The sequence below is a fragment of the Streptomyces narbonensis genome (assembly GCF_014649015.1).
GTDB classification, from domain to species: domain Bacteria; phylum Actinomycetota; class Actinomycetes; order Streptomycetales; family Streptomycetaceae; genus Streptomyces; species Streptomyces narbonensis.
This window is the reverse complement of sequence record NZ_BMSF01000005.1, coordinates 1-228,231: the sequence shown is the minus strand read 5'-3', so window position 1 is coordinate 228,231 and position 228,231 is coordinate 1. Positions and strand designations below refer to the sequence as shown.

General features: G+C 72.6%; 203 protein-coding genes and 4 pseudogenes (1 of these 207 only partly in view). 99 read left to right on the top strand and 108 right to left on the bottom strand.

Translation table 11 applies throughout. The annotated features are described in order from the left end of the window. Positions 1–1,792, bottom strand: the 5' portion of a protein-coding gene (locus tag IE124_RS11715; RefSeq protein ID WP_189507574.1) for a hypothetical protein. 419 nt of this gene lie to the left of the window's left edge; 1,792 of the gene's 2,211 nt are visible here — the first part of the coding sequence; its start codon is at positions 1,790–1,792; its stop codon lies off the left edge, out of view. A gap of 139 nt (positions 1,793–1,931) precedes the next feature. Between IE124_RS11715 and IE124_RS11710 the strand changes: the two genes are divergently transcribed. Further along, entirely contained in the window at positions 1,932–2,948 is a 1,017-nt protein-coding gene (locus IE124_RS11710; protein ID WP_189507572.1) for a MerR family transcriptional regulator, read from the top strand. Between the two features lie 123 nt (positions 2,949–3,071). Here the strand turns inward: IE124_RS11710 and IE124_RS11705 are convergent, their stop codons facing one another. The 3 genes from IE124_RS11705 to IE124_RS11695 all read right to left on the bottom strand — a co-directional run bounded on the left by IE124_RS11705 (position 3,072) and on the right by IE124_RS11695 (position 7,100). Beyond that, a complete protein-coding gene (locus IE124_RS11705; RefSeq protein ID WP_189507570.1) occupies positions 3,072–3,731 on the bottom strand; it encodes a sigma-70 family RNA polymerase sigma factor in 660 nt (219 codons plus the stop codon). A gap of 270 nt (positions 3,732–4,001) precedes the next feature. Beyond that, positions 4,002–5,375, bottom strand: a complete 1,374-nt coding sequence (locus IE124_RS11700; protein ID WP_189507816.1) for a cryptochrome/photolyase family protein — start codon at positions 5,373–5,375, stop codon at positions 4,002–4,004. A 153-nt stretch (positions 5,376–5,528) separates the two neighbouring features. Continuing rightward, positions 5,529–7,100, bottom strand: coding sequence for an SDR family oxidoreductase (locus tag IE124_RS11695; RefSeq protein ID WP_189507568.1), 1,572 nt, complete (start codon positions 7,098–7,100; stop codon positions 5,529–5,531). Positions 7,101–7,410: 310 nt separating this feature from the next. Between IE124_RS11695 and IE124_RS11690 the strand changes: the two genes are divergently transcribed. The 4 genes from IE124_RS11690 (at position 7,411) to IE124_RS11675 (ending at position 10,633) form a co-directional block, all read left to right on the top strand. Then, positions 7,411–8,100: a hypothetical protein gene (locus IE124_RS11690; RefSeq protein ID WP_189507566.1), complete on the top strand. Its 690-nt coding sequence runs from the start codon at positions 7,411–7,413 to the stop codon at positions 8,098–8,100. Between the two features lie 185 nt (positions 8,101–8,285). Then, positions 8,286–9,521, top strand: coding sequence for a hypothetical protein (locus IE124_RS11685; RefSeq protein WP_189507564.1), 1,236 nt, complete (start codon positions 8,286–8,288; stop codon positions 9,519–9,521). Beyond that, positions 9,505–10,293 carry a hypothetical protein gene (locus IE124_RS11680; RefSeq protein ID WP_189507562.1) on the top strand — a complete coding sequence of 263 codons (789 nt, stop codon included), beginning with the start codon at positions 9,505–9,507 and terminating at the stop codon, positions 10,291–10,293. The genes IE124_RS11685 and IE124_RS11680 overlap by 17 nt, the downstream gene beginning before the upstream one ends. A 175-nt stretch (positions 10,294–10,468) precedes the next feature. Beyond that, positions 10,469–10,633 (top strand): hypothetical protein, encoded by a 165-nt coding sequence (locus tag IE124_RS11675; RefSeq protein ID WP_229832380.1) that lies wholly within the window; start codon positions 10,469–10,471, stop codon positions 10,631–10,633. Between the two features lie 36 nt (positions 10,634–10,669). Here the strand turns inward: IE124_RS11675 and IE124_RS11670 are convergent, their stop codons facing one another. The 3 genes from IE124_RS11670 to IE124_RS11660 form a co-directional block, all read right to left on the bottom strand. After that, positions 10,670–11,926: a hypothetical protein gene (locus tag IE124_RS11670; RefSeq protein ID WP_189507558.1), complete on the bottom strand. Its 1,257-nt coding sequence runs from the start codon at positions 11,924–11,926 to the stop codon at positions 10,670–10,672. Positions 11,927–12,621: 695 nt separating this feature from the next. Continuing rightward, positions 12,622–13,146: a VOC family protein gene (locus tag IE124_RS11665; protein WP_189507555.1), complete on the bottom strand. Its 525-nt coding sequence runs from the start codon at positions 13,144–13,146 to the stop codon at positions 12,622–12,624. A 131-nt stretch (positions 13,147–13,277) separates the two neighbouring features. Next, complete coding sequence (locus IE124_RS11660) at positions 13,278–13,754, bottom strand: hypothetical protein (RefSeq protein WP_229832379.1); 477 nt, start codon at positions 13,752–13,754, stop codon at positions 13,278–13,280. A gap of 251 nt (positions 13,755–14,005) precedes the next feature. Between IE124_RS11660 and IE124_RS11655 the strand changes: the two are divergent. From IE124_RS11655 to IE124_RS11645, 3 genes and pseudogenes are all read left to right on the top strand, one after another. Continuing rightward, a pseudogene (locus IE124_RS11655) lies at positions 14,006–14,233 on the top strand (IS5/IS1182 family transposase); the annotation flags it as partial. 386 nt (positions 14,234–14,619) lie between these two features. Further along, positions 14,620–15,432 carry a hypothetical protein gene (locus IE124_RS11650; RefSeq protein ID WP_189507553.1) on the top strand — a complete coding sequence of 271 codons (813 nt, stop codon included), beginning with the start codon at positions 14,620–14,622 and terminating at the stop codon, positions 15,430–15,432. A gap of 347 nt (positions 15,433–15,779) precedes the next feature. Continuing rightward, positions 15,780–15,900: pseudogene (locus tag IE124_RS11645) on the top strand (IS5/IS1182 family transposase); the annotation flags it as partial. A 67-nt stretch (positions 15,901–15,967) separates the two neighbouring features. Here the strand turns inward: IE124_RS11645 and IE124_RS11640 are convergent. The 5 genes and pseudogenes from IE124_RS11640 to IE124_RS11620 form a co-directional block, all read right to left on the bottom strand. Continuing rightward, on the bottom strand, positions 15,968–16,732 hold the full coding sequence (locus IE124_RS11640) for a maleylpyruvate isomerase family mycothiol-dependent enzyme (RefSeq protein ID WP_189507551.1): 765 nt from the start codon (positions 16,730–16,732) through the stop codon (positions 15,968–15,970). Between the two features lie 122 nt (positions 16,733–16,854). Further along, positions 16,855–17,127 (bottom strand): annotated as a pseudogene (locus tag IE124_RS11635) (SAM-dependent methyltransferase); the annotation flags it as partial. Positions 17,128–17,134: 7 nt separating this feature from the next. Further along, the gene (locus IE124_RS11630) at positions 17,135–19,918 is read right to left on the bottom strand and encodes a helix-turn-helix transcriptional regulator (protein WP_189507548.1); all 2,784 of its coding nucleotides are present in this window, start codon (positions 19,916–19,918) and stop codon (positions 17,135–17,137) included. Between the two features lie 99 nt (positions 19,919–20,017). Next, a complete protein-coding gene (gene bdeA, locus IE124_RS11625; RefSeq protein WP_370468759.1) occupies positions 20,018–20,887 on the bottom strand; it encodes a bis(hydroxyethyl) terephthalate hydrolase in 870 nt (289 codons plus the stop codon). 250 nt (positions 20,888–21,137) lie between these two features. Then, the gene (locus tag IE124_RS11620; RefSeq protein WP_189507544.1) at positions 21,138–22,409 is read right to left on the bottom strand and encodes a hypothetical protein; all 1,272 of its coding nucleotides are present in this window, start codon (positions 22,407–22,409) and stop codon (positions 21,138–21,140) included. A 127-nt stretch (positions 22,410–22,536) separates the two neighbouring features. On the opposite strand from IE124_RS11620, the gene IE124_RS11615 reads away from it, so the two are divergent. The 3 genes from IE124_RS11615 (at position 22,537) to IE124_RS11605 (ending at position 27,574) form a co-directional block, all read left to right on the top strand. After that, the gene (locus tag IE124_RS11615; protein WP_189507542.1) at positions 22,537–24,426 is read left to right on the top strand and encodes an SMI1/KNR4 family protein; all 1,890 of its coding nucleotides are present in this window, start codon (positions 22,537–22,539) and stop codon (positions 24,424–24,426) included. A 128-nt stretch (positions 24,427–24,554) separates the two neighbouring features. Continuing rightward, positions 24,555–26,384: a CAP domain-containing protein gene (locus IE124_RS11610; RefSeq protein ID WP_229832378.1), complete on the top strand. Its 1,830-nt coding sequence runs from the start codon at positions 24,555–24,557 to the stop codon at positions 26,382–26,384. 221 nt (positions 26,385–26,605) lie between these two features. Beyond that, the gene (locus tag IE124_RS11605) at positions 26,606–27,574 is read left to right on the top strand and encodes an SDR family NAD(P)-dependent oxidoreductase (RefSeq protein ID WP_189507540.1); all 969 of its coding nucleotides are present in this window, start codon (positions 26,606–26,608) and stop codon (positions 27,572–27,574) included. Between the two features lie 55 nt (positions 27,575–27,629). Here the strand turns inward: IE124_RS11605 and IE124_RS11600 are convergent, their stop codons facing one another. Continuing rightward, on the bottom strand, positions 27,630–28,346 hold the full coding sequence (locus tag IE124_RS11600) for an SDR family oxidoreductase (RefSeq protein ID WP_189507538.1): 717 nt from the start codon (positions 28,344–28,346) through the stop codon (positions 27,630–27,632). Positions 28,347–28,490: 144 nt separating this feature from the next. On the opposite strand from IE124_RS11600, the gene IE124_RS11595 reads away from it, so the two are divergent. Further along, positions 28,491–29,438 carry an AraC family transcriptional regulator gene (locus IE124_RS11595; protein WP_189507535.1) on the top strand — a complete coding sequence of 316 codons (948 nt, stop codon included), beginning with the start codon at positions 28,491–28,493 and terminating at the stop codon, positions 29,436–29,438. Positions 29,439–29,720: 282 nt separating this feature from the next. After that, positions 29,721–31,622: an FHA domain-containing protein gene (locus IE124_RS11590; RefSeq protein WP_189507533.1), complete on the top strand. Its 1,902-nt coding sequence runs from the start codon at positions 29,721–29,723 to the stop codon at positions 31,620–31,622. A 71-nt stretch (positions 31,623–31,693) separates the two neighbouring features. On the opposite strand, the gene IE124_RS11585 is transcribed toward IE124_RS11590, so the two are convergent. Next, positions 31,694–31,876 (bottom strand): hypothetical protein, encoded by a 183-nt coding sequence (locus IE124_RS11585; protein ID WP_189507531.1) that lies wholly within the window; start codon positions 31,874–31,876, stop codon positions 31,694–31,696. 645 nt (positions 31,877–32,521) lie between these two features. Here IE124_RS11585 and IE124_RS11580 point away from each other — a divergent pair. Further along, positions 32,522–35,146: an NPCBM/NEW2 domain-containing protein gene (locus IE124_RS11580; RefSeq protein WP_189507529.1), complete on the top strand. Its 2,625-nt coding sequence runs from the start codon at positions 32,522–32,524 to the stop codon at positions 35,144–35,146. A 244-nt stretch (positions 35,147–35,390) separates the two neighbouring features. Here the strand turns inward: IE124_RS11580 and IE124_RS11575 are convergent, their stop codons facing one another. Further along, on the bottom strand, positions 35,391–35,963 hold the full coding sequence (locus IE124_RS11575; protein ID WP_189507526.1) for a GNAT family N-acetyltransferase: 573 nt from the start codon (positions 35,961–35,963) through the stop codon (positions 35,391–35,393). Positions 35,964–36,063: 100 nt separating this feature from the next. Here IE124_RS11575 and IE124_RS11570 point away from each other — a divergent pair, with 100 nt between their 5' ends. Both IE124_RS11570 and IE124_RS11565 read left to right on the top strand, forming a co-directional pair. Beyond that, positions 36,064–36,501: a hypothetical protein gene (locus tag IE124_RS11570; protein WP_189507525.1), complete on the top strand. Its 438-nt coding sequence runs from the start codon at positions 36,064–36,066 to the stop codon at positions 36,499–36,501. 56 nt (positions 36,502–36,557) lie between these two features. Beyond that, positions 36,558–37,079 carry a hypothetical protein gene (locus IE124_RS11565; protein WP_189507523.1) on the top strand — a complete coding sequence of 174 codons (522 nt, stop codon included), beginning with the start codon at positions 36,558–36,560 and terminating at the stop codon, positions 37,077–37,079. Between the two features lie 253 nt (positions 37,080–37,332). On the opposite strand, the gene IE124_RS11560 is transcribed toward IE124_RS11565, so the two are convergent. Then, positions 37,333–37,962: a hypothetical protein gene (locus IE124_RS11560; protein WP_306432397.1), complete on the bottom strand. Its 630-nt coding sequence runs from the start codon at positions 37,960–37,962 to the stop codon at positions 37,333–37,335. Between the two features lie 254 nt (positions 37,963–38,216). On the opposite strand from IE124_RS11560, the gene IE124_RS11555 reads away from it, so the two are divergent. Beyond that, the gene (locus IE124_RS11555; protein WP_189507519.1) at positions 38,217–38,822 is read left to right on the top strand and encodes a GOLPH3/VPS74 family protein; all 606 of its coding nucleotides are present in this window, start codon (positions 38,217–38,219) and stop codon (positions 38,820–38,822) included. 702 nt (positions 38,823–39,524) lie between these two features. After that, entirely contained in the window at positions 39,525–41,858 is a 2,334-nt protein-coding gene (locus IE124_RS11550) for a M9 family metallopeptidase (RefSeq protein WP_189507517.1), read from the top strand. 171 nt (positions 41,859–42,029) lie between these two features. Here IE124_RS11550 and IE124_RS11545 read toward each other — a convergent pair whose 3' ends face one another. The 3 genes from IE124_RS11545 to IE124_RS11535 all read right to left on the bottom strand — a co-directional run bounded on the left by IE124_RS11545 (position 42,030) and on the right by IE124_RS11535 (position 46,056). Beyond that, the gene (locus IE124_RS11545; RefSeq protein ID WP_229832377.1) at positions 42,030–43,256 is read right to left on the bottom strand and encodes a glycosyltransferase; all 1,227 of its coding nucleotides are present in this window, start codon (positions 43,254–43,256) and stop codon (positions 42,030–42,032) included. A 236-nt stretch (positions 43,257–43,492) separates the two neighbouring features. Next, the gene (locus IE124_RS11540) at positions 43,493–45,568 is read right to left on the bottom strand and encodes an ATP-binding SpoIIE family protein phosphatase (RefSeq protein ID WP_189507514.1); all 2,076 of its coding nucleotides are present in this window, start codon (positions 45,566–45,568) and stop codon (positions 43,493–43,495) included. A 296-nt stretch (positions 45,569–45,864) separates the two neighbouring features. Continuing rightward, entirely contained in the window at positions 45,865–46,056 is a 192-nt protein-coding gene (locus IE124_RS11535; protein WP_189507512.1) for a hypothetical protein, read from the bottom strand. Between the two features lie 309 nt (positions 46,057–46,365). On the opposite strand from IE124_RS11535, the gene IE124_RS11530 reads away from it, so the two are divergent. After that, positions 46,366–46,746 (top strand): FKBP-type peptidyl-prolyl cis-trans isomerase, encoded by a 381-nt coding sequence (locus IE124_RS11530; protein WP_189507511.1) that lies wholly within the window; start codon positions 46,366–46,368, stop codon positions 46,744–46,746. A 47-nt stretch (positions 46,747–46,793) separates the two neighbouring features. Further along, positions 46,794–47,423, top strand: a complete 630-nt coding sequence (locus IE124_RS11525; protein ID WP_229832376.1) for a TIGR03086 family metal-binding protein — start codon at positions 46,794–46,796, stop codon at positions 47,421–47,423. A gap of 60 nt (positions 47,424–47,483) precedes the next feature. Here the strand turns inward: IE124_RS11525 and IE124_RS11520 are convergent, their stop codons facing one another. Then, on the bottom strand, positions 47,484–47,852 hold the full coding sequence (locus tag IE124_RS11520; RefSeq protein WP_189507509.1) for a PRC-barrel domain-containing protein: 369 nt from the start codon (positions 47,850–47,852) through the stop codon (positions 47,484–47,486). 301 nt (positions 47,853–48,153) lie between these two features. On the opposite strand from IE124_RS11520, the gene IE124_RS11515 reads away from it, so the two are divergent. Continuing rightward, complete coding sequence (locus IE124_RS11515; RefSeq protein ID WP_189507507.1) at positions 48,154–49,296, top strand: mechanosensitive ion channel family protein; 1,143 nt, start codon at positions 48,154–48,156, stop codon at positions 49,294–49,296. A 42-nt stretch (positions 49,297–49,338) separates the two neighbouring features. Here the strand turns inward: IE124_RS11515 and IE124_RS11510 are convergent, their stop codons facing one another. Both IE124_RS11510 and IE124_RS11505 read right to left on the bottom strand, forming a co-directional pair. After that, the gene (locus tag IE124_RS11510; protein WP_189507504.1) at positions 49,339–50,859 is read right to left on the bottom strand and encodes a catalase; all 1,521 of its coding nucleotides are present in this window, start codon (positions 50,857–50,859) and stop codon (positions 49,339–49,341) included. 218 nt (positions 50,860–51,077) lie between these two features. Beyond that, positions 51,078–52,001, bottom strand: a complete 924-nt coding sequence (locus IE124_RS11505; RefSeq protein WP_189507502.1) for an NADP-dependent oxidoreductase — start codon at positions 51,999–52,001, stop codon at positions 51,078–51,080. Between the two features lie 128 nt (positions 52,002–52,129). Here IE124_RS11505 and IE124_RS11500 point away from each other — a divergent pair, with 128 nt between their 5' ends. Together IE124_RS11500 and IE124_RS11495 are read left to right on the top strand one after the other, a co-directional pair. Further along, positions 52,130–53,224: a GlxA family transcriptional regulator gene (locus tag IE124_RS11500; RefSeq protein WP_229832375.1), complete on the top strand. Its 1,095-nt coding sequence runs from the start codon at positions 52,130–52,132 to the stop codon at positions 53,222–53,224. A gap of 130 nt (positions 53,225–53,354) precedes the next feature. Further along, positions 53,355–54,581: a cation:proton antiporter domain-containing protein gene (locus tag IE124_RS11495; RefSeq protein ID WP_189507499.1), complete on the top strand. Its 1,227-nt coding sequence runs from the start codon at positions 53,355–53,357 to the stop codon at positions 54,579–54,581. Positions 54,582–54,654: 73 nt separating this feature from the next. On the opposite strand, the gene IE124_RS11490 is transcribed toward IE124_RS11495, so the two are convergent. The 6 genes from IE124_RS11490 to IE124_RS11465 all read right to left on the bottom strand — a co-directional run bounded on the left by IE124_RS11490 (position 54,655) and on the right by IE124_RS11465 (position 63,017). Next, entirely contained in the window at positions 54,655–55,617 is a 963-nt protein-coding gene (locus IE124_RS11490) for an ABC transporter substrate-binding protein (RefSeq protein ID WP_189507497.1), read from the bottom strand. Between the two features lies 1 nt (position 55,618). After that, positions 55,619–57,592 (bottom strand): ABC transporter permease subunit, encoded by a 1,974-nt coding sequence (locus tag IE124_RS11485; RefSeq protein ID WP_189507495.1) that lies wholly within the window; start codon positions 57,590–57,592, stop codon positions 55,619–55,621. A 151-nt stretch (positions 57,593–57,743) separates the two neighbouring features. Continuing rightward, positions 57,744–58,814, bottom strand: a complete 1,071-nt coding sequence (locus IE124_RS11480; RefSeq protein ID WP_229832374.1) for a quaternary amine ABC transporter ATP-binding protein — start codon at positions 58,812–58,814, stop codon at positions 57,744–57,746. Beyond that, on the bottom strand, positions 58,811–60,367 hold the full coding sequence (locus IE124_RS11475; protein WP_189507490.1) for a GMC family oxidoreductase: 1,557 nt from the start codon (positions 60,365–60,367) through the stop codon (positions 58,811–58,813). Before IE124_RS11475 ends, IE124_RS11480 begins: the two co-directional genes overlap by 4 nt. Continuing rightward, positions 60,364–61,872 carry an aldehyde dehydrogenase family protein gene (locus tag IE124_RS11470; protein WP_189507488.1) on the bottom strand — a complete coding sequence of 503 codons (1,509 nt, stop codon included), beginning with the start codon at positions 61,870–61,872 and terminating at the stop codon, positions 60,364–60,366. The genes IE124_RS11475 and IE124_RS11470 overlap by 4 nt, the downstream gene beginning before the upstream one ends. Before the next feature lie 290 nt (positions 61,873–62,162). Continuing rightward, a complete protein-coding gene (locus IE124_RS11465) occupies positions 62,163–63,017 on the bottom strand; it encodes a LysR family transcriptional regulator (protein ID WP_189507486.1) in 855 nt (284 codons plus the stop codon). Positions 63,018–63,086: 69 nt separating this feature from the next. On the opposite strand from IE124_RS11465, the gene IE124_RS11460 reads away from it, so the two are divergent. After that, positions 63,087–63,971: an EamA family transporter gene (locus IE124_RS11460; protein ID WP_189507485.1), complete on the top strand. Its 885-nt coding sequence runs from the start codon at positions 63,087–63,089 to the stop codon at positions 63,969–63,971. 128 nt (positions 63,972–64,099) lie between these two features. Here the strand turns inward: IE124_RS11460 and IE124_RS11455 are convergent, their stop codons facing one another. From IE124_RS11455 to IE124_RS11445, 3 genes are all read right to left on the bottom strand, one after another. After that, positions 64,100–64,387 (bottom strand): SHOCT domain-containing protein, encoded by a 288-nt coding sequence (locus IE124_RS11455; RefSeq protein ID WP_189507484.1) that lies wholly within the window; start codon positions 64,385–64,387, stop codon positions 64,100–64,102. A 57-nt stretch (positions 64,388–64,444) separates the two neighbouring features. Then, a complete protein-coding gene (locus IE124_RS11450; RefSeq protein ID WP_189507483.1) occupies positions 64,445–64,903 on the bottom strand; it encodes a DUF6325 family protein in 459 nt (152 codons plus the stop codon). A gap of 142 nt (positions 64,904–65,045) precedes the next feature. Beyond that, positions 65,046–67,115 carry a SpoIIE family protein phosphatase gene (locus IE124_RS11445; protein WP_189507811.1) on the bottom strand — a complete coding sequence of 690 codons (2,070 nt, stop codon included), beginning with the start codon at positions 67,113–67,115 and terminating at the stop codon, positions 65,046–65,048. Between the two features lie 325 nt (positions 67,116–67,440). Here IE124_RS11445 and IE124_RS11440 point away from each other — a divergent pair, with 325 nt between their 5' ends. After that, positions 67,441–68,682, top strand: coding sequence for an NAD(P)/FAD-dependent oxidoreductase (locus tag IE124_RS11440; RefSeq protein ID WP_189507482.1), 1,242 nt, complete (start codon positions 67,441–67,443; stop codon positions 68,680–68,682). Between the two features lie 79 nt (positions 68,683–68,761). Here the strand turns inward: IE124_RS11440 and IE124_RS11435 are convergent, their stop codons facing one another. From IE124_RS11435 to IE124_RS11415, 5 genes are all read right to left on the bottom strand, one after another. Continuing rightward, a complete protein-coding gene (locus IE124_RS11435; protein WP_189507481.1) occupies positions 68,762–70,402 on the bottom strand; it encodes an alpha/beta fold hydrolase in 1,641 nt (546 codons plus the stop codon). Between the two features lie 15 nt (positions 70,403–70,417). Continuing rightward, positions 70,418–72,058 (bottom strand): alpha/beta fold hydrolase, encoded by a 1,641-nt coding sequence (locus tag IE124_RS11430; protein WP_229832373.1) that lies wholly within the window; start codon positions 72,056–72,058, stop codon positions 70,418–70,420. Positions 72,059–72,362: 304 nt separating this feature from the next. After that, a complete protein-coding gene (locus IE124_RS11425) occupies positions 72,363–73,031 on the bottom strand; it encodes a hypothetical protein (protein WP_189507480.1) in 669 nt (222 codons plus the stop codon). Between the two features lie 55 nt (positions 73,032–73,086). Then, the gene (locus IE124_RS11420) at positions 73,087–73,251 is read right to left on the bottom strand and encodes a hypothetical protein (RefSeq protein WP_189507478.1); all 165 of its coding nucleotides are present in this window, start codon (positions 73,249–73,251) and stop codon (positions 73,087–73,089) included. Beyond that, positions 73,227–73,670, bottom strand: coding sequence for a VOC family protein (locus IE124_RS11415; protein WP_306432392.1), 444 nt, complete (start codon positions 73,668–73,670; stop codon positions 73,227–73,229). Before IE124_RS11415 ends, IE124_RS11420 begins: the two co-directional genes overlap by 25 nt. Before the next feature lie 176 nt (positions 73,671–73,846). Here IE124_RS11415 and IE124_RS11410 point away from each other — a divergent pair, with 176 nt between their 5' ends. Then, positions 73,847–74,383: an NUDIX hydrolase family protein gene (locus IE124_RS11410; protein WP_189507476.1), complete on the top strand. Its 537-nt coding sequence runs from the start codon at positions 73,847–73,849 to the stop codon at positions 74,381–74,383. A 14-nt stretch (positions 74,384–74,397) separates the two neighbouring features. Here IE124_RS11410 and IE124_RS11405 read toward each other — a convergent pair whose 3' ends face one another. Both IE124_RS11405 and IE124_RS11400 read right to left on the bottom strand, forming a co-directional pair. Next, positions 74,398–75,063 (bottom strand): class I SAM-dependent methyltransferase, encoded by a 666-nt coding sequence (locus tag IE124_RS11405; protein WP_189507474.1) that lies wholly within the window; start codon positions 75,061–75,063, stop codon positions 74,398–74,400. Positions 75,064–75,145: 82 nt separating this feature from the next. After that, complete coding sequence (locus tag IE124_RS11400) at positions 75,146–76,237, bottom strand: hypothetical protein (RefSeq protein ID WP_189507472.1); 1,092 nt, start codon at positions 76,235–76,237, stop codon at positions 75,146–75,148. Positions 76,238–76,530: 293 nt separating this feature from the next. On the opposite strand from IE124_RS11400, the gene IE124_RS11395 reads away from it, so the two are divergent. Beyond that, on the top strand, positions 76,531–77,238 hold the full coding sequence (locus IE124_RS11395; RefSeq protein WP_189507470.1) for a response regulator transcription factor: 708 nt from the start codon (positions 76,531–76,533) through the stop codon (positions 77,236–77,238). An 8-nt stretch (positions 77,239–77,246) separates the two neighbouring features. On the opposite strand, the gene IE124_RS34770 is transcribed toward IE124_RS11395, so the two are convergent. Together IE124_RS34770 and IE124_RS11385 are read right to left on the bottom strand one after the other, a co-directional pair. Further along, on the bottom strand, positions 77,247–78,092 hold the full coding sequence (locus IE124_RS34770; RefSeq protein WP_229832372.1) for a CAP domain-containing protein: 846 nt from the start codon (positions 78,090–78,092) through the stop codon (positions 77,247–77,249). A gap of 413 nt (positions 78,093–78,505) precedes the next feature. Continuing rightward, positions 78,506–78,832 carry a hypothetical protein gene (locus IE124_RS11385; protein WP_229832371.1) on the bottom strand — a complete coding sequence of 109 codons (327 nt, stop codon included), beginning with the start codon at positions 78,830–78,832 and terminating at the stop codon, positions 78,506–78,508. Between IE124_RS11385 and IE124_RS11380 the strand changes: the two genes are divergently transcribed. The 6 genes and pseudogenes from IE124_RS11380 to IE124_RS11355 all read left to right on the top strand — a co-directional run bounded on the left by IE124_RS11380 (position 78,825) and on the right by IE124_RS11355 (position 83,905). After that, the gene (locus IE124_RS11380) at positions 78,825–79,046 is read left to right on the top strand and encodes a hypothetical protein (RefSeq protein WP_189507466.1); all 222 of its coding nucleotides are present in this window, start codon (positions 78,825–78,827) and stop codon (positions 79,044–79,046) included. The genes IE124_RS11385 and IE124_RS11380 overlap by 8 nt on opposite strands. A gap of 258 nt (positions 79,047–79,304) precedes the next feature. Further along, entirely contained in the window at positions 79,305–80,141 is an 837-nt protein-coding gene (locus IE124_RS11375; RefSeq protein ID WP_189507464.1) for a thioredoxin family protein, read from the top strand. Continuing rightward, positions 80,141–80,530, top strand: a pseudogene (locus IE124_RS35625) (TlpA disulfide reductase family protein); the annotation flags it as partial. The gene IE124_RS11375 and the pseudogene IE124_RS35625, both read left to right, overlap by 1 nt. A gap of 199 nt (positions 80,531–80,729) precedes the next feature. Continuing rightward, positions 80,730–81,512, top strand: a complete 783-nt coding sequence (locus IE124_RS11365) for a cytochrome c biogenesis CcdA family protein (protein WP_189507462.1) — start codon at positions 80,730–80,732, stop codon at positions 81,510–81,512. A 197-nt stretch (positions 81,513–81,709) separates the two neighbouring features. Next, positions 81,710–82,288 (top strand): protein-disulfide reductase DsbD domain-containing protein, encoded by a 579-nt coding sequence (locus IE124_RS11360; RefSeq protein ID WP_189507829.1) that lies wholly within the window; start codon positions 81,710–81,712, stop codon positions 82,286–82,288. A 204-nt stretch (positions 82,289–82,492) separates the two neighbouring features. After that, positions 82,493–83,905: a HAMP domain-containing sensor histidine kinase gene (locus IE124_RS11355; RefSeq protein WP_189507460.1), complete on the top strand. Its 1,413-nt coding sequence runs from the start codon at positions 82,493–82,495 to the stop codon at positions 83,903–83,905. A 55-nt stretch (positions 83,906–83,960) separates the two neighbouring features. On the opposite strand, the gene IE124_RS11350 is transcribed toward IE124_RS11355, so the two are convergent. Beyond that, a complete protein-coding gene (locus tag IE124_RS11350; RefSeq protein ID WP_189507808.1) occupies positions 83,961–85,658 on the bottom strand; it encodes an FAD-dependent monooxygenase in 1,698 nt (565 codons plus the stop codon). A gap of 183 nt (positions 85,659–85,841) precedes the next feature. On the opposite strand from IE124_RS11350, the gene IE124_RS11345 reads away from it, so the two are divergent. Next, entirely contained in the window at positions 85,842–86,663 is an 822-nt protein-coding gene (locus IE124_RS11345) for an isocitrate lyase/PEP mutase family protein (protein ID WP_189507458.1), read from the top strand. Between the two features lie 76 nt (positions 86,664–86,739). On the opposite strand, the gene IE124_RS11340 is transcribed toward IE124_RS11345, so the two are convergent. Beyond that, positions 86,740–87,144, bottom strand: a complete 405-nt coding sequence (locus IE124_RS11340; RefSeq protein ID WP_189507456.1) for a hypothetical protein — start codon at positions 87,142–87,144, stop codon at positions 86,740–86,742. Between the two features lie 148 nt (positions 87,145–87,292). On the opposite strand from IE124_RS11340, the gene IE124_RS11335 reads away from it, so the two are divergent. Together IE124_RS11335 and IE124_RS34765 are read left to right on the top strand one after the other, a co-directional pair. After that, positions 87,293–87,823: a hypothetical protein gene (locus tag IE124_RS11335; protein ID WP_189507454.1), complete on the top strand. Its 531-nt coding sequence runs from the start codon at positions 87,293–87,295 to the stop codon at positions 87,821–87,823. A 47-nt stretch (positions 87,824–87,870) separates the two neighbouring features. Beyond that, positions 87,871–88,665, top strand: coding sequence for an SMI1/KNR4 family protein (locus tag IE124_RS34765; protein WP_229832370.1), 795 nt, complete (start codon positions 87,871–87,873; stop codon positions 88,663–88,665). An 18-nt stretch (positions 88,666–88,683) separates the two neighbouring features. On the opposite strand, the gene IE124_RS11325 is transcribed toward IE124_RS34765, so the two are convergent. After that, positions 88,684–89,271 (bottom strand): hypothetical protein, encoded by a 588-nt coding sequence (locus IE124_RS11325; RefSeq protein WP_189507452.1) that lies wholly within the window; start codon positions 89,269–89,271, stop codon positions 88,684–88,686. A 57-nt stretch (positions 89,272–89,328) separates the two neighbouring features. Here IE124_RS11325 and IE124_RS11320 point away from each other — a divergent pair, with 57 nt between their 5' ends. Further along, positions 89,329–89,886, top strand: coding sequence for a hypothetical protein (locus tag IE124_RS11320; RefSeq protein ID WP_189507450.1), 558 nt, complete (start codon positions 89,329–89,331; stop codon positions 89,884–89,886). Between the two features lie 72 nt (positions 89,887–89,958). Then, the gene (locus IE124_RS35340; RefSeq protein WP_268246714.1) at positions 89,959–90,090 is read left to right on the top strand and encodes a hypothetical protein; all 132 of its coding nucleotides are present in this window, start codon (positions 89,959–89,961) and stop codon (positions 90,088–90,090) included. 115 nt (positions 90,091–90,205) lie between these two features. Here IE124_RS35340 and IE124_RS11315 read toward each other — a convergent pair whose 3' ends face one another. The 3 genes from IE124_RS11315 to IE124_RS11305 form a co-directional block, all read right to left on the bottom strand. After that, complete coding sequence (locus IE124_RS11315; RefSeq protein WP_189507448.1) at positions 90,206–92,146, bottom strand: PE-PGRS family protein; 1,941 nt, start codon at positions 92,144–92,146, stop codon at positions 90,206–90,208. Positions 92,147–92,220: 74 nt separating this feature from the next. Continuing rightward, positions 92,221–93,048 (bottom strand): GntR family transcriptional regulator, encoded by an 828-nt coding sequence (locus IE124_RS11310; protein WP_189507446.1) that lies wholly within the window; start codon positions 93,046–93,048, stop codon positions 92,221–92,223. Between the two features lie 33 nt (positions 93,049–93,081). After that, on the bottom strand, positions 93,082–93,849 hold the full coding sequence (locus IE124_RS11305; protein WP_189507445.1) for a GntR family transcriptional regulator: 768 nt from the start codon (positions 93,847–93,849) through the stop codon (positions 93,082–93,084). A 184-nt stretch (positions 93,850–94,033) separates the two neighbouring features. On the opposite strand from IE124_RS11305, the gene IE124_RS11300 reads away from it, so the two are divergent. From IE124_RS11300 to IE124_RS11280, 5 genes are all read left to right on the top strand, one after another. After that, positions 94,034–95,293, top strand: a complete 1,260-nt coding sequence (locus IE124_RS11300; RefSeq protein ID WP_189507444.1) for an extracellular solute-binding protein — start codon at positions 94,034–94,036, stop codon at positions 95,291–95,293. 71 nt (positions 95,294–95,364) lie between these two features. Continuing rightward, entirely contained in the window at positions 95,365–96,342 is a 978-nt protein-coding gene (locus IE124_RS11295) for a carbohydrate ABC transporter permease (RefSeq protein ID WP_189507805.1), read from the top strand. Beyond that, positions 96,339–97,208: a carbohydrate ABC transporter permease gene (locus tag IE124_RS11290; protein ID WP_229832368.1), complete on the top strand. Its 870-nt coding sequence runs from the start codon at positions 96,339–96,341 to the stop codon at positions 97,206–97,208. The genes IE124_RS11295 and IE124_RS11290 overlap by 4 nt, the downstream gene beginning before the upstream one ends. A 9-nt stretch (positions 97,209–97,217) precedes the next feature. Beyond that, positions 97,218–98,708: a beta-N-acetylhexosaminidase gene (locus IE124_RS11285; RefSeq protein ID WP_189507443.1), complete on the top strand. Its 1,491-nt coding sequence runs from the start codon at positions 97,218–97,220 to the stop codon at positions 98,706–98,708. A 17-nt stretch (positions 98,709–98,725) separates the two neighbouring features. Beyond that, positions 98,726–100,153: a cellulose binding domain-containing protein gene (locus tag IE124_RS11280; protein ID WP_189507442.1), complete on the top strand. Its 1,428-nt coding sequence runs from the start codon at positions 98,726–98,728 to the stop codon at positions 100,151–100,153. A gap of 130 nt (positions 100,154–100,283) precedes the next feature. Here the strand turns inward: IE124_RS11280 and IE124_RS11275 are convergent, their stop codons facing one another. The 11 genes from IE124_RS11275 to IE124_RS11225 form a co-directional block, all read right to left on the bottom strand. After that, positions 100,284–100,988 (bottom strand): DUF2470 domain-containing protein, encoded by a 705-nt coding sequence (locus IE124_RS11275; RefSeq protein ID WP_189507441.1) that lies wholly within the window; start codon positions 100,986–100,988, stop codon positions 100,284–100,286. Between the two features lie 157 nt (positions 100,989–101,145). Continuing rightward, positions 101,146–102,042, bottom strand: coding sequence for a geranyl diphosphate 2-C-methyltransferase (locus IE124_RS11270; protein ID WP_189507440.1), 897 nt, complete (start codon positions 102,040–102,042; stop codon positions 101,146–101,148). A 3-nt stretch (positions 102,043–102,045) separates the two neighbouring features. Then, positions 102,046–103,347: a family 2 encapsulin nanocompartment cargo protein terpene cyclase gene (locus tag IE124_RS11265; RefSeq protein WP_189507437.1), complete on the bottom strand. Its 1,302-nt coding sequence runs from the start codon at positions 103,345–103,347 to the stop codon at positions 102,046–102,048. A 101-nt stretch (positions 103,348–103,448) separates the two neighbouring features. Then, positions 103,449–104,858, bottom strand: coding sequence for a family 2B encapsulin nanocompartment shell protein (locus IE124_RS11260; protein WP_189507435.1), 1,410 nt, complete (start codon positions 104,856–104,858; stop codon positions 103,449–103,451). Between the two features lie 322 nt (positions 104,859–105,180). Next, the gene (locus tag IE124_RS11255) at positions 105,181–106,446 is read right to left on the bottom strand and encodes an alpha/beta fold hydrolase (protein WP_189507433.1); all 1,266 of its coding nucleotides are present in this window, start codon (positions 106,444–106,446) and stop codon (positions 105,181–105,183) included. Positions 106,447–106,554: 108 nt separating this feature from the next. Beyond that, positions 106,555–107,235 carry a GntR family transcriptional regulator gene (locus IE124_RS11250; protein ID WP_189507804.1) on the bottom strand — a complete coding sequence of 227 codons (681 nt, stop codon included), beginning with the start codon at positions 107,233–107,235 and terminating at the stop codon, positions 106,555–106,557. A 47-nt stretch (positions 107,236–107,282) separates the two neighbouring features. Next, positions 107,283–108,668: an aldehyde dehydrogenase family protein gene (locus IE124_RS11245; protein ID WP_189507431.1), complete on the bottom strand. Its 1,386-nt coding sequence runs from the start codon at positions 108,666–108,668 to the stop codon at positions 107,283–107,285. A 255-nt stretch (positions 108,669–108,923) separates the two neighbouring features. Further along, the gene (locus IE124_RS11240) at positions 108,924–109,832 is read right to left on the bottom strand and encodes a dihydrodipicolinate synthase family protein (RefSeq protein ID WP_189507429.1); all 909 of its coding nucleotides are present in this window, start codon (positions 109,830–109,832) and stop codon (positions 108,924–108,926) included. 307 nt (positions 109,833–110,139) lie between these two features. Next, on the bottom strand, positions 110,140–111,669 hold the full coding sequence (locus IE124_RS11235) for an NAD(P)/FAD-dependent oxidoreductase (RefSeq protein WP_189507427.1): 1,530 nt from the start codon (positions 111,667–111,669) through the stop codon (positions 110,140–110,142). Then, entirely contained in the window at positions 111,650–111,964 is a 315-nt protein-coding gene (locus tag IE124_RS11230; RefSeq protein WP_055645314.1) for a (2Fe-2S)-binding protein, read from the bottom strand. The genes IE124_RS11235 and IE124_RS11230 overlap by 20 nt, the downstream gene beginning before the upstream one ends. A 65-nt stretch (positions 111,965–112,029) precedes the next feature. Continuing rightward, on the bottom strand, positions 112,030–113,265 hold the full coding sequence (locus IE124_RS11225; protein WP_189507425.1) for an NAD(P)/FAD-dependent oxidoreductase: 1,236 nt from the start codon (positions 113,263–113,265) through the stop codon (positions 112,030–112,032). A gap of 199 nt (positions 113,266–113,464) precedes the next feature. On the opposite strand from IE124_RS11225, the gene IE124_RS11220 reads away from it, so the two are divergent. Genes IE124_RS11220 through IE124_RS11200 form a run of 5 tightly spaced genes read left to right on the top strand, consistent with a single transcriptional unit; the run spans position 113,465 to position 119,192 of the window. After that, positions 113,465–115,213 carry an ABC transporter substrate-binding protein gene (locus IE124_RS11220; RefSeq protein WP_189507423.1) on the top strand — a complete coding sequence of 583 codons (1,749 nt, stop codon included), beginning with the start codon at positions 113,465–113,467 and terminating at the stop codon, positions 115,211–115,213. A 32-nt stretch (positions 115,214–115,245) separates the two neighbouring features. After that, positions 115,246–116,181: an ABC transporter permease gene (locus IE124_RS11215; protein WP_189507421.1), complete on the top strand. Its 936-nt coding sequence runs from the start codon at positions 115,246–115,248 to the stop codon at positions 116,179–116,181. Continuing rightward, entirely contained in the window at positions 116,178–117,164 is a 987-nt protein-coding gene (locus tag IE124_RS11210) for an ABC transporter permease (RefSeq protein ID WP_189507420.1), read from the top strand. The genes IE124_RS11215 and IE124_RS11210 overlap by 4 nt, the downstream gene beginning before the upstream one ends. Before the next feature lies 1 nt (position 117,165). Further along, positions 117,166–118,179, top strand: coding sequence for an ABC transporter ATP-binding protein (locus IE124_RS11205; protein WP_189507418.1), 1,014 nt, complete (start codon positions 117,166–117,168; stop codon positions 118,177–118,179). Then, the gene (locus IE124_RS11200) at positions 118,176–119,192 is read left to right on the top strand and encodes an ABC transporter ATP-binding protein (RefSeq protein WP_189507416.1); all 1,017 of its coding nucleotides are present in this window, start codon (positions 118,176–118,178) and stop codon (positions 119,190–119,192) included. The genes IE124_RS11205 and IE124_RS11200 overlap by 4 nt, the downstream gene beginning before the upstream one ends. A 63-nt stretch (positions 119,193–119,255) precedes the next feature. On the opposite strand, the gene IE124_RS11195 is transcribed toward IE124_RS11200, so the two are convergent. The 3 genes from IE124_RS11195 to IE124_RS11185 form a co-directional block, all read right to left on the bottom strand. Beyond that, the gene (locus IE124_RS11195) at positions 119,256–120,185 is read right to left on the bottom strand and encodes an ornithine cyclodeaminase family protein (RefSeq protein WP_370468752.1); all 930 of its coding nucleotides are present in this window, start codon (positions 120,183–120,185) and stop codon (positions 119,256–119,258) included. A gap of 5 nt (positions 120,186–120,190) precedes the next feature. Further along, positions 120,191–121,276 carry a proline racemase family protein gene (locus IE124_RS11190; protein ID WP_189507414.1) on the bottom strand — a complete coding sequence of 362 codons (1,086 nt, stop codon included), beginning with the start codon at positions 121,274–121,276 and terminating at the stop codon, positions 120,191–120,193. Between the two features lie 111 nt (positions 121,277–121,387). Next, entirely contained in the window at positions 121,388–123,817 is a 2,430-nt protein-coding gene (locus tag IE124_RS11185) for a collagenase (protein WP_229832367.1), read from the bottom strand. A 436-nt stretch (positions 123,818–124,253) separates the two neighbouring features. Between IE124_RS11185 and thpR the strand changes: the two genes are divergently transcribed. Then, the gene (gene thpR, locus IE124_RS11180; RefSeq protein ID WP_189507409.1) at positions 124,254–124,856 is read left to right on the top strand and encodes an RNA 2',3'-cyclic phosphodiesterase; all 603 of its coding nucleotides are present in this window, start codon (positions 124,254–124,256) and stop codon (positions 124,854–124,856) included. Positions 124,857–124,934: 78 nt separating this feature from the next. On the opposite strand, the gene IE124_RS11175 is transcribed toward thpR, so the two are convergent. The 3 genes from IE124_RS11175 to IE124_RS11165 form a co-directional block, all read right to left on the bottom strand. Next, positions 124,935–125,546 (bottom strand): DUF7691 family protein, encoded by a 612-nt coding sequence (locus IE124_RS11175; RefSeq protein ID WP_189507407.1) that lies wholly within the window; start codon positions 125,544–125,546, stop codon positions 124,935–124,937. 138 nt (positions 125,547–125,684) lie between these two features. Next, complete coding sequence (locus IE124_RS11170) at positions 125,685–126,446, bottom strand: NPP1 family protein (RefSeq protein WP_370468758.1); 762 nt, start codon at positions 126,444–126,446, stop codon at positions 125,685–125,687. 134 nt (positions 126,447–126,580) lie between these two features. Next, positions 126,581–127,291: an alpha-ketoglutarate-dependent dioxygenase AlkB gene (locus tag IE124_RS11165; RefSeq protein ID WP_189507403.1), complete on the bottom strand. Its 711-nt coding sequence runs from the start codon at positions 127,289–127,291 to the stop codon at positions 126,581–126,583. Between the two features lie 83 nt (positions 127,292–127,374). Here IE124_RS11165 and IE124_RS11160 point away from each other — a divergent pair, with 83 nt between their 5' ends. Both IE124_RS11160 and IE124_RS11155 read left to right on the top strand, forming a co-directional pair. Further along, positions 127,375–129,495 (top strand): HEAT repeat domain-containing protein, encoded by a 2,121-nt coding sequence (locus IE124_RS11160; protein WP_189507401.1) that lies wholly within the window; start codon positions 127,375–127,377, stop codon positions 129,493–129,495. Positions 129,496–129,657: 162 nt separating this feature from the next. Then, positions 129,658–130,107: a hypothetical protein gene (locus IE124_RS11155; protein WP_229832366.1), complete on the top strand. Its 450-nt coding sequence runs from the start codon at positions 129,658–129,660 to the stop codon at positions 130,105–130,107. Between the two features lie 72 nt (positions 130,108–130,179). Here the strand turns inward: IE124_RS11155 and IE124_RS11150 are convergent, their stop codons facing one another. Then, positions 130,180–131,106: a DMT family transporter gene (locus IE124_RS11150; protein ID WP_189507399.1), complete on the bottom strand. Its 927-nt coding sequence runs from the start codon at positions 131,104–131,106 to the stop codon at positions 130,180–130,182. Between IE124_RS11150 and IE124_RS11145 the strand changes: the two genes are divergently transcribed. Next, the gene (locus IE124_RS11145; RefSeq protein WP_370468751.1) at positions 131,012–131,809 is read left to right on the top strand and encodes a LysR substrate-binding domain-containing protein; all 798 of its coding nucleotides are present in this window, start codon (positions 131,012–131,014) and stop codon (positions 131,807–131,809) included. The genes IE124_RS11150 and IE124_RS11145 overlap by 95 nt on opposite strands. A 124-nt stretch (positions 131,810–131,933) precedes the next feature. Here the strand turns inward: IE124_RS11145 and IE124_RS11140 are convergent, their stop codons facing one another. Beyond that, positions 131,934–132,512 (bottom strand): GNAT family N-acetyltransferase, encoded by a 579-nt coding sequence (locus IE124_RS11140; RefSeq protein WP_189507397.1) that lies wholly within the window; start codon positions 132,510–132,512, stop codon positions 131,934–131,936. Positions 132,513–132,636: 124 nt separating this feature from the next. On the opposite strand from IE124_RS11140, the gene cpt reads away from it, so the two are divergent. The 6 genes from cpt (at position 132,637) to mgt (ending at position 141,561) form a co-directional block, all read left to right on the top strand. Then, on the top strand, positions 132,637–133,170 hold the full coding sequence (gene cpt, locus IE124_RS11135) for a chloramphenicol phosphotransferase CPT (protein WP_229832365.1): 534 nt from the start codon (positions 132,637–132,639) through the stop codon (positions 133,168–133,170). 435 nt (positions 133,171–133,605) lie between these two features. Then, positions 133,606–135,729, top strand: a complete 2,124-nt coding sequence (locus tag IE124_RS11130; protein ID WP_189507395.1) for a DUF4139 domain-containing protein — start codon at positions 133,606–133,608, stop codon at positions 135,727–135,729. 8 nt (positions 135,730–135,737) lie between these two features. Then, complete coding sequence (locus IE124_RS11125) at positions 135,738–137,336, top strand: DUF4139 domain-containing protein (protein ID WP_189507393.1); 1,599 nt, start codon at positions 135,738–135,740, stop codon at positions 137,334–137,336. A gap of 267 nt (positions 137,337–137,603) precedes the next feature. Then, entirely contained in the window at positions 137,604–138,215 is a 612-nt protein-coding gene (locus tag IE124_RS11120; RefSeq protein WP_189507391.1) for a TetR/AcrR family transcriptional regulator, read from the top strand. A gap of 85 nt (positions 138,216–138,300) precedes the next feature. Beyond that, the gene (locus IE124_RS11115; RefSeq protein ID WP_189507389.1) at positions 138,301–139,956 is read left to right on the top strand and encodes an acyl-CoA dehydrogenase family protein; all 1,656 of its coding nucleotides are present in this window, start codon (positions 138,301–138,303) and stop codon (positions 139,954–139,956) included. Positions 139,957–140,340: 384 nt separating this feature from the next. Continuing rightward, positions 140,341–141,561: a macrolide-inactivating glycosyltransferase gene (gene mgt / locus IE124_RS11110; protein ID WP_189507387.1), complete on the top strand. Its 1,221-nt coding sequence runs from the start codon at positions 140,341–140,343 to the stop codon at positions 141,559–141,561. Between the two features lie 207 nt (positions 141,562–141,768). Here mgt and secD read toward each other — a convergent pair whose 3' ends face one another. Together secD and IE124_RS11100 are read right to left on the bottom strand one after the other, a co-directional pair. Further along, entirely contained in the window at positions 141,769–144,093 is a 2,325-nt protein-coding gene (gene secD / locus IE124_RS11105) for a protein translocase subunit SecD (RefSeq protein WP_229832364.1), read from the bottom strand. A gap of 143 nt (positions 144,094–144,236) precedes the next feature. Continuing rightward, positions 144,237–144,767: a hypothetical protein gene (locus IE124_RS11100; protein WP_189507385.1), complete on the bottom strand. Its 531-nt coding sequence runs from the start codon at positions 144,765–144,767 to the stop codon at positions 144,237–144,239. Between the two features lie 274 nt (positions 144,768–145,041). Between IE124_RS11100 and IE124_RS11095 the strand changes: the two genes are divergently transcribed. After that, positions 145,042–145,767, top strand: a complete 726-nt coding sequence (locus IE124_RS11095) for a lysophospholipid acyltransferase family protein (RefSeq protein WP_229832363.1) — start codon at positions 145,042–145,044, stop codon at positions 145,765–145,767. A gap of 54 nt (positions 145,768–145,821) precedes the next feature. On the opposite strand, the gene IE124_RS11090 is transcribed toward IE124_RS11095, so the two are convergent. Further along, entirely contained in the window at positions 145,822–146,238 is a 417-nt protein-coding gene (locus IE124_RS11090; protein WP_189507383.1) for a DUF4345 domain-containing protein, read from the bottom strand. 93 nt (positions 146,239–146,331) lie between these two features. Here IE124_RS11090 and IE124_RS11085 point away from each other — a divergent pair, with 93 nt between their 5' ends. After that, complete coding sequence (locus tag IE124_RS11085; RefSeq protein WP_189507381.1) at positions 146,332–146,940, top strand: TetR/AcrR family transcriptional regulator; 609 nt, start codon at positions 146,332–146,334, stop codon at positions 146,938–146,940. A gap of 39 nt (positions 146,941–146,979) precedes the next feature. Here the strand turns inward: IE124_RS11085 and IE124_RS11080 are convergent, their stop codons facing one another. The 5 genes from IE124_RS11080 to IE124_RS11060 all read right to left on the bottom strand — a co-directional run bounded on the left by IE124_RS11080 (position 146,980) and on the right by IE124_RS11060 (position 152,245). After that, entirely contained in the window at positions 146,980–148,047 is a 1,068-nt protein-coding gene (locus IE124_RS11080) for an enoyl-CoA hydratase/isomerase family protein (protein ID WP_189507378.1), read from the bottom strand. Between the two features lie 343 nt (positions 148,048–148,390). Next, on the bottom strand, positions 148,391–149,074 hold the full coding sequence (locus tag IE124_RS11075; protein WP_189507376.1) for a GNAT family N-acetyltransferase: 684 nt from the start codon (positions 149,072–149,074) through the stop codon (positions 148,391–148,393). Positions 149,075–149,360: 286 nt separating this feature from the next. Continuing rightward, positions 149,361–150,062, bottom strand: a complete 702-nt coding sequence (locus IE124_RS11070; RefSeq protein ID WP_189507374.1) for a ribonuclease H family protein — start codon at positions 150,060–150,062, stop codon at positions 149,361–149,363. Positions 150,063–150,116: 54 nt separating this feature from the next. Next, positions 150,117–151,034, bottom strand: a complete 918-nt coding sequence (locus IE124_RS11065; RefSeq protein WP_229832362.1) for a phosphatase domain-containing protein — start codon at positions 151,032–151,034, stop codon at positions 150,117–150,119. A 2-nt stretch (positions 151,035–151,036) separates the two neighbouring features. After that, on the bottom strand, positions 151,037–152,245 hold the full coding sequence (locus IE124_RS11060; protein WP_189507372.1) for an RNA ligase: 1,209 nt from the start codon (positions 152,243–152,245) through the stop codon (positions 151,037–151,039). Between the two features lie 192 nt (positions 152,246–152,437). On the opposite strand from IE124_RS11060, the gene IE124_RS11055 reads away from it, so the two are divergent. The 4 genes from IE124_RS11055 to IE124_RS11040 all read left to right on the top strand — a co-directional run bounded on the left by IE124_RS11055 (position 152,438) and on the right by IE124_RS11040 (position 156,413). Beyond that, positions 152,438–152,839, top strand: coding sequence for a hypothetical protein (locus tag IE124_RS11055; protein WP_189507370.1), 402 nt, complete (start codon positions 152,438–152,440; stop codon positions 152,837–152,839). A 122-nt stretch (positions 152,840–152,961) separates the two neighbouring features. Continuing rightward, entirely contained in the window at positions 152,962–153,543 is a 582-nt protein-coding gene (locus tag IE124_RS11050) for a dienelactone hydrolase family protein (protein WP_189507367.1), read from the top strand. Between the two features lie 180 nt (positions 153,544–153,723). Further along, on the top strand, positions 153,724–154,935 hold the full coding sequence (locus IE124_RS11045; protein WP_189507365.1) for a YncE family protein: 1,212 nt from the start codon (positions 153,724–153,726) through the stop codon (positions 154,933–154,935). A 101-nt stretch (positions 154,936–155,036) separates the two neighbouring features. After that, entirely contained in the window at positions 155,037–156,413 is a 1,377-nt protein-coding gene (locus IE124_RS11040; protein ID WP_189507363.1) for an NAD(P)/FAD-dependent oxidoreductase, read from the top strand. 189 nt (positions 156,414–156,602) lie between these two features. On the opposite strand, the gene IE124_RS11035 is transcribed toward IE124_RS11040, so the two are convergent. After that, positions 156,603–157,361 (bottom strand): hypothetical protein, encoded by a 759-nt coding sequence (locus tag IE124_RS11035; RefSeq protein ID WP_189507361.1) that lies wholly within the window; start codon positions 157,359–157,361, stop codon positions 156,603–156,605. Positions 157,362–157,516: 155 nt separating this feature from the next. Here IE124_RS11035 and IE124_RS11030 point away from each other — a divergent pair, with 155 nt between their 5' ends. The 3 genes from IE124_RS11030 to IE124_RS11020 all read left to right on the top strand — a co-directional run bounded on the left by IE124_RS11030 (position 157,517) and on the right by IE124_RS11020 (position 159,612). Beyond that, on the top strand, positions 157,517–157,957 hold the full coding sequence (locus IE124_RS11030; RefSeq protein WP_189507359.1) for a GNAT family N-acetyltransferase: 441 nt from the start codon (positions 157,517–157,519) through the stop codon (positions 157,955–157,957). Positions 157,958–158,047: 90 nt separating this feature from the next. Further along, the gene (locus tag IE124_RS11025) at positions 158,048–159,127 is read left to right on the top strand and encodes an NAD(P)H-dependent amine dehydrogenase family protein (protein ID WP_189507357.1); all 1,080 of its coding nucleotides are present in this window, start codon (positions 158,048–158,050) and stop codon (positions 159,125–159,127) included. Next, a complete protein-coding gene (locus tag IE124_RS11020) occupies positions 159,124–159,612 on the top strand; it encodes a carboxymuconolactone decarboxylase family protein (RefSeq protein WP_189507355.1) in 489 nt (162 codons plus the stop codon). Before IE124_RS11025 ends, IE124_RS11020 begins: the two co-directional genes overlap by 4 nt. Before the next feature lie 64 nt (positions 159,613–159,676). Here IE124_RS11020 and IE124_RS11015 read toward each other — a convergent pair whose 3' ends face one another. From IE124_RS11015 to IE124_RS11000, 4 genes are all read right to left on the bottom strand, one after another. Beyond that, complete coding sequence (locus tag IE124_RS11015) at positions 159,677–161,326, bottom strand: GMC oxidoreductase (protein WP_189507353.1); 1,650 nt, start codon at positions 161,324–161,326, stop codon at positions 159,677–159,679. 82 nt (positions 161,327–161,408) lie between these two features. Further along, complete coding sequence (locus tag IE124_RS11010; RefSeq protein WP_189507351.1) at positions 161,409–161,684, bottom strand: aminoglycoside adenylyltransferase domain-containing protein; 276 nt, start codon at positions 161,682–161,684, stop codon at positions 161,409–161,411. Between the two features lie 28 nt (positions 161,685–161,712). Beyond that, on the bottom strand, positions 161,713–163,146 hold the full coding sequence (locus tag IE124_RS11005; RefSeq protein WP_189507349.1) for an aspartate ammonia-lyase: 1,434 nt from the start codon (positions 163,144–163,146) through the stop codon (positions 161,713–161,715). Positions 163,147–163,605: 459 nt separating this feature from the next. After that, entirely contained in the window at positions 163,606–164,724 is a 1,119-nt protein-coding gene (locus tag IE124_RS11000) for an asparaginase (protein WP_189507347.1), read from the bottom strand. A gap of 123 nt (positions 164,725–164,847) precedes the next feature. Here IE124_RS11000 and IE124_RS10995 point away from each other — a divergent pair, with 123 nt between their 5' ends. The 10 genes from IE124_RS10995 (at position 164,848) to ehuA (ending at position 173,161) form a co-directional block, all read left to right on the top strand. Next, entirely contained in the window at positions 164,848–165,312 is a 465-nt protein-coding gene (locus IE124_RS10995; RefSeq protein WP_189507345.1) for an Lrp/AsnC family transcriptional regulator, read from the top strand. A gap of 245 nt (positions 165,313–165,557) precedes the next feature. Further along, complete coding sequence (locus tag IE124_RS10990; protein ID WP_189507343.1) at positions 165,558–166,361, top strand: endonuclease I family protein; 804 nt, start codon at positions 165,558–165,560, stop codon at positions 166,359–166,361. Positions 166,362–166,794: 433 nt separating this feature from the next. After that, a complete protein-coding gene (gene ectA, locus IE124_RS10985; RefSeq protein WP_189507341.1) occupies positions 166,795–167,298 on the top strand; it encodes a diaminobutyrate acetyltransferase in 504 nt (167 codons plus the stop codon). A 77-nt stretch (positions 167,299–167,375) separates the two neighbouring features. Beyond that, positions 167,376–168,647 carry a diaminobutyrate--2-oxoglutarate transaminase gene (gene ectB, locus IE124_RS10980; RefSeq protein ID WP_370468757.1) on the top strand — a complete coding sequence of 424 codons (1,272 nt, stop codon included), beginning with the start codon at positions 167,376–167,378 and terminating at the stop codon, positions 168,645–168,647. An 81-nt stretch (positions 168,648–168,728) separates the two neighbouring features. After that, entirely contained in the window at positions 168,729–169,148 is a 420-nt protein-coding gene (locus IE124_RS10975) for an ectoine synthase (RefSeq protein ID WP_189507339.1), read from the top strand. A gap of 111 nt (positions 169,149–169,259) precedes the next feature. Continuing rightward, positions 169,260–170,156 carry an ectoine hydroxylase gene (gene thpD, locus IE124_RS10970; protein WP_189507337.1) on the top strand — a complete coding sequence of 299 codons (897 nt, stop codon included), beginning with the start codon at positions 169,260–169,262 and terminating at the stop codon, positions 170,154–170,156. Beyond that, positions 170,153–171,070, top strand: coding sequence for an ectoine/hydroxyectoine ABC transporter substrate-binding protein EhuB (gene ehuB / locus IE124_RS10965; RefSeq protein ID WP_189507335.1), 918 nt, complete (start codon positions 170,153–170,155; stop codon positions 171,068–171,070). The genes thpD and ehuB overlap by 4 nt, the downstream gene beginning before the upstream one ends. A gap of 12 nt (positions 171,071–171,082) precedes the next feature. Further along, a complete protein-coding gene (gene ehuC / locus IE124_RS10960) occupies positions 171,083–171,757 on the top strand; it encodes an ectoine/hydroxyectoine ABC transporter permease subunit EhuC (protein ID WP_189507333.1) in 675 nt (224 codons plus the stop codon). After that, positions 171,757–172,392: an ectoine/hydroxyectoine ABC transporter permease subunit EhuD gene (gene ehuD / locus IE124_RS10955; protein WP_189507332.1), complete on the top strand. Its 636-nt coding sequence runs from the start codon at positions 171,757–171,759 to the stop codon at positions 172,390–172,392. Before ehuC ends, ehuD begins: the two co-directional genes overlap by 1 nt. Next, positions 172,382–173,161, top strand: a complete 780-nt coding sequence (gene ehuA / locus IE124_RS10950; RefSeq protein ID WP_189507330.1) for an ectoine/hydroxyectoine ABC transporter ATP-binding protein EhuA — start codon at positions 172,382–172,384, stop codon at positions 173,159–173,161. Before ehuD ends, ehuA begins: the two co-directional genes overlap by 11 nt. 23 nt (positions 173,162–173,184) lie before the next feature. Here the strand turns inward: ehuA and IE124_RS10945 are convergent, their stop codons facing one another. Next, a complete protein-coding gene (locus tag IE124_RS10945) occupies positions 173,185–174,057 on the bottom strand; it encodes an RNA polymerase sigma factor SigF (RefSeq protein ID WP_189507328.1) in 873 nt (290 codons plus the stop codon). Between the two features lie 190 nt (positions 174,058–174,247). On the opposite strand from IE124_RS10945, the gene IE124_RS10940 reads away from it, so the two are divergent. Beyond that, positions 174,248–174,676 carry an ATP-binding protein gene (locus IE124_RS10940; protein ID WP_189507326.1) on the top strand — a complete coding sequence of 143 codons (429 nt, stop codon included), beginning with the start codon at positions 174,248–174,250 and terminating at the stop codon, positions 174,674–174,676. 70 nt (positions 174,677–174,746) lie between these two features. Beyond that, positions 174,747–175,550, top strand: a complete 804-nt coding sequence (locus IE124_RS10935; protein ID WP_189507324.1) for an N-formylglutamate amidohydrolase — start codon at positions 174,747–174,749, stop codon at positions 175,548–175,550. A gap of 155 nt (positions 175,551–175,705) precedes the next feature. Here IE124_RS10935 and IE124_RS10930 read toward each other — a convergent pair whose 3' ends face one another. Beyond that, the gene (locus IE124_RS10930; RefSeq protein ID WP_189507828.1) at positions 175,706–176,161 is read right to left on the bottom strand and encodes a hypothetical protein; all 456 of its coding nucleotides are present in this window, start codon (positions 176,159–176,161) and stop codon (positions 175,706–175,708) included. A gap of 501 nt (positions 176,162–176,662) precedes the next feature. On the opposite strand from IE124_RS10930, the gene IE124_RS10925 reads away from it, so the two are divergent. Continuing rightward, on the top strand, positions 176,663–177,379 hold the full coding sequence (locus tag IE124_RS10925) for a flavodoxin family protein (protein WP_189507322.1): 717 nt from the start codon (positions 176,663–176,665) through the stop codon (positions 177,377–177,379). Positions 177,380–177,434: 55 nt separating this feature from the next. Here IE124_RS10925 and IE124_RS10920 read toward each other — a convergent pair whose 3' ends face one another. Then, a complete protein-coding gene (locus IE124_RS10920; RefSeq protein WP_189507320.1) occupies positions 177,435–178,724 on the bottom strand; it encodes an MFS transporter in 1,290 nt (429 codons plus the stop codon). Between the two features lie 139 nt (positions 178,725–178,863). On the opposite strand from IE124_RS10920, the gene IE124_RS10915 reads away from it, so the two are divergent. The 4 genes from IE124_RS10915 (at position 178,864) to IE124_RS35335 (ending at position 182,277) form a co-directional block, all read left to right on the top strand. Next, a complete protein-coding gene (locus IE124_RS10915) occupies positions 178,864–179,745 on the top strand; it encodes a winged helix-turn-helix transcriptional regulator (RefSeq protein ID WP_189507318.1) in 882 nt (293 codons plus the stop codon). Positions 179,746–179,837: 92 nt separating this feature from the next. Then, positions 179,838–181,112: a VWA domain-containing protein gene (locus IE124_RS10910; RefSeq protein ID WP_189507316.1), complete on the top strand. Its 1,275-nt coding sequence runs from the start codon at positions 179,838–179,840 to the stop codon at positions 181,110–181,112. Further along, positions 181,112–181,933, top strand: a complete 822-nt coding sequence (locus tag IE124_RS10905) for a hypothetical protein (RefSeq protein ID WP_189507314.1) — start codon at positions 181,112–181,114, stop codon at positions 181,931–181,933. The genes IE124_RS10910 and IE124_RS10905 overlap by 1 nt, the downstream gene beginning before the upstream one ends. Positions 181,934–181,977: 44 nt before the next feature. After that, on the top strand, positions 181,978–182,277 hold the full coding sequence (locus tag IE124_RS35335) for a hypothetical protein (RefSeq protein WP_189507313.1): 300 nt from the start codon (positions 181,978–181,980) through the stop codon (positions 182,275–182,277). A gap of 36 nt (positions 182,278–182,313) precedes the next feature. Here the strand turns inward: IE124_RS35335 and IE124_RS10895 are convergent, their stop codons facing one another. The 3 genes from IE124_RS10895 to IE124_RS10885 all read right to left on the bottom strand — a co-directional run bounded on the left by IE124_RS10895 (position 182,314) and on the right by IE124_RS10885 (position 185,631). Further along, complete coding sequence (locus IE124_RS10895) at positions 182,314–182,793, bottom strand: (2Fe-2S)-binding protein (protein ID WP_189507312.1); 480 nt, start codon at positions 182,791–182,793, stop codon at positions 182,314–182,316. Positions 182,794–182,808: 15 nt separating this feature from the next. Beyond that, positions 182,809–185,196: a molybdopterin cofactor-binding domain-containing protein gene (locus IE124_RS10890; protein WP_189507311.1), complete on the bottom strand. Its 2,388-nt coding sequence runs from the start codon at positions 185,194–185,196 to the stop codon at positions 182,809–182,811. A 72-nt stretch (positions 185,197–185,268) separates the two neighbouring features. After that, a complete protein-coding gene (locus tag IE124_RS10885) occupies positions 185,269–185,631 on the bottom strand; it encodes a hypothetical protein (protein WP_189507310.1) in 363 nt (120 codons plus the stop codon). Positions 185,632–185,797: 166 nt separating this feature from the next. Here IE124_RS10885 and IE124_RS10880 point away from each other — a divergent pair, with 166 nt between their 5' ends. Further along, the gene (locus IE124_RS10880; RefSeq protein WP_189507309.1) at positions 185,798–186,580 is read left to right on the top strand and encodes a type 1 glutamine amidotransferase; all 783 of its coding nucleotides are present in this window, start codon (positions 185,798–185,800) and stop codon (positions 186,578–186,580) included. 1 nt (position 186,581) lies between these two features. Here IE124_RS10880 and IE124_RS10875 read toward each other — a convergent pair whose 3' ends face one another. Next, a complete protein-coding gene (locus IE124_RS10875) occupies positions 186,582–186,797 on the bottom strand; it encodes a hypothetical protein (RefSeq protein WP_189507308.1) in 216 nt (71 codons plus the stop codon). Between IE124_RS10875 and IE124_RS10870 the strand changes: the two genes are divergently transcribed. After that, positions 186,796–187,233 carry an OsmC family protein gene (locus IE124_RS10870; protein ID WP_189507306.1) on the top strand — a complete coding sequence of 146 codons (438 nt, stop codon included), beginning with the start codon at positions 186,796–186,798 and terminating at the stop codon, positions 187,231–187,233. The genes IE124_RS10875 and IE124_RS10870 overlap by 2 nt on opposite strands. 52 nt (positions 187,234–187,285) lie before the next feature. Here IE124_RS10870 and IE124_RS10865 read toward each other — a convergent pair whose 3' ends face one another. Then, positions 187,286–188,722, bottom strand: a complete 1,437-nt coding sequence (locus tag IE124_RS10865) for a carboxylesterase/lipase family protein (RefSeq protein ID WP_189507304.1) — start codon at positions 188,720–188,722, stop codon at positions 187,286–187,288. Positions 188,723–188,997: 275 nt separating this feature from the next. On the opposite strand from IE124_RS10865, the gene IE124_RS10860 reads away from it, so the two are divergent. The 3 genes from IE124_RS10860 to IE124_RS10850 all read left to right on the top strand — a co-directional run bounded on the left by IE124_RS10860 (position 188,998) and on the right by IE124_RS10850 (position 191,370). After that, positions 188,998–189,363 carry a hypothetical protein gene (locus tag IE124_RS10860; protein WP_189507301.1) on the top strand — a complete coding sequence of 122 codons (366 nt, stop codon included), beginning with the start codon at positions 188,998–189,000 and terminating at the stop codon, positions 189,361–189,363. 153 nt (positions 189,364–189,516) lie between these two features. Continuing rightward, entirely contained in the window at positions 189,517–190,719 is a 1,203-nt protein-coding gene (locus IE124_RS10855) for a serine hydrolase domain-containing protein (protein WP_189507299.1), read from the top strand. A 222-nt stretch (positions 190,720–190,941) separates the two neighbouring features. After that, positions 190,942–191,370 carry a protein-tyrosine phosphatase family protein gene (locus IE124_RS10850; RefSeq protein WP_189507297.1) on the top strand — a complete coding sequence of 143 codons (429 nt, stop codon included), beginning with the start codon at positions 190,942–190,944 and terminating at the stop codon, positions 191,368–191,370. Positions 191,371–191,405: 35 nt separating this feature from the next. Here IE124_RS10850 and IE124_RS10845 read toward each other — a convergent pair whose 3' ends face one another. The 9 genes from IE124_RS10845 to IE124_RS10810 all read right to left on the bottom strand — a co-directional run bounded on the left by IE124_RS10845 (position 191,406) and on the right by IE124_RS10810 (position 202,302). Then, a complete protein-coding gene (locus tag IE124_RS10845) occupies positions 191,406–191,798 on the bottom strand; it encodes a nuclear transport factor 2 family protein (protein WP_189507295.1) in 393 nt (130 codons plus the stop codon). Positions 191,799–191,912: 114 nt separating this feature from the next. Beyond that, on the bottom strand, positions 191,913–194,228 hold the full coding sequence (locus IE124_RS10840; RefSeq protein ID WP_189507293.1) for an arylsulfatase: 2,316 nt from the start codon (positions 194,226–194,228) through the stop codon (positions 191,913–191,915). After that, complete coding sequence (locus IE124_RS10835; RefSeq protein WP_370468750.1) at positions 194,225–195,154, bottom strand: formylglycine-generating enzyme family protein; 930 nt, start codon at positions 195,152–195,154, stop codon at positions 194,225–194,227. Before IE124_RS10835 ends, IE124_RS10840 begins: the two co-directional genes overlap by 4 nt. After that, a complete protein-coding gene (locus tag IE124_RS10830) occupies positions 195,151–197,049 on the bottom strand; it encodes an ABC transporter ATP-binding protein (protein ID WP_189507291.1) in 1,899 nt (632 codons plus the stop codon). Before IE124_RS10830 ends, IE124_RS10835 begins: the two co-directional genes overlap by 4 nt. Next, the gene (locus IE124_RS10825) at positions 197,046–197,924 is read right to left on the bottom strand and encodes an ABC transporter permease (RefSeq protein ID WP_189507289.1); all 879 of its coding nucleotides are present in this window, start codon (positions 197,922–197,924) and stop codon (positions 197,046–197,048) included. The genes IE124_RS10830 and IE124_RS10825 overlap by 4 nt, the downstream gene beginning before the upstream one ends. Before the next feature lie 5 nt (positions 197,925–197,929). Beyond that, positions 197,930–198,874 (bottom strand): ABC transporter permease, encoded by a 945-nt coding sequence (locus tag IE124_RS10820; RefSeq protein WP_189507288.1) that lies wholly within the window; start codon positions 198,872–198,874, stop codon positions 197,930–197,932. A 1-nt stretch (position 198,875) separates the two neighbouring features. Next, positions 198,876–200,486: an ABC transporter substrate-binding protein gene (locus IE124_RS10815; RefSeq protein WP_189507286.1), complete on the bottom strand. Its 1,611-nt coding sequence runs from the start codon at positions 200,484–200,486 to the stop codon at positions 198,876–198,878. 438 nt (positions 200,487–200,924) lie between these two features. After that, positions 200,925–200,996 (bottom strand): putative leader peptide, encoded by a 72-nt coding sequence (locus IE124_RS35620; protein WP_329625827.1) that lies wholly within the window; start codon positions 200,994–200,996, stop codon positions 200,925–200,927. A gap of 79 nt (positions 200,997–201,075) precedes the next feature. Further along, entirely contained in the window at positions 201,076–202,302 is a 1,227-nt protein-coding gene (locus IE124_RS10810; RefSeq protein ID WP_189507284.1) for an ROK family transcriptional regulator, read from the bottom strand. 554 nt (positions 202,303–202,856) lie between these two features. Between IE124_RS10810 and IE124_RS10805 the strand changes: the two genes are divergently transcribed. Then, positions 202,857–203,819 (top strand): TauD/TfdA dioxygenase family protein, encoded by a 963-nt coding sequence (locus IE124_RS10805; RefSeq protein ID WP_189507282.1) that lies wholly within the window; start codon positions 202,857–202,859, stop codon positions 203,817–203,819. A gap of 31 nt (positions 203,820–203,850) precedes the next feature. On the opposite strand, the gene IE124_RS10800 is transcribed toward IE124_RS10805, so the two are convergent. Further along, positions 203,851–204,222, bottom strand: coding sequence for a cupin domain-containing protein (locus tag IE124_RS10800; protein WP_189507280.1), 372 nt, complete (start codon positions 204,220–204,222; stop codon positions 203,851–203,853). A 230-nt stretch (positions 204,223–204,452) separates the two neighbouring features. On the opposite strand from IE124_RS10800, the gene IE124_RS10795 reads away from it, so the two are divergent. Both IE124_RS10795 and IE124_RS10790 read left to right on the top strand, forming a co-directional pair. Next, entirely contained in the window at positions 204,453–204,890 is a 438-nt protein-coding gene (locus IE124_RS10795) for an SPW repeat protein (protein WP_189507278.1), read from the top strand. Positions 204,891–205,177: 287 nt separating this feature from the next. Continuing rightward, complete coding sequence (locus IE124_RS10790) at positions 205,178–206,467, top strand: ATP-binding protein (protein ID WP_189507276.1); 1,290 nt, start codon at positions 205,178–205,180, stop codon at positions 206,465–206,467. Here IE124_RS10790 and IE124_RS10785 read toward each other — a convergent pair. Further along, entirely contained in the window at positions 206,445–207,380 is a 936-nt protein-coding gene (locus tag IE124_RS10785; protein ID WP_189507274.1) for a carbohydrate kinase family protein, read from the bottom strand. The genes IE124_RS10790 and IE124_RS10785 overlap by 23 nt on opposite strands. A gap of 295 nt (positions 207,381–207,675) precedes the next feature. Here IE124_RS10785 and IE124_RS10780 point away from each other — a divergent pair, with 295 nt between their 5' ends. Continuing rightward, on the top strand, positions 207,676–208,263 hold the full coding sequence (locus tag IE124_RS10780; RefSeq protein WP_370468749.1) for a YdeI/OmpD-associated family protein: 588 nt from the start codon (positions 207,676–207,678) through the stop codon (positions 208,261–208,263). Positions 208,264–208,280: 17 nt separating this feature from the next. Here IE124_RS10780 and IE124_RS10775 read toward each other — a convergent pair whose 3' ends face one another. Next, positions 208,281–208,790 (bottom strand): GNAT family N-acetyltransferase, encoded by a 510-nt coding sequence (locus IE124_RS10775; RefSeq protein ID WP_189507272.1) that lies wholly within the window; start codon positions 208,788–208,790, stop codon positions 208,281–208,283. 96 nt (positions 208,791–208,886) lie between these two features. Here IE124_RS10775 and IE124_RS10770 point away from each other — a divergent pair, with 96 nt between their 5' ends. Further along, positions 208,887–209,339 (top strand): hypothetical protein, encoded by a 453-nt coding sequence (locus tag IE124_RS10770; protein WP_189507270.1) that lies wholly within the window; start codon positions 208,887–208,889, stop codon positions 209,337–209,339. Between the two features lie 55 nt (positions 209,340–209,394). Here IE124_RS10770 and IE124_RS10765 read toward each other — a convergent pair whose 3' ends face one another. Further along, positions 209,395–209,730 (bottom strand): hypothetical protein, encoded by a 336-nt coding sequence (locus tag IE124_RS10765; RefSeq protein WP_189507268.1) that lies wholly within the window; start codon positions 209,728–209,730, stop codon positions 209,395–209,397. A gap of 315 nt (positions 209,731–210,045) precedes the next feature. Between IE124_RS10765 and IE124_RS10760 the strand changes: the two genes are divergently transcribed. Next, positions 210,046–210,708 (top strand): NADPH-dependent F420 reductase, encoded by a 663-nt coding sequence (locus IE124_RS10760; RefSeq protein ID WP_189507266.1) that lies wholly within the window; start codon positions 210,046–210,048, stop codon positions 210,706–210,708. A 13-nt stretch (positions 210,709–210,721) separates the two neighbouring features. Here IE124_RS10760 and IE124_RS10755 read toward each other — a convergent pair whose 3' ends face one another. Both IE124_RS10755 and IE124_RS10750 read right to left on the bottom strand, forming a co-directional pair. Further along, a complete protein-coding gene (locus tag IE124_RS10755) occupies positions 210,722–211,945 on the bottom strand; it encodes a threonine synthase (RefSeq protein ID WP_189507264.1) in 1,224 nt (407 codons plus the stop codon). A gap of 53 nt (positions 211,946–211,998) precedes the next feature. Then, positions 211,999–213,159, bottom strand: a complete 1,161-nt coding sequence (locus IE124_RS10750; RefSeq protein WP_370468748.1) for a hypothetical protein — start codon at positions 213,157–213,159, stop codon at positions 211,999–212,001. A gap of 351 nt (positions 213,160–213,510) precedes the next feature. On the opposite strand from IE124_RS10750, the gene IE124_RS10745 reads away from it, so the two are divergent. Then, a complete protein-coding gene (locus IE124_RS10745) occupies positions 213,511–215,007 on the top strand; it encodes a PP2C family protein-serine/threonine phosphatase (protein ID WP_189507262.1) in 1,497 nt (498 codons plus the stop codon). A 204-nt stretch (positions 215,008–215,211) separates the two neighbouring features. On the opposite strand, the gene IE124_RS10740 is transcribed toward IE124_RS10745, so the two are convergent. Further along, the gene (locus IE124_RS10740) at positions 215,212–216,705 is read right to left on the bottom strand and encodes a DNA-binding protein NsdB (RefSeq protein WP_189507260.1); all 1,494 of its coding nucleotides are present in this window, start codon (positions 216,703–216,705) and stop codon (positions 215,212–215,214) included. A gap of 234 nt (positions 216,706–216,939) precedes the next feature. Here IE124_RS10740 and IE124_RS10735 point away from each other — a divergent pair, with 234 nt between their 5' ends. From IE124_RS10735 to IE124_RS10725, 3 genes are all read left to right on the top strand, one after another. Next, positions 216,940–218,067, top strand: a complete 1,128-nt coding sequence (locus tag IE124_RS10735; protein ID WP_150273334.1) for an aminoglycoside phosphotransferase family protein — start codon at positions 216,940–216,942, stop codon at positions 218,065–218,067. A gap of 372 nt (positions 218,068–218,439) precedes the next feature. Further along, positions 218,440–220,374 (top strand): N-acetylmuramoyl-L-alanine amidase, encoded by a 1,935-nt coding sequence (locus IE124_RS10730; protein WP_189507258.1) that lies wholly within the window; start codon positions 218,440–218,442, stop codon positions 220,372–220,374. A gap of 159 nt (positions 220,375–220,533) precedes the next feature. Beyond that, positions 220,534–222,732, top strand: coding sequence for a terpene synthase family protein (locus IE124_RS10725; RefSeq protein ID WP_189507256.1), 2,199 nt, complete (start codon positions 220,534–220,536; stop codon positions 222,730–222,732). Positions 222,733–222,786: 54 nt separating this feature from the next. Here IE124_RS10725 and IE124_RS10720 read toward each other — a convergent pair whose 3' ends face one another. The 6 genes from IE124_RS10720 to IE124_RS10695 form a co-directional block, all read right to left on the bottom strand. Next, a complete protein-coding gene (locus IE124_RS10720) occupies positions 222,787–223,152 on the bottom strand; it encodes an RNA-binding S4 domain-containing protein (protein WP_189507255.1) in 366 nt (121 codons plus the stop codon). A gap of 16 nt (positions 223,153–223,168) precedes the next feature. Next, positions 223,169–223,669 carry a hypothetical protein gene (locus IE124_RS10715; RefSeq protein ID WP_024757478.1) on the bottom strand — a complete coding sequence of 167 codons (501 nt, stop codon included), beginning with the start codon at positions 223,667–223,669 and terminating at the stop codon, positions 223,169–223,171. Positions 223,670–223,725: 56 nt separating this feature from the next. Next, positions 223,726–226,065 (bottom strand): ATP-binding protein, encoded by a 2,340-nt coding sequence (locus IE124_RS10710; protein WP_229832406.1) that lies wholly within the window; start codon positions 226,063–226,065, stop codon positions 223,726–223,728. Positions 226,066–226,598: 533 nt separating this feature from the next. Then, the gene (locus IE124_RS10705; RefSeq protein ID WP_189507251.1) at positions 226,599–226,838 is read right to left on the bottom strand and encodes a hypothetical protein; all 240 of its coding nucleotides are present in this window, start codon (positions 226,836–226,838) and stop codon (positions 226,599–226,601) included. 44 nt (positions 226,839–226,882) lie between these two features. Continuing rightward, positions 226,883–227,473, bottom strand: a complete 591-nt coding sequence (locus tag IE124_RS10700) for an alpha/beta fold hydrolase (protein WP_189507249.1) — start codon at positions 227,471–227,473, stop codon at positions 226,883–226,885. 189 nt (positions 227,474–227,662) lie between these two features. Then, on the bottom strand, positions 227,663–228,079 hold the full coding sequence (locus IE124_RS10695; protein WP_189507247.1) for an ACT domain-containing protein: 417 nt from the start codon (positions 228,077–228,079) through the stop codon (positions 227,663–227,665). Positions 228,080–228,231: the final 152 nt, after the last annotated feature.

The following is a 228,231-nucleotide window of genomic DNA, read 5'->3' as shown; positions in this document are numbered from 1 at the left end:
GCTGGGCGAACTCCCACCGGTTCACGGCACGCACGCCGGTGCCCCGCAGGTCCGGCAGCGCGCAGGCCGAACGGGCCCATGCGGCGAGGCCCGCCGCCGAAGTCGCCTCTCGCGGCTGCCGCGCGGGGGCTCCGGTCCCCGGTGGCGGGGTCCACGTGAGGTGCGCGGGGTTGAGGCCCCCGAGATCCGCCAGCAGGAAGGAGTGGTTCTCGACGATCCGGGTGGAGGACCGTACCTGCAGTGCGGGAAGGCGACCGCAGTCGCCCGGCGCCGGGGGTACGGGGTCGGTGACGCCGCCATCGGAGACGGCCAGCGGCCGGGCGGGGACGTCGGGACGCAGGAGGTCGCGCACCGCGCTCTCGTCGATCCAGGGGGCGAGCAGGAACCGCGCTCCGAGCGGCGTCCTGCTCACCGCCACGGCGGCGCCGGTGGTCACGTCCGCGTCGTCGGCCCGGGCGAGTTCGAGGGCCGCCCCGCCCTGGCCGGTGAGCGGCTCGGCGTACCGGACGAGGCGGCCCCCGTCGTGCAGGAGGACGACGGCCGAGGCGTCCACCTGCCCGGCGAAGAGCAGGCGGGCCGGCGCGGAGGGCGGGGTCGCCGGCGTGTCCGGCGTGACGGTCACCCGGAGAGCGGTCACGTCGCCGGCCCGTGCGCCTGCCCGCCCGCCGGTTCGTCGGGGGATCCGGTTCCCGGTCCCCCGTGCCCAGGCGTCGAGGGCTCGGGACAGCAGGGCCGTGTCACCGGTCCGGGCCCCGCGGGCGGGCCACGCGGTGAAGTCGACGCGAGCGGTGTCGGACCATCGTTCGCCGGGGGTCCGGACCAGGAGCTCGGGGTCGGCCGCGCGGGCGGCAGCGACGTCGAGGGCAGTGGCGGGTGCCGCGTGCGGGCCCGCCTCGGGCCGCGGCGTGAGCAGCGCGGCGGTGGAAGCGGCTAGCAGTACGGCGGCGGCGAGGGCGGCCAGTCGAGTCCGGTGCCTGCGGCGCAGGAGATCCGTCGGTCGTGCCTGCACGGTGCAGGGGTCGAACTCGGCGCCCTGCAGAAGCGATTCCGCTTGCGATCCGACGGTGGTGCGGAGGTGTTCGGCGGCGCGGAGCGCTCCGTCCGGCGCGGTCACTCCCGCTGCAGCGAGGAGGAGGGCCGCGGACTGCGTGGGGAGTCCTTCGAGCACGCGCAGGGCGAAGGCGGCCCGTACCTCGGGGGCCACCGCTGCCAGCGCGGATTCCAGCGCGAGCTCGTCGTCGCCGCCGGCCCGGGGAAAGAGCCTCAGCCCGAGGACGGCGGGGAGCGGGTGCCGCCCGAGGGGCCACCGGGGACTGGCGGCCGCCCGCAGTGCTGCGGACACGACACGTGACCGCAGCCAGGCCAGGACCGGTCCCTGCCCCTGGTCCGGTCCCGGATGCAGGCCCGGACCCGGACCCGGACCTGGATCCGGGACCGGGACCGGGACCGGGACCGGGACCGGGACCGGGACCGGGACCGGGACCGGCTCGCCTCGCTGCGCGGGAACGGTCGGGCCGGATTTCGGACCGGTCGTCCGGCCGGATGTCCGGCCGGATGTCCGGCCGGATGTCCGGCCGGGGCGTGACCGGGCCGCCGTGAGCGACTTCTGCACGAGGGAATGCGCGGCGAGCACGCGGCGGTGCCGGCCGAGGGTGGGCGGGAGGATCAGATGGGCGAGCCGGACGAGCCGCGGGTATTGCTCGACGAGCATCGCCTCGGCGTCCTCGCGGCCGGGGCGAGGGGGCGCGGCGGGGGATATTCCGGTGCTGGGGTAGGTGTCGTACGACTGCATGACTGTGCAAACGAGAGGCGCGGGGAGCGGTCACCTCGGACAGGTGCTCCGAAGGCGCTGGTCACTCAGAGAGGTGTTCGATGAGCCCCCTCGGCTCACATGCCGCGCTCGCATCGTTCGTGCGTCGTACGATGAAGAGATGACGGACGCGACTCACGGAGTCACCACGGGGGCCGTCGCCCGGCGGCTCGGCGTCTCCCCCACCACCCTGCGGTCGTGGGACCAGCGGTACGGAATCGGTCCGGCGGCACGCGTGGGTGGGCGTCACCGGCGCTGGTCGCCGGCGGACATCGCCGTACTCGAGACCATGTGCCGGCTCACCACCTCGGGCGTGCCACCGGCCGAGGCGGCCCGGGCGGCCCTGGCCCGTGCCGGGCACCAGCCGTCACCGCCGCGGGCCCCCGGCGCCACCGCGCCCGCGAGCGCGCCGGGATCCGGCAACGGACTGCCGCTGGGCGGGGTCGAGCGCGAGTTCCGAGGCCTGGCCCGGGCGGCGGTACGACTCGACAGCCCCACCATGGACACGCTGCTGCGCGAGCTGGTCGCCGAGCACGGGCTCGTCACCTCGTGGGAGGACGTCATGGCGCCCACCCTGCACGCCGTGGGACGCAAGTGGGAGTCCTCGAACGACCGGTACGTCGAGGTCGAGCACCTGCTGTCCTGGCACATCTCCACGACCCTGCGGCAGCTGGCCGGTGCCGCCCGCCCGCACCCCGCCGGCACGCCGCCGGTCCTGCTCGCCTGTGTCCCGGGCGAGCAGCACACCCTGCCGCTGGAGGCCCTGGCAGCGGGCCTCGCCGCACTGGGCCTGTCGTTCCGCATGTTCGGGGCCGCGGTACCGGCCGAGGCGCTGGACGCGGCGGTACGACGGCTGGGGCCGACGGCCGTCGTCCTGTGGTCGCAGTCCCGCTCCACCGCGAGCCACGCGCTCGCCCGGCACGTGGCGGAGACCGCGTTCGGCGTCAGGGGCGCCCGGACCCACCCGCTGGTGCTGCTCGGAGGCCCCGGTTGGGCGGGCCGGCCCGTCGCACCCGGAATGCTGCGCCCCACCGGCCTGCGCGAAGCGCTCGACGCCCTCACCCAGCGCTGCACGGCAGCCTCCACCTCCGTGGCTGGACCCGACGCCGCAGACGGGCAGGCCGCCACCGTCGAATGACGCGGGTGGACCAGAGCGTCGACTGAGGCGGGTGGACCAGACGAGGACACGCTCGCTGCACCGGGCGCCCGGGGCACGGCACCGCTGGGGCGGGGCGCCCTGGTGGGCGTTCCGGTGGGGCGGTCAGTCTGCCGCGGGTTCGGGCTGCCCGGCATCGGTGCGGGTGTCGGGTGTGAGGCTGTGGCACAGCCGTTGAAGGCCGCGTCGGGTGTGGCTCTTGACCGTGCCCAGTGGCAGGCCCGTCCGCCGCGCGATCTGCGTCTGCGTCAGGTCGCCGAAGTAGGCGAGGGTCAGGACGTCTCGCTGGACGCGAGGAAGCCGGGCGAGTTCACCGGTGATCACGAGGCGGTCAAGCAGGTGGTCAGGACCGTCGGAGGCCGCTGTATGAGGGGGCAGGGCCGCCCCGGCGGCAGCGACGAGCTCGGTCCTGCGGGTGCGGGCGGCGAGCGTGTCGGCGATCCTGCGGCGCGTGATGCCGACCAGCCAGGCCGGGACGGGGCCCCGGTCGGGGCGGTATCCGTGGTGGCCGCGCCAGGCGGCGAGGAAGACCTGTTGGGTCACGTCCTCCGCCTCACCGGCGTCCCCGATCGTCCGGGCGGCGAGGTTGAACACGAGGCCGCCCCAGCGCCTGTACGCCAGGGCGAGGCACTGCGGGTCCCCCTGGGCCAGTCCCGCGCCGATCTCCGCGTCGGTCGGCTCGGCGAGGTCGGGGAGGAGGGGACAGGGCTCCTCGCCGGCCGTGGCGGGGGGCCTCGGGCGGCTGACCGTGGGCGCTGCGCTCATGACGACTCCTCCTCCGGCCCGGGGGTGCGGGCGGGTGTTCCATGCCTCCTCAGGTTCCGTCGGATTGCGGCAGGGTCTCAAGACGCATCGGTTGTGCGTTGTTTTGTCCCAGGAAGCCCCAGGACACCCCCAGGACACCCACGCCCGCCCTCAGGACGCCCTCGCCCGCCTCAGGACACCCCTGGGCACTCCGGGACAGCACGGGATTCGCCGGGGGCGGCCAGGTCCTGCGCGCGTCCGGCGGCCGCCCGGTACGCCCCTCGGGCTCATTCAGTCCTGGCCGCGGGCGCGCCGGAAGCGGCCCAGGCCGTCGGCGAGCGTCACGATCGGATCGGGGTAGTCGAGAGCGGCCCTGTCCAGCGGGGGGACTTTCCACGGCTCGTGGATCAGGGGGGCCTCCAAGGAGGCGAGTTCGGGGACCCAGCGGCGGACGTAGGCGCCGTCGGGGTCGTATCTCCGCGCCTGGAGAACGGGGTTGAGGACCCGGTTGGGCCGGGTGTCGGTGCCCGTGCCCGCGGCCCACTGCCAGTTCAGCTGGTTGTTCGCGATGTCGCCGTCGACGAGGAGACCGAGGAAGTGGCGGGCTCCGAGCCGCCAGTCGAGGTAGAGCGTCTTGGTCAGGAACGAGGCGGCGAGCAGCCGGCCCCTGTTGTGCATCCAGCCCTCGTGGGCGAGTTGGCGCATCGCGGCGTCCACGAGGGGGTAGCCGGTCAGGCCGGCCTGCCATGCCCGCAGGTCGGCGTCGGCCTGCTTCCCCTGCCGCCAGTGGTCGTGCCGGGTCCGGTAGTCCTGCGTGGCGGTGTGCGGTCGGGCGTTGAGTACCTGGTGGTGGAAGTCCCGCCAGCACATCTGGCGTACGAACGCCTCCGCGCCCGCCCCGCCCCGCGAGCGCGCGCGGTGCACCACCTCGTTCGCGGAGACCGCGCCGAAGTGCAGGTACGGGGAGAGGCGGGAGGTGACGTCACCGGCGAGGTCGTCGTGCCGGTCCTCGTAGGCGTCGACGTGCCTCGACAGCCAGGTGGTGAGCCGCTCGCGCCCCTTGGTCTCGCCGCCGGTCGCCAGGCCCTCGGACACGGACGCGACGGCGCTGCGCGAGGGCACTTCCTCGGACCGCAGGGCGCCGGGCACCTGTACGGACCGGGGCGCCGCGGCCGGGGAGCGGCGCGGCTCGGCCGACCACCGCCGGTGGTACGGGGTGAACACGGCGAAGTGGTCCGATCCGGCCGGAGTGACCTCGCCCGCCGGCAGCACGGTGACGACCCCGTCGTGGACGTACAGCCGGCGGCCGTCCGCCTCCAGGGCGTGGCGCAGCCGCCGCTCCCGCTCGTGTGCGAAGGCGGTGCATCCGGCCGCCATGTGGACCTCGTCCGCGTCGGTCTCCCGGGCCACCGCGCACACCTCGGCCACGGTGTCGCCGTGCCGTACGACGAGCCGGCCGCCCCGGGCGCGCAGCCCGGCGTCCAGGTCGGTCAGGCAGTCGGCGAGGAAGGCGAGCCGGTTGGGCGCGGCGAAGCCGGCCCTGTCCACCGCCTGGTCGCGGACGAAGAGGGGCACTACCTCGGGTGCGGACGCGAGGGCGGCCCGCAGCGGCGGGTGGTCGTGGAGCCGGAGGTCCGAGGTGAACAGGACGATCGAGACGTTCATGGCACCATTCCTGGCGATCGGCACCGGGGCGGTGGTGAGGCGCCCGGTGGGCTGTTGCATGGGATCTGCGGTCCTCCTTCACCGGGCGGTGCGCCGTCGGATGCACCTACTGACGCAGGCGTGAACCGGCGTCGGCTGGGCATGCCGCGACGGCTACGGATGCGAGGACTCCCGCTCGGCGGAAGGGCGTGCCTCGCCCGTACGGGCGAACTCCTCAGCCGCTCCCGCGATCCTGCGGGCCATGCCGCCGAACACGACGGCGTGGAAGGGGGCGACGCTCCACCAGTAGAGCTGTCCGGCCAGGCCCCGGGGGTGGAAGAGGGCGCGCTGCCGGTAGGTCGACCGTCCGTCGCCGTCGTGCTCGACGTACATCTCCAGCCAGGCCAGGCCGGGCAGTCGCATCTCGGCGCGGAGCCTGAGCATGCTCTCCCGCTCGATCTCCTCCACGCGCCAGAAGTCCAGGGCGTCGCCGACCCGCAGCCGGGCGGCGTCGCGGCGGCCGCGGCGCAGTCCGACCCCGCCGGAGAGCCGGTCGATCCAGCCGCGCAGGGCCCAGGCGAGCGGGAACGAGTACCAGCCGTTCTCGCCACCGATGCCCTCGACGACCCGCCACAGGTCCTCGCGGCCGGCCGCGACGTACCGCTGCCGTTCGTCGGTGTAGAGGCTGCCGCCGGCCCAGTCGGGGTCGGTCGGCAGCGGGTCGCTCGGCGCTCCCGGCACGGCGGCGGAGGACCAGCGGGTGATGACCTGGGCCTCACGGACGCGCTGGAGGGCGAGGGTGAGCGCCCGGTCGAAGGGCAGGGGTGCCCCGGGCGGGTCGGGCACATGGCCGGCGATGTCGTGCTCGGCGCAGACGACCTCGTACCGCAGGGATTCGGCGAGCGGCCGGGCCAGGGCGGCGGGGACCGGGGTGACCAGTCCGATCCACTGGCTGGACAGGCGCGGGGTGAGCATGGGGACCGGCAGGATCAGCCTGCGGGGAAGCCGGGCGACTCGCGCGTAGCGCTCCATCATCTCCCGGTAGGTCAGGACGTCGGGGCCGCCGATGTCGAAGGTCCGGCTGACGTCGGAGGGCATCCCCGCACTGCCGACGAGGTAGCGCAGGACGTCACGGACGGCGATGGGCTGCACACGGGTGCCGACCCAGCTGGGAGTCACCATGACCGGGAGCCGCTCGGTGAGATAGCGGAGCATCTCGAACGACGCCGAGCCGGAGCCGATGACGACGGCGGCACGCAGCACGGTCGTGGGAACGCCGGAGGCGAGCAGGATCCGGCCCACTTCGGCCCGGGAGCGCAGGTGGGGTGAGAGCTGATCCTCCGGGAGGCCGGCAGGGGTGAGTCCCCCGAGGTACACGATCCGGCGGACGCCGGCGGCCCGCGCCTCGGCCGCGAAGGTGCGGGCGGCGAGCCGGTCGGTCTCCTCGAAGTCCCGCCCTGAGCTCATGGAGTGCACGAGGTAGTAGGCCACCCGGACGCCCCGGAGGGCGGGGCGCAGGCTCTCGGCGTCCGTGACGTCGCCGCGGACGGTCTCGACGCGGTCCGCCCAGGGGTGGTCGCGGAGGTGGGCGGGGGTGCGGGCCAGACACCGTACGGAGTATCCGGCGTCGAGCAGCTCGGGCACGAGCCGGCCGCCGATGTAGCCACCGGGCCCGGTGACCAGGCACAACTCCCCCGCGGACGAGGAGGAGGGCACGGAGGACGAGGACCGGGTGCGCGGCGCCATGAACAGCCACCCCATTTCCGACCGGAGGGACGCGTCGTTTCGTCGTTTCGGATGTCGCCCCGTTGCGGGCGGGGCGATACGTCCACTCTTCCCTATTTACGTCCTTCCTGGATGCGGGGCGGGCACGGATCGGGATGCGGGGCGAGCACGGATCGGGACGCAGGGCGGGCACGGATCGGGATGCGGGGCGGGGAGGGATCGGGATGCGGGGCGGGGAGGGATCGGGATGCGGCGTGGCGTCCTGCCTCCGGCCGGCCGGTGACGGATTTCTCCGGGGCTTCATGATCATCGAAGGCTAGGCTGTGTGCTCATGCCACGCGTACGCATCACTCTCGCCGCCGCTCTCCTCGGGATGGCCACGCTCACCGCCTGTTCCTCCGGCGGCGAAGGGGCCGGCTCGACCGACGGCAGGAAGCCGGAGCAGCCGGCGAGCAAGCCGGCAGCCGCTCCGAAGCCCATCACCAAGGAACTCCCTCAGGCCCACCTCACGCAGGCCCTGCTCGGCGATGGCGAAACGCTTCCCGGCTACACCCTGCACGACGACAAGGCGGTGACGGACGGGCAGTACTGCAACGGCGCCCAGGACGACGACAGCACCCCGCCGGGCTGGGTCCGTGGCGGTGATCCCTCGTACGAGTACAACGGCTCCACGCTCGACATGGCGTTCATAGCGATCTGCCTCTTCGACTCGACCGATGCCGCCCACCGCCAGTACACCGCGTGGAAGGGCACCGAGACGAGCAAGCAGCAACGCCCCAGGAAGCCGATCGGCGACGAGAACACGCTCGTCGTCAACCCCGGCGCCAGCGAGGACTCCGTCTACGGGTACGTCCGCTCGGGCAAGGCCACCGTCCGCGTACGGGTCGAAGGCGCCACCGGCGGTGACCCCTCGGGCACGCAGGCCATTCTCGCCGCGACCCTGAAGCGCCTTCAGCAGCTCCAGGACGGCAAGGCCGCGACCACGACGGCGGTTGACGAACTGGCAGCCGCCCGGCAGTAGTCGCCAGAAGATCTGCGGAACCCGGAGCCCCGAGAACGGCGGGGCTCCGGGCCCGACCGCCAGGACCAGGACCAGGACAGTCGAGGCGAGTACCGGCCGGCGTCCGAGGGAGACTGGCGGGAGGCCGAGGAATCGGTGGACGTCCGGTTCCCGAGGACACGTCTGCGAAGGGCAGGTACCGCTTGATGGACACATCAGAGCTGACAGAAGCGCACATCGACGATGCGGAGAACATCCTGGTGGCGCCCGCGACGCTGCACGACGACGAGTCGGTCAGGAACTTCTTCGGGTCCGTCGTCACGCCGGAGGACCTGGCTTCCGGTCCGCCCGACCTGGCGGCCCGGAGGACCGTCTATCTGTGTGGCGACATATCCGGGATCAACGGTCACCAACTCCATGCAGCCGCCAGGGTTTTCGTCATCCAGGAGCTCTCGCACGGGTACCGCGAGGATGCCGAACATCCTTGGACCCTCGTCGGCCTCGGTCGAGTTCCCCTCCGTGTCCACGGCGTCGGCGTCTACTACCGTCGGTTCTTCGAGCTCGACGCCGATCACTTCGCAGGGATTCGTGCGGAGCACGAGTTCCAGTCCCTGACGGAATCCACCAAGCCCGGAACGGCCCATCGCAGCGGAATCTATCTGACGCCCGTCACGCGAAACAGTGACGACGAACTACATTTCCGTCTACTCCGGTGCTCCACGAACCTGTCGGGGCCGACCGAGAGCTTCCGCCCGACCGACACACAGATCGTCGAGGCTCTCAACCGCGAGGCCGCCACCGTCTTCCGGAACCATGCGCCACTGAATCACGTCCTCGCTCAGATCTACCACAACACCCTTGCCACGGCCGAGCGCAAGCAGTCCAAGGCCAAGATCTCGGCCCATGCAGACAAGACCAAGGACATGCCCGTCAACGGCATCATGGCCTTCTGCACCTTCTACGATCAGCTCGACAAGCTGGAGCCGCTGGCTGAAGACGTCTTCGACTACGGGGTGAAGGGCGCCAGCGGGCTGACCAGGCTCCACTTCCGGCTCAAGCAGCAGTCCGAAGAACGTGGCGGGGCCCCGCTCCCCCCGCAGTTCACCGTGACCCTCTATCCGGGCTCCGTTTTCTTCATGCCGCTGTCCACCAACCGCCTGTACACGCACGAGATCCGGCCCTCCTCGTTGGACGCCGATCTGCTCCCGACCCGCCTGGGATACGTCGTGCGCTGTTCGAGCGCCGAGGCCGTGCACAAGAACGGTCACACGTTCCTGAAAGTGGCCGGAGACCTGGTGAAGCTGGGGCCGCCCACGCCGGACGGAATGGAGGAGCTGCGCAGGCTGTACGCCGAGGAGAACAGGACCTCGTCCTTCGTCGACTACGGCGACGAATTCCACTTCAGCATGAACACGGGGGACTACGATGCCCCGCGCGTCTAGGATCTCGGACGAGTTCCACTCGTACGTCCTGCCGGCCGATAGGAATCCCTTCGAGGAGCTTCTCGCGTCGGCTCGTTGGGAGGATGTGGGAAAAGGCCGACGCGGTGCGACCCTCGCCAAGGTCGACGAGGCGGGTGGGGTGCCTCTGGTCCGCACCACCACGCGATACGGAACCCCGACTCAGGGCTTCGGGGCGGTGCACGAACGTCTGGCGCGACGGATTCACGAGCATGCGGAGCTCCCGTCCGGCCTCAACAACGCCCTCATCGAGTGCTACACAAACGCGTACAAGTCCATGGGCAGCCATTCCGACCAAGCCCTCGATCTGGCCGACGAGTCGCACATCGCCGTCTTCTCCTGCTACCGATATCCCGAAGCGAGTCCGCCGAGGAAGTTGATCGTCGAATCGAAGGGGTCCGATGGCGAGATCCTGGAGATCCCGCTCGCCCACAACAGCGTCGTCGCGTTCTCCGTCGAAGCCAATCGGCGATTCAAGCACCGAATCGTCTTGGACGCGCCTGCCCAGGCGCGTCCGGACAACCTATGGCTGGGCGTGACGTTCCGCACCTCGAAGACCGTCGTTCGGTTTCGCGACGGACACGCTTACCTCCCGCAGGGTGCGCACCTCACGTCGGCCGACGATGAGCAGAGGCAGGAGTTCTACCGACTGCGGCGCCGCGAGAACAACGAAACGGACTTCATTTACCCCCCACTGACGTACACCATCAGCGAGAGCGATCTGATGCCGCCCGCACCGCCCGTCCGTCCTTGAAGCCTCAGAGCACCTTCAGGGGTGGCATTCCTCCCGCCGGGCAACCCTTCGCGGCGTTCGTGCGTCTCCTGCACCGAGTGCCGGGATCGGCGCTCGGGGTGCGCCGACGAAATGAGGTGCCATGCAGGCCGAGGACTCGACCACGCTCGAAGCCACCCTGGCGGACGGACGGCGATTGACGCTTTCACTCCCCGCCACGGACGCGCCGTGGGCCGCCGACGGGCTCCGCTCGCTGCGGCCCGTGCAGCCCACGCACACGGGGCGCGGCGAAGAGCCGCCGGCGCTGCCCGAACAGCCCGCGCTGCCGCTCGAGGTGGCGATGCTCGGTCTCGGGCTGTAGCGGAGGACCCGGTCGCGCCGACGGCTCTGTGCCGCGTCAGGGAGTGACGCTGAACAGCATCCGCTGCCCGGGGTGTTCGGTGACCGTCCAGAGCCGGTCCGGTGAACCAGGCCAGACGGAGAAGTCCTCGACACCGATCGCCGAGGTGCGGCGGGTGGCCGTCTCGACGAGTCGCCCGGTGGAAGTGTCCGGGCGTGCGACGATCACCTTGCCGTTGAGCGCGCCCCGGCTCTGGCTGAGGTAGTACGTGCCGTCGATGACCGCGGCGCCTTGGATGCCACCGTTGTCCTCGTAGGCGGAGTTGAAGGGAACGCGGTAGGCCGAGTCGGCGGCCCAGATCCCGTTGGCGTCCAGAGCCGGGGTCCCCCCGCTGTCGTTCATCGGCCAGCGGATCACCCGGCCGGTCCGGTACGCGTCGGTGGCCTGCGCGCGCTCACACCATTCGCCGGTGGTGATGTGCCGTACGGCCGCGCTGCGGTCGAGGCTCGCGAAGCTGGTCTTCGGAGTGACGTCCGTGGCCTCGCAGGTCTTCTCCTCGTCCTGCATGTCGCAGGGCGTGCCCGGCGGCGGCTCGACCGTGTCGCAGGCGGTGTTCGTCCAGCCGTCGCTCTGCGGCAGGATGTAGCGGTAGCCGTGGGCGTGGTAGACGCCGTTCTGCCGGCCTATCGCGGTCTTGGACGTGCCCCACTGGCCGGCGGGGAGGGCGCCGAGGTCGATGATGTTGCGCAGGTCGAAGACCCGGAATCCGCGGTTGGTGTCGGCGACGTACAAGTAGTAGCCGTACCAGACCATTCCGCCGGCGTGCAGGGAACCGTACTGCTTCTGGCTCGTCGAGTAGTGCTGCGATGTGCGCACGCTCATGTAGCTCGCGTTGCCCGAGGAATTGATGAACGGGTAGACGAGCAGGACGTGCGCGTACTTGCCGGTGCTGGAATCGATGAACGAGACGCGGACACCCTTGCGTTCGGTGTTCAGGCCGTCCACGTCGGCGTCGTCGGGCTTCTTGTCCTTGTTCCAGTCGTCCTTGTTGTACCAGGTGACCATCATGGGCTTGTGGTCGGCGGGGTTCCATCCCGTCTCGGGGTCGCCCCAGGTCTGGTCCGCGTCGGCGTCGGCGACGGTGGTCACGCCCTGCGGCCACCACTCGGAGTTCGCGTCGCCGTTGTCGGCGTCCTCGAAGCAGAAGCTGCGGGAGAATCCCTCCGGGACGGTACTCCCTTCGGTGGCGGCGCCGTTGCAGACACTGTTGGACCAGGTGCCCTCACGAGGGGCGACCTTCAGGATCGAATTCACGCCGACGTTGGGGAGATCGGCATTCAACTTACTGACGCGGCCTTGCAGTTCGGCCCGATTGGATATCGGCTGGAGCTCGAAGTTTCGCAGATCCAGACCGGGGTCAGGGGCGGCCTGAGCGGAACCGGTTGCGAGCAGGGAAGCGGTGACCGTCGCCATCAACGCCAAAAGCGCACGCGTTTTGTACATTCTCTTCACATGAACTCCCACGCTTATCATGAGCATGACTCGCGGGAGTGTAGGCGACGCCCATCGCTGTTCGGAGGACCACCCCTCCAAATTGCTTACTGTGCACCTCTCATGACGATCCACCAGTGGATCGGGGGCCGGGGGCGCGCGCTCCACCAGTGGATCGGGGCCGGGGCACGGCGGTCCTGGGCCCGGGAGAGGGGCGGGCTCGCCGTGGCGCGGTCGGTGCGCTGGAGCGGAGTTTCCGAGTGCTGTTCTGACGACGGTCGGGTCGATCGGCAGCAGGGTGCCGCCCATGGTCACGAGCGCTTCGACTCAAGCGACGCGCATCGCCTCGACCAGGGTGCGCGCGAGGGCGGCCAGGACGGATCGATCGACGACGGGCGGACGGCACGCGAAGCTCCCGGCGGCTACAGGCGATCCCGACCGGGAACCCGTCCACCAGGAGCTTCGTCGTCGCGCAGGGGTGGCCAGCTCGCGGTCAGCACCGCGAGCCCGGTACGACTTCAGTCGGTCGAGCGCCGCGGGGCACTCGCCACCCCTGAATCCCGGCCGCTCAGCGCGGCGTCCAGCGTCTCCTGGGCCATGGCCATCGCCTCGGCGTACTTCGGCTCGGACATGCGCTCCCAGGCCTTGTCCGGTGCGACGTCCTCGACCCGGCTCGTCACCCACCAAATATTGCCGAATGGATCACGTACCCGACCGCCGCGATCTCCCCACGCACTGTCGGAGGCCTCGGTGATCACCTGTGCCCCCTGCGCGACCGCCGCGGCCATGGCCGCGTCCGCGTCCGGCACGTAGATCCGCAGCAGCGCGGGCATCGCCGGCCAGTCGGGCCGGCGGTCGAATGCCAGCACCACCGTGTCGCCGACACGGATCTCACCGTGGCCGATGGTGCCGTCCTCAACCGGCACCCGCGCGAGTTCCTCGCCGTCGAACGCGGCGGTGATGAAGTCGAGCAGTGCACCGGTGTCGTCGGTGACCACCCACGGCGCAACGCTGGTGTAACCCTCGGGCGCAGTGTGCCTCATCGGTTCCGTCCCCTCGTGTAGTCCTTCACGACGGGGCGACTTTAGAGCCCAATTAGGACGGTAACGGACCTAGATCGCGCAGGAGGCCGACGCCAAGGCGTCTGCTGACATCTGAGTGCGGTCGGCCCGCGCTATCGAACCGGCCCACACTCATCGACGATCAAGGTCGGCTCCAGCAGGAAGACATCCCGGTCGACGGGGCCGTAAGCGATGTTGAACGTGTCGAGCCAGTACGACCAGTCGCGGATGCCCATGGCGCTGCTGAACCGGTAGTTCAACTGCCAGCGGACCCACTGCCCGGGAAACAGGTGAACCGCCGGCGGCCTGCGCCGCCGAGGCGGCAGCCCGAAGAGCGGCTCCACACGAGCGAGCACTCGGAGCCGATCACCCTCGTCCCGCAGGCTGACACCGACCTCGCGAAGGTCCCTCTGGACCGCGCAGGGCTCGAAGCCATCGCGCTCGGCCATGTGGACGACGTGGGCGAACCCCGAGGGCACCGCGGGCAACGAAAGGCCGACCGGCGCCGCGTTCCTGCGGGCAGCGGCCTCCCCGCCCCGAGACTGCTTGGTCCAAGACGTCCTGATCCACTGCACCGTGATGTCCTCCACCGCACCTGCCTTTGCCCCGTTGCCCCTTTGCCCCGTTGCCCCGTTGCCCCGTTGCCCCGTTGCCCCTTTGTCGGGAGCCTACGATCAGCGTTTGTTCGACGTCACCCAGGTCCCGCCACACCTGCCTTCCAGAGGAGCAGAGACCCGGCCCGCTCTGCTGAACCAGGCCTCGCAGGTGGAAGGATCCGCAGTGTGATCGGATGGATGCACCACACGCCGCGCCGGGTGGTCATACCGGTCTGCGTCATCGCGGCCGACTCAAGCCGCTGATCAAGCGACTGATCAGCTGGGCCGGGGATGGACCCGGAAGCGGATCCTTGCCGCGCTCCTGGCAGCGGCCGACCGTGCTGACGACATCGGCTGGACCCTATCGGTGGACTCCCCTGTCTGCCGGGCCCACCAGCACGCAGCCGGAGCCAGAAGAAAGGTTGTCACCTGGGGCCGAGCCCGACGGCCACGCGCTCAGACGCTCCCGCGGCGCCTGAGCGATGTACTCCGTGCAAGATGACGCCTGGTCTCTGGAACTGGATCTTGAGGCCGGGCAACGGGATCACTCAGGCTGGCGCAGGGCCGAAACAATCCCACAACTGCGCTGGCCAGGGCGGTCCACAGCGAGCAAGACCGGGGGAAACCGTGAACCGACCTCTGCTGTTCCTGGACGTGGATGGGCCGCTCAACCCTTATGCGGCCCAACCGGAGAGACGTCCCCACGTCTACACCACACTCAGGGTGCCCCGGAACGACGCCCATGAGGACGACAGGGGTTTCTCATCCCGACGGCGGGCCTCGGGCTTCGGTCGTCCGGCCTTGACCAGCGGATTCGTGTGGCTGAAAGTGGACCTCCTGATCGACTGGGGCGGGAAGCATGACACATGACGAATACGCCGCCCGCTGCGAGGAGCTCTTCGCAGCGGGCGGGTTCACTCAGGCTCGGAACCTGGCCGAATCCGGTCTGGAGGAACTCGGACCTGATCCGGTGCTCTACCGGTGGCTCGGCCTCGCACACGCTGCGGAGGACGAGGACGACCATGATGCCGAGGCGGAGAAGGCCTACAAGGCCGGGCTGGCGCAGTGGCCGGACGACCTCGGACTGCTCGTCTCCTACCTGGAGCTGTGCCTGCGGGCCGACGGGTGGACGTATCCCGGGCGCGCCGCTCGGGTGGATCGGCTCAAGAAGCAGATCGCGGAGCTGGCGCCTCCCGGGTCGCCCGAGGCGGCACGGGTGGAGGCCGCGCTCGACTGGGCCGGGCGGGGCTACTGGCAGGACGTACGGGAGAGGTCCGCTGCCGCGAGGACCGATCGAGCGGCTCTGACGTCCCACAGCGCTGATGTTGCCGAAGCGCTGGAGCAGGGTGCTCAGGCACCCGCCCATCCGGAGGACCTGCGGGCCGCCGAGGTTGCGGCCGCGCTGGAGCTGCTGGCGGGCCCGTGGCAGGCCCCGCTCCGGCTCATGGTCCGCTACCGGGTGGCCGCGTACGTCACGACCTTTGTGCTGGCTCTCGCCACCAACAAGGCACTGGTGCTGACGGAGACTGTTTCCTACAGCGTGTGGGGCTGGATCTGGTTCGCGCCCCTGCTGCTGGCCGACTCGAAGCTCAAGCAGGCCCGGCGGCTGGCCCGGCAGCGGGTGATCGCCGCGATGGAGGCCCGCCACGCCCAAGCCGCTGCCGCGGACTAGGTCCTGTCGTCACACTCCCGTCGTCCGCCCGAAGGACGGGCCCTGCGGCGTCAGGTGCGTGCTCTCGGCGTGCCGGGCGCGGGCCCGCGTACTGGATGTACGCGGGTCTGTGCCCGGTGCGGTGAGAGTGTGTGCATGGCGTCGCAGGGCAGGCGGGAGTTTGACGACAGGGCCTAGGTTCCGACACGAGTGCGGCAGCACATGCCCCCAGATACCGAGCAGGCACGACCCCCGGTGATCATCGAGTTCTCTACGCCCAGTGATCACCGGAGGGCTCGTGCCTGTCCTGTCGGCATGCCTGCTCGGACCCCTAAGGGACCAGTTCGTGACCCTGCTGCCCGAACACGGAGCGGTCGGTGGCCACCGAAGCCACCGGCGTCCCGCTCGGCATCGTCTCGGCCGGGGCCAACCGGCACCGATTCCCCGCTGCTCGCGCCCACCCTGCGAGTCGCCAAGGAACAGGTCGGCGCCGCGCTACCGCTGGGACGGCCGCCCCGCCACCCGACGCCTCGGGTGATCCATTTGCCGGTCGGTCTCAGCCCCATTCCTGCAGCTGCTGGAGCAGGTCGGCGTCGCCCTCCACCCGCAGCGAGTCGGCCGGGATGCGCATGTACATGAGCAGGGCCATCTCGCTCGCCGTGCCGTAGATGGCGGCGGTGGGCTTGCTCTCGGCGGCCTCCGCCGCGGTGAGGCGGGTGAAGCGGGAACCGGCGGCGTCCACCGTCTGACGCCAGGAGCCGGTCTCGGCTGCGTGGTAGTCCATGGTGGCGGGCTCGCCGGGCCACGGGACCGTGACGGTGCAGACGGTGGCGAGGAACTCCTCGATGGCGTCGCCCGCCTCGGTCGTCGGCAGCTCCTGCGGGCTACCGGAGGCCAGCTGGGCGTCGTAGGTGTGGATCAACGACTCCGGGACGCGGCGGCGGGCCACGGCGGCCACCGTGTGCGGCGAGGCCAGCGGCTCCCACCAGGCCCAGCAGCCCCGGTCCGGGCCGGCCTCGCGCAGAGCGGTGAGCAGTTGCTCCGTCGAGTCGGCCAGCCAGGATATGAGGGCCTCTCGCTCCCTGGGCGCCGCCAGCCCGTCCTTGCTCGGCCGCTCGTCGCCCGGCGCGGTGTTCAGCACGATGTAGGCCCAGAAGCGGTCCCCTTCGCTGAGGTGGTTCGCCAGGTCGTACAGCGTCCAGCCCGGGCAGGACGGGACATCGGCGTCGAGACTGGGGGCCGCGGCGACGGCGGCGCGAAACGCGGCGGACCGCTCGTCAATCATCCGCAGCAGGGCGGGGAAGTACAGATGCTCAGGCACGCAGACCTTGTACCACCCGGACCGAGACTCTCGCACTCGATTAAAGCCGCCCAACACGCCTACTGCCGGGCGCTCCAAGGCGCAGTCGTGGCGGATCCCGGCGAGCGGCCGGCGCGGCTCCGGTGCAGGAGCGCGGTGGCCCGCGTGAGGTTGGGGGGCCACGACTCGGTGGCCACCATCGTCCGCGGCAGGGTCCGTACACCGGCGAGGACCTCTCCTCCGCCTGTCTGGACGTCGAGGCCGGCCGAGGCTCGGGCGAGCCGGTCGCCGAGCATCCGCTGGTAGCCCCATGAAGGGCGCTGCTCCGTCGCCCGCCCGTCGAGCCAGGAGAAGTCCCAGCCGTCGACGGACGCCTCGGAGGCCTCCGCGACGAGTTCCTCGAAAGTACGTGTCATCCCTCCATCATCCGTGCCGGTCCGGTGGCCGCCCCCGCGACCTGCCGGGGCTCCCCCCACCCCGCCTGGCGGCCGGTACCTCGCGGTCCGCGTCCCACTCGTCCACCACGCCAGGCAGTTCGACACGGGAGCGGATCCCCAGCCGGGCGAACACGCCCCGGAGGTGGTGGTCCACGGTCCGGGGGCTGAGGGAGAGGTGGTCGGCGACCTCCTGGTTGGTGGCGCCACGCGCGACGAGGCGGACGATGCGCTGCTGCTGCGGGGTCAGCTCGCGCAGCGCCGCCGGGTCCGCCGCCGCGCCCGAGGCGCCTCCCGTCGCGCGGAGTTCGGACCGCGCGTGCTCGGCCCAGCCCCCGGCGGCCGCCCGCTCGAAGGTCACGAGGGCGTCGCGCAGCGGACCCCGCGCGTCCCCCGGCCGTCGTTTGCGCCTCAGCCATGTGCCGTACGCGAGGAGGGTGCGGGCCCGCTCGAAGTCGTTCCCGCAGCTGTCGTGGCGCCGTACCGCCTCGCCGAACCAGTACGCCGGCGCCTCGCCCTCCCCGAGCAGGGCCCGGCAGCGCGCCAGCTGCGCCTGTGCCGGACCGTCCACGCCCAGGGCGGCCCAGGCCGCGTACTCCTCGGCCGCCTCCCGGGCCTCCTCGTCCCGGCCGGCCGCGACCGCCGCCTCCACGAAACAGGGCACCACCAGCATGCGCAGCGCGAAATGACCGCCCCGAGGACCCGACCGGACCAACGGGACGAGCCGCGCCGCCGCCTGGGCCGACAGGCCTCGGCTCAGCTCGGCCCGCGCCAGCGCCCACTCGGCGAGCGTCGCGGCCTGCACGAGCCCGTGCGGTCCGGCCGTCGCGAGCGCGCGCCCGGCGTGCTCCGTCACCGCGGTGCCGTCACCCTCCACCGAGGCAACCAGTGCCAGTACAGCGTGCTGGTGGGCCGCCACGTTGTGCTGGCCCGTCGTCTCCGCCGTCCGCAGTCCCTCCCGCGCCGTGCGCGCGGCCCGGCTGTACCGGCCGGCCCGTAGTTCGGCGTACGCGAGCTGTTCGAGCGCGCGGGGCAGCAGGGCGGTACGGTGCTGCGCCCGCGCCCGGACCAGTGCGCGGGCGTGGACCCGGGCCGCCGTCGCCGTGTCGCCGAGGACGAGCGCGGCCGACCCGGCCCGCAGGAGCAGCCGGGGATCGTCGGTGCCGCCGTCCCCCGCGACCACCCGCGCCAGTGCCGTGCGGGCGTCGTCCAGCCGTACGGTCAGCGCGGCGCTCAGCCCGTCGGCGAAGTCGCGCTCCGTGCCCCGTACGTCCTCACCACCGTCCAGGGCGGCCAGGCACCCCTCCACGTCACCGCCCGCCCACGCCGCCTCCATCGCCAGGAACCGCGCGTCGGACGCCTCCACCGGCGCCCGCCCCCGCAGCAGTTCCGCGGCCTGCAGCAGCTCCTCATGGGCGTCCATGACCGGGCCGCCGGCCAGCGCCGCCAGTCCCCGGACGAGCTGCGCTCGGCCCCGGGCGACGGGTGAGAGCGCGCGTGCGGCGGCGGACGGCCCCAGCCGGTCGGCACGATGACCCTGCCCCCGGGCTAGCGCAGCCGCGCCGGCCGCCGGGGACCGGGCCGCCGGGCGGTCTGCCGGACGGTCCCGCGCGCGGTCCGTCGGGCGGTGTGTCGGGCGGTCGTCCGGGCGGTCCGTCGAGGGTGACGCATCCGTCGTAGGGCCGGGTGCCCTGGGCTCCCCCCGCCATGACGGCCGGGCCGAGGCGAGCGCTGCGCGCCCGAGGAACGGGTCGTCGAAGTCGACCGCTCCGCCCCTGCGGCGGCGCAGGAGCCCCTCCGCGACCAGCCCTTCCAGCGGCTCGGCCGGGGCACGCGCCCCGCCCGACCCGACGAGCGCCCATCCGCCGACGCCACCGCCTCCACTGCCGCCCGTACGTACGCCTCCCAGCCCGTACGCCACCGCGCTCGCGCCGTCGGCCCCGGTGCGGTCCGCCAGGACCATCACCGCAACCGTGGCGAGCAGACGGCGGGAGGCTGCCGGGAGGCGCGCGAGGAGTCCTCCGTACACCTCGGCGAGGACCGTGTCGTCGACCGCCGGCAGCGGCAGCGGCAGGGTCCCCGCGAGCTGAGCCGCGGTCAGGCGCCGTACCGTCGCGACCAGGACGCCGGGATGCCCGGCCGCCTCGTCGAGCAGCCGCTCCCCCACCGGCGGCGCCGGGGCGGCGACCGGGCACAGGTCGCCGAGCAGGGCCCGTGCCCCGGCAGTGGTCAGCCTGCCCAGGCGCACAGTCTCTGCTCCGGGCACTTCCGGGAACCGGTGATGGCGCGCGGCCGAAACCAGCCACCCCACGCGGCCGGGCCCGCCGGCCCCCCGGCCGTCGGTCTCCTGCCAGGCCGCGGCGAGGGCGGCCCGTGAATGCGCGTCCCACAGATGGAGGTCGTCCACACAGACCAGTACGGGTTCCGCCTCGGAGGCGACGCCGGCCACGGCCCGGGCGAGCCCGTCCTCGCCCCGCGCGAGCCGCAGCGCCCGGCGCCCGGCCGCCGGGGTGGGGGCAAGCGCCGTGAAGAGCGCCCTTGCCGCGCTCCACGGGCCCCGGTGGTGGGGCGCGGCGACGCGGTACGCCGTACCGGGGAAGTCGTAGGCCGCCCGGGCGAGGAGGGCGGTGCGGCCCTCTCCGGGGTTGCCCGTGACGCACAGGACGCCTCCGCGCCCGGCCACGGTACGGGCCGACAGGCGGGCCACGGCGGCGAGTTCGGCCGTGCGGTCGTACAGCCGCGGGCCTGCGGCGGTGTGCGTCGTTCCGCTCACTGCGGTGACGTTACCGGCCCGTACGGGCCGGCGGAAGGTTCCCGGGGCTGGGCAGTGGCCCAGACCCGGGAACCGGGCTCTGTGACGGTGCACAGAGCGTCAGGAACCGAGCGGGCAGGTGCCCCGGTACTCGTCGATCGTCAGACTCGGCCGCGGAAGCGGGCAGAGGAACTGGTCGTAGCGGGTGTCGTCGTCGATGAAGCGCTTCAACCAGGACAGGCTGTACTTCGCGATCGTCGTGTTCGACGAGTTCGGCGTGAAGTGGGTGGCGCCGTTGAGCTCCAGATACGCCTTGTCGAGCGAGCCGGGCAGGCTCTCGTAGAACGGCTCGGAGTGGGTGGCGACGGGGGCGATCGTATCGCCGTCCGCGCCGATGACGAGCGTGGGCGTGGTGATCTCGGGCCAGGTCTTGTCCGTGTTCCACGCGGTCAGGGGGACCGCGGCCTTGAGCGACGGCCGGCTCTTCGCCGCTTCGAGGGTGCCGCCGCCGCCCATCGAGTGCCCCATCACACCGAGCCGGCTCGCGTCGACGCGGCCCCGCACCGCACTGCGCTGGGTCAGGTAGTCGAGTGCCGCGAGGAGTTGCCGGCCACGGCTGTCGGGCTGGTCGACCGTGGTCAGGGTGTCGATGGTGAACACCACGAAGCCCTGTGAGGCCAGCCGCGGTCCGAGCCACGCGATCGAGGACTGGTAGGCCGTGAACCCCGGCGAGATCACCACCGCGCCGAAGGTGCCGTCGCTCGTGGACGTCGGGTAGTAGATCGTGCCGCCGCCGAAGCCGCTGGCGGCGAGCGAGGAGACGGCAGTCTCGCCGACGGTGTACGAGCCGCGCAGCGCCTCGATGCTGCTCTGGGTGGGCGCCGGGCCGCGCTCGTACGGATTGGCTGCGGCCGCCGCCGTACTCGCGGGGGCGGAGCCGGCGGCCTGGGCGCCGGGGGCCAGCAGCAGGGTCAGACAGGCGGCGGCCATGGCCGCGCCGAAGTGTCGTGTCACGACGGAGTCGTCCTCTCGTGTCGTGGGGTGGCCGCCACCCGGGCGTCCGGGCGGCGGCCACGCCGTGATCTGGCCCGGCCACTGTCCGGGCGGCACGCCGCCCGGGCATCGGCAGAATCACCGGCCTTCTCGGCACGGCGGATTGAGCGACGACCGCGGAGGATTCGAGGCACTCCCTGGAACCCCGCCCGTTCAGGGCGAGAGCCCGCTGTCCCGGGCGGTGTCCTCAGATGCGGAGCGTCCCGGGGAACGCGCCGTGGCCGATGCCCGGTGCGGTGACGGCCAGCCAGCCGTGGCCGCTCGTCTCGGTCTGCGGGCCGACTTCGCCGGGGTCGACGGAGAGGTACGCGCAGGCCGACCGGGCGCCCGTGGTGCCCGCGTTGGCGGGGGCCTCGTCGCGCTCGGGGTCGAAGTCCGGATCGTCGGCCGCGAGCGTCTCCCACGGCAGCGGGTCGCCCTCCCATTCGGGGTCGCTCTCGGCGACGTACTGGCGGATCACCCTGCCGTTCTCGGCCACGATCCATATGTCGGAGCCCCCCGCGTCGTCCAGGAAGAAGAACTGGGCCTGGCCGCAGTGGAGGCTGACCCGCTCGACCGTCTCGATCATGCCGTCCCAGAAGTCGCCGACGAGCTGCTCGAAGGAACCGAAGACGAGGCGCCAACCGTTCAGCTCCGGGGTGACGAAGGCACGCCCCACGTACCGGTCGTCGCCGTCCGGCCCCGGCACCCTGACTTCCCGGCCCTCCGAGGCCTGGACGCCCGCGGAGACGGTGACGGGCCGCCGCTCGTGCAGGCCCAGGGCTTCGAAGACGCCCTCGTACGTCGCGCCGGGCACGGCCATCCACCAGCCGCTGAGCGTCGAGTCCGGAAGATTCGGGATCTCGTGCGGGATCTTCACCCGTATCAGCCGCTCGATCACCGCGCGGTCGCGGTCGTCGAGCGCGTCGGCTCCGCCGCCCGCGACGAGCGCCGCCATGGCACCCCGCCTGGTCCTCGGGGACGCGGACGGGTCACGCCGCAGGTCGCGCAGGCGCGGCCGCATGGAGTCGTGGAACAGCCGGGCGTAGTCGGATGCCTTGTAGGGGATGACGCCCCCGCGGCCGAAGGTGCCCACCAGCGCCCGGACTCCGGCCTCCGTATCCACGCGCAGCCTGATGAGGCCCGAGAAGCCGTGGCCCGACCTCCCGTAGTCCGGGTCGGCGGCCAGGGCCGCGTACTGGTCGGCGGACCGCTCGTCGAAGACGTCGAGCAGTCGCCCCGCCTGCCAGCCCGGCACCTCGCCACGCCGACAGGCGTCCAGTACGGCCTCGAAGGCCGGCGGCCCGATGTGCCGCAAGGCCCGCACGACCGACTGGAGAGCGGTCCCCCGCAGGTCCGCCACACCGCGCAGCAGCTCCGGCACGACGGTGTCGGCCCGCACGGCGAGCTCCGCGGCCGCGGCCTCGGCCCGCGTGGCGTCGTCGCTGTCCAGGTCTTCGAGCAGGGGTTCGATCTTCATGGGTAGCACGGTAGACCCGGCCACTGACACTGCCTGCGCCCCTGCGGAGCCGTGCGCCGGGGCAGCGGGGTGGCGGGGTGGCTGGGGCAGCGTGTCGTTGTCAGTGCCGGGTGACAGCATCGCCTCCATGAGCAGTGACACCTTTAACTGGCAGACGTTCCTGAACCGTTGGCAGGAGGAGTGGGTTCCGCGCCCGGACGAGGACGACGAGCCGCTCGTGCCCCTGTGCCGGCCGGGTGCGGACGCAGCGGTGATCGCCGCGGTCGAGGAGCGGCTCGGGCAGCGGCTGCCTCCCTCGTACCGCGACTTCCTGGCCGTGAGCGACGGGTGGTTCGTGGAGCAGGCGGCGGGGATCTATCAGCTCGGCGGCACCGCGGATATCGACTGGTTCGGCGATCCGTTCGGCATGACCCCGCTGTACGAGCAGGGTCTGGGTGACGACCCGCGCGAGGAGGAGGTCCTGCTCGCCGGAATGTGGCGGCGGGCTCTGCGGCTGGAGACCGATTCCGACATGTCGCACGCCCTGCTCGACCCCGGCGACACCGACGAGGACGGCGAGTGGGCGCTGTACGTCTACAAGGGCTGGAGCGGGGAGTTCCCGGACCGCTACCCGTCGTTCCGCGCGTATATGGAAGCCATGTACCGCGGCTTCCACGGCGACCGGGCGGGGAGCCCTGAGTTCGTGAACGCGACCACGCGCGCCCAGGACGCTCGGGTGGACGAGGCCCACGCGCTCGCCCTGCGCGGACGGTACGAGGAGGCTCTGCCCCTGCTCCAGGAGGCGCTGTCCTTCGGGCGGCCACGAAGCGGCGTCCTGTTGAACCAGCTCCGGCACCTGTCGGCCCCGCATGACCATCAGGGGCATTGGCTCCTGACGACGGACCCGCTCTACCTGCCGGAGATCCTCCCGGTGGAGGCCGCGGCGGAGGCGGCCCGCACCGCGCGGCGTCCGGGGCACGACGACGACCACTGGGTCGGGATGATGGCCGCCCGGGGGGCCGACCGTCGGACCGTCGAGGCCGTCCTGAGCGAGGTGAGGGCGGGCACCCATCGCTACGCGCCCGGCGGTCCGTGGGGCCGGGCGGTCGCCGAGGCCCGGGAGTCGGCGGTCTGGGGTGCGACGGACGCCGCGTGGCGGGCACTGCGGGACGCGCTGCCGCTGTGGGAGGCTCCGGGCCCCTTGCTGATCGCCCCGCTCGGTCTGCTGGCCGACCCGGTCCTGGGGCCGCTGATCACCCCGGAGCGTGGACGGGAGCTCCTCGCGACACCACGGGCCGGGGGGACGGGGCCCGCTCCGGATCCGGTGCCCGATCTCGACCCGCCGGGCCTCGCCTGGCTGGCGGAACCGGCGGCGTACCAGGAGTCGTTCGACGCGTACCGCTGTGTGTGGGTGGAGGGGACCGACCCCGCCCGGCTGCCCGCCCTGATCGGCGAGGAGGGAGCCGGGCTGAGCTCGCCCACGGATCCGCACACCGTCGCCCGGCGGGCACCCAGGCCTCACGAACGGGACGGTGTCGAACTCTGGGAGGACCGGGCCGTGGTCGCCGTCGGCCTCGCCGGCGACGTGTGGTCCTTCGCCTTCGACGGATACTCCGGCCACTACCTGAGCGACCTCTTCCTGTCCCCCGGCGAGGCCGCCTCCTGCTCCGGCCGCGCGGTGGTGGTGTGGAGGGACCCGCGGAGCTCGTCCCAGGCGGACCGTCCCGCCGCGTTCCACCTGTCGGTGGCCGAGGGCGGCGAGGAGCTCTACGCCTTCACCGTGCGGGGTGCGGAGATCCGTCGCTCCGGCTCGATACCCGAGGCCCTCGACCCGGCGCGGCTGTTCCGCCCGGAGGACGACGAGGCGGACTCCGAACGGCGCCTGCTCCAGGCACTGCACACCGAACTCGGGCTCTCCCTCCCCCGCTTCGCCCTGACCCGGGGCAGACTCCGCACCTTCACCACCCGCTCGTGGACCCGCGCGCCGGGCCCGGGCGAGGGCTTCGCCTACTTCAGGTTCGAACGCCACCGGGCCTGAGTCCCGCGACGCCCACCACCTGTGACCCACGTCACGGAATCCGTCTTCCTCTTTCCGTTATCCCCACGCCGGGCCGAGGCTCTCCTGTGCGCAAGGAACTCCACAAGAGGCAGTGAAGGACGGACAGCGTGCAGCGGACCTTGGACCATGAGCAGCTGACAGACACGGAGCTGGTACGGGCGGCGCAGTACGGCGATCCCTGGGCGCGCGATCAGCTCGTCGCCCTCCACCAGCCCCTCGTCCGCGTCCTCGCGGTCCGCGCCCTCGACGGCCGGCCCGGCGCCGAAGCGACCGTGGAAGCCGTCGTGCGGGACACCCTCGGCCGTGCCGAGTTCGCACTGGGCACGCTGCCCTCCCCGGAGGCCTTCCGACCCTGGCTCGTCTCGATGGCCGTGGAGAGCACCCTCGCCCACGCGGCCGCCACGCACGGCCTCCCGGCCGGGCAGGCGGCCCCCCGCACCGAATTCACCGAGTCCCTCTGCTGGCTGGACGTCGAGGACACCCTGATGGTGGCCCTGTGGTCGCTGGAGGAGGAAGGGTGGCTGAGCCGGTACGAGACGGCCGCCGCGCTGAACTGGGCCCCGCACGACACCGCGATACGGATGGACGCGGCACGCATACGCCTGGAGGCCGCCCGGTCCGTGACCGCGGCCCTGGCCCACGCACCGCGCTGCCCCGACCTCGACCGGCACGCCGCCGGCTGGAACGGCGAGCCGAGCGCGCCCTGGCGCGACCACCTGGCCCGTCACACCGTCCACTGCGCACAGTGCGCCGGGGTGACGGAAATCGTCTCGCCGCAGCCCGTCGGCGCCCCGGGAACCGGCGCGTCCGTGCCCTTCGGCACGGTCGCAGCGCCTGCTGTCCCCGGCGCCCTCGACACGACCGCGGCCTTCGACCCGATCCCTGATCCCACTAGTTACGCGGGCCACACGGGTCACAGCAGTCACACGGATCGCACAGGTCTCGCGGATCACACCGAGCACCCGGATTCCTTCGCACTGTCGGAGTTCGGCCCCTCCACCGCGTCGACCGACCGGCGCAGCACCCGTGCGTCCCGTCGTCGGCGCCGCCAGGCCGACGACCGCACCCGTCGCCGCGCCGCCGTCGCGGCCGGCATCGCCGTCGCCGCGGTGACCGGCGGGGTCTTCGCCCTGCACTCCGCCCGCCAAGGGAACGAGGAGCTGTGGGAGGCGAGCAGGGCGCCCGCCTCCGGCCTCGACCTTTCCCTGTCGAACGAACCGGACACGCTGACCGCCTCTCCGCCCACGGCCACCGGCTCCCCGTCGACGGCTTCCGGCTCCGCGTCCCCGTCCACGACCTCCCGCTCGGCAAGTGCCTCCGCCAGCGCCTCGGCCTCGGCTTCCGCATCCGCATCCGCATCCGCTTCCAAGCCGCCCGCCCCGGAGCGGAGCACGGCCGCCCCCACCAAGAGCCTTCACCCCACCACCGCGAAGCCCGCGACTAAGCGCCCCACCACTCCTGCCCCCGATGCCACACCTTCGGCGCCGGCGACGACCAACGCCCCCACGAGCGGCACGGACCCCGGCCCCGGCGGCGATCCGCAGCACGACACGGGACAGAGCTCGGCGGCGGATCAGGTGATCGCGCTGGTCAACGCCGAGCGGGCCAAGGCCGGCTGCGGAGCCCTGAGCGCCAATGCCACCCTGACCAAGGCGGCCCAGGGCCACTCCGACGACATGGCGGCGCGGGACTACTTCGACCACACCAACCCCGACGGCGACGGCCCCGGTGAGCGCGTCACGGCCGCCGGCTACCCCTGGTCGACGTACGGCGAGAACATCGCGATGGGCCAGAGCACTCCGGAGCAGGTCATGGAAGGGTGGATGAACAGCCCCGGCCACCGCGCGAACATCCTCAACTGCGACTTCAAGGAGATCGGCGTCGGCATCCACACCAGCGGCGGTCCCTACTGGACCCAGGTCTTCGGCGCCCGCTGAGCCCTGGCCCCCGACCCCTGCTCGCGGGAACCGGTACCCGCGAGCAGGCCCGGCCCGCGATAGCCCGACGGGCGCCTGGTCCGTTCGGCGAGCGTCCAGGGCATCTACCGCCTCAGGGTCGAATCCGCCGAGGAGCTGGACCAGTTGGTGCGCCGCGATGGGCCATGCCACGCAGTCCGGGAGTTGATCTAGACCGCGCTCTAGATCGTAGCGTCGGCGGCATGACCACTCCTGATCAGCAGCCGCTCGGCTCATCCTTCTCCTCCGCCACGACCGCCGAGGACGTCATGGCCGGCCTGGACCTTTCCGGCACGACCGCCCTGGTCACCGGGGGATACTCCGGACTCGGGCTGGAGACGACGCGGGCCCTGGCGGCCGCCGGGGCCCGCGTCGTCGTTCCGGCGCGCCGTCCCGAGATCGCCCGCGGCGCTCTCCAGGACGTGAAGGGCTGCGAGGTCGTCGCCATGGACCTGGCCGACCTCGGCAGCGTGCGCGCCGCCGCCGTGCAGATCGGGGAGCGGCTCGACCGGCTCGACTTTCTGATGGCCGTCGCGGGCGTCATGGCCACCCCGGAGCGGCGGGTCGGGCCCGGCTGGGAGGGCCAGCTCGCCACCAACCACTTCGGGCACTTCGTACTCACCAGCGGGCTCTACCCGCTCCTGGCCGCGACGGAGGGCGCGCGCGTCGTGGTCAACAGCTCCGCCGGACACACCCTGACCGACATCCGCTGGCACGACCCGCACTTCCGTACCGGCTACGACAAGTGGCTGGCCTATGGCCAGGCCAAGACCGCCAACGTCCTGTTCGCCGTCCACCTCGACGCCCTCGGACGCGATGACGGCGTCCGAGCGTTCGCCCTCCACCCGGGCAAGATCATCACCGGCCTCCAGCGGGAGATGAGCTCCGAGGAGCAGATGGACCGCGGGTGGGTGGACGAACACGGCAACGTGATCGGCGCCGGCTTCAAGACTCCCTCCCAGGGCGCCGCCACCGGCCTGTGGGCGGCCACGTCGCCCCTCCTCGGCGGACTCGGCGGGCTCTATCTGGAGGACTGCGACGTGGCGCGCGTCTCCGCCCCCGAGGAGCCCATGGACGACGGCGGCGTCCGCGACTACGCCATCGCCCCCGAAGCCGCCGCACGACTCTGGGAACTGTCCCTCGCCGCGACCGGCGCCCCGCCGCTGCCCTGAAAGGCCCTGACGCCCACCCCCCGCGATCCGCGCGCTCTCGCGCGTGGCGCCGGTGTCACACCAGTGCCGCGCCGCCGTCTATCGCGAGCGTGGTGCCGGTGACGTAGGCGTTGGACAGGACGAAGTGGTAGGCCGCCGCGGCTTCCTCGGCAGTGCCGACACGTCGCGTCAGCAGCTCGGATCCGGCGCCCTGAAGGAAGGCCTCCGGGTCCGGGACGCTGCCGTCCCACAGCTCGGTGCGGATCACACCGGGCTGGATCACGTTGACACGCAGGGGGGCCAGTTCGACGGCGAGTGCCCGGGACAGGGCCTCGATGCCACCGGTGATACCTGCGGCGAGCGCGGTTCCGGACAGGGGGCGGATCGCGAGGACACCGGAGCTGAAGGTGATCGAGCCGCCGTCGCGCAGTCGCGGTGCGGCGTGCTTGGCTGAGAGGAACGCGCCCCAGAACCGGCGCTCGAAGACGGCTCTGGCCTCCTGCGGGGTGGTGTCGGCCAACGGCTTGATCAGCAGAGATTCGCCCGCCGTGTAGACGAGGTGGTCGAACTCCCCCGTCTGCTCGAAGAACGCAGCGATGGCGTCGCCGTCGGCGACGTCCAGGCGGCGGCCTTCGGCCTGCTCGCCCAGCCGCTTCGTCGCGGCGTCCACGCGGTCCTGATTGCTGGAGGCGACCACGACGTCCGCGCCGGCTGCCGCGGCCTGACGCGCTACCGCGAAGCCGATGCCGGAGGTTCCGCCGATGATCACGATCTTCTTGCCGACCAGAGACATGGGATCCGTTCCTTCGTCGATGCGTTGCCGAGATGCGGCAACGGCCATGACAGGAACGTATGACCCCACGATCAAGACGGTGAATGACTTGCAGTCTTGATTTCCTGTCACATCGTCTCGCTTGGCGAGCACTAGGGTGGCGTCATGGACATCCTGAGCGACACCCTCGAAGTCCTGCGCACGGGACGCCCGATGGTGACCCGCACCGACGCGCACGCCCCGTGGGCCCTGACATTCCAACCCGTCTCAGGGGCCGGATTCCATGTCGTCGTGGAAGGGCACTGCCACCTGCTGCCACCGCACGGCCGACCGCTCGCGCTCGGCCCCGGCGACATCGTGTTCCTGCGGCGCGGCAGCGGACACACCCTGTGCGACGCGCCGGACCGCGCTCCGGTGGACTTCGCACCGGAGCGCGTGGACCGTTCGTCGCCGATCGGCCAGGTCACCGTTGACGGACCAGGGCCACGCACGGTGCTTGTGTGCGGCGCGTACGCGATCGACGTCGAACGCCCGCACCCTCTGTTCGGCGATCTGCCGGAGGTCATCCACCTCCCCGCGGTTCCCGGCCGCCACCCGGTGCTGCGCTCGGCGGTCGACCAGCTGTGCGCCGAGTTCCACGTTCCGCAGCCGGGTTCGGACGCGGTCGTCACCGCGCTCATCGACCTGCTGCTGCTGTACATCCTCCGCTCGTGGTACGCCGACCTGCCGAAGGAGCGGACCCGGGGCTGGGCCGCCGCACTGACCGACCCGGCAGTCGCCCCGGCCTTGAAGGCGATGCACGACGATCCCGGTCGTCCCTGGACCGTGGAGTCGCTGGGCTCCCACGCCGGGCTGTCCCGCGCGGCGTTCGCCCGCCGTTTCGCTTCGGTGGTCGGCGAGCCGCCTCTGACCTATCTGACCAACTGGCGGATGGCCACCGCGGCGCGGCTGCTGGACGGATCGTCGACCCCGCTGAGCACCGTCGCCCAACGCACGGGGTACACGTCGGAGTTCGCCTTCGCCAGAGCCTTCAAACGACACTTCGGAGCCCCGCCGGGGGCCTACCGCAAGCAGGCCCGGACGGCAGGCGACGAATCGGGCGGACACAACTGACGGCGGGGGCAGGACATCACCGCGGCGGCAGGGGCACAGAATTCCTGGCACACAGTTCACATGGACCTCAGCCGTCCCTGTCGGGCTCCCACTGTTACATCTTCACGGAATGACCTCCGAATGATGATCAGTCAGTCCGCATGCCTTCTCATCAGCCTCCCCTCCGCTTTAAGATTGCCCTGCGTGCCGGGCTACTCGCGGTGTGTGATGCAGGGTGCTGCTCTCTGGTTACCGGTATCGCAATTCGTCATCGGATCCGTGACTCATGGAATTGGGTGACCCATGCCTCCTCGGCTTGTCGGCCATCAAGGCTCCCTTTCTGGACAGCGGTTCCCGATCGGCGCCACACCGCTCACCCTGGGTCGCAACGGCGACAACAGCATCGTGATAGTCGGCGGCAACGTCTCGCGCTCTCACGCCGAAGTGCGCCGTGAAGGGCACGGGTTCGTGCTGTACGACAGCGGCAGCATCAACGGCACGCGGGTGAACGGCGCACGCGTGACCTCGCACGAGCTGCAGCCCGGGGATCTCATCGAGATAGGCACCGAGACGTTCCGCTTCGAAGCGGCCGACGCAATGGAGACCATCCTCGACCTCTCCGTGCTGCGCCCGCTCAGCCCCTCCTCCCAGGCGACCCTGGCGGCGGGGCCGGTACTGAACGTCACCGTTTCGGGCGGTGGCCCCGTCGGCCTGGGTTTCGCTCTGCTGCTGGAACACCTCATGGGGCATCGAGTCGCCATCACCGTCTACGACGGCCGGTGGACCCAGGACGGGGCGAAGGTCGTCTGGAAGGACGAAAGCCAGGGCAACGTACGCCGGCAGCAGGTCGTCACGGTGCAGAGCCGCCAGTATCTGAACCTCCCCGAGGAGGTACAGGAACGGCTGTTCCGTGGCGACGCGTTCACCGAGATGTGGCCGGTCGGCCCCGACTCGGTCCGCGGCTACAGCCCGAGGAACCTCCGGATCGCCTACATCGAGGACACGCTCCTCGACCTGGCCAACGAAAAGCCGGATCGCATCCGTCTGATCCCCGCCGCATTCGACGCGGCCGAGCATCAGAAGACCGAGACCAGGGATCACGTACTCGCCATTTGCGAGGGCGGTCGCTCCCGAACGCGCGAATACTTCGCCGACAGGTTCGGCAACGCCGACAAGTCCATCTACTCGCTGCACGGTCAGCACATTCAGGACGTCGTCCTGGGCCTGCGCGTGAAGTCGGCTCTCACCGACCCCATGACGGTCCTGCTGACCGTGGCCCAGAACCGATTTCTCCTCAACGCCCTGCGGGGCGAGGGATTCCTGAACATGCGGCTCACGGACACCGAGGCCGCGGAAGTGGTCGGCATCGACCCGGTCCGGCACGTGTTCGAGGACTGCATCGCCTCACGCCCGTGCGTCATGGGGCGCGACGGCCACGGTGATTTCCAGTGCTCGACGCACAGCACGCTCTTCCTGCCCGCCATGGTGAGGGGTTCGGCCCTGTGGAAGCGGGTTCTGGAGGGGCTTGCGCTGTTCGGCGTCGCCGAGCAGGACCTGAGCGCCGTCACCGCCTTCCGGCTCGACATGGTGCAGCGCCCGCGCTTCACCACCCGTCTCCACTCCGCCACGGCGTCGTCCCCCGGGACGTACGGCTTCCTCCTCGGCGACGCCGCGAACGCGATCCACTTCTGGCCGGGGCGCGGGCTCAACAGCGGCCTGGGCTCGGCGGTCTCGCTCGCCCGGTCCCTCAACGGAGCCTGGACGGGCAGGCCGTTCCGCGACGCCGACTTCGCACGGCACGAAGCGGCGATGTCCATGCTCCAGTACCGGCACAAGAGCCGCGCGTGGAACACGATGATCACCACCGACGAGAACGGTGTCAGCCGCCCGATCAAGGAGAAGATCGCCCAGAGCATCGAGGAGAGCGAGGGGAAGGACCTCGACAGGGACGCGGACATCGACGCCCTCATGGAGCGGCTGCGGTCGATCCGCGACCGACTGGCGCCACGCCTGCCCGGCATGCCCGACGACCCGACTCTCCGCACCCACCTGGAGACGCTCGGCTCCTCGACCCTGCGCACGCTGTGGGAGAGCGGGGCTTGGGACACCCTGACCGTCGGCGGCGAAGAGGTGGACATCGACATCTTCTACCAGCAGGACTCACCGCCCAAGACCGACCCGACGAGGACCCGCGCGGCGTCGTGATCACGTGTGAGCCCGCGGTGACGTGATCGCTACCGAGCCCGCGGTGACGTGACACGCCTGAGCGGCGGCGTTCAGCGCACTCGCTCGACTCGGTGCTCGACCGGGTGCATGCGGGCGGCGCGGGCGGTCAGCGTGAGCGTCCCTCGGGAAGGGGCGCTCCGCGTGCTGGGACCGCGCTGCGCGGAGGTGAGGTCGATGGCGATCTCGTTTCCTACGGCGGTTCCCTCCGAGCGCCCACGCAGGTCCGGTCTCACGGTCCGCTCTTCGTAGAGCGGGCCGCTTTGTCATGCCCTGCGGCGGTCGACCACCGGCAGCGATGTGGATTCTTGTGCGTTTTGCAGAGCCCTCACGGGCCGAGACCCTACTGACGCCCAGCTGCGCATGCAATACGGTGGTGAAACTTTTCTGAAGGCACGTCAATCCAAGATTGAAACCCTTCAGTTGGTCGCTCAGTCACGCGCACCGTCGGAGCACTCGGAAGCACTGCCTCCCACACGGCCGGAATCATGAGGCAGGGCGCGCCTTAACGCGCTCTACCTGCAGTTTCATGCGAACTTCAAGGTCTTGCAGCACAGTTTCGGCACCCCCGGGCCATCGCCGACCCAGTCGGCACTTCCCCGCTCTACTGACGCGACCGACGCAAGTGATGCGAGTGCGAAGTATTGACAGCGGCTTCGCCAAAAGCCTCAATATTCAACACAGTTGAACAGGGGTTGAGGCTCGACCACCGCGAGGTTCCGGCCCTGCCCCCTCACCTCACACGCTCAGCTCAGCTCACCTCACCCTCACCCTCACCGGAAGAGGGCCGCTCCGGCGGCCGTCATCCCCCTCTCCGGAGGGACACCCCCACCCGAAAGGATCGACCGCAAATGCGTCGTTCTGCCTGTGCGTTGACCTCTGTGCTCGCAGTGGTCGGCACCGCGCTCGCCCTACCCGGTCCGGCGCCGGCGATGGCCGCCACCGCCGCCGGTGCGGCAGCGGGCCCGTACGTGATCGAAGCCGAGAGCATGTCGCTGACCAACTTCGCGACGGACACCGTGAACCACACCTGGAACGAAACGACGGTCGACAACGTCACCTACGTCCGGGGCACTTCGGGCCAGACGAGCTCCGCCAGGACCACCTTCTCCGGCACGGCGGGGACATACGACCTCATCACGCGGTACAACGGCATGACCGAGAACGGCGTGACCTACAAGCTCACGGTGAACTCCACCACCGTGGATTCCTGGGGCACTTCACGCCGTTACGGACGCGACCACACCGATCCGGTGAACATCGACACCCGTACGTCGAGCAAGGTGCAGCTCAAGCCCGGCGACGTCATCGAGCTGACCGCCACCTCGACGGGCGAGGTCCCGCGGATCGACCGCATCACGATCCAGGAGCACGCGGGAGCGCCGACCAGCAGCCTGAGCATCAAGTCCCCGAACGCGGCCCTGAACGACGGCTTCAACTGGGGCAAGAACCGGGCACTGGCCATGACCTTCCACCCGGGCAACCCGATGATGGGCCACGAGCCGGAGTGGTGGCGGCTCAAGAACGCCTCGCACCCGACGGTGGAGCCGGGCTACTGGGGCGCCTACACCAACCGGGAGTCGTACTACAACCGCGACATCTCCCACCAGTCGGACGGCGCGCACGCCGTCGGCCTGGACGCGGAGACCTTCCACATGATGAAGACCTTCGCCGCCGACGCCGACGATCCGGGCCAGAACGGCTGGCCGCTGTGGGCGCACAGCTCCTACGGCGCGATGTACTACATCGACGGCACCGGCTTCCGTGAACTGCCCTCCCCCTTCAACCTGATGACGAAGGCCTACAAGCAGTACCAGTGGACCGGCGACTCCGCGTGGCTCAACGACCCTGACCTCTCGAAGTTCTACGACTCGACGATGGGGACTTTCCTCGCCGGCCACGAGGTCAAGTGGAACGACGCCAACCCGGCCGCCGAGCAGCCCGTTTCGCGCAAGCAGCCGGGCGAGTACACCGCCACCTTCTTCGAGTTCCCGAACGAGAACCTGGTCTCGGCCGCCGACTCCCTCGGCTACCAGTACCAGTCGATGCTGGCGTACTCGGCGATCCTCAAGGCGCGGGGTGACAACGCCGGCAGCACCACGTGGGCGGAACGCGCCAAGCGGGTCCGTACCCACTTCGAGAACAACTGGTGGGACTCGGCGAACAACCGGTACGTCCGGGGCAAGGACGCCGCCGGCACCGGTTACAGCAGCTGGGGTCACGAGGCCAGCTTCCTGATGATGCTCACCGGGCTCGGCGACCACGGCCCCCGGACCAACAGCTACCTGGACTTCATCGCCGCCAACGACGACGACCTGAACGTCGAGGCGACCTCCTACCTGCCCGAGATGTTCTACCAGTACAACCGTCCGGCAGAGGGCTGGGCCTGGCTCAAGAAGCTCATGGCCGACAAGAACACGTACCCCGAGATCTCCTTCCTCGCGGTGAGCAGCACGATCGACGGCATGATGGGCGTGCAGCCCGACGCCCCGAACGACAAGCTCGCCACCGTGCCGCGGCTGACCTCCGAGACGCCGTGGGTGAAGATCGACCACCTGAAGGTCGGGGACAACGACCTGAAGCTCCAGCACACCGGTACGACGGCGTCGAAGCTCACCAACAACTCCGGCGGCACGGTGAACTGGGAGGCCCAGTTCTACGGCACCCACGACACGATCACCGTGAACGGCACGCCGCACGCGGCGCAGACCAAGTCGCTGTACGGCAAGACCGTCTCGTACGTGACGGTGCCGGTGACCGCCGGCGCGGCCGTGACCGCGAACGCCGGGACCCCGGCGGGCGACACCATCGCTCCCACGGCGCCGACCGGCCTGGCTGCGAGCGGCGCGACCTCGGACAGTGTGGAACTTGCCTGGACGGCGTCGGACGACAACGTGGGTGTGACCGGCTACAACGTCTACCGCGGCACCACTCTCGTCGGTACGACGACGGGTGCGGCCACCCGCTTCACCGCCACGGCCCTCTCGCCCTGGACGCCGTACACCTTCACGGTGAAGGCGGTCGACGCCGCCGGGAACGTCTCCGGCGCGAGCAACGCCGTGACCGCCTCCACCGGCGGCGACGGCCGGCAGGTCGACCTGAGCTCGCTCACCTGGAGCAGCGCCCGCAGCGACTTCGGCAGCATCAACAAGGACAAGAGCGTCGAGGGCAACACCCTCAGGCTCAACGGGACCACGTACGCGAAGGGCATCGGCACCCACGCCAACAGCACCATCACCTACGACCTCAACGGCGGCTACGCCCGCTTCCAGTCCGACCTCGGCATCGACGACGAGGTCACGAGCAACGCCACCGTGACGTTCGAGGTCTGGGGCGACGGCACCAAGCTCTACGAATCCCCCACCCCCATGACCCCCACCACCGCCACCACCTCCATCGACCTCGACGTCACCGGAGTCACCACCCTCACCCTCAAGGCCACCGACGCCGGAGACGGCATCAACAGCGACCACGCCGACTGGGCCGGAGCCACACTCCTGAGCTAGCAAGCACGTGATCTTCGACGGGCCCGAGGGACCATGAGGACGTGAGTGGCCCTGGGGGCCTGACAGACCCCGGGAACTCGACAGACCCTACGGACGCCACGCCTGACATGCCTTGCGGCACAGGCGTGGCTGTCCGTCGTTGCGGTGCACGGCTTCTACGAGTGCGGGCCGAACCGGGCCGGCGAGGGGAACTCGGACAGCGCGATGCCCGCAAGGGCGAAGGCCAGGCAGCAGGGCGGATCCGTCAGCGCAGGTCGAGTCGCATGACGACCCGGGGGTGTCCGGCCAGCACCGAGGTGGTGTCGGCCGCGTGCGTGAAGCCCGCGCGCTCGAAGTTCTTGCGGATCCCGGCGTACGCCATCGTCATGTCCACCCGTGCCTCCCCGTTGTCCACGGGGTACGCCTCGATCGCCGGGGCGCCGTGGGAGCGGGCGAACTCGACAGCGCCGGCGATCAGGGCGTGTGAGACCCCCTGCTTGCGATGGCCGGGGCGCACGCGGATGCACCACAGGGACCACACCGGCAGGTCGTCGACGTGCGGGATGGTGCGACTCCGGGCGAAGGACGTGTCCGAGCGCGGTGCCACGGCAGCCCAGCCGACCGGCTCGTCACCGTCGTAGGCGATCACCCCCGGAGGGGGCTGCATACGGCACAGCTCGCCCACGTACTCTCCACGGGCCGGCCCGCGGAGTTCGTTGTTGAGCTTGGACGGGATCCGGTAGCTCAGGCACCAACAGACGTTGGCAGCAGGAGACTTCGGACCGACCACGGCCCGTACGTCCTCGAACACCGATGCCGGGCGAACTTCGAAGGTCATGCCGCCACCATGTCACGACGGGGGTCGGCAGGCAGGGCGGAGGGGCCGGCCCGCGAGGCACGGTGCGGAACCGCCGACCGGGTCCGAGCGTCGAAGGGCCATGGCTGAGAGAACCGGACAGATCATCTTCACCCTCGCGCTGGTCACCGGGCTGCTCACGGGATGCACCGGGGCCGGCGAGAACAGGGAGGTCGGCGAGAGCAGGAGTGCCGGCGAGGGCAGGAGTGCCGGCCCGACGACGCCGTCCGGCCCGGTGACGCCGTCCGCCCGGGCGACACCGTCCCCCCAGGTGATCCCCTTCGAGCTGTACACGCACTGCGGGATCGACGAGGCCCGCATCGGCTCGACGTACTACGAGGCGGTGACCCCGCTCTCCGACGGATCGGGCAACCCGCCCGACGGGTGGGGCAACCCGACCCAGCGCGGCACGATGACCGTGAAGTCCCCGACGGAGGCCGTCTTCACCGACGACGCCGGGCATGAGGTGAAGTTCCGCGCCCGGCCGGGCGCGACCTCCTTCAAGCACATCTGCGCATAGGGCCTGTCGGATGGGCCGGCAGAGTGCGCTCGGCTCGACTCCTAGGCTGTGGCGCCATGGATATCGAGCTCACCCACGAGGCCGGCGCCTTCATCAATTTCCGGCACTACAGGTTCCAGGATTCGGGGGCGCACGGCCGCAGGTGGGTCGACATCAAGCACCTGCGGCTCCCCGCGGAGTCCGTAGGGAGCCGGAAAGTGCTCGCCGCGCTCGTCGGGCATGAGCAGTTCCGGGACGACTACGCCGGCGGTGGCGTCGATGTGGAGGGGTCCAGGCACGGACCGTACTGGCTGAGCCTGGTCACACCTGACGTCTACGAGAGCGTCGGTCGGGAGAGGAGCGCGCACGTCCTCCGGGAGTGGGCGAACCTGCTCGGGGACGTACCCGCCGAGCTGGCGGCTGATCTGCAGCAGGAGGTGTTCGACCGCTTGGCCGCGGCCGACCGCGTCTACTGCCTGAGCGGGCTGGGGGACGAAGCCGTTCACGACTGGGGGCGTGTGCACGAGTACTTCCACGAGTACGTGCTCATCGACCGCTCGGCCGGACGGATCACGCTCGTCGTCGCGGCGGACGACTGAGTCGGTCGCCTCGATCGATGTTCGGGGTGGCGTGTACGGGATCCGCCGTCCTAGGGGGTGTCGTCACATTCCCGTCGTTGCCCGAAGGGCGGCCCCGCGGCGTCTGGTGCGTGCTCTCGGCGTGCCGGGTGGAAGCCCACGTACTGGACGTACGTGGGCTTTCGCCCGGTGCGGCGAGAGTGCGTGCCTGGGGGCACCTCCCAGCGGTAGCTGGGGGAGCGTTGCGGGGCAGACGGGAATTTGACGACACCCCCTAGGACTCCGGGTGTCCAGGCATGTCGAGCACGCGCGAGAGGGCGGCCACGACGGGTGTGCAGTGGTCAGGCACATGCCGGGAGGCCCAGTCGGCTGCCAGGGCGAGGAAGTCGGCCAGGTCGTGCTCGACTGCGGTGAGCAGGTGCCGGAGTTCGGTGACGGTCAGCTCGATCACCGGGCCGTCGCACTGCTCGGCGTTGATCGTGAGCCGTACGCGGTCACCGGTACGCTCCGCCACCGGCGACACGGGGTCGTGGCCGAATCCGAGCAAGGTGTCGCCATCGAGGAGCCGGTGCCAGTCGCGCCAGTCCTCCAGCCCGTCGCAGCAGCCCGGCTGGAAGGAGACGCCTGTGGAGGTGTCGGTCACTCGCAGCCCGCCGGCCGCGAAGAGGGTGTCGAAGGTCAGCAGTCCGTGCAGGAACGAGGCCCGTGCGTCGGTCGGACGGGGCGGGCGGTCTGCCTCGGCGTCGGGTTCGATGTCGTTGCAGTCGGCGATGCGCATGACCGCCGTTCCGACCTCAGCGGGTGAGAGTCCGCCGCTGAGGGGCAGGAATCCGAACGGCTCGATCTCGGCGAAGGGCCAGAGGTCGAAGCCGTCAGCGGTATAGATCTCCAGGACGGGCTGCATCACGATCACCCGGCGAAGTGTTCCTCATCCCTCGCCCGGGCCGCCTCTGACTTATGGATTCCCCCACGGGGAGGGCTCGGCGTCGTCCGGAGGCCGTCGGCAGGAAGTCGTCCCGCGATACTGAGCTTTGGGCGTCGCGGGCGGAGGCGATACTGCTCCTGGAAGTCGCCCCGGCGGCGAACCGGCTCCGGACTGCGGGCTGGGCCGGGCCGATGCGGATGCACCTCTGTCGATGTCTCCGAAGGGAGCCGTTCATGACCACGGCGAAAGATCTGTTCATCATCTCTTTGGGCAACCCGAGGCCGGAGCTTGCCGTGGGACAGGGCGACCTGTCGCTCGCACTCGCGGGAGCCGAGCTGATCGATCTCATCGGTGCGGCAGCCGTCACCGTGGACGACGATCGCATCGTGCCGGGCGGGGCGCCGACCCTTGATGACCGGCTGCTCGACGAGGCCGCTGCACGCCTCACCCTGGAGCCGCCGTACGAGCGGATCGCGGACTGGCTGTGGCGCCGGGGCAGGGACCTTTCGGCGGCCTACCAGACCGCACTGGAGGAGGGCGGTGAGCTGACGCGGAAGCGCAGCGGCCGGCTGTCCTTCGGCTCGAACGTCGTGGAACCGGTCGATACGCCCGATCGCCGCAGGGCTGACGCCCGCTGGGAGGCGCAGGAACCCGTCCTGGCCGCCCTCGCCTCGGCCGTGGGCATCGGGGGCCCGCGGCCCGAGGACGAGCCCGGCCTCGCCGACGATTCGGTGACGGCGGTGGTGGCGGCCGTCCACGACGCGGTGATGGAGCTGGAGGCCGTACGGCAGAGGCGGACCATCGAGAACTCCGCCTTCGCCAATCTCTGGCGTGGGTGAGCCGAGTTCGGCTGTGCGGTCTCTGGGCCGGATGGGGTCGATGAGCGCGGCTGAGGGGAGGGGGCACGGTGTCCCAGGAGGAGCGTGACGCCAGGCTGGGGCTCACGGGCTTGACCGGTGCGGAGCGCGCGGCTCGGGTACGTCTGCTGACCGAGCGGTTCGCACGGGAGGCAGCTGCGGCGAGGGCCGCGCTGCGAGCACAGCGGACGGCGCGCCGGGTGACGCGGGATCCTGCGTCGGAGAACGACTGAGACACGCACGCTGGCGCCGGGAGAGCCGGGCCCTCACGCACCGAGGGCCCGGCTTTTCCGGATCGCGTGTCCCCGCCGGTCATCGCGCCCTGACACATCGGACGCCGCCACCGGCGCCGATGCGCCGATGCGCCGTGCCGATGCGCCGATGCGCCGATGCGCCGATGCGCCGATGCGCCGATGCGCCGGCATACCAGGATGTCGGCATGCCGGGATGTCCGGGTGTCGGGATGTCTCGGGGCCCAGCTTGCGGGCCCCTGCGCGTGATCGGCGGAGTTTTCGGGTCAACTGGGCCCGTCCGGGCCGGAAGTTGACAACGTTTCCGTTGCGGCGGCCGATGAATCTGGCCGAAACCCTTCCGGCGCGTAGCGGGCTGTGCAATTTTACATGTCACACATCATCGTCGCGTGTCCCCAACACGCGGCTCCAACGGCCCCGGAGGCCCCCACAGATGCATCCGTTCCGGATATCGAGAGCCAACGCGCGCAGAGTTCCCGCGCTCGGCGCAGCCGTCTTCCTCGCCCTCGGCCTCTTCGCGCCGCAGACCCAGGCCGCCTCCGCCGGCGCCCCGACCCCGGCCCGTACGACCTCGCCGGGAGCCGCGGCCCCGGCACCGCGGTCGATCCCGGTGCCCAAGTCGCCCGACGCGATGAGCAACAGCTCCCGCTTCAGGATCTCCGCGCAGGACAGCACCGAGGAGTCCGGCCCGGCGCCCGCCCCGAAGGCCACGTCCGCCAAGAGCGGCAAGCGGTCCTCGGCCGCCGTCGCGGACGAGTGCCCCGACCTCGGCGGGGTCGTCAACGCCACGGGCAGCGCCCTGGTCCAGCAGCTCAAGGCGCTCCCCCGGATCAACTGCACGTACCCGCTGTTCAACCTCACCGGGGAGAACGCCCGCAAGGCCTTCCACGAGGCCCAGATGGTGACCGTCGCCAACGCTCTGCGCGACGCCTCCGCCACGTACGCGGGCAACAACAACGCCTCCATCGGCCAGTTGGTGCTGTTCCTGCGGGCCGGCTACTACGTCCAGGACAACAACGCGGCCGTCGTCGGCGACTACGGCACGGCGCTGGACACCTCGGCGCGCGGCGCGCTGGACGCGTTCTTCGCCTCCCCGCGCAGCAAGGACGTCACCGACGCGAACGGCGAGATCCTCAACGAGGTCGTCACGCTGATCGACAGCACCCACACGGCCGGGCGGTACGCCGGCATCGTCAAGTGGATGCTCGGCAGCTACGACGGCACCTGGCCCGGCCAGATGAACCTCTCCATGCAGCACGTCGAATGGGTCGTCGAGAACGGCTTCAAGGCCAAGAACGACGGCCGCGGCTGGCGGGCGGCCCTCAAGGCCGATCCCACCATCCTGGACACCTGGGCCGGGTTCATCACGCGCAACGGCGCGCAGCTGAACCGCCTGGACGTCGTCAGCAACGTCGGCCGCCACCTCGGTCACGCTCTCGACGTCCCCGAGCTCAAGGACCGGCTCCGGCCGCTGCTGAAGGACCTGATCAACCGCTACCCGAACGTCGGCCCCACCGCACCGATCACCATGAACCTGGGCTGGTCCACGCGCCAGTACGACAGGGGCAACTGCGCGGCCTACGCCATCTGCGACCTGGGCGAGCGCGTGCTCCCGGCGGTCCTGCCGATCCAGCACTCGTGCAACCCGGACCTGAAGATCCGCGCCCAGGACATGTCGCCCGGTCAGCTGTCGAGCACCTGTACCAGCCTGATCAACCAGGACGCCTACTTCCACCGGATCATCGGCGACAAGGGCGCGATCCCCGGTGACGTGAACACCAACCTGGAGGTCGTCGTCTTCGACGACTACACCCAGTACGCGCTGTACGCCTGGGCCATCTACAACATCGACGTCGACAACGGCGGCATGTACGAGGAGGGCAACCCGGCGGCCGCGGGCAACCAGGCCCGCTTCATCGCCCACGAGGCCCACTGGCTGCGCCCGGACTTCCAGATCTGGAACCTCAACCACGAGTACACCCACTACCTCGACGGCCGCTACAACATGCACGGCGACTTCGAGGCGGGCATCACCACGCCGACCATCTGGTGGGTCGAGGGCATCGCCGAGAACATCTCGTTCGGATACCGCAACGAGCGCAACGCCGACGCGATCGCCGAGGCCCGCAAGGGCACGTACAAGCTCAGCGAGCTGTTCGACACCGTCTACGGCCAGGACGAGGACCCCGAGGTCAACGCGAGCCGGGTCTACCGCTGGGGCTTCCTCGCGGTCCGCTACATGCTCCAGGCGCACCCCGCCGACGTCGAGACCATGCTCAACAAGTACCGCACGGGTGACTGGACCGGTGCCCGCACCTTCCTGAAGCAGACCATCGGCACCCGCTACGACGCGGGCTTCGCGACCTGGCTGACGACCACCTGCGCGACCGCCGACTGCGGTCCGCTGCCGGAGGCCGGCTCGACCGCCGCCGCCCCGCTCTGCACCATCAGCGACCCCCGTCAGTTCGACCAGAACTGCCGCCGGGACGATCTCGCGGCCGCCACCGGCAACTACAGCTACCACTTCGTGTACCTGCCGGCCGGCGTCAAGCAGCTGACCATCACGAGCAGCGGCGGCACCGGGAACGCCGACCTGTACTACGGCGGCGGCAACTGGGCCACCACCGGCAGCCACCAGGCGAAGTCCACCAACGCCGGCAACGGCGAGACGCTGACGATCGACAACCCGCCGTCCGGCTGGGTCTACTTCAGCCTCGCCGCCGCGCAGGACTTCAGCGGTGTGAGCCTCTCCACGCAGACCAAGTGAGCCGGTCCGCCGGGGCCGGGCGGCCCCGCCGACCGGCCCCGGCGGACGAGGGGACGGCGGCCGGACTCCACGTCGTCAGTCCGGTGAAGCGTTCCTGGTCGAACGGCTCCAGCGTGGGATGAGCCGGATGCGCGTGCGCCTGTGCCGTGGCAGCCCGTCGAGTGCGGGCGGTCAGCGGGGCAGTCGGTCGAGCGCGGCCAGCACCGGTGCGACCCCGTCCTCCCTGGCCAGGCGGTCGGCCAGCGCGCGGGCGCGCGCACGGTGGGAGTCGTCCGTCGTCGCCCGGCGCAGGGCCCCGGCCAGGGCGCCGGAGGTGAGGCGGCGCAGCGGCACCACCCCGGGTGCGGTGCCCAGCGCGGTCAGCCGGGATGCCCAGAACGCCGCGTCGAACTGGACCGGCACGGGAACGGTCGGCACCCCGGCCCGCAGGACGGCGCCGGTCGTACCGGCCCCCGCGTGGTGGACGACGGCGGCCGTCCGGGGGAACAGCAGGGAGTGCGGTACCTCGTCGACGGTCAGGATGTCGTCGCCCAGGGCGTCCAGTCCCGCCCAGCCCCGCTGGACGATCCCCCGCACCTTCGCCGCACGCAGCGCGCTGACGACCTCGCGGCTCACCCGCTCGGGATCGGGAACGGTGGCGCTGCCCAGGCCGACGAAGACCGGTCGGGGCCCGGCGCCGAGGAAGTCCTCCAGTTCCCGGGACAACCGCCCGGTCTCGTGCGGCCACCAGTACCCGGACATCTCCAGCCCGGCGGGCCAGTCCCGGGGTCGGGGGACGACGAGCTCGCTGTAGCCGTGCAGCACCGGTCGCGCGGGCCTGCCCCGGCGCCTGCCCGCCGTCACGAGCCCGTGGCGCCGCCGCAGTGACCGCACGGCGTCGGAGAACAGCAGCTCCACGGACGTCATGACGACCCGTCCGCTCAGCCGGTTCGCCACCGTGCCCAGGGACCGCGTGCCGAGGACCGGAGCCGGGAACTCCCCCGTCGGGTGCAGCGGCTGGAGGTGCAGCCCCAGGGCCGGCACCGACAGGCCGTCGGCGATGGCGTACCCGAGCGGTCCCAGCGACCCGCTGACCAGCAGGACCTCACCCTCCCGCGCCGCCTCCACCAGCGCCGCCGTCATCTCGTCGGCAGCTCCCCGGGCCATGGACGCCAGCCGTACGAGCTTTCCCGCGCCGGTCCTCGCATCGTGCAGCCGTCGGCCCCGCGGGGAGTGCAGTTCGGCGCGGGGGTCCAGCGGAAGCGGACGGAACCGTACCCCCGACCCGGCCACCAGCGGCTCGAACACACCGTGCGCGGCCAACGTCACCTCGTGCCCAGCCCTTACGAGACCGGCACCCAGACCCGTGAACGGCGCGACGTCGCCCCGCGACCCCGCCGTCATCATCACGATGCGCACGCCGCCAGTGTGCCCCACCGTGACGCGACGCCGCGGAAGAACCGCCCGTGCCGCCGTGGGCGCAGCGCATCCAGGGATCGGGACCGGCCGCGCGCGCGGCCGGTCCGGGCGTCCCTCCAGATCCGCGGAGCTCACGTCCGGGAACAGAGGCAGGAATGCGACGGGGCCCATGGCGCCCGCGTGGCGGCAGACCTGGTCCATGCCCTGACCAGCGGGTCTGCCCGCACGTCGCGCTCTCAGCCGGCGACCGTCGTCACCGGGAGCTGCTGCTCGGTCCACACGTACTTGCCCGCCGTCCCGTACCGGGCGCCCCAGCGGTGCGCGAGGGCCGTCACCAGCTGGAGCCCCCTTCCCCCTTCGTCGGTCTCGGCGGCCCGGCGGACGTGAGGTGTCGTGAGGCTGCCGTCCGCCACCTCGCAGACCAGCGAGTCGCTGCGCAGGAGACGGAGCCTGATGGGACCCCGCCCGTACCGCACCGCGTTCGTGACCAGCTCGCTCACGATCAGCTCCGTGGCCATCAGGAGGTCTTCCAGCTGCCAGAGGGTCAGTTGCTCGCGGATCAGGACGCGCGCCTGACCGGCTGCGCGAGGATTCTCGGGGAGGGTCCAGCTGGCCATGTCGGACGCCCTGAACGAGCGGGGGCGGGCAACGAGCAGAGCCGCGTCGTCGGTCGTACCGGACGGTGACGGGAGCAGTGCGGCGGTGAGCCTGTCGCAGATCCGGTCGAGCAGGAGATCGGGAACGGGGTCGGCGCGGTTCGTGGCGGGGACACCATGGTTCGTCGTGGGGTCGGTTCGGTCCGTCGCGGGGGCGGCGCCGGGGTTCTCGTGGGCCAGTGCCTCGTCGAGGGTGGCCTTGAGCAGGTCCATCCCCCTGCTCATCGGCCGCGTGGCCGTCTCGGCGAGTCCGTCCGTGTAGAGGACGAGCAGGCTGCCGTCGGGTACGTGCACCCGCTTCGTCTCGAACGGCGGCTCGGCCACTCCGAGGGGGGAGTTCGGCTCCAGTTCGACGAAGCGTGCCGTGCCGGACGGGTCCACGAGCACCGGTGGCGGATGTCCCGCCGAAGCGAGGACGCAGCTCGCGTCCGTGGGGTCGTAGACCACGTACAGGCACGTCGCGTACAGGTCCTCGCCGAGGTCGGCGACGAGGTCGTTCAGGTGCACCAGCAGGTCGTCCGGGGCCAGTTCGAGGTCGGCGAGCGTGCGCACGGCGGTCCTGAGGCGTCCCATGGTCGCGGCTTCCGTCAGGCCGTGTCCCATCACGTCGCCGATCACCAATGCGACCCGGCCGGACGACAGGGGCAGTACGTCGTACCAGTCGCCGCCGACGTCCATGGCCTCCCCCGCGGGCAGGTAGCGGGCCGCGGCGGTGAGGGTCGGGAGCGCGGGCAGGTCGCGTGGGAGGAGCCCGCGTTGCAGCTCGGTGGCCCGGTCTCGGTCCGCGTCGTGCAGGCGGGCCCGTTCCAGCGCCTGGGCGATCAGGCCGCTGAGCGCCAGGAGCAGGGTCCGTTCCGCGTCGTCGAGGCGGCGGTCCTCCGAGAAGGAGATCGAGCAGGCGCCGATCGACCGGCCGGACGCGATGAGCGGGAGGAAGGCCCAGGACTTCTTCCCTGACGCGTGCACGCGAGGTGCCATGTGCGGATAGCGGGCGATGTGCTCCTCGACGGTCTCGACGAAGAGCGGCGCGCCGCCCTTCAGCACGTCGGCGACCGGCGAGACGGCGGGAACCGGTTCGGCCTCGACCATCGCCGTGAAGGTGTCGGGGTAGCCGATCACGCCCACGACGCGTACTCGGTTCGCCCTGCTCTCCTCCAGCACTCCGATGGTGAGTCCGTCCGCGCCGAAGGGCGGCAGGACGCGTCTCGCCACCGCGTTCACGACGTCCTGGACGGTCAGTGCCCCCGACAGGGAGACGGTGAGGTTCTTGATCCGCTCGGCCCGCCGCACCGCCTCGTGACGCGACCGGGACGCCCTCACTTCCTGGATGCGCGCCTCGTCGATGTCGCTGACGTAGACGCTCATGCCGTCCGGCACGGGTGCGATCCTGATGCGGTACCAGTGGCCGTCGGACGACCGTTGTACGTCGATTCCGCCCGGCTCACGGGACTCGGCCGCCTCGTGGCAGCGGCTTTCCAGTTCCGCCTGCTGGCGGAACCCCTCGACCGCCTCCCGGAGCGGCCGCCCCACGACGGTGCCCGTACGGCTGCCGTCCGTACCGAAGAGCCGGTCGGCGGCAGGGTTCGCGTAGACGATCCGCCAGTCGCCGTCCACCAGCAGGAAACCGTCCGCCATATGGTGCAGGGCGGTGTCCACGCGGTCCGTCCGCGGCTCCGGAGGCGTGGAGGGACCGTCTGCCGATGGCGCACGACGTTCGTTCACTGCCGACCTCGCACTCGTGGGCCGTCCTCCGCCCTCCACCCTTCTCTCCATTAGCGCATACGTGTGGGACGGATGCGCGGTGCCGGGGCGGCGGGTGGGCGGGCCGGCCGGCACCGGCCGGTCAGCGGGCGGCGGTCGGGCCGGGCACGGCCGCTCCGGAGGGAGCGGGACGGGACGCCCGGTCGGAGGAACGGCCGGGCGTCCCGTCCTCACCCGCTGTGCGGCTCAGGTCACTTGGCCGTGACCGTGTCGGCGACCTGCGGCTCAGGGGCGGGCTCGCTCTCGCGCTGGAACAGCGACGCGACCGCGGACACGAGCAGCAGGATCACGGAGAGCCACAGCCCCTTGGCGATGCCGCCCTCGGAACCGGACAGGATGCCGGAGATCAGCGGGCCGACCGCCTGGCCCACGCTGAACGCCACGGTCAGCCACGCGATGCCCGAGGGTCCACGCCTGCTGCGGCAGCATCCGGCGGACCAGCACGGTGATGGCGGTGGGACCCGCCATGAAGCCCGCGCCGAAGACGACCGCGGAGACGATGGCCTTCCTCCTGGCCGTGGCCTGGGCCTTCGGGCGCCTCGTCCACGGCCCCCCACCACCAGCAGAACGATCCCGTCCGAAGGCGTCCGCGGAGACCGCCTCCCGGGACACGCGGCCCACGGTTCGGGCCTATGCTCGATGCGTCCGGCAGGTCTGTGCGCGGGCTTCCGGCGGTGAGGGATGGGGCTGCGATGAGTGAACCGACGAAACCCGAGGTCAGCGTTCCGGAGGGGGATGCGCCGACCGAGCTGACCGTCCGGGACCTGGTCGTCGGGGACGGAGCCGAGGCGAAGCCGGGCACTGTCGTCCGGGTGCACTACGTCGGCGTCACCTTCGCGTCCGGCAAGGAGTTCGACGCCTCCTGGGACCGGGGCCTGCCGTTCAAGTTCGCCGTGGGCGGCGGCAGGGTCATCAAGGGCTGGGACCGGGGGGTGAGGGGGATGAAGGTCGGCGGTCGGCGCGAGATCGTCGTTCCCCCGCGGCTCGGCTACGGCAAGCAGTCGCCCTCGCCGTTGATCCCGGCGGGTTCGACCCTGGTCTTCGTGGTGGACCTGCTCTCCGTCGCCACCTGAGCCGGGCGGACCCTCGCCCCTCCGCGAGGGTCGCACCGTATCGACCGATGAGTTTCGGGCGGCCCCGCGGTCTGCCCTGCATGGAGAACACCTCACCCACGGAACCGATCGACCTCGGAGCGGCCGCGGAGCGCGTCGCCCGGCTCGCGGAGGGCGTCGACGACGCCCGGCTCGGCGACCCGACACCCTGCCCCGAGTACGCAGTACGGGAACTGCTCGGCCATCTCGCCGGGCTCGGCGTCGCCTTTCGCGACGCGGCCCGCAAGCGGGTCGGGCCGACGACCGGCACGCCGCCCGGCTCGACGCGTCCGGTGCTTGCGGACGACTGGCGGACGGTCCTGCCGAAGGTGCTGGACGAACTGGCCGCCGCCTGGCGCGAGCCGGGCGCCTGGGAGGGGGACACGCAGGCGGGCGGGATCGACCTGCCGGCCGCCGTCATGGGGCGGATCGCGCTGGACGAGCTGCTGATCCACGGCTGGGACCTGGCGCGGGCGACCGGTCAGGCCTACGAGGTGAGCGAGGGGGAACTGAGAGTCTCCGAGGCTCTGTTGACTCCTACCGACGACACCTCCGGCGACGGGTTCTTCGGCCCCGTCGTCGCGGTGCCGGACGGCGCTCCTCTGCTCGACCGCGTGATCGGCCTCAGTGGCCGTCGGCCCGACTGGCGCCCGGCCTGAGGCCCGGCCAAGGGGCCGCCGCCCTGCCGGATCCGGCGCGGGCCTCCCCGCACCGTGGTGTCAGAACATCCGGCCGCCGAAGGGGCTGCCCGGTCCGTAATAGGTGGCCAGCGCGTCCCGGTAGTCCGGGTCACCGAGGTGCTTCTCGCGGTGGAACTCGGGGGCGTCCTTGATCTGCTCCTTCGTGCGGTCGACGAAGATCTTCCGCTCGTCCAGGTCGACCCGCACGACGGTGCTCGCCGGGAGCAGCACCTCCTTGCCGAAGATCCAGACGCCGGTGTCCACCACCAGATAGGCGTCGTCCACCTCGTCGGAGTGCTTGTCCACCTTCCCGATGCTGCCGTCGGTCGCCTCGACCTTGTAGCCGGTCAGGTCCGCACCGGCGAGGTGACCCGAGGTGTCCTTGTAGGTCCACATGTGCTCAGTCACGCTTCACCAACTCCTCCGGTAGTCGGGGGACGGCCGGTGGTGATCCGGCGTCCTCCGTTTCCGTTTGCCGTACGTGGCATGCCTACGTGCTGTCCCGTACGCGGTATGCCGTACGCGGTATGCCGTACGCGGTATGCCGTACGCGGTATGCCGTACGCGGCGGGACGTGATTCCCGCCTGGGCTCCGCCTGCCCCGGCCCCGCGAACTCATTCATGGGCCTTCCCGGGCCGGAGTTTGACGTGCTCGCGGGCGGTGAGGCGAAGGGAACAGGCCTGTTCGACTCATCGATCGGAGGAGCACGTGGAGAGCGTCATCCGGCTGGCCGTCGCCGTCGGCGGCTCGGCGCTGGCGGCCTTCGTCGTCTGCCGCGCGGCGGACCTGCTGGCGCGGTTCGCCGACGCGCGACATCCGGAGACCCCGTTGTGGGGGCTGCTGCGCGGTTGTCGTACGCCGCTGTACGTCGTCCTGCTGGCCGCCCTGCTCAGATGGACCTATCCGGTGGCGGCGGAGCCGGGCGGGGCACCGGCCGAGCACGCGGAGACGGTGGGCCACGTCCTGCTGTTGAGCCTGATCGGCGCCGGTGCCTGGCTGACCGTGCGGACGGTCGCGGCCGTCGTCGAGTCCACGTACGCGCGGTACGCCGGACGTTCACGTGACGCCGCACGGCTCCGCCGAGTCCGTACGCAGGTCACGCTGATCATGCGGGTGGTGGCCGTCGCCGTCGGGGTGCTCGCCGCTGCCGCGGCCCTCGTCACCTTCCCCTCCTTCCGTACCCTCGGCACGTCCCTGCTCGCCTCGGCCGGCATCATCGGCATCGTGGCGGGCGTGGCGGCACAGTCGACGCTGAGCAACCTCTTCGCCGGCTTCCAGATCGCCTTCGGTGACATGGTCCGCATCGGCGATACCGTCGTCGTCGACGGCGAGTGGGGTGTCGTGGAGGAGGTGACCCTCACCTTCCTCACGGTCCGGACCTGGGACGAGCGCCGCGTCACGCTCCCCGTCTCGTACTTCACCTCGCGGCCGTTCGAGAACTGGTCGCGCGGCGGCGCTGAGATGACGGGTTCGGTCTTCGTCCACTGCGACCACAGCACTCCGGTCGCGCTCGTCCGGGCGCACCTCCAGGAGTTCCTCGCCACCTGCGGCACCTGGGACGGGCGCGCCTGGGACCTCGCCGTCACCGACACCTCGCCGACCGGCATCACGGTCCGGGCGATCGTGACCGCCAAGGACGCCGACGACCTGTGGACGACGCGTTGCGCCGTACGGGAGGAGCTCGTCGGCTGGCTCGCGCGGGAGCACCCGGGCGCCCTCCCCAAGGTCGTCACCGCTCCCGCGGCCGACGCGTTCGAGCTGCCGGAGGCAGGCGAACGGGCGCCGCGGCAGCGACGGCTCCGCCGGGCCGACGGGAATCCTGCCGGCCCGGCGGACACGCCCCCGGACTGAGGCGGATCCCCCGGGCCGGCCCCGGGGGATCCGGGAGTTCCGTCAGGCCTTCTTCTGCATGGACCTCCGAGCCGGATTGCCCTGGTCGGCCGCCTTGGGGTCCTTCTCGTCGGCCTTCGCCCGGACGCCCTGGGCGATGCGCTCGCCGACGGTCCTGTCGATGTTCGTCCAGTAGGCGAAGGCACGCTCCAGGACGGGCTCGGAGACGCCGTTGAGGAGGTGGCCGACGACGTTGTCCACCAGGCGGTCGCGGGCCTCGTCGTCCAGGACCTCGCGCACGAGGGTGCCGGGCTGGCCCCAGTCGTCGTCCTCGGGGTGGGAGACGTAGGCCGCCCGGGTGATCTCGCCGTCCGCCGCCCAGCTGGGCGGGTCGCCGTACCGCTCGGTGTCGGCGGCCGGGCCGCCCTTGGAGTTCGGGGCGTAGACCGGGTCGGTCGTCCTGCGGTAGGCCATCGCTCCGTCCTTCGAGTACGTGTGGACGTCGACGACGGGCGCGTTCACGGGGAGCTGCTGGTAGTTGCCGCCGATGCGGTGGCGGTGCGCGTCGGCGTACGAGAACAGCCGGGCCAGCAGCATCCGGTCGGGGCTGGGGCCGATGCCGGGGACGAGGTTGTTGGGCTGGAAGGCGGCCTGCTCGATCTCGGCGTGGTTGTCGGTCGGGTTGCGGTCGAGCGTCATGCGGCCCACCGGGATGAGCGGGTAGTCCCCGTGCGGCCAGACCTTGGTGAGGTCGAAGGGGTTGAACCGGTATTCCGCGGCCTTCTCGTACGGCATGACCTGCACGTGCAGCGTCCAGCTCGGGAAGTCGCCGTCGCGGATGTGCTCGAAGAGGTCTCGCGTGTGGTAATCCGTGTCGACGGCCGCCATCTGGTCGGCCTCGTGCTGGGTGAAGAACTCGATGCCCTGGTCGGTCTTGAAGTGGTACTTCACCCAGAACCGCTCGCCGGACTCGTTGATCCACATGTAGGTGTGGGAGGTGTAGCCGTTCATGTGGCGCCAGGAGCGCGGGATGCCGCGGTCCCCCATCAGCCAGGTGACCTGGTGGGCGGACTCCGGGGAGAGCGTCCAGAAGTCCCACTGCATGTCGTGGTCGCGCAGGTTGTTGTCCGCGCGGCGCTTCTGGGACCTGATGAAGTGCTGGAACTTCATGGGGTCCTTGACGAAGAACACCGGCGTGTTGTTGCCGACCATGTCGTAGTTGCCTTCGCTGGTGTAGAACTTCACCGCGAAGCCGCGCGGGTCGCGCCAGGTGTCCGGGCTGCCGCGCTCGCCGGCGACCGTGGAGAAGCGGACGACGAGATCGGTGCGGGTGCCGGGCTGGAACAGGGCCGCCTTGGTGTAGCCGCTGACGTCGTGGGTGACCTCGAAGTGGCCGAAGGCGCCGCTGCCCTTGGCGTGCGGCTGACGCTCGGGGATCCGTTCGCGGTTGAACTGCGCCATCTGCTCGATCAGGTAGGCGTCCTGGAGCAGGATCGGACCGCCGGGGCCCACGGTGAGCGAGTGTTCGTCGCTCTCCGCCGGAGCACCGGAATCGGTCGTGGTGGCGGGTCGGCTGTCGGTCATCGCTCGTGCTGCCTTTCCTCGTGTCGGGCGGTGGCGCGCTCCTCGATCGGGGGCGGGCCACGGCCGCGGGCGGGCGCGCGACAGCGGGGCGGCGGCCCTCTCCGCCCCGCACACACACGTCCCACCCTGCGCCCGGTCACCCGAAGGCACCACCGGAGGCCGGGTATCGCCCCCCTTCGAGCCGGCGAAGGGGGTGGCCCCGGGCCGCCGCCCGTGGGTCAGGCGACCGTGAGGACGATCTTCCCGGTGGTGCGGCCCCGTTCGCCGATCTCGTGGGCCTTCGCCGCCTCGGCGAGCGGCAGGACGGTGTCGACCACCGGCTTCAGGCGTCCCTGCTCCACGAGGGCCGCGATCTCCCGCAGGCCGAGGTGGTCGGGTTCGACCAGGACCCAGGCCGCCAGCACGCCGTCCGGGGCGGCGGGGACGTCGTCCGGTCCCGGCAGGGTGATGAGCCTGCCGCCCTCACGGAGCACCGTGAGGGAGCGCTCGGCCGTCTCCCCGCCGAGGCCGTCGAGGACGACGTCCACGTCGGAGACGACGTCCTCGAAGCGGTTCTCGCGGTAGTCGATCACCTCGTCGGCGCCCAGCTCCCGCACCAGCTCGTGCTTGGCGGCGCTCGCGGTCCCGATGACGTAGGCGCCTCGCGCCTTGGCGATCTGTACGGCGAAGTGCCCCACCCCTCCGGCCGCGGCGTGCACCAGCACCCGCTCCCCGGGCCGGACGTCCGCGGCGTCGACGAGGGCCTGCCAGGCGGTGAGCGCGGCCAGCGGCAGCGCCGCGGCCTCGACGTGGGTGAGGGAGGCGGGCTTGGGGGCGAGGTGCCGGGCCGGGGCCACGACGTACTCGGCGTATCCGCCCGCCTGCCGGGGGAACAGCGGCATGCCGAAGACCTCGTCGCCGGGGCGGAAGATCCCCACGCCGGGGCCGACGGCCTCCACCGTGCCGGACACGTCCCAGCCGACGGCCGGGACGGCGCCCCACTCGATGAGGGCCCCGCCCGCGCGGGTCTTCCAGTCCACGGGGTTCACTCCGGCCGCGTGGACCCGCACCAGGACCTCGTTCAGGCCGGGCTCCGGGCGGTCCACCTCGCGCTCCACCAGGTTCTCGGGTCCGCCCCACTGCTCCACGACCACCGCACGCATGCTGTCCGCCTCGTTTCCGTCTCGATCGGAGCGCCCCCGGAACGGTTCCGGCGGCGATGTGTCCACGATCCGATACGCCGGTCCCGAACGGTATTGGCCGTTCGGCCAGCATGTGACAGGATCTGGCCATGAGTGAAACGGCCGGCCGCACGACACCGGACAGCCACGAGCAGCCGCGGACGGCACCGCACCGGGTCGCCGTGCTCGCGCTGCCCGGGGTGCCCCCCTTCGAGCTCGGCATCCCCTCCCGGGTCTTCGGCTGCGTCGAGGACCCGGAGGGCCGGCCCCTGTACGAGGTCACGATCTGTACGGCCGACGGGGCCCCCGTCCTCAGCGACGCCGGGTTCACCGTGCAGCCGGCGGCCGGTCCCGAGGCGCTCGCCGCCGCCGACACCGTCGTCCTCCCGCCCACGCACGCCATGCCGGAGCTCGGGCAGGGCGGTCCGCTCCCGCCCGAGGTCGCCGGGGCCATCGCCGGGATCCGGCCCGGCACCCGTCTCGTGTCCATCTGCACCGGGTCGTACGTGCTGGCCGCCGCGGGCCTCCTCGACGGCCGGCCGGCCACCACGCACTGGAACCTGGCGCCGGAGTTCCGCCGGGCCTACCCCCGGGTCAAGGTCGACGAGGACGTGCTCTTCGTGGACGACGGCGACGTGCTGACCTCCGCGGGCGTGGCCGCTGGTGTCGACCTGTGCCTGCACATGATCCGCCGTGACCACGGCGCCGCGGCGGCGAACCGCGCCGCGCGCATGTGCGTCGTGCCGCCGTGGCGGGACGGAGGTCAGGCCCAGTTCATCGACCGGCCCGTCCCCGAGCCCACCCTGGCCAGCACCACGTCCACCCGCGCCTGGGCCCTGGAGCACCTGGCGGAACCGCTCACCCTCGCCCGGCTCGCCGAGCACGCGCGGATGAGCCTGCGCTCCTTCACCCGCCGATTCCGCGACGAGGTCGGCATGACCCCGGTGCAGTGGCTCACGGCGCAGCGTCTGGAACTGGCCAAGCAGCTGCTGGAGACGACAGATCTAGCCATCGACCTCGTCGCCCACCGCGCCGGCCTCGGCTCCGGGAACTCGCTGCGCGCCCACATGCGTACGGCCTTCGGCACCTCGCCCGCCGCCTATCGCCGCGCCTTCGGCACCACGGCCCCGCCGGTTCCCTCCGGGATCCGCGAGGGAACCGAGGCGCTGCCCGAGCCCGGGGCGGGGAAGGAGCCGACGCGCTGACGAAGCTCCGGCGGCGGGCACAGCCTGACCGAGGGTGATCGGAGCCGCCGTCGGCGTGCTCACACGTGCCGAAGCCGGCCCCGCCTTAGGCTGCGGCTGTCAGAAAACCCCTCCGAAAGCGCGGATGGTCTTGTCTGCCGGCACCGTCATCGCGGGCATTCTGTTCATGTGGTGCGTCCTGTCGTACCGGCTCGCGCGATGGAGCATCACCGCACCGATCGCCATGATGCTGGCCGGCATCGCCCTCACCAGCGGCGCGGACCCGGCGCTCGCCTTCGACTTCGGGGACCTGGGCGAGTTCGAGCGCACGGTCGAGATCATCGTCGCCCTGCTGCTCTTCGTCGACGCGACGGAGGTGCCGGCCGGCGTGATCCGCCGGGAGCGGAGCGTCGTCGCCCGCCTCCTGGGGATCGCGCTGCCGCTGACCCTGGGTGCCGCCTTTCTGGTCTCTCTCGCCTTCTTCCCCGACCAGCCCGGATGGGTCCTGGCGGTACTGGCGACCGTCGTCGTCCCTCTCGACCTGGCGCTCGCCGGGGCCCTGGTGAGGGACAGACGCGTCCCCGGTCGACTCCGTGACGTGCTCAACGTCGAGGGCGGTCTGAACGACGGCGTCATCTCACCGCTCTTCCTGCTCTGCGTCGCCGGCGCCGCCGCGTCCCGCACCACCGGCGGCGACTACGCAGACGCCCTCCTCACCGCCGTCGGAGCGGCGGGCTGGGCGGTCGGGGCGGGTTCGCTCGTCGGCTGGCTGGCCGGACAGCTGCTCCGGCGGTCCTGGGCGAGGGGCTGGACACTGCCCGCCGCGACCCGGCTCGCTGTGCTGAGCGTGCCGATCGCCGCGTTCAGCCTGTCCGTGTCCCTCGGCGGCAACGGCTTCGTCGCCTCCTTCGTGTCCGGGGTCTGCATCGCACCGACGCTGCGTCATCTTCCCGAGGACGCCGTGCAGATGACCGACGACCTGTCGACCCTGCTGACGCTCGCGCTGTGGTTCCTCTTCGGCCAGATGGTCAACGACGAGTTCTGGGACGGTTTCCACCTCTCCGTCATCCTCTACGCCGTCCTCGCCGTCACCCTGGTGCGCCTGGTGCCCGTGATGCTCGCGCTGATCGGTACGGAGCTTTCGCTGTCCGACCGGCTGTTCCTCGGGTGGATGGGGCCGCGGGGAGCGACCACGGTGGTCTTCGGCCTCCTCGCCGCGATCGAGCTGCCCGCCGCCGGCGGCGGTGACTTCGTATCCCGGGTGATGGTGATCACCGTCATGGTCAGCATCGTGCTGCACGGCCTGAGCGCCGAACCCGTCGGGCGCCTCTACGCCCGCCGCCGGCGCACCTCGCGGGAGCTCCGGGGCGCGGAGTGAGGCGTGGAAGGCGGGGCGGAAGGGGGAAGGTGCGGCGGACCGGCGCATACGCGTCCGGGCCGCCGCACCGGTGTCAGGCCGGGAGCCACGCCCGCCAGGTGGTCTCGTTCTCCTTCACCCAGCGCCCCGCCGCCTCCTGCGGCGACAGCTTCTGCTCCGCGATCATCAGGGCGACCTCGTTCTGGTCCTCGGTCGTCCAGCGGAACTTCTTCAGGAAGGCGGCGGCGTCACCGCCCCCGTCGGCGAAGCGGGCGTTGAGGAACTTCTGCAGCGGTGTGTGCGGGTAGGCGCAGGCCACCTTCTCCGGGTCGGCGTCGCAGCCCTCCTTGTAGGCGGGAAGCTTCACCTCCGTCATGGGGACCTTCTCGAACAGCCACTGGGGCTTGTACCAGTAGCTCAGGAACGGCTTCTTCTCCTTGGCGAACTGCTTGATCTGCGTGATCTGCGCCGCCTCGGAGCCCGCGAACACGACCTGGTAGTCGAGGTCCAGGCTGTTCACGAGTGCCTTGTCGTTCGTGACGTACGACGGGGAGCCGTCCAGCAACTGGCCCTTGCCGCCGCTCTCCGCGGTGCGGAACTCGTCGGCGTACTTGTTCAGGTTCCGCCAGTCGGTGACGTCGGGGTGCTGCTCGGCGAAGTACGTCGGCACGTACCAGCCGATGTGGCCGGTCACCCCGAGGTCTCCGCCCCGTGCGATCGTCCCCTTGTCGTCGATGTACCGCTTCTCCTGTTCCGGGTGGCCCCAGTCCTCCAGGATGGCGTCCACCCGGCCCTGGCTGAGCGCGTCCCAGGCGGGGACCTCGTCGATCTGGACGGTGTCCACCCGGTAACCGAGCTCGTGCTCCAGCAGGTACTGGGCGACGGCGACGTTGGCCTGCGCGCCCACCCACGACTGCGTCGACAGGGTCACCGTGCGGGATCCCTTCGCGTCGGCGTACGGGGACGCCTGGCGGGTCATGTCGGCGGCGCCGCAGCCGGTGAGGCCGACCGCGAGGGCGGCCGCGGTGACGAGTGCGGCGATGCGTGTACGAGCCATCTCAGGCCCCCTTTCCGGCGAGACCGCGGCGTTCCGTCGGCTGGGTGACGCGGTCGAGCATCAGGCCGAGGCAGACGATCGCGGCGCCGGCGACCAGGCCGGTCGCGAGGTCGCCCTGGGCGAGGCCGAAGACCGCGTCGTAACCGAGTGCGCCGCCGCCCACGAGGCCGCCGATGACGACGACGGCGAGGACCAGCACCACACCCTGGTTGACGGCCAGCAGCAGCGCGGGCCGGGCCAGCGGCAGCTGCACCTGGAAGAGCTGCTGCCGCCCGGTCGCGCCCAGGGAGCGCGCGGACTCCAGGGCGGCCGGGTCCACCGCGCTCAGCCCCTGGGCCGTGATCCGCACCACCGCGGGCAGCGCGTACACCACGGCGGCCGCGACGGCCGGGGCGCGGCCCACACCGAACAGGGCGACGACGGGGATCAGGTAGACGAACTGCGGCATCGTCTGGAAGACGTCGAGAACCGGACGCAGCGCGCGTCCCATCCGGCTGCTGCGGGCCGCTCCGACCCCGAGGGCGAGGCCGAGCAGCAGGGTCACGGCGACGGCGGCCAGGACCTGGGACAGCGTGTCGAGCGCCGGGTCCCAGACACCGAGCACGCCGATCGCCGCCGTCGCGAGGACGGCGGTCGCCGCGGTGCGCCAGGTGCCGATGAGCAGCGCGAGTGCGCCGACGGCCAGCAGGACCATCCACCAGGGCAGCCATTGGAGGCCGTCGCGCAGGGGGTTGAGGACCCAGGTGGTGAAGCGTGCCGCCCAGTCGGCGGTCCCGCCGACGAGGGGCACGCCGGAGTAGAGGTGTGCGGTCATCCAGTCGACCGCCCCGTTGACGGGCCCGGCGATGTCGACCGTCCACGAGTGGGGCCAGGCGAGCCGGTCGGACAGGCGGCCCGCGACGGCGACGACGACGGTCGTCGCGAGGGCGACGGCCCAGCCGGCTCCGGCCCGGCGGGCCGGAGCCGCGCCGATCCGCGCCCCGGCCGCGGCGGTGACCCGGTCCAGGACGACGGCCAGCAGCACGATCGGCACACCGGCGGCGAGCGCGGCACCGACGTCGACGGAGCCCAGCGCCTGGTAGACGCGGTCGCCGAGGCCTCCCGCGCCGATGACCGAAGCGATCACGGCCATGCCGAGGGCCATCATGATGGCCTGGTTGACGCCGAGCAGCAGTTCCTTGCGGGCCAGCGGGAGCCGGGCCGTCAGCAGCCGCTGCCGGCCGGTGGCGCCGAGGGAGGCGGCGGCCTCCATGACGCCGGCGTCCGCGCCCCGCAGCCCGAGCGCGGTGAGGCGGGCCATGGGCGGGGCGGCGTAGACGACGGTCGCGAGGACGGCCGCGGGTACGCCGATGCCGAAGACCAGGACGACGGGCAGGAGGTACGCGAAGGCCGGCAGCACCTGCATGGTGTCGAGGACCGGGCGCAGGATCCGGTGCATGCGGTCCGACAGTCCGGCGGCGAGGCCGAGGAGTCCTCCGACCAGTACGGACGCGGCGACGGCGACCGCCATCAGGGCGAGCGTCTGCATGGTGGGAACCCACATGCCGAGCACTCCGCACACGGCGAAGGCTGCGACGGAGGTGAGGGCGAGCCGCACGCCCGCGACCCGCCAGGCCACGAGCCCGGCGGCGGCGGTGACGCCGGCCCAGCCGAGCGCGAGCAGCACCAGGTACACGGCGCGGACGGACACGACCACGGCGTTGCTGACGTGCCCGAGGAAGTAGAGGAACAGCGGGTGGCCGTCGCGGTTGTCGATGATCCAGTCGCTGGTGCGGTCCAGCGGTCCGGACAGATCGACGGCGAGCGCTGCGGGCCAGCTGCCGCCGCCCAGGAGTACGGCTCCGAGGACGAGCGCGACGGCCGCGCCGGCGCCGATGAGCCGGCCACGGTGACGTCCGAGGTCGCGCAGGACGCCGGACCCGGCGGCGGTGGTGGTGGAGGAGCTCGGTGTGGCGGGGGTGACGGTGGCGGTCATCGGCCCCACCGCCTCGGGACGGGAGCGCCGGTCGGGCGCCCCACGGCCGGAGCGCCGGCCCGGCGCCCCGGAGCGAGAGCGCCGGTCGGGCGCCCGAGGGGGGTGGTGTCCGTCGTGCCGCCCGGCGGCGGCCAGGTCGTATGGGAGTGCATCAGGCCACCGCCTTCCCCGTCGTCGCCGGGATCCCGGCGACGACTCCGAGGAGTCCGGCCCGGTCGACGACGCCGAGGCAGCGGCCGTCCTCGACGACCCGCGCGTTCTCGCCCGTACGGGCGACGGCCTCGATGGCCTCGTGGACGGTGGCGCCGGGGGCGAGCGCGGGGCCGGTCTCGCGCTCGTCGGCGAGTGCGGGGCGCATCGCCGAGCGGACCGTGAGCACCTGCTCGCGCGGCACGTCGCGGACGAAGTCCCTGACGTACTCGTCGGCGGGGGCGCCCACGATCTCCTCGGGCGTGCCCAGTTGGACCACGCGGCCGTCGCGCATCAGCGCGATGCGGTCGCCGAGCTTCAGCGCCTCGCCCAGGTCGTGGGTGATGAAGACCATCGTGCGGCCCTCCTCCCGGTGCAGGCGTACGACCTCCTCCTGCATGTCGCGACGGATGAGCGGGTCCAGTGCGCTGAACGGCTCGTCGAACAGCAGGACCTCGGGGTCCACCGCGAGCGCGCGGGCGAGCCCGACCCGCTGCTGCTGACCACCGGACAGCTGGCTCGGCCTGCGGTGCTCCATGCCGTCGAGACCGACCTTGGCGACGAACTCCGCCGCCCGCTCGCGCCGTTCGCCGCGGGCCACGCCCTGGATCTCGAGCCCGTAGGCGACGTTGTCGAGCACGGTCCGGTGCGGCAGGAGCCCGAAGTGCTGGAAGACCATGGCCGCCCGGTGCCTGCGCAGCTCGCGGAGCCGGCCGGCGTCCATGGACAGGACGTCCTCGCCGTCGATGGAGATCCGCCCCGAGGTGGGCTCGATGAGCCGGGTGAGGCAGCGGACGAGGGTCGACTTGCCGGAGCCGGAGAGGCCCATGACGACGAAGACCTCGCCTCTGCGGACGTCGAAGGAGACGTCGCGGACGGCGGCGGTGCAGCCGGTCCGCTCGCGCAGCTCGGTGGCATCGAGGGAGGCGAGCGTCTCGTCCGAGGGCACGCGGTCGGCCTTCGGGCCGAAGACCTTCCACAGCTCGCGTACGGAGAAGACGGGTTCTGCGGTGTCCCGCGTCGGCTCGTTCATCGTCGGTTGCCTCCCAGCAGTTCGGCGCATTTCTCGCCGACCATGAGGACGCCGATCATGGGGTTGACGGCGGTCATGGTCGGGAAGACGGACGCGTCGGCGATCCGGATGTTGTCGAGGCCCCGGATTCTCAGGTCCGGTGCGACGACGGCGAGTTCGTCGTCGGCGGCTCCCATGCGGCAGGTGCCCGCCGGGTGGTAGACGGTGTGCGCGACGTGGCGGGCGTACGCGCTGAGTTCCTCGTCCGAGGTGACCTCGGGCCCGGGGCACACCTCGCGCTTCAGCCAGCCGGCCAGGGGTTCGCTCGCCGCGATCTGCCGGGCGATGCGGATCCCGTCGACCAGGGTCCGCCCGTCGTAGTCGTCCTCGTCGGTGAAGTACCGGAAGTCGAGCGCGGGCTTGACCTCGGGGTCGGCGCTCGTGAGGTAGAGCCGGCCGCGGCTGCGCGGCTTGGGGATGTTCGGTGTCATCGACACGCCGTGCGCGGGCCGTTCGTAGCCGATCCGCTCCGGGTTGTCGGTGAAGGGGATCTGGTAGAAGTGGAACATCAGGTCGGGTCCCTCGGACTCCGGGTCCCGCCTGACGAAGAGCCCGGCGTCGGAGTCCATCGCGGAGTTCTCCGGGATCGGGCCGTGTGTCTCCCACACGATGACCGACTCGGGGTGGTCGAGCAGGTTCTCCCCCACGCCCGGCAGGTCGTGCACGACGGGGATGCCGAGCTTCTCCAGGTCGGCACGCGGTCCGATGCCCGAGTGCAGCAGCAGGCGCGGGGTGTCCACGGCGCCCGCGCACACCAGGACCTCGCGCCGGGCGCGGACGACGTGCTCCTCGCCGTCCTTGGTGCGGATGTGCACGCCGGTGGCTCGGGTGCCCTCCAGTTCGAGGCGGAACGCCCAGGTCTCCAGGGCGATGTGGAGGTTCGGCCGGTCCAGGAACGGGTGGAGGTAGGCGACCGAGGCGGACGAGCGCTTGTTGTTGTCGGGGTGGTAGGCGAGGTCGAAGAAGCCGACGCCCTCGTGGAAGGGCTGCCGGTTGAAGCCCTCGACGCGCGGGACGCCGAGTGCGGTCTGCGCCGCGTCGACGAAGTCCCGGGCTATCGCGTTCCGGTCGGCCTCGTCGACGGGGACGATGTTGTTGCGCAGCCGGGCGAAGTACGGATCCATCGCCGCCGCGTCCCAGCCCTCGGCGCCGGCCTCGGCCCATTCGTCCCAGTCGGAGGGCAGGGGCTTGAAGGCGATGAGGGTGTTGTGCGAGGAGCAGCCGCCGAGGACCCGGGCCCGGCTGTGCCGGATGTGCGAGTTGCCGCGCGGCTGCTCGGTGGTGGGGTAGTCGTAGTCCAGCTCGCCGCCGAGCAGGCCCATCCAGCGGCGCAGGGTGAGGACGTCGTCGCGGCCGACGTCGCTGGGGCCGCCCTCGATGACGGCGACGGTGACGTCCGGGTCCTCGGTCAGCCGGGAGGCGATCACCGAACCGGCGGTGCCGCCGCCGACGACGACGTAGTCGTACACGTGCCGGTCGCGCACGTCGTGGTCGTGCACGTGCTGCTCGTTCATGCCTGGTCCTTCGCCGTCGTGCCCGCGAACCAGCGCACGGGGCGCGGGGCGAGGTTCTGGTAGATGTGCTTGGTCTCGCGGTACTCGGCGAGACCGCTGGGGCCCAGCTCGCGGCCGATGCCGGACTTGCCGAAGCCTCCCCACTCCGCCTGCGGCAGGTAGGGGTGGAAGTCGTTGATCCAGACGGTGCCGTGGCGCAGCCGGGCCGCGACCCGCCGGGCGCGGTCCTCGTCGGAGCTCCACACCGCTCCGGCGAGGCCGTACTCGGTGTCGTTGGCGAGGGCGACGGCCTGCTCCTCGGTGCGGAAGGTCTCCACGGTGAGGACGGGGCCGAAGACCTCCTCCCGGATGACCCGCATACGGCGGTGGCACCGGTCCAGGACGGTGGGCCGGTAGAAGTAGCCCGGTCCTGCCGGCCTCTCGCCGCCCGCGCGCAGGACAGCGCCCTCGCCGAGGGCGGAGGCCACGTATTCCTCGGTCCTCGCCAGCTGGGCCGCGGAGACCAGCGGGCCGCATTCGACGCCCTCGTCGGTGCCGCGGCCGAGTCGGATCAGTCCGGCCCGGCGGGCGAGTTCGGCGACGAAGCGTTCGCGGAGCGACTCCTCGACGATGAGGCGTGATCCGGCGGAGCAGACCTGGCCGCTGTGGATGAAGGCGGCGTTGAGCGCCTGGTCGACGGCGGTGTCGAAGCCTTCGGGCGTCGCACAGGAGTCGGCGAACACGACGTTGGGGTTCTTGCCGCCCAGTTCGAGGGCGACCTTCTTCACGCTGTCGACGGCTGCCCTGGCCACCTTCGTACCGCTGACCAGTCCCCCGGTGAACGACACGAGGTCGACGTCGGGGTGCTCGGCGAGCCGGGCGCCGACGGTGCCGCCGGGGCCGGTGACGATGTTGGCCGCGCCGAGCGGAAGTCCGGCCTCCAGGAGCAGTTCGATCAGTACGACGGTGGTCAGAGGCGTGATCTCGCTGGGCTTGATCACGAACGTGTTGCCGGCGGCGAGGGCGGGTGCGATCTTCCAACTCGCCTGGAGCAGCGGGTAGTTCCATGGCGTGATCAGGGCACAGACTCCGACCGGCTCGTGCACGACGACGCTGCGGATCTCGTCCGAACCGGCGTCGACGACCCGCCCGTCGCTCTCGCCGGCCACGAGGTCGGCGAAGTACAGGAAGGCGTCGCGGACGCAGTCGACGTCGACGCGGCCCTCCTCCAGCGTCTTGCCGGCGTCCTGGCTCTCCAGGGCCCCGATGCGCTCGCGGTCCCTCTCCAGCAGGGCGGCGACCCGGCGCAGCAGGGCGGCCCGCTCGGCGACCGGCGTGCGCGGCCAGGCCCCGTCGTCGAAAGCGGCTCGCGCCGCGGCCACGGCGTCGTCGGTGTCCTGGACGTCGCCCTCCGCCACGACCGCGAAGGTGGTCGCGTCGACGGGGTCGATGATCTCGCGCGTGGCGCCGGTCAGGGCCGGGCGCCATTCTCCGCCCACATGGATGGTCTGTAGTGCTGCCGTCACGTCGCGTCTTGCCTTCCGTTCCTGTGGATCCCCCTGCCGGTCGGACCGGCGAACCCGCCGCCTGCCCTGGCTCCCGGGATCCATGCGCGATGCATGACGGAGAGTGACGTGCCTCACTCAGGAAACAGCTACAGATACGGACATAGGGAATGAAGCGCCGGGCGGGCGGAGTCGCGGGCCCGTGCCCTCACGCCGTGGACCGCGACCTCACGCCGTGACCCGCGACCGCACGCCGTGAACCCGGGCCTCGCGCCGTGAACCCGGGCCTCGCGCCTTGGACCGCGGCCCCGTCACGCCTCGCGGTAGAGGGCGGTGAGGAGCTCGATCACGTGCTGCGCCGCCGGGTGCGGGTCGTCGCGCCACCAGGCCAGCCGCACCGCGACCGGTTCGGCGTCGCGCACCGGGCGGTACACCACGCCGGGCCTGCGGTACTGACTGGCGGTGGCCTCCGCGCTCATGCCCATGCGGCGACCGGTGGAGATCGCCGTGAGCCAGTCGTCCACGTCGTACGTCTCCTCGACCGCCGGCCGGGAGTCCGGCGGCCACAGCTCCGGCGTGGTGGTGCCGGTGCGCCGGTCGATCAGCAGGGTGTGGCCGCTCAGGTCGGCGAGGCGCAGCGACCGGCGCCTGGCCAGCGGGTCGTCGGCGGCCATCGCGCACAGCCGTCGTTCGAGCCCCACGATCGCCGAGTCGAAGCGGCGGTCCTCCAGCGGTCTGCGCAGAACGGCCAGGTCGCACGAGCCCTCCGCGAGCCCGGCGGTCGCCGAGTTGACCCGGACCAGATGCAGCTCGGTCCCCGGATGCGCCGCGGCCCACCGCCGCTGGAAGGCCGGAGTGTGCCGGCCGAGGGCCGACCAGGCGTAACCGATCCGCAGGACGTGCTGCCCCGCCGTCGCCTCCCGGACCAGCTCGTCCGCCGCCGCGAGCACCCGCCGCGCGTGCGTCACCACGCGCACGCCGGCGGCCGTCGGCGTCACCGACCGGGAGGTGCGCCGCAACAGCCGTACGCCGAGCCCTCGTTCGAGTGATGCCAGGGTCCGGGAGACCGCGGCCTGCGAGACGCCGAGCGCCAGTGCGGCGTCGGTGAACGTGCCCTCGTCGACGATCGCGACGAGACAGCGCAGCTGCCGCAGTTCCACATCCATGACTTCAGCGTATAGATCGCATGCGTCCATGCATTTTGTGCAAGCGGGGCCCGACGCCACCATCGGCCCATGCACACAGCTCCGGCCGGGCCTGCCCCGGCGACGCGCACCGAGCCGACGCACCGCACCTCCCCGGCCGGTGTGGCCGCCATGGTCGGCAGCGGCATGTCCAATCAGATCGGCGCCGCGACCGGTTCCCTCGCCTTCCCCGTCCTCGGACCCGTCGGGGTCGTCGCGGTCCGCCAGTACGTCGCCGCCGCCGTGCTGCTGGCCGTCGGCCGGCCCGCCCTGCGGAGCTTCACCTGGTGGCAGTGGCGGCCCGTCCTGCTGCTCGCGGTCGTCTTCGGCACGATGAACCTCTCGCTCTACACCGCGATCGACCGCGTCGGCCTCGGGCTCGCCGTGACCCTCGAGTTCCTCGGCCCGCTCGCCATCGCCCTGGCCGCCACCCGCCGGCGCGTCGACGCGCTCTGCGCCCTGATGGCGGCGGCCGGGGTCGTCACCCTCATGCGCCCGCAGCCCTCGACCGACTACGTCGGGATGGGCTTCGGCCTGCTCGGGGCCGTCTGCTGGGCGTCGTACATCATGCTCAACCGGACGGTGGGCAGCCGCATCCCCGGCGCACAGGGCAGCGCGGCCGCCGCTCTGCTGTCCGCCGTGATGTTCCTGCCGGTCGGGCTCTACGTCGTCCTGCGCCACCCTCCGACAGTCGCGTCCCTCGGGTACGCCGTGGCGGCCGGCGTCCTCGCCTCGGCCGTGCCGTACCTGGTGGACCTCTTCACGCTGCGCCACGTGCCGGCCGCCGCCTTCGGCCTGTTCATGAGCGTCAACCCCGTGCTCGCGGCCCTGGTCGGCTGGATAGGGCTCGGACAGGGCCTCGGCTGGATCGAGGGGGCCGCCATCGGAGCCGTCGTCGGCGCCAACGTCCTGAGCATCCTGACCTCGCGCTCCTGAGGCCTCCCGGCTGACGGCCTCCCCCTGACGGCCTCGCCCGATGACAGCCCCCTGACGGCCTCCTCGGCCGGCGGCCTCCCCGGGCCGACGGGCTCACGCCCCTGAGGACGGAGCCGTCGTCAACCGGTTCAGGAGCCGAGGATCCTGCTCTTCTGCGCCGCGAACTCCTCCTCGGTCAGGATGCCTTGCTCCTTCAGCTCTCCGAGCTCCTTGAGCTGCTCGATCTTGCTGCTCATGTCGGGGGCCGGCGGGGCGGCCGGGGGCGCCTCGGCCGGCGGCGGTGCGTACCGCTCCTGCTGAGCCGATTCCTGTTGGGCCCAGCGGCCCGCCTGGCGTCGCGAGACCCTGTTGGAGACGGCTGTCGCCGTCCCGGCCACCACTGCCGTACGTGCCACGCCTCGAAGAAGTCCTGGCATGTCGTTCCTCCTTGGCCACTGTTCGAGTGGATCGGATTCCTCGGCCGTCCCGGGCCGTCAGGCGGCGGCGCTGTCGCCCTCCGCCTCCACGGCGTCCAGGGAGGCCAGGAGTGCCTGCACGGGAATGCGTCCGCCGGCGACGAGCTGTGCACCGCCGCGCCGCAACTCCCGGGCGAGGGGGGCGGCCCAGAGGTTCTCGTAGATCAGGATGCCGGCCGAATTGCCCGGTTCGAGGGCCGTTCCCGCCTCGTCGAGGTCGTCCTGTCCGAGGAGCCCGGACGAGGAGCCCTCGAACACGGTCAGGTCCAGCTCGCCGTCGTCGTCGAGATCCCGCAGCTCCAGAGCGGTGACGCTGCCGTCGGCGTCCTTCCGGACGAACGCGAGGTCGAGGACGCGGACGATGCCTCTCTCGACCAGGTCGACGAGGAGGGACATCCCCTTGCCCGTCATGCGGTTGCCCGGGAACTCGATGACGACGAAGTCGACCGGCCCCATCTCCTGGATTTCGTTGCTCATCACCGCTCCACACACAGTCGGGAGGACATGACCGAGCCCAACCCCCGTCCCCGCCGAAATCCACGGAAGCGACCGGAGGAAGTCCTGGTCCCATTGCAGCACCGGGCCGGGGGCTTCGCACATGCACGCCGTCCCGTCGCTCTCAGTCCGCGGTGTTGACGCGGGCGACGAGCAGCGCGATGTCGTCGTCCGCCGAGGCCGGTACGAGGTGGGTGAGCAGGCGGTCGCAGAGGGCGTGCAGGGACGGGCCGGGGTCGGCGAGCAGGTCGGTCAGCTCGGTGAGCCGCGCCTCGATGTCGCAGCTCCGGGACTCGACCAGGCCGTCGGTGTACAGGACGAGGAGGCTGCCCAGCGGCAGGGTGACCTCGGTCGTCGTGAAGGGGACGCCGCCGACGCCCAGCGGCAGCCCCGGCGGTACGTCGAGCAGGCGGACGGTGCCGTCCGGGGAGACGGTCGCGGGAGGCGGGTGGCCGGCACGGGTGATGCGGCAGCGGCCGGTGGCCGGGTCGACCACGATGCACAGGAAGGTCGCCAGCATCGGCTCGACGAGATCGTGCAGGGCGGCCTCCAGCTGGTGGAGCATCTCCTCGGGCGAGAGGTCGAGGCGGGCGAGGGCCCTGACGCTCGCGGAGAGCCGCCCCATCACCGCGGCGGCCGCGGTGCCGTGCCCCATCACGTCGCCGATGACGAGCACGGCCCTGCCGTCCTCCAGCGCGATCACGTCGTACCAGTCGCCGCCGACCTCGTTGACGTCGCTCGCGGGCAGGTAGCGGTGGGCGACCTCGATCCCCGGCGGAGGGGTGATGTGCTGCGGCAGCATGCTGCGCTGCAGCACGGCGGCCGTGTCGTGTTCACGGCGGTAGAGGCGCGCGTTGTCCACGCAGACCGCGGCGCGCGCCGCGAGTTCACCGGCGAGGTCGACCTCTCCCTGGGTGAAGGGGCCGACGGCACGGGTCCGGTAGAAGGTCGCCAGGCCCAGCACCACTCCACGGGCGAGCAGCGGGGTCATCATGAACGAGTGCACTCCCAGCCCCAGCAGCTCCGCGGGGGCGCTGGAGTGGCCGGCCGCGGGCACGATGGCCTCCTCGTCGAACTCGCGCACGACGAAGGGGCGGCGCTCGCAGAGTGCCCGGGTGTACGGCGCGCTGGCGGGAAAGACGAGTGTGCGTCCCAGTGGGGTGAGGACGGTCGTGACGGACGATCCCGTCAGCGGGGCCTTGGCCACCCGGCGCAGCGTGGCACCGCCCACCAGGCCGGCGCCGAGTTCGCCGCCCGCGGCCAGGGTCTCCAGGACGTCGACGGTGACGGCGTCCGCGAGCTCGGGCACGGCGACGTCGGCGAGCTCCTGCGCGGTGCGCTCCAGGTCCAGGCTGGTGCCGATCTTCAGCGTGGCCTCGTTCACGAGGGCGAGGTGGCGCCGGCCCGCCTCGGCCTCGAGCTGCGCCTGCTGCTGGGCGGTGATGTCGATCAGGGTGGCGGCCAGCCCGATCGGGCGTCCGTCGGCGTCCTCCAGCCGGACGTACGACCCCGACCACACGTGGTCGTGGTCCGGGTCGGCCGGCGTGCGGCCCGTACGGCGGGAGTCGAGGACGGGCCTTCCCTCGTCCAGGGCGCGGCGCATCGCGCGCTCCATGTCCGCGGCGTTGACGTCGGGCAGGATCTCGACGAGCCGGCGCCCGATGTGCGCGGCCTGCGACAGGCCGTTCATCGCTTCGAGGGCCGGGTTGACGCGGAGGAACCGCAGCTGGGTGTCCAGGACGGCGATGCCGACCGGGGAGCGGGAGAACAGCCCGTCCCACACCACCGACGAGCCGCGGATCCGTCGTGCGGCCTCCGCCTCCGCGGCGAACACCAGCACCGTCGTCCCGCCCCGGTGGCGGGCCGGCACGGGGCACGCCCAGATCTCCAGGTCCAGCGGGCGTCCCTCCCGGTGCCAGGCGGTCACCATCCCCATGACACCGCGCCCGGTGGCGGCGCCCTCCCACAGGGACCGGCCGAGGCTGCGGTCCGCACCCGGGTGGAGCAGGTCGGCGATGTGCCGGCCGAGCACCTCGTGCGGGGTGTAGCCGAGGAGGTCCTCCGCCGCGTGGTCCCAGCGGACGATCGCCCCGTCCGCGGACGTCGCCACCACGGCGACCTGCAGGGCCCCCAGCCAGCCGCCCGCGTCCCGGGCCGCGCCGGTGGTCATCTCGTCGAAGGGCACCTGCTCCATCGCCACCGCGATTCCGGTACCTACGCACCCCTGGCCGGCTGCCGTCCTCCTCAGTATGGGCGCGCGCCCGCGCTTCGTCGCGCGGACCGGAGGCGCGGCGCCCGTGCCGGCAGCGGCTCACCTCCGATCCGCCCCGGCACGCGCGGACCGGAGGCGCGGCGCCCGTGCCGGCAGCGGCTCACCTCCGATCCGCCCCGGCGAGACCGGAACGCACGGGAGGTCTAGCGTGGAAGGAGAGACCCACCACGCCGCGGCGACGGCCGGGACCCTTCCCGTCGTCCTGTCGGCCGTTCTCGGGCGAGGGTCCGTTCGGCAGGTGAGATCCATGAGCGGCACAGCCGGCTCGGCCGGTGACGGAAACCGCCGGTACGACGTGATCGTCGTCGGCGCACGGTGTGCCGGAGCACCGACCGCGATGCTCCTGGCCCGCCTCGGCCACCGGGTCCTCCTGGTCGACCGGGCCACGTTCCCCAGCGACACGATCTCGACCCATCTGATCCATCCGCCCGGACTGGCCGCGCTGCAGCGGTGGGGGCTCCTGGAGAAGGTCGTGGCGACCGGGTGCCCGCCCATCGACACCTACGCGTTCGACCTCGGAGCGCTCGCCATCGCCGGCTCCCCGGCCGGCGAGGGATTCGACGCGTCCCGTGCGCCGCGCCGCACCGTCCTCGACAAGATCCTCGTCGACGCCGCCGCGGAGTCCGGCGCCGAGGTGCGCGAGGGGTTCACGGTCGACGGGCTCCTTGACGACGGGACGGCGGTGACCGGGATCAAGGGCCACGCCAAGGACGGCGGTCGCTCGGTCGACGAGGCCGGCGTCGTCGTGGGTGCCGACGGGATCCACTCGTCCGTCGCGAGGGCGACGGGCGCCGCGGACTACGCGGGGAAGCCGAAGATCAACGCCTACTACTACGCGTACTGGGCCGGCCTCCCCATGGACGGCACCTACGAGGCGTACGACCGCGGCGACTGCGCCTTCGCCGCGTGGCCCACCAACGAGGACCTGACGATGGTCGTCTGCGGCTGGCCCATGCGCGACTTCGAGGCCAAGCGCGGCGACGTCGAAGGCAACTACCACGCCACACTGGCCCGTGCGCCGGCGTTCGCCGAGCGTGTCGCCCAGGCCACGCGGGCCGAGCGGATCGTCGGTACGGCCATCCCCAACTACTTCCGCAAGCCCTACGGGCCGGGCTGGGTCCTGGTGGGCGACGCGGGATACCTGAAGGACCCCATCACCGCGCAGGGCATCCAGGACGCCTTCCAGGACGCGGAGCGGTGCGCACAGGCACTCGACGACGTGCTCGCCGGCCGCCGGTCGTTCGACGACGCGATGGGGGGTGCCCAGAAGGCGAGGGACGACCAGGTCACGAGCATGTACGAGTTCACGGCGCAGTTCGCCACGATGGAGCCACCGCCGCCCGAGATGCGGGACATGCTCCTCGCCGTGTCCCGGAGTCCCGCGGCCTGCGACGAGTTCGTCCGGGTCACGGCGGGCATGACCCCGCCCGAGGAGTTCTTCGGCCACATGCAGGAACGCATGGACCACCGGATGCCCGACGCGGCCTGACGAACCGATCGCCCGGCCCTCCGCTCCGATGCGAGCGGGGACCGGGCGCGGGGTGTCTCCGGCGCGGTGTCGCGTCTGCCTACGGCGCGATCTCGAACTGCGGCGGCTGGAGGCCCGCCAGACAGCGGGTGTCCGGCCGGGCCGGGTCGGCGAAGAACGAGGTGGTGATCGTCTGCGCGCACTGCGAGTCGGCGAAGACCACGTGGGCCACGTACGGGACCGTGACGGCGTGGGACCGGCTCAGCGTGCGGGCCACGTAGGCCCCGTTGCCGGCAGCGGTCTGGGCGTCGAAGCCGCCGGACAGGGCGAGGGTCGGGATGTCACTGTGGGTCACGTCCCGGATCCAGGGAGGCGCCGGGGGAACGTCCCAGGCGCGGCAGTCGTCGTGGAGCCAGGCGAGCTGCGGCGCGTTGGCCAGCATCGAGCGGGGGAACGACGGGAACGCGCGGCGCCCGCCCCGGATGATGTCGGCGCGGCTCTCGTACGGGGTCCACTGGCTGCAGAAGATGCCGTAGACCAGCCCGTGGGCGACCCGTCCCATGGCCTGCGGGCTGTACTTGCCGCCCGCGAGCTGCTCGGCGATCCGCTGTCCGTTGCCGTGGGCCAGTTCGTCGATGGAGCGGGGCACTCCGGCCGCCACGTGGGTGGCCGAGGTCAGCCACGTGACCAGGTTGCTCCCGTCGAGCACGACCTTCACCGGCTCCGGGTGGACCGGGACGGTGACGGTGACGGTGAGCGGCTTGGCCTCCAGCTCGCTGACGAGGCGGAGGAAGGTGGCCTTCAGGTTCGGGTAGCGGGTGTTGCACGCGGGCTGCTCCGCGCAGGCCTTGAACAGGCCGTCGAAGCCCTCCCGCGCGGCCTTCCAGGTCACGGCCCCGCCGCCCAGGGACGGCGGCAGGACTCCGTCGATGCCGACCGACCGGATGCCCTTCGGGTGCAGGCGCATGTAGTTGAGTGCCAGGTGGGTGCCGTACGAGATGCCGAATACGTTCCACTTCTTGACGCCCAGCGTCTTGCGCAGGGCGTCGTAGTCGGCCGAGCTCTCGATGTCGTTGTAGGCGCTGCGGTCGGCTCCCGTGCCGTCCACCCGGTCGCGGCAGGCCCGGGTCGCCTCGACGTGCAGTCGGCCGGTCGACGGCGCGTTGGAGACGAGACCGAGGGCGCGGGCGTTGAACTCGTCGATGTTCGGACAGGTGAGCACCGGGTCGGCCGAGTAGGTGCCACGCTGGGACATGAAGATCACGTCGCGGTCCCGGTTCAGGTCGCCGGCCAGCGCCATCGGGATCTCGGAGACCGCGTCGTCGCCGGGGCCGCCGGCGAGCCAGACGATCGGGTCGGGTGACGGCCTGCTGCTCTCCGCGGGGATGATCGCGACGGCGAGGGTGATCTTGCGTCCCCCGTGACTCCTGGGCTCCTCATGCCCCTTGGGGCCCTGAGGCCTCTCGGGACCCTTGGGCCGGTGCTTCTCGGGCACGGTGAGGGTGCCGCAGCGGGCGCGCGCGAGGTCGGGGATCGGGTCCGCCGTCCTGGGGCAGGGGCCCGGTTCGAAGCGGGCGTCGCCCACCGTGCGGGCGACCGTGCCGATCGGGCCGCCGGTGCCGGTCTCGGCGTGTGCGGGGATCGCGGCCAGGCCGATGACGAGGGCTCCGGCCGTGGCTCCGGCCAGTGGTGCCGGGAGCCGTCTCGCGGTGCGCCGGCGGGGGGTGGTTCTCGGTGACATCCTGCGTCCTTCAGGTCAGGGGGTGATGGTGAACGGCTTGGGCACGACACCTGCCACGCAGCCGGTGTCGGGCGCGGTCGGCCGGGTCAGGAACGAGCGCAGGACCGACGCGGCGCAGGGCTCCTGGGGCACCACCCAGTGGGTGATCCCGGGGATCACGACGGCGGTGGAGCGGGGCAGCGTACGGCCGGTGAACGGCCCCCAGCTCGCACCGGTCTTCGCGTCGAAGGTCCCGCTGATGATGAGCGTGGGCACCTTGCTGTGGGTGGCCACCCGCTGGACCCCGGTGCGGTCCGGGACGTTCCACGCGCGGCACAGGTCGTGCTCGAAGGGCAGCTGCGGCGCGTGGGCCAGCACGGAGTCCGGCCAGCCGGGGAAGGCCCGCCGGCCCGCCTCCAGCACATCGCGCTTCGAGTAGCCCGGGGCCCACTCGGCGCAGGCCACCGAGTGCGTCAGTCCGTGGGCGAACTCGCCGATGGCGGGCGTCGCGCCGGCGGCCTGGGCTTGGGCGAGGCGTGTCGGATTGCCGGCGGCGAGTTCGTAGAGTGCCGCGGGGACGTCGGCGGAGGGGACCAGTTGGCCGTTGGTGACCAGCAGGTTCACCAGCGTGCCCCCGTCGAGGACGACCTTCACCGGCGTTCCGCCGCCGGGCGGCGGCACGGTCAGCTTCAGGGGGTTCGCCTCCAGCCGCCGGACCTGCTCCGTGAGCGTGCGGGAGAGGTCGGGGTAGCGGGCCTTGCAGGCGGGCTGGGCCTCACAGGCCGCGAAGATCGCGTTGATCCCCTCCTGGGCGCTGTCCCAGGCCCACGGCAGGCTCACGATCTGCGGCGGCACGACCGAGTCGATCGCCAGCGAGCGGATGCCGTGGGGGTGCCGGCGCAGATAGGTGAGGCCCAGGTCGGTGCCGTAGGAGTAGCCGTAGACGTTCCACTTCTGGATGCCCAGGGCCTTGCGGAGGGCGGCGAAGTCCGCGGCGTTCTCCGTGGTGTTGTAGGCGCTGAGGTCGGCTCCCTCGGCCGTCAGGCGGTCCCGGCACTCCTTCGCCGCGCGCACCAGGCCTCGGCCCGTGGACGGTGCGTCGTAGGGCATGCCGACCGCGGAGGCGTTGAACCGGTCCATCTCCGGGCAGGCGAGGTTGGGCTGCGAGTAGAGGCCGCCGCGCTGGGTCATGACGATCAGGTCGCGGTCCTGGTTCACCTGGGAGGCGATCAGGAAGGGGATGGCCCCGATCGCGTCGCCGCCGGGACCGCCCTCCATGAAGACCACCGGGTCCCCGGCGGGCTTCGCCGAGGTGGCCGGGATGATCGCGACGGTCGTCCGGATGGTCCGGGTGTGCTTGCGGGTGCGGTTCTCGGGCACTTCCAGGAACCCGCACCGCCCGGGGATCGGCTCCGGCGTCTCCGGGCACGGACCGGGCACGAACCGGGCCGGATGGTGTCCCGGCCGGGGACCCTCCACGGAGGGTGCCAGGGCGCTGCTCGACGTGGGGCCGAGCGCGCCGATCACGGCCAGGCCGGCCGCGACGAGCGCCGTCCTGGTGCGCGCCCGGTGGGGGCGCCTTGGTAGGGGGGTGTGTCGCGCCGTCCGGCGCCGAACGGTCCTGCCGGTCCCGCGAACGGACGGCAGGCCGTCCGGACCAGTGATCTGCTCCGCCATGTGATCCCGTCTCTCGGACGGCCCCGGCCACTCGGGGGCCGGGGCGCGTGGGCGTGGCCGCCCACCGCGTCTCCGGCGAGGTCGGCGTACGCCAGCCTGCGTGCGCGCCGGGAGGCCCACCAGTCAGGGACTCCACTTGGAGCAGGGGGTCGTCGAGATGAGAGAGGGGCGCAGCGCGAGCGTGCTCGGCTGCCATGCCACTGCGCCGACGCACGGACGGCACGGAGGAAAAGGACGCCGGGCCGACGTCCTCTCCGCAGATCCATGACCGACCCACGCGTCCGCGTCCGCGTCCGCCGCGACCTCAGGAGGAGGCGTACCAGCCGTTCGCGCCGCTGCCTTCCGACGGGTCGTACGACTGGTGGAGGCCGAGCAGCGCGGCCACCAGCCTGGGGTCCCAACTCCCGTCCAGGACGCGGTACTCGTCCGCGACCCCCCGGAAGACGAGATGCGCACGGCGCGAGGAGTCGCGCCAGATCACCCTGCGCGGCTTGCCGAAGGCGTCGTCGCCCTCGCCCAGCAGGGACAGGATCAGCCACAGCAGGCTCACGGGAAGGCCGACGGGCCACCACACCGCCCACCAGAAGAGGCGCCCGCGGAAGCCGCGCACGGAGTGTCCTGTCACCGACTCGACGGTCCAGCGTGCGCGGGCGCCGCGCAGAGCGCGTCCGCGCCGGTAGGTGATGCGGCCCAGCGGGGCGCCGTGCGGGTCGTCGACGCGGTAGACGGCCGGGCGTCCGCCGATGCGAGAGCCGGTCCGTTCGGTCCACACCCGGGCCGTCGCGGTCTGTCCCTCGCCGACGATGTCGAAGGTGCGGGCCGAGGGATCCGCGGCGTCGCCCCGGCCGGCCGGTACGCGGCAGAGCAGCCCGATCGCGATGTCCCCTTCGCGGCCCGCGCCGTGGCCCTGACGCACGACGACCGGCCGGGATGTCCCGTACCGCACGTTGTACGTCGTCCGGCCCTCGGCCATGCTCGGTCACCCTTCCTCGCGTCGCCGCACGACGACTTTCGCGGCCGTCATGATGTCACTTGCCCTTGCGCTTCACGACGGTGGCCAGGAGCGATACGGCACTCGTGACGGCCAGGGTCCCGATCATCACCATGATCGCGCCGATCACGAAGAGGCCGCTCGCGTCGTCCGACCAGTCGTAGGCGGCGGCCACGGTCAGGCCCGCCGTGGTGCCGGCCACCCCGGCCACGGCATGGCCCCGGCACCTCGGCCCTCCTGGACCGCTTCGAGGAACTCAAGGCGGTTCCCCAGCTTGTCGAACGCGTAGAAGCGATCGTGGCCGGGGAAGTCGTCGTCCCACGTGACACTCACCCCGTGGTCCTCCAGCCGCTGGGCGAGCGCCCTCAGCGAACTCACGAGGATGCCCGGGTGCGCCTTCTTGTTCGGGCGGAAGTCCTCCTCGACGCCCAGGTGCACCTCCAGACCGCCGCCACGGAACCAGCATCCACCGCGGGCCGCCAGCACCGGCGGCTTCTCCAGCTCGGTCATCCCGAGGGCCGTGCCCCAGAAGTCGCGGCAGAGCTGTTCGGCACCGGGCGGGATCGCGAGCTGCACGTGGTGCAGACCGGCGAGCGAGTACCGGGGGATCTCCTGGGTCACGTCTTCTCCTCTTCCCTTCCCCTTCCAGGGAATCTTGACGTCAAGATAATGACGCAGGGGTGCGTACCGCAACACCCCGCCCCGGCTTCGAATCCCTCATCGAACAGCGCGAAGTCGGCCCGCGTGGCAGACACGCGATCTGGGCCGAAAGGCCGTCAGGTAAGTATGATCAAGCGATGTCTGACTTGACTGAGACCACGCCCGGCTGGCTGTCCACGGACGAGCTGAACACGGCCCGCTCCCAGATGCCGATCCTGTACGTCGAGGCCGTCCCCGTGCGCGTGGACGACAGCGGCGAGGTCACGAGCATCGGGCTGCTCCTGCGGATCGGCGCGGACGGGACCATCAGCCGGACCCTGGTGTCCGGTCGCGTGATGCAGCACGAGAGAGTCCGTGACGCGCTGCTCCGCCACCTGGAGAAGGACCTCGGCCCGGTGGCGCTGCCGCGCGTGCCCGCCTCTCTGCAGCCCTTCACCGTCGCCGAGTACTTTCCGACAGCGGGCATCACCCCGTACCACGACCCGCGCCAGCACGCGGTGTCCCTCGCCTACATCGTGCCCGTGGCCGGCGACTGCCGCCCCCGCCAGGACGCTCTGGACCTGGTCTGGTTCAGCCCGCAGGAGGCGGCCTCCCCCGCGGTGCAGAGCGAGATGCCGGGCGGCCGCGGGGTGCTCCTCAAGCAGGCCCTCGCGCACGTGGGCCACACCTACTGAGAGCACCCCGGCGCTCAGCGCAGCCGACGGGCGCGCAGCACCACGTCGTCGGTGTGGTGCGCGCCGGCGCCGCCGTCGGGGACGACGCGCGGTCGCCGCTCGTCCACCTCGACCACCCAGTCCCCGGTGAGCAGGGCGGTGACCATCGAGGGCCAGACGTAGTCGGCCGGATCGAAGCCGCTGTCGTCCGCCTCCCGGGTCTCCATCCCCGCGTGGTGGACGAGCAGCAGCACGCCGCCGGGCGCGACGGCCGCGATCAGGGCCCGCTCGGCCGCGGCCTCGGGGGTACGCAGCAGGGCCGGGTACTGCGCCGACACCAGGTCGAAGGAGGCCGGGGCGAACCCGGCCTCCGTCAGCGTGGCGTGCACCCAGCGGACGTCGACGCCCGCGTCCCGCGCGTGCCCGGCCGCCCGCTCCAGCGCCACGCCCGAGACCTCCAGCGCGGTCACGTCCCAGCCGCCGCGCGCCAGCCAGACGGCGTCCGCGCCCTCGCCGCACCCGACGTCGAGCACGCGCCCGGGGGTGAGGCCGGCGGTCTCGGCCACGAGTGCGCCGTTGGGCTGCCCGCTCCAGAGCTGCTGCCGGTCGGCGTACCGGTTGTCCCACTCCGCCCGTACCGCCGGGTCTCCGAGGTATCCGTCGGAGGGGGACGCTTCCGTTGCTGTGATGTCGTCGCTCATGCGCCCACCGTCGCCTCCCGTTCGCCGCTCGCGCCACTTCTCTTGCCGGAACGGCAAAGCGACGCCCGCCCCTCAGTAGCGGTCACGACCGCGTCGCGGTCCCGCAGCCGTCCACGTCGGTGCCCTTCCCCATCGCCTTGCTGCGGTCGTAGGGATCGACCGCCCGGCTCTTGTCGGTGACCGTGTCCGACCCTCCGCCGAACTCCGGCCTGAAGTACCCGGTCGTCTCGCCACAACCGCCGTTGGTCATGCTCGTCTTGTACGAGAGGAGGGTGAACGTCCCCTTCTTGGTGATCACCTTCTCCGGGTCGTCCCAGCTCGCCACGGTCTCCCGCCGCACGATCGTGCGGCGGACCTCGTCGCCGCCGCCCGCCGGGGCGACCGGATAGACGTAGGTGACGTCTGCCGTCACTTCGAGGGCCCCGCGCTTGCCCTCCCGGAACGTGATCCGGCCGCGGGTCTTGACCACGTCCCCGACCAGGCGCGCCTGCGCCGGGTCGAAGCGGCTGAAGAGGAGCAGCGGGTCGTTGTCCTCGTCGGGTGCGCTCAGCGCGGTCGACACGAAGGTGCCGACGTCCTCCTGATCCGGGTTCAGCAAGGCGATCGCCTTCTGCGGACGTCCTCCTCGCAGCACGGTCCGGTCCAGGTTGGAGGCCGCGAGGAAGTCGCGTGTCCGGGCAAGGGCCTGCTGCACCTCCGCCTTGGTCATCCATCCGGTCGCCTCGGCGGCCGGGACGGTGATCCCGGCCGTGCCGTTCGCCCAGCGCGCCGCCGGCGACCCCCGGAACGGGTCGTCGAGTGTGGCCCGGCCGGCCGGCTCGTCCGCCGGCGCCTCCTGCGGTCGTTCCGACTCCTGCGCGAGGGGCTCGGCCGTCGCACCCATGCCGTCGGACCAGCCGACGACGCCTCCCGGGTCGACGGCGACGACGAGGAGGGCCACCGAGGCCAGGAACCCGGCCACGTACCAGCCCTTCCTGCGCCGCGGCCGCGCGGGAGCGTGCGCACGCCACGGCGTCGGCTCCGCGGGCTCCGCCCGCAGCCGGCCCGCCACCTCGCGGGCCCGCGCCGACGGCTCCTTCGGCGCGTCCCCCGCGCCGTCGCCGGCGGTGCGCAGGAACTCCTCCCACACCTCGTCCGGTACGGACGAACCGCCCCGGTCCCCGTCCTTGCCCACGAACTACCCCTCACACCCCGTGCGTTGCCTGCCCCTCCCCGGGGCCTCCGCATGATCGCACACCCCCGGTGGGACACATTCCCCCAGGTCAGAGCGGTACCGGCCGGCATCTCGGGAAATCGTTCGATCACGCCAGGTCGAGCGCACCAGGGTCGGCGACGCGGCAACGAGACCCAAGCGCAAGCGCGGGGCGGCGGTCCATGGGATCACCCGTGATCCGGGAGGCCCCGCCCGGAATCGTGCCCTGGTGAGGGCCGTCCGCATGGCGGACGGCCGGTTGTAGGGTGTCCGCCATGCCCTGCGTACTCGTGGTCGAAGACGACCCCAGCATCCGTGCCTCGCTGATGGAGATCCTCGCGGAGCACGGCCATGCGGTGCGTAGCACGGGCGACGGGTTCGGCGCGCTGCGCGAGGTCGCGCAGGGCTCGCTGGACGCGGTGGTGCTGGACCTCGGCCTGCCCGATCTCGACGGCGGCGACGCGCTGCGCATGATCCGCGGAATATCGAACGTGCCCGTGGTGGTCGCGACCGCCCGCGACGACGAGAGCGAGATCGTCAAGCTCCTGAACGCGGGCGCCGACGACTACCTGGTCAAGCCGTTCTCCGGGGCGCAGCTCCTGGCCCGGCTCTCGGCGGTGCTGCGGCGCACCGCGGTCCCCGCCGCGGTCGCCGGGCAGGCCCCACCCGCCGATCCGTCGAGTCAGGTGACGGTCGGTGAGCTGACCGTGGATCCGCCGGCGCGCTCGGCCTATCTGGCGGGGCGTGAACTGGTCCTCACGCGCCGGGAGTTCGACCTGCTGGCCTTTCTCGCCCGGCACGCCGGCACGGTGGTGTCCCGGCACCGGCTGCTCGCGGAGGTCTGGCAGGAGGCCTACATCGAGGACCAGACCATCGACGTGCACGTGTCGGCGCTGCGCCGCAAGCTCGGCGAGCGGGCCTCGGCACCGCGCTATCTGCGCACCGTGCGCGGGGTGGGCATCAAGCTGGTGGCGCCGCACTGAGGAGGGGCTCAGGAGGGAGTGCCGAAGTCCTGGGTCCACCAAGGGCCTCCGTCGGTGCTGACACCCACGCCGATCTCGGTGAAGCCGCAGTTGAGAATGTTGGCCCGGTGGCCGGGGCTGTGCATCCAGGCGTCCATGACGGCGGCCGCGTCGGCCTGGCCCTTGGCTATGTTCTCGCCGGACCGTGACCAGGTGTATCCGGCCGTCTCGATGCGGTCCTGCGGCTGGGAGCCGTCGGTTCCCGTGTGGGAGAAGTTGCCGGTGGCGGCCATGTCGTCGGTGTACTCCTGGGCCGCTTCGGTGAGGTCCGCGTCGACCGTCAGGGCCTTGCAGCCCGCCGCGGCGCGTTCGACGTTCACCAGGCGTACGACCTCCTCGGCCTCGCCGCCACCCGCCGGGCGCGTACCGCTGTCGGGCTCGGTGGCCGGCGGCTTCGTGGTGGCCGACGGCATCGTGGTCACCGGGGACTTCGTGGTCACCGGCGGCTGCGTGGTGGCCGGGGGCGCGGGCCTGGGCTTCCGCGCGCCTTGGGACGCGGAAGGTCCGGCCGCCCTGGCCGAGGGCGGTGGGGTGGCCGAGCGGGTCGTCGGCGTGGTGGAGAGGTTCGTCAGGGCGTGCGGGGCGGCCGACGGGGACGTCGGTGCGGTCGGCGGTCCGGTGGTCGGCGTCGGGTCGGGCGAGTCGCCGCCCATGGCGACGGACTCGGCCTTGCCGTGCGTGGATCCGGCGAGTTCGGCGCCTGCCAGGCAGGCGGCGCCGACGGCCAGGATGCTGAGGCCCGCCACAGCGGCTGTGACGCGCGGGCGACGCGGGGCGCGGTGTCCGCGACGTCCGTGGGCGGCTCGGGAGCTCATCTCGGTATCCCTCCAAGGGGTTCGGTTCCGGGGGTCGGTTCCGGGGTGTACGGGCGGGGCAGCGGGGCCACGGGTCGGGCTCGGCGGCGCTGATCGGCCGTCCCTGTCGGCTCGGCCGGCTTCGTGCGGCGCGGCCGGGTCCGCCGACTGCCGTGACGGGAGCGTAGGCGTGCCGGAGCTGCGAAGACGCCGTCTAAGAAATGCGCTCAGGAGGACCTAAGCATCAGCTCAGGTTCGGGCCCGGCCTGCGGGTCGGACCGCCGGGCGATCCGCGGGGCGGACCTTGAGGCGGTCCGCGAGCTCGACCGCTCGCGGCCGGACCGTACGGAACGCGGGCGCCCTTCCGTGAGCGAGGGCGGCGTGGGTGGTGCGGTGGGCGTCGGCCACACTGATGCGGTGCCACGCCTCCTGCGCTATCTCCTCATATGGCTGTCGTGCACCGCGGCCAGCGTCACCGCTGTGATGCTCACGGTGTACTTCGTCATCGGCCTGACCCGACCGACCCCGCCCGCCGCACGGTCGGTCCAGGCGGTGTACCCCTCTCCGTCCGTCCTCGTCGGGGTGCCGGCCTCCTCCGTCGCGACCACGCCGAAGGCGCCCACCACCACCCCCGCGTCCCCCTCGTCACCGCCGCCGACCACCCGTACGCCCTCGCCGTCGCCCTCGGCCACGCGGGCGCCCGTCACGTCCGCGCCCCGGCCGTCGGCCTCCAAGTGCAGCGGCGGTCCCGGGTTGCACACGGTTCCCTCCGAGGGGGGCAAGGTCACCGTCCAGTACGGCCGCGACAGCGTGTGCTTCGTCTCGGCCGTTCCCGATCCGGGGTTCCGCACGAGCACCGGTCAGAGCGATCCCGGCACGCTGGTGGTCGTCTTCACCAGCGACGACCACCGGTCTCAGATCACGGCGACCGTCGTGCCGAGGGCGCAGGCCAGCGTGCGCGAGACCCGGTTGTGAGTCCTCGGGCAGGCGCCGCGGACGCCGGAGAACCGCTGGTGGAAGGCTTGCGGTCACGAACCTGAGCAGTTCCTTAAGCGTGTCTGATGGGTGGCATCAGGACGGCCCAGGACGCCTTCTCGGCACCTAGGCTCACGGTCGGTCAGGACGATCGCTCCGGCCCCGGCGGACAGGACGCCGGGCCGCGTCCTGCGCCCGCTCCGGCATCGGCCGCCTCCAGGCCCCGGAGAGCTCACCGACACAAGGGGTTGATCCGTCATGGCCGCACACCGGCGCAAACAACGCACCGCCGGCATCCAGGGCCTCGTCCGCTTCTCGGCAGTCACCCTCACGGTCGCCTCCGCCGCCGTCGCCACGGCCTGGGGAGTGGGCGGCTCGAAGAACGACGCGGCGGAGAACGTGTCCGTGGCGGCGGCCCCCGACGCGCCCGCCGACCAGGGCACGAGCGCCCCGGCACCCATGGAGGCGGCGACGGCGTCCGCCTCCCCCACCGCAGCCGCGACGTCGGTCCCGCCGACGACCCGGCCGAGCCCTTCCGCCTCCTCGCCCGTGGCCAAGCGTCCCGCGGCGATGACCAAAGCAGCCGCCCCTCGCCCCACCAGGACGACCGCCGCTCCCGCCCCGACCCAGCCCGCCGTAAAGAAGAGCGCTCCCGCCCCGACGAAGCCCGCCGCGGAGAAGACCACTCCCGTCTCCGGCTCCTCGGGCTTCACCAGCGGCTACCCGACCGGTGCGGACGCCCGTGGGGCCGTCGAGGCCGCGGTCGCCGCCGCCAAGGCCGACGGCAAGAAGGTGCTGATCGACTTCGGCGCCAACTGGTGCGGCAACTGCAAGGCCGCCGACCGGGTGTTCGCCACGAGCGGCGTGGGGGCGCTGCTGGACGCCTCGTACCACGTGGTCAAGGTCGACATCGGCAGCCAGGACTCCTCGGCCTTCGACCTCCTGCGCGACTACTGCACCGGCGAGGGCGCGTACAAGATGCCCGTCCTCGTCGTCCTCGACGGCAGCGGCAAGGTGGTGACCGAGACGCACTCGACCGGCAACCCCGAGCTGACCGAGACGGGCCTCGGCGCGTTCCTGCGGAAGTGGGCCTGATGACGGCCCGCGGCCTCAGACGCGGCGCGTCGGTCGCCCTGCTCCTCCTCGCCCTCGCGGCCACCGGCTGCGGCGGCGGAGCCGTAGCGGGGGCGGACGGCGGCGCGCCGGGAGCGGGCACCGTCGAGACCGCTGTGGTGCTGCCGGTCGCCGAACGCCCTTCCGCGCCCGACACCTCCGGCCTGGACCTCACGGGCCGGGACCTGACGCTGCGCTCGTACCGTGGCAAGGTCGTCGTCCTGAACGTGTGGGGCTCCTGGTGCGCCCCCTGTCGCGCCGAGGCCGCCGACCTGGAGGCGCTGCGCGGTGCGGCGGCGCCGCGCGGCGTGGAGCTCCTCGGCGTCAACGTCCGCGACCGTTCTCCCGGGCCGGCCCGGGAGTTCGAGAGGACCTACGGTCTGCGGTACCCGAGCATCCACGATCCCGACGGAAAGCTGCTCCTTGCCTTCCCGCCCGCGCTGCTCAACCCGCAGGCCATCCCTTCCCGCTGGTCATCGACCGGCAGGGCCGGATCGCCGTCGCCGTCTCCGGTCCGGTCACCCGCGCGCGGCTGGAGCCCCTCGTGGACCGGGTCGCCGGGGAGGACGCATGACCGGTCCCGCGTGGGCGGCGCTCGCCGCCGGGCCGGCCGCCGGCGCGGTGTCGGGCACCCTGCTCCTCGCCGTGCCGGTGGCCGCGGCCGCGGGCCTGGTGTCCTTCCTCTCCCCGTGCGTCCTGCCACTCGTGCCGGGCTACCTGAGCTACGTCACCAGCCTGTCGGTGTCCGACCTCGCCGAGGCGGACGGCGGGCGGCGCGGGCGGATGGTCGCCGGAGCGGCGCTGTTCGTCCTGGGCTTCAGCGCGGTCCTGGTGTCCGGGGGCGCCCTGTTCGGCTTCGTCGGGCGCAATCTGCTCGCCTACCAGGACGGCATCACGCTGGTCCTCGGCCTGTTCACCATCGTCATGGGCCTCGCGTTCGCGGGCTGGCTCCCCGGCTTCACCCAGCGCGAGCTGCGCATCAGCCGCCGGCCCGTTTTCGGCCTGGCCGGCGCGCCCCTCCTGGGCGTCGTCTTCGGCGTGGGCTGGACCCCTTGCATCGGGCCGACCCTGGCCGCCGTGCAGGCCCTGGCCTGGAACGAGGCCAGCGCCGGACGCGGCGCCCTCCTCATGGTCTGCTACTGCGTGGGGCTGGGCACGCCCTTCCTCCTCACCGCACTCGCCTTCCAGCGGGCCCTGCGCGCCTTCCGATGGGTCAGGAACCACCATGGGACCGTCATGCGGGCCGGCGGCGCACTTCTGGTCCTCGTCGGCGTCCTGCTGGTCACCGGCCTGTGGACCGACCTGGTGTACGCGTTGCAAGTACGGCTGCAGGGCACGACCGCGGCCCTGTGAGCGCCGGTACCCGAGTAGCAGCGCCAGAGCCGGCACCCGAGTACCACCGCCAGGCGCCCGGAAGGGCCCGACTCCCCCTGCGCGCGCCGGGCGGCTCCCCTCTCCCCCGTAACCAAGAGGCCCGGTCGCGCCCCCGCATGCGCGGCCCACTCCCCCGAAACACGAGAAAGACCCGGAAAGACGACATGAGACACCCCATGACCTCCCCCAGCCCGGCCCCCCGCCTGCCCCGCGCCGCGCGCACGCGCCGCGCCTGGGCCGCGGCCGCACTGCTGGCCGCCGCCTCGCTGACCGGCTGCGGTCAGGAGTCCGCGCCGTCGCACGCCGCCCCCGTGACGGAGTTCAACGAGAACGGCGTCACCGTCCGGCTGAGCGTGGCCGACTGGAAGTCCGACGCGGGAACCCTGGTCGCCACGTTCACGCCCGACGAAGCCGGCTTCCACCTCTACAGCACCGCGCTCCCCCCCGAGGGCATCGAAGGTGTGGGGCGGCCGACCGAGGTCCGTCCCGTCGGTTCGGTCGCCACCGCCGGTGAGATGACGGTGGACAAGCCGGTCAAGAGCATCACGGTGCCGGGCGTGCGCGCCGCCGTGCCGGTCTATCCCGACGGCCCCGTCACGGTGACGCTGCCGATCCGGGCGACCGCCCCGGGCGAGGCGAAGGTGCTGATCGGCTATGCGAGCTGCAGTTCGACCGAGGGGTGTACGATCCCGGTGGCCGACCGGGCGGTGTCCCTGCGCACCGGCGAGGACGGCCTGTCGTTCGGCACCTCCTGACGGCCCGTCGTCCCGGATCACGGGGCCGGTGACGGCATACGCCACTCCCGGAGGACGTCGTACGGGAGACCCTCCGGCGGCCCGTCGCCCGGACCCCGGACCCGAATCCCCCGACCGTGGCGCTGGGCGCACGGCTACCCGTTGGAGCGCTGCACCCGTGAACCGAGGGCCCCGAAGACACCGCGCCGAGCCCGGGGGCCCACGGTGAGGCGCTCCCTGGCGGGGGTGGCCCTGGCCGTCACCTCCATGGTGGCGCTGTCGTTCCTGATCCCGCTGGGGCTGCTTGTGATGTCGCTCGCCCGCGAGCAGAGCGTCACGGCGGCCGAGCAGAGCGCGGCGGCGATGGCGCCGATACTGGCCCTCACCACGGACGCGGCCGAGCTGCGCGAGGCGGGGGCGGGGCTGCGCGCGGCCGAGCACATGGTCATCCATCTACCGGACCACAGCACGGTCGGCGGCGCGGGGCACGCTCCGCCGGATCTGCTGGGCCGGGCCGAGGAGGAACGCGAGTCCATCTCCCAGGACGTGCCCGGCGGCTGGATCTACCTGCAACCGGTGATCCTCCCCCAGGACCGGGTCGCGCTGGTGGAGAACTTCGTGCCCGACGACGACCTGACCCGCGGTGTCGTCCTGTCGTGGAGCGTCATGGCCGGTCTGGCGGTCGTCCTGCTCGGCGGCTCCGTCCTGGTCGCCGACCGCCTCGGCTCCGCCGTCGTCACGGCGGCGAAGCGGCTGGCCGAGGCGTCACGCCGGCTCGGCACGGGCAACCTCGACACCCGCGTCCAGCCGAAGGGGCCGCCGGAACTGAAGGAGGCGGGCACGGCCTTCAACACCATGGCCGACCGCATGACGGACCTGCTCGCCGTCGAACGGGAACTGGTCGCGGACCTGTCCCACCGGCTCCGCACCCCCCTGACCGCCCTGCACCTGGCGGTCGAGCGGATCGCGCCGAGCGCCGACACCGGACGCATCCAGACGGCCGTCGCCGAACTGGAACGGGAGCTCAACGCGATCATCGCCGAGGCTCGCACGCCGCTCGCCGTCGGCCCGATGGGCCGGGCACTGCGGGGTGAGGAATCGCCCGACGGGCCGCGGGAGGGCGGGGACCGCTGCGAGGTCGCCGACGTCGTCCGTCGGCGCGCGGCCTTCTGGGCCGTGCTCGCGGGTCAGCAGGACCGTCCCTGCACGCTGCAGATCACTGACGAGACCACCCCCGTCTGCCTCCCCGAAGCGGACATCACCGCCGTCGTGGACGCGCTCGTGGGCAACGTCTTCCGGTACACCTCCCGGGGCACCGCCCTGGAGGTCTCCGTGTGCCGCACCGCCCACACCGTGGAACTGACCGTTCACGACGCCGGTCCCGGCATCGCCGACCCGGACGGTGCCCTCGCCCGCGGCGGGAGTACGGGCTCCACCGGCCTCGGGCTCGACATCGCCCGTCGCGCGGCCCTCGCCGCCCGGGGCTCCGTCCGCATCACGCGCGGCTCCATGGGCGGTGCCCGCGTGGCGGTCACGTTCCAGCTGTCCACGGGCCCGGCCCCGGGGCGTCCGCGCTCGCGCCGCAGGGGTCGGAGGGCACCCGCGGCTCGGACGACGCCGGGTGCGGCGGGCGACTGACAGCCCGGGAAGTCCGGCGTCCGAGGTCGGCGGCACACGCCGCGAGCCGATCGCCCTAGAGGCGCGGTGTGGTGGCGGGCGTGGACAGGGACGCGACGTAGTCGCGCAGGGCCGCCGCGGCGACGGCGAGCGGGAAGCGGGTGCCCAGCTGCCCGTCCGGGCGGACGACGAAGCCGGTCGGGCCGTCCGGTCGGTAGAGCCGGGCGAACTCCCCTTCGGCGTCGTGGTATCCGGCGACCGCGGCCAGTCCGTCCAAACCCGTCGGCGGCGCCTCCCGGGCGAGGACGGCGAGGGTCTGCGGGCGGTGTGCCGGCTGCGGGCCGCCGTCGGGCCACCGCACCACGCCGCTGGCGACCGCCGCCGCGGCCAGTTGGGCGGGATCGGCCGCGTACAGGAGCAGGACGTGTTCCGTACGGCCCCGGAGGATGTCGAGCAGGCGCAGCGGATACGCGGCGACGGGGGCCGTCAGGCCGGCACAGTCCGGAGCCCGGTCGCCGGACTGCGGCACTCCGGCCGGTCCGTCCGCGCTGCGGGCGAGGGGCCCGCCCCGGTAGCTGACGAGCAGTTGGGCCTCGCGGAGCATCACCGTCCGCTGGTCGTCGGGCTCGGCCTCCATGCCGTGGGTGGCGTGACGCACGGTGCGGCCGACGACCTCCTCGCCGACCGGGCGGCGCTCGGCGTCGTAGCTGGCGAGCAGGCCGGGGCCCGCCTCGGCGCGGCAGACGAGGGCGAGTTTCCAGGCCAGGTTGCAGGCGTCCTGGATGCCGGTGTTCATGCCCTGCGCGCCGGTGGGCGGGTGGATGTGGGCGGCGTCGCCGGCGACGAACGCCCGGCCGTCGCCGTAGCGGTCGACGATCCGGTGGCTGATCCGGAAGACGGAGGACCAGCGCATGCGGGAGACGGTGGCCGGCCTGGGGGCGAGGCGGTCCACGACGGCCTGGATGTGGGACAGTTCCGGGGCCCTGCCCGCTTCGAGACCGTGTGCCACACGGTCGCCCTTCGCCGCCCTGGCGTCGCCGCCTGTGCCGTCCGGGCCCGTGGCCCTCATGGAGAGTTCGGGCGGGACCAGCATGGACATGCGGTAGCGCCCCGCCCCCGGCAGCGGGATGCAGACGAGCAGGTCGTCGGTGGAACCGTCGTCGGCGAGATGGCTGGACCGTATGCCGTATCCGTACGGCAGGTCCCAGTCGGCCTCGACGTCGGCCAGCATGTACTCCTCCGGGAAGGCCCCGCCCTCGAAGCTGAGGCCCAGCTGCTTGCGTACGGTGCTGTGGGCGCCGTCGCAGCCGATCAGGTACCCCACCCGGGCCTCCTCCTCGGCTCCGGAGGCGGTGCGGAGGACGGCGGTGACCCCGTCCTCGTCCTGCGTGAAGGACAGCAGTTCGGTGCCGCGTTCGACGGTCGTGCCCAGGCCGGCGACGTACTCCTCCAGGAGGTGCTCGGTCGCGTACTGCGGAAGCGCGGCGAAGCGGTACGGCACCTCCGGCGGCAGCACCAGCTCGATCCGCGCCCGCTCCCTGCCGTCGACGTAGACCAGCTGGCCGCGCATCTCGACCGCCGCCTCCAGGACGGTGCGGGCCAGGCCCATGCGGTCCCAGATCTCCAGGGTGCGCGGCTGGATCCCGACCGCCTTGGCGTACGGGAGCGGTGCCGCGAGCCGGTCGATCAGGCGGCAGCTCACGTGCCTGCGGCGGAGTTCGGCTGCGGCGCTCAGTCCCACCGGTCCGGCGCCCACGACGAGAACATCGGTCATGCGGGTGCGCGCCACGGCTGCCTCCCAGCGGCTGGCCCCCGGATCGGTCCCGTACTGCCTCGGCTTCACCGTCTCCATCGTCACCCGTCGAAGCGGGCCCGGCGAGCCGAGTGTCCGGGCCGCTCATCCGTTCGTCCGGGAAATCAGTGATCGTTTCCAGGGCGCCCGTGATGCAATGCGCGCATGACGAATCTCGTGGAGAAGGCCCGGCTGTTCCGTTCGCTGCACGTCCCCGGCAAGCCCCTGGTCCTGCCCAACGCCTGGGATGCGGCGTCCGCCCGGGTCGTGGCGGAGGTCGGTGCGCCCGCGGTCGCGACGACCAGCGCCGGGGTCGCGTGGTCGCTGGGCCACGGCGACGGGGACCACCTGAGCCGTGACGAGGCCCTGAGCGCGATCGCGCGGATCACGGCGGCCGTCGACGTCCCCGTCACCGCGGACATCGAGCGTGGCTACGCGGCCGACCCCGCGGGGGTGGCCGACACCGTACGGGGCGTCCTGGCGGCCGGAGCGGTGGGCATCAACCTCGAGGACAGCCTCCGGCCCGTCGCCGAGCAGGTCGAGCGGATCGCGGCCGCGCGCGGGGCGGCGGACGAGGAGGGCGTCCCGCTGTTCGTCAACGCGCGCATCGACACGCACCGGATGCCCTCCGGCGACCCGGCGGCATGGCTGGACGAGACGCTCGTCCGCGCCCGGGCCTACGCGGCGGCCGGTGCGGACGGCATCTTCGTCCTGAGCACCCTGGACGCGGCGACGATCGGGCTGCTCGTGGACGGCTCGCCCCTGCCGGTGAACCTCGCCGCCGGACCCGGCGCGCTGCCCGTCTCCGCGCTCGCAGGCGCGGGCGCCGCCCGGGTCAGCGCGGGGTCCTCCATCGCCGAGGCGGCGTACGGGCTGGTCCGGCGGGCCGCCCGTGAGCTGCTGGCGCAGGGCACGACAGGCGCGTTGGAAGGCGGTTTCGACTACGAGGCGCTCAACGCGCTGCTGCTGGCGGACCGTACGCGCTGACCCACGCGAGGACGATGCGGATGAGGGCGATGAGAACAGGGGCGTAGCGAACGAGGGCGATGCGAATACGGGCGGGCTACTTCCACTCGTAGATCTTCGCGGTGGCCTTCCCGCTCTCCTCCACGCGGAACTCGAAGAGGCCGGCGATGCCGGTGAGTCGCGCGAACGTGGCGGAGGCGGTCTCGAAGAACAGGGCCCCGCGCCAGTCGATCGCGCCGGTGTCGTCGAAGCGGCCCACGCCGGAGCCGTGCCAGGTGATCGTCTCGCCCTCCTGGGTCATCGTGACGCCCTGACCTTCTCCGAAGAGGGTGCCGTCGGCCCGGACGACCGACTCGTACGTGCCCATATCCTTGACCCCGACGCCCAGGAGGGTGCCGGTCGCCTGGAAGGACGCCTCCAGTACGGGGTGACCGCCGTCGGTGGACAGCACCCGGATTCCCGTGGTGTCTCCTTGTTCCTCGCCGATCAGGTCGCCGAGCATGATGGGACTCCTCTCCGCGAAAGCGGCGGATGGGTCCCCTCTTCCGGACTACGCCCGGGCACGGGCGCTGTCAACCGGGCGGACGCCCTACCAGCGGAGGCCCTACGATCGGAGCCTCGAAGCGGGCACGGGGGCGGGGGCGGGAATCATGGGGACGACGTCGGGTTCGGTGAGTCGTCGTGGGTGGCTGATGCTCGGCGGGCTGTTCGTCCTGGGCGGGAGCGGCGCGGTCGGGTGCGCCTCCGCCGGCGGCAGGGACGAGCGGAACCTCCGGGAAGTGAACACCGACGTCGAGCCGCTGGAGCGCCGGTTCCGCGCGATCGGCCGGCTGTCCGACCCCCACTGGCTCGGCTACGACCCGAACGACTCCGGGCGCGAATGGATTCCGGACCAGGATCCGCGGATCCGTGTCGTCGGGGTGGCACGGCTGCCCGCCGGGGCGGTCAGGTCCGTCGTCGGCGAGCCGAAGTACGCCTTCGGGCCCTCCGAGCCCTCGCACCCTCCGCAGGAACTGGCCGAGTTCCTGCCCGAGGGCGCCGGGTGGATGGGGAGCGCCCGCTACGACAAGCACATCACCCGCTCGCTCTACGTCGGCCGGTTCCATTTCTCACCGACGACGGACCACGTCTATTTCGACACCGTCAACCCGGAGATCGTGGGCAGCTCGCCGTCCCTGTAGTCACCCGCCGTGACAGCCTCGGGCCGGCATGGTGCAGGGTGGGTCGCATGCTTGCTGATCATCACGAGTACGACGTGGTCGTCACCGCCGTGGCTCCTGTCGGGGCCGCCGTCCTCGCGGACGGTTTCGAAGGCTTCGTCGACCAGGCCAAACACCCTTCCTGGCGGTCCGACGTGCCCCTCCCGGCGGTAGGGGACCGCATGCGGGCCGTGGTGCTGGACGCCACCAGGACTCCGGCCCGCTTCAGCGCCCTGCCGTGTGACATCCGGATCGCCCACGGCCTGCGCCACACCCGACCGCTGGAACGGCTCTGCCCGCCACCGCCCGACGGCGGCCGGGACGTCGAATGGGCCGCCGTCGAGGAGGCGTTGGGCGTCGCCCTGCCGGCCGACTACAAGCGGCTCGTCCGGACGTACGGCGGCGGGGTCTTCGCGGGGCTGCTCTGGCTCCTGGAGCCGGACTGCCCGGACGCGATGTACGACCTCGTCGCCCAGGCCGCCGAGCGCGCCGAGGACCTCGCCGGCCTCTGGGCCATCGGCGAGCCGAAGCCGTCGGAACTCGACGGGGGCGACGTACGGCTGGTGCCCTGGGGGTACGTGGAGGGCGCGGGCCACGTCCTGTACTGGCTGGTCCGGCCCGGCGTCGAGCCGGAGGAGTGGACGGTGATCCTCAACGAAGGACGCGGACCGCTCTGGGAGGCCCATGCGATGTCGTGCAGCCGGTTCATCCACGACGTGGTGGCCGGCACGTCGACGTCGTACTACTTCGAGGACATCGACGACATCGCCGACCCGGAGGAGAGGACCGTCTTTCGGCCCTCCTCGCGGATCTTCGGCCAGTAGGAGGCTCCCCTGGGCGGTTTACGGACGGCCTTCCTCTGGAGCCGCGATCCGAGGAGGAGCAGGAGGGGGTGACGGAGGCGGCGACGGAGGCGGCGTCAACTCCCTTGCGAAGCCGTGCCAGTAGGCCGCCTGCCGCGACGTCTGCCGCACCACGCGGTCCGGTTCCGGCGGGGACGGCCAGAACTGGAGGAGGTAGACGTCCACGACCTCCTCGTCCACACGCGTGTCCAGGTCGTGAGCCCGGTCCATCCCCTCGGCGCTGTAGCGCACGCGGTAGTCCGTCTCCGCGAGGCCGAGGCGCCAGGACCCGCCGCCGCCCCACAGATCGAGAGCGGCGCCCGCGGACGCGGGCCGGTAGGACGCCTCCACGATGTCCTCCCACCGCGGGTCCACCTCGGGGGCCTCGTCGTGCACCTCGACGGTGAAGCCCACACGGCCGGTGTGGAGGCCCGTGACCAGCCAGAGGAACCCGGGCACCGCGGCCCCGCACAGCCCCGACACCTGCCCGGCGAACGACTCGTGGAGCCCGGGCTGTTCGCCGGAGTCGTCCGTGACGTAGAGCTGGCCGTAGCTGACGTGGACTTCGCCCTCAACCGGTCTGCGCACTGTCGCGCCCCCTCCCCCGCGGCGGCCGCGAAGGGCCGCACGACCATCGAGCTCTCCATGGTAGGCAGGGCCTACGACAGTGGGGCCCCGACAAGCCGGCCCTCGCGGCGGCTGCTGCGGCCCGGGCGCGTCATCGTCCTGGCGACGATGCGCTCGGAGGAGTTCCGGCGGTACGACGCCCGTGAGGAGAGCCGGCTGACGGGGTCCGACCGGGACGCCTGGCGCGTCCAGCGCGGCGTGCTGGACGCGGCGACGAAGATCCGGCTCGAACGCCACTGGTCCGAGGCGGAACAGCTGCGTGCCGCGGCACACCGGGAGGATCCGCGGATCCGGCTCGCCCTGGAGAGCGGCGACCGGTTCGGGCTCGCCGAGGTCGTGGCGGCCGGGCCCGAGCTGCTCTCCTCGTGGCAGAACGCCTGGGCTCCGGGGACCAACCCCCGGGGTGCGGCGGTCGTGGCCGCGGCCGTCGACTGCCGCCGGTCGGGGCTGCGCCGCCCGGTCAGCCGGGAGTGGCTCCAGGAGCAGTGGGCTTTCTCCCGGTGCGGCGAGAGTGCGTGCCTGGGGGCACCTCCCAGCGGTAGCTGGGGGAGCGTTGCGGGGCAGACGGAAATTTGACGACACCCCCTAGGGCGCGACCACCCCCATGTCACGCACAGCCGGCTCCAGCGGGTCCAGGGGCTGATCGCCGTGGGGCGCGGCACGGAGGCGCGGCTGGAGCTGACGGAGATACTCGACGACGCGCGGCGCGTCCTCGAACCGGGTCATCGTCATCTCGTCCTCGCGCGCTCGCTGCTCGGCCCGCTCCGTCGTGCTCTTTGAGCCCCCACACGCGGCCACCGGGGCGGGGTTACAGGGCGGGCGTACGCGGCGAGGGAGGCGGGCACTTCCTGTGCCGGTGTCGGCCGCTGTGCGTCGCGTCCCGCGCCGTGGTCCGTCACGGCCGCCGTTCCTCCAGCCCGGCAACCGCGGTGTCGATCATCCAGTGCATCAACGAATCCGGCAGCGCCGGGTTCATGGTGGCGTCCCGCATGAGCTCGCGGTCGCGCAGCGCGCGGACCAAGGCGCCCGCGGGCAGGGCGGGGTGCCGGGCCGCCGCCTGCCGGACCGCGGCGCTCCCGTCGTCGAGCAGGCGGAACGCCGAGGCCGCCGAGAGCCGGGGGTCGGTGGCGGCCCGGAGCCGGACCTCGCCGTCTTCGTCCCGACTGAACCGCTCCACCAGCTCGGGGGTGGATTCGGGGTCGTCCAAAGCCAGTTGGCGCAGGCGCGGGTGCGGGTCGGTCGCGTACGGAAGCAGGCCCACGCGCGGGAAGTTGGGGTGGGTCCGGGGGCGGCCGGGGGCACTGAAGCTGCCGTTCCACCACTGCCAGACCTCCAGCAGCATGTCGGCCGGCGCGTCGTCGCAGGACTCCGCGAGGAAGAGGCGTACGACCCTGTCCTCGTCCCGCGCGAGACGTTCGACGACGTCCGGCGGGAGGTGTCGGGCCCGGGCGACGGTGCCGCGCAGCAGCGGGTGGCAGGAGGAGGCGAGCCGGCGCATCGCCGCCGGGTCTCCGTGGAGGTCGCGTACCCACGGCACGTCGTATCGCATCCCGTCGAGGTCGATGCCGGGCAGGCAGGCCGCGCGCTGCTCCTCGGAGAGCGCGGGATGGACGGACACCGCCCGCCGTACCGGCTCGTCCTCGTCCGCCAGGAGCGCGGCGAGGGCGTCGGCCGTCAGACGGGGATGAGCGGCGAGGGTCCGTCGTACGTCCGCGTTCTCGTCGGCGGCGAGGAGGGCGAGCACCTCGGGGTGAGCGTGCGGATCGGCAGCCAGGGTCTGTCGGGTGTGCGGGTCGTCGTGCGCGGCCAGGGCCTGGTGGGCGGCCCTGTCGATCGGCCCCGGGTGCGGCCGGTCCTCGCCACCGCCCCCGGCGGCGGCCCGCACCGCCGGGTCCGGGTCGGCGGCGAGGACCGTCAGGAGGTGCGGCGGAAGGCCGGGGGTCCGGGCGGCTTCCGCGCGGACGAGGGGGGACGGGTCGGTGGCGATCCGCTCGTGTCCCTCCTCCGTCAGGCCGCCCCTGGCGGCGGCCGTCTCGACGAGCAGAGCGCGGCGGGCCGGGCTCTCCTCGCCCAGGACCAGGGCGGTCCAGTGCTCCGGGGACAGGGACCGCCGGCGCTCGGTGAGCGCATGACGGACCCGCGGGTCCGGGTGCGCGACGGCGGCGTCGAGGACCGTGGCGGACGATGTGCGGTGCAGGAAGGAGTCGATGCCGAGGTCGAGCAGTCGGGTCAGCACCTCGTCGCTCGCGGCGTCGTTGAAGCCGAGCCACTCCACCCACGTCCCCCACAGCAGCCTCGTGGGCCGGAGCCGGGCGTTGCGCAGCTGTTCCCACGCGGCCTCGCGCTCCTCGGAGGTCTCCCGCGCCGCCGCCCGCGCCGCCTCCTCTCGCCGTTCCCCGAATCCCGTGACGGCGACGAGCCAGACCTCGTACTCCTCGCTGGTCACTCCGAGCAGCGCGTCCCCGTCCACGGAGAGGGTGACGAACTCGGGCTGCCCAGGGCGGTCACCGAGGACGCCCGCGAGGTCCCAGGAGGGGCCGAGGCGAACCCTGACCCAGCTGTCGCTGTTCGCGACGTGGACGAGGAACTCGCCCTCGTCGTCGAAGATTCCGTGCTCGCGCGCGAGGCGGTGCCACTGCGCGTTGAGCGCCGGGACGAGGTCGGGCCGGTCGTCGCGGACGGTGGCGGTCGGCACGGTGTGGTACGAGATCACGGGCCGCCAGGCCGCCGCGGGTGTGAGGACGTTCTCCGGGCCCCACTCCCCCACGGTCTCCAGGCCCGCCCGGTCCAGCAGCGCGCCCAGTTCAGCCCTCGTATGCCCTTGTCCGGTCCCCATGGCGCCATCCTGCCCGAGTCGGCGGGTGGGGTGCCGACCCGGGTCCCGACACCCCTTCGCACCCGGCCCTCAGGTCACTCCACCGTCCCCCACCATGCCCCGGCGGGCCCGGCGTCCGCCGCCGGATGGTCGGCCGCTCCCTCGCGGAGAGCGAGCCTGGAGACGATGCGGTAGCGGTCGCCGCGGTAGAGGGAGCGGACGTACTCGACCGGTCTGCCGCCCGTGTCGGAGGTGATCCGGTCGAAGAGCAGCGCGGGTGAGAGGACCGGTACGTCGAGCAGGGCCGCCTCCTCCTCGCTCAGCACCGTCGGTTCGATGGACTGGACCGCGTGGGCCGTGCGGATGCCGCACCTCTCGCGCAGATGGGCGTAGAAGCCGCCTTCCATGTCGGCGACGGTGAGCCCGGGCACCAGGTCCGCCGGGACGTGCAGCTGCTCCAGGGCGATCGGGTCTCCGTCGACGTAGCGGAGTCGGGTCACGTGCACCAGGTCCGCCGCCGGCGAGAGCGTGAGCTTGCGGCCGATGCGCGCACCGGCCCGTACGGTGCGGAGTCCGAGCACCCTGCTCGTCCAGGTGCCCCGGCCGCCCTGGCCGCGGGGCGCGCCGGCCGGGTGCTGCTCGGCGACCAGTTCCTGGGTGATCTTGGCGGGGGCGACGAACATCCCCCGGCCGTGCTCCCGCACCAGCAGGCCCGTGGCCACCAGCTCGTCGACGGCGGCCCGGAGGGTGGGACGGGAGACGCCGAGGGTCGCGCAGAGGGTGCGCTCGGAGGGGATGGCGTCCCCGGGGCGGCGGGCGTCGATGACGGTGAGCAGGTGCTCGCGTACGCGCTCGCGCTTGAGCTCCGGCCGGGGCGCGGGCCGCGCGTCCGGCTGTGCGCTGCCTCCTCCGTGCGGCTCCATCCCGGTCCTCCCCCTCGTTCGGTCGGTTGGGCGTCAGTATGCATCTCCCTCGGTGGACGAGGTCACGAGGCCGTCACGCGTGAAGTCGAGGCGGGAGACGATGCGGTAGCGGTCGCCCCGGTACACCGAGTGGACGTACTCGACCGGACGGCCGGCGGTGTCGAGGGTGAGGCGCTCGATCAGCAGCGCGGGCGAGAGGACGGGGACGTCGAGGAGTGCGGCTTCGTCCTCGCTGACGACGGTGGGTTCGATCGACTGCGTGGCCTCCTGGACGTGGACCTGGTGGTGCTCCCGCAGATGGTCGTAGAGGTCGCCCGCTTCGAGCTCCTCCGGGGTGAGGGCGGCGCCGACCAGGTCCGCCGGGATGTGCAGGTGCTCGATGGCCATGGGCGCGCCGTCGACCAGGCGGAGGCGGGCGATGTAGAGCAGTTCGGCGGCGGGTGAGAGGCGGAGCCTGCGGCCGATGCGGGCGCCGGCCCGGACCGTGGCCGATTCCAGGACCGTGCTGGACCAGCTGCCGGAGGCCCGCGGGACGGCGAAGGCCGCGTCGTCGGGGGCGAGCCGCTGGGTGATCTTGGCGGGGGCGACGAACATGCCGCGCCCGTGCTCCCGCACCAGCGCGCCCGTGGCGACGAGTTCGTCGACCGCCGCACGCAGGGTGGGGCGCGAGACGCCGAGGGTCGCGCAGAGGGTGCGCTCGGACGGGATCGGGTCGCCGGGGCCGCCGGCTTCGATCAGGCCCAGGAGGTGTTCCCGTACGCGCTCCCGCTTCAGCACCCCGCTGGAGGAGTCGTCCATCATGCCGTGCCGCCCTTCATGCCGCGCCCCCTACTGGTCAACTGGTAAGTCGGATACTAGTCCGTCGAGTTGACCTGTCATCGACTGAACAACACATCTTTTTCTGGGGATTGACGGCGCGATTGGTCCATGCCACCTTCTGGGCACACACCTGACCACTTAACCAATTGGTCAACTAGCCATCGAGGTGCCCGTGCAGACTCTCCCCCGTACCGTCGCCCTCGCGGCGGCCGTCGTCCTCGCCGCCACGGCCTGTGGCGGGCCGAGCTCCCCGGACGCCTCCGGCGGAGCGGAGAAGGTGACCGTCTGGATCATGAAGGACAGCGTCACCGACTCCTTCCTCACCCGCTTCCGCGCCGACTTCGAAGCGGAGCACGAGGACATCGAGCTCGACATCCAGATCCAGGAGTGGGACGGCATCGGCGAGAAGGTCACGGCCGCCCTCGCCAGCAAGGACGCCCCGGACGTCATCGAGGTGGGCAACACCCAGGTCGCGCAGTACGCGGCGAGCGGCGGCGTGCGCGACCTCAGCGACAAGGTGGCCGAGCTGAACGGCGCCGACTGGCTCCCCGGGCTCGCCGAACCGGGCAAGGTCGACGGCAAGCAGTACGGCGTCCCCTGGTACGCGGCCAACCGCGTCGTGATCTACCACAAGGACCTCTTCGCCGCGGCGGGCGTCACCGCGCCCCCGAAGACGCAGGCCGAATGGCTCGCCGTCACCGCGAAGCTCAACCGGGGCAGGACCCAGGGCATCTACCTCCCCGGCCAGAACTGGTTCACCCTCTCCGGCTTCGTCTGGGAGGAGGGCGGCGACCTCGCAGTCCAGGACGGCGCGGCGTGGAAGGGCGCGCTCGACACGCCGCAGGCCCTCGCCGGCATGGACTTCTACCGGCGGCTCCAGTCGCTCGGCAAGGGTCCGAAGGACGCCGACGAGGCGAAGCCCCCGCAGGCCGAGGTCTTCGCCAAGGGCGACATCGCCCAGATCATCGCCGTTCCGGGCGGGGCGAAGATCGTCGAGGAGATCAACCCCGCGCTCAAGGGCAAGCTCGGCTTCTTCCCCGTGCCCGGCAAGACGGCGGACCGGCCCGGCGCGGTCTTCACCGGCGGCTCCGACCTCCTCGTCCCCGAGGCGTCGACCCACCCGGAGGCCGCCTACCAGGTCGTCGCGGCCCTCGCGGGCGAGAAGTGGCAGACGGACATGGCGAGAACGATGAGCTACGTCCCCAACCGCACCTCGCTCGCCCGGGTCATCCAGGGCGACGCGGGCACGGCCGCGATGGCCGCCGGGGCGGCCCAGGGCCGGGCCACACCCAACTCCCCGCAGTGGGCGGCCGTCGAGGCCACCAACCCGATCAAGCAGTACATGACCGCCGTGCTGACGGGCGGCGATCCGGCGACGGCGGCCGTCACCGCGTCCCGGAGCATCACGAAGACCCTCGGCTCGTGACCGGTCCGGGTTCAACGAGCCGCCCAGCGCAGGCGAGCCGTCCAGCGCAGGCGAGCCGCCCAGCGCAGGCGATCCGTCCGGCACCGCCGAGCCGACCGAGCGCGAAGCTCCGTCCGGCGCCGAAGCCGCCCCCACCACGAAGGCGCCTCTCACGCCTCCCCCGAGGCTCGGCCCTCTGGCCGTACCTCCTCGTCGCCCCCACCGTCCTCGGCGGCGCACTCCTCCTCGGATACCCCCTCGTCCGCAACCTGCTGATCTCCTTCCAGCAGTACGGCATGGGCGAACTCATCCGCGGCGGCGCCCCCTTCGTCGGCTTGGCCAACTACCGCACCGTCCTGACCGACCCCCAGTTCTGGGCGGTCGTCCGGCGCACCTTCTGGTGGACCTCCGTCAACGTCGTCCTGATCATGGTGATCGCCACACTGATCGCCCTGATGATGCGCAAGCTCGGCCGGCGGATGCGGATCCTCGTGACGAGCGGGCTGGTCCTCGCGTGGGCCAGCCCCGTGATCGCCACCACCACCGTCTTCCAGTGGCTCTTCGCCTCCCGGCTCGGCGTGGTCAACTGGCTGCTCGTCCGGCTCGGGTTCGAGTCCTTCGAGGGCTACTCGTGGCTGGCCGACGGTCCCGCCGCGTTCACCGTGCTGGTCCTGCTCGTGGTCTGGCAGTCGGTCCCCTTCGCCGCGATCACCCTGCACTCGGCGCTGCTGACCGTCCCCGACGAGCTGTACGAGTCGGCCCGGCTCGACGGGGCCGGCGGCGGGAGGATCTTCCGCTCGATCACGCTGCCCCTCCTCCGCCCGATCTTCGGCCTCGTCCTCTGCCTCGAAGTCATCTGGGTCTTCCGCTGCTTCGCCCAGATCTGGGCCGTCACCAAGGGCGGCCCGGGCGAGGCGACGACCACCCTGCCCGTCTACGCCTACCGCGTCGCCCAGTCCCTGCACCGCTACGACCTCGGGGCGGCCGTCTCCACGCTCACCGTCCTCCTCCTCGTGGCCGCGCTCGTCTTCTACTTCCGCCAGCTGCTCCGACAGGAGGCCGACCGGTGACACCGCCCTCCCGTACCCGTACCCGTCTCCGCTCCCGCTCCCGCTCCCTGCGCCGGCTCCCCCTCAACACGGCGGCGGCGGTCGTCTTCGTCCTGGCCGTCTTCCCGGTGTACTGGATGGTCCTCACCGCCTTCCGCCCGACCCGCGACATCCAGTCCGAGACCCCGGGGTTCCTTCCCGTCTCCGTGACACTGGAGCACTTCGGGAAGGCCGTGGCGGCGGACGGCTTCTGGATCTTCTGGCGCAACAGCCTGCTCGTGACCGCCGGATGCGTCCTGCTCGCCCTGGTGGTGGCGCTCGCCGCCGCCTTCGCCGTCGCCCGGATGCGCTGGCGCGGCCGGCGCGGCTTCGTCCTGATGGTCTTCCTGGCGCAAGTCGCGCCCTGGGAGGCGCTGTTGATCCCGATGTACGTCATCGCCCGGGACGCCGACCTGCTCGACCGGCTGGCGACGCTGAGTCTGATCTACTTCATGATCACCCTGCCGTTCACCATCGTGACCCTGCGCTCCTTCCTGGCCGCCGTCCCGGCCGAGCTGGAGGAGGCAGCCCAGGTCGACGGCTGCACACGGGCCGTCGCCTTCCGCCGGGTGACGCTGCCCCTGCTCGCCCCCGGGCTGCTCGCGACCTCGCTCTTCGGATTCATCACCGCCTGGAACGAGTTCGCCTTCGCCAACATGCTCGTGATCAAGAACCAGGACGACCGCACGCTGCCCGTCTGGCTCTCCTCCTTCTCCAACGTCTTCGGCACTGACTGGGGCGCCACCATGGCCGCCTCCACCCTCTTCGCCCTGCCCGTACTCGTCCTCTTCCTGGTCCTCCAGGGCCGGGTCTCCGCCGGAATGACCGGCGGAGCCGTGAAGGGATAACGCACCTCGATGCCCCTGCCCCGACTCGTCCCCGACCCCACCCACCTCTCGCCCCTGCCCGGCCGGTTCACCTTCGACGCGAGGACCGCGCTGAAGGTCTCGCCCGGCGCCGACCCGGCTGCCCGGCTGCTGCGCACCCTGCTCGGACCGGCCACCGGCCTGCCGCTGCCCACCCGCCCGGACGGCTCGGTCGTCCTCGCCGTCGACAGCGCCCTCACCGGCCTCGGCGAGGAGGGGTACGGCCTCACCGTCGGCGCCGAAGCGATCCTGCTGCGGGCCGCCCACCCCCGCGGACTCCTCTCCGGAGTCCAGACGCTGCGCCAACTCCTGCCCGTCGACGCCCTCGGCGACGACCCGGCGCCCGGCGTCGAGTGGTCCGTCCCCTGCGTGCAGATCACCGACACCCCCCGCTTCCCCTGGCGCGGTTCGATGCTCGACGTCGCCCGCCGCTTCCGTCCCGTCTCCTATCTCCGCCGGTACGTCGACCTGCTCGCCCTCCACAAACTCAACGTCCTGCACCTCCATCTCACCGACGACCAGGGCTGGCGCATGCCGGTCGCCGCGCTCCCCCGGCTCACCGAGGTCGGCGGGGTGCCGCACGGCGGCGCGTACACCCGGGCCGAGCTCACCGGGCTCGTCGCGTACGCGGCGGAGCGCGGCGTCACCGTCGTGCCCGAGATCGAGATGCCCGGCCATGTCCGCGCCGCCCTCGCGGCCTATCCCGAGCTCGGCAACCACCCGGGCCGAACGTATGAGGTCTGGGACCGGTGGGGCGTCTGCGACACGATCCTCGGCGTCCACGACGAGGCCCTCGACTTCTGCCGCACCGTCCTGGACGAGGTGATGGACGTCTTCCCCTCCTCGTACGTGCACATCGGCGGCGAGGAGTGCCCCACCAGCGAGTGGCACACCTCGGCGTCCGCGCTCCGGCGGGTCGCCGACGAGGGGCTCCCGGGTCCCGACGCCCTGCACGGCTGGTTCATGGAGCGGATGGGCGCACACCTCCTCGAAGCGGGCCGGCAGCCGCTCAGCTGGACCGAGGACGGCGCCGACCTCCCGCCGTACTTCACCGTCATGCCCTGGCGCGACTCCGACCACGGCCGCGTCGCCGTCCGGCGGGGACACCGCGTCGTCATGGCGCCCCACCGGACGACCTACCTCGACTACCCGCAGTCCGCGAGCCCCGCCGAACCGCCCGGCCAGGCCGGCGAGGTCGTCGACCTCCGCACGGTCCACGGCAACGACCCGGCGCCGGCGGAGTGGAGCCCCGAGGAATCGGCGCGGGTGCTCGGTTCCCAGGTCCAGCTGTGGACCGAGTACGTGCCGACCGCGGCGCACGCCGAGTACCTCACCTTCCCCCGGCTCTGCGCCCTCGCCGAGGTCGTCTGGACCGGCCGCCACGACTGGCCCGGCTTCCAGGAGCGCCTCCGCCACCACAGGACCCGGCTCGACGCCCTCGGGGTGCCGCGCCGTCTCTCACCCATGTCCGTCCCCACCTGAGGAGAGGAACCACCACCATGAGTACCCCCACGAGGAGCAGGAGCGGCCTGCGGATGCGTGCCGCGCTCGCCGTCGCCGCGGTGACCGGGCTCGGCGCCACCGCCCTGACCGCGCTTCCCGCCGCGGCGGCCGGTGAGGCCGTCACCGTCCAGTACCGGCAGAGCGCCACCGGCGGCGACCAGGTCGAGCCCTGGCTCAAGGTCGTCAACACCGGTACGGCGAGCGTGCCGCTCAGCCAGGTCAAGGTGCGCTACTACTTCAAGGCCGAGGCGGGCGCCTCGTACACCTACGCCTGCTCCTGGGCCGTCAAGGGCTGCGCGAACCTCACCGGCACCTTCGGGACCCTGGCCGGCCCGACCGCGACCGCCGACCGCTATCTGGAGGTCGGCTTCACCGCCGGCGCCGGCTCGCTCGCCCCCGGCGCGGACACCGGCGACATGCAGCTGCGCTTCCACCGCTCCAACTGGCAGCCCTTGAACCAGAACGACGACTACTCCTTCGGACCCGCCCAGACCACGTACGCCAACTGGTCGAAGGTCACCGCGACCGTCGGCGGAGTCCAGGTCTGGGGGACGGCGCCCGCGGGCAACGAACCCACCCCGACACCGACCGACCCGACCACTCCCCCGCCCACCGGGGCCACGCTCTTCGACGACTTCGACTACACCGGCCACACCGACCCGGCGATCGCCGCCCACGGCTGGAGCGTGCGCTCCAACTCCGGCGGCCCCGGTGTGCCCGGCGCCACCTGGGCCCCCGAGAACGTCACCTTCGCCAAGGAGGGCACGAACTCCCTCATGAACCTCCGGAGTTCGACCGCCGGCACGGGTGAGTCGACCAGGCACACCGAGATCCTCACCCGCGCCTCGAAGTTCAGGAACGGCACCTACGCGGCGCGAGTCCACTTCTCCGACGCGCCGAACTCCGGCCCGGACGGCGACCGGGTCGTCCAGACCTTCTTCACCATCAACGACCTCAAGGCCCCGATGGCCGACGACTACGCCGAGTACGACTTCGAGTACCTCCCCAACGGCGGCTGGGGCGAGCCCGCCAACATCCTCTACACGACGTCGTGGGAGACGTACCGGCCCGACCCCTGGGAGGCCGTCAACCAGCACTCGGAGGTCCGGGCGAGCTACGCCGGCTGGCACGACCTCGTCCTGACGATCGACGACAACTCCATCGTCTACTACGTCGACGGCCAGGAGTTCGGCCGCCACGACGCCCGCTACCTGCCCGAGCGGCCCATGTCCATCAACTTCAACCAGTGGCTGATCGACCTGGCCGGGCAGACCTCGACGACCCCGCGCGCCTACGACCAGAAGGTCGACTACGTCCTGCACGTCAAGGACCAGGTGCTGACCCCGGCCCAGGTGGCGGCCAAGATCGCCGCGTACCGCTCGTCGGGCACGGCCTTCGAGGACTCGGTCCCGGCGGTGCAGTAGCCGCCCCGCCCGAGGGCGGCGGGCGCCCGCTCCCCGCGAGCGCGCTCCCGCCGCCCGACGGTCCACGACGGGACGTCGGAGCTCGGGCAGGACCTCACCACCCGCGGTCCACGGAACCGGCCAGGTCAGGTCAGGTCAGCAGGCTGTTGGGGTGGGAGGCGCGTCGCGCCGCGGCGAAGAGGGCGTGGATCCGGGAGCCGGCCTCGTCGATGTGCGTGACGGCGGTGGGGAACGGCAGGCGGACGTCCTGATGTCCCGTGCGGTACTCCAGGCGCAGGGTGATCCCGTAGCGGTCCAGGGCGACGGGCAGCACGCGGAGCACGCCCCGCTCGGGGCGCGGCCGGACGAGGCGCAGGAGCAGTGGGACGAGTTCGGCGTGGCTGTCGACGAGGTGGGTGAGCATGGCCGACTCGCGGGAGGCGATGGGGTCGACGTCCGCCGCGTGAAGGGCGTCCAGGGTGACGTACGTCCGCCCCTCGGCGTCTTCGAGGAGTGCCTGGCCGAACTCCAGGCAGGTGCTCTCGGCGGCGTCGTGCGTGTACTCCGCGCCCAGCAGCCCGGTGAGGGTGACGCGGGCCCGCACGCGGTCGCGTACGGCGGTGGGGGCGATGTCCGTGAGCTCCAGGAGTACGGGGATGCGTGCGTCGCTGCCGTCGTGGACGCCCTCGGACGGGTCGTGGAGGTGGAGGTGACCCATCGGTCCCGTCCCGTCCAGGAGGTGGACCTCCTGACGGCGTCCGTCGGCCACGACCGTCATCGAGTGCGCGGAGGCCAGGATGGAGCGCACGCGTTCCGCGGGGGTGGGCTGGGCGACGGGGGTACTGAAGGGGCGCATCCGAGCTCTCCAAGGGCGTGGTGAGGAGATACCCAAGCCGTTACTTAGGCAAGCCTAACCTAACGCATCCTTGGGAGCCTTGGAAGCCCGGCACCCCGGGAGGGCGAAGGGCCGGGCCCGTCGGACGACGGACCCGGCCCTTCCGGTTGAGTCGGGGTCAGACGCGGTCGGCCGCGATCAGCACGTACTGGAAGGAGCCGTCCTTGTACGACTCGATGAACGCCTCCTCGATCCCGGTGACCAGCGAGGAGGTGGCCCGCAGCTCCCAGTAGGGCAGGGTCGCGGGCGTCAGGTCGACGACCGCCTGCGGGACGAGCCGGTTGTCGGCCATGGCGCGGAGGTACTCACGGCGGGAGTGGATGTTGCACTCGAAGTGCGCGTTGATCTGCGAGACCCACTTCGAGGGCTGGCCGTATCGCGGGTTCCAGCAGCCCGTGATGGTCACGTAGCGGCCGCCGACCTTGAGGAAGCGGGAGTGCTCGGCGAAGAGGTCGTCCAGGTCGACGTACATGCTCGACTCGTTGTTCCACGAGGCGGCGATGCTGCCCTTCTCGAACGGCGTGTCGAGCATGTTGCAGACCTGGGCACGGACGTGGTCGTCGATGCCGAGCTCCTTCGCACGCCGGTTGCCGAACTCGGCCTGCGTGGAGGAGAGGGTGACGCCCTCGACCTTGCAGCCGAAGCGCTGGTGGGCCATGACGCTCGAACCGCCACGCCCGCAGCCGGCGTCGACGAGCGTGTCGTCGCGCGTGATGGCGCCGAGGTGGTCGAGGAGGACCTCGGCCTGCGCGGACTCGAGGCGGTGCAGCTCGGCGATCAGCTTCTTCTCGTACTCGCTGTCCTCGGTGTCGCCGAGGGCGGCGTGGTCGACGTCGCCGATGCCGTAGTGGTGGTGGTAGAGCCCGTCGACGTCGCCGAGGCGCAGGTTCACGGGCCTGGCCTCCTGGTTCCAGTAACGGGCGATGTCGCTCTGGTAGGGCGACGCCGGAGCCGGAACGAACGCGGAAGTGGCGTTGGCGGAGGTGAGCTCGGTGCTGGTCACAAGGGTTTCCATTTCTTACCAGAAATCGGGCAGGCTGTAGCGGAAGGTGTTGGTCTGGTGCCAGTAGTGGTTGCCGTCGACCCATACGGCGACTCCCCGCAGGAAGCGCAGCACGCTGGGGACGGGACAGGCGGCGGCCAGGGCGGCGGCCTCGGACTCGAAGTCGCGCATGAGGTCGTTGTGGACCTCGACCGCCTTCAGGTAGCCGTCCTGGTCCGAGAGGTTCTCCCGGTCGGCGAGCACCACGGGCAGGTTCAGGTGCCGGCCGGGGCTGGCGAGTTCCTTGGTGTACGAGTACAGGTCGTTGACGATGGTGCAGGCGTTCCCGGCGAGCGCGAGCACCCGCTGCATGGCGGGCTGGGCGTGCAGGTCCGCCGGGAGTTCGTAGCCACCGACGGTGTCGGTGATGGTGGGACACGGCCGGAAGTTGTTGAACTGCCGCATCACCAGGTACTCCCACACCTCGGGGGTGTGGTCGGTCTCGGCCCAGGCGCCCTCCGCGAGGTAACCGAGGTGGAGGCGGGCCATGTCGTGGCGGAACCGGTCGGCCTGGGAGGGCGTGGCCTGCCGGACGAAGTACTCCATCGCGGAGCGGTACGAGCGCCGCGGGGCGTCCTCGTGGAGCGACTCCGCCCACCGCGGCTGGTACTCCGCCGTCGTGTGAAGGGGGTCGAGGGCGGTGTGCGCGAGGAGGAGGCGCCCGCCGAGCCCGACGGGCGAGCCCCCGTGGTCCTCGCAGTAGCAGTCGTCGACCGCGTTCTCGGCGACCATCAGCCGCGCGGCGACCATCAGGTGCTCGATGCTCGGGGCGTCCGGGTGGCAGGCGACCATGTACTTCCCGACGGAGAAGCCGTCGAACTGGCCCTCCCACTCCTCGGGGTACAGCTGCACCTCGTCCATCGCCCAGTCCTTGATCCGGCGGCTGAGCTCCTCCACCCGCACCGGATCGGGCTCGACCACCGGGTGGTAGTAGAGACCCGGGATGTGCAGGGCGTCGGCCGGCGCCGCGGGGGCCCCCGCGACCGGCGGTTCCACGACCGGCGGTTCCACGTCCGGCGGCGCCACGGGCCGGAACAGGCTCACAGCCGTCGTGCCGAGGCCGCTGGGCCCGCGGAGGACCCGGCCGAGGTCGGGAACCGGCTCCGGCACCGGTGCGGGGCCCGGCTCCGCGACCTCCGCGGGAACGGGGAGGGTGGACGGCGCGGCGTCGGCGGCCTCGACGCCGACGGAACCGGCCAGACCGAGGACGTGGGACCCGAAGTGGGCCGCTGCGGTGGGCAGGCTCGACTGCAGAGGGGAAAGCCCGGGCTCGGGCATCCGTGACTCCTTGAGGGGGTGGGGTGGTTCGTCCCGGATCCCGGGCGTGGTCGCCCGGCCCGGAGGGGGCCGGGCCGTGATGTCGGCCGGACGGGTGCGGGTCAGCGCCAGCGGGCGATCTGCACGTTCTCCAGGATGCCGAGCGCGTTGGGCACGAGGATCGCGGCGGAGTAGTACGTGGTGACCAGGTACGACATGATCGCCTGCTCGCTGATGCCCATGAACCGCACGGACAGGCCCGGCTCGTACTCCTCCGGCAGGCCGGTCTGGCGGAGGCCGATGACACCCTGGTTGTCCTCGCCCAGGCGCATGGCCAGGATCGAGCTGGTGTTCTCCTTGCTGATGGGGATCTTGTTGCAGGGCAGGATCGGGACCCCTCGCCAGGACGGGACCTGGTGCCCGTCGAGGAGGACCGTGTCCGGGTAGAGCCCGGCCCGGTTCCACTCGCGGCCGATCGCCGCGATCGTCCGGGGGTGCGCGAGGAAGAGCTTGGTGCCGCGACGGCGGGTGAGCAGCTCGTCGAGGTCGTCCGGGGTGGGCGGGCCCGAGTGGGGCTGGATCCGCTGCTTGAAGTCGGCGTTGTGGAGGAGGCCGAACTCCGGGTGGTTGATGAGCTCGTGCTCCTGGCGCTCGCGCAGGGCCTCGATGGTGAGCTTGAGCTGCTGCTCCGTCTGGTTCATCGGGCCGTTGTAGAGGTCGGCGACCCGGGTGTGGACCTTGAGGACGGTCTGGGCGACGGAGAGTTCGTACTCGCGCGGCTTGAGCTCGTAGTCCACGAAGGCGCCCGGCAGTGCGACCTCGCCGACATGGCCGGCGGACATCGCGATCTCGGCCTCGCCGTGACGGTTCTGCCGCTGCTGGGGAAGCGAGCGGAACGCTTCGAGGTGCGCCCGGAGGGCGGGTGCGGAGTCCGCGATCGAGGCGAAGTCGGCGCGGGACAGGGTGAGCAGGGTGCCGGCGGTCTCGGCGGTGGCGGTGTAGTCCCACTTGGCATCGACGTCCAGGAGGGCGTTCTCGCCGAGGCGGTCGCCGTCGGCGAGGACGGAGACCGCGACCTCGTCGCCGTACTTGCCGACGGAGGTCTGGTTGATCCGGCCGTGGGCGACCAGGTGGATCTGCTGGGCCGGGGTGCCGCGCTCGGCCAGCACCTCGCCGGCGCGGAAGTCGCGCTGGACGCAGCGGTCGGCGATCGCGGTGAGCACCTCGATGTCGTCGAAGCCGCGCAGCAGGGCCAGTTCGCCGAGTTCCTGGGGGATCACGCGGACGCGGGAGCCGTCCTGGACGAACTCGATGCGGCCGTCGCCGACGGTGTAGCTCAGTCGGCGGTTCACCCGGTAGGCGCCGCCCTTCGTCTCCACCCAGGGGAGCATCCGGAGCAGCCAGCGGGAGGAGATCTCCTGCATCTGCGGGGTGGACTTGGTCGTGGTGGCGAGGTTGCGGGCGGCCGCGGTGCTCAGGCTGGACTGCCGGGGCGCCTCCACCTGCACTTCCGGGCCGGTCTCAACGGTCATCGGGGCGAGGTCTCCTTCGGGTGGACCACGGTCGGCGTACGGAACACCGCCGGTGAAAGGGGAAATAGGGGGTCAATCTCTGGGAATTCGTCCAGATCCCGGGGAACAGTAACGGCCGGTAAGCCCCGCTCACCCCCTCAGTTCGAGGGCATTACCCCGAAACAGTGATCTTGCTTCGCGCGAGGTTTAACCGGATTGTCGATGGTTTCCGGCCACCCTCCTCGGGGTACGCGAAAGCCCTCCGGCTCCATGACGCGGGAGCGGGAGGGCTGCGAGGCGGGTGAGGCGTGAGGCCTGTCCGGCGGACGGGGTCGGAGGCCTCCTAGGCGCGGCCGGTGGCCAGGTTCATCAGGCGGGCGAGGACCCGACCACCGGAGGCGGCGACGCCGTCGTGTTCCCATTCGTTGGTGACCCAGACGCGGGAGGCGCCGATCCGGCGGGCGGTGGCGAGGGAGATGCCCGCGTCGACGTACATGTCGTCGTGGTAGACGACAGCGGCGAGCGGGACCTCGTTGGCGGCGAGGCGGTCGAGGTCGTAGAGGGGCGGCCAGTCGGTGCGCGCGGCCAGCAGGTCGGCGGCGTCGGCGAAGGGGCGCAGCCCCGCGATCTCCCGGAACATCCAGCGGTACATCATCTCGCCCGTGAGCAGGAGGGGGTCGGCGTCCTCGGCGAACTCGGGGAAACCGGCCAGGGCACGGTCGGCCGCCCAGCCCGTCGGGCCCGCCCCCTGTCCGTACAGCGATTCCTGCATGACGGCGAAGAGCGGGTTGTCGGTGAAGCCGGTCAGGGTCATCACCTGGTGGAGGAAGGTGTCGCTCAACTCGCCGCCCTCGCCGAGGGCTTCGTCGAGCAGCCAGTGGACGCGCTCGAAGCCGTCGCCCATGCCGAGCGCGAGTCCGAGGGTGCGCAGGCGGTGCGGGGTGAGGCGGTCGCCGTTCGGGAGGCGGACGTCCTCGGCCGCGAGGAGGTCGGCGATCTTCCGGAGGCGGGGGGCGTCCTCGGGGTAGCGGGCGTAGAGGTCGAGGACGCGGTCGCGGACGCGCGGGTAGGTGTGGGCGTACACGTCGTCGGCGGTGGCGGTGAGGCCGGGGAGGCCGCCGGTGACGTAGCAGGCGCGCAGCCCCTCGGGTGCCTGGGAGAGGTAGGTGAGGGTGATGAAGCCGCCGTAGCTCTGGCCGAGGGTCTCCCAGGGGGCGTCGCCGCAGAGTTCGCGGCGGATCAGCTCGGCGTCGGCGACGATCGCGTCGGCCCGGAAGTGGGCGAGGTGGCCGGCGAGGCGCTCGGGTGAGGCGAAGCGGGCGGCGGACTTGGCGGTGACCGGGGTGGAGCGCCCGGTGCCGCGCTGGTCGAGGAGCAGCACGCGGTGGGTCTTCAGCGCCTGCGCCAGCCAGCCGGGCGAACCGGCCGACGGGCGGGGCGACTTGCCGCCCGGTCCGCCCTGGAGGTAGAGCAGCCAGGGAAGTTGCTCGCCGGCGCGGGCCGGGTCGGCGACCTCCCGGGCGAAGACCTCGATGGTGGGGCCGTCGGGCGTCTGGTGGTCCAGGGGGACGGTGAAGGTGTGGTCGACGGTCGCGTACGCGGGGTTCATGGCTTCCTTCCACGGCCGTGGATGGCCGGTCGGATGTGACATTGCATCAACGGGCGACCGTCGTCCGTCCGTCGAGAGGAGCCACAGTCCGGCCGTCGGCCGGTGCCGCTACTTCCCGGTCGCGCGGTCGCCCTTGGCCCAGAGGGAGCGGACGTGGCCGAGGTGGCGGGTCATGCATTTCTCCGCGCCCTTGGCGTCGCCGGCGAGCATCAGGTCGAGCAGCTCCAGGTGCTCCTCGGCGGACGGGACGAGGTCGCCGCTCTTGTCCAGGGCGGTGAGCCCGTACAGCCGGGACCGCTTGCGCAGGTCGCCGACGGTCTCGACGAGCCGTTCGTTGCCCGCGAGGCCGAGCAGTGTGAGGTGGAACAGCCGGTCGGCCTCCAGATAGCCGATGAGGTCGTGCTCGCGGGCGGCGCGCACGATGTCCTCGGCGACGGGTCGCAGCGCCTCCAGGTCCTCTCGGGCGGCGATCCGGGTGATCCTGCCGACCGTCGGGATCTCGATGAGCGCGCGGATCTCGGTGTACTGGTCGAGGTCGCGCTCGTCGACCTCGGTGACCCGGAAGCCCTTGTTGCGGACGGGCTCGACCAGGCCTTCACGGGCCAGGTCGAGCATCGCCTCGCGGACCGGGGTGGCGGAGATCCCGAAGTCCTCGGCGAGGGTCGGCGCCGAGTACACCACCCCGGGGCGGAGCTCGCCGGAGATCAGGGCGGCTCGCAGGGCATGGGCGACCTGGTCGCGCAGCCGCTCCCGGGAGGCGTTCAGGTCGCGCTGGGTCAGGTGCCCCATGACGGTGGTGATCCCTTCGTTCCGGTTGACATCACCACCGTACGATGTCACGCCGCGGAGCCTGCGGGTGCCAGCGTGTAGGTCCGGCTCGACGTGTAGAAGTCGAGGGCTGCCCGGCCCTGCTCGCGCGGTCCGTGGCTGGACGCCTTTGAGCCGCCGAAGGGCAGGTGGAAGTCGACCCCGGTGGAGGGGGCGTTGAGCCGGATCATGCCGGTGTCGAGGAGGTCGAGGCCGGTCAGCGCGGTGTTCAGGTCGGCGGTGTGGACCGAGGTGACCAGACCGTACGGTACGGAGTTGGTGATCCGGATCGCGTGGGCCAGGTCCTCCGCGGCGAGCAGGGACGCCACGGGGCCGAAGACCTCTTCGCGCAGCAGCCGGTGCCCCGGGGGGACCTTCTCCACCAGGGTCGGGGCCGCGAACCAGCCGGACCGGTCGGGCACGGTGCCGCCGGCCAGGACGGAGAGCCCCCTGCCGGCCTCGCCGACCTGGTCGCGGGCGTGCTCGTGGATGAGGGGCCCGCACACGGTGGCCGGGTCGGCGGGGTCGCCGACGGGGATGGCCCGCAGCGCTTCGGAGAGCGCCTCGCGCAGCGGGTCGAGCGCGGCGCCGACCGCGATGACCCGGCTGGTGGCGGTGCATTTCTGGCCCGCGTACCCGGCGATGGCGGCGGCGATGTGGGCGGCGGCCTGTTCGATGTCCGCGTCCGGCAGGACGAGTGCCGCGTTGAGGCCGCCCATCTCCGCCTGCACCGGGATGCCCCGGGCTGTCGCGGCCCGGGCGACGGCCTGGCCGACGGGGGTGGAGCCGGTGAAGGACACGACGTCGGCGGCGGAGACGAGTGCGTTGCCCTCCGTCGCACCGCCGGGCAGCACGGTGAACACCGCCTCGGGCAGGGCCCCTTGGACGATCTCGCCCAGCCTCTGGGCGCACGCCGTGGCTTCGGGGGCGGGCTTGAGGACGACCGTGTTCCCGGTGGCGAGCGCCGGCGCGGCCTTCCAGGTCGGGATGGCGAAGGGGAAGTTCCAGGGGGTGATGAGCCCGGCCACCCCGTGCGGGCGGCGGCGGGTCAGGAGCAGTCCGGGGCCCGCCGCGGTCTCGTGGACCGCTCCGGTGGCCTCGAAGGGCGCCTGGGCGTAGTAGCGCCAGATGGCGGCGGTACGGGCGACCTCGGCCCTGGCCTCGGCGAGCGGCTTGCCCACCTCGCGTACGGCGAGCGCGGCCAGTTCGTCGGCCGCGGCCTCGACGGCGGCGGCGACTGCGGCGAGGGCGGCAGAGCGGGCGGCGGCCCCGGCGAGCAGCCAGCCGGGCTGCGCGGCGCGGGCGCGCTCGACGGTGTCGACCGCGGTGAAGGCACCGGGTGCCGGGATCCGCAGGAGGACGTCGGCCGGGTCGGCCGGGTTGCGGGAGATGACGGTGGGGAGCGTGTCGGTCACAGGAGGAAGCCTCCGGGGAAGGGGTCGTCCGGGTGGAGGGAGGAGGTGGTGCGCGGTGCCGGGGGTCCGGGTCGGGCCTCGCCGGGCCGAGGGCTGTCGGGACGGGGGCGAGGCGGGCGGGGGTGACCGGCTCGACGACCCGTACCATCTCGGTCCCGGTCGCGGTCTCGCTCTCGGCCTCGGTCTCGGTCCCGGTCTCGCTCTCGGCCTCGGTCTCGGTCTGAGTGGCGGACCAGGTCTCGGCCCAGGCGTCGGTCAGCGGTGGCCGTCGGCGACGGCCTTCTCGGTGGCGGTCCGCACTCCCGCCTCGATCGCGCCGGTCAGCGGGTGGCGCGGGGCGCGGGTCGGTCCGCCCCGACGGCCGGCGATGTCCATGGACAGCTTGATGGACTGGACGAACTCGGTCTTCGAGTCCCAGCGCAGGAGGGAGTGCAGGGACTTGTAGAGCGGCACGGCGGTGGCCAGGTCGCCCGCGACGGCCGCGTGGTAGAGCTCGGCGCAGCTCGTGGGGAAGGCGTTGGGGTAGCCGGCGATCCAGCCGACCGCGCCCGCGACGGCGAGCTCCAGGAGGACGTCGTCGGCGCCGATCAGGAGGTCCAGCTCCGGGGCGAGCTCGCCGATCTCGTACGCCCTGCGGACGTCGCCGCTGAACTCCTTGACGGCGACGATGCTGCCGTCGCGGTGCAGGCGGGCCAGCAGGTCGGGGGTGAGGTCGACCTTGGTGTCGATGGGGTTGTTGTAGGCGACGATCGGGACGCCGGCCTTGGCGACCTCGCTGTAGTGGGCGCGCACGGCGGCCGGTTCGGCACGGTAGGCGTTGGGCGGCAGGAGCAGGACGGATCCGGCTCCGGCCTCGGCGGCCTGCTCGGCCCAGCGGCGGGACTCGGCGCTGCCGTAGGCGGCGACGCCCGGCATGACCCGCGCCCCGTCGCCGGCGGCGGCGACGGCGGTGCGGACGACCTGGGCGCGCTCCGCGTCGGTCAGGGTCTGGTACTCGCCGAGCGAACCGTTGGGGACGACACCGTCGCAGCCGTTGGCGATGAGCCAGGCCACGTGCTCCGCGTACGCGTCGTGGTCGACCGACAGGTCGTCGCGGAAGGGCAGGGTGGTGGCGACCATGATGCCGCGCCAGGGTCGGTCGGTGTTCCAGGTGGTGGCGGTCATGTCGACGACCTTTCTGTAGTGTGTGACATTTTATAGAGGCGAAAGAAGAGAGGCCCTCGTGGGCCTCCCCTGTGGTTCTAGGGGGTGTCTTGCCGATCAGGTCGGATCAGGGAGCGGGGTCTGGTGCCGTGCATCGCAAGGCGGAGGAGGGAGTCATGGCGGTGGGGGAACCTCCCGTGCCCGAAGGGCTACGGGGGACCATGGCGAGTGACGACAACGCGGCGTGGGGGTACCTCCCGTGCCCGAAGGGCTACGGGGGAGCGCGGTGCCAGACCCCGCGAGCCCGGCCTGATCGGCAAGACACCCCCTAGGGAGTCTGCTCGACTGTCGGCTCGTCCAGCGCGGCGAGCGTCGCGAGAGGTACGGGGACGGCGAACGGGCGCCGCTCCGCGGGCGGCTCGGGGGCTCCGTCGCGCGCCGCGAGGCACGCCACGGCCGTGCCGCACATCCGACCCTGGCACCAGCCCATGCCGGCTCGCGTGAGGAGCTTGACGGTCCGCGCGTCCCGCGCCCCGAGGTCGGTGACCGCCTCGCGCACCCGCCCCGCGGTCACCTCCTCGCAGCGGCACACGTCCGTCTCGTCCTCCAGCCACGCGGGCCAGCCCGGGCCCGGTGCGTGGGCCGCGGACATGACGTCCGCGAAGGCCCGCATCCGGTCGCGGCGACGCCGGAGTTCGCCGACCCGGCCCGGGCGCACGCCCCGGTCCGGGGCCGGATCGGCGCGGCGGCCGCGCAGCCGGGCGGCGATCGCCCGGCCCGCCAGCTCGCCCTCGGTGCGGGCGAGTCCGGCGCCTCCCACGCCGCCGGTCTCACCCGCCGCCCACAGGCCGGCCACGGAGGTCTCCTGGAACTCGCTCAGGGCGAGCCCCAGGGTCCCGTCGGGCAGCGCACGGGTGGCGCAGCCGACGGCCGTGGCCAGTTCGATCTGGGGCACGAGGCCGTGCCCGACGGCGAGCGCGTCGCAGGCGATCCTGCGACCCGTCCCCGGTACGGGCGTCCAGTCGCCGTCCAGGCGGCTGACCGTGACGGCCTCCACCCGGTCGGTGCCGTGGACCTCGGTGACCGCACTGCGGGGCAGCACCCGCACACGGTGCCTGAGCAGTGCGGCCCCGTGCACCAGGGCTTCGGCGGCCTTCGCCGGATTGGTCGCGAGAGCTCGGGGGCTGCGGGCGTACCGCAGATACCCCGCGGCCTCGACCACGGCCGGGACCCGGGCGCCCGCCGCGGCGAGCGAGGAGGCGACGGCGAGCAGCAGAGGGCCGCTGCCGGCCACGACGATGCGCCGCCCGGGCAGCACGAGCCCGGACTTGAGCATGGCCTGCGCCCCTCCGGCGCCGACGACACCGGGCAGGGTCCAGCCCGGGAAGGGGAGTTGGCGCTCGTACGCGCCGGTGGCGAGGAGCAGCGCCCGGGCCCTGATCCGGACGGGCCGCTCCTCGGTGCCGTCGGCGCCGGTGATCGCGTGGACCGTCCAGCTCTCGCCGTCGGCGCCGGACCCACCGGACTCCTCGGGCTCGCCGGACCCACCGGACCCACCGGACCCACCGGACTCCCTTATGAAGGACCACACGTGGTGCCCCGTCAGGTGGTCGACCGTGCTCGCTCCGAGTCTGCGCCGCAGGTCGGAGAAGGCGGACCAGTCGTGGTGCAGGGCTTCGGGGCGCACCGCGCCGAGGGCGGGCGCGGGGTGCCGGTAGAACTGCCCGCCGGACTGGGTGGAGGAGTCCAACAGGGCGACGGAGAGCCCGAGTTCGGAGGCGGTGACGGCTCCGGCGAGCCCCGCGGAACCCGCGCCGACGACCGCCAGGTCGTACGGTTCAGACGGCGAGGCGGTCATGGCCGTGCCCTTCCTGGGTGGTGATCGCGTCGCCGGGGCGGGCGGGGACCAGGCAGGCGCGCCGGTTGGGCTCGCCGTTGACGGTTGCGAGGCAGTCGTAGCACTGGCCGATGCCGCAGAACGCGCCGCGCGGCCGCCCTCCTTCCCGGGTGGTGCGCCAGGCCAGGATGCCGGCCCCCCAGAGGGCGGCGGCGACGGTCTGGCCGGGCAGGGCGGTGACGCTCCGGCCGTCGAAGGTGATCTCGAACGGCGGATCGGGCTGTGCCCCGACCAGGTCGGCGGGCGTGCGGGCCACGGGCCCTCCTCTCGTGAAGGTGACGGTGACGGTGACGGTGACGGCGGTCGCGGTTCGGGCGCGCGTCAGAGTGCCGGGTCGGGTGCGGAGCCGGGGTCGGGTGCGGAGCCGGGATCGGGTGCGGAGCCGGGATCGGGTGCCGGCGCGGGTTCAGGGGTGCCGAACCGGTCCGGGCGGAACGGGGAGATGTCGAGGGGCAGTTCGCCGTTCGTCAGGCAGAGGGCGATGATCTGTCCGGTCACCGGCGCGAGGCCGATGCCCGCCCCTTCGTGGCCGCAGGCGTGCAGCAGCCCGTGCACGCGCGGGTCGGGTCCGATCGCGGGCAGGTGGTCCGGCAGATACGGCCGGAAGCCCGGATAGGTCCGCATGGCCCGTACGGTGCCGAGGACCGGGAAGAGCGAGGTCGCCCCGGCGGCGAGTCGGCGCAGGACCTCGACGGAGAGGGTGCGGTCGAAGCCGACGCGCTCCCGGCTGGCGCCGATGAGGACCGGCCCCGCCGGGGTGCCCTCGACGACCGCCGAGGTCTGGAGGGCGGCCGAGCCGCTGGCCACGTCGGCCACGTAGTCGGCGGCGTACACCTTGTGGCGCACCACGCGCGGCAGCGGTTCGGTGACGAGGACGAAGCCCCTGCGGGGCAGCACGGGGAGGTGGACGCCCGCGAGTTCGGCGAGGGCGCCGCCCCACGTGCCGGCGGCGTTGACCACGTACGGGGCGTGGAGCTCGCCGGCCGCGGTCCGCACCCCGCGAATCTCGCCGGCGCCGCCGGTGAGGAGGCCGGTGACCTCCTCGCCCAGACAGAGCCGGACGCGGTCTCCGGCGGCGCGCAGCAGCTGGGCCGCGGCGTGGGCGGGCATCACCTGGGAGTCCTGCGGATAGAGGAATCCTCCGGCAAGGCCAGGAGCGAGGTGGGGCTCCAGATCATGGAGCCGGTCCCCCGGGACCTCCTGGGCGGTGACGCCCGCCTTCTCCTGGCGGGCCGCGAAGTCGCGCAGGGCGCGCATCCCCGACTCGCCGGAGGCGACCACGAGGCCTCCCTTGGCCTCGTACTCGACGTGCGGCGGGAGCACGTCCGCCAGCTCCCGCCACAGGGTGTTGGCGAGGAGGGCGAGTTCGAGCTCCGGGCCCGGCTCCTTGTCGGAGACCAGGAGGTTTCCCTCGCCGGCTCCCGTCGTCCCGCCCGCGACGGAACCGCGGTCGACGACGGTGACGGAGAGGCCGGCTTGGGCGGCGTAGTAGGCGCAGGCCGCGCCGACGACGCCGGCGCCGACGACGATGACATCCGAGGGTTTTCTCGTGGGCACGTCAGTAATATTTCACATTGCACTGACGTTGCCAAGACCCCGAAACGGAGCATTCCAGTCGCGGGGCGCTCTCCTGAGTACCGCCCGGACACGGATGAGTAACGGACCGCCCGATACCTTGTCAGTGCAATTTCACATTACTATGTTACAGGTCACATTCCAGCCATCGGGATGCTCGACCGCTCTCTCGGAGTGACCTATGAACAAGCGCACTTACACCCTGGCCACCGCTCTGGTGACCGCCCTCGCCCTCGGCGCGACCGGCTGTGCCGACGGCAAGAAGTCCGACGGCTCCCGGGACCGTGGCAAGAACCCCGCGACCTCCAACAACGGCGCGGTGGTCGGCGGCACTCCGCAGAAGGGCGGCACGCTGACCATCCTGTCCAACCAGGACTTCACCCACCTCGACCCGGCCCGCAACTGGGTGGTGGGCGACATGGACTTCGGCTCGCGCCTGCTCTACCGCACGCTCCTCACGTACAAGGCACAGCCCGGCGCGAAGGGCGGGGAGCTCACGACCGACCTCGCCGAGAACCTCGGCGTCTCCTCCAACGGCGCCAAGACCTGGACCTTCAAGTTGAAGCCCGGCCTGAAGTACGAGGACGGCACCCCGATCACCGCCCAGGACGTCAAGTACAACGTCGAGCGGTCCTTCTCCCCCGAGCTGCCCGGCGGCCCCGACTACGCGGCCCGCTACCTCGTCGGCGCCGAGGGCTACAAGGGCCCCGCGCAGGGCAAGCACCTCGACTCCGTGAAGACCCCGGACGACCGCACGATCGTCTTCGAGCTCCGCAAGCCCTTCGCCGAGTTCCCGTACGCGACGGTGCTGCCCACCTTCAGCCCCGTGCCCAAGTCCCAGGACAAGGGCCCGCAGTACGACAACCGGCCCTTCTCCTCCGGCCCGTACAAGATCGAGTCGTACGCCCGGGACAAGCAGATGGTCCTCGTGCGCAACACCCATTGGAGCGCCGCCACGGACACCGTGCGCAAGGCGTACCCGGACCGGATCGTCGTCACCATGGGCCTCAAGGCCAACCAGATCGACGACCGCCTCATCGCCTCCGCCGGCGGCGACGCCTCCTCCGTCGCCTGGGCCTCGCTCCGCCCCGAGTCCACGCCCAAGGTGCTCACCAAGCCGGACGTCAGGGCGCGTCTCCTCGCCGAGTCGACCAGCTGCACCGAGATGGTCCAGATGCACACCGGCCGCGCGCCGTTCGACGACGTGAGGGTCCGCCAGGCCGTGCAGTACGCCCTCGACCGCGAGGCCCTCGTCACCGCCACCGGCGGCCCCGCGCTCAACGACCCGGCCACCGCGCTCATGCCCGGCCTGCTCTTCCCCGGCGGCAAGCAGCCCGACAGCCGGAAGATCCCGCTCACCGGCGACGTCGAGAAGGCGAAGCAGCTCCTCAAGGAGGCCGGCAAGGCCGGCGGCATCTCCACCAGCGTCACCGTCTCCACCGGCGACAAGGCCATCGGCGAGGCGATCCAGCAGTCCCTGGGCCGCGCCGGGATCAAGGTCACCATCGAGACCGTCGACCCGTCCGCCTTCTACGACACCATCGGCGACACCAAGAACCGCACGGACCTCGCCTACACCGGCTGGTGCCCGGACTTCCCCTCCGGCTCGACCTTCCTGCCCTTCGTCTTCGACGGCCGCTACATCAAGGAGAAGGGCAACTCCGGCAACCACTCGCTCTTCCGTGACGACGCCACGATGAAGCGCATGGACGAGATCGCCGCGATGACCGACGCCCAGCAGGCGAACAAGGCGTGGCAGGAGCTCGACGCCCAAATCCTCGCCAAGGCCCCCACCGCTCCCGCCGTCGTCGAGCGCAAGCCGCTGCTCATCGGCACCAACATCGCCGGCGCCTACGGCCACACCTCCTTCGGCGGGCAGATCGACTACGCGACGGTCGGCCTCAAGGACCCCGCGAAGAGCACCCGTTGAAGGCCGGAACGACGCCGACCACGCCCACGCCCATGACCACCACCACTTCCACGTCCCCGCCCGTCCGGGCGGGCAGCGGTCCCTGGCAGCTCGCCCGCGCCGAGCTGCGCCGCCGCACCTCCGTCAAGCTGTCCCTCGTCGTGGTCGCGTTCTTCGCGCTCCTGACCGTCGCCGCCCCGCTGATCGGCTCGCTGGGCGGCTGGGGCCCCGAGGAGTTCGACAAGAGCGCCGTCGACCCGTACCTGGGCGGCCTGCCCATCGGACCGCTCGGCGGCGTCTCGGCCGAACACTGGCTCGGCGTCGAACCCGTCACCGGCCGCGACCTGTTCTCCCGGGTCGTGCACGGCGGGCAGGTCTCCCTGCTCATCGCCTTCTCGGCGACGGCGATCGTGCTCGTCGCCGGGACGGCGGCCGGCATCGCCGCGGGCTACTTCGGCGGGCGCACCGACACGGTGCTGTCCCGGCTGATGGACCTCACCATGTCCTTCCCGTCCCTCATCTTCATGATCGCGATGATGTCGGTGGCCCGGGACGTCAACCGGACCCTTCTGATGACCGTCGTCATCGGCCTCTTCGGCTGGCCCGGCATCGCCCGGGTCGTCCGCGGCCAGACCCTGTCGCTCAAGCACCGCGAGTACGTCGACGCCGCCCGCGTCGGCGGCTCCGGCCCCCTGCGGATCCTCGCCCGGGACATCCTGCCGGGCGTCGCGGGGCCGGTCATCGCGTACACCACGCTGATCATCCCCGGGATGATCGCCACCGAGGCGGCCCTCAGTTATCTGGGCGTCGGTGTGCGCCCGCCGACCCCGTCCTGGGGCCAGATGATCGCCGAGAGCGTCGCGTACTACGACACGGACCCCATGTACTTCCTCGTACCGAGCCTCTGTCTGTTCCTCACCGTGCTCGCGTTCACCCTGCTCGGGGACGCGCTGCGCGACATCCTCGACCCGAGAGGCAGCGGCTCGTGATCCTCTACCTCGGCCGCCGTCTCCTGGGCGTCCTCGGCGTCCTCCTCGCCATCGCCGCCGTCACCTTCACCATCTTCTACGTCCTCCCCTCCGACCCGGCCGCCGCCGCGTGCGGCAAGGCGTGCAGCAACGAGCGGCTGGACGCGATCCGCGCCAACATGGGCCTCGACGACCCGCTGTGGCGGCAGTTCACCGACTTCGTCACCGGCATCTTCACCGGCCGCACCATGGGCACCGGCCAGTACGCCATGACCTGCGACTTCCCCTGCCTGGGCTACTCGTACGAGAACAGCCAGAGCGTGTGGGACCTGCTCGTGGACCGGCTGCCCGTCTCGGCCTCGCTGGCCCTGGGCGCTGCCGCGATCTGGCTGGTCCTCGGGCTCACCGCGGGCGTCACCGCCGCGCTGCACAAGGACACGCTCACCGACCGGGCCCTGATGGTCGGCGCGGTCGCCGCGGCCTCGCTGCCCGTCTACTTCACCTCGGTGCTGCTGATCTTCGGACTGATCCGGGTCTCCGGTCTGCTGCCCTACCCGCAGTACGTGGCCTTCGGCGACGACCCGCTGTCCTGGGCCACCAACCTGCTGCTCCCCTGGCTGGCGCTCGCCGTCCTGTACGCCGCGATGTACGCGCGGCAGAGCCGCAGTTCGATGATCGAGAGCATGGCGGAGCCGTACATCCGCACCGCCCGCGCCAAGGGCCTCCCCCGCCGCACGGTCGTGGTCAAACACGGGCTGCGCGCCGGCATGACCCCGATCCTCACCATCTTCGGCATGGATCTGGGCGGACTGCTCGCGGGTGCCGTGATCACCGAGTCCATCTTCGGACTGCCCGGCATCGGCCGCCTGTTCTACGGCGCCCTGTCCAGCGGGGACCAGCCCGTCATCCTCGGGGTCACCCTGCTCGCCGCCACCTTCATCGTCGTCGCCAACCTGGCCGTCGACCTGCTGTACGCCGTCGTCGACCCGCGAGTGAGGTACTGAGATGGGCGATCCCGCACCCCTCCTGTCGGTACGGGACCTCACGGTCACCTTCCCGACGAAGCGCGGCCCGGTCCGGGCCGTCGACTCCCTCGCCTTCGACGTGCGGCCCGGCCGGACCCTCGGCATCGTCGGCGAGTCCGGCTCCGGCAAGTCCGTGACGTCGCTCGCCGTCATGGGCCTGCACACGGACGCCGAGGTCACCGGCTCCGTCGCCCTCGGCGGGCGCGAGCTGATCGGCATGTCCGACCGCGAGCTGAACGGGCTCCGCGGCCGGCGGATGGCCATGATCTTCCAGGACCCGCTGTCCAGCCTGCACCCGTATTACACCGTCGGGGAGCAGATCGCCGAGCACCACCGGTTCCACTTCGGCTCCCGCCGGGCGGCCGCGCGCGAGCGGGCCGTCGAGGCCCTCGGCGAGGTCGGCATCCCCGAACCGCGCCGCCGGGCCGGTGAGTACCCCCACCAGTTCTCGGGCGGCATGCGTCAGCGCGTGATGATCGCGATGGCCCTGTCCTGCGAGCCCGACCTCCTCATCGCCGACGAACCCACCACCGCGCTCGACGTCACCGTCCAGGCCCAGATCCTGGAGCTGATCGCGCGGATCCAGCAGGAGCGGGGGCTCGCCGTCGTCATGATCACGCACGATCTCGGCGTGGTCGCGCGCGTGGCCCACGACGTCCTCGTGATGTACGGCGGCCGGGCCGCCGAACACGCCCCGGTGGACTCCCTCTTCGCCGCCCCCGCCCACCCCTACACCCGCGGTCTGCTCGACTCGCTGCCCCGGCTCGACGATGACGACGACGCGCCGCTCCGGGCGATCCCCGGCAGCCCGCCGTCCCTGCTCGACCCCGCTCCCGGCTGCGCGTTCGCACCCCGCTGCCCCCGGGCGGCCGCCGGCTCCGAGGAGGAGCGGGCGCGCTGCTCGGGCGAACGCCCGCTGCTCGTCGGCCCGGAGGGACATCCGGCCGCCTGCCATTTCCCTGCGTTTCCCGCGTACGAAGGCGTCGCCTCATGACCACGACCACCACCGCGACCTCGGACGCGGCCACGAGCACGACGTCCACTCCCCTGCTCAGCGTGCGGGACCTGACGATGACCTTCCCGGGGCGCCGGGCCCGCTCGGCGCCCGTCCGGGCCGTCGACGGCATCGACTTCGAGGTGGCGGCGGGCGAGACCCTGGGCCTCGTCGGCGAGTCCGGCTGCGGCAAGTCGACCACCGGGCGCATGATCGTGCGGCTCCTGGAGCCGACCGCCGGCTCCGTCTCGTACGACGGACGCGACATCACGCACCTGTCGCAGCGGGAGCTCAAGCCGCTCCGACGCGACCTCCAGATGGTCTTCCAGGACCCGCACTCCTCGCTCAATCCCCGTCAGACCGTGGCGCGGATCATCTCCGATCCGCTGATGGTGCAGGGGAGTTCGGCGGCCGAGGCCCGCAAGCGGGCCGTGGAGCTGATGGATCTGGTCGGGCTCATCCCGGAGCACATCGACCGCTACCCGCACGAGTTCTCCGGCGGTCAGGCGCAGCGCATCGGGATCGCCCGGTCCCTGGCCACGAGCCCGCGGCTCGTCGTGGCCGACGAACCGGTCTCCGCGCTCGACGTCTCCGTCCAGGCGCAGATCGTCAATCTGATGGAGCGGCTCCAGCGCGAGCTGGGGCTCGCCTACCTCTTCATCGCCCACGACCTCTCGGTCGTCAAGCGGGTCTGCGACCGGGTCGCGGTGATGTACCTCGGCCGGATCGTGGAGATCGGGGTGAAGGAGCGGGTGTACGCGGCCCCCGCACACCCCTACACGCGGGCGCTGCTCTCGGCCGTGCCGCTGCCCGACCCGGCGGCGGAGCGGGCCCGGGAGCGGATCACGCTGCTCGGTGACCCGCCGAGCCCGGCCGCTCCGCCGCCCGGCTGCACCTTCCACCCGCGCTGTCCCAAGGCGCAGGAGATCTGCCGGACGGAGGCGCCGCTGCTGCGGATCGCCTCCCCCGGCGAGGCGCGCCAGGTGGCCTGTCACTTCCCCGAGGCCGCCTGAGCATGCCGGAACGCCCCGGTCCCGCGTGTGCGGGGCCGGGGCGTTCGGCGTGCGGTGCCGTCCCTATGGCGTGGCGAGTGCCGCCGTGTAGAGGGCGCCGGCCACGGCGAGGTCCTCCCAGGCCATGCCGACGCTCTTGAAGAACCGCGGGCGTTCGGTGGTGGGGGTGCGGCGGCCGGTCACGAGGTCGGCGATGCCGCCGACGACGTGGTCCTCCTCGATCGCGCCTTCGGCCGTGGGGACGAGCAGGTCACCGGCCTCGCGCAGGGCGGCGCTCCGTGCCTCGACGTACACCTCGGAGCGGGCGACGAGCGCGCTGTCGACCTCCCGGGCGTCCGGCTCGTGCGAGCCGACGGCGACGACGGTGGCGCCGGGGGCGACGAGGGCTCCGTCGAAGAGGGGCTCGCGTGCGGTGGTGCAGCAGACGACGAGGTCGGCCTTGGCCACGTCGTCGGGCGTGCCGGTCCTGGCGAGGACGCCGAGCGTGCGCGCGTACCCGGCGAGGGCGCGCGCGCCGATCTGGTTGCGCCCGACGACGACCGCCTCGGCGACGCGGCGGACGGCGAGCACGGACTCCAGGTGCCCGTACGCCTGCGGGCCGGTCCCGAAGAGCACGAGGCGCAGCGGCTTGTCGGCGGGCGTCAGGTGGCGTACGGCGAGGGCGGAGACGGCCGGGGTGCGCAGTTCGGTGAGGGCGGCGCCGTCGAGGAGGGCGAGCGGGCGGAGGTTCGTGCCGTCGAGGAGCAGGTAGGACCCGGTGATGCGGGGCAGGCCTGCGGCGGCGTTGCCGGGGGCCACGCCGGCGATCTTCACTCCGGCATACGGGCCGAAGGCCGCGGGCATGAGGAGGAGTTCGCCTGCGGGGACGCGGACGGAGGTGCGTGCCGGTCCTTCCTCGGGGTCGAGTCCGGCGCGCAGGACCTCGGCCAGGACGTCGATCGCCTCGGCCGGGCCCAGGAGGCGGGCGATGGTCGCCGCGTCGATCTGGGTCACGTGCGTCACAGCAGGAACCCCGTCCCGAGGTCGTCGTCCGGTTCGACGAGGAAGGTGTGGGTGCCGGTCCGGTGGGTCCGTCCGGTCACCTCGGTGATGCCGCCGGGGAGCAGGCGGCCGGTGAAGACGGTGCCCGCCACGGACTCGTGCGTCAGGGTGTCGCCGGGGGCGAGGCGCCCGTCCGCGGCGAGGAGCACGAGTCGGGCAGAGGTGCCGGATCCGCAGGGCGAGCGGTCGATCTGGCCGTCGGCGAATACGGTGACGTTGCGCTGGCGCGGGCCGTCGGGGAGCGTGCCGGCGTCCGCGCCGGGCCGGTCTTCGGGCAACGTGTCGGCGTCCGCGCTGGGCCGGTCTTCGGGCAGGTCCTCGTACAGGATGACGCCATACACGCCGGAGAGGCGCGGGTCGCCCGCGTGCCGGGTGGCCGGGTGGTCGGCGAGCGCGGCGCGGATCTCCTGCCCGGCGCGGACGAGGGCGGGCAGGGCCGCCTTCGTGGTGTCGAGGCCGAGGTCGCGGGCCGCGACGGAGGCGTAACAGGCGCCGGAGTGGGCGAGGTCGACCTCGACGGTGCCGAAGGAGGTCGTGACGGGGACCTTCCGCGCGGTGACGAAGGTCGGGATGTTGCGGAAGGTGACGCCGGTGGTGCGGCCGGCCGTGCGGTGCACGGTCGCGGTGACGCGGCCCGAGGGCACGTCGATCCGGACGGCGACGTCGCCGTCGTCGGGGGCCGGGACGCGGCCGGAGTCGACGGCCCAGGCGCCGAGCGCCATGGTGCCGTGGCCGCACGCCGTGGAGTAGCCGTCCTTGTGCCAGAACAGCACGCCGAAGTGGGCGCCGTCGTCGTCGGCCGGGACGACGAACCCGCCGTACATGCCCGCGTGTCCGCGGGGTTCCTGGACGAGGAGCCGGCGCACGTCGTCGAGGGGTCCCGGGCGCGGGTCCGTGGCCGTGCCGCCCGCGCCGATCACGGTGGCGCGCCGCTCGGCGACGGTGTCGCCGGGGACCGGCGGCAGGTCCTGGTCGACGATCCTGAAGGGTTCGCCTGCGGCGTGGTAGTCGGTGGTGCGCACGGAGTGCGGGGTGGTGCTCACGAGGTACGGCCTCCGGTAAACGGGTTCGGGGGAACTTGCCGGTGATGCGGAAACACGGAAGCCGGGCCGGCCCCTCCCCCGTGGGTGAGGCCGGCCCGGACGACGGGGTGGTCAGCTGCGCAGCGGGCCCTCGCAGCTGAAGCTCGACGTGCCCGCGACCCTGGAGGACCAGATGTCGATCGGTCCGAAGGAGCAGTTCATGTCGGCGAGGTTGTTGGACGCGGCGCCGGCGCGGTCGAGGATGAAGTAGTCGACCGTCTCGGACATGTCCTTGAAGTTCTGGTCCTCGCTGGCCCAGTTGGACAGGTTGGCGGTGATCCGGCCGGTGCAGGTGAACCGGCGCTTGCCCGGGTCGCCGTTCTCGACGCAGTCGGGGTTGTTCTGGGTGGCGGTGGCGAAGGTGGACTTCACGTTCGCGAGCGCGGAGTCGCGGAGCTGGGCGTTGGGCGTGTAGGTGGTGTTGGGGACGAACAGGTCGTCGACCTTGGCGATCTGCTTGTCGAGGAAGGTGTTGTACTCGCGCTGGATGTTGGCGTCGGAGGCCATCCGGTTGCGCCACGCGTCGTACGCCTGGACGTCGTTGGCCCGCAGGTGCCGGTACATCTCGCGGAGGAAGGAGGGCCGCTCGGTCCAGAGGTACTCGAAGAAGGTGCCGGCGTAGCTGTAGAAGCGGAAGCCGTCGCCGGCGTAGGTGGCGTTGACGATCTGGCCCACGCTCATGCGGGGGCCGCCGTTGGCGGTGTCGCCGATGACGCTGCGGACGAGCGACTTGCGGACGGCGATGCCGTTGTCGCGGGTGGCTCCGTCGAAGAACTCGGCCGTGCCCTCGTCCATGAAGGTCGTGCGGTCCTTCTGGTACCACGGGCCCTCGCCGAAGGAGCCGTGGACGGCGTAGCGGCCGTTGAGGTAGTGGACGTACTCGTGGCGGAACAACTCCTCGAGGGTGAGGGAGGAGTCCTGCGGGACGCGCCGCTGGTAGGTGTAGAAGGTGGCGCCGCGCTCGATGTAGATGCCGCCGTTGTTGGTGTCCATGCCCGTCAGGACGGGGTGGTAGTTCTCGTAGTCCGCGCGGGAGGCGTAGAGGACGATGTTCAGGGTGGTGTTGGTGTCGCCGGCGACCGGCTCCTCGCTGCCGACGACGCGGTGGAACTGCGCCTTGACGAGCTTGCTGGCGTAATAGAGCTGGTCGACGGTGGCCCGGTCGAGTCCGGTGCGGACCTTGATGCCGCCGTTGTCGTAGGTGTACGTGTACGGGAAGATCTGCTTCTCGATGTCCTCCTTGCACACGCCGTACGGCTTGCAGGCCTCGTAGAAGTTGAGCCAGGTGACGACCTTCGCCCACTGCGGGCTGCCGCTGCCGAAGGTGTTCACGACCGTGCCGAAGGTCTGGCCGAGTCCGGCGACGATCTCCGTCTTGAGGACCTCGATCTGGCCGAAGCGGCCGTACTCGCTGAGGGCGTCACGGGCCACCCAGGCGTTGGCCGTGCCCTTCAGGTGCCCGTAGGACGCGAAGGCCTTGAAGACGGCGCGGTACGAGGGGTCGGCGGCAGCTGCGGCGTGGAAGCCTGCGTCCTGGTTGCCCGGGTAGACGCCGAGGTAGTTGACGGAGAGCGCGGCGAGCGCGGCACCCGCCCAGGCCGGGTCCTGGTTGGTGGCGGTGTGTGAGGGGTCCATGGTGGCCAGGACCCGCTTGACCAGGCCGAGCTGGTGCTGGCGCAGGCCGGGGCCGCTCGCGGCGTAGAGGGCCTCGCGCAGGGCCGTCGCGTTGCTCTTCGTGACGTCGAAGGTGCGCGGGGCGTTGCCGAAGGCGGTGACGGCCTGGGTGATCGCGTTCACGGTGGGCGCGTCGGTGATGTCGATCTCGCTGCGCGAGAAGTCGTGGTACACGACGGCGTGCAGGTACGTGAACATCTCCTCCAGGTGCGAGGAGTTCTTGCCGTCGTGGGAGGCGGCGAGGCTGGATATGCGGCGGGCGACGGCCTGCACGTGGGCGTCGGACATCACGGGCGTGAGCCGGGCGTCCCACGTCCAGATGAGGCCGTTGAGACAGCCCTCGTTGGTGACCGCGGGGTCGGCGAGGAAGTCGGCGAACCGCTCCGGGGAGAGGCCGGTGATCCCGTCGAGGGTGCAGGGCACGCCCGCGGCCGTGGTGCCGGCGGTCGCGGCGGTCGTCCGCGCGGCGGAGTCGGTGGCCTTGGCCGTCGACTTGGCCGCGGCCTTGGGGGTGTCGGTGGCCTTGGCCGTGGCATCGACGGTGCCGGTGGCCTTGGCCTTCCCGGCGACGCGGCCGGCGGCGAGACCGCCCGGGGCGGGCGCGGGGCCGAAGGTCTTGCCGGGAGCGGTGGCGAGGTGCTCGACCTCGTCGAAGGGGTTGGCCACGGGATCGGCCTGCGGCGCCGCCGGACCGGCCACCGGGGACGCCGGGGAGGGCAGGTTCTCCGTGTCCGCCGCGGACACGGAGAACTGGCCGGCGGAGGAGAGGAGGGTGACCGCGATGGCGGAGGCGAGCAGGGACGAGCGCACACGTCTGTGGAGGGACAACAGAACTCCTGCTGGTGAGGGGGGTAAGTGCGGGGATCGGCAAGCAAGAACAGCTCTGGTTCGCACGGTGTATGACGGCGGTTCATCAGCCCGTGTGCGCTGTAACATAGTAATGTGAAATTGCACTGACAACCCTTCTGGCGGCACGAGTTCTCCCGGGCCTCTCAAGCCCCGGCGTCAAGTCAGTGCAATCCCTCGCATACCGGCCTGCCCGCCTCCGGATCGCGGCGAAGCCCACGGCGCCGTACGCCACGGCCGCCCATCCGCGGGTCCCTGCGGGCCCCCCTCACGCCCCCGGCGTCACTCACGTGCCGCGGACCACATAGCCTCGTTCGACGAGGGGCCGGCGGGATTCGCGGACTGGCGCCGCGCGGCCGTGCCGGTCGACACGGCACGAGCGGGCAGCAGGCACACGAGCGGGGAACGGAAACGGAAGATGACTGAGGCAGCGGGTGGGACCACCCACTCCGAGCCCGCCGGGACGGTACGCGTGTTCATCGCCCTCGCCCCGCCGGACGAGGCGAAGGACGAGTTGGCCCACGCACTGGGGCCGGCCTACGAGGCGTACCCGCGCATGCGGTGGAACCGCATCGAGGACTGGCACATCACGCTGGCGTTCCTGGGAGAGCTCCCGGTCACGGCCGTACCCCTCCTTCGCCCCCCGCTCGCCCGCCTGGCGGCGAGCCATCGGCCCCTGGAACTGGGGCTGCTGGGCGGCGGACAGTTCGACGAGCGGGTGCTGTGGAGCGGGATCGACGGCGACGTCGACGGCCTGCAGCAGCTCGCGGCCGAGGTGCGGAGCGTGGTCCGGGAGTGCGGCATCACGTTCCAGGAGCGCCCGCTGCGCCCCCACCTGACACTGGCCCGCGCGCGCCGCGACGATCCGGCGAGCGTGGTGGAGGTCGCCGCCCAGCTGGCCGACTTCGCCGGCCGCAGATGGCGGACGGAACGCCTCCATCTGGTCGGAAGCAACTTCGGCCGCGGCCCGGCACCGATCCGCTACCGCGACATCGAATCCTGGACGCTCGCCGGGTCCTGAGCCCGGGCCGGGCAAGCCCCTTCATGGACGTCGCGCGGGACGGCGGCACAGCTGCGTCGGCGGCGCGCGGCACACCCCCTAGGAGACGAAGCCCACGACACCGAACCCGGGCCGCGACTCCACGTGGCGGAGCCAACCCATCACGTCCATGACGGCGTCGACGACCTCGGGCTCCAGGGGCGGGGCATGGCCCGCCTTCTTGGTCTCCTCGAACTCCGCCAGCGCCTTCAGGCACTGCTCGTGCGTCCACTCGCCACAGCGCGGCAGGTCGGAGGACGGGACGCCCTTGGGGAAGCCGCTGGAGTAGCCGAACTCCGCCACCGAGACGGCGGTGATCCGCAGGGCACGCAGACCTTCGTCGACCAGTTCGAGCCAGTCGCCGCGGAACGGGCTGAAGGAGGAGTTGTCGAGGAAGGAACCGGTCAGCGAGCAGAGGCGCTTGTAGGCGTAGCCGTACTGGAAGGCGTACCGGTCGCTCTCGGGGAACGGCCCGCCGTACACGACCGTCCGCAGTGCCTCGTACGCGGTGGGGGCGCCGTCCGCGATCTCGGAGGAGAACCAACTGTCGTCGGACGCCAGGTCGTCACCGAAGCTGTCGCGGACGACCTGGAGCAACTGGTCGTCACACGACCCGACGAAGGCTCGCGCGGCCGTGGGGTCGATCAGGTACACGCTCAGGGATGAACTCATGTGATCACGTTAGCCAGCGGCACTGACAGGGCGATCGCCGGTGCTTCAGCCCTGGGCCCTCAAGGACCTTCGGATCCCGCGGCTCGCGCTGTACGTCGAGCCGCGGAACACAGCCCCCGTCGACCGGAGCTCCGTTTCTCAGGCGTAGGGGTCGAAGGGGATGCCCGACGGCTTCGCCTTCGCCAGGTGGGCGGCGAAGTTGCCGTCTTTGAGCCCGAAGACCGCGCTGCCGAAGTTCGCCTGGGTGAGCTTGTCGCGCAGACCCGCGGGGTAGCCGTTCCAGCCGACCAGGCTCGGGAACTGCCAGGTGTGCTGGTGGTTCTCCGGCGGCTCGTCGTTGGAGTTCGCCGGGCGGAAGCAGTGGGTGCTGATGCCGTCCTTGTGGTAGACGATCTTGGGGTGGGTGCCGTCCCAGCGGATCCGGTCACGGCCGTAGACCGAGAAGCCTCCGTGGGCGGAGGTGGAGACGTACTGCGCCTGGTTGTTCTGCACCCACACCACGACGTGCTCCCAGTCGTGGCGGTGCCCCCCGAGGCTGCTTCCGGCCAGGGCCTGGTCCTTCTCGAAGTACAGGCCGTAGATGATCGCGCACCAGCCGTTGTTGCACTTGTACCGCGCGTATCCGTTGGTGTTGGTGAGGTCCCAGGAGTCGCGGCACTGGCCGTTGAGGGCGCCGGAGGGGTTGAGCCCGCCGTTGATCGTTCCGTCCGCCCCGATGGCGGGCGTGGGGTAGCAGCCGTCGGTGTCGTAGTCGTACGCCGGCTGGAACGTCTGCTCCAGGCCGTCCGCGTTCGCGGGCAGGGCCGGGGGCGGGGCGGCGAGCGCGCTGCCCGGCAGGGCGACCAGCAGCGCGAGCGAACTACCTAGGGTGAGTGCTCCCTTGACGAGGTGGCGCTTGATCCTCACTCGGACTCCCTGACCTGGACTGGACGGCGCGCGCCGACGCGCGTGGGCGCGATTGGCATGCCCATTCCAATAGGCGGGGAATCATGCGCAGGCGAAGCGGATCAGGGACAGCAGGAGAGCTACGGCGGTCAAGCCACGCCTCTCGGGCGGAACTGGACACTGATGCGGGGCCCGACGGCGCGCGTCGTCTTCGGGACGGCATGCTCCCAGGTGCGCTGGCACGAGCCGCCCATCACCACGAGGTCACCGTGCCCGAGCGGGAGGCGCAGCCCGACGGGCCCGCCTCCGCGCGGCCGGAACGCGAGGTCGCGGGGGTCCCCCAGGGAGAGGATCGCGACCATCGTGTCCTCCGTGGCGGAGCGGCCGATCCGGTCGCCGTGCCAGGCGACGCTGTCACGTCCGTCGCGGTAGAGACAGAGCCCGGCGGTCACGAACGACTCGCCGAGCTCGGGCGCGTAGCGCCCGTTGAGGGCCTCGCGCGCCTCCAGGAGTGCGGGGTGCGGGAGGGGGTCGCCCTCGCGGTAGTACGCGAGGAGGCGCGGCACGGCGACCACGCGCTCGTACATCTCACGTTCCTCGGCACGCCACGGCACGCACCCCGCGAGCTCCTCGAAGAGGGCGTCGGCGCCGTGGAACCAGCCGGGCAGGTGATCCACCCACGCACCGCCGGCGTCCCGGCCACCGCCGCCACCATCGCCATCGCCATCGCCGACAGCGCCGCCTCCGAGCATGATCCGCCGGAGACCGCCCAGGGGGCCGGGTCCGCTGTCGGAGTCCTGGTCGAACAAGGAGCCCTGGAGGCCGGAAAGGCCGGGGAGGGCGGGTCGTGGTGCCGTCATGGGTCCAGCATAGACCCGTTATCGAACAGATGGTCGAATAAGGCCGACCGGGTGTGTCAGTGGCGTGGTCCAGACTGGTGATCATGTTCACGGGGATCGACGACGTCGACTGGGCGTCCATGGACCATGCGTACGGCGACGCCTCCGACGTGCCGGAGCTCCTGCGCGGGCTCGCCTCGGCCGACGCGGCCGAGCGCGAGATCGCGCTCGACGGGATGTACGGCGCGGTGCACCACCAGGGGGACGTGTACGACTGCACGGTGGCCTGCGTCCCCTTTCTCTTCGAGCTGGTCGCGACAGCCGGGCTGCCGGGACGGGGCGAGATCGTCGAGCTGCTCCGCAGCATCGACGGCGACGGCCGCAACCCCGAGGAGATGGACTTCTGGTCCGACGACGAGGACGAGTACGCCGCCTGGGCAGACACACTCGCGCGGGCCGAGGCGGACACCCGGGCGCGCAGCGGAGAGCTGCTCGGCGTCCTCGCGGATCCCGACGCCCGGCTGCGGCGGGCGGTGCCCGGTGCGCTCGTGCAGCTGCACGGCGATCCGGAGGAAGTACTCGCGGTTCTGCGGCGGCGCTTCGCGGTGGAGCGGGACGGGGGCGTACTGCGGGCGCTGGCCGCGGCCGTGGGAGAGCTGGGCGTGCGGCACGAGGGTTTCACAGGGGCGGCGACGGCCGCTCTGGGCGCCCTGCTCACCCACGGGGACGCCCCGGGTGACCCGGGGCTGCGGCTGTCGGCTCTCGTACAGCTGGCGCGCTGTTCGCCGTCCGGGCCGCTTCCGGCTGGGGCTGTCGGGACCGCCCTCGATGCCATGCGGGAGGCCCGGGAGGAGGAAGGGAGCGAGGAAGGGAGCGAGGAAGGGGACAAGGAAGGGGACAAGGGCGACGGGCTCGTGACTCCGACCCTCATCTCGTACCTTCGTCACCTCAAGGCGTCCCAGCGCGGCTCGGTGAAGGCCCCTTGGGCCACGGAGCTGCTCGGAGAGCTGCACCGTGCCCTGGACGACCGGGTCGCCGAACGCTTCTCCCTCCTGGAGGACCAGTTGCGCAGCCCCGACTGGGGACAGCGGCGCGCGGCGATCGACATGGGCGGCCTGCTCCTCACGGGCTGGCGCGGGCCCCACGAGGAGTCCGTACGGCTCCTGGGCGAGCAGCTCCGGGAAGCGGACCACAGGATCGTCCGGTGGTCCGCCGGAGAGCTGGAGCGGCTGTACGCCATCGGGGGCCCGGCGGCGGACGCGCTGGCCGCGCGGGTGGCCTCGGGACCGGAGTTCCTCCCGCAGGCCCGGTGGCGCGAGACGTCCTACGGGGCGACGTTGTGCGCTCTCGCCGCGCAGGGCGACGCGCGGGCCGTTCCCGCGCTCGTCGACGTGCTGCGGTCCGGCGATGTGCCCGAGGGCCTCGGTGACTGGATCGGCAGGATGGACCCGACGGCGGCCGCCGCGCTCGCGCCCGTGCTGCTCCGGAGGCTGTCCCGGATCTCGCCCGGGAAACAGCCACGCCGTACGGAGCACCTCCTGAAGGCCGCGGCCGCCACCGGGGTCGCCGAGGCGGTCGAACCGGCATTGAGGATCCTGCGGGCACCCTCCGACGCGACCCGACCCGTGCTGAGGCACGCCGTGAACGCACTCGCCGAGCTCGGCGAACCGGCCCGCGAGGCGTTGCCGGAGCTGCGGCGGCTGGCCCGGGACGGCGAGACCCACCTCCGCGTCGACGCGGCCGCCGCCCTCTGGTCGGCCGGGGACGGGACGGAGGCCGTGCTGCCCGTCCTGGCCTCGGGGCTCGGCGCGGACCACTGGTCCGGGCGCGTCGACGCCCTGCGGCTGATCACCCGCATGGGGACCGAGGCCGCGGGTCTGCTGCCCGAGCTGCGCCGGCTCGTCGCGTCGCCCGAGGAGAACGGCGGCTGGGTCGCGGGCGCCCTCGCGACGGCCCTGTGGGAGGCGGGCCGTGACGAGGACGAGTCCTTGCCCGAACTGCTGCGCGCCTGGTCCGCGCACGTCGACAACCGGCCGGATGTGGCGGACGTGTGGGCTCGGATGGGTTCCGCGGCCCGGTCCGCCGTACCGGTCGTCCGCGAGGAGCTCGCCGCCGTACGCCGCCACAACAACACGGGCGGCACGGGCCGGATGCGCTACCGCTGCGCCGACGACGAACTGCTGCTCAGGCACGGGCGCGCGCTCCTGGAGGCCTGCGACGGCTGAAGCGATGGGTGTCCGCCGGCCGTCGGGATATCGCGGTGCGTGTCCCCCGGCCGACGCGATATCGCGGTGCGTGCCCCCGGCCGACGCGATCTCGCGGTGCGTGCCCCCGGCCGACGCGATCTCGCGGTGCACGACGGGCGGCGGCGCGCGTAGCCTGCGGGCGTGCATCAGCTCCGAGGGCCCGGTCGGCGCCCGCCGGCTCGGCGCACGGGACGGGTTCCCGGCGGCCGGCCGGCCGCCCCTGTGGTGGTTGCTGGGGCCCGCGTCGTCCTGGTCGGCTACTTCTCCGCGAAGGAGAAGCAGCACGCCGTGCTCATGGACGCGGCGGACGCACGGCTGACAGCGCGCGGCGCCCGTGTCGTCGGGCGGATCGTGCAGCGGCGCGGCGTCTCGGCCGGCGGCGTGCGGAAGATGTCCCTTCCGTACTCCTCGCGCACGCTGCTGAACAGCGGCAAGGTCCGCGAGCTCGCCGAGGTCTGCGAGGAGGCCGCTGCGGACGTGGTGCTGGTGGTGACCGTGACGACGCCCCTGACAGATCATCAACAGTCCGTGCTAGGAGGATTGTTGGGGCGCCCCGTCGTACGTCTCGCCGAGGTCCTCGGCGCCGACTGACCTCGCTCCGATCCCGGCAGCGGTCGGTCGACCGCGGCGCTGTCCGGTGGAGGACTCCCGCGTCCGCCGGCCTCAGTGCCGCACTCCGCACCTCGCAGGCTCCGGTCGGGTCCCGGACGAGGTCGAGGCTTCGGCGGGCGCGTCGCCCCGGGGCGCGGGCGGCCCGGCGTCTCCCGGAGTCCGGCGGCGCGTCATGCCCACGCCCACCAACACGATCACCATGCCCGCCGCCGCACGCGGGCTGAAGGGCTCGTCCAGCACCACGAATCCCAGGACCAGCGACACCACGGGGAGCAGGTAACCGACGGTCGCGGCGTTGGTGGCGCCTTCGGCGGCGATGATCCGGTAGGTGAGGTGGAACGTGATTCCCGTGGCGAAGATCCCCAGGACCACGACCGCGATCAGGCCCGCCGGTGCGATGTGGGCCGGCGGCCGGCCGCCGAGCGGCAGGCTCAGACCGGTCAGGGCGGTCGCGGCGAGGAGCTGGGCCGCGGAGAGCGAGAGCGTCGCGTGGCCCCGCCCCACGAGGTGACGGCCCATGTACGCGAAGCCGACCGCGTAGCTCGCCGCCGCCGCGACGATGGCCAGGGCGCCCCAGCCGGCCTGCCCCGCGCCCTGCCACGGCGCGAAGATCACCACCACCCCGGCGAAGCCGAGCAGCAGGCCGCCCGCGCGGACGGGGCGGAGCCCCCGCTCCGTACCGAGCGCGAGGCCGAGCAGCAGGGACCAGAGCGGGGTCGTCGCGTTCAGCACTCCGGCCAGTCCGGAGCCGACGGTCCGCTGGCCGAGGCTGAACAGTGCGAAGGGCAGGGCGTTGCACCAGAAGGCCGCCACGAAGACATGGCCCCAGACGGCCCGGCCGCGCGGGAGGTGCCGGCGGGTCACCAGGCACAGGACGAGCAGGGTGCCCGCGCCGAGGAGGCAGCGGGCCACCGTGACCTGCAGCGGGGACAGGGCGCGCAGGGCCAGCTCGATCCAGAGGAAGGTCGACCCCCACAAGGGCGGGCCGGACCGGCAGCCTCGCGGTCCGCTACTTCGGGTCGGTCGGTCCCGCGCTGGTGGCCCCCGCGCTGGCCCGGCTCCGCCGGGAGCACCCGGGCGTCCGGCTCGACCTCACGCTGCTGATCCCCAGGAGGCACTGGCCGAGGTCGCCCGGGGGGACGCGGACGTCGCGGTCGTCGTCCGGCCGCGCGAGGACCCGGCCCCGGGCCTCCGCCTCGTCCGGCTGCTCGACGACGAGTACCTCGTCGCGCTGCCGCCGGGGCACCCGTTGGCCGCGCGGCGCGTCCTTGACCTGGCCGATCTCGCCGACGAGCCGTGGGTCGGGAGCGAGCCTCAGGGTCCGTGTCTCGACGTGGTGCTCGGGGCGTGCTCCGCGGCGGGGTTCAGCCCGGACTTCGTTGCGGGCAGCGAGGACTACGCGACCGCGCTGGGCTTCGTCGCGGCGGGTCTCGGCGTCGGCCTCGTCCCCCGGCTCGGCACGGGCGGCCGCCGTATGGACGTCGTGCTGCGCAAGGTGCGCAACCCCCGCCGGTCAGGACCGTCCAGGCGGCCGTCCGCGAGGGGGCGCCCCGCCACCCCGCCCTCACCACGCTGCTCGAAGCGCTCGCCGAGGCGGGGCGACGGTCCGTGTAGACGGAGGACGGACGGCGGCCACGGGGCCGCGGGTAGCCGACGGACGGCCCGGGAGCGATCCGATTGACGACGGACGGGCCGGGGGGCGATCCGATCGACGACGCACGGCCCGGGAGCGATCCGATTGACGACGGACGGGCCGGGGGGCGATCCGATCGACGACGCACGGCCCGGGAGCGATCCGATTGCCGTCACCACTCAGCGGGTTCGCTCGCGCTGCCGATGAAGGGGCCGGTCGGGCGGTCGATCCGATACACGTAATGGGCGCGGTCGTCGATCGGGTTGTCGGGTTCGAGGGACGCCTCGGCGACGCGGTGGAGGCCGGCCTTCTCCAGGGCCCGCCAGGACGGGCGGTTGGCGGTGTGGACCGGCACGACGACCGCGGTGCTCGCGGGGTGGTCGGCCCAGGTCGCCGAGACGATCGCCCGGATCATCTCCGCTCCGAGGCCCCGGCCCGTCAGGCCGGGAACGCCGATCAGGTAGTCGACGGACATCGCACCGTCCGGTACGTCGACCCCGGCCGCCGCCAGCTCGGCCACGTACTCCGGGAAGTCGGCGAAGCGGCAGCGCTGGACGAGGCCGATCGGCCGGCCGTCGAGCAGGACCAGCAGGTCCTCGGAAGCTTCCTCGCCCCGGGCGGCCGGGCCGAAGTCGCGCGCGACGGCCTCGGGGGAGGTCTCGTGGTTCCACCAGCGTGCGACGTGCGGCTGGGCCAGCCACTCCCCCACCTGAGGGAAGTCGGCTTCGACCAGCCTGCGCCAGGTGATCATCAGTGCTGCTCCGCAGGTGGCGTGGACGGCATCTGTCGTACCCGACGAAGAGTAGGGCCCGCAGCGGGGGTCCACCCGGCGAAAACGCGTTTCGCACGGCTCGCCCGACGCCTACTGTGACGCGGTGACGACACGAATGATCATCCTCAACGGCGGTTCCAGCTCGGGAAAGTCCGGGATCGTGCGCTGTCTGCAATCGGTGCTGCCCGATCCCTGGCTGGCTCTCGGCTGCGACTCGTTCGTCGACGCCCTGCCCGCGCGGATGCAGGCCTCGGACGACGGCATCGCGTTCGCGGCGGACGGCGGGGTCAGCATCGGGGCGGACTTCCTCGCGCTGGAGGCGGCCTGGCGGGAAGGCGTCGCGACGATGGCGCGCGCGGGCGCACGGATCATCATCGACGACGTCTTCCTCGGCGGATCGGCCTCCCAGGAGCGGTGGCGGACGGCGCTCGGCGACGTGCCGGTGCTGTGGGTGGGCGTCCGGTGCGCGAGCGCGACCGCCGCCGGCCGGGAGATCGCGAGGGGAGACCGTGTCCAGGGCATGGCGACGACCCAGGCGGAGTCGGTGCACAAGGACGTGTCCTACGACCTGGAGGTGGACACGACGCACACCGAGTCCTTGGACTGCGCGCGCGTCATCGCCGCCAGGGTCAGCTGAGATCGGCAGGGATCGGCTGAAGCCAGCAGGTACCGGCTGACGTCGGCAAGGGCCGGCTGAAGTCGGCAGGGACCATCCGGCTCTGCGCTGTGGTGCCGGTGCGGTCCCAGAGCCTGACCGCACCGGCGTATGGTCCACGCTCGAACGTCCGGCCTCGTCGGCGTACTTGCCGTCGAGTCCCAGCAGGGTGCCCGTGCGGTCCCGGCCGCCTGTCGGGGTGTCGCCCGGATGCTCCTTGCCGGCCTCGCGGGCGATCCGTTCCCGGCGAACGCCTCATCGTCCCTGCCGAGTTGGTCGTCCGCGGCCCCTCGCCGACGCCCTGAGCGGCCCTCTCCGCCGTCAGGTGTCTCCGGTCGGCATCACCGGTCCCCGCCCCTCCTCCCCGGCCGGGGACGTAGGCTTCGGTCGGCATCGACGCGGCGGGGAGCGGAGCACATGGCGACTGGTGAAGTACGGCGCTGGGGGTCGGCACTCGACTCGGTCGTCGTGTACGCACAGGGGGCGCTCTGCGTCCGTCTCGCCCGGGGCACCGTGCCCGCCGACGGCCGGGTACGGGTGACGGGGCTGCCCCGCTCGCTGGACCCCGGCTCGCTGCGGGCCCGCGTCCGGGGAACGGCCGGAGTACGGGTCACCGAGGCCCGGGTGGAGGTCGAGGCCGAGCCGCTGGGCACCGGGACGACCGACGCGGCGCGGCGCGAGGTCGAGCGACTGCGCGACGCGTACGAGGCGGCGATGGGACGCCGGGACCGGCAGCTCAACCGGATCGGCGAGGTCCAGGCCCTCCGCCCCGTCGCGCCCGCCCGCAAGCGCGAGGACCCGCACCGCAGGGCCCCGGTCGATGCCTGGCTGGAGCTCGCCGACTTCGTCGACGACCGGCTGACCGCGCAGCACGCGCGCCTCGCCGAGCTGGAGGAGGCGCTGCGCGTCGCCGAGCACGAGCTGACCGTCGCCGCCGACCGGCTCGACCGGGCCTCCACCGACGCCCCGCCGGCGCACGTGGAGACCTCGGTCTGCGCGGTCCTGACCCTCGACGTGACCGGTGCAGGTGACGACGGCGCTGACCCTGACATCGAGCGGGACGTCGAGGTCGAGGTGGAGTACGGGGTGCCTGGTGCCGTCTGGGTGCCCACGTACCGTCTCCGCCACCGTCAGGGCGACGACACCGGGCGCCTGGTGCTGCGCGCCTCTGTCGCCCAGCGAACCGGTGAGGACTGGACCGGGGTGCGTGTCGCCCTCGCCACCGCCGATCTCCGTCGCCGTACGGATCTGCCGCGGCTCCGCTCGATCCGCGTCGGACGCCGCCAGGACGCGCCGGCGCCGTCCGGCTGGCGCGAGCCTCCGGCGGGGCTCGCCGACCTGTTCTCGGGTTACGACGCCGCGGGGCCCCGGCCGGCCGTCGCCGGGTCCGGGGGCTGGGGCGCGGTGGCCCTCGGCGGCGCACCCGGATCCGCCCCAACGCCTCCCCCACCGCCGCCCGCGCCGTCGATGCCGTCGATGCCCTCGATGCCGCAGGCTTACGGCGGTGCTCCCGGCGCGCTCCCCGCGCCCGGCGGCCCGCCCCGTGGGGCCTCGGCGGAGCGGCAGCGCTCCGTCGGCGACTCCTTCACCGGTGCCCCCGCTCCCCTGGCGCGCATGGCTCCGCCCGCGCCCTCGGCTCCCGGCGCACCCGCGCCGGCGCCCGCCGGAGCCGCGCCGACGCCCCCTCCGGCCCCGGTGAACGGTCCGCCGCGGCCGAGCGGCGCCGAGCTCGACTACGCCTCCCTCGTCCTGTCCGGCCCCGAAGAGCAGGGCGCGCGCAGGGGCCGGCTGTTCCCCGACGCGCCGCTCGATCCCGTGGCGGCCGAGTACCGTCGGCGCGCCGAGACGGTGGCCGCACTCCCGCTGCCCGGTCATGCCAGGCGGCCCCGCGAGTCGGCCGGCTCCTTCGACCACCGCTTCGACGCCGCCGCCCGCGCCGACATCCCGTCGGACGGCACCTGGCACACCGTCACCGTCGGCGAGATCCCGGTCGGTCTGCGGACCGAGTACCTCTGCGTGCCGTCCGTGGAACCGACGGTGTACGCGACGCTGGTCCTCGACAACTCCACCCGTCAGGCGCTCCTGGCGGGACCGGTGGAGGTCACCGTCGACGACGACTTCCTGCTGACCGCCGCACTGCCGACGCTCGCGCCCGGCGGAGTCCGCCGAGTGGGGCTCGGGCCTGCCGAGGGCATCCGGGTCACGCGGCGCACGAACGTCCACGAGTCGACCGCGGGCCTGCGCAACAACACCACCGTCCTCGACCACCGCGTCCATGTGGAGCTGGCCAACGGGCTCGCGAGGCCCGTCACCGTCGAAGTCCACGAGCGGGTGCCGGTCACCTCCGACTCCGACGTCCGGATCGAGGAACGCGCCGACTGGACGGCACCCGGGGCCGACACGGGGGCCGATCGCCACGCGCCGGGCACCCGCCTCTGGCGGGTCGACCTGCCGGCAGGCGCCACCACCGCCCTCGACGGCGGCTACGAGATCCGCATCCCGACCGGCAAGGCCCTGGTCGGCGGCAACCGCAGGAGCTGACACCCGCCATGTCCACGGACCCCAAGCCGATCCCCCTCCCCGTCACCGCCGTCACCTGCCTCGAGGACCGCGCCCACGTCGAGCGCTCCACCGTGCTCGACCTGGTGGCCGGGGTCCAACGGCTGCGCCTCGGACCGGTCAGCGCGCTGGCCGTCGACCGCACCCTCCACGCCGAGGTGGCCGCCGACCCTGACCCGACCGCCGAGCCGGCTCACGCCCACGCGCAGCCCCCGACCGTGCTCGACGTGCGGCTCGTGCGCGACTGGACGCCGCGCGGCCCGCTGCCCTCGGCCGACGACGACTCGGACCTGCGCCTGCGCGTCCACGCCCTCGTGGAGGAACAGGTCACCCTGGAGCAGCGGCGCGACCGGCTCCGCACCCGGCTCGACCTGCTCGGCCGCCTCGCCTCGGACGTCCTGCGGGAGATCGCCGAGGGTACGGGCCACGGGGAGAGCGAGCGGCCCCGCTGGGCCCGTGAGCTCGACCGGGTGGACGAGGAGCGCGACGAGCACGGTGAGCGGCTGCGTACCGTCGAGTCCCGCCTGTCCGCCGTCACCACCGAACTCGGTGCCTGCCGACGGGCCATGGAGCTCGCCGAGGAGGAGCCCGCCGAGCTGGTCGGTCATGTCGAGCTGACCGTGGAGGCTGCGGTGGCCGGGCCGGCCACCCTGCGGCTGGGCCATCTCACCTCGTGCGCGCTCTGGCGGCCCGCCTACCGCGCCACGCTCGACGGGGCGTCGCTGACGCTGGAGACCGAGGCGACGGTCTGGCAGCGCACGGGCGAGGACTGGTCGGACGTGAAGCTGACCCTGTCGACGGCCCGCTCGGCGCAGGCCACCGAGCCGCCCCGGCTCGGCGAGGACCGGCTGACGCTCAAGGACCGCTCGGCGGCGGAGCGCCGTACCGTCGACGTCGAGCTGCGCGAGGAGGAGATCGGGAGTCTCGGTCCGGTTCCCGTACTCGGCCTGCCCGGGGTGGACGACGGCGGCGAGGCACGGGTGCTGAGGTCCCCCGCGCCGGTCTCGGTGCCGGGTGACGGGCGCGCCCACCGCGTACCGCTCTCCGTCTTCACGACGGCCGCGCACCGGGAGTACGCCTGCTCACCCGAGCTGTCCCCCCTGGTGACCCAGGTGGTGCGGTTCGACAACCTCTCCGGCCACGCACTGCTCGCCGGTCCCGTGGACCTGGTGCGCGACGGCGGGTTCGGCGGTCGGGGCACGCTGGAGTTCACCGCTCCCGGCGCCCCCGTCGAGCTGGCCTTCGGCAGTCGCGACGACTACCGGGTCGTCCGGCGGGCCGAGGAGACGCGCGACACGACCGGGATCACCCAGCGGACGGTGGTCACGCGCACGGTCCAGTTGTACCTGTCGCGGTTCTCCGGCCCCGGGAAGCAGGGAGACCGGGTGGTCGCGCTGCGGGAGCGGATCCCGGTCTCCGAGGTCGCGGCGGTGGAGGTGCGTCTGCGCGCGGAGGCGTGCTCGCCGGCGCCGGACGGGGTCGACGCCGAGGGCATCGTCCGCTGGGACGTCGCCCTGCCGCCCGGGGGGCGCCGAAAGGTCACCCTGGTCTACGAGTTGTCGGCGAGCTCCAAGGTCACCGGTCTCTGACCTCATATCGCACCGGCTGCACCGCCCGGTTCCGCCCGGAGCAGGTGCAGGTGCAGTGCAGGTGCAGTGCAAGTGCAGTGCAGTGCAGTGCAGGTGCAGGTGCAGGCGGCCTTCCCCGAGGCCGCGCGCGGCCGGTCCGCCCGAACGAACGGCATTGTCCAGCAGGGCACTGAGACGCATCACCTCGCATCGCCTTCTTCCTTCTGACATGCCTCGTCGGTGTGCGCAGCCATGGCGGGAAGCTCTGAATGGTGCTTCACTTCTTCCATGGCCTACCGCAAGACCCCCGCAGAGATTCGCCGGCTCGAATCCGCCCGTGACCATCTGGTCGCCCGGGCGACCGAGGTCGTCGCCGAGGTCGGCTGGGCGCAGGCGTCCGTGACGGCGGTCGCCGACGCGGCGGGGATCGCGGCCGGCTCGGTCTACCAGCACTTCCCGTCCAAGGCGGCGCTCGCCGTCGAGGTGTTCCGGCGTGCCTCCGGGCACGAGGTCGAGGTCCTCGGCGAGGTGCTGCGCTCCGAGGGCGATCCCGTCGAGCGCCTCGCCCGGGGCGTCGAGACCTTCGCCCGGCGTGCCCTGGAGAACCGCGGTCTGGCGTACGCGCTCCTCGCCGCGCCGGCCGAGCCGGCCGTCGGCGCCGAGCGGCTCGCCTACCGCCTCCGCTACCGGGCCCTGTTCGCCGAGACGGTCGAGCAGGGCATGGCGGCGGGGCTGCTGCCTCCGCAGGACGGGCGAGTCACCGCAGCCGCCCTCACCGGGGCGATCGGTGAGGTCCTCGTCGATCCGCTCGGCACCCCCGACGAGGGCAGCACCGAGGAACTCCTCGTCGAACTCGTCGCCATGGCCCTGCGCTGCGCGGGCGCGGAACCGGCGCCGTGACGTCGCGGACCCCGCCACCTGCGGCGACTCCTCGGCAACGACGTACGCGCACTCCCTTCCACCACTCGCCACCTGGAGGAATCCGATGACCGCCACCGTCCCCCGCACCGCCCCGAGCGCCGTGACGCACGAGGTGACCAACCAGCCCCCGCCGCTCACCGGCCACGACGTGGCCGACGACCCGGTGCTGATCGAGGGTGTGCGCCGGGAGGGCGCGGAGTGGTACCTCGACGACCTGCACCGGATCGGCCGGCTCGCGGGCAGTGAGGAGACGCAGCGCTGGGCCGAGGAGGCGAATCGGTACGAGCCCGTGCTACGCACCCACGACCGCTACGGCCACCGCGTCGACGAGGTCGACTTCCACCCCTCGTACCACTCCCTCATGGACGTGGCGGTGAGCGAGGGGCTCGCCGGCAGTGCCTGGGCCGATCCGCGGCCCGGCGCCCATGTGGCGCGCGCCGCCGGGTTCATGGTGTGGAGCAGCACCGAGGCCGGGCACGGCTGTCCCGTCTCCATGACGTACGCGGTCGTCCCTGCCCTGCGCCGCTCCCCCGAACTCGCCGCGCTCTACGAGCCGTTGCTCACCAGCCGGGTGTACGACCCGGGGCTGCGCGCGCCCGGCGGGAAGCGCGGTCTGCTGGCCGGGATGGGCATGACGGAGAAGCAGGGCGGCACAGACGTCCGCGCCAACACCACCGTCGCCGAGGAGCAGCCGGACGGGACGTGGCGGCTGCGCGGGCACAAGTGGTTCACGAGCGCGCCGATGAACGACCTCTTCCTCGTCCTCGCCCAGGCGCCCGGCGGTCTGTCCTGCTTCCTCGTGCCGCGGGTGCTGCCCGACGGCAGCCGCAACACGTTCCGCATCCAGCGGCTGAAGGACAAGCTGGGCAACCGCTCCAACGCCAGCAGCGAGCCCGAGTTCGACGACACCGTCGCCTGGCTCGTCGGCGACGAGGGCAAGGGCGTGCGCACCATCATCGACATGGTGACCATGACCCGGCTGGACTGTGTGCTGGGCTCCGCCTCCGGCACGCGCGCCGCGCTCGCGCAGGCCGCCCACCACGCGCGCCACCGGTCCGTCTTCGGCGCGCGGCTCGTCGAGCAGCCGCTGATGCGGAACGTCCTGGCCGACCTGGGCCTGGAGTCCGAGGCGGCGACCGCTCTCGCGCTGCGGCTGGCCGGCGCGGCGGACCGTGCCCAGCGCGGTGACGCCGGGGAGCGGGCCTTCCTGCGGCTGGCCACGGCGGTCGGCAAGTACTGGGTCTGCAAGCGGCAGCCGGCCGCGGTCGCCGAGGCCCTGGAGTGCCTCGGCGGCAACGGCTACGACGAGGCGTCCGGCCTGCCCCGTCTCTACCGCGACGCGCCGCTCAACGGCATCTGGGAGGGCTCCGGCAACGTCAACGCGCTCGACCTGCTGCGTGCGCTGGCCCGTGAGCCGGAGTCCCTCGAAGCCTTCGGCGCGGAGATCGAGGCGGCCCTCGGGGCGGACCGGCGGCTCGACGCCGCGTGGCGGGAGCTGCGCGCGGAGCTCGTCCTCACCGAGGACGCGCAGCTGCGCGCCCGGCGGCTCGTCGAGCGGGCCGCGCTCGTGCTCCAGGGTTCGCTGCTGGTCCGGCACGCGCCGGCCGCCGTCGCGGACGCGTTCTGCGCGTCGCGCCTCGCCGGCGACCGCGGTCTCGCCTTCGGCACCCTCCCGGCGGGCACGGACTTCGCGGGACTGCTCGACCGCCTGCCCCGGTAGCCGAGGCCCCGGCCGGCACCCGACACCCGGCACCGGCACCCGCCACGCGGCACCGGCACCCGGCACCCGCCACCCGGCACCCGGCCGGGTGACCGGTATCGAGCCCCGGCATCCGACACCGTCCAGGTGACCGTTCGAGCCCGGCACCAGACGTCCGGCCACGTGACCGGTATCGAGCCCGGCAACCGGACCCGCCGGGCAGCCGCCCCTTCCGCGACAGCCGGCGCCCCGCCCGTCAGCCCGCCGTTCCCCGCTCGCTCCACCGAACGGCAGTCCCGGCGCCCGCCCTTCTCGTACGGGGGCGGGCGCCGGGGCCTCTCCCGCCGCCCAGACCGGACTTCGCGGCGGTCAACGGCACGTATCGCCGTATCTAGGGTGGCCGCCATGACCCCCGCTCCCCCCGCCCACCTGGCCATGTTCTCGATCGCCGCCCACGGACACGTGAACCCGAGCCTGGAAGTCATCCGTGAGCTCGTCGCGCGCGGCCACCGCGTCAGTTACGCCGTCCCCGCCCCCTTCGCCGAGAAGGTCGCGGATACGGGAGCCACGCCCGTCGTCTACGCCTCGACGCTGCCGACCGACGACGACCCGGACGCCTGGGGCACGGAGCTCATCGACCACGTCGAGCCGTTCCTCAACGACGCCGTGCAGGCCCTGCCGCAGCTCGCCAAGGCCTTCGAGGAGGACGTGCCGGATCTCGTGCTCCACGACATCACCGCCTACCCGGCCCCCGTGCTCGCCCACACCTGGGGCGTGCCCTCGCTCTCCCTGTGGCCGAACCTCGTGCCGTGGGAGGGATACGAGGAGGAGGTCGCCGAGCCGATGTTCGCCGAGCTCAAGGCGTCGCCGCGCGGCAGGGCGTACTACGCGCGGTTCGAGGCGTGGCTGGCCGAACACCGGGTCGACACCCACCCGGACCGGCTGATCGCGCGGCCGAGGCGCGCGCTCGTGCTCATCCCCCGGGCGCTCCAGCCGCACGCCGACCGGGTCGACGAGTCCGTCTACACCTTCGTCGGCGCCTGCCAGGGCGCCCGCGCCGACCAGGGCGAGTGGCGGCGGCCGGCGGGTGCGGAGAAGGTGGTCCTGGTGTCGCTGGGGTCCTCCTTCACGAAGCGGCCGGAGTTCTACCGGACCTGCGCGGAGGCGTTCCGCACGCTTCCGGACTGGCATGTCGTCCTGCAGATCGGAAGGTTCGTCGATCCCGCCGAGCTCGGCGAGCTTCCGGGCAACGTCGAAGTGCACTCCTGGGTACCCCAGTTGGCGATCCTGCGGCAGGCCGACGCGTTCGTCACGCACGCGGGCGCGGGCGGCAGCCAGGAGGGTCTGGCCACCGCCACGCCGATGGTCGCCGTCCCGCAGGCCGTCGACCAGTTCGGGAACGCCGAGGTGCTCCAGGCCCTGGGGGTCGCCCGGCACCTGCCGATGGAGGACGTCACCCCCGAGCGGCTGCGCGAGGCCGTGCTCGCCCTCGTCGGCGACCCCGAGGTGGCCCGCCGGGCGGCCGCGATCCAGGCGGACATGGCGCACGAGGGCGGCACGCTCCGCGCCGCCGACCTGATCGAGTCCGAGCTGTCCGGGCCCGACCGGGGCCTGCGGCGCGGCTGAGTGCCCGGGGCGTCAGCGGCTCAGCCCGCCGGGGATCGCCGACTCAGCCCGGCAGGCATCGCCGCCTCAGCCCCCTGGGGGTCGCCGCTGAGCCCGCCGGGGATCGCCGACCCTGCCCGCGGGGGATCGCCGGTTGAGCACCCCGGGGGATCGCGATCGCCGGATGAGCTCCCTGCGGGCAGTCGCCGTGCTCCCTGGGATCCCCCGTCACACCACCGCCCCCGTGCGGTCCCGGCCCGAGCCCGCCCGCTGTCGCGGAGCGGTCTCGCCTCGGGGAGCGGGCGCCGGGTGGCGGGACTCCAGGGTGACGGCCAGCGGCATCGCGGTGAAGACGGTGGACGCCATGCCGAAGACCACTCCGGCGAGCACGGCGACGGAGAAGTCCGTGAGCGAGTCGCCGCCCAGGACGGCCAGGGCCACCAGGACGAAGAGCGCGCCCATGCCGGTGTTGACCGTGCGGGGGAGGGTCTGGGCGATCGCCCTGTCGGCGAGGTCCGGGAGCGGGACGCCGCCGCCCCGGCGCCTCAGTTCGCGCAGCCGGTCGAGGACGACCACGGAGTCGTTGACCGAGTAGCCGACGACGGTCAGCAGCGCGGCGAGGAACACGCTGTCGACGGGCTTGCCCAGCCAGGCGAACAGTCCGACGACCAGCAGCACGTCCTGGGCCATGGCCGCGACCGTGGCCGCCGCGTACGTCCAGCGGAACCGGACGGTCAGGTAGAGGAGCTGGGCCGCCACCGCGAGGCCGAGGGCGATAAGGGCGTGGGTGCGCAGCTCGCCGCCGAGGCTCGGGCCGATCAGGTCGTCGCGCTCCACGGCAACCGGTCCCGTGGCACGGCCGAGCGCCTCGCGGATCTCCCGCTGTTCGTCGTCCCCGGTCTCCCGGGTGCGTACCGAGACGGATCCGTCGCCGGTCGTCTGGACGACGGCGTCGGAGAAGCCCGCGCCTGCGACGGCCGCGCGTGCCGTGTCGGCGTCCACGGGGCGTTCGGCGGCGTACTGGACGACCCGGCCGCCGGTGAACTCGATGCCGAGCTCCAGTCCCCGGACGCCGATCCCGGCCAGGGCCACCAGCAGGAGCGCGGCGCAGCCGGTCAGCCAGCTGCGGCGCCGGACCATGAGCCGGGGCACGCGCCGGTTGAGCCGCTTCCGCAGCCGGCCGAGGCCGGCGATGCCGGTGATCGCGGGACGCCGGCGCACGGCGGGCAGCCGCAGCGCCCACTCCGCGAGGAGGCGGGTGATGACCATGGCAGTGAGCATGGAGGCGACGACACCGATCGCGAGCGTCACCCCGAAGCCCTTGACCGGGCCCGAGGCGAAGACGAAGAGCAGGCCCGCCGCGATCAGGGTGGTGACGTTGGAGTCCGCGACGGCGCTCCACACCTTGCCGAAGGCCGTCGCCACCGGCCGGCGCGGGTCACGCGCGGCGGCGGGCCGGCCCAGGGCCGCGTACTCCTCCCTGGCCCGTTCGAAGACGAGGACGTTGGCGTCGACGGCGATGCCGACGGCCAGGACGAAGCCCGCGAGTCCGGGCAGGGTGAGGGTGGCTCCGAGGGCGACGACGGCGGCGTACGAGATCAGTCCGTACAGCAGGAGGGCGAGGGTCGCGAGGAGGCCGAGGAGGCGGTAGACGACGATGACGAAGACGCCGGTGCAGGCCAGGCCGATCACGGCGGCGAGGGCGCTGGCGCGGATGGCGTCGGCGCCGAGCGTCGGTCCCACGGTGCTCTGTTCGACGGTCGTCACGGGGACGGGCAGCGCGCCGCCCTGGACGAGCGCGGCGAGGTCGCGGGCCTCCTTCCCGGAGAAGCCTCCGGTGATCTGCGCGGAGCCGCCGCCGATGCCCGACCCGCAGGGGACGCCGGTCTGCATGGCGGGTGCGGAGACGATCCGGTCGTCGAGGACGATCGCGACCCTGCGGGCCGGGTCTCCGGGCGCCGCGCAGGCGGCGTCGCCGGTGAGCCGCGCCCAGGTGGCGGCGGCCCGGTCGCGGAAGGAGAGGTCGACGGTCCAGCCGCGGCCGGTCGCGGTGTCGAGGACGGCCTCGGCCTCCTCGACTCCCTCGCCGGTGAGGGCGGGTGCGGCGAGCGCAAAGAAGCTGCCCGGGGCGTCGGGGTCGGCGAGGACGCGCTTGCCGTCGGCGGCCGCCGGTCCGGCCGGTCCCTGGGCGGCGCCGCTGACGGCGTGGAGGGTGAGCTGCGCCGTGCGGCCGATGACCTCGGCGGCCTGGCGCGGGTCGCGCAGGCCGGGAAGTTCGACGACGATGCGGCGCTCGCCGGAGCGGGCGAGGGAGGGCTCGGCGACGCCGAGGCCGTCGACGCGCTTGCGCAGGACCTCCAGGGCGCGGTCGGTGGCCGCCGCGTCGGCGCGGACGGTGGGCGTATCCCGGGTCTCCAGGACGATGCGGGTCCCGCCGCGGAGGTCGAGTCCGAGGCGGGGCGGGGTGGTCAGGGTGATCCAGACGGAGAGCGCGACGACGGCGAGCGCGAGGAGCGCGCGCCAGAGGACGGCACGGGAGGACAAGGAGGACATGCGTGACTCCACGGGCGGCGCACGGTCGGCGGGCCGCCAGTGGCGGGGCCCTGCCGTCCGTGCCGGACGAACGGTCGGATACGCGCCGATGAAGGGCCGGTCCGGGGCATGCCGATGGCCCGGACGGCGGGCGCGGGAGAACGTCAGCTGTGCCGGGGAGCAGGGGGGCCGCGGGAGTCGCGCGGTTCGTGGCGGTCGCCGGGCGGCGCGCGCTCACGACGGGGACCGCCCGCGAGGACACCGCGGGCGGGTACGGAGAGGTCGGGCACCGCGGCGGCCGGCGCGGCGGGCGGCGCCGGGAAGCGTACGGAGTGCTCGACGGCCGCCGGGAGTTCGGCGACGGTGTCGGACGCGAGGTGCGGATCCGGCGGCGGCGTGACGGGGCGCTTGGCGCCGACGTGCGGGGTGTGATCGGGAACGGATCCGACCGGCGCGGTGTGGTCCACCGCTTCGGTCGGCGCGCTGCGGTCCGGTGTTTCGGCCGGCGCGGTGTGGTCTGGTGTTTCGGCCGGCGCGGTGTGGTGCGAGGCTGCGGAGCACGCGGATACGGACACGGACGCGCGGGCGGGGGCTGTCGCCGCCTGGGCGCTCGGCGTCTGGAGCAGGAGCAGGGACCACAGGGCGCAGAGGACCACGGTCAGGAGCGCCGTGAGCTGTCGCGCGGCACGTACCACTGGTTCCGCCCCCCTCTCCCGTACTCCGCTGTTTCCCCGTCAGGTGTGTGCTCGGGCCTCAGCGTAGACGAGGCGGCGCCGAGGTGGGCTCGGAAGCGGCCAGTATTCGATCTTTGTCAACCGCCGCCTCGGCCGGCTCCACCGGCGCGGGCGCGGATCCGGGACTGGGTGCCGCGCGCACGGCGGATGAGTACGCGTGCTCATGTCCGCGCCGCGGAGCCTCGGGACGATGGTCCTGTTCACCGCTTCGTGCTCGGATCCAGGGGGCCCGCCCGTGCTCAGCCGTCTCGCCGCGAACCTCGTCCCGTTCTTCGGTCGTCTCACCGTCACGACCGACCCCGGGACCCGTCTCGAACCCGGCAGCATCCTCGTCGTCAACCACACCTCGCTGGCCGACCCGGCGCTCGTGCTCGCCGCGCTGCGCGGGCGGTTGGCCGTCGAGCCCGTCCTGCTGGCCGCGGCGGGCCTCTGGCGGGTCCCGCTGCTCGGCCGGGCACTGGCCCGCGAGGGTCACGTGCCGGTCCACCGGAACTCGGCGCGGGCCGCCGCCGCACTGGACCACGCGGCGGTGGCGCTCGCTTCGGGGCGGCACGTGATGCTGTACGCGGAGGGCCGTATCCCGCCCCGCGGGGACGCCGCGGAGAACCCGCCGGAGCTGTTCCGCACGGGGCTCGCGCGGCTGGCGCGGGCGACCGGGGCGCCGGTCGTCCCGATCGGGCAGGCCGGCGCCCGCCGGATCACCTCGGGCGGGCGCACGAAGCAGATCGCCGGGGTCCTCACGGCGCCCGTGCGCAGACCCGGCCTGCACGTGCACATCGGTGCGCCGATCCGGCTGCCCGAGGACGTGACGGCGGCGACCGCCTTGGCCCACGGTGCGGTGACCGAGGCCTGGCGGACGGCGGCGGGGGCTCTCGGCGAGCCGGCGGCGCTCGGGCACGAGACTCCTCGCGTCACGCCGTCGCGTCCCGGGTGGCGCCGGTCGGGCGGGCGCCGGGACTGACCCGCCCGCACCGGCCGGTCGGGTACCGGGGGCTGACGCGCCCGCGTCGGCCCGTCAGGCGGTCGCGCTCGGGGCGCGCGGCGCGGGGTTCGCCTTCTCCTCGGCGTCGGCGAGCCAGAACAGCAGCGGGGAGAGGGCGAGTTCGAGGGCGGCGAGTGCCAGCTGGAAGCCGTGGGGCCGTCCCTGGACGGCGAGGGAGAGGAGGCGGCCCAGGGCTCCCAGCAGGAACACCGCGGTGAGCAGGCGGACGGCGGTGGCGGGAATGGGCCGCTGCCTGGCCGCCCAGAGCCAGGCGAGGCCGTAGCCGGCGAAGATCGCGCCGAAGAAGCGGCCGAGGCTGTCGATCGTCGGGCCGGCCGACTCGGCGCCCGGGATCGAGGCGTTTCCGAGCAGGACGTGGGCGATCCCGATCGCCGCGCAGGCGTACCCCATCGTCAGGACGAGTCCCCGGAGCGTCTTGGCTCTGGTCATGTCGGCAACCCCCAGCTAGTGGACACACGTCCAGTAGACGTGTCCCCGTAGGGTACGGCCGCTTACTAGACGTATGTCAAGTAGAGTGGCGGGGTGCCTCCCCGCAGACGACTCAGCCCCGCCGACCGCCGCGCCCAGCTCCTGGGGGTCGCCGCACGGCTCTTCGCGGCGCAGCCGTACGACCTCGTCCTGATGGAGGACGTGGCCGAGCAGGCGGGGGTCTCCCGCGCGCTGCTCTACCAGCACTTCCCCAGCAAGCGCGATCTCTTCGCGGCCCTCTACCAGCAGGTCTCCGATGAGCTGCTCGCCAAGGCGCGGTTCGATCCCGACGACACGCTGGTCGAGCAGCTCGTGGAGGGGCTGGACGCCCACATCGAGTACTTCGCGGAGAACCGCAACACCGTCCTCGCGGCCAACCGCGTCCTGGCCGGGGACCTGCTCGTCCAGACGATCATGTCCGACGAACTCGACGCCCTGCGCGAGCGTCTCCTCGGCGTGCTGCCGCTCGCCGACGACCGGTCCCGGGAAGCCGTGTCCGCCGTGGTGAAGAGCTGGCTGGTCTTCGTCCAGGTGCTGTGCGTCGACTGGCTGACGCACGAGACGTGCACCCGCACCGAACTGCGCGACGTGTGCGTCGGCGCGCTCGTCGGCGCCCTGCGTCCCCTGCTCGACGAGGACCCGGCCCCCGACTGGCCCCGCTGAGGGGTGGGCCGGGGGCCTCGGGCCCCGCGGGCGCGGCTGTTACGCGTGCGGGAGCGCGGCCGCCAGGCCGAGGTCGCCGCCGGGCGGGGGCGAGAAGAAGCGGGTGACGTCCGCGTCCGTGACCTCGGGGAGCGTCGGCGGCGCCCAGCGGGGGTCACGGTCCTTGTCGACGACCTGGGCGCGGATGCCCTCGACGAGGTCGGGGGTGGTGAGTGCCGTGCAGGACACCCGGAACTCCAGGTCCAGGACCTCTTCGAGGGTCGCGAGCCCGCGGGAGCGGCGGAGGGTGGCCAGGGTGGCCTTGAGCGCAGTCGGGGACTTCGCGAGGAGGGTGGTGGCGGCCTCCTTGGCGGCCGGGACGCCGGTCTCGAAGAGCTGCTCGACGATCGCCTCGACCGTCTCCGGCCGATAGCAGGCGTCGATCCACGTCCGCTGCTCGGCCAGGACTCCGGGCTGTGGTGTCACGGCGTGCCGGGCGACGGCCTCGTCGGCGGGCAGGAGGGTCAGGTCCCTGGTCAGAGCGGGCAACGCGGCGGAGGGGACGACGTGGTCGGCGAGGCCGGTGAGGAGGGCGTCGGCAGCGCCGATGTGGGCGCCGGTGAGAGCGAGATGGGTGCCGAGTTCACCGGGGGCGCGGCCGAGGAGGTAGGTGCCGCCGACGTCCGGGACGAGGCCGATGCCTGTCTCCGGCATGGCGACCCTGGAGCGTTCCGTGACGACGCGGACGGAGCCGTGCGCGGAGACGCCGACGCCGCCGCCCATGACGATGCCGTCCATGAAGGCGACGTAGGGCTTCGGGTAGCGGGAGATGCGGGCGTTGAGCCGGTACTCGTCCCGCCAGAAGGCCGTGGACGCCGTGCCGCCGGCGCGGGCGTCGTCGTGGATGGCGCGGATGTCGCCGCCCGCGCAGAGGCCCCGCTCCCCCGAGCCCTCGATGACGACGGTGGTGACGGCCGGGTCGTGCTCCCAGTCGGTGAGGGCCCGGTCGACGGCGAGGACCATGGGGTGGGTGAGCGCGTTGATGGCGCGGGGGCGGTTCAGGGTGATGAACCCGGCCCGGCCCTCCGTCCGGAGGAGTACGTCGGGCGTTCCGGTCGGCACGATCACTCGGCCCTTTCCCTTGGCGGCTCGCTTTCCCGATCACCGTACCGGGCCACCGGCGGGCGGCTCGATCCGGTCGAACACGAACACCGGGGAGGCGGGCCGTCGTCGCGCCGGCACCGCGAGCTGGGCATCACGGCCGCGAGCCCGGCCTGATCGGCAAGACACCCCTAGGGGCGGGAAGGACTCATCCGCTTCTCGCGGATCCTGATTGCACGGTGCACGGCCAGCGATCGACCGCTACCCCGCGTCCTCTGTGGCGAGTCCTTCCCGTCCCTTCCATGGAACCACCGCTCACGTGAGGGCGCGAGCGCCCGTCGGAGCGGTGGTTCCGGGGTGTCGGGGCAGATCAGGCCGGGAGCAGGTCCTGGGGGACGCGCACCTGGCGGGGGGTCGCCATGCGGAGTTCGACGATGTCGCGGACCGTGGGCCACTCCTCGTCGAGGATCGAGTAGAAGGCCGTGTCGCGGACCGCTCCGTCGAGACCGCGCGAGTGGGCCCTGCGGACCCCTTCGCAGGTGGCGCCGAGACGTTCGATCGCGATCCGCGAGCGGGTGTTGCGGGCGTCGGCGCGCATCGTGATGCGGCGGACGCCCCAGGTTTCGAAGGCGTGCCGGAACATCAGGTACTTGGCCTCGGTGTTGATGCCGGTGCCCCGGGCGTCGCCGGCGATCCAGGTGTTCCCGATCTCGGCCGCGTCCGGGACGGCGGTCAGCGGATCGCCGTGGGGCAGGCCGGGAACGGGGGGCCAGATCAAGGGGCCCCGCCAGTAGTCGAGTTCGAGGAAGCGGGTCGAGCCGATGACTCGTTCGTCGGCCGTACTGACCACGGCGAAGGGCAGGCACCGGCCCGCCGCCTGATCCGCGAGGGCGCGGGCGATGTAGTCGAGGGCCGATTCGAAGCCGTCGGGCACGGGGGTGAAGGCGTAGGCCGCTCGGTCCGCCCCGCCGGCCCGGGCGAGGGCGTCGGCGTGCCGCATCGCCAGCGGCTCCAGGCGCACGGTGCGCCCGGTCAGGAGAACAGGTACTGGCACGGAACCTCGGGTCTTTCACGGGCAGGGAAAGCCGCCGGCGCGGGTGGTCCGCGACGGAAGCAGGGGGGAGGTTCTCGCCGGTGCCGATCACGTCAAGCGAGCGACAAACGAGCAGGTAAAACGGTTCGTCACCGGTGCGAGGAAGGACAGTATGCAGCCACAACAGCTCGGTGAACAGAACCCCGAACGAACCCGGATACACGCGTGGGTGAAGCCTCTCGGACACCCGGGTACGCCGGTCTCACGGGGCGGACGGAGCCGCCCGCCAGTCGGACGGTGAAGGTGCTCAGACGCAGGTGGGATGGCCCCAGCCCTCGGCGTTCTTCGCGATCGTCTCGCCCTTGTCGTACGCCTTCCCGCAGCGGCAGCGGCCGGAGAATCGGGCCTTGAGCGTGCCGCCGTTCGGGCGACCCTTGCGGGTCGAGGAGGGGCCGGACGAGCCGGACGAGCCGGAGGGCGCGGAGGAGCGCGAGCGGGGCGCGGAGGAGCGTGTCGCCGGTTCGGGCGGGGGCAGCGGGGAGCCGGCGGCGGAGCCGAGGGGCTCCTGCGTCCGGGCGCTGTGACTTGCCGCACGGTCGGCGGCGTCGTTCAGGGGGTCTCCGTCGACCTGGTGCGCGGGGACGTAGACGAAGTCGACGTCCCGGCCGGTGAGCAGCGAGTCGATCCGGACGACGAGGTCCTTGTTGGCGACGGGGGTGCCCGCCGCCGTCTTCCAGCCCTTGCGCCGCCAGCCCGGGAGCCAGGTCGTGACGGCCTTCATGGCGTACTGCGAGTCCATGCGGACCTCGGCGGGCACCGCCGGGTCGAGGGTTTCGAGCAGTCTTTCCAGGGCCGTGAGTTCGGCGACGTTGTTCGTCGCCCTGCCGAGGGGGCCCGCCTCCCAGCGGTCGACCGAACCGTCGGAACCGCCGATGACCCAGGCCCAGGCCGCGGGGCCGGGGTTTCCCTTGGACGCGCCGTCGCACGCCGCGATGATCTTTTCCACCATCCCACGATCCTGACACGGCGCCGGGGGCGGGCGGCCCCGCCCCCGGTCGGCCGGTCAGAAGTTGCCGTAGTTGACCTGCCAGGTGGGCAGGCCCATGCGGCGCCAGAGGGCGACGACGCGGTCGCGGTCGTCCAGGGAGACGCGGACGGCGTAGCGGTGGCGCACCTGGGCGTCGAAGAGCTCGGCCTTCACGATGTCGTCGCCGCGGCCGTCGCCGGAGGCGCGCATCCACAGCTCGTCGTAGGGCACGTCGTGGCGGGCGAGCCAGGCCTCGGTGATCTCGCGGTGGTCCTCGCTGCGCCCGGACAGCAGGACGATCCGGTCGCTCTCGGCGGCCCGGAAGGCACGGAGGGCGTCGCGCACGGACGCGTTGAGCAGGTCGATGTCGCAGCGCGTGAAGTCGTACGGGCCGCGGTCGCCGCGCAGCGCGAGGGTGCCGTCGATGTCGCACATCACTGCCGACGGGAGCGCCGGGTCGGGGACGTACGGCGTGCCCGCGGGCTCACCGCCGAGCCACTCGGCGGTGAGGCGCCAGCCGCCGCGGGTGGCCTTGGCGTGCTTGTCGGCGAGGATCCTGATGATCTCCTCGCCGACGGGCCGCTCGCGGGCCGCGTCCCGGCGGACGCACTCGTCGACGGGGACGTGGGTGAAGTCGTGCACGAGGAAGGTGACCGGCCGGCCGGTGACGGCGGCCTTGAGCCGCTTCGGGATGTGCGGGGTCAGATGGGTGTTGTCGACGACGACGTCGAAGCCGTCGTCGACGGCGGACCGGACGGCCGCGTCCTGGATGTCGAGGACGGTCCGCTCGTGGGCGTGCGAGCGGCCCCGCTCGGGGGCGGGCACGTCGAGCATGGTCCGCAGGTCGTCCAGGTTGACCCGGCGCACGCGGCCCTCGGCCTCGGCCTGGAGGGCTCGGGCGGCCGTCGTCTTCCCGGAGGCCGGGAGGCCCGTCATGACATGGACCACAGGCACGGTCAGTTCTCCTCGTCGTGAGTGAAGGGGTCGGCCGCCTCGGGGCGCAGCTGGCGCCAGACGAGGAGGTCGGTGGGGCGCCCGTCGAGGCGCAGGAAGAGCAGCGCGCGCAGGGCCCGGTCGGGGACGTCCGCCGCGGCGCGGGCGAAGGCGGCACGGTCGCCCGCCAGGTGGGCGAGCTCAGCGTACGCCTCGTCGAGGGCCCGCTCGCGGCTCGCGGCGGCGGCTTCGAGGCGGGTGATCACCTCGCGGACCCAGGCGTCGAACTCGTCGGGGACCTGCTCCAGGAGGGCGTCGAGCGGCTTGCCGCCGGAGGCCTCGACCTCGGCGACGGAGCAGCCGATGCCCTTGGCCAGCTGTCCGGCGGGCAGGGCGGCGAAGCGCTGGATGCCGTGGCCGCGCCAGATGTCCCGCTCGGTGACGCCGGTGAGCACCTTGTGGAGGCGTACGTACTCGGCGATCTTGGCCTTGGCGCGCACGCCGGAGGCGAAGCGGAGCACGAAGCCCTCGGCGTCGGTACCGGTGGCGGGGGCGCCGCCCGGCAGGGTGTTGGACTCGGTCAGGGCGACGAGTTCGGCGACGGTCATGGCGGGCCAGACGCGGACGACGGAGCCGACGGGACCCCAGGGGCCCGCGGCCTCGGCAAGGGGCGTCTCGGTGCCGTCCGGGCCGAAGGCGGCGAGCAGGACGAGATCGCGGCGGTCGCCGTAGTTCACGACGATGCGGTTCTGCGGGTAGAGGATCTCGGCGAGGTACGTCACACCGGGGGTCAGGCCCGAGGTGTCGGTGTCGTCGAGCCGGCGCTGCGCCCAGGTGGCCTGGGTGCTCGTGAAGGAGCCCTTGGAGGCGGCGCGCCAGCGGCCGTCGTAGTGGAAGACGACGGCGAGGCTGCCGTCGACCTTGTCGTACACCTCGAAGGGCTCGTCGGGCAGCGGCGGCGCGTAGGGGCGGCCCGAGGTGTGTTCGGAGAGGTTGAAGAACTTGGGGAGGGGCAGCGCGACGATCCGTCCGGTGGTGTCGTCGGCGACGAGGCCCCGGCAGCGGGTGGTGGCACGGTTCCAGCGCTGTTCGTACTGGCACGCGCGCGTGTACGTGTAGATCGACAGAGGCAGCTCGGGGTGGCTCCTGCGGGCGATGTGCCCGGCCGCGAGGGCTTCGTCGAGCTCCTCGGGCGCCATCAGGTCGTGCAGAGTCAGGGTCGCCTGGCTCATGGGGTCCCTCCCGTTGGTCCGGTGATCCATTCTCACGGCGAGGCGATCCGGAGGACAGCGAATATTCCCCTGCGGGGGCCGGGATCGGGCAGGGCGGCGGGCTCCCCGAGCCCGGCGTGTCGGTGGTGCCCCGTAGACTCGCCGTCGCCCCCGCCGGTGACGGAACCGGCGCAGTCGAAGGAAGCGAGCCCCATGAACCACGCGGACGGCACGGCACCGATCTACGCCGAGCTCATACGGGAGCGGGGGGATGTTCCGGCCGACGTCCGCCAGGTCGCCGAGGAGGTGCTGCGTGACCTCAGCCGGGTGATCCAGGTGCCGCCGCAGGGGGTTGCGGGGCCGCAGGGCGGCGTCGCGCACGCCGGTGTCGGCGCGCAGCTGGCCGTCGCCGGGCACGCGGGCCCGATGGGTCAGGGCGGTCCGATGGGGCAGGGGCCGATGGGCCAGGGCGGTCCGATGGGCCAGGGCGGTCCGATGGGCCAGGGTGCCGCGATGGGGCAGGGCAGTCCGATGGGCCAGGGTGCCGCGATGGGGCAGGGCGCTGCCATGGTGCAGGCCGGCGCCGCCGTCATGCCGCACCGACCGATGCGCTGAGGACTTGCGCCCGGCCTCGGAGGTCCGAGGGCAGGGCATCTTGTCAGTGCCGTGGGTCACGATGTCTCCCGTAAGGCCCGTGCCGGTCGGACGGGCCCCGACGGAGACCAGGGGATGACCACATGGCCGAGGTTCTGCTCTTCCATCACGCGCTCGGGCTGACGGAGGGGGTCGTCGCGTTCGCCGACGAGCTGCGGCGGGCCGGGCACACGGTGCACGTGCCCGACCTGTACGAGGGCCGGACCTTCGACGACCTGGAGGCCGGGGGCGCGTACGCCCAGGAGGTCGGGTTCGGCGTCCTCACGGAGCGCGGCGAGCGGGCGGCCGAGGCGCTGCCGGCCGAGCTCGTGTACGCCGGGTTCTCGCTCGGCGTGCTGCCCGCGCAGAAGCTGGCGCAGTCCCGGGCCGGGGCGCGGGGCGCCCTGCTGCTGAGCGCCTGTGTGACGGAGGGCGCGTTCGGCCGTCACTGGCCGGAGGGCCTCCCGGTGCAGGTGCATGCGATGGAGCAGGACCCGTTCTTCGTCGAGGACGGCGACCTGGCGGCGGCACGCGAGCTGGTCGCGGACGCCGAGGGCCGGGAGCTGTTCCTGTACCCCGGGAGTGCGCACCTGTTCGCGGAGCGCGGGGCGGCGTCCTTCGTGCCGGAGGCGACCGGCGTGTGCGTCGAGCGCGTCCTCGGCTTCCTGGCCGGCCTGAAGGCGTAACGGACAGGCGCGCGGGCCGGGGTCAGCCGATCGGTGGACCCGCGGGTCGACCGTCCGACCGCCGGTCCGAGGCCGAGCGGCGGACCGTGCGGGGCCCCGCGCGGGCGGAGGATCGGGGCAGGCGCGGAGACCGCTCCCGAGCGGTGCCGTCCGCGTGTGCCCCGTACCGAGGAGTCCTCCATGACGAAGTTCCGCCGTGCGTCCCGCTCCGCCCGGGTCCTCGTGCCCGGCGCGGTGGCCGTCGCCCTGCTCGCGGGCTGCGCGCAGGGGTCGGGGGCGGCGGAGGGCGCCTCCCCCGCCCATGGCACCTCCCCCGCCACCGGCACCGCCCCCGGCGGCACGCCCTCCACGGGCGCGTCAGGTGCCGTCACACCGGCGCCCTCCGGCTCCGTGTCCCTGCCGGACTCCTCCGCCTCGGCTGCTCCGGGCACGCTGCTCGTGACCGACTTCGGCTCGGACACGGTCACCTTCGTCGACCCCGAGCGCGGGCCCACGGGCTCCGTGAAGGTCGGCACCGCTCCGTACGGTGTCGTCCTCGGCGCCGACGGCCGCGCCTGGGTGGCGACGGCCGAGGGGGTTGCGGTCGTGGACACGGAGCGCCGGGAGCGGCTGGCTCTCGTGCCGTACCGGACGGACAGCGGTCCCGCGACCATGGGCGAGTACCGGGGCGGCGGCATGGGCATCGCGCTCGCGCCGGACGGACGGCGGGTGTACGTCGGGGTCAACGTGCCCGGCGGGAACGGCACGCTGGAGGTCCTCGACACGACGGCCCTGCGGTTCACGGACACGGTGCCGGTGGGGCGGCGCCCCTTCGACGTCGACGTGTCGCGGGACGGCGCGGAGGTGTACGTGACGAACCACGACTCCTTCGACGTCACGGTCGTCGAAGCCGGCTCGCTGAGGCCGCGGCGCGTGGAGGTCGCCCCGTACGGCACGGAGGGCGGGCTCGGCTCGTGGCTCAAGCCGCACTACGCGTCCGTGCGGCCCTCGGACGGCAGGCTGCTGCTGCCCTTCGAGGGGGAGCGGCTCGCGGTCGTCGATCCCCGCACGGGCCGGACGACGATCGAGCCGATGACGGCCGACACCCATCAGCACGGCACCGCTGTGACCGCCGACGGGACGCTCCTGACGGTGGGCACGGGCCCGATCGACCCGGACGTGGACGAGGGGCCCTCGCTCACCGTGCGGAAGCCCGACGGAACCGAGCGGGTCCACCCGCTGGAGGGGCCCCACGAGAGCGTGGCCGTCTCCCGGGACGGGCGGACGGCCTATGTGACCGGCGGATTCACCCGGGACGGGTACTGGGACGGACTGACCGTCGTCGACCTCGACTCGGGTGACACCCGACGGCTCCCGGCGGGCTCGCGGCCGCTGGGGATCGTCGTCCTCTGACCCTCGGGGACGGCTGTCAAGCAGACCATGCCGAGGAGCGATACCACCGCAATGGGGATAAAAAGGGTGGAGCACGGATAGTCAGCGAAAGGGCGGACAGCGTGACTCGACCGAGGATTCTCGTGGTGGGCGCCGGGTTCGCCGGAGTGGCCTGCGTGCGGCGGCTCGAACGGCGGCTGACGGACCGGGAGGCGCTGATCACGCTCCTCTCGCCGTTCTCCTACCAGCTGTACCTGCCGCTGCTCCCCCAGGTCGCCTCGGGGGTGCTCACCCCCCAGTCGGTGGCGCTGTCGTTGCGGCGCAGCGAGCGGCACCGCACGCGGATCGTGCCCGGCGGGGCGGTCGGGGTGGACACGGCGGCGAAGGCGGTCGTGGTGCGGACGATCTCCGGCGAGTTCATGACGGAGCCGTACGACCATCTCGTCCTCGCTCCCGGCAGTGTGACCCGTAGCTTCGACATCCCCGGTCTCGCGGAGCACGCGCGCGGCATGAAGACGCTCGCCGAGGCCGTGTACATCCGGGACCACGTCATCGCGCAGCTGGACCTCGCGGACGCGAGCAACGACGAGGCCGAGCGGGCCGCGCGGCTGTGCTTCGTGGTGGTCGGCGGCGGTTACGCGGGCACGGAGACGGCGGCCTGCCTCCAGCTGCTCACCCACAACGCGGTCAAGCGCTATCCGAGGATCGACCCCCGGCTGATCAAGTGGCATCTGGTCGACATCGCGCCGAAGCTCATGCCCGAGCTGGGCGAGAAGCTGGGCACCGCCGCGATGGACATCCTGACCGGCCGGGGCATCGAGGTGTCCCTCGGCGTGTCGGTGGCCTCGGTCGACGAGGACGCGGTGACCCTCACGGACGGGCGCGTCCTGCCCAGCAGGACGCTGATCTGGACGGCCGGGGTGGCGGCGAGCCCGCTGATCGGGACGCTGGGCGCGGAGACCCTCCGGGGCCGGCTCGTCGTCTCCCCCGACATGGCCGTGCCGGGTCTCGACGGTGTCTGGGGGCTCGGCGACGCGGCGGCCGTCCCCGATCTCGCCAAGGGCGAGGAGGGGGCGATCTGCCCGCCGACGGCGCAGCACGCGATGCGGCAGGGCAAGGCGCTCGCCGACAACGTGGTGGCGACACTGCGCGGCGAGAAGACCCAGCCGTACGTGCACAAGGACCTGGGACTGGTGGTCGACCTCGGCGGGATGGACGGGGTGTCGAAGCCCCTCGGGGTGGAGCTGCACGGGATGCCTGCGCAGGCCGTGGCCCGCGCCTACCACTGGTCCGCGCTGCGGACGAACGTGGCCAAGACCCGGGTCATGACGAACTGGCTGCTCAACGCCGTGGCCGGGGACGACTTCGTCCGGACCGGCTTCCTCGCGGCGAAGACGGGGACGCTGCGGGACTTCGAGTACACGGACGCCTATCTGACACCGGAGCAGGTACGGCTCCACACGACCTCGTTCCGCGGCGGGGCGGTGGGGACGGGCTGACCGCGCCCGTGGCTCCGGCTCCTCGGGGCTCCCGGTGACAGATGCACCGGGAGCCCCGAGGGCGCGCGATCGACCTCGGCGAGCTCGGGCGGCCTCAACGTGCCCGGGCGGCCTCGGCGAGCTCGGGCGGCCTCAGCGCGCTCGGACAGTCTCAGCGCGCTCAGTCGGCTTCGACGCGCTCGGTCGGCCTCAGCGTGCGATCTCGGGGGCCGGGCCCATGACGATGACGGGTTCGCGGGCGGGGTCGAGGGCGACGAGGAGCTCGCGCAGCGTGCCGCGCTCCAGGGCGACGCAGGCCTGCGTGGGGCCGCCGTGGTCGACGTGGATCCAGACACCGCCGCCCTTCTCGGGGCCGAGCGGCCGCTCCTTGTCGAGGGGGGTGCGACCGGGCACCCGGTTGTAGTCGATGGCGATGACGTGGTCGAAGGAGCCTTCGAGGGACTCGCCGGAGAAGCCGGTGCCGCTGATGGCGAACTCCTCGTCCTGGTCGTACGGCAGGCGGGCGCCCGGGTCGGGGAGCCGCCCGCCCGCGTCGCCGAGCCGGAAGACGCCGATGGGGGTGCGCAGGTCCCCCGCCTCGTGGTCGGCGGTCCAGCCGCGGAGCGCGTTGTGGGCGGACCACGGTCCCGCGGCCTCGCTCCACCGGCCCGCGGCGTTCCGCTCGTAGAGCACGGCCCTGGCGGTGTTGCTGTCCACCGTGGGTCCGGTGACGACGAAGGCCTGGGTGGTGCCGTCGGGGATGCGGGCCTGGGTGAGCGGGCCGACGCCGGGGATCCGGGGGGCGCGCACGGGTCGGGCGTCGCCGGCGGCGGGGGCGGAGGCGATCGGGGGCTTGGGGGTGGACGGTGCGGGGGCGGGCGGGGCGGTGCGCGCGCAGCCGGTGAGCAGCAGGGCCGCGCACAGCGTGCCGGCGTATCGCAGCGCGGGGGCACCCTTGCGGACGGGCATGGAACGGCATCCTCCTGGCCGGGGGCAATGCAGCGATCCGTACCCGTTCGGCGGGCGGTGCTGCGGCCGGAGCCGCGCCCCCACCCGTTCGGCGTACTACCTGTCGCGGGGAGAAAGAGGTTGACCGGCCGCGCCGGGCGCGGTTACCTGCCCGGATGAACGATCTTCGTATCGAACGGGCTCGGACCGAGGCCCAGCTCGCGGACTGGCGGACCGTCCACAACACGATCATCCCCACGGCCGTCCTCACCCTGGACGAGGTGCGGGAGCGGGCCGGGCGGAACCGGCTCGACGTCGCGTACCTCGGGGAGGTGGCGGTCGGCTGTTCGACGGTGCGCCCGCCGGACGAGGAGACGGCGGCGGCGACCGTCATCGCCCGGACGCTGCCCGGCTTCCGGGAGCGGGGATTCGGGACCGCGCTGTACGAACGGGGACTCGCGCACGCGCGGACGTTGAGCGACGAGGGGATCGAGACGGTGGTCCTCGCCTCGAACGAGGAGGGGCTGCGGTTCGCGCTGGCGCGCGGCTTCGTGGAGTTCGAGCGGTACGTCCTGCCGGGCGACACGGTGCCGTTCGTGACGCTCCGGCTGGGCTGACCGTCCCTTCCCCGAGCCATAACTGACGAATCGTCAGATCGTTCTGTCGCGGGTATGGGAACCTTCGGGGCCCGGCGCTACCCTCCGCGCATGATTCGGACAGTGGTGTGGGGTACCGGAAATGTCGGGCGGGCGGCCATCCGTGCCGTGGACGCCCACCCGGGTCTCGAACTCGCGGCCGTCCTCGTGTCCGACCCGGCGAAGGTCGGCCGTGACGCGGGCCGGCTCGCCGGGCTCGACCGCGATCTCGGGGTGGTGGCCGACGACGACGTCGGCGCGGTGCTGGACGGGCGGCCGGGGGCGGTGGTGTACGCGGCCTCCGGCGACACCCGGCCCGACGGGGCGCTCGCGGACGTGTCTCGGGCGGTGGCGGCGGGCGCGGTGGTGGTGACGCCCGCTCTGTACCCGCTCTACGACCAGCGCAACGCGCCGCCCGAGTTCCGGGATCCGGTGCTCGCGGCGGTCGCCGAGGGCGGCGGTTCGCTCTTCGTCTCGGGCGTGGACCCGGGCTGGGGGAACGACGTGCTGCCGCTCCTCGTGAGCGGACTCGCCGCCACGGTGGACGTGATCCGCTGCCAGGAGATCTTCGACTACTCGACGTACGAGCAGGAGGAGTCGGTCCGGGAGCTGGTGGGCATGGGCCGGCCGATGGAGTACGAGCCGCCGATGCTCTGGCCCTCGGTGCCGACCATGATCTGGGGCGGGCAGGTGCGGCTGATGGCCCGCGCGCTGGGCGCCGAGCTCGACGAGATCCGCGAGACGATGGAACGGCGACCGCTGGAGACCTCGGTGAAGACGCGGACGATGGGCGTCTTCGAGGCGGGTACGCAGGGCGCGATCCGCTTCGAGGTGCAGGGGATCGTCGACGGGGAGCCCCGGATCGTCATCGAGCACGTCACCCGCATCCATCCCTCGTGCGCGCCGGACTGGCCGGTGCCGCCGGACGGGGCGGGGGCGCACCGGGTGATCGTCGAGGGCAGCCCGAGGATCGAGGTGACGGTGGCCGCGACCGACGAGGGCGAGAACCGCTCGGCGGGCGGCAACGCCACGGCGGTGGGCCGGCTCGTCGGGGCGATCGACTGGCTGGTGGCGGCGGAGCCGGGACTGTACGACGCGTTGGACGTACCGCTGAGGCCGGCGGTCGGGAAGCTCGGAAGGGGACCCCGATGATCATCGACATTCCCGAGGGCCAGGAGCCGATCGGATACGTGTGGGGCGAGATCGTCCCGGAGATCGGGACGGCGGCGGCGAACTTCTCGCTGTCGGTGTACGCCCATACGACCCTGGGGCTGCGCGAGTTCGAGGCGGCGCGGCTACGGATCGCGCAGATCAACGGCTGCGGCTTCTGCCTGGACTGGCGCACCGACCGGGACGGCGAGAAGGTCGAGGACGGCTTCGACGAGGTGGTCGCGGCCTGGCGGGAGACGGAGGTCTCGGAGGACTTCGACGAGCGGACGAGGCTCGCGGCCGAGTACGCGGAGCGGTACGCGCTGGACCACCACGGCCTCGACGAGGAGTTCTGGGCGCGGATGACGGCCCGGTACAGCCAGGCGGAGATCGTGGAGCTGACGATGAGTCTGGGCTCGTGGCTGGCGTTCGGCCGGCTCAACCGGGTCCTCGGTCTCGACACGGTGTGCGTGCTGCCGACCCACTGAGGTCGAGGGGAGCACGAGGAGGGGTCGGCCGGTCTCCCGGCCGGCCCCCCGGCTGTTCGCGAGGTCAGAAGTCCTCGGCGACGATCCGTTCGATGTTGCGCTCGGCGAGGGCCGTGATGGTGACGAAGGGGTTGACGCTGGTGTTGCCGGGGATCAGGGATCCGTCGATGGCGTAGAGGCCGGGGTGGCCGTGGAGCCGGCCGTAGTTGTCGGTCGCCCTGCCGAGGACCGCGCCGCCGAGCGGGTGGTACGTGAGGTGGTCGCCCCAGATCTTGTACGCGCCGAAGAGGTCGGTGCGGTAGATCGTCCCCTCCTTGCTGTTGATCTTGTCGAAGATGGACTTGGCCATGTCGATGGACGTCTGCTTCCAGGCCCGGTCCCAGCTGAGGTCGACCTTGCCGGTGGCCGGGTTCCAGGAGAACTCGGCGCGGCGCGGGGTGCGGGTGATGGAGAGGTAGAAGGAGGCGTAGGTCTCGATGCCGGTGGGCAGCGGGGCGACCTCCGCGAAGGCGCCGCCGGCGTTCCAGTTGTCGATGCCCGCGGTGGGCATGGAGGACTGGAGCTTCCCGGTGGGGTCCCACATGTGGTTGGCGCGGCCGCACATGACGTTGCCGTTGTCGCCCCAGCCCTTGCCGATGTGCTCGTTGAGCGAGGGCAGGGCACCGGTCGCCTTGAGGCGGGTGAGGAGCTTGCTGGTGCCGACGCTGCCGGCGGCGAAGAAGACCCGGTCGGCACGGACGGTCTTGGTGACGAGGGTCGCGCCGGTGGTGTCGATCTGGTCGATGACCACGGTGTAGCCGCCGGCGGCGGCCGGGCTGACGGAGGTCACCCGGTGCAGCGGGGAGACGTTCACCCGGCCCGTCGCGGCGGCCTGGGCGAGATACGTCTTCTGGAGGCTCTTCTTGCCGACGTTGTTGCCGTAGATGACCTCGCCCGCCAGGGCGGACTTCTGGACCGCCCCGGCGGCCTCCTGCTTCATGTAGTCCCAGTCGTAGACGTTGGGCACGAAGACGAAGGGGAACCCCGAGCGCTGGGCGTGCTTCCGGCCGACGCGGGCGTACTGGTAACAGTCCGCGCCCTCCCACCAGTTCACGTCCACCGAGGTGACGCCGAGGCCCGCGTTGGCGCGCGGGTAGTAGGTGGCGTACATCTCGGCCGGGTCGACGGTGGGGAGGATCTCCGGGAAGCGCTCCCGGAGCGGGGTGACGGCCATCCCGCCGTTGACGAGCGAGCCGCCGCCGACTCCGCGCCCCTGGTAGACGGTGATGCCGGCGAAGTCCTCGGCGTCGAGGATGCCGGTGTGGATGGGGACGTCCTTGTCGAGCGGGAAGCCGAGGAACTGGCTCAGCGGCTGCCTGGTGCGGGTGCGCAGCCAGAAGGATCGGTAGTCCGGGGTGGTGGTGTTGGCGAAGATCTTGCCGTCGGGGCCCGGGGTGTCCCAGGCCATGCCCATCTCGATCATGTGGACGTCCACGCCCGCGCGGGCGAGCCGCAGGGCGGCGACGGAGCCGCCGTAGCCGGTGCCGATGACGAGGGCGCGCACGTGGGAACCGGAGGGGATGGGGGTGCAGTTCAGGCCGGGGACCTCGGCGCGGGCGGGGGTCGTGATCGTGCCGGCGAGGGCGGCGGCACCGAGAACAGAACCTGTTCCCGCGAGAAAGCTACGGCGGCTTACGCGGTGGATTCCCTGGGCGGACAGGGGGTGTTCACTCATGTGATCTTCCTCACTCGCGAGTGAATGGGAACACGTTCTACGACTGCCCGTCGAGGAAGTCACGAGAAACTGCCGGGTAACTTCAGGCCGAACAGGCCCTCTTGATCGCCTCTGCTACGTACGCGGCGTGAACCCGCGCCGCCGGCAGCAGGTCCGCCCACCCCCCGTACTCCCCCGCCAGGTACTGGTCCCGCGCGGCGACCGGCACCGGCCGGTGTTCCTCGGGCAGCTCGCCGAGCGCCCACTGCGCCGCCCCGTCCTTCGACCGGATCCGGCCGGTGCTTGGGAGGCAGCGCTTGGGGAGGCGTGGGCGGGCATGCGGCGGCTCCTGGCGGGTGACGGGCGCGGAGCCCGTCACCGCACCGGAGGAGCGATGGAGCGGAGGGTCAGGCGAGTGCCGGACCCGGGGCGCCGGTGAGCCGCTCGGGCGTGAGCAGTTCGGCGAGCCGCTGCGCGGGCAGCAGGCCCTTCTCCAGGGTGAGTTCGGCGACGCCCCGGCCGGTGGCGAGCGCCTCCTGGGCGATGGCCGTGGCGGCGGTGTAGCCGAGGTGCGGGTTGAGGGCGGTGGCGAGGCCGATGGAGTTCTCCACGGCCGCACGGAGGGCGTCGGTGTTGGCCGTGATGCCGTCGACGCAGCGCTCGGCGAGGGTGAGGCAGGCGGCCCGGAGCGAGAGGAGGCTCTTCGAGAGGGCGTGGAAGATGACGGGCTCGAAGGCGTTCAGCTGGAGCTGTCCGCCCTCCGCCGCCATGGTGATGGTGATGTCGTTGCCGATCACCTCGAAGGCGACCTGGTTGACGACCTCGGGGATCACGGGGTTGACCTTGCCGGGCATGATGCTCGAACCCGCCTGGACGGGCGGCAGGTTGATCTCGCCGAGGCCCGCGCGCGGCCCGGAGGAGAGCAGGCGCAGGTCGTTGCAGGTCTTGGAGAGCTTGACCGCGATGCGCTTGAGGACACCGGAGAGCTGGACGAAGGCGCCGCAGTCCTGGGTGGCCTCGATGAGGTTGGCGGAGGTCACGAGGGGCAGGCCGGTCAGCTCGGCGAGGTTGCGGCGGGCGGTCTCCGCGTAGCCGGGGGCGGCGTTGAGGCCGGTGCCGATGGCGGTGGCGCCGAGGTTGATCTCGTGGATGAGCTCGACGGCCTCGGCGAGGCGCCCCCGGTCCTCCTCCAGCATCACGGCGTACGTGGAGAACTCCTGGCCCAGCGTCATGGGCACCGCGTCCTGGAGCTGGGTGCGGCCCATCTTCACGACCTCGCGGAACTCCAGCGCCTTGGCGGCGAAGGCGTCCTGGAGCACGGCCATGGCGAGCAGCAGCTCGCGGGCCGCGCCGATCGCCGCGATGCGGATGGCGGTCGGGTAGACGTCGTTGGTGGACTGGCCGAGATTGACGTCCTCGTTGGGGTGGAGGTGCGCGTAGTCGCCCTTGGCGTGGCCGAGGAGCTCAAGAGCGCGGTTGGCGACGACCTCGTTGGCGTTCATGTTGGTCGACGTGCCGGCGCCGCCCTGCACGACGTCGACGACGAACTGGTCGTGGAGCTGTCCGGAGCGGATCTCCCGGCAGGCGCCGGCGATGGCGTCGGCCTTGTCGGCCGGGAGCAGACCGAGCTCCTCGTTGGCCCGGGCCGCTGCCTCCTTGACGGCGGCGAGCGCGTCGATCAGCAGGGGGTAGACGGAGATCGGCGTCCCGGTGATGGCGAAGTTCTCGGTGGCGCGCAGCGTGTGCACGCCCCAGTACGCGTCGGCCGGCACGTCCCGGTCACCGAGCAGGTCGTGCTCGCTGCGGACGGGGGTGGAGTGCGGGGCGGGTGCGGGAACCATGGATGCCGTCCTGGGGAAGGGAGGATGACGCCCGCTGTCAGCGGGTCGCGAGGGGTGCACGGGTGGCTGGTGGGTGGGCACGGCCGCGCCGCGGCCTGACGGGGAGGGCGGGCCTTGGGGCTGGGCGTGCGGGCTCTGCGGCGGGGAGGTGGCCGGGGGCCCGTGATCGGTGATCGAGATCGGTCATCGAGATCGGTCATCGAGATCGGTCATCGAGATCGGTGATCAGGAAGTGGCGGTCGGGGGCTGGAGCCGCCGGTGACCGTGAGATGGGCCGTGAGCGACGCCGGGGCCGGTGGCCGGCGGTCCGCCGAGGAGGGGCTTGGCTCCGGCTCGCGGGCGGAGGGTGGGGAACACTCCGTCCGCGAGCCGGGGTTTTGGGGGCCCGGTCAGGGGCCTGTGGGGCGGGGCGGCGGCCGACCGGGCCGTCGGCCGAGGACTCCTACGTCGCTCTCGGGGTCAAGCGCGCGTGGCGACGGCCGAGGCCGACCGGGAGCCGCCGGTGGCGAGCGCGGGCTCCACCCGGACCGGTCCCTCCAGGAGGCGGCGCAGGAGGGCGGAGCGGCGCGCGGGGTCCGTGGCGCCGTCGCCCTCCGCGAGCAGCGCGGCGAGGACGGCGATCCGTGCCTGGGCGGCCCGGAGCGTGCCGGTGAGCAGCGCTCCGGCGGCGACGAGGTCGACCGCTCCGCCGCCGGTGTAGATCTCGGCGAGCGGGCCCGCGGGGACACGGGTGCTCACGGCGACGAGGACGCCCTGGGCGACCGCGTCCGCGACGGCGGCGGTGATCTCGGGGGTGGCGTTGCCCGCGCCGGTCGCTTCGAGGACGATGCCCCGGGCGCCGGCGGCCAGGGCCGCCCGGATGAAGAGCGGGTCGCCGTCTGCGTGGTGCGTGACGATGTCGACCCGCGGCAGCGGGGCCGTACCGGCGCCGGCGGAGCCGGGGGCCGCGCTCAGGGCGGCGTCGGGGAGCGGCAGCGGGGCGGGGCGCTCCGGGAGTCGCTCGACGTCGACGCGGGAGAAGCCGACGCGGCCGAGGCGCTCGGCGGAGGGGTCGGAGAAGGCGTCCGTGGCGAGGGTCTGGGTCTTGACGGTGCCGCGAGCCGCGTGGACGCGTCCGTCGAAGACGACGAGGACGCCGAGCTCGCGGACGGAGGCGGCGACCTGGAGGGCGTCGTAGAGGTTTCCGGGGCCGTCGCCGTCGCCCGTGCCGAAGGGGCGCTGGGCGCCGGTCAGGACCACCGGGCGGGCGTCGCTGTGGTGGAGGTCGAGGAGGAAGGCGGTCTCCTCCAGGGTGTCGGTGCCGTGGGTGACCACGATGCCGTCGACTCCGGGGTCGGCGAACGTCTCGTGGACGGTCCGCAGGAGGGCGAGCTGGTGGGCCGAGGTCATGCGCGAGCTGTTCACGTTGAACAGGTCGACGACCTCGACGGTGACGCCCTCGGGGAGGGGCGCGGTGGCCAGGACGTCGCTGCCGGAGGCGTCGGCCGCGTAGCCGGTGCCCTGCCAGCGGCTGGCGATCGTGCCACCGGTGCTGATGACGACGATCCGGCGCGGTCCTCCGTCGTTCGTCCGCATCATTGCCTGCCGTCCTTACTCGTCACCAACCGAAATCACCCTGCTCCGCAACGATAGGGCAGGTGGCGCGCAAGACGATTGCGAAATCAGCCGCCTGAACGTTTCATCGTGGTAGACAATTGCGCCATGGACCGAATCGATCTCCACATCTTGCGCGAGCTCCAGGACGACGGCCGACTGAGCAACCAGGAGCTGGCCCAGCGGGTCGGGCTGAGCCCCTCCCCCTGTCTGCGCCGCGTGCGCCAGCTGGAGCAGGACGGGGTGATCCAGGGCTACCGGGCGATCATCGATCCGGACGCGGTGGGGCGGGGCTTCGAGGTGCTCGTCTCGGTGGAGGTGCGGCGCGACCGCGAGACGGTGGAGGCCTTCGAGGAGGCGCTCCAGGACGTGCCGGACGTCATCGAGGCGTACCGGCTGTTCGGCAGCCCCGGCTGCCTGCTGCGCATCGCGGTGGCCGACCTCGCGGCGTACGAGCGGCTGTGGATCGAGCGGCTGACGACGCTGGCCGGGGTCACCGAGGTCAACTCGCAGATCATCATGAAGCGGATCAAGGAGCCGAAGGGGATGCCCGTGGACGTCCGGGGCAGCTGAGAACGGGGCGCCTGAGTACGTCCGGGGCACCTAGGCCCTGATCCGCTGGACATCCCCTAGCCCTTCGGCGGCGTTCAGGACCCTCATATGCGAGAACGTCACCCAACAGCCTCTTTCCCGTTACATGACAGGTACCTGACGTGTGTCACCCTCCCGATGACACGTAGTCAACACGCGTAGACAGCGGAAGCCTTGAGCCGGCTCCCGCCGCCCCGCGCGCACCGTCCCCCGTGAAAGGGCCCCCCATGTCCGTTGTGCGGATCGGCAGCTGGAAGGCGTGGGCGGCGGCCCTCGCCGCCACCCTCGTCAGCGTCACGCTCCCCGCGATCACCGCGACCCCCGCCAGCGCCACGACGACCGCGTACGACAGCACGTACTACAAGAACGCCGTCGGCAAGACCGGCACGAACCTCAAGTCCGCGCTGCACACCATCATCAGCAGCCAGACGAAGATCTCGTACGACGCCGTCTGGAACGCGCTGAAGGTCACCGACCAGGATCCCGCCAACACCAACAACGTCACCCTGCTGTACAGCGGCGTCTCGCGCAGCAAGTCGCTCAACGGCGGCGACGTGGGCGACTGGAACCGCGAGCACGTGTGGGCGCAGTCCCACGGCAGCTTCGGCACCTCGGCCGGCCCCGGCACCGACCTGCACCACCTGAGGGCGTGCGACGTCCAGGTCAACAGCACCCGCGGGAACAAGGACTGGGACAACGGCGGCAGCGCGGTCAGCGGCGCCCCCGGCAGCTACACGGACTCCAACTCCTTCGAGCCTCGCAACGCCGACAAGGGCGACGTGGCCCGCATGATCCTCTACATGGCCGTCCGCTACGAGGGTGACGACGCCTGGGCCGACCTGGAGCCCAACGAGTCGTCCACCAACGGCAGCGTCCCCTTCCACGGCCGCCTCGCGATACTGAAGCAGTGGAACGAGCAGGACCCGCCGAGCGCGTTCGAAGAGCGCCGCAACGACGTCATCTACAACACCTACCAGGGCAACCGAAACCCGTTCATCGACCACCCCGAGTGGGTCGAGGCGATCTGGTAGATCCCTCGCGACCGCAGGAACGGAGCCGGGCCGGGCTCGTCACACCCCGGCCCGGCTCCGGCGCGTTCCGGGACGGCTCCGGCGCGTTCATGGACGGGATCGGCGCGTTCATGGACGATTCCGGCGCGTTCCTGGACGGTTCAATACGACGGCGCACGCGGGCGGAGCGACCCGTACGTCTGACCGCTCCCGGCGGCTTCAAACGCGAAATCCCGGATCTTCTCACGCTCTTCGCGCGGGCGTCAGGGGTGCCAGCGAGCCGTTACCCATCCGTTATAAACGGTGATTTCGCCCCGTTTTAGACCTGTTTTCCGTGGCTCGAAGCATGCATTCACGCCACATCGACCACTGCCGCACCTATCACGACCCCTCCATCTCGAACAAGGCCTCAGGACCAGGAAGTTCCGAGATCCACTGGGTAGCTTCGGCGCCCATGACCACTGCCCGAACGACTCCCCCGACGATCGCGGACGGCGCCGAACTCTGGCGGATCGCCCACGGCTCGGGGGAACTGGACCTCAACTCGCCGTACAGCTACCTGCTGTGGTGCCGCGACTTCGCCGACACGACCTCCGTCGCCCGTGACGCCTCCGGACGCCCGATCGGATTCGTCACCGGCTACCTGCGGCCCGACGCGCCGGAGACCCTCTTCGTCTGGCAGATCGCCGTCGAGGATTCGCACCGCGGAAGCGGGGTAGCCGGAACCCTGCTGGACGCCCTGTCCGCACGGGTGACGGCCGAGCACGGAATCAACCGGGTCGAGGCCACCGTCACCCCGGGGAACGTGGCGTCCGACCGCCTGTTCCGGTCCTACGCGCGCCGACAGGGCGCCGACGTGACGCGGGAGGTCCTCTTCCCCGCGGCCGCCTTCCCGGCGGCAGGACACGACTCCGAGGTGCTGTACCGCATCGGCCCGATCGGCTCCCCGACGTCCTGAACCGGTGCCGTCCCCCGCGGACGCCCCGCCACGCCCCGACCCCCATCTGGAGACGAGACCTCGTGACCCTCACCGACATCGCCACGACCGACATCGCCGCCCTCTCCGTCTTCGAGACCCTCGAATCGGAGGTCCGCAGCTACTGCCGCGCCTGGCCCGTCGTCTTCGCGCGCGCCGGCGGGAGCCGGCTGTACGACGAGCAGGGGCGTCCGTACCTCGACTTCTTCGCCGGCGCCGGCTCCCTCAACTACGGCCACAACAATCCGGCGCTCAAGCGGGCCCTCCTGGACTACCTCGCCGACGACGGCATCACGCACGGTCTCGACATGTCGACGACCGCCAAACGGGACTTCCTGACGACCTTCCACTCCACGGTCCTGGAGCCCCGCGGCCTGCCCTACAAGGTGATGTTCCCCGGCCCCACGGGCACCAACGCCGTGGAGGCCGCGCTGAAACTCGCCCGGAAGGTCACCGGGCGACAGACGGTCGTCTCCTTCACCAACGCGTTCCACGGCATGTCGCTCGGCTCCCTCGCCGTCACCGGCAACGCCGCCAAGCGCGCCGGCGCGGGCGTCCCGCTGCCCCACGCCATCCGCATGCCCTTCGACGACTACCTCGACGGACAGCTCCCCGACTTCATGTGGTTCGAGCGGCTCCTGAACGACGCCGGCTCCGGCCTCGACCACCCGGCGGCCGTGATCGTCGAGACCGTCCAGGGCGAGGGCGGCATCAACGTCGCACGGGCCGAGTGGCTGCGCGCACTCGCGGAGCTCTGCCGCCGACACGAGATGCTCCTCATCGTCGACGACATCCAGATGGGCTGCGGACGCACCGGCGACTTCTTCTCCTTCGAGGAGGCGGGCATCACGCCCGACATCGTCACCCTGTCCAAGTCCATCAGCGGCTACGGCCTGCCCATGGCCCTCTGCCTGTTCCGCCCCGAGCTCGACGTGTGGCAGCCCGGCGAGCACAACGGCACCTTCCGCGGCAACAACCCCGCCTTCGTCACCGCCACGGCCGCCCTCGACGCCTACTGGCGCGACGGCGCCCTGCGCGAGCGCACCCTGGGCCGGGCGGACCGGGTGGAGCGCGCCCTCCTCGACCTGTGTGGGGGCGACGGGCGCACCGGCCTGTCCGTCCGCGGCCGGGGACTCGTGTGGGGCCTGGAGTTCGCCGACGGGGAGCGCGCCGACGCCGTGTGCCGGCGCGCCTTCGAGACCGGCCTCCTGGTCGAGACCTCGGGCCCGAACGGCGAGGTGGTCAAGCTGCTGCCGCCGCTGACCGCGACGGACGACGAGCTCGACGAGGGCCTCGGGATCCTGGCCCGCTCCGTCCGCCACACCGCCTGACCCCTCTCCCGAAGCCACGTGCCGCCGGCCGGCGGACCAGCCGGCCCGATGACCCGATGACCCGAAAGGCAGCCGTACCCCATGATCGTCCGTACCTTCGACGAGCTGGAGAACACCGAGCGGCACGTGAGGGCCGCGTCCGGCACCTGGGAGAGCAAGCGCATCGTCCTGGCCCGCGAGCGGGTCGGCTTCTCCCTCCACGAGACCGTGCTGTACGCCGGCACCGAGACCTCCATGTGGTACGCGCACCACGTCGAGGCCGTCGTCTGCACGGCCGGCGAGGCCGAGCTCACCGACCTGGAGACCGGCCGCTCCTACACGATCGTGCCCGGAACGATGTACCTGCTCGACGGGCACGAACGCCACACCCTCAAGGTCAAGCGGGACTTCCGCTGCCTGTGCGTCTTCAACCCGCCCGTCACGGGCCGCGAGGACCACGACGAGAACGGCGTCTACCCCCTCCTCACCGAACCCGGCGTAACCGCCGGCGACGACGTCTGAGCCCGGGCACGCCACCGGACGCCACCGGACGCCACCGAGCGACACCGAACGACACCGAACGACACGGATTGAGTCCCGAAGAATCCTCCGAGAAAGGCGGCAAGCTCCCCCATGCCCTCCGCACCCACCCGCCCCGTCGACCTCTATCCCACCCGTGGCCCCAAGGAAGAACTGATCGGCCGCAAGGACCCCGTCGTGTGGTCCGAGCCCGGCACGGCGGGCCCCTTCTGGGCCCGCGAACTGGCGGAGTACGACCGCGACGGCTTCGTCACGGTGGACGAGCTCGTCACGCCCACCGAGGTCAACGAGCTCCGGGCGGAGCTCCACCGGCTCGTCTCCGACCCCGCCGTGCGGGCGGACGAGCGCGCGATCGTCGAGCCCCGCTCCCAGGAGATCCGCTCCGTCTTCGAGGTGCACCGGATCAGCGAGGTCTTCGGCCGGCTGGCCCAGGACCCCCGGATCGTCGGGCGCGCCCGCCAGATCCTCGGCTCCGAGGTGTACGTCCACCAGTCGCGGGTCAACGTGAAGCCGGGCTTCGGTGCCAGCGGCTTCTACTGGCACTCCGACTTCGAGACCTGGCACGCGGAGGACGGCCTGCCGCGGATGCGGACCGTCTCGGTGTCGATCGCGCTCACGCCGAACCACACCACCAACGGCAGCCTGATGATCATGCCGGGCTCGCACCGCACGTTCCTGGGCTGCGCCGGTGAGACCCCCCAGGACAACTACAAGCAGTCGCTCCGGATGCAGGACGCCGGTACGCCGTCCCACGAGGCGCTGACCACCTTCGCCGACGCCTGCGGGATCCGCCACTTCACCGGTCCGGCGGGTTCGGCCACCTGGTTCGACTGCAACGCCCTGCACGGCTCGGGCGACAACATCACCCCGTACCCCCGGAGCAATGTGTTCCTCGTCTTCAACAGCGTCGAGAACGAGCCCGAGGCGCCCTTCGCCGCGCCGGTCCGCCGGCCCTCCTTCGTCGCCGCGCGCCCCGGGGACCGGTCATGACCGGCCCCGCGCCCCTCGACCGCCGGCGCTTCCTCGGCAGAGCGGCGCTCCTCGGCGGACTCGCCCTGACGCCCGGCCTACTGGCGGCCTGCACCCGCACCCAGGCCGGGACGGGGGCGCCCGCGGACGACGGCGCGCTGCTGGCGAAGCTGCGGAAGCAGGGCTTCGTGCGGGTCGGGTTCGCCGGCGAGGCACCATACGGCTTCCAGGACGGCGCCGAGCTCGCAGGTGAGGCCCCGACGCTCCACCGCGAGATCTTCACGGCCCTCGGCGTGCGCGAACTGCGGCCGACGCTCACCGAGTTCGGGGCGCTGATACCCGGGCTCCTGGCCGACCGGTTCGACGTGGTGAGCGCGGGGATGTCGATCACGCCCGAGCGCTGCGGCAAGGTGATCTTCTCCGAGCCGGAGTTCATCTCCCCCACCGCGCTGATGGTCCGCGAGGGCAACCCGAAGGGGCTGAGCGACCTCGCGTCCTGCGCGGCAAAGGGTGCCACCGTCGGTGTGTTGACCGCCGCCGTGGAGGCGTCCTACGCGAAGGCGGCGGGGGTTCCGGAAGGGTCGGTGAAGGCGCTGGCCAAGCAGCAGGACGGGCTCGATGCCCTCGTAGCCGGCCGGATCGACGCCTTCGTGCTGACCGCGATCTCCCTGCGCTGGCTCGCGCGGACGAACGGTGACGCCGAGGTCGAGGTGGCGGAGCCCTTCGTCCCGGTGATCGACGGCGTACGCCAACTCAGCGCGGGCGGGGCCGTGTTCCGGCCCGGGGCGACCGGTCTGCGGGACGCCTTCGACACCGAGCTCCGGAAGATCACCGGCGCCCCGGACCGCTTCGTGGAGCTCGTCGGGCGCTACGGCTTCACCAGGCGCGAGGTGCCTCCCCGTTCCCTGCGGACTGCCGACCTGTGCGCCGCGTGAGGGGCGGCCGGCATGGCTGACTTCCTCCCCGAGCTCGGCCGTGCCGCGCCGCGGCTCGCCGACGGGCTGCTCGTCACGGTCGAGGCCACGGTGCTCGGCGCCGCGCTCGCCCTGGTCCTCGCCTACGCGCTCGGCCTGCTGTCCCGGTCGGCGCGGCCGCCGGTGCGCGGAGCGGCGCGGCTCGTCGTCGAGTTCTTCCGCGGCACCTCGCTGTACGTGCAGCTCTTCTGGCTGTTCTTCGCGCTCCCGATGCTCGGCTTCCGGCTGGAGCCGCTGGCCTGCGGCGTGCTCGCGCTGGGCCTCAACTTCGGGGCGTACGGCTCCGAGGTGGTGCGCGGCGCGGTGGCCGCGGTGCCCCGCGCCCAGACCGAGGCCGCGATCGCCCTGGGCATGGGCCCGGCGCTGCGGCTGCGCCGGGTCGTGCTGCCACAGGCGCACGCGCTGATGGTCGCGCCGTTCAAGAACCTGCTCATCCAACTGCTGAAGGCGACGCCGCTGCTCTCGCTGGTCACGGTCCCCGATCTGACCTTCCAGATCGACCAGTTGCGGTCGTCGACGGGGGCGACGGCCGCCTCGTACCTGCTGCTCCTGGGGCTCTACTTCGGTCTGGCCGTCGTGCTGAGCCTCGGCATGAACGCCCTGGAGCGGGCCGCGAAGGCCCGTGCCGGGCAGGAAGGAGGCGTGTGATGTGGGACGGGGAGGCGGCCGTGGCCGCCCTGCCGACCGTGCTCGAAGGGTTCGGCGTCACCCTGGTCGCGACCGTGCTGGGCTTCGCCGTCGCGGCGGTCCTGGGTCTCGCGCTCGCGCTGATCCAGCGTGCGGGGCCCGTGTGGCTGGCGCTGCCGGTGCGCGGGGCGGCCGGGTTCGTCCGCTCGACCCCGCTCCTGGTGCAGCTGTTCGCGGTCTGGGTGCTGGTTCCGGGGCTCGACGCGCCGGTGCTCGGCGTCCTGGTCCTGGGCGTGCACTACGCCACGTACCTCTCCGAGGTGTATCGGACGGGCATCGACGCCGTGCCGAAGGGGCAGTGGGAGGCCTGTACGGCCCTGTCGCTGCCGCGCCGGCGGGTGTGGCGGGCGGTGGTGCTGCCGCAGGCCGTGCGCAAGGTCCTGCCGCCGCTGGGCAACTACGCGGTGTCCATGTTCAAGGAGACGCCGCTGCTGTCGGTGATCACGGTGCACGAGATGGTCCACGAGGCGAACACCTACGGCAGCACCCACTTCGCCTATCTGGAGAGCTTCACCCTGGCTGCCGCGGTGTTCCTGCTCGCGAGCTGGCCGACGTCCGTTCTGGTACGACGACTGGAGGCACGCCTTGCCCACTGAGGACCTGGCAGTCCGCTTCGACCGGGTCACGAAGCGGTACGGCGACCACACCGTGCTCGACGGCCTGGACCTGGAGGTGGCCCGCGGGGAGCGGGTGACCCTCATCGGCCCGAGCGGATCCGGGAAGACCACGATCCTCCGTCTGCTCATGACGCTGGAACGGGTCACCGACGGGGTCATCCACGTGGCCGGACAGCCCTTCTCCCACATGCCGGGCCGGACCCCCGGGAAGCTGGTGCCGGCGAGCGAGCGCCATCTGGCCGGGCGACGGCGGCGGATCGGCATGGTCTTCCAGCAGTTCAACCTCTTCCCGCACATGAGCGTCCTCGACAACGTCGTCGAGGCGCCCGTGCACGTCCTCGGGGAGAGCAGGGACGAGGCCGCGCGGCGGGCGCGGGACCTGCTGGAGCTGGTCGGGCTCGCCGACAAGGTCGACGCGCGGCCGACCCGGCTCTCCGGCGGCCAGCAGCAGCGGGTGGCCATCGCCCGCGCGCTCGCGATGCGTCCGGAGATCCTGCTCCTGGACGAGGTGACGTCCGCGCTGGACCCGGAGCTCGTGGCGGAGGTGCTCGACGTGCTGCGAGACGTCGCCCACCGGACCGACATCACGCTGCTGTGTGTGACGCACGAGATGGGCTTCGCCCGGGACGTCTCGGACCGGATCCTGATGTTCGACGGCGGCCGGATCATCGAGTCCGGGCCGGCGGACGAACTCCTGGAGGCGCCCACGGAGGAGCGCACGCGGGCGTTCCTGGGCTCGGTCCGCTGAGGCCACCGGGCCCGGAGGGGTTCTCAGCCCTCGGCGCGGTCCTCGACCATGCCGTCCCGGAGCCGGTCGAGGCTCCGGGCGAGCAGCCGTGAGACGTGCATCTGGGAGACGCCGAGGCGCTCGCCGATCTGCGTCTGGGTGAGCTCCTCCACGAAGCGGAGGTGCAGCAGCAGCCGGTCGCGGGACGGGAGGGCCTCCACCAGCGGGGCGAGGGTGTGGAACTCCTCGAAGAGCGCGAGCGCCGGGTCCTCCTGGCCGAGGAGGTCGCCCATGGCGCCGTCCTCGTCCTCGCTGTCGCCGCCGGCGAACGTGGCGTCCAGGGACGCGGAGTGGTAGCCGTTGGCGGCGACCTGGGCCTCGATCACCTCGTCCTCGGACAGCTCCATGACCGGCGCCAGCTCCGCGATGCGCGGGGCCCGGCCGAGCCGTGAGCTCAGCTCCTCGGTCGCCTTGGCCAGCTCCACCCTCGCCTCCTGGAGACGGCGCGGGACGTGGACGGCCCAGGTGGTGTCGCGGAAGAAGCGCTTGATCTCGCCCACGATGTACGGCACGGCGAAGGTGGAGAACTCCACCTCGCGCGACAGGTCGAAGCGGTCGATCGCCTTGATGAGACCGACCATGCCGACCTGGAGGATGTCCTCCCGCTCGTGACCGCCCGTTCGGAACCGGCCCGCCGCGTACATCACCAGGGACATGTTCATCTCGATGAGCGTGTTCCGGACGTACTGGTGCCCCGCGGTGCCCTCCTCCCGCGCCGCCAGTTCGCGGAAGAACACCTTCGACAGGGCGCGCGCGTCCCGGGGTGGAACCTCGTGCGGCACCTCGAGGAAGGGCAGGTCCTCGCCCACGTCGTTCGTCGCGTACGTCGTCGTCGCCTTGGCCGGATCGGTCCGCATGGGGACAACCTCCTCTGGCTCGCGGTCCGTTCAGCGGTCTTGGTTCTCGTACCCCCGCTTCCCGAAGGCACTCCTCATCCCTTCCCGTCCGGTTTCGCCCGAAAGAGACACATCACCCCTGATCGAACGGGCAGACGAAACCCATCACTTGCCGAGGAACCGGCCAGGAACAGGAAGGAAGGGATCCGCGATGAAGACCTGGAGCGACACCCGGCCCCGGACCCCCGGGACGGACCCGGGCGGCGCCGGAAGCGCAGGTACGCGCCCGGTCCGTACCCCGGCCCAGGCGCGGCAGCTCGTCCGACACACCGTCGCGGGGCTCGGCACCCTGTGGCCCTCCCAGGTCGAGGACCTGCTGCTCGTCACCTCGGAGCTCGTCACGAACGCGCTCCGGCACGCGGGCGGTGTCACGGACTTCGGGATCGGGGTCGGACGCGACCGGGTGACGGTGTCCGTGGCCGATGCCAGCGGGGAGCTCCCGCTGTACCAGCGCCGCGAGGGGCTGCGTCCCGGGGGCTACGGCTGGCCGATCGTGCTCCGGCTGTGCCGTGACGTGACCGTGGACGCGGGCCCCGAGGGCAAGACCGTCCACGCGACGATGGCGCTCGACCGCCGGTGACCGGCGCCGCGCCCACGAGCACGGACGGGGCGCACGTCACGGCGGGCACGGCCTGTGCGAGGGTGAGCCGATGACCTCACGTTCGTACGACGTCCTCGCCGGCGCCCCGGACTCCCCCGTCCTCCTCCACGTCCCGCACTCCTCGCGGTTCGTACCGCCGGACGTGCGCGACGGCATCCTGTTGGGCGACGGGGAACTGGACCGCGAGCTGGATCACATCACCGACGCCCACACCGCGGAGATCGCGGCTGTGGCCGCGGCGGCGGCCGGCTCGACCCCCTGGCAGTTCGTCAACCGGCTGTCCCGGCTGGTCGTCGACCCCGAGCGGTTCCCCGACGAGCGCGAGGAGATGCTGGCCGTCGGGATGGGCGCGGTGTATACACGGACCACGCACCGCGCCGCGCTCCGGCCGACCGACTTCGACCCGACGCCGCTGGTCGACCGGTACTTCACGCCGTACGCGGAGGCCATGGCCGCCGCCGTGGCGGGGCGCCTGGAGGCCACGGGGCGGGCCGTGATCATCGACGTCCACTCGTACCCGACCGGACCGCTCCCGTACGAGCTGCACGGCGAGGGTCCCCGTCCGCCGGTCTGCCTCGGCACCGACGCCTTCCACACGCCGCCGGCCCTGCTGGACGCGGCCCGGGAGGCGTTCGGCGGCTTCGGCGGGCTTGCGACGGACACGCCCTTCGCCGGCACGTACGTACCGCTGTCGTACTACGGCAAGGATCCGCGGGTCAGCGCGCTCATGATCGAGATTCGCCGTGACGTCTACATGAGCGAGCCGGGCGGCCCGGCGGGACCGGGAGCGCGGGCGCTCGGGTCCGCCCTGGCGGCGCTCGTGGACGCGGTGCCGCCGCATCCGTCGGCGTAGCGGCGACGGGACGGCTCCCGGCGGCCTCCATGCGCGTTCGGTCGCGGCCGAGCGGCCCGGGAGCGGGATGTGCGCAGGCACGGCGAGACCCCCCACCTGCCTTGGTAGGGGGTCTCGTCCCGTAGCGGCGCGGGCGGAGTTGCCGCCCTGCGGGCTCAACGGCTCTTGTACATCGTGACCGTGAAGCTGACCTTCTTGCCGTTGTGGTAGTCGGTGCTGTCCCACACCGAGATGTGAGACCTGTCCTTCATCCGCAGGTGCAGCACCTCGTTGGCGTTGTTCCAGTTGTATCCGACGAACTGGAAGTTCGGCTCGGGGCTGTCTCCCATTCGTCTGGTTCCCCAACTGCAGATGTGCGACGAGTCGTTCTCGCAGACGGACCAGGCTTTGGCGTAGAGGTGGCAGTCCTCTCCCTGCCATACGTCGATGCGCTTCAGCCTCTCGTCGGACGAGCGCCACGTTCCGTTGAACCGGTTGGCGGAGCACGAGGCGGCTGCTTCCTTCGTCGAGGTGACGGTGATCACCACCGAGAGGGAGAGCGTCAGGACGGCCGTCAAGAGCACGGCCATGATCTGGCGCAGCGGAATGCGGGCAGAAGAGACCTGGGTCATCGTGAACCTCCGATAGCGGTCGCGGCGCGGGGCATCCCGTCGGCACACGACGCTTCGTCCCCCCTGCTTCGGCTGAAGGCCACTTGTTCGGGGCCGGATCATTCCGCCCTTTACCCCCTGCCCATTCCAGGGCAACACTCCGCAATCCTGATCGCAAGTCAGCAGGATGTCGCCTTTCGCGCACGATTCAATGATGAATTCGATCCAAAGTGGATCGGTCAACGAAGGCGAATGCGTGGGTGAGATTTCATGTCGGGTCGAGCGACCCGGGGTGCCCGTGTGTTCCGCCGATCCGATTCGGCGACACATGTCATGGGTGTGAGGCCACGCGGGTGACCGGGCAGCCGACTTCGTCGGAGCCGCCGTGGCGTTCGGCGATTCCGTCGCACGAGGGCGAGAGAGTAGACGGGATTTCCGGCCGGCCCGACCCGCCTATCGACGTGGGCAGCCGGGCCCGTTTCACCGCCCGACCCGCCCACTCGCCCGCAGGGGAACGCATCCATGACCGACACCGGCACGTCCTACCGCGACCTCCGCGCCCTGGTGATCAATTGCACGCTCAAGCGTTCGCCGGAGCAGAGCCACACGCAGGGGCTGATCGACATCAGCACCGGGATCTTGGAGCGCCAGGGCGTGCAGGTCGAGGTGCTCAGGGCGGTGGACATCGACATCGCGACCGGTGTCTGGCCGGACATGACGGAGCACGGGTGGGAGACGGACGAGTGGCCGGTGATCTACTCGCAGGTGATGGCCGCCGACATCCTGACGCTGGCGGGGCCCGTGTGGCTGGGAGACAACTCCTCGGTCATGAAGAAGGTGATCGAGCGTCTCTATGCCTGCTCGTCGATCCTCAACGAGCGTGGCCAGTACGCCTACTACGGTCGCGTCGGCGGCTGCCTGATCACCGGCAACGAGGACGGCGCCAAGCACTGCGCGATGAACGTCCTCTACAGCCTCCAGCACCTCGGATACGTCCTTCCGCCGCAGGCGGACGCGGGCTGGGTCGGCGAGGCCGGCCCGGGCCCTTCGTACCTCGACCCCGGCTCCGGCGGGCCGGAGAACGACTTCACGAACCGCAACGCGACCTTCATGACCTGGAACCAACTCCACCTGGCAAGGATGCTCAAGGACGCCGACGGCATCCCCGCCCACGGAAACCAGCGCTCCGCGTGGGACGCCGGCTGCCGCTTCGACTTCGAGAACCCCGAGCACCGCTGACGGAATCAGGTCCCTTCCGCACGGGATCACCCTGGTGGCCGCGGTGAACGCCCTGTCAGCGATCCGACGGTGTCGTGGCGTCAGGGTGTCGGATGAGGTCGCGGTGGCGGCCCACCCGGGTGGAGAAGAGATAGAGCGGGGGCAGCAGGGCGGCGGCGCAGACGGTCCAGAGCGCGGTGTGGGCGCCGAGGTGGGTGGCGAGGAGGCCGGCGGTGAGCGCGCCGAGCGGCATCGCGCCCCAGGAGACGAAGCGGACCGTGGCCATCACGCGGGACAGCAGTTCCGGGGGCGACTGTGTCTGCCGGTAGGTGCGGGTGGCGATCGAGCCGATGACGGTGCCGAAGGCGAAGCCGCCGCTGCCCAGGGCGAACCAGTACGCGTCCCCCGACGACGTGGTCAGCGGGGCGAGCAGGAGCAGCGCGCCGCCGGCCAGATCTGCCACGATGACGCCCCGCGCGGTGCCGAGGCGCGTCGTCACGCGGACCGCGACGGCGGCGCCGGCGAGCGCGCCGACCCCGTCCATGGCGAGGACGAGACCGAGCTGTACGGAGTCGAGGCCGGCCTCGCGGACCAGGTAGAGGGGGGTGAGGGCGACGAGGGCCGCGTTGAGGAAGTTTGCGGCGGTCGCCCAGATCATGCAGGGGCGCATGACCGGGTGCTTGGTGACGTACCGCCATCCCTCGCGCATCAGCCGCAGCGCGCTCTCGCCGGTGCGGGGCCCGGGGCGGCTCTCGGGGAGGGTGCGCAGGAGCACGGCGGAGGCCAGGTAGCTCGCGGCGTCCACGACGAGCGCGCCGACCGGGCCTGTCGCGCCGATCAGGACGCCGCCGAGGGAGGGGCCGCCGGTGTCGGTGACGGCGTGCGTGCCCGACATGACGCTGTTGCGGGCGGCCAGCTGCCGGGCCGGGACGACGGCGGGCAGGAAGGTCGAGTTGCCGATGTCGAACAGCACGGTCGCCGACCCGGTGACGAGCGCCGCGAACAGCAGGTGCGGATACGTGAGCGTGCCGAGCCACGAGGCGAGCGGCAGCGATCCGAGCGCCGCGAACCGTACGAGGTCGAGCGTGACCTGGAGCCGGCGCAGCGGCACGCGCTGCGCGAGGACGCCCGCCGGGAGGCTGAGCAGCAGCCACGAGACCTGTCCGGCGGCGGCGAGCAGGGCGACCTCGAAGGCGGTGGCGTCGAGGACGGTGAGAGCGACGAGCGGCAGGGCGAGGGCGGTGACGGCGGTGCCCGCGCCGCTGACGGTGGCGGCTGCCCAGAAGCGCCAGAAGACGCCCGGCGATGAGCCCTCCCGTTCGTCGTCGAGTCGGTCGTGCTCCTGGATCGCCCGTGTTCCGCTCATACGGCGTCCACCCCCCGGATCTTGTTAGTCTCTTTTGGGAACTCACTCGTTCCAGGTGAGTTTCTATCCGGAACCGACCTCATGGCGCAAGATGGTCCTGACGAGCGGCCGCCGTGCGCGCAGGAGTGGAGACGCAGTGATGAGGTCGGTTCCCGAGCGGGACGCGGCCTGCGCGATCGCGCAGGCCGCGTCGGTGGTCGGCGACTGGTGGAGCCTGCTCCTGATCCGGGAGACAGCCCGAGGGCACCACAGGTTCGACGCGCTCCAGGAGGAGCTGGGCATCTCCCGCAAGGTACTCACGGAGCGCCTGGCGCACCTGGTGGAGACGGGGGTGCTGGAGAAGGTCCCGTACCAGGAGCGGCCGACGCGGCACGAGTACCGGCTGACCGAGAGCGGCCGGGGGCTGCTGCCGGTCCTGCTGTCGATGCAGGACTGGGCCGACCGCTGGCTCCTCGGCGACGGCTCGCTCAGCGGCACCGCCGACGAGACGAGCGCGGAGGCCCAGCGCGTCGCGGACCTGACGGGCCGGCGACTGCCGCGCCTGCGCCTGCCCCGTCACCGGGACGGCGCGCCGGTCGACCCGGTGGCCGACAGCGTGGCCACCGTCCTGTTCTGCTACCCGGCGACCGGGAGCCCCAGCCCCCTGCCGGAGGGCTGGTCACACATCCCCGGCACCATCGGCTGCACGCTGGAGAACCGGCTCTTCAGGGACGCCTACGAGGACTTCCGCGCCGCGGGCGCGGAGGTGCACGGCGTCAGCACCCAACGCCCCGACGAGCAGCGCGTGTTCGCGAGCCAGGAGGACATCCCCTTCGCCCTCCTCTCCGACGTCGACCTCCGCCTCGCCGCCGCCCTGCGCCTGCCCACCTTCCGCGCCGGACAACTGCTGCGGCTGAAACGGATCGTGCTGGTCATCGACCGTGACGGCACGGTACGGCACGCGCGCTTCCCGGTGACGGACATCCCGGCAGCGGTGAGCGAGGCACTGGCCGAGGTACGGCGCCTGGCCGCGGAGGACTGACACCCAGGGGATTCCGGTGGAAAGGCCGCCGCGGACGGCGAACCGGCAACCCCCGTTTTGGTTTGTCGGAGGATCATCAATACGATCCGGCGATGATCACGAGAAAACGGCTGGCGACCGGGGCGCTCGCGCTGCTCGCCGCCCTGACCGCCGCGCTCCTGCCCACGAGCGCCGCCGCCGACGAGCCGGTGGCCAAGGAATCCCCCAAGGTCGAGCTGGTCCTCGACGTCAGCGGGTCCATGCGGGCCAAGGACATCGACGGCAAGTCCCGCATGTCCGCCGCCAAGCAGGCCTTCAACGAGGTCCTGGACGCGGTGCCCGAGGAGGTCCGGCTCGGCATCCGCACGCTCGGCGCCGACTACCCGGGGCCCGACCGCAAGCGCGGCTGCAAGGACACCCGGCAGCTCTACCCGGTCGGCCCGCTCGACCGTACGGAGGCCAAGACCGCCGTCGCCACCCTCGCCCCCACCGGCTGGACGCCGATCGGCCCGGCGCTGCTCGGCGCGGCCGACGACCTCGGCGACGACGGGGCGACCAAGCGGATCGTGCTCATCACGGACGGCGAGGACACCTGCGCCCCGCTCGACCCCTGCCAGGTCGCGCGGGAGATCGCGGCGAAGGGCATCCACCTCGTCATCGACACGCTGGGTCTCGTGCCGGACGCCAAGACCCGGCAGCAGCTCACCTGCATCGCGGAGGCGACCGGAGGCACGTACACCTCGGTCCACCGCACCGAGGAGCTCTCGCGCCGGGTGAAGCAGCTCGTCGACCGCGCCGCCGACCCGGTCGTCACCCCGGTGGGGACGAAGGGCACGGCGCGGTGCGTCGATGCCCCGCTGCTCAAGCCCGGCCTCTACACCGACCGCGAGACCTTCGGCGAGCACCGCTGGTACCGGGTGGACCTACTGCCCGGCCAGGAACTGCGCGCCTCCGTCAGTGTGTCGGCCGACCGGGCCGTCAACAACGACTACGGGGTGCTGCTGCGCGCGGTCACCCGCCACGGCCGGGAGATCGTCCGCGGTTCGGAGGCGGGCGACGGGCGTACGGACGTCATGTCGACCGGCCTGCGGTACCCGAAGCCGGAGCTCGACGACGCTCCCGGGGACGCGAAGCCGGCCGCCGAGACCGTCTGCCTCCAGGTCAGCAACTCCTTCTCCGCTCCCCCGTCGGTCAAGACGACGCCCGGCATGCCGATCGAGCTGACCGTGGACGTCGTCGACGGCCCGTCGGCCGCCTCGGACGCGGCCGCCTTCGGTCTCGGCCGCGGCTGGTGGCTGCTCGGCGTGCTCGTGCTCGCCGGCTTCCTGGCCGGTCTGCTCTGGGGCTGGGTGTCCCGCTGGCGCGTCGCTGTCTGGAGGACCAACTGATGCGTACCGTACGCATGCTCGCCACGGCCGCCCTCGCGGGCGCCGCGCTCCTCGGTCTCACCGCGCCGGGCGCGACGGCCGACTCCCCCACCGCGGACCCGAGTGCCGGGGCGGGGCCGACGGAGGCCGGGACGACGTTCCGTACCGCCGCGAGGTTCCTCCCGGGGCAGCAGGCCACCGCGCAGGCCGCCACGGGTGACTACCTGTACTGGGTGTTCCCTGCGGACACCGGGCAGCGGCCTACGGTGAAGGCCACGGTCACGCTCCCCGACTCCGCCCTGCGGCACGGGCCCACCACCTGGCGGGTCGACGTGTACGACGGGCTGCGGCGGCGCCAGCCGTGCATGTACGGGACCCAGTCCCGTACCGCGGCCAAGGAGGCCTCGTCGGTGGAGCTCGCCTGTGTGCTGCGGCCGGTCCGCGCGTCGGCGGACGCCTGGGCGAACGACCCGCTGCCCGGCAGCTACTACGTCCGGCTGACCGTCACGGGCCTTCCGGACGAGGACCTCGGCCAGCCGTTCACGGCGCGGGTCGGGGTGACCACCCTCGACAAGGGCGGCGCCTACGCCACGGACGGCTCGCTCGCCGCGCCGCTCGTGCCCGGGGCGACCACCGCCGACCAGGCGGAGGCGGACGCCGACGCTGGCCGGACCTCCGCCGTGGAGGCGGCGGCCCCGGAGGACGGCTGGTCCTCGGGCTGGTGGTCCGACCGCTGGATCTGGACCGCGGCGGGCGGCATCCTCGCGGCGCTCGCCGGCATCGGCGGCTACGTCCTGACCCGCGGCGGCGGACGGCCGTCCCGGATCCCGCCGACCGCCTGAACCACCCCGCACGCAGCCCCGAAGGCCCCCACCGCCCTGACGCGGTGGGGGCCTTCGGCCGCTCCGGCGGGCGCGGCTCATCAGGAGCGGCTCCGGCGGGCGGGCAGGCGCGGGGCAGGGACGCCGGGGGCCGGAAGGTCGGAGGCAGGAAGGCCGGAGGCAGGAGGTCCGGGGCCGGGAAGCCGTGGGGTGCGCGCGCCCGTGACGACGGCGACGACGGGCACCAGCAGGAAGAGGACGCCCCAGGGAAGGGCCCCCGCGCCGAGCCCGTCGAGAAGGAGGCCGCCCGCGAGGCCGCCGGTCTGGACGCCGTGCGGGAGAAGTTGGCGACGGGTTCGGCGTAGTCGCGGAGGACCGGGCGCCGGGGAGCGAGGAGACCGTCACTCCATGCGGCGTGAGCCCTCCACGACCGCCTGCCGGATGCGGTGGTAGGTGCCGCAGCGGCAGATGTTGCGGATCGTGTCGAGGTCGGCCTCGGTGATCTCGCGGCCGGCCTCGCGCGCCTTGCGGACCGTCGCCACCGCCGCCATGATCTGGCCCGGCTGGCAGAAGCCGCACTGGGCGACGTCGAGGTCCAGCCACGCCTCCTGCATCGGGTGCAGGTCGCTGCCCACGGTGTCGGGGAGCCCCTCGATGGTGGTGACCTCGTCGGTCGGGTCGAGGGCCTCGACGGGCACGGCGCAGGGCGTGAACGCCTTGCCGTTGAGGTGGCTCGTACAGGCCCGGCAGACGCCGACCCCGCAACCGTACTTGGGTCCGGTGACGCCGAGGACGTCCCTGAGGACCCAGAGGAGCCGGACGTCGCCCTCGACGTCGGCGGTGACGGCCTTGCCGTTCAGGATGAAGGTGTGCTGCGGCACGGGGGACTCCAGGTCTCAGATGGTGCGGTCACGGCCGTCGGTGGGCGAGGCCGGGACGGGCGGGACGGTCGGCAAGGGGGTGAAGCCGAGCGGCTCGGCGTGGTTGAGCGGGAAGACGGTCGGCATCGTGCCGGTGGCCCGCCCGTACGCGCAGGCGACGGCGGCCATGGCTCCGGCGACCGCCAGCTCCCCCGCGCCGCCCGGCTTCTCACCGTTCGACGGCATCACGACGATCTCCAGCTCCGGCGGGGTGTTCCACTGCCGGGTGTAGAAGTACTGGTCCCAGCTGCCTTCGAGGAAGTGCCCGTCACGCAGGTGGAGTCCGGACGTGAGCGTGATGGCGATGCCGTCGGAGATTCCGCCCATCATCTGGGCCTCGAGACCGCGCGGGTTCACGGCGAGACCGACGTCGACGGCGCACACGACCTTGGTCACGCGCGGGCCCGTGTACGCGTTGGGGACCTTCCGTCCGGTGGTCTGCGGGCGGCAGTCGATCTCGGCGAGGACCGCGACGAAGGAGTGGTACTCGGCGTGGACGGCGATGCCCTGGGCCGTGCCGGGCGCCATCGTCCGGCCCCACTCCCCCTGCTGGGCGACCTTGTCGAGGACGGCTCGCGCCCTCGGGTCCTTCATGAGCTTGCGCCGCATCGCGTAGCCGTCCTGGCCGGTGCGGCGGGCCAGTTCGTCCATGACGAGTTCCTGGGCGCAGCGGACGTTCGGCGAGTAGATGCCGCGCATGGACCCGGTGTTGTAGCCCTTGTCGGTCTCGGAGAGCAGCTGGGTCGTGACGCCGAGGTGGTAGGGGCTGACCTGGGTGAGCTGGAACATCGTCTCCGAGAAGGCGAGATCGCCGACGGGGAGCCGGGCCGCCTCGGCAGTGAGGAGCTCGCCGATGCCGTGCCCGAAGTCGGTGGCCACGGAGGTGTGGCGCTGCTCGTACGTCAGGACCTCGCCCAGCGCGTACGTGGCACGGACCCGCGAGGTGGACATGGGGTGCGTACGGCCCTGGCGGAAGTCGTCGGTGCGGTGCCACATCAGTTTGACGGGCTTGCCGAGGGCGCGGGAGACCTCGGCGGCCTCGTGGGCGGCGTCGTGGAACAGCTTGCGGCCGAAGGAGCCGCCGCCCTCGGTGACGTGGACGCGGACGGCGGTGGGCGGCAGGCCGAGCTTGAGGGCGATCTGTTCCTGGGCGACGATCGGGGCCTTCAGCGAGGCCCAGATCTCGGCGGAGTCCTCCCGTACGTCCGCGATGGCGCAGTTCGTCTCCACGGCGGCGTTGCTGGAGAAGTGGAAGGTGAAGCGGGCGTCGACCGCCTTGGTGAGCAGGGGCAGCGGCGGTACCACCAGGGGGAGTTCGGCCCGGCGGAGCTTCTCCAGGACGGTGGCGTCGGAGGCGCCCTCGGCGGTGCCGGGGCCCCACTCGACGTCCAGGGCCCGGACGGCGTCGACGCACTGACCGAAGGTACGCCCGCGGACGGCGACGCCGGTGGAGACGGTGACGACGTCGGTGATGCCCGGCATGGCCCGGACTTCGGCGAGGTTGGCCACAGAGCGGACGGTGCCGTTGATGGTGGGCGGGCGGCAGATCATCGTGGGCAGGGCGTCCGGGATCTGGAGGTCCATGGCGAACTTCTTGCGGCCGGTGACGGCGTCGAGGGCGTCGAGCCTGCGCTGCGCGGTGCCGACGACGCGGAAGTCGGCCCGGTCCTTGAGCTCCACCTCCACCGCGGTGCTCGTGAGTGCGGCGGCCTTCGCGGCGAGCTCGCCGTAGCCGAGGAGCGTGCCGGCCGGGGAGAGGACGGCGCCGGCCTTCGTCGTGAGGGTCTCGACGGCGTCGCCGAGGACGAGGGAGGCGGCCTGGAGGAGGCGGCCGCGGGCCACGGCGGCGGCGACCCGGATGGGCGTGTAGGTGGAGTAGGTGGTGTTGGACCCGCCTGTCAGCTGGTTGAAGAGCAGCTCGGGCCGTGCGTCGGCGAGCGTGACCTTCACCTTGTCCAGGGGCAGGTCGAGCTCCTCCGCGACGATCATGGCGCTGGAGGTGGTCACGCCCTGGCCGACCTCGGCGCGGGGCAGCGCGAAGTGGGCGGTGCCGTCGCCGTCGACGCGGATCGTGATGAGGTTGCTGGTCGGCAGGGCAGCGAGCGTCAGCAGCTCGTTGAGGTCGAGGAGTTCCGCCGGTCCGGGCAGCGAGGGGATGAGCGCCGGGGCCGCGGCGGCGGCCTGCCGCGGCACGAGGGCCTCGGCGCCGAGCTGGGCGGCGACGGTGAGGGTGGGCGCGGCGAGGACGTAGCCGAGGAACCGGCGCCGCCCGATGCCGGGTCCACCGCTCCCGGCCGGAGCCGGGGAACCTTCCCCGCCGCCGCTCGTGTGGTGGTCGTCCCGCGCGGGGTGCCGCCTCGGCATTCGGTGTGCCCTTCGTCCAGGCCCCGGTGTTCTTGCTACTGCCGGGTATTCGTCAGAGGCGACGATCATCGCTCATGCACGGCCCCCCTGGGGACCCTTCGGAGCGGAAGCCCGCCGTAGGGTGCCGGGCATGACCGAAGCCGCGCGCCTCACCGCGACCCGTACCGGACCCCGTGGAGCTGACGCCCAGGCCTTTCTGCCGGCCCGCCGGCCGTGAGACTGGACGCGGTCGCCGCAGGAGCGGAGGTGCGCGCGGGAGAGCCGGGCGCGCTGGCCGCCGCCCGCGATGAGGGCGTTGACGGAGGCCATCGGGTCGCCGCCCGCCGACCGGACCAGCAGGGCTCCGAGCACCAGGGGTCCGAGGGCCACGGCGAGGGCGGCGCCGGTGGCGGTGACGTGCTGGAGGGAGCGGGTGCGCCGGGCGTCGAAGGTCATGTGCCCATTCCAGCGCCTGAGGCCCGGCCGCGTATCGGTCGCCGTACTCAGTCAGGCGGCCTGGCGTACTCAACCGGCGATCAGCCGGATCGACCAGGTGAGCAGACCAAGCAGTTCAAGCAGACGAAGCGATCAAGCAGACGAAGCAGATGGGGAGACGCAGCGGATGAGTGAGACGGAGACTGCCGAGAGGGGACCGGTCGGCCCCGTCCGACCCGGAGTTCTCGTCGTACAGCACGAGGAGGACGCCGGTCCCGGGCTCGTCGGAGAGCATCTGGTGCGGGCCGGGCTCCGGCTCGACGTGGTGCGTGCCTGGCGGGGCGAGTCCCTCCCCGAGGACCTGCGGGGGCACGCGGGGCTCCTCGTCCTCGGCGGGTCCGTCGGCTGCCGGGACGACGGGGCCGCCCCGTGGCTGCCGCGGGTCCGTGCGCTCGTTCGCGAGGCGGTCGCCGATGAGGTGCCGCTCCTCGGGATATGCCTGGGTGGCCAGATCGTCGCCGACGTCCTGGGCGGTTCGGTCGTGACGCGGACGCGGGGGCCCGAGCTGGGGGCCGTACCGCTGCGACGGCTTGAGGCGGCCGACGCCGACCCGGTGCTCGGCGGGGTGCCCGACGGCGCGCCGGCGGCGCAGTGGCACTGGGACGAGGTGGACGGGCTGCCGGCCGGCGCCGTGCCGCTGCTCGGCGGGGACGACTGCCCGCACCAGGCGTTCCGGGTGGGGCCGGCGGGCTGGGCGCTCCAGTTCCATCCGGAGGCGGGGGCCGGCACGGTCGCGCGGTGGGCGGAGGCCGACGACGCGCAGGTCAGGGCGGACGGCGGCGACCCGGTGGCGGTGGTGGCCTCGGTACGGGAGGCGGAACCGCGGCTCCGTACGGTCTGGGGCGCGGTCTCCGAGGCCTGGGGCTCGGTCGTGCTGGCCCGCGTCGGCGCGCGTTCCGGCGGGCGGTGATTCAGCGCCGGCCGACGAGCAGGAGGAACGGGCCGGGTCCGTGGGATGGTTTGGCGGTCGATCGTTCCGCCCCCGCACCGCCGGGAACACCGCACCACCGCACCACCGGGAGCACCGGGACCACCGGGACCACCGGGACCACCACGAACACCGCGAACGCCGCGAACGCCACGAACACCACGAACACCGCACCACAGCGAAGGAGCTCCGCCGCCATGGCCGACTACCGGATCGAAACCGTCCGCACCGGGTACCGGAACTGGACCGCCCGCAACGACCGGGGCGCGGAGGTCCGGATGGCCGCCGCCGACGACGCGGACGCGCAGCCCTCGTTCACGCCGGTCGAGCTGCTGCTCGCGGCGATGGGCGGCTGCGGCGGCCTGGTCGTCGACCGGACCGCGCGCGCCGTGGACCACGACGACCTGCGGATCGTGGTGGAGTCCGTCTCGGGCCCCGAGGACGAGGGCCGGCTGGGCCGGATCAGGGTCAGCTACGAGTTCGAGCTTCCGGACAACAACCCGAAGGCGGAGGAGGTGTTCGCCCGTGCGGTGCGCCTGACGCACGAGAAGTTCTGCACGGTGAGCCGGACCGTCGAGCACGGCGCGCGCGTCGAGGCGATCCTCCCGGACGGCACGGTCGGCTTCGAGGGCTGACCGGACGCGCACCGAGGCCGTCCGGGGCCCGGCCCCGCGGGCGTCGCTCCGGTCAGTCGGACCAGATCGCGCGGACCCCGTCCAGCGGGTCCTCGGCGATCCGGGGCTCGGTGTCCCAGATCCTCGTGGCGCGCCGGTCGGTGGTGTAGCGCGGCCAGTCGGCGCCCGGGTCCTGGTCCGTCACGAAGGCGACCCAGGCCCGGTGCACCGCGTCGGCGAGGGCGCGCGGCGGCGCGCCCCCGGCGGCGGGCGCGACTCCTTCGGATTCGAGGACGTCGAAGGCGAAGGGCAGGTCGAGGCAGTGGAACGCGATGCCCATGACCGGCGAGCGCCAGGCGAACTCGTAGAGCCAGGTGGGCTGTTCCCGCGCGGCGCGGGCGTCCGCGACGGCGAGGTTCGGGGCGCGGAAGATCGAGTCGGTGAGCGCCTGCCCGAAGAGGAGGGCCTCGCCGCCCTCCGCGTGCGCCCGGGTGAAGGCGTCGATCCGGGCGGCGTCCAGGCCGAGGCCGCCGAGCACGAGCGGCACCGGGAGGCCCTCGGGTGCGGGGATCATCGTGAACTCGTGCTCGGTGAATCCGAGCATCAGCGGGACGCCGTCACCCGCGCCGCCCGACGTCAGGGCTTCGAGGGCCGGTACGGGGATCAGCTCGCCGTCCGCGAAGGGCGCGAGGGCCAGCATCGGCGGCAGGCCCTCTCGGTCCGGGCCCTCCTCGGCCAGCCGGTCCTGGAGCGCGAGCAGTTCGTCGTCGCCGAGGTCGCGCAGGGCCGCCGCCGTGGCGGGGACGCCGGTGCGGGAGGTGAGGAGCCGGGCGGCGGCGCGGGCGACCTCGGGGCCGTCGGGGCGCAGGAGCGCGCCCGAGACGGAGATGACGCCGCGGAACAGGTCCCGGGCGGACGGGACGGCGAGGAGGGTCTGGACGGCGCCGCCGCCCGCCGACTGGCCGGCGATGGTGACCTTGGCGGGGTCGCCGCCGAAGGCCGCGATGTTGTCGCGGACCCACTCCAGGGCGGCGATCCAGTCCCGTACGCCGCGGTTGTCGGGGGCGTCCTCCAGGTGGAGGAAGCCCTCGATGCCGAGCCGGTAGCCGAGCGAGACGACGATGACGCCGTCCCTGTTGAAGGCGGCCCCGTCGTACCAGGGGCTGGCCGCCGAACCGGCGACGTAGCCGCCGCCGTGGATCCAGACGAGGACGGGGAGCCCGGCCTCCGGGTCGGCGTCGGGGGTGAAGACGTTGAGGTTGAGGACGCCCTCGCCCGGGATCGTGGGCTCGGGGATGATCACGACCTCGCCGAAGGGGCGGCGCTGGGCGGTCGGGCCGTACGCGGTGGCGTCGAGCGGCTCCGTCCACGGCTCCGGCGGGACGGGCGCGGCGAACCGCAGGTCGCCCACGGGGGGCTGCGCGTAGGGGATGCCGAGGAAGCGGAGGCTGCCGTCGGCACGGCGTTCGCCGCGGACGGGACCTCGGGAGGTGGTGACGGTCGTGCTCATTGCGGTGCTGCTCCTTCTGCGCGCGGCGACACGGGGCCGGACGAGGAGCGTGTCACCGCGTGCTTACACGTGTCAATCCCGTGTCGGGCCCGGTGTCGGGTGTCGGGCCACCGGACACCGGATCCGGGTGCCGTGACGGTGGGCGGGACTATCCGGACACCCCGTGGACGCGCCCACGGACGCGGCGCTCCGCGCTCTAGAATCGGACGGACCGACCGTCGGACCTGTGGGGCGCGGGCCGGCAGTGCAGGCGTTTCCGGGGAAGGCGGCAGGCGATGAGGTGGAGCCTCGATGTCGCGCTGGGGTCGCTCGTCTTCCTCCTCGGCGCGGGTTTCATCACGGCGGGTGTCGTCTGGAAGGGCCGCGCCGTGCGGCCGTTCGCCGCTTCCCGGGCGCGGTCCGTCGCCCAGCGGGAGTACGCGCGCGACCTGCAGCGGGCGGCCGACCACGTGATCGCGACGGCGCGCAGCTCCGCAGGTGACGGCGAACCGGCCATCGTCACCGTCGAGGCCGTGGTGAGCGTGACACGGGATCGCTACGGGTACGCCGCGGTGGACCGGCGGCACGCGGCGGCGGCGCTGCGGCGCCGGTTCGAGCACTGGCGGTGCGCCGCGGACTGCGTCACGGACGCATACACCTAGGCAGTGTCCGGTCGATCCGGGGGGCCGCCTCGGCGAACCCCGCGACGCCGAACGAGTGGACTCGGTGGGGCGCTCCCCGGACAGGGCCCTCCGCCGTCGGTGCGGATGGTGATGTGGCTGCCTGCTCCCCGACCCGGAAGAGGCGCCCCCCATATGCGACGCATCCCCACCCGACGTCTGTTCGCCGCAGCACTGCTCGTGGCGTCCGTGCTGGCCCCGACGGTCGTGGCCCCGGCCCCGGCCGTCCAGGCGGCGAGCGTCGACCGGTACGACAAGGACGACTGCCCGCCGGGCGGGCTCGGCCCCGAGGTGAACGCACGGCTGGACAAGGCCGTCGCGGACGTCCGCAAGCAGGCGGGCATCCCCGGCGTCGTCGTCGGTCTGTGGATGCCGGGCAAGGGAAGCTACGTCCGCGCGACCGGCGTCGCCGACACCGCGACCGGTGAGCCGATGTCCGCCGACTCGTACATCCGGATCGGCAGCGAGACCAAGACCTTCACCGTCACCGCGCTGCTCCAGCTCGTCGACGACGGCCGGGTCGGCCTGGACGACCCCATCGCGAAGTACGTGCACGGCGTGCGCAACGGGCACCGGATCACGCTCCGCCACCTCGCCGAGATGCGCAGCGGCCTGTTCCCGTACACCTCCGACCCGGACTTCATCGAGGCGCTCCTGAGCGACCCCGATCGGCCGTGGACTCCGGAGGAGCTGCTTCCGTACGGCATGAAGCACAAGAACACCTTCGAGCCGGGCGCGCAGTTCCAGTACTCGAACACCAACCTGATCCTGCTCGGTCTGGTCGTCGAGAAGGTGACGGGCCAGCCGCTCCAGGACGTCATCCGCAACCGCGTGCTCCGGCCGACCCACCTGTTCGGCACGCTGTTCCCGGAGGCGGCCGAGTTCCCCGAGCCGCACTCGCACGGCTACACCGACCAGACGCTGAGCGGCGAGATCGCGGACGCCACGAACTGGAACCCGAGCTGGGCCTGGGCTGCGGGGGCGATGATCTCGAACCTCCAGGACCTGCGGCGGTGGGCCAAGGTCCTCGCCACCGGGGAGCTGCTCAGTCGCGAGACCCAGGCCCAGCGGCTCAAGACGCTGCCGACCGGGTTCCCCGGCACGACGTACGGCCTCGGCATCCTCAAGACCGACGGCTGGATCGGGCACAACGGCTCGCTGCCGGGGTACGAGACGGTGACGGTCTATCTGCCCTCGCAGAAGGCCACCCTGGTCCTCATGCTCAACACCGACGTCCGGCGCGTCGACAACCAGGAGCCGTCCACGCTGCTCGCCCGCGCGATCACCCAGATCGTCACGCCGGACAACGTCTACGACGGCAGCGTGACCCCGCGCTAGGCCCTGTCGTCAAACTCCCGCCTGCCCTGCGACGCCATGCACGCACTCTCACCGCACCGGGCACAGACCCGCGTACATCCAGTACGCGGGCCCGCGCCCGGCACGCCGAGAGCACGCACCTGACGCCGCAGGGCCCGCCCTTCGGGCGGACGACGGGAGTTTGACGACAGGACCTAGGACCGCGGGCCCGAGCTCCGCAGGACGCCCTCTAGGCTCACCTCCATGACCACACCCTGGACGTCCGGGGCCGAGGGCGTCATGCGGCTCCCCTCCGGTCGGCTCGTTCGCGGCCGGGGGCTCCGGCGGCCCCTTCCCGCGGGTCCGTCCCCGACCTTCGCGCTCTATCTGCTGGGCCACCAGCCGCCCGCCGTCGACTGGGAGACCCGCTGGGTCCGCTGGCCCGACTTCCGGTTGCCGTCCGACCGCTCGGCCGCCGCGGAGGCGCTGCGCGAGGCGTGGGCCCGCGCCGCGGACGAGCGGGTGGAGATCGCCTGCGGCGGCGGGTACGGACGGACCGGTACGGCCCTGGCCTGTCTCGCCGTGCTGGACGGCGTGCCCGGACGCGAGGCGGTGGCCTACGTCCGCGAGCACTACGCGTCACGCGCCGTGGAGACGCCCTGGCAGCGGCGCTTCGTGTCCCGCTTCGCGTGACGGCCGCCCCGTAGGCGCCCCGTTCCGGCGCCGTGTCAGACGCGGCCCTCGGGGACGGGCGTGCCCTGGTGGTAGTACAGCCGCAGGGGTGCGTCGGCCGTCGCCCCGGGCGGCCGGCGCCACAGGGAGCTGCGGCGGGAACGCCGGCCGTCGAGGACCGAGTCGTAGGTGACGTGGACGAGTCCGGGGGCGAGGAGCGTGCCCGTGACCTCGGCTGTCTCGTGGCGCGGGCCGTCCTCCGCGGCGCCGTCCATCTCGGGCAGCTCGGCGAGCATCTCCTCGTACGTCCAGCGGCGGCCGGAGGAGCCGACCTCGACGAAGTCGGGGTCGAGCAGTTCGGCGGCGCCGGCACGGGAGACGCGTACGGCCGGGTCGAGTAGGCGCAGTTCGCCCGCGATGGCCTCGGCGATGTCGGGATCCTGGGTCATCGGGACATTGTGGCAGGTCGGGTGGGGTGGGAGCCGGTGGAATTCGCCCCGGCCCCGACCCCGCCCCGTCGGGCGCTCCCCGGGAGTCCGCCGGGCGGCACCGCCCGCTCTTCGTCATTCGAAGGCGGCCGCCGCCTCCTTGAGCGCCGTGGCGACGGTTTCGGGCGCGTCCGGGCCCGGCGCTCCGGGCCGGTAGGTGACGGAGCGGAGGCGGCCGGTGAAGCGGAAGGAGCGGTGGCGTTCGAAGAGGGGCCAGGAGACGGGCGACTTGCGGTCGACGCCCACGCTGATGCCCTGGAAGGGCGCCATGCCGATGAGTTGGTGGACGCTGTCGGGGGCGGCGCGCTGCTCGCCGTCCACGGTCACGGTGAACCGCCAGCGGAGTCCCTCCTCGGCGGTGGCGGTGAGCAGGACCTCGTGCGGGCCCTCGGCCAGCGGGCCCGCGTCCGTCTCGTGGAGGCGGCCGTACTCGTTGTATGCGAACGTCAGCCGGCCGTTCTCGGCGTAGAGGCTGTAGCCGCCGCCCTGGTCGCCGTGGGAGACGAGGACGCCGTCGCCGGTCTCGTCGACGAGGACCTCGATCGCGAAGGAGCGCAGGGAGACCAGCCGTGAGGAGCGGTAGCGCTCCAGTTCCGGGGTGCCGGGGAGCAGGGTGAGCGGCCCGGTGAGGCGCTGTTCGGCGGGGTTGCGTCGGGCGAGGGCGCCGCTGTGGTCGGGGAGCGGGAAGACGCCGTTGCGCCAGGCGGCCTCCTCCCAGGCGGCCGAGAGCTCCTTGACGAGTCCGGGCTGTTCCGCCGCGAGGTCGTGGATCTCGGTGGGGTCGGTCCTGATGTCGTAGAGGGCCCATTCGGTGTCGTCGTAGGGGGTGCCGGGTCGGTGGAGGGTGACGAGTTTGCGGCCGTCGCGGTAGTGGCTGCGGTTGCCGGTCATCTCGCAGTACTGCTCGGGGTGGGTCGAGGCGTGGGCGGGGTCGGCGAGGACGGGGGTGAAGCTGATGCCGTCGGGCTCCTGGAGGGGGATGCCCCTGCGACTCTCGGGGCGGGTGAGGCCGGCGAGTTCGAGGAGGGTGGGCGCGATGTCGGTGACGTACTGGTACTGGGGGCGCAGCCCGGTGGCGAGTCGGCCGTCGCGGGTGCCTTCGGGCCAGGTGAGGACGAAGGGGACGCGGACGCCGCCCGCGTAGGTGTGGCCCTTGTAGAGGCGGAAGGGCGTGTTGGAGGCCATGCCCCAGCCGCGCGGGTAGTGGACGAGGCTGCGGGGGCCGCCGATGAGTTCGGGGTCGCGGTCGACGTCGGGGTCCCAGTCGCCGGGGAGGCGGGGGTGGTGGACGAAGCGGCTGAAGTAGGAGCGGGTGCCCTCGGGGCCGCCCTCGCCGGTGCCGCCGTTGTCGGAGGTGAAGACGATGATGGTGTTGTCGAGTTCGCCGAGGGCGGCGAGGGTGTCGGTGAGTCGGCCGAGGTTCTGGTCGATGTTGTCGACGAGGGCCGCGTAGACCTCCATGTAGCGGGCGTAGAGGCGCTGTCGGTCGGCGGTGAGGGTGTCCCAGGCGGGGACGTCGAGTCCTGCCTCGCTGTTGCGGGCGGGGAGTTCGGTGCCGGGCGGGAAGAGCCCGGCGGCGAGCTGGGCGGCGAAGCGGCGCTCGCGCAGGGTGTCCCAGCCCTCGTCGTAGCGGCCGCGGTGACGGGCGATGTCCTCGGGCTTGGCCTGGAGGGGGCCGTGGACGGCGTTGTGGGCGAGGTAGAGGAAGAAGGGCTTGTCGGGGTCGTGGGCGCGCAGCGACTTCACCATGGAGACGGCCTGGTCGGTGATGTCGTCGGTGTAGTAGTAGTCGTCGGGGAACTCGTCGATGTCGAGGGGGCTGTTGTCCCTGACCAGTTGGTGCGGGTGGAAGAGGCTGGTGAGGCCTTCCAGGACGCCGTAGTACTGGTCGAAGCCCTTCTGGAGGGGCCAGTTGGCGCGTTCGTCGGCGGCGTTGGAGGCGGAGTCGCGGACGAGGTGCCACTTTCCGACGGCGTAGGTGGCGTAGCCGGCGTCGTGGAGGAGTTCGGCGAGGGTGGGGATGTCGTCGGCGACCTCCATGCCGTAGCCGGGGAAGCCGGGGTCCGCGTTGGCGACCATGGCGTAGCCGACGCGGTGCGGGTTGAGGCCGGTGAGCAGGGCGGCGCGGGCCGGTGAGCAGAGCGGCATGGTGTGGTAGTTGGTGAGCCGTACGCCGTCGTCGGCGAGGCCGTCGAGGACGGGTGTGGGGATCTCCGAGCCGAAGGGGCCGATGTCGCTGAAGCCCATGTCGTCGACGAGGACGACGACGATGTTGGGTGCCTTGGCGGGTGGGGTCGTACGGCTGGGCCAGGCGGGTTCGGAGTCGGCGAATGTGCGGCCGACGCGGCCGGCGAAGCCTTCGTAGGGGTCGCGGCGGGGTGCGGAGCTCATGCGGGGGCGGGTCCTTCCGGAGGAAGCGATCGGGCTGTGCGGAATCCGCCGTGGCCGGTCGAGGAGTCGGGGGTGTTGTGGGAGCGGGCGGCGACCCGGTAGCGGTTGCAGTAGGAGGCGTGGCAGAGGTAGGAGCCGCCCCGGATGACCCGCTCGCCCGGGCCGAAGGCGTCCTGGCACCACTCCCAGACGTTGCCGGAGGTGTTGTGGAGGCCGTAGGCGTTGGGGGCGTAGGCGGTGACGGGTACGGTGCCGACGCGTCCGCCGGGCCGGTCGGAGCGGTACGGGAAGTCGCCGGTCCAGGTGTTGCACCGTTCCTCGCCGCCGGGGGTGAAGTCGTCGCCCCAGGGGTAGCGGGCGCCGTCGAGGCCGCCGCGTGCGGCGTACTCCCATTCGGCCTCGGTGGGCAGCCGGACGCCCGCCCAGGCGCAGTAGGCGAGGGCGTCGTCGTACGAGACGTGGACGACGGGGTGGTCGGCGCGGCCTTCGACGTCGGAGCCCGGGCCCTCGGGGGCGTGCCAGGCGGTCCCGGTGACGCCGAGCCACCAGGGGGCCTGTGGGACCCGGCCGAGGACGTGGTGCGCGGCGGCGGGGTGGAGCAGGAGGTGGAAGACGAAGGAGGAGCCGTGGCGTTCGGCGTCGGTGCGGTATCCGGTGGCCCGGACGAAGGCCGCGTACCGGGCGTTGGTGACGGCGGTCGTGTCGATCGCGAAGGGGGCGACGGTGACCTCCCGCACGGGCCCTTCGCTGTCGGCCGGGTAGCCCTCGCCGGAGGAGTCGCCCATGCGGAAGGTGCCGCCGGGCAGCTCCGCCATGGTGCGGGGCGGGGGAGCGGTCCGGACGGTCGGTGACGGGAGCGGTTCGACGGCGGGGGCGGCGCCGGGACCTCCCGAACAGCCGCGTCCCGGGGTGCAGCAGGCGCTCACGCGGACACCGCCCCGACGGGTAGGCGTGCCCGTACGGGCACGGGTTCGGGCGCGGCGGCCAGCAGCGCGCGGGTGTACGGGTCGCGGGGGCGCTCGCACAGCTCGTCGGCGGCGGCGGTCTCGACGATCCGGCCCTCGTGCATCACCGCGATGCGGTGGCTGACCTGGCGGACGACGGCCAGGTCGTGTGCGATGAAGACGAGGGCGAGGCCCAGGTCGCGCTGGAGGTCGGTGAGGAGGCCGACGATCTGGGCCTGGACGGAGACGTCGAGCGCGGAGACGGGTTCGTCGCAGATGAGGACGGCGGGCTCGGGGGCGAGGGCGCGGGCGATGCCGACGCGCTGGCGCTGGCCGCCGGAGAAGGAGCGCGGGTGCCGGTCGGCGGCGGCGGGGTCGAGGCCGACGAGCCGCAGGAGTTCCGCGACGCGCTCGGCGCGCTCCCCCGGTGCGACGGTCCCGAAGGCGCGCAGGGGTTCGGCGACGATCTCGCCCACGGTCATGCGGGGGTTGAGCGAGGCGTACGGGTCCTGGAAGACCATCTGGACGCGGCGGCGGACGGAGTGCAGCGCCGCCCGGCCCGGGCGGGTGACGTCCTGGCCGTCGAGCAGGATCCGGCCGCCGTCGGCGGGGTGGGCGTGGGCGAGGACCCGCGCGAGGGTGGACTTGCCGGAGCCCGACTCGCCGACGATGCCGAGGGTCTCGCCCGCGGCGAGGGTGAGGGAGACGTGGTCGAGGGCGGTGAAGGAGCGGCGGCGGCTCTTGTACGTCTTGCGGAGCCCTTCGGCGCGCAGGACGACGGCGCCGGGCGCGGGCCGGTCGATCCGGGCGGGCGGCGGGGGCGGCGGCAGGGGGTCGGTGCGCTCGGCGGCGAGGAGGCAGGCGGCGCGGACGGACCCGGTGTCCGTGCCCGTCCCCGCTCCGGTGGCGGTGCCGGTGACGGTGTCGCCGCCCGTGCCCGCGACCTCGGTGAGCGTCGGTGCGGCCGTGTGGCAGCGGGCCTCGGCGAGGGTGCAGCGGGCCGCGAAGGCGCAGCCGGCGAGGGGCAGGGAGAGGTCGGGCGGGGTGCCGGGGATGCCGGTGAGCCGGGTGCCGGAGGGGGCGGAGAGCCGGGGCACGGCGGCGAGCAGGCCGGCGGTGTAGGGGTGGCGGGGGCGTGAGAGGACCTCGGCGGTGGGACCGTCCTCGACGACGGTGCCGCCGTACATGACGAGGACGCGGTCGCAGGCGCGGGCGACGACGCCCATGTTGTGGGTGATGAGGACGAGCGCGGTGCCGGTGGTGCGGGTGAGGTCGCCGAGGAGGGTGAGGATCTGGTCCTGGACGGTGGCGTCGAGGGCGGTCGTGGGTTCGTCGGCGAGGAGGATGTCGGGTTCGCCGGCCAGCGCCATGGCGATGAGGACGCGCTGGCGCTGGCCGCCGGAGAACTGGTGGGGGTGGTCGTCGAGGCGGCGCTCGGGGTCGGGGATGCCGACGAGGGCGAGGAGTTCGACGGCCCGGGTGCGGCGGGCCTTCCTGTCCCGCCCTCCGTGCGCCCGCAGCACCTCGTCGAGGTGGCGGCCGACGGTGAGGACGGGGTTGAGGGCCGTCATCGGGTCCTGGAAGACCATGCCGACACGGGCTCCGCGCACGGCTCGGAGCGCGGGCTCGTCGGCGGTGGCGAGGTCCTGCCCGTCGAGACGGACGGCCCCGCCGGTGATCCGGCCGGTGCCGGGGAGCATGCGGAGCAGGGCGAGGGCGGTGGTGGATTTGCCCGAGCCCGACTCGCCGACCACGGCGAGCGTCTCGCCCCGGCGGAGGGTGAAGGACACCTCCCGGACGGCGTGCAGCGCTCCGCCGTCGGGGGTGGTGAACTCCACGTCCAGGCCCTGGACTTCGAGGAGCGGCGGGGTGGTCATCGGCGTATCTCCCGGCTCAGTGCCTCGGCGGTCAGGGAGAGGCCGAGGACGAGCGCGGTCACGGTCACGAGCGGTCCCGCGGCGAAGTGCGGGGCCTGGGCGAGATAGGGCATGGACTGGCTGAGTACGGCTCCGAGGGTGGGTTCGGGAGGCCGTACCCCCACGCCGAGGAAGCTCATGGCGCCCTCGATGAACACGGCGACGGTGAGGGAGACCGCGAACTGGACGACGAGCGGGTCGGCGGCGTTGGGCAGGATGTGCCGGGTGAGGATCCGGCCGCCGGAGGTCCCGCCGACGCGGGCGGCCGTCACGTACTCCCGGCCGCGCTGGACGAGGATGCCCGTGCGGAGGAGCCGCCCGAAGACGGGGATCTCCGCGAGGGCGATGACGAGGATCACGGGCACCCGGCCTGGGCCGAGGATCGCGGTGACGGCGAGCGCCAGGATCAGTCCGGGGAAGGCGAGGACGAGGTCGAAGGCCCGCTGGACGACGGTGTCCGCGAGCGGGTGGCAGGCCGCCGCCAGGGCGAGGAGGCAGCCGAGGACGGCGCCGAGGGGTACGGCGACGGCGATGATTCCGAGGTCCGCGCGGATGCCGTGGAGGAGGCGGGCGAGGAGGTCGCGGCCGAGGTCGTCGGTGCCCAGCGGATGTCCGGGGGTGCCGGGACCGGCGAGCGCGAGGGCGCTCTGGTCGGTGGGGCCGTGCCCGGCGAGGAGCGGGGCGAGGAGCCCGGCGAGGACGACCAGGAGCACCAGGCCGAGACCGGTGCGGCCGCGAGCGGTGGCCAGGGCGGCCCGGTAGGGGTGGCGGGGCCGGCGGGGCTTTCCGGTCCGGCTGTCGAGAGGGGCCTTCTGGGCCGCTGCGAGGGTGGTCATGGGGGTCACTCCCACCTGATCCGGGGGTCGAGCCAGGCGTGGACGAGGTCGGTCACGAGCTGGACGAGGACGAAGACGGTGACGAGGAGGAGCAGGAGGTCCTGGACGACGGGGTAGTCCCGGCGGACCAGGGCCTGTTCGGCGAGTTGGCCGAGGCCCGGCCAGGCGAAGATCGCCTCGACGAGCACGGCTCCGCCGAGGAGGTGCCCGGTCTGCATGCCGAGGAGGGTGACGACGGGCGGAAGGGCGTTCGGCAGGGCGTGGCGCCACAGCAGGCGGCGGGGGGCGATGCCGGCCGCGGTGGCGGTGCGGACGTAGTCCTCGGAGAGGGCGCGCCCGATGCTGTCCTCCAGGTAGCGGCCGAGGACGGCGGCGCTGGGCAGGGCGAGGCAGAGGGCGGGCAGTAGCAGGTACTGGACGCCCAGGTCGGGTGCGGTGAGGAGCGGGACGCGGCCGCCCGGGGGCAGGACGCCGAGGAGGACGGCGAAGAGGAGGACGAGGAGGACGCCGGTGACGAAGGGCGGGACGGCGAGCGCTCCGGTGGTGAGGATCCGGACGGTGCCGCGGAGCCAGCGGTTGCGGGAGGTCGCGCCGACCATGCCGAAGGCGGCGCCGAGGACGATGACGAACAGCAGGGCGCCGAGGGTGAGTTCGACCGTGGCGCCGATGCCGTCGCCGATCAGGTCGGCGGTCCGGCCACCGATCGCGTACGAGGGTCCGAGGTCGCCGGTGAGGAGGCCGCCGATCCACCGCGCGTACTGGGCGGGCAGCGGATCGTCGAGGCCGAGGCTCGCCCGGATGGCGGCCTCGGCCTCGGCGCTCGCGTCGGGTCCGGCGAGGACGGCCGCGGGGTCGCCGGGGACCAGCCGGAGCACGGCGAAGACGAGGAGGGAGGCGAGGAGGAGGACGAAGAGGGCGGAGGGGAGCCTCCGCAGCAGATAGCCGCGCATCTCAGCCCGCCAGGTAGGCGTCGTCGAGGTTGAGGTAGGTGAACTTGTTGAGCGTGACGCCGTGGAGCTTCCTGGCGGAGACCTGGACGGAGCCGCGGATGGCCAGGTCGATGATGAACGCCTCGTCGAGCAGGGTGTCGGTGATCTTCTCCCGGAGGGCGTTGGCGCGAGCGCCCTCGGCCGGGCCGGTCCAGGCCTCGCGGACGACCTTCGTGTAGGCGGCGGAGCGGAACCTGGACGTGTTCTTGGCCTCGTTGAAGGGGTAGGCGCTGACGGCGAGGGTGGAGGGCTGGACCTGGGCGAAGCCGTGGCCCATCGTCCAGAGGCCGGGCATGTTCTGGGAGATGAGGTTCTTCTGGGCGGCGGCGGAGTCGGTGGGCTGGAGCGTGACGTGGACGCCTATCTGCCGGAGGTCGTACTGGACGGCCTCGGCGACCGCCGTCTCGCCGGGCAGGTTGACGTGGAGCAGGGGCAGGTCGAGCCGGGTGTGCCCGGCGGACCGGAGGAGTTCGCGGGCCTTTCCGGGGTTGTGGGTGTAGTGGGTGCGGCCTGCCTCGGTGAAGGCGGGCGAGGACTTGGGCCAGGGAGCGGCGGAGGCGAGGCCGTAGCCGCCGAGGACCTGCTTGAGGATCCGCTCGCGGTCGATGGCCCAGGCGAGGGCCTGCCGGACGGTCTTGTCGTCCAGCGGGGCGACGGTGGTGTTGACGCCGAGGTAGACGGCTCCGCCGCCCGTGGAGTACTGGCTGATGGCAAGTTCGGGGGTGGCGGCGACGACGGAGAGGTTCTTGCCGGGGACGCTGAAGGAGAGCTGGGACTGGCCGGTCCTGAGGGAGGAGAGGAGTGCGTCGGCCTGGGGCACGACGCGGAGCTCGACGCCGTCGAGGTAGGGACGGCCGGGGCGCCAGTACGTCTCGTTGCGGCGGAGGCTGAGCCCGGAGCCGGGGCTCCACCGGGTCAGCCGGAAGGGTCCCGTGCCGTTCAGCCTCTTGCCGGTGACGGCGTCCTCGACGCTGTTCCGATCGGCGATGATCATGAACTCGAAGAGGTCGAAGAGGTTGTTCACCGGGTGGGCGAGCTTCAGGACCAGTTCGTGGTCGCCGCGCTTCTCGAAGCCGGTGACGACGGCGGCCGTGGCCCTCAACTGTGCTGCGCGGAGCGGACTCTGAAGGTTCTCCACCGCGAAGATCACGTCGTCGGCGGTGAAGGGACGGCCGTCGTGGAAGGTGACCCCGGTGCGCAGGGCGAGGGTGAGGGAGCGGCCGTCCTTCGCGTACTCCCAGGAGGTGGCCAGCTCCGGCTGGGGCTTCAGCCGGTCGTCGTAGCGGGTGAGGGTGTTGTAGATCAGCCGCTGCTGGAGCGACTGGGCGCTCTGGGCGAAGAGCAGGCTGGGCGTGAAGTCCGCGTTGACGGCGACACTGAGGGTGCCGCCGCGCCTGGGCTCGGTACTCGCCTTGCCCGCCTCGCCGGCCTCGCCCGCCGGGGAGCCGGCCTCGGAGACCGCCGAGCGGCAGCCCGTGACACCGAGCCCGAGGAGCAGGGCGCCGCCGCCCGCGGCGCGCAGGGTGGCGCGCCGGGTGGGAGCGGTGGGCGTGGAGGGACGGGTCTCGGTCATCGTTGCCTGCCTGTGAAAGAAGTCGGAGGCGCGCGGGGCGCGGCCGTTCCTTCCGCTGCGGGAGAAATGGCCGCACCGGGCGTGCGGGATACGCGGAACGCGCGGTTCGGGGAGGGGTACGGCGATACGGCGGTGCGGAGGTACAGCGATACATCGATACGGAGGTACGGCGATACGGCGATACGGCGATACGGCGGCGCGGCGCGACGTCGGGCGGCGCGGGAACGACGCGGGTACGGCGAGGCGGCCGGCCGACGGCCGGGAACGCCGGAAGGTCAGTGCGGCCGGGAGATGTTCAGCGCCGCGGTGACGGCATCAGAGGAACCGACAGGACGGACGGCTCAACGCGAAGGCTCGGCGCGGCGGCCCGGACGCGAAGCCCCGGACGCGAAACCTCAGAACGCGAGAGTTCGGGACGCGAGGACGGGAACGCGAGGTTCAGACGCGGACGGCACAGACCGCGCTGGCCTGTCGACAGAGGTCGACGTGCCTGCGGGAGATGAGGCGCATGTCCGGATTCACGGGAGCAATATGACAGCGGCTCAGCGAGGCGGTCAACCGGCCCTGTCCACACTCTGGGACGACGCCCCTACTCCCCCCTCCCGGAGAAGAGCTCTTCGGCCACCTGAAGAGGTGCCCTGAGCAGGGAGTTCAACAGGACGGTGCCCGCCGCGACAGGAAGTGTGGCCGGTCCGGCATGTGGACTGACAATGCGTTCAGGGTCGTCGCAGACGTGCGAGAGGTCGATCGCCGCCCCACGGATCTCCTCCAGGTAGGCCGGTTCGAGGACGCTGGCGTGCTCGGTCACGACGACCAGATCGGGGTTCAGGACGTCGAGGAGCAGCGCGACGGCACGGCCCACCGCGCGCGCCCGCTCCCGCAGCAGCCGGTCGGCGCGCCGGTCCCCCGCCGCCGCCGCGTCCACGACGAGGAACGCGTCGGGCTCGGGCACGATCCCGCGCCGCACGGCGGTGAGACCGAGCGCGGTGTTCGAGGCGGTCGCCTCCAGGCAGCCCGAACGCCCGCACGGGCAGGGGACGGTGGAGTCCGGTACGGGCAGGTGCGCCACATCGCCGGCCGCGGCTTCGGGGCCCTGGTGCACCGTCCCGGCGAGCCCGACGGCCGCGTCGACGACGTTGCCGACGAAGAGGTGGACGAGGCTGCGCCTGGCCGCGGGCCGCCCGAAGAGGATCTCCGACTGAGCGATGGAGCGTGCGTGGTTGTCGAGCCGCACGGTGTGCCCGCCGAGGCCCCTGGCCAGCTCCGCGGCCAGTGGGCGGCGGCGCCAGCCGAAGGCGTCGTGACGGACGACGGTCCCCTCCGCCGGGTCCACCCAGCCGCCGACGGCGGCACCGACCCCGAGCAGTGGGCGCCCCTGGGCGTGTTCGTCGAGGAAGCCGCGCAGCGCGCGGGCGACGGAGGCGGGCAGGGCGTCCGGCGCGATGCCGTCGTGCGGGTGGGTGCGCCGGGCCAGCACCCGGCCGCGCAGGTCGACCAGGCCGAGGGTCGAACTCGGGACGCCGAGGTGGACGCCGCCGACGACCGGACCGCCGGTGGCACCGATGTGCAGGTCGACGGGGATCTGCGGTCGTCCCACTCCCCCGCCGCCGGCCAGTTCCGGCAGTTCGCGCAGGAGGCCGAGGCGGGTGAGGTCGGTGGCCTGGCGCGAGACGGCGGCGGGGCTGAGGCCGGAAAGCCGGGCGACGGCGCCACGGGCGACCGGACCGTGGTCGAGGACGGTCCGCAGCACGGTGGCGGCGTTGGCCTCGCGGCGGCCGTCGCCCGCCATCCGGGAACCGTGGGAGGTGGTCGTCATGGGTGCCTCTCTGCGTGACTGTTGCGGCGGCGTGAACTTCCGGGGCCTTCGGCACCGGGCCCGTCGCGGCCTCGACCGGCCGCGCCGACCTCGCCTGGATTCGACGCGTCGCCGCAGGTCAGCAGTGTCGTGGCGGGGTACGGAGAGCGAGGAGGCCGGCGGCGGGCAGGCGCCGATTCAACCATCACGGGGAGCCGTTCGGGGCCCGGGTCACCGCTTGACGTCCCGCGACGGCCGCTGCCAGGCTCCGGGACATGTTCGCGACCTCCTCGTGTCCCGCCGGCTCCGGCGCCTGATCCTCGCGACCCTTCGCGGGACGGGCTCGCCGCCCTCACCCGTACCCGGCGCACACCTCGCCGCCTCGGTACAGCGGCGCGCGTCTCACCGTCTCCGTACGCCATCACCGTTCACCGCTCGCGGCACACCGCTGTCCCCCGCTCCCGGCACACCGTTGCCCCGTTCGCGGGGAGGGCGGTTCCTCGCCTTCACGTCATTGCTTCCGCTCCGGAATTAATCCCGGAGCCGTTCGCACCACCCCGAAAGGACCCACCACCATGTCGACCGCCACCGCCACCGCCGCCCCCGGCACCACCGTCACCGTCCAGAAGGTCGGCGGCCGCCTCGGCGCCGTCATCTCGGGCGTCCGCCTCGGCGGTGACCTCTCCGCCGGGACCGTCGCCGAGATCCGCGCCGCGCTCCTGGCGCACAAGGTCGTCTTCTTCCGCGGCCAGGACCACCTGGACGAGGCGGCCCACGAGGCCTTCGGCAAGCTGCTCGGCACCCCCGTCGCCCACCCCACCGTCCCCTCGGCCGACGGCCGTTACTCCTTCCCGATCGACTCGGACCACGGCGCTCGGGCCAACCAGTGGCACACCGACGTCACCTTCGTACCGGCGTACCCCGCCTTCTCGATCCTGCGCGCGGTGACCATCCCGCCCTACGGCGGCAACACCCTCTGGGCCAACACGGCGACCGCGTACGCCAGGCTCCCCGAGCCGCTGCGCGCCCTCGCCGACAGCCTGCGCGCGGTGCACTCCAACGACTACGACTACGCGGCCCTGCGCCCGGGCGTCCTGCCCGAGCAGCTCGCGCGCTTCCGCGAGGTCTTCGCCTCGACGAAGTACCTCACCGAGCACCCTGTCGTGCGGGTGCACCCGGAGACCGGCGAGCGCACCCTCCTCCTCGGCAACTTCGTGCAGCGGATCAGCGGTCTCACGGGCGCCGACTCACGCGCTCTGCTCGCCCTCTTCCAGGCGCACGTGGAGCGCCCGGAGAACACCGTGCGCTGGCAGTGGCAGGTCGGCGACGTGGCGATCTGGGACAACCGTGCCACGCAGCACTACGGCGTGGACGACTCCGACGACCACGAGCGCAAGCTGCGTCGCGTGACCATCGACGGCGACGTGCCGGTCGGTGTGGACGGCGCCGCCTCGGTCCTCCTCGCGCCCGAGTCCGTCCCGGACCCGGCGTTCGGCATCGCCTCCGGCGCGTCGACGGCGGAGGCCGCCACCCTGTAGGGCGGCAGCAGGGACGAGATTCGATGGTCCGTCAGGAGCCGGACGGTTGGGCGTAGTCGACGAAGCCGACCCAGTCGAGGGCCATGCAGGGCTCGTCGCCGAGCACCCAGGCGTCGTGTCCGGGCTTGACCTCCATGAAGTCGCCGGCGCCGAACTCCACCGTCTCGCCGTCGTCCATGACGACCTTCATCCGGCCGCTGACGATGTATCCGACGTGCGACGCCATACAGCTGTCGGTGCCGACGATCGGCTTCACGTGCTTGGACCACTGCCAGCCCGGCTCGAAGACGGCGCGGCCGACCGCTCCGCGCTCGCCGTTGACCAGGTCGAGCCTGCCCTTGCCGTCCTCGAAGGGACGGGTCTCGTCCGCTGAATCGAAGCTCTTCTGAACGATGCCGGCCATCATCTCTCCCGGCGGTGAGAGGCCGTGCCCCGAGTCCACTTCCAGGCTACGCCGGGCTGCCCGGCCCCACCCGCGTTTGGTGGTTCCGGGCAGTTCGGCGGCACGAATTCTGTACGCATCCCTTAAGGGGCAGATCTACACATAAAGGACAGATAAGAGCACAATGGAGCCGCGGCATGATTGCCACACAAGCGGTCAGACGTGCATGACGCCAGAAGGAGGCGAGTCGTATGGCCGACGTCTCTCACCGTCCCGGTGATATCGCGGGACACCCCGACGCGTCGGAAATGCGGGACCGTTACGCCCGCATGCTCCAGACCCGAGGTGTCGCGGCGGTCGAGGAACTCGTGATCCTCGCCGGACTCTACGCCGCGATCTCCGCGTGGACGGTTCACTTCTCCGCCGCCCGCCCGGAACTCGCCATCAGCAACCTGATCGTCGGCATCTCCATCGCGGCCCTCGGGCTGTGCATGTCGATGGCTCCCGAGCGGTCGCAGGACCTGAACTTCGTCGTACTGCTGCTGGGCGCGTGGCTGATCGCGGCCCCGTGGGTGGTCACGCGGAACCCCGACACCGGCATGATCCTGAGCAACGTGATCACCGGCGCGTGCGTCTGCCTGTTCGCCCTCACGGCCGGCGGCCTGCTCATGAGCAAGAGAAGGACGTGACGTACTGATCCCTCCCGGAACGGCGGCGGCTCCCCACGTGGGAGACGTCGCCGTTCGTCGTGCGTCCCCCGCCCCTCCGTCGTGGAGAACCGCGCACGAGCTCAATGATCTTGATGAGCCGGATGAGCCGGATGAGCCGGATCGCGCGCCGCCCGGAACCGTGCAGAGCCGTACAGAGCCGGTACGGAGCGTTTGCCGGCACCGGCTTGTGCACGGTGGCGCACGACCGGTGTCCACGGCCGCGCCTAGCCTCGCCGCAACGGCACCAACGAGGGGCGGTACCACCGATGAACTGGCACATCCACGACTATCGCGAGAGCGATCTCGCCGCCGTCGTCCATCTGATCGACACCACCGCGGAACTCGGGCAGGAGTCCGTGTTCTCGCTCGCCGAGTGCATCGGGGCCCTCACCTCACGCCAGCCGGCCGTGGTCGCCGTCCACCAGGGCGTGCCCATCGGCGCCGCGCTCGCCTGTGTCTCCGGGGAGCGGGCCTGGGTCATGCGGGTCGCGATCTCCTCGGCGTGGCGCGGCCGCGGACTGGCCAGCGCCCTGCTCGTGGAGCTGGAGCGGCGGCTCGTGGCGGCCCGGGTCGGGCGGATCGCGTACGTGCTGCCGGAGGAGGAGCTCCTCGGCGAGGGGCTGCTGAACGCCGGGTACACCCGCCAGCCCGCCGTGGCGTACTTCGAGAAGGTGGAGCCCCTGCACGGGCCCGCCGCCGGGCTGCTCGACGACCTCGGCGGCCGGCTGCTCCCCGGTGACCTGTGGGCGAAGGTCGCCGGGATGGAGCGGGAGAAGGACCTCATCGAGCGGCGGGTCGTCCTGCCGCTCGCCGAGCCGGAGCGGGCCACCCGGCACGGGGTGCGGCCGCCGCGCGCGGTCTGCCTCTTCGGCCCGCCCGGCACGGGGAAGACGACGTTCGCGCGGGGCATCGCCTCCCGGCTCGGCTGGCCGTTCGTGGAGATCCTGCCGTCCCGCCTCGCGGACGAGGGGAACCTCGCCGCCGCCCTGCGGTCCGCGTTCGCGCGGATCGCCGAGCTGGAGCGGGTCCTCGTCTTCATCGACGAGGTCGAGGAGATCGCGCCGGTCCGCTCGGAGCCCGCGCAGCCCGGCGGCATGCACGGCGTGACCAACGAACTCCTCAAGCTGATACCGGGGTTCCGGGAGCGCGACGAGCGGCTGCTCGTCTGCGCCACGAACTCGATCCGCTCCCTCGACCCGGCGTTCCTGCGGCCGGGCCGCTTCGACTACCTCATCCCGATCGGTACGCCGGACAAGGTGGCGCGGGCGGCGATCTGGGCCCGCTACACGGACGGCAGGACGGACGTGGACATCGACGAACTCGTCCTGGCGAGCGACCTGTTCACCCCGGCCGACATCGAGCACGCGGCCCGCATCGCCGCCCAGGCCTCCTTCGAGCGGGACCTGGTGGCGATCGGCGGCCGGAGTGGGGACGACCCGGCTCCCGGCGCGAGCACGGCGGACTACCTGGAGGCCATCGGGCAGTGCCGGCCGACGGTCACCCCGGAGATGGTCGAGCAGTTCGCCTCGGACATCACGACGCACGCCCGGACCTGAGGGCGAACTCCTCCCGGGCCTGGTCCAGTTCGACCCGGTCGGGCGGGTTGGCGCCGGCCCGGGAGACGGTGACGGCGGCCGCCGCGCCCGCCGTTCTCAGCAGCTCCGCGAGGTCCCCGGCGCCGAGCGCGCCGAGGGCCGTCCGCTCGCGTCCGGCGAGGGCGTCGAGGACGGCGGACATGAAGGAGTCTCCGGCGCCGACCGTGTCCACGACGGGGACCCGGGGCGCGCCCGCGGTGACCGTCTCCCGCGGGGTGAGGGCGAGCGAGCCCTCGGCGCCCCGGGTGACCAGGACGACGGCGGGACCGAGGGCGAGCCAGCGGGCCGCGACCGTCCGCGGGTCCTCCCCCGGGTAGAGCCAGGCGAGGTCCTCGTCGCTCGCCTTCACCAGGTCGCTGAGGGCGACACAGCGCTCGACGCGCGCGACCGCCTCGTCGTGCTCCCCCATCAGCGCGGGCCGCACGTTCGGGTCGTAGCTGACCGTGGCGCGGTCCCTGAGCGCCTCGGCCACGGCGAGGACGGTCGCCGCGCCGGGTGCGGTGACGGCCGCGATCGAACCGATGTGGACGTGGGCGGGCGCGGAGCGGGCCGGTTCCGCCTCCAGCGTCCAGGCGATGTCGAAGGTGTACGTGGCCTGGCCGCGGGCGTCGAGGCCGACGACCGCCGACGGGGTGCGGGCGGGCACGCCGCCGATCTCCACTTGTACGCCCGCGCCCTTGAGGTGGTCCGCGACGAGCTGTCCGGAAGGGTCGTCGGCGAGCTGGGTGAGCAGGGTGACGTCTCGGCCGAGGCGAGCGAGGCCGTAGGCGACGTTGGCGGGGCTGCCGCCCGGGTGGACTCGGTCGGCGACGCCGGACCCGGCGGGAGCGCGGACGATGTCGGCGACGCACTCGCCGATCACCAGGATGGACATGGGGCAGAGCTCCTCGGCGTGGGTGTCCTGGTGGACGATCCGGAGATCGTACGTCGCTCCGTGCCGCGGCAGGGCAGGGCGGGGCGGCCGCGCCCCGGACGAGGCCGCCCGCAAGGGGATACGGAGTCAGGTGCACGTTCCGGCCGTCCTCCGGCCGCTCTCCGCTCTCTGCGCTCTGCCCTCTGATCTCTGATCTCTGATCTCTGATCTCTGATCTCTGATCTCCCTATTCTGTTCACGAAGCGTCGTCGGCCGACCGGTCGGCGTGACGGTGGTACGGGGGAAGGGCTTTCCGGTGGAGACGGTCGACACGGTCGAGGGGCTCGCGGTCATCGCGTTCGGCGACGGGGCGGAGATGGAAGCCTGGCTGGAAGAGCACCACGGGAACACGCCGGGCATCTGGCTGCTGCTCGCCAAGAAGGGAACGGACCTGCCCTCGCCGACGGCGGACGAGATCCTCGACGGCACGCTCGTCTACGGCTGGATCACCGGCAAGCGCATCACGCGCGACGAGCGCACGTACCTGCAGAAGATCACCCCGCGCCGGCCGCGCAGCCTCTGGTCCCAGGTCAACGTGCGCCAGGTCGAGGCGCTGACCGCCGCGGGCCGGATGCGCGAGCCGGGCCTCGCCGAGGTGCGGGCGGCCCGGGCGGACGGGCGGTGGGAGGCCGCGTACCCCTCCCAGAAGGACGCGACGGTCCCGGACGACCTGGCGGAGGCGCTCGCGGCGGACCCGCGGGCCGCCGCGGCCTTCGAAGCCCTCGGCAAGACGGACCGCTACCTGGTGATCCTGAGCCTGTGGCAGGCGCGTACGGCGAAGACGAGGGCTGCCCGGCTGACCAAGGCCGTGGCGGCGATCTCGGCGGGCGAGCGGACCCGCTGAGGGCCGGGACGGCCGGTTCAGCCCCGGCGCAGCCGGTACAGGACCTGGTGGGCGTCCCACTCCACGAAGGACTCCGCGTGCTCCAGGCCGACGGCCTCCAGGAGGCGGCGCGAGCGGTGGTTGGCCTCCTGGGTGAGCGCGACCACGCTCGGCGCGTCCTCCAGGACCCGTGAGACGACCGCGGCGACGGCCTCCCGGGCGTAGCCCTTGCCCCAGTGCTCGGGCAGGAACTGGTACGACACCTCCGTCTCCCCGTTCCGCGCGCCCGGTTCCACCGTGACGAGCCCCAGGAGGACGTCGTCCTCGATCCGGATCACGGCGTGGCAGCCGGGCGCCCCGACGATCCGGCGCTGCCGGATGCGGATGACGGGCTCGGTGACGGGGCCGCCGAGGTGGTGTCGTACCTCCGGGTCGGTCCACAGCCGGGTCACGGCCGCGAGGTCACCACGGCGAACGGCGCGAAGGAGCAGCCGGTCGGTGGCGAGGGGCGCGGCGGGCGACGGGGCCGTGGGCGGGGAGGCGGTCATGGTTCCGATCCTCTCAGTCCGCGCACGGAATCGACACCGACGGTCCGGTACGTTGCGTGCACGGAACGTACCGGAGACGCCAGTCGGGGGCTGAGCATGGAGAAGACGCCAGGGATCGTCCTGGGCCTGTGGGCGGCCGGGGAGATGCCGTACCGCGACGGGCTGTACCGCCCGGACGACACCGCCCTGGATCTGTTCGTGGAGGGCCCGGGGGCGTACCACCCGGAAGCGGGCCGGCCGGTCCCCTTCCGGCTCGGAGGGCCGCTCGACGTGGCCCTGGCCGTCGAGGAGGACGGCACCGCCGAGGTGGACCCCTTCTTCGAGAGCCCGCTGCCGGACGGATCGGGGTCGCTGCGCGGCGGTGGCGGCGGGATGGGCAACATCGGCCACCTGGCCCGCCTCGACGCGGACGGCTCGCTGCGCTGGGTGGCCTTCATGTACCTCTCGAACCCGTTCGTGGGCGTGCGCTACGAGGGCACGACGGCCGTCTTCACCAACGACTGGCGCAACGAACTACGCCTCGACCTCACCGCCCCCGCGCTCGCGTGAGCGCCCCGGCGTGAGCCATGCCCCGCGTCGGCCCGACCGCTGCGCAGGGGCCTGCTCACCCGTGCTCACCCGAGGCAGCGATCCGGGCGGCCAGGGCGTCCAGTACCGGCTCGTGTGCCTGGTCCACGGAGACGTCCAGCCGAATCAGGCCCTGGCCGGGGGTGACGGTGAAGGCGAAGAACGAACAGCAGCCGCTCTCCCGCTCCACCAGGTCACGGACCCGGTCCTCCGTCCCCCGGCCGCCTGCCAGGTCGAGTCGCAGACGGAGCGGGTGGGGCCTCGACACCGAGCTCACACGCCCGGAGAAGAGCGCGTCCCACTCGGCGACCCGCAGCGGCCGCTCGTCGGTAGGCAGGGCACAGGACTGCGGCACCCACGCAAGATCACTCATCGCGCACGCTCCCGATCGGCATGTCCCTGACGGTGGGGACATCTCCGACGATAGACCTGTACCGGGGTACAGGTCTCAAGCCCGGTCACGGCTCGTTCAACGGCAGTCGACCCCGCGCGGTCCGGTGGTCGCGGTGGGCCGCGCGATGGCTCACAGGGTCGTACAGACGCCCGGATGACCTGAAGTCCGGCGACGACCGCACCACTCGCAGACGACGATGCGACGGGAAAAGAGAGGTCCTAGGGCGAGCGGCCGACTCGGTTACGGTCCCCCGGCCGAGGCGGGTAGCGGCCCCCCGGAGGCAGGATGCTCGTCATGCGGATCGGAATTCTCGGAACAGGCAATGTGGGACAGGCTCTCGCCGCGGCGTGGCTGCGGACGGGACACGACGTCGTCCTCGGGTCACGGCGGCCCGGCGACGAAGAGCTCCTGGCGGGACTGAAGGGGCTCCTTGAGACGGGGTTACGGGTCGACGACCCCGCCGGGGCCGCCGCGCACGCGGAGGTCCTCGTGAACGCGACTCCGGGCACCGCCTCCGTGGCGCTGCTCTCCTCGGTCGGGGCGCCGGCGCTCGCCGGGAAGGTCCTCCTCGACGTCGCGGTCGGCTTCCTGGAGGACGAGTCGCTCTCGCACCAGGTGGTCAGCCTCGGCGAGGAGATCCAGCGGGCGTTCCCGGACACGCGCGTGGTGAAGTCCCTCTGCACGATCGACCGCGCGGTGATGGTCGCACCGGAGTCCCTGGAGGGCCCCAGCACCGTCTTCCTCTCCGGTGAGGACGCGGAGGCCAAGCAGGTCGTGGCCGGGCTCCTGGCCGACCTGGGCTGGCCGGCCGGGTCGCTGCTCGACCTGGGCGGCATCGTCACCGCGCGGGGCCAGGAGCACTTCGCCCTGCTCTTCATCGGGATCGCCCTGTCGACGGGCTCCTTCGAGTTCAACATCCGGTTCGTGCCGCCCGCGGCGCGCGCCGGGGCCTCGTGAGGTCGCCTGTCGGTCAGTCCGCCCCGGCAGCCGTCAGGGCGGACCTGATCGACGGCCAGTCCGGGGCCGTCGGCCTGTACGTCTCCCTCGCCGTGGCCACGTCCTTGTAGCCGCTGGACGTCACCACGCACACCACCGGGCCGTCGGTCTCACGCGGCCCGTGGGCTCTGAGACCGGCGAGGCCGGCCGCCGCGGAGGTCTCGCACCACAACCCTCGCTTCGCCAACTCGGAGCGAGCCGAGGACATCTGAGCATCCGTCACCGTGCGCGCCGCTCCCCCTGTCGTACGGACGGCGACGACTCCGCGATAGCTGTTGATCTCGCAGTCGATGGCGTACGCGAGGGTGGGCCCGACGGGGACGCGGGCGGTGGGCCGTCCGGTGCGGAGGGCCTCGGTGAGCGCGCCGGCCGCGGCGGGTTCGGTCGCGTACATCCGGGGGACCGATCCGGTCACGCCCAGCCGGGCGAGCTCCTGGAAACCCTTGGCCACACCGAACAGCAACTCGCCGTAGCCGGTGGGGAGATGGACCGCCGCCGGAGCCCTCCCGAGGTCCATGGCGATCTCGTACGCGAGGGTCTTGTACCCCTCGGGCCCGAAGGGGTGACCGGTGTGGGCGGTGTCCGTGACGCTGCTGACGGCCTGGAAGCCGAGCTCGTCCACGATCCGTCGCATCAGGGGTCGGACCGACTCGTACGGGACGGTCAGCACCGTCGCACCGTAGGCCCGGAGGTGGGACGCCACGGCGGGCGGGGCGTGCGGGGAGGTGAAGACGGCGCAGGGCAGCCCGGCGCGGGCCGCGTACGCGGCGGCCGCCGCGCCGTGGTTGCCGGAGGAGGACACGACGATGCCGCGCGCGCCCGATGCGACGGCGGCACTGACGGCCACCCGGTTCAGTCGGTCCTTGTGGCTCCACGTGGGGTTGCGGGACTCGTCCTTGACCCGGACGCCGTCGGGGAGTTCGACCATCGGGGTGTTGCCCTCGCCGAGCCCCGGTGCGGCGAGCGGCGGGAGCAGCGGCGCCCACCGGTCGAGGCCGTGGGCGGCCGGGCGGGTGAACAGGTCGCCGGGGACCTCGTCGTAGGCGTAGTCGATGTCGAGGGGGTAGGCGACCTCGTCGGTGGAGGTGAGGGGGCAGCCCGCGGTGAGCGGCGGCCAGAGGGGATGCCGGACAGAGGGGTCGACGAGCGAACGCTGGGCGGTGGCGAGTGAGCGCCATGTCGTGTCGTGCGGGGGCACGCGGTGGCCTTTCGAGTGTGGTCCTGTCGACTCCGGGCGGGACGGCCGGCGGTTCAGCCCATGCGGCGGCGCAGGGCGTCGAGGGCTCCCGGCCGACGGCCGGGCACCCGCTCACGCAGTGCGACGAGCGCGGGGGCCATGGCGCCGGCTCTGGCACGGTCGCCGATCCGCTCCCACTGGTGGTGGGCCCGGTCGACGGCCGCCTCGACGTCGGGGTCGTCGGCCGGCTGCCGCAGGGCGAGCCTGGACTCGGCGGCGGCCAGCCACAGTTCACAGCTGCGGGCCGGTTCTCCGGCGAGGCGGGCGAGGTCGGCCCGCACTTCCGTCCAGTGCACGGCCTCGGCGGACCGGGGCCCGTGCCGGCGCAGGGCCTCGCTCTCCCAGGCCGCCGCGACCGCGGCCGCTTCGCCGTGCCGTCCCGCCATGGCGGCGGCGAGGATCGCGGGATGCGGATCCTGGGCGGCAGGGGCTGGGGCAGGGGCCGCGGGGACGACGACCGGCGCGGGAGCCAGGAGGTACTGCTCCGGCGCGGTCGCGCGGGCCGCCGACGCCCGTACGGCGGCCTCGGCGTGCAGGGCGGGGAGCGGCGGCCGGGCCCCCGCGCGCCAGAGCTCGGCCCAGGCGCGGAGGTAGTCGGGGGTCGCGGGCTCGCCCCGTCGCGGAGCCTGCGTCACCCGGCCGTACAGGTGCGCGCCGGGGCCCAGGTGCAGCAGGTCCGGTGCGGCGGTGAGGCGCTGCCAGACGTCGGGGTCCGCCGCGAGGTCGGCGACGACGGTCGTGGAGCCGGCGGGGCGCCGGCCGAGTTCGCCCGCAAGCCAGTGCCAGGGCAGCGCCGTGTAGCGCAGGGTCGCCGTGGTGGTGCGGGCGAGGGCGAGATGCGGCAGGAACTGACGCTTGTCGAGGTGCAGTTGGCCAGCGAGGAAGACGACCAGGGGGCCGGGGCTCGCCGCGGCCGCGCGCAGGCGGGTGAGGACGGTCTGGGGGTCCAGCGGATCGGCGAGTTCGACGACGGTCGCGGTGGCCGTGCCGGTGAGGACGCCGGGCGGTACGGCGGCGAGCACCGGCAGCACGGACGCGGCGTCGATGGCGCGCCCCCGCCCGGCCGGCGCGGCCGCGAGCAGCACCGCCGTACCCGCCGAAGCCGTACCCGTCGAAGCCGTACCCGCCGAGGCCGCGCCCGCCTCGGGAACGCCCGGCGCAGGAGGGCCCGTCACGGGAGTGCTCGTCGTGGCATCACCCGTGCCCGTACCCCCACCCGCACGTATGTCCGCACCCGGATATGTGCGAGGCCGAGCATCGACTCCCCCGTTCGCACGCGCGCCCATACCTCGCACCCGCGTGCCTGCCGTGTGCGTGCCCACCGTGCCGTTTCCGTCGTCGATCACCACCCCCGCACCGTAACGCGTCGAGGCCTGTCCGATAATCGTCGGGCCGTTGGCATATGTCAGAAGCACCACCGGATCGAGTGTTGCCAAATCCCTTACGGGCTGTCCCGGGCTGTGCAACAGTCGTCCGCAGGCCTCCTTTTCCCACCTGGCCGCGCCGCGCCTGTATCGGAGTACGACATGCCGCCGTCCCATCTGTTCGCGGACCGTCCCGCCCAGCCGCCGGAGCCGGGCGCGGTGGACGCGCTGATCTCGCAGACCCGCCGCCTGCGCGGCGAGGTGGATGCCGTCCGCAGGGACGCCGTGGCGAACGACGACGACCCCCAGCAGCGCTGGCAGCGTGCCCTGTGCGATCTCGCCGTGCACCAACTGGACGATCTCGGAGCCCACTTGGGGCAGCTCCGGGTCGGTGTGCCGGAGGGGGTGGCGCCCGGGGCCGAAGGCGCGGTGGACCCCGAGACCGAGGCCGACCCCGTCCTCGACCTCGCCTCGGAGCCCGACCCCGGCACGGCCTACGGCGAGGCCCCCCCGGCCCGCACCGGCTCACTTCTCTCCCGCGTCGGCAGCGCCGAGTGGAACCTCCTGACGGACGAGGTCAGTTGGTCGGAGGAGCTCTTCCAGATCTTCGGCCGTCCCACCGAGAGCGGCCCGATGTCGCTGGACGAGCTGCCCTCCATGGTCTTCGCCGAGGACCAGCCCGTGCTGCAGGGTCTGGTGACGGACTGCCTCATCGACGGGAAGCCGATCGACGGCGAGTTCCGGATCGTCCGGACGGACGGCCGCGTGCGGACCGTCCACATGACGGGCGAGCCCGTCCTCGACTCCGACGGTTGCACCGCTTCCATGTGGGCCGTTCTCCGAGATGTCAGCGAGCTGCGCCGCAGCCAGCGGGCGGTCCGCGAGAGCCGGGACAGCCTGGAGCGCAGCCGCCAGATCGAGCGCACCGAACGACGCGTCGCCGTCGAGCTCCAGGAAGCGGTGCTCCCGCCCTGGCGCGGCTCGCTCCGCTTCGCCCATGACGGCCCCGCCCCGCTCGACGTGGCGGCCCACTACCTGCCGGCCGCCAGCACCGGCCTCATCGGCGGCGACTGGTACGACGCGCTGGCCCTGCCCGGCGGAGACGCGCTGCTGACCGTCGGCGACCTGACGGGTCACGGGGTCGCCGCGACCTCCTCCATGGCCATGCTCCTCGGCGCGCTGCGCGGTATGGCCGTGGCCGGAATCCGCCCCGGGGACCTGATGGGACACCTCAACCAGCTCCTGGAGACCTCCGTACAGCCCGCGCTCGGGAGCGCGATGTGCTGCCGCTACGACCCGGTCGCCCAGACCCTGACCTGGGCGCAGGCCGGCCACCCCGCCCCGCTGCTCTTCCGCGACGGGACGGGGCACGCCCTCCGGCGGCCCGAGGGCGTCCTGCTCGGGGCCACGACCGGCGGCAGGTACGGCGAGACCGAGACCCAGTTGTTCCCCGGCGACCTGCTGGTCCTGCACACGGACGGACTGACCCGCGGCAGCGGCGCCCTGGACGACACGGGCACGCGCCGGCTGATCGACCTCGGCCCCCGGCTCACCGAGGCGCGGGACGCTCAGGAGTGCGTGCGCGTGGTCGTCGAGGAGTTCGGCGAGGAGCCGCGCGAGGACGACGCCTGCGTGATGGTGGTCCAGGTCGGGCGCTGACCGGAGGCCGGGAGGCCCGGTCCGCCAGGGATCGCCGAAGGCACCCGGAACCCAGGACGGGTTTCGGGTCGTCGGCGCGCCCTGCCCGGCTGCACCCCGCCGCACGAGGGGAGTTGCCCTTCGCACCGGCGGTCCGGGGCCAGTGGTCCGGTGGTCGGCGGTCGAACCCGCTCCGCGAACGGCCCCTGAGCCCCCGCGCGAGGCTCAGGCCTGGCCGCTTCTCGGCCGGTTGACCGGCGACTTGGGCAGGGCCAGCTCGATCTCCTCACGCAGGTCCTCGATCTTCGAGTAGCCCGCGTACTGCCCGGTGAGCCGGTACATCTCCCGCAGCCGGTGCCACGTCCGATGGGACGAGGTCTCCCCCATGGAGACGAGGGCGAGGCGGGCGTACCGGTCGGCCTGCTCGGGGTCGTCCGCGATGAAGCAGGCGGACGCCATCGAGATGAAGTCGAAGAGCTTGGAGCGGTTGTGGCCGTCCCTGCGCAGCTCCAGCGCCAGCCGCGCGTGACGCTGCGCCGGGACCGCCGCGGCGGCGTCGTGGTCGGCGAGGGTCCGGTAGGCGAGGGCCTGCATGCCGTGCATGTCGGCCTCGTCGAAGTTCTGCATCCAGCTAGGCGGTTGCACGTCCGAGCGGTCGGAGACGAAGAGCTCCTCCGCCTCGCCCAGCGTCCGCTTCATGGCCTGCGCGCGTCCCATCGACGCCTGTGCCCAGGCCTCGATGGTGTGCAGCATGGCCTGCGTCCGCGGCAGCATCTGCTCGCCCGCACCGGCCTTCGCCAGCTTCATCAGGTCGAGGGCGTCGTCCGGCCGGCCCAGGTGCACCATCTGGCGGGCGGCCCTGGACAGCGCCTCGCCCGCCCGGGGACGGTCGCCGCCCTCGCGGGCCGCGTGCGCGGCGATGACGAAGTACTTCTGCGCGGTGGGTTCGAGACCCACGTCGTGGGACATCCAGCCCGCGAGCACGGCCAGGTTGGCCGCGACGCCCCAGAGGCGCCGCTGGAGGTGGTCGGCGTGGCGGTAGGCGAGCATGCCGCCCACCTCGTTGAGCTGGCCCACGACGGCCTTGCGCTGGAGGCCGCCGCCGCGGGAGGCGTCCCAGGCGCGGAAAACCTCCACCGACCGCTCCAGCGCCTCGATCTCCTCCGACCCGATGGGGGCGGCCTCGTAGCGGTCGAACCCGGCGGGGTCGGCGTGGAGGGGATCAGTGGCGCGCTGGGCGGTGGCCTTGCGTGCGGGGTCGGTCTGCAGCCAGTCGTACATGCTGCTGCTGAGTGCGGAGCCGGCGGCGAGCGCGGCACCCGCGCCCACCAGGCCGCGTCGGTTGAGCATGAGGTCCATTCCCGTGAATTCGGTGAGGACCGCAGCCGTACGATCGGGAGCCCAGGGCAGCCCGTCAGGGTTGTCGTCTTTCCTGACGTCCTGCCGCTTTCCGGCGCGCCCGTGTCGTACGAACCCGAGGTCCTCGATGGTCACGACACGGCCGAGTCGCTCGGTGAACAGTGCTGCCAGCACCCGGGGGACGGGATCGCGCGGGGTCTCGCCCCGGTCGATCCACCGCCGCACCCGCGAGGTGTCGGTCGCCAGCTGGGGGTGGCCCATGGCCGCCGCCTGCCGGTTGACGAGTCTCGCGAGTTCGCCCTTGGACCAGCCGGCCAGGCCGAACAGGTCTGCCAGGCGGGTGTTGGTTTGTCCGGTCACGTCTAAGCCCCCAGGTTCTCGGCTGAGTTGACAGTAACCCCCTGTCATAGGCCTGGCGACAATTCGCCAGGCTTCGCCAGGGTGCGCGAGATGTTCCGCCACCCGCGCCTGGGTGTCAGGTAGGAACGCGCCACCCCGCCCCGCCGACCGGCCCTCATTCCCCAGGGTGCGGACCCGGGGGCGGGCGGGGCGACGCACGCAACTCGTCGGACCACGAAGGGATCTGTCACCTCCATGTACACAGCATCGTCCTCCGTGTCCGCCCCGCCCCGGCCGCAGCACCGCGTCGTCCCGGCCGGTGCCGGGCCGTACCTCGCCCCCGCGCCCCAGGCCGTACGGCCCCGGCGCTGGACGGGCGGCACCGGCACCCAGCCGGTGAGCGGGAGACTCGACCTGTCCGGCCCCCAGGGGGCGCAGCTGAAGATGGCGATCGCCTCGGTCCACCGCATCTGCCCGGAGTTCAATCCGGTGCAGGTGCTGAGGCGCAGCGGCCGTTCCGTCCTGATCGTCGGGACGACCGGGCGGACCACCGCGGTCGCGAAGTGTTTACTGGACCACTCCCCCGCGTGGGTCGAGCGGTTCCAGCACGAGATAGCTTCCTACCGATCCTTCGTCCGGCACCGTCCGCCGGTGCGGGCGCCGCGGCTCATCGCCGCGGACCCGGAGAACTGCACACTGGTGATCGAGCGGATGCCCGGACGGGCGGCGGCGCTCTCGCGCCACCCCGTCGAGGCCCCGCCGCGGGCCGACGTCCGGGCGGTGCTCGGCGCGGTGGCCCGGCTCAACTCCTGGCGGCCGCCGGCCGGGACCTTCGACGCGCCGCTGGACTACGGGACGCGGATCGCGCGCTACCACGAGCTCGGTCTCTTCACCGACCGGGACCGGGACGACCTGCAGAAGCTGCTGCACGGCCTGGCGCACGCGGGCGGTCGGCAGGGCATGGGGCAGTTCTGTCACGGTGACGCCCTGCTCTCCAACGTCCTGCTCTCGCCCGCCGGCCCCGTCCTCGTGGACTGGGAGCACGCCGGCTGGTACCTGCCCGGCTACGACCTGGCGACGCTGTGGGCAGTGCTCGGTGACGCGCCGCTGGCCCGGCGCCAGATCAGTCAGCTCGCCCAGCAGGCGGGCCCGGCCTCCCGGGACGCCTTCCTGGTGAACCTGATGATCGTGCTGACGCGGGAGATCCGTACGTACGAGACGGCGGTGCAGCGCACCATCAAGGAGGCGCCCCCGGCCGGTACCGTCCCGGTGCCCTCCGGTGCGCTCTCCGCCGGCGAGGAACAGCGGCTGCTCCTGAGGCGGCTGCACGACGACTGCGCCATGGCACGGCGGGCCGTGCGCGCGGCGGTCGGAACGCGCTAGGGGCGGATCCGACCGACGACACGGGGGTGGCGCGCCGTGCGCCCGGTGCCGACACACCGGGACACGGCGCTCCGTCTTGTCCACGCCACGGACCGCGCGGGCGGCGGCCCCATTGGTCCACTCCACTGACGCGTCCCAGGCCCGGGACCCGTCTTCGCGAAACTCCGCCGAACGGCCTCCATTTCCGCCCTGACGTGGGAACTTCCGCACGGGCAGGCGTGATTGACGGATCGTCCGGGACCCGATACCCCTGTACGGGTTCGGTCCCGCACGCCCCCGTGTCACCCCCCGCCCCTGGAGGCTGCCTTGCTCCGTTCCGCGTCCCCCGGACGTGTCCCGCCCTCGCCACGGTCCCCCCGCCGCGCGACAAGGGTGGCCGGCACCGTCGCATCCGCCGCCCTGCTGCTGCCGCTGCTGTCCGCGGCTCCGTCCGCCGTCGCCGACGTGCCCGAGGCGGGCACGCTGCAAGGCCAGTTCGCGCGGGCAGCCTCGCGCCACGGTGTGCCCGAGAGCGTCCTGCTGGCCGTGTCGTACCTCCAGTCGCGCTGGGACACCCACGGCGGTGCGCCGAGCGTGACCGGCGGCTACGGGCCGATGCACCTGACGGACGCGAGGACGGCGCTCGCCGAGTCCGCCGCCCCGCACCACTCCGACGGCGAGGAGGACGCGCGCGGCGACGCCTCGCGCCCGCTCCGCTCGGCGGCCGGCACTGCCACCCCCGCGGCGGTGCCCGACGCCGCGCTGCCGGGCCGGCTGCGGACCCTGGAGCGGGCGTCCGCACTCTCCGGGATCCCGGCCGAGGAACTGCGCGACTCCACTGCCGCGAACATCGAGGGCGGGGCAGCACTGCTCGCCGCGGCACAGCGCGAGGCCGGGCTGCCGGCGAGCGCCGATCCCGCCGAGTGGTACGGGGCGGTGGCGCGCTACTCGGGCGCCGACGACTCGGCGACGGCCGCGACCTACGCGAACGACGTGTTCGACGTGATCCGGACCGGCGAGACCCGCACGACGGACAGCGGCCAGCGGGTGACGCTCCCGGCCGCCCCGGCGGTGGAGCCCGCCACGGAACAGGTGGACGCGCTCGGGCTGCGGCGGCCCGCCGCCGGTCCGGTGGAGTGCCCGCGCTCGGTGGCGTGCGAGTGGATCCCCGCGCCGTACGAGGAGTTCGGCGACGGCGACTACGGCAACCACGACAAGGCGGACCGGCCCTCGTCCCAGTCGATCGACTACATCGTCATCCACGACACCGAGGCGACCTGGGACGTCACCCTGAAGCTCGTGCAGGACCCGACGTACGTGTCGTGGCAGTACTCGCTGCGCTCCTCGGACGGGCACATCGCTCAGCACCTGCCGCTCAAGGACGTCGGCTGGCACGCGGGCAACTGGTTCGTGAACGCCAAGTCGGTGGGTCTGGAGCACGAGGGCTTCCTCACCTCGCCGGATTCCTGGTACACGGAGGCGATGTACCGGACGTCGGCACGGCTCGTGCGGTACCTGGCGCAGCGGTACGACATCCCGCTGGACCGGCAGCACATCCTCGGGCACGACACCGTGCCGGGGACGGTGACCTCGACGATCCGGGGCATGCACACGGACCCGGGACCGTACTGGGACTGGGCGCACTACTTCCGTCTCCTCGGCCGGCCGATCACGCCGAGCGCCGGTCCGAACGCCGCGGTGGTGACGATCCGGCCCGACTACAGCGCCCATCAGCCGGTCTACACGGGCTGTGTGAAGGCGGGCGAGGTGTGCGCGCCGCACGGGAGCGGAGCGGTGCGCCTGCACATCGCGCCGAGCGCCGACGCGCCCCTCGTGAAGGACATCGGGCTGCGGCCCGGCGGGCAGGACTCGACGGCCGGGGTCAACGACACCGGGGCGCGCGCCTCGACGGGGCAGAGCTTCGCGGTGGCGGAGCGCCGGGGCGAGTGGACGGCGATCTGGTACCTCGGGCAGAAGGCGTGGTTCCACAATCCGCGGAAGGAGCCGGCGGCGGTGAACACGCGCGGGCTCGTCCTGACTCCCCGGGAGGGGCTCGCGGAGGTGCCGGTCTACGGGCGGGCGTATCCGGAGGCCTCGGCGTACCCGGCGGGGATTCCGGTGCAGGCGGTGTCCCCGCTTCCGTACAAGCTGCTCGCGGGCCAGCGGTACGTGGTGGGTGACCGCACTCCGGGCGAGTACTACTTCGCGCCGGTGTTCGACAGCAGCGGGCATACGGTCGTCCGGGGGCAGGAGGAGTACTACGAGATCCAGTTCGGCCATCGGGTGGCCTTTGTGAAGGCCTCTGACGTGCGGGTTTCCCAGGGCTGACGGAGGCGTGGCCGAAAGGCGCGGGGTGGTGCCGGAGGGACGCTCCGGCACCACCCCGCCCGCGTTCATACGACTATTCGGGAGATCGCGTGTGCCATCCGGGCGACGGGTAAGGCTGGGCCGGTCACCGCACGTGCTCACCGGAAGGCCCTTCAGGAAATGCCTCAGCCCTTCGTTATGCCGGACTTCTATGTTCCGTATCCGGCGCGGCTCAATCCCCATGTGGAGACCGCCCGCACGCACACGCGTGACTGGGCGCGGGAGATGGGGATGCTGGAGGGCTCGGGCGTCTGGGAGGAGCACGACCTCCAGTCCCACGACTACGCACTGCTCTGCTCGTACACCCACCCGGACTGCGACGCGGAGGCCCTCGACCTCGTCACGGACTGGTACACGTGGGTCTTCTTCTTCGACGACCACTTCCTGGAGGTCTTCAAGCGCACCCTGGACCGGGCGGGCGGCAAGGCCTATCTCGACCGGCTGCCGCTCTTCATGCCGGCGGACCCGGCGGCGGGCATGCCCGAGCCGACCAACCCCGTGGAGGCCGGTCTCGCCGACCTCTGGCGGCGGACGGTCCCGTCGATGTCCGAGGGCTGGCGGGTGCGGTTCGCGGAGGCGACGGAGCACCTCCTCCACGAGTCCCTCTGGGAGCTCGACAACATCGACGACGGCCGGATCGCCAACCCCCTCGAGTACATCGAGATGCGCCGGAAGGTGGGCGGCGCGCCCTGGTCGGCCGGTCTCGTCGAGTACGCGGCGGGGGCCGAGGTTCCCGCCCAGGTGGCGTACTCCCGGCCGCTGCGCGTGCTCAGGGACGCCTTCTCCGACGCCGTCCATCTGCGCAACGACCTCTTCTCCTACCAGCGCGAGGTGGAGGACGAGGGCGAGAACAGCAACGGCGTCCTGGTCCTGGAGAGGTTCCTCGGCTGCACGACCCAGGAGGCGGCGGAGGCCGTCAACGACCTGCTGACCTCGCGCGTCCAGCAGTTCGAGAACACGGCCCTGACGGAAGTACCGCTGCTCGCCGCCGAGAAGGGGCTGAGCGCCGCCGAGTGCGCGGCCCTCGCGGCATACGCGAAGGGGCTCCAGGACTGGCAGTCCGGCGGACACGAGTGGCACATGCGCTCCAGCCGGTACATGAACGAGGGCATGGTCGCGGGGCCTTCGCGGTTCGACGGGGTCCTCGGCACCTCCGCGCTCGACATCCGGACCCTGTTCGGGCGCCCGGCCGCGGCCCGGCACCGGGCGTTCACGCACGCACCGCACGAGCACGTGGGGCCGTCGCTGCTGCCGGAGTTCGACCTGCCGTACCCGCTGACCGTCAACCCCCATCACGAACAGGCGGGGCGACGCAGTACGGACTGGGCCGAGCGGATGGGCCTCCTCGACGATCTCTGGGACCGGCCGATGGCGGAGGGCTTCGACTTCGCGCTGTGCTCGGCGGGCCTCGATCCGGACGCGTCCCTGGACGAGCTGTGCCTCAGCTCCGACTGGCTGACCTGGGGAACGTACGCGGACGACTACTACCCGGCCGTCTTCGGGCGGGCGGGATCCCTGGCGGGCGCGAAGGAGCAGACCGACCGGCTCAAGGCGTGCATGCCGCTCGACGAGCCCGCGGCCGGCGCCGCGATCGCGGTGAACCCGCTGGAGCGCTCGCTCGCGGACGTCTGGGCGCGGACCGCCGCTCCGATGGCCCCGGGGGCGCGGGCCAGGCTGCGGGACTCGCTCGACGCGATGCTCGACAGCTGGATGTGGGAGATGCACAACGTGCTGCAGCACCGGGTGCCCGACCCGGTCGACTACATCGAGATGCGGCGCAGCACCTTCGGATCCGAGCTGACCATGCTGCTGTCCAGGCTTCGGCAGGACGAGACGCTGCCCCCCGAGATCTTCCGGTCGGGCACGGTGCGCAGCCTGGAGAACGCGGTGATGGACTACGGCGCGCTCGTCAACGACCTCTTCTCGTACCAGAAGGAGATCGAGGTCGAGGGCGAGGTGCACAACGGCGTTCTGGTGCTCCAGAAGTTCTTCGACTGCGACTACCCGACGGCAATGGCGATGGTCGACGACCTGATGCGGGGCCGGCTGCGCCAGTACGAGCACCTGAAGCATCGTGAAGTTCCGCTGCTCTACGAGGACTTCGGCCTCGACGCGGCCGGAAGGGCGGCTTTCGAGGCGTATCTGCGGGAGTTGGAGGACTGGCTCGCGGGTGTCCTCAACTGGCACCGGAAGACCCGGCGTTACGGCCCCGAGGACGTCCGCGCGGGCAGTGGCAGCGCGCTGCTGCGGCGCGGACCCGCGGGTCTCGGCACCTCTGCCGCGCGGCTCTCCGAGCTGCTCGGCGCCGGACCCCGCTGACGTATGCCGAAGGCCTCCGGGTAGTTGCCCGGAGGCCCTCGGTCCTGCGTCCGCTCAGGTGCGCCGGCCGCGCAGGTCGTCGATCTCGCGGCGCTCGCGCTTGGTGGGGCGGCCCGCGCCCCGGTCGCGCACGGCCGCGACGGCGACGTGCTCGCGGGGCGGCGGGGGCGGGCTGTTGTCCACGTACGCCTCGACGGCGACGGGCGGGCCGACCCGCTTGACGTGCAACTCCTTGACCACGACGATCCGATCACGGCCGCCGTGGTAGAGCCTGACCTCGTCGCCCGGCTTCACCGACTGCGCGGGCCTGGCCCGGTCCCCGTTGACCTTCACGTGCCCGGCGCGGCAGGCCGCGGCGGCCTGGGCTCGGGTCTTGGTGAGACGGACCGCCCAGATCCAGGCGTCGACGCGCGCGCTCATCGGCCCCCGCTCCCCGTCAGCCCTGCTGGAACAGCTCGGCGGGCAGGGGCTTGAGCAGCGCGTACAGGTCGTCGGTGATCGGCCGGTCCCAACTGGCGATCGTCACGAGGACGTTGTCGCTGCGGTCGAACTGGACGCAGGAGATGCGGCTCTCGGAGAGCTTGAGGCGGCGGACGATGAGGAGGTTGTCGCCCTGCATCACCGGGACGTCCTCGGTGTCGAGCACCTCGACCGGCTCGTCGTTCTCCAGGGCCGCGAGGAGCTGGGCGACCTCGAAGGGGATCTGCCCGTCGGCGAGCTCGCGCGCCGGGGAGCCCTCGGGGAGGTTGCCGATGATCATCGCGGGGCCGCGGCCGCCGAACAGGTCGTACCGGAGGAACACGCCCTGGCAGGAGCCGTCGGGGGCGGGCAGCAGACCGGCGCCGAGATTGCCGGGCCAGTCGCCCGGATCCATGGCCAGGACGTCGAAGTCCGGGCCCGCGGGAGTGGCGGCGCTGCGGCGGCGGAGGAAGGACATACGGCCATGGTACGTGCCCCGGCGCGCGATGCCGCGCGCCGGGCGCCCCGCTCCGGTCAGGGCTGCCCGCCGGGGCGGTCCGTGTTCCGCAGGGCCTGGTCGAGGCCGGTCCGGTCGGTGCCCAGTTTCCGGTAGACGGCCGAGAGGAGGCGGCTGACGGCGGCGGCGTCGACGCCGAGGTGGAGGGCCACGTCCCGGTCGCGGACGGTGAGCTCGGCGGCCTGGCGCTCACGGGCGGTGAGCGTGTCCGTGCCGGCCGGGTGGAGGGACCGGGGGCGCAGTCCGGCCGCCGCCAGCTCGGCCCGCGCCTCGTCGACCAGGCCGTCGGCGCCGCAGTCCTGGGCGGCCTCCAGGCCCCGGTAGAGGTGCTCTGCGGCCTCCCCGGCCCGCTCGGTGCGGCGCAGGGCGATGCCGAGGGCGACGAGGGAGCGGGCCAGCTCGTAGGCCGCGGGTGACTGGTCGAGCCAGTCGACGGACTCCTCCAGGAGCTTCAGACGCTCGGAGGGTGCGGACACCTCGGCGAGCACCCGGAGCGCCGAGCCGATCGCGGAGGGTGCGCCGTACTGCCGTGCGCGGGCGACGGCCTCCTGCGCGGTCCGCCGGGCCCTGCCGGGGGTCGTGACGGCCTCGGCGGCGGCCAGGTGGAGCTGCCAGGGGCACCAGGCGGGGTTGCGCATGCCGCGCGGGTCGAGGCGGCGGCCGACGGCGGCCAGCTCGGCGGCGGCCTCGTCGGTGCGGCCGCGGGCCAGGAGCAGCTCGGCGTGGACGGTCTGGGAGTCGGGGAAGGTGACGGCGGCCGGGAAGGGCTCGCCAAAGTCGTGCTCGCGGGCGATGCGGTCGGCCTCCTCGACCCGGCCGCGGGCCAGCAGGACCTCGATGGTGACGCCGACCGCGTACCACTGGGCGGGGGTGCGCGGTCCGACGCGCTCCGCGAGGCGCAGTCCGGCGCGGACGAAGTCCTCGGCCTCGACGAGGCGGCCGCGGCGGTAGCGGATGTAGCCGAGCAGGGTGTACGCGAAGGAGAGGTGGGCCCCGCGCCAGCCCTGGCGCTCGAACTCGGCGGTGCCGGCGGCGAACAGCTCCTCGGCGCGGCCGGGGCGGTCGGCGTAGAGGAAGGTGAGGGCCACGAGGACCGGGACCTCGAAGCCGCGGCTCTCGTCGGCCCAGCTGAGGCCTCCTTCGAGGGCGCGCTCGGCGTGCCCCACGGCGACGGCGGAGGGTTCGGCGCGCAGGGTGGCGTCCCAGGCGCGCAGGTGGCCGACGGCCCAGGAGTCGCCCTCGGGGTGGGTCTCCAGGAGGTGCCGGGCGGCGGCGGTGGAGCCGAGGCCGGCGTCGACGACGCACCAGGCGGCCTGGCCGTGGAGAGCGACGCGGGTGGCGGCGGGGATGGACCGGTAGACGGTGGTGGCGATGAGGGGGTGGACGAACCGGAGGGGCTCGTCGGGGTCGTCGGCCTCGGCGAGCACCCGGGCCTCGCGCAGTCGGCCCACGCAGTCGACGACGGCCTCGTCACCGAGTCCGGCGACGGCTCCGGCGAGCTGCAGGGAGATCTCGGTGCCGAGGACGGCGCAGGCCCAGGCGAGGCGCACGGTGGCGGGGCCGAGGCGTTCGAGGCGGGTGACGAGGCCGCTGCCCTTGAGGGCGGCGGCGAGGTCACGCAGTTCGTGGGCGCCGCCCGCGGTGGGTTCGAGGCCGTGGTCGCGGACCTTGGCGGCCAGCTCGACGGCCTCGAAGGGGTTCCCGGAGGTGACGGTCCAGCACTCGCGGCAGAAGGCGTCGTCGGCGTGGGCGCCGACCCGGTCGCGGACGAGCCGGGCGATGGCGTCGGTGGTGAGCGGGGCGAGGCCGAGGGGCCGCTGCCCGGAGCGATGGCCGGTGAACTCCGCGCCCTCGTCGGGGAGTTCGTCGGGCCGGTAGGCGACGACGAGGAGCATGGGCAGCTCTTCGGCACGGGGGGCGAAGGCGGCGAGCCAGCCGAGCGACTCGGGGTCGGCCCAGTGGGCGTCGTCGAGGACCACGACGAGGGGGGCGCGCCGGACGGCGAGGTGGGTCAGGACCCAGTCGAGTCCGTCGCGCAGGCCCTGCGGGTCGGGCGGGGAGTCCCCACCGGTGGCACGCAGCCCGAGGGCGGGGCCGACGATGTCGTACCAGGATCCGAGCCGCTCGCGGAGCTCGGTGTCGGAGGCGTGGGCCAGTTGGGGCTGGAGGAGCTGCCGGGCGACGTGGAAGGCGACCCGCTGTTCCTGGTCGCCGCCCCGGGCGGAGAGCACGGTGCAGCCGCGGGCGCCGGCGAGGCGCCGGATCTCGGCGAGCAGGGTGGTCTTGCCGAGCCCGGCGGGGGCGGCGTAGGCGAGGATGCCGCCGCGGCGGGTGGCGCGGGGCCGGTCGGCGGCCACGCTGTCGGGTGCGTCGGGCGCGTCGGGAGGGGTGTCGCCGGTATGGGTGTTGCCGGTATGGGTGTTGCCGGTATGGGTGTTGCCGACAGAGGTGCTGCGGGCCGGGGTGCCTGTCGGGGTGTTGCCTGTCGGGGCCGGAAGCAGCCTCGGGCCGGTGATGGGCTCCACACCCGGGAGGACGACGGGACGACTCGGGCTTCCGTCGGGGACGGCGACGAGGTGGGGGCCGCGGGGCTCGCGGGGTGCGGGCACCCGGTGGGCCCGGGCCGGGAACTCCTCGGCGAGGCCCGTCAGGAGGTCGAGTGCCTCCTCGGCCGCCTGGAGCGCCGCCTCGCGTTCGAAGAGGCCGAAACCCTTACGGGCCGGCCTGTCGTCCTCAGGTACCACGTTCCACCCCCACACCGGGGGCGCACGCCCGGCGCACAGTGCGGGGTGCCGGGCGGGTGGCCCCGCGAAAACCCCAGCGTACGCCCGATGGAGTGAAGTGGGCCGGGTAAACACCCAAGCCAGGGGCGCACGACGGCGCGTCCGTCTCATTCCGCTCGACACAGGGCGGTGGAGAGCACCTTCGTCGCGGCCCTCGCAGCCGTGTCGGGCAGGGTCAGACCGGTGTTGACGGACAGGGTGACCTGTCGCTCGCCGTCGGCGGAGGTGAAGCTGAAGGTCTGGTATCCGACCACCTCGCCCGTGTGTCCGAGGACCGGTTCGTCGGCCGGACAGGTGTTGGCGTTGCCCTCCACCGCTTCCCTGAGGAGGACCCCGGGGAGGACCAAGGGCGGACCCTGGGACCTGTCCGGGCAGACGAGTCCGGTGGTTTCTACGGGCCGAGGGTGCCGATGAAGTGGTCCAGCCGCGAGACGACTTGCCGCAGCACGTCAACGGATCCCCTGGCGTCGTCGGCGAGCTCCAGTGCGTGATCGGCTGAGGGAATTTCCAGGGCGTCATGTCGTAGGGACTCGGCGACCCGTGAATCCCACAGCTTGTCGGCGCTTCCGCCGATGAGGAGGGTCGGCGCTTCGGCTCGTTGGAGAGCGCGGACCACAGGATCGATGGTCAGGAGAGGAGTGAGCCAGGCCGCTGCGATGTTTCGCTCGGCCGCGATGCCGCAGGCGAGTGAGCCCAACGACTTGCCGACGAGGAGGCGGCAGGCCCCTGCCTCGGCGTCGATGGCCTGGGTGACGTGCCTCTCCACCCACGCGATCCGGTCGTTCACGGTGAACTGCGAGAAGTCGTCCGGGACCTGCCACCACAGCTCCTGGACCGTCCAGCCGTGCTGGAGGAGTACGCCACGGGCGAAGTGCAGCAGCGGCCTGGCGGGCGAGTAGCCGACGCCTGGAATGACGACTGCGACACGGTCTGGGGCACCATCGAAGCGGGTGGGCATGGCGAAGGGGGAGGGATCGGGCATGGTCGCAGGCTACTGGTCGACTGATCATGCGACGGGCGTCCTGTCGGATCGACGGCCGCCTGCGCACGCTGTCCCTGGCTGGGGCAGTCCGAGCGGTCGTCACCCATGACGAAGCGCGGCTACTTCCCCGGCACCGCCACCATCGCGGCCCTCATGATGCGGCTCCGCACGCGATCGCCCGGACACCCCCTAGGCTCGCCCCTCAGGTGCGGCGGCCACCGTGAGGCGCTCCAGGACGGCCACCGCCTCCTCCGCCCGGGCGTGTTCCACGAAGAGGTGGTCGTGGTGGAAGCCGGCCACGACGTTGCAGCTCATGCCCGCGTCGGCGAGCGCGCCCGCGACGGCGGCCGTCAGGCCGACGGCGTCGAGCGCGGAGTGGATCCGCAGGGTGATCCACCCCGCGACGTAGTCGTAGGGGAGGGAGGCGGCGTCCGCCTCCTCCTGGCGTACGACGAGGGTGAGCCCTTCGCTCTCGGTCACGGTGACGACGGGGGCGACGCCGGCCGGGGCGGCGGGGCCGGCCACCGTGGTGAAGACGTACCGCCCGCAGGCGAGTTCCGGTCGCATTCCGGCGAGGAGGCGGGTCAGGTCGCGTTCGGCGTTCATGCCCGCCAGCCTAGGTCCTGTCGTCAAACTCCCGCCTGCCCTGCGGGCGGCCCAGGCGTTGCGGGGCAGACGGGAATTTGACGACACCCCCTAGGACTTGTCCGGCCGATCATGTGACTACTCCGCGTCGGGGTCGTTGATGTGGACATGGG

Bases quoted from the DNA above. Each gene is read 5' to 3' on its own strand.
- IE124_RS10790 (WP_189507276.1), top strand. From the start codon at position 205,178: ATGAACTGGCACATCCACGACTATCGCGAGAGCGATCTCGCCGCCGTC.
- IE124_RS10725 (WP_189507256.1), top strand. From the start codon at position 220,534: ATGCCTCAGCCCTTCGTTATGCCGGACTTCTATGTTCCGTATCCGGCG.
- ehuC (WP_189507333.1), top strand. From the start codon at position 171,083: ATGGCTGACTTCCTCCCCGAGCTCGGCCGTGCCGCGCCGCGGCTCGCC.
- IE124_RS10875 (WP_189507308.1), bottom strand. From the start codon at position 186,797: ATGGCGGCGGAGCTCCTTCGCTGTGGTGCGGTGTTCGTGGTGTTCGTG.
- IE124_RS11705 (WP_189507570.1), bottom strand. From the start codon at position 3,731: ATGAGCGCAGCGCCCACGGTCAGCCGCCCGAGGCCCCCCGCCACGGCC.
- IE124_RS11445 (WP_189507811.1), bottom strand. From the start codon at position 67,115: ATGGAGCAGGTGCCCTTCGACGAGATGACCACCGGCGCGGCCCGGGAC.
- IE124_RS10830 (WP_189507291.1), bottom strand. From the start codon at position 197,049: ATGACCACCCCGCCGCTCCTCGAAGTCCAGGGCCTGGACGTGGAGTTC.
- IE124_RS10795 (WP_189507278.1), top strand. From the start codon at position 204,453: ATGGCCGACGTCTCTCACCGTCCCGGTGATATCGCGGGACACCCCGAC.
- IE124_RS11480 (WP_229832374.1), bottom strand. From the start codon at position 58,814: ATGAACGAGCCGACGCGGGACACCGCAGAACCCGTCTTCTCCGTACGC.
- IE124_RS10715 (WP_024757478.1), bottom strand. From the start codon at position 223,669: ATGTCCTTCCTCCGCCGCCGCAGCGCCGCCACTCCCGCGGGCCCGGAC.
- IE124_RS11455 (WP_189507484.1), bottom strand. From the start codon at position 64,387: ATGCCAGGACTTCTTCGAGGCGTGGCACGTACGGCAGTGGTGGCCGGG.
- IE124_RS10945 (WP_189507328.1), bottom strand. From the start codon at position 174,057: ATGCGGACCGATCCGGCCAAGGCGACGACGACGTACGCGACGAACGAC.
- IE124_RS11410 (WP_189507476.1), top strand. From the start codon at position 73,847: ATGTCTGACTTGACTGAGACCACGCCCGGCTGGCTGTCCACGGACGAG.
- IE124_RS11680 (WP_189507562.1), top strand. From the start codon at position 9,505: ATGCCCCGCGCGTCTAGGATCTCGGACGAGTTCCACTCGTACGTCCTG.
- IE124_RS10920 (WP_189507320.1), bottom strand. From the start codon at position 178,724: ATGAGCGGAACACGGGCGATCCAGGAGCACGACCGACTCGACGACGAA.
- IE124_RS11025 (WP_189507357.1), top strand. From the start codon at position 158,048: ATGATTCGGACAGTGGTGTGGGGTACCGGAAATGTCGGGCGGGCGGCC.
- IE124_RS11440 (WP_189507482.1), top strand. From the start codon at position 67,441: ATGAGCGGCACAGCCGGCTCGGCCGGTGACGGAAACCGCCGGTACGAC.
- IE124_RS11700 (WP_189507816.1), bottom strand. From the start codon at position 5,375: ATGAACGTCTCGATCGTCCTGTTCACCTCGGACCTCCGGCTCCACGAC.
- IE124_RS11090 (WP_189507383.1), bottom strand. From the start codon at position 146,238: ATGACCAGAGCCAAGACGCTCCGGGGACTCGTCCTGACGATGGGGTAC.
- IE124_RS11510 (WP_189507504.1), bottom strand. From the start codon at position 50,859: ATGACCGACAGCCGACCCGCCACCACGACCGATTCCGGTGCTCCGGCG.
- IE124_RS11285 (WP_189507443.1), top strand. From the start codon at position 97,218: ATGCCCCTGCCCCGACTCGTCCCCGACCCCACCCACCTCTCGCCCCTG.
- IE124_RS11165 (WP_189507403.1), bottom strand. From the start codon at position 127,291: ATGACGGCACCACGACCCGCCCTCCCCGGCCTTTCCGGCCTCCAGGGC.
- IE124_RS11505 (WP_189507502.1), bottom strand. From the start codon at position 52,001: ATGCGTGCGGTGGTCGTGGAGCAGTGGGGCGGACCCGAGAACCTGGTG.
- IE124_RS11425 (WP_189507480.1), bottom strand. From the start codon at position 73,031: ATGGCCGAGGGCCGGACGACGTACAACGTGCGGTACGGGACATCCCGG.
- IE124_RS11605 (WP_189507540.1), top strand. From the start codon at position 26,606: ATGACCACTCCTGATCAGCAGCCGCTCGGCTCATCCTTCTCCTCCGCC.
- IE124_RS10765 (WP_189507268.1), bottom strand. From the start codon at position 209,730: ATGAGTGATCTTGCGTGGGTGCCGCAGTCCTGTGCCCTGCCTACCGAC.
- IE124_RS10915 (WP_189507318.1), top strand. From the start codon at position 178,864: ATGAGGTCGGTTCCCGAGCGGGACGCGGCCTGCGCGATCGCGCAGGCC.
- IE124_RS11405 (WP_189507474.1), bottom strand. From the start codon at position 75,063: ATGAGCGACGACATCACAGCAACGGAAGCGTCCCCCTCCGACGGATAC.
- IE124_RS10880 (WP_189507309.1), top strand. From the start codon at position 185,798: ATGAGTGAGACGGAGACTGCCGAGAGGGGACCGGTCGGCCCCGTCCGA.
- IE124_RS10975 (WP_189507339.1), top strand. From the start codon at position 168,729: ATGATCGTCCGTACCTTCGACGAGCTGGAGAACACCGAGCGGCACGTG.
- IE124_RS10885 (WP_189507310.1), bottom strand. From the start codon at position 185,631: ATGACCTTCGACGCCCGGCGCACCCGCTCCCTCCAGCACGTCACCGCC.
- IE124_RS11215 (WP_189507421.1), top strand. From the start codon at position 115,246: ATGACCACCACCACTTCCACGTCCCCGCCCGTCCGGGCGGGCAGCGGT.
- IE124_RS10940 (WP_189507326.1), top strand. From the start codon at position 174,248: ATGAAGACCTGGAGCGACACCCGGCCCCGGACCCCCGGGACGGACCCG.
- IE124_RS10770 (WP_189507270.1), top strand. From the start codon at position 208,887: ATGGAGAAGACGCCAGGGATCGTCCTGGGCCTGTGGGCGGCCGGGGAG.
- IE124_RS11575 (WP_189507526.1), bottom strand. From the start codon at position 35,963: ATGACCTTCGAAGTTCGCCCGGCATCGGTGTTCGAGGACGTACGGGCC.
- IE124_RS11550 (WP_189507517.1), top strand. From the start codon at position 39,525: ATGCATCCGTTCCGGATATCGAGAGCCAACGCGCGCAGAGTTCCCGCG.
- IE124_RS10800 (WP_189507280.1), bottom strand. From the start codon at position 204,222: ATGGCCGGCATCGTTCAGAAGAGCTTCGATTCAGCGGACGAGACCCGT.
- secD (WP_229832364.1), bottom strand. From the start codon at position 144,093: ATGTCCTCCTTGTCCTCCCGTGCCGTCCTCTGGCGCGCGCTCCTCGCG.
- IE124_RS11665 (WP_189507555.1), bottom strand. From the start codon at position 13,146: ATGAGGCACACTGCGCCCGAGGGTTACACCAGCGTTGCGCCGTGGGTG.
- IE124_RS11015 (WP_189507353.1), bottom strand. From the start codon at position 161,326: ATGAGTGAACACCCCCTGTCCGCCCAGGGAATCCACCGCGTAAGCCGC.
- IE124_RS10905 (WP_189507314.1), top strand. From the start codon at position 181,112: ATGCGTACCGTACGCATGCTCGCCACGGCCGCCCTCGCGGGCGCCGCG.
- IE124_RS34770 (WP_229832372.1), bottom strand. From the start codon at position 78,092: ATGAGCTCCCGAGCCGCCCACGGACGTCGCGGACACCGCGCCCCGCGT.
- IE124_RS10775 (WP_189507272.1), bottom strand. From the start codon at position 208,790: ATGACCGCCTCCCCGCCCACGGCCCCGTCGCCCGCCGCGCCCCTCGCC.
- IE124_RS11045 (WP_189507365.1), top strand. From the start codon at position 153,724: ATGACGAAGTTCCGCCGTGCGTCCCGCTCCGCCCGGGTCCTCGTGCCC.
- IE124_RS10840 (WP_189507293.1), bottom strand. From the start codon at position 194,228: ATGAGCTCCGCACCCCGCCGCGACCCCTACGAAGGCTTCGCCGGCCGC.
- IE124_RS11115 (WP_189507389.1), top strand. From the start codon at position 138,301: ATGACCGCCACCGTCCCCCGCACCGCCCCGAGCGCCGTGACGCACGAG.
- IE124_RS10860 (WP_189507301.1), top strand. From the start codon at position 188,998: ATGAGGTGGAGCCTCGATGTCGCGCTGGGGTCGCTCGTCTTCCTCCTC.
- IE124_RS11345 (WP_189507458.1), top strand. From the start codon at position 85,842: ATGACGAATCTCGTGGAGAAGGCCCGGCTGTTCCGTTCGCTGCACGTC.
- IE124_RS11365 (WP_189507462.1), top strand. From the start codon at position 80,730: ATGACCGGTCCCGCGTGGGCGGCGCTCGCCGCCGGGCCGGCCGCCGGC.
- IE124_RS11595 (WP_189507535.1), top strand. From the start codon at position 28,491: ATGGACATCCTGAGCGACACCCTCGAAGTCCTGCGCACGGGACGCCCG.
- IE124_RS11240 (WP_189507429.1), bottom strand. From the start codon at position 109,832: ATGACCGCCACCACCTGGAACACCGACCGACCCTGGCGCGGCATCATG.
- IE124_RS10820 (WP_189507288.1), bottom strand. From the start codon at position 198,874: ATGCGCGGCTATCTGCTGCGGAGGCTCCCCTCCGCCCTCTTCGTCCTC.
- IE124_RS10850 (WP_189507297.1), top strand. From the start codon at position 190,942: ATGACCACACCCTGGACGTCCGGGGCCGAGGGCGTCATGCGGCTCCCC.
- IE124_RS11175 (WP_189507407.1), bottom strand. From the start codon at position 125,546: ATGAGTTCATCCCTGAGCGTGTACCTGATCGACCCCACGGCCGCGCGA.
- IE124_RS11685 (WP_189507564.1), top strand. From the start codon at position 8,286: ATGGACACATCAGAGCTGACAGAAGCGCACATCGACGATGCGGAGAAC.
- IE124_RS34765 (WP_229832370.1), top strand. From the start codon at position 87,871: ATGCTTGCTGATCATCACGAGTACGACGTGGTCGTCACCGCCGTGGCT.
- thpD (WP_189507337.1), top strand. From the start codon at position 169,260: ATGCCCTCCGCACCCACCCGCCCCGTCGACCTCTATCCCACCCGTGGC.
- IE124_RS11430 (WP_229832373.1), bottom strand. From the start codon at position 72,058: ATGGCGGAGCAGATCACTGGTCCGGACGGCCTGCCGTCCGTTCGCGGG.
- IE124_RS11030 (WP_189507359.1), top strand. From the start codon at position 157,517: ATGAACGATCTTCGTATCGAACGGGCTCGGACCGAGGCCCAGCTCGCG.
- IE124_RS11335 (WP_189507454.1), top strand. From the start codon at position 87,293: ATGGGGACGACGTCGGGTTCGGTGAGTCGTCGTGGGTGGCTGATGCTC.
- IE124_RS10720 (WP_189507255.1), bottom strand. From the start codon at position 223,152: ATGAGCGCGCGCGTCGACGCCTGGATCTGGGCGGTCCGTCTCACCAAG.
- IE124_RS10810 (WP_189507284.1), bottom strand. From the start codon at position 202,302: ATGACGACCACCTCCCACGGTTCCCGGATGGCGGGCGACGGCCGCCGC.
- IE124_RS11200 (WP_189507416.1), top strand. From the start codon at position 118,176: ATGACCACGACCACCACCGCGACCTCGGACGCGGCCACGAGCACGACG.
- IE124_RS11690 (WP_189507566.1), top strand. From the start codon at position 7,411: ATGCCACGCGTACGCATCACTCTCGCCGCCGCTCTCCTCGGGATGGCC.
- IE124_RS10990 (WP_189507343.1), top strand. From the start codon at position 165,558: ATGTCCGTTGTGCGGATCGGCAGCTGGAAGGCGTGGGCGGCGGCCCTC.
- IE124_RS11000 (WP_189507347.1), bottom strand. From the start codon at position 164,724: ATGATGCGGACGAACGACGGAGGACCGCGCCGGATCGTCGTCATCAGC.
- IE124_RS11710 (WP_189507572.1), top strand. From the start codon at position 1,932: ATGACGGACGCGACTCACGGAGTCACCACGGGGGCCGTCGCCCGGCGG.
- IE124_RS11350 (WP_189507808.1), bottom strand. From the start codon at position 85,658: ATGACCGATGTTCTCGTCGTGGGCGCCGGACCGGTGGGACTGAGCGCC.
- IE124_RS11265 (WP_189507437.1), bottom strand. From the start codon at position 103,347: ATGCCCGAGCCCGGGCTTTCCCCTCTGCAGTCGAGCCTGCCCACCGCA.
- IE124_RS11205 (WP_189507418.1), top strand. From the start codon at position 117,166: ATGGGCGATCCCGCACCCCTCCTGTCGGTACGGGACCTCACGGTCACC.
- IE124_RS11270 (WP_189507440.1), bottom strand. From the start codon at position 102,042: ATGGAAACCCTTGTGACCAGCACCGAGCTCACCTCCGCCAACGCCACT.
- IE124_RS10825 (WP_189507289.1), bottom strand. From the start codon at position 197,924: ATGACCACCCTCGCAGCGGCCCAGAAGGCCCCTCTCGACAGCCGGACC.
- IE124_RS10890 (WP_189507311.1), bottom strand. From the start codon at position 185,196: ATGCCGAGGCGGCACCCCGCGCGGGACGACCACCACACGAGCGGCGGC.
- IE124_RS11695 (WP_189507568.1), bottom strand. From the start codon at position 7,100: ATGGCGCCGCGCACCCGGTCCTCGTCCTCCGTGCCCTCCTCCTCGTCC.
- IE124_RS11435 (WP_189507481.1), bottom strand. From the start codon at position 70,402: ATGTCACCGAGAACCACCCCCCGCCGGCGCACCGCGAGACGGCTCCCG.
- IE124_RS11375 (WP_189507464.1), top strand. From the start codon at position 79,305: ATGGCCGCACACCGGCGCAAACAACGCACCGCCGGCATCCAGGGCCTC.
- IE124_RS11530 (WP_189507511.1), top strand. From the start codon at position 46,366: ATGAGTGAACCGACGAAACCCGAGGTCAGCGTTCCGGAGGGGGATGCG.
- IE124_RS11320 (WP_189507450.1), top strand. From the start codon at position 89,329: ATGGTAGGCAGGGCCTACGACAGTGGGGCCCCGACAAGCCGGCCCTCG.
- IE124_RS11250 (WP_189507804.1), bottom strand. From the start codon at position 107,235: ATGGGGCACCTGACCCAGCGCGACCTGAACGCCTCCCGGGAGCGGCTG.
- IE124_RS11395 (WP_189507470.1), top strand. From the start codon at position 76,531: ATGCCCTGCGTACTCGTGGTCGAAGACGACCCCAGCATCCGTGCCTCG.
- IE124_RS11160 (WP_189507401.1), top strand. From the start codon at position 127,375: ATGTTCACGGGGATCGACGACGTCGACTGGGCGTCCATGGACCATGCG.
- IE124_RS11315 (WP_189507448.1), bottom strand. From the start codon at position 92,146: ATGGGGACCGGACAAGGGCATACGAGGGCTGAACTGGGCGCGCTGCTG.
- IE124_RS11460 (WP_189507485.1), top strand. From the start codon at position 63,087: ATGCACACAGCTCCGGCCGGGCCTGCCCCGGCGACGCGCACCGAGCCG.
- IE124_RS11020 (WP_189507355.1), top strand. From the start codon at position 159,124: ATGATCATCGACATTCCCGAGGGCCAGGAGCCGATCGGATACGTGTGG.
- IE124_RS11275 (WP_189507441.1), bottom strand. From the start codon at position 100,988: ATGCGCCCCTTCAGTACCCCCGTCGCCCAGCCCACCCCCGCGGAACGC.
- IE124_RS10855 (WP_189507299.1), top strand. From the start codon at position 189,517: ATGCGACGCATCCCCACCCGACGTCTGTTCGCCGCAGCACTGCTCGTG.
- IE124_RS11305 (WP_189507445.1), bottom strand. From the start codon at position 93,849: ATGATGGACGACTCCTCCAGCGGGGTGCTGAAGCGGGAGCGCGTACGG.
- IE124_RS11070 (WP_189507374.1), bottom strand. From the start codon at position 150,062: ATGGTGGAAAAGATCATCGCGGCGTGCGACGGCGCGTCCAAGGGAAAC.
- IE124_RS10870 (WP_189507306.1), top strand. From the start codon at position 186,796: ATGGCCGACTACCGGATCGAAACCGTCCGCACCGGGTACCGGAACTGG.
- IE124_RS11565 (WP_189507523.1), top strand. From the start codon at position 36,558: ATGGATATCGAGCTCACCCACGAGGCCGGCGCCTTCATCAATTTCCGG.
- IE124_RS11650 (WP_189507553.1), top strand. From the start codon at position 14,620: ATGACACATGACGAATACGCCGCCCGCTGCGAGGAGCTCTTCGCAGCG.
- IE124_RS11140 (WP_189507397.1), bottom strand. From the start codon at position 132,512: ATGATCACCTGGCGCAGGCTGGTCGAAGCCGACTTCCCTCAGGTGGGG.
- IE124_RS11360 (WP_189507829.1), top strand. From the start codon at position 81,710: ATGACCTCCCCCAGCCCGGCCCCCCGCCTGCCCCGCGCCGCGCGCACG.
- IE124_RS11560 (WP_306432397.1), bottom strand. From the start codon at position 37,962: ATGCAGCCCGTCCTGGAGATCTATACCGCTGACGGCTTCGACCTCTGG.
- IE124_RS10845 (WP_189507295.1), bottom strand. From the start codon at position 191,798: ATGACCCAGGATCCCGACATCGCCGAGGCCATCGCGGGCGAACTGCGC.
- IE124_RS10935 (WP_189507324.1), top strand. From the start codon at position 174,747: ATGACCTCACGTTCGTACGACGTCCTCGCCGGCGCCCCGGACTCCCCC.
- IE124_RS10785 (WP_189507274.1), bottom strand. From the start codon at position 207,380: ATGTCCATCCTGGTGATCGGCGAGTGCGTCGCCGACATCGTCCGCGCT.
- IE124_RS11615 (WP_189507542.1), top strand. From the start codon at position 22,537: ATGAGCAGTGACACCTTTAACTGGCAGACGTTCCTGAACCGTTGGCAG.
- IE124_RS10695 (WP_189507247.1), bottom strand. From the start codon at position 228,079: ATGAACGCCGAACGCGACCTGACCCGCCTCCTCGCCGGAATGCGACCG.
- IE124_RS11490 (WP_189507497.1), bottom strand. From the start codon at position 55,617: ATGGCTCGTACACGCATCGCCGCACTCGTCACCGCGGCCGCCCTCGCG.
- thpR (WP_189507409.1), top strand. From the start codon at position 124,254: ATGACTGAGGCAGCGGGTGGGACCACCCACTCCGAGCCCGCCGGGACG.
- ehuB (WP_189507335.1), top strand. From the start codon at position 170,153: ATGACCGGCCCCGCGCCCCTCGACCGCCGGCGCTTCCTCGGCAGAGCG.
- IE124_RS10865 (WP_189507304.1), bottom strand. From the start codon at position 188,722: ATGAGCACGACCGTCACCACCTCCCGAGGTCCCGTCCGCGGCGAACGC.
- bdeA (WP_370468759.1), bottom strand. From the start codon at position 20,887: ATGGCCGCCGCCTGTCTGACCCTGCTGCTGGCCCCCGGCGCCCAGGCC.
- IE124_RS10760 (WP_189507266.1), top strand. From the start codon at position 210,046: ATGCGGATCGGAATTCTCGGAACAGGCAATGTGGGACAGGCTCTCGCC.
- IE124_RS11570 (WP_189507525.1), top strand. From the start codon at position 36,064: ATGGCTGAGAGAACCGGACAGATCATCTTCACCCTCGCGCTGGTCACC.
- IE124_RS11005 (WP_189507349.1), bottom strand. From the start codon at position 163,146: ATGGTTCCCGCACCCGCCCCGCACTCCACCCCCGTCCGCAGCGAGCAC.
- IE124_RS11310 (WP_189507446.1), bottom strand. From the start codon at position 93,048: ATGGAGCCGCACGGAGGAGGCAGCGCACAGCCGGACGCGCGGCCCGCG.
- IE124_RS11465 (WP_189507486.1), bottom strand. From the start codon at position 63,017: ATGGATGTGGAACTGCGGCAGCTGCGCTGTCTCGTCGCGATCGTCGAC.
- IE124_RS11590 (WP_189507533.1), top strand. From the start codon at position 29,721: ATGCCTCCTCGGCTTGTCGGCCATCAAGGCTCCCTTTCTGGACAGCGG.
- IE124_RS10815 (WP_189507286.1), bottom strand. From the start codon at position 200,486: ATGACCGAGACCCGTCCCTCCACGCCCACCGCTCCCACCCGGCGCGCC.
- IE124_RS10995 (WP_189507345.1), top strand. From the start codon at position 164,848: ATGGACCGAATCGATCTCCACATCTTGCGCGAGCTCCAGGACGACGGC.
- IE124_RS10735 (WP_150273334.1), top strand. From the start codon at position 216,940: ATGTACACAGCATCGTCCTCCGTGTCCGCCCCGCCCCGGCCGCAGCAC.
- IE124_RS11450 (WP_189507483.1), bottom strand. From the start codon at position 64,903: ATGAGCAACGAAATCCAGGAGATGGGGCCGGTCGACTTCGTCGTCATC.
- IE124_RS11130 (WP_189507395.1), top strand. From the start codon at position 133,606: ATGGCGACTGGTGAAGTACGGCGCTGGGGGTCGGCACTCGACTCGGTC.
- IE124_RS11035 (WP_189507361.1), bottom strand. From the start codon at position 157,361: ATGCCCGTCCGCAAGGGTGCCCCCGCGCTGCGATACGCCGGCACGCTG.
- IE124_RS11120 (WP_189507391.1), top strand. From the start codon at position 137,604: ATGGCCTACCGCAAGACCCCCGCAGAGATTCGCCGGCTCGAATCCGCC.
- IE124_RS11475 (WP_189507490.1), bottom strand. From the start codon at position 60,367: ATGAACGAGCAGCACGTGCACGACCACGACGTGCGCGACCGGCACGTG.
- IE124_RS11620 (WP_189507544.1), bottom strand. From the start codon at position 22,409: ATGAAGATCGAACCCCTGCTCGAAGACCTGGACAGCGACGACGCCACG.
- IE124_RS11500 (WP_229832375.1), top strand. From the start codon at position 52,130: ATGAGTGAAACGGCCGGCCGCACGACACCGGACAGCCACGAGCAGCCG.
- IE124_RS10930 (WP_189507828.1), bottom strand. From the start codon at position 176,161: ATGACCCAGGTCTCTTCTGCCCGCATTCCGCTGCGCCAGATCATGGCC.
- IE124_RS11555 (WP_189507519.1), top strand. From the start codon at position 38,217: ATGACCACGGCGAAAGATCTGTTCATCATCTCTTTGGGCAACCCGAGG.
- IE124_RS11485 (WP_189507495.1), bottom strand. From the start codon at position 57,592: ATGACCGCCACCGTCACCCCCGCCACACCGAGCTCCTCCACCACCACC.
- IE124_RS10745 (WP_189507262.1), top strand. From the start codon at position 213,511: ATGCCGCCGTCCCATCTGTTCGCGGACCGTCCCGCCCAGCCGCCGGAG.
- IE124_RS11060 (WP_189507372.1), bottom strand. From the start codon at position 152,245: ATGAGCCAGGCGACCCTGACTCTGCACGACCTGATGGCGCCCGAGGAG.
- IE124_RS11235 (WP_189507427.1), bottom strand. From the start codon at position 111,669: ATGACCGCCTCGCCGTCTGAACCGTACGACCTGGCGGTCGTCGGCGCG.
- IE124_RS11260 (WP_189507435.1), bottom strand. From the start codon at position 104,858: ATGACCGTTGAGACCGGCCCGGAAGTGCAGGTGGAGGCGCCCCGGCAG.
- IE124_RS11525 (WP_229832376.1), top strand. From the start codon at position 46,794: ATGAGTTTCGGGCGGCCCCGCGGTCTGCCCTGCATGGAGAACACCTCA.
- IE124_RS11280 (WP_189507442.1), top strand. From the start codon at position 98,726: ATGAGTACCCCCACGAGGAGCAGGAGCGGCCTGCGGATGCGTGCCGCG.
- mgt (WP_189507387.1), top strand. From the start codon at position 140,341: ATGACCCCCGCTCCCCCCGCCCACCTGGCCATGTTCTCGATCGCCGCC.
- IE124_RS11340 (WP_189507456.1), bottom strand. From the start codon at position 87,144: ATGCTCGGCGACCTGATCGGCGAGGAACAAGGAGACACCACGGGAATC.
- IE124_RS10910 (WP_189507316.1), top strand. From the start codon at position 179,838: ATGATCACGAGAAAACGGCTGGCGACCGGGGCGCTCGCGCTGCTCGCC.
- IE124_RS10700 (WP_189507249.1), bottom strand. From the start codon at position 227,473: ATGCCCGATCCCTCCCCCTTCGCCATGCCCACCCGCTTCGATGGTGCC.
- ectA (WP_189507341.1), top strand. From the start codon at position 166,795: ATGACCACTGCCCGAACGACTCCCCCGACGATCGCGGACGGCGCCGAA.
- IE124_RS10925 (WP_189507322.1), top strand. From the start codon at position 176,663: ATGACCGACACCGGCACGTCCTACCGCGACCTCCGCGCCCTGGTGATC.
- IE124_RS11600 (WP_189507538.1), bottom strand. From the start codon at position 28,346: ATGTCTCTGGTCGGCAAGAAGATCGTGATCATCGGCGGAACCTCCGGC.
- IE124_RS11220 (WP_189507423.1), top strand. From the start codon at position 113,465: ATGAACAAGCGCACTTACACCCTGGCCACCGCTCTGGTGACCGCCCTC.
- IE124_RS10805 (WP_189507282.1), top strand. From the start codon at position 202,857: ATGTCGACCGCCACCGCCACCGCCGCCCCCGGCACCACCGTCACCGTC.
- IE124_RS11255 (WP_189507433.1), bottom strand. From the start codon at position 106,446: ATGAACCCCGCGTACGCGACCGTCGACCACACCTTCACCGTCCCCCTG.
- IE124_RS11125 (WP_189507393.1), top strand. From the start codon at position 135,738: ATGTCCACGGACCCCAAGCCGATCCCCCTCCCCGTCACCGCCGTCACC.
- ehuD (WP_189507332.1), top strand. From the start codon at position 171,757: ATGTGGGACGGGGAGGCGGCCGTGGCCGCCCTGCCGACCGTGCTCGAA.
- IE124_RS11050 (WP_189507367.1), top strand. From the start codon at position 152,962: ATGGCCGAGGTTCTGCTCTTCCATCACGCGCTCGGGCTGACGGAGGGG.
- IE124_RS11055 (WP_189507370.1), top strand. From the start codon at position 152,438: ATGAACCACGCGGACGGCACGGCACCGATCTACGCCGAGCTCATACGG.